The 230686-nt window shown below is 34.7% G+C and carries 179 protein-coding genes, 2 tRNA genes, 2 rRNA genes, 1 other RNA gene, 2 pseudogenes and 1 riboswitch (2 of these 187 running past the window's edge); of the genes and pseudogenes, 102 read left to right on the top strand and 84 right to left on the bottom strand.

Translation table 11 applies throughout. The annotated features are described in order from the left end of the window. Window positions 1–1248: the beginning of a nitrite reductase large subunit NirB gene (gene nirB / locus ACE94K_RS19520; RefSeq protein ID WP_378176420.1), read on the bottom strand. Its footprint begins 1269 nt before the window's first position; only the first 1248 of its 2517 coding nucleotides appear in the window; it begins with the start codon at window positions 1246–1248; the stop codon falls past the left edge of the window. A gap of 171 nt (window positions 1249–1419) precedes the next feature. Beyond that, window positions 1420–2748: an alginate export family protein gene (locus ACE94K_RS19515; RefSeq protein ID WP_378176417.1), complete on the bottom strand. Its 1329-nt coding sequence runs from the start codon at window positions 2746–2748 to the stop codon at window positions 1420–1422. Between the two features lie 255 nt (window positions 2749–3003). On the opposite strand from ACE94K_RS19515, the gene ACE94K_RS19510 reads away from it, so the two are divergent. Continuing rightward, a complete protein-coding gene (locus ACE94K_RS19510; RefSeq protein ID WP_378176414.1) occupies window positions 3004–3687 on the top strand; it encodes a response regulator in 684 nt (227 codons plus the stop codon). Here ACE94K_RS19510 and ACE94K_RS19505 read toward each other — a convergent pair. Next, complete coding sequence (locus ACE94K_RS19505; protein WP_378176411.1) at window positions 3676–4509, bottom strand: type IV pili methyl-accepting chemotaxis transducer N-terminal domain-containing protein; 834 nt, start codon at window positions 4507–4509, stop codon at window positions 3676–3678. The genes ACE94K_RS19510 and ACE94K_RS19505 overlap by 12 nt on opposite strands. A 392-nt stretch (window positions 4510–4901) precedes the next feature. Continuing rightward, complete coding sequence (locus tag ACE94K_RS19500; protein ID WP_378176408.1) at window positions 4902–5732, bottom strand: type IV pili methyl-accepting chemotaxis transducer N-terminal domain-containing protein; 831 nt, start codon at window positions 5730–5732, stop codon at window positions 4902–4904. Between the two features lie 454 nt (window positions 5733–6186). On the opposite strand from ACE94K_RS19500, the gene ACE94K_RS19495 reads away from it, so the two are divergent. The 8 genes from ACE94K_RS19495 (at window position 6187) to ACE94K_RS19460 (ending at window position 17100) form a co-directional block, all read left to right on the top strand. Continuing rightward, window positions 6187–7593 carry a CmpA/NrtA family ABC transporter substrate-binding protein gene (locus ACE94K_RS19495; protein WP_378176405.1) on the top strand — a complete coding sequence of 469 codons (1407 nt, stop codon included), beginning with the start codon at window positions 6187–6189 and terminating at the stop codon, window positions 7591–7593. Between the two features lie 107 nt (window positions 7594–7700). Continuing rightward, a complete protein-coding gene (locus ACE94K_RS19490; RefSeq protein WP_378176402.1) occupies window positions 7701–8798 on the top strand; it encodes an ABC transporter permease in 1098 nt (365 codons plus the stop codon). 14 nt (window positions 8799–8812) lie between these two features. Next, window positions 8813–9676, top strand: a complete 864-nt coding sequence (locus ACE94K_RS19485; protein WP_378176399.1) for an ABC transporter ATP-binding protein — start codon at window positions 8813–8815, stop codon at window positions 9674–9676. A 12-nt stretch (window positions 9677–9688) separates the two neighbouring features. After that, window positions 9689–10510, top strand: coding sequence for an ABC transporter ATP-binding protein (locus tag ACE94K_RS19480; RefSeq protein WP_378176396.1), 822 nt, complete (start codon window positions 9689–9691; stop codon window positions 10508–10510). 389 nt (window positions 10511–10899) lie between these two features. Continuing rightward, window positions 10900–11229 carry a hypothetical protein gene (locus tag ACE94K_RS19475; RefSeq protein WP_378176393.1) on the top strand — a complete coding sequence of 110 codons (330 nt, stop codon included), beginning with the start codon at window positions 10900–10902 and terminating at the stop codon, window positions 11227–11229. Window positions 11230–11323: 94 nt separating this feature from the next. After that, the gene (locus ACE94K_RS19470) at window positions 11324–11650 is read left to right on the top strand and encodes a hypothetical protein (RefSeq protein ID WP_378176390.1); all 327 of its coding nucleotides are present in this window, start codon (window positions 11324–11326) and stop codon (window positions 11648–11650) included. Between the two features lie 490 nt (window positions 11651–12140). After that, the gene (locus ACE94K_RS19465; protein ID WP_378176387.1) at window positions 12141–15662 is read left to right on the top strand and encodes a molybdopterin-dependent oxidoreductase; all 3522 of its coding nucleotides are present in this window, start codon (window positions 12141–12143) and stop codon (window positions 15660–15662) included. A gap of 1 nt (window position 15663) precedes the next feature. Then, a complete protein-coding gene (locus tag ACE94K_RS19460) occupies window positions 15664–17100 on the top strand; it encodes a rubredoxin (protein WP_378176385.1) in 1437 nt (478 codons plus the stop codon). 69 nt (window positions 17101–17169) lie between these two features. On the opposite strand, the gene ACE94K_RS19455 is transcribed toward ACE94K_RS19460, so the two are convergent. Beyond that, entirely contained in the window at window positions 17170–17682 is a 513-nt protein-coding gene (locus ACE94K_RS19455) for a hypothetical protein (protein WP_378176382.1), read from the bottom strand. A gap of 546 nt (window positions 17683–18228) precedes the next feature. On the opposite strand from ACE94K_RS19455, the gene ACE94K_RS19450 reads away from it, so the two are divergent. The 5 genes from ACE94K_RS19450 (at window position 18229) to ACE94K_RS19430 (ending at window position 28888) form a co-directional block, all read left to right on the top strand. Further along, window positions 18229–21849, top strand: coding sequence for a hypothetical protein (locus tag ACE94K_RS19450; protein ID WP_378176379.1), 3621 nt, complete (start codon window positions 18229–18231; stop codon window positions 21847–21849). Between the two features lie 13 nt (window positions 21850–21862). After that, a complete protein-coding gene (locus ACE94K_RS19445) occupies window positions 21863–26497 on the top strand; it encodes a DUF6443 domain-containing protein (protein ID WP_378176376.1) in 4635 nt (1544 codons plus the stop codon). Window positions 26498–26499: 2 nt separating this feature from the next. Beyond that, on the top strand, window positions 26500–27006 hold the full coding sequence (locus tag ACE94K_RS19440; RefSeq protein ID WP_378176373.1) for a hypothetical protein: 507 nt from the start codon (window positions 26500–26502) through the stop codon (window positions 27004–27006). A 153-nt stretch (window positions 27007–27159) separates the two neighbouring features. Continuing rightward, window positions 27160–28296: a tetratricopeptide repeat protein gene (locus tag ACE94K_RS19435; protein ID WP_378176370.1), complete on the top strand. Its 1137-nt coding sequence runs from the start codon at window positions 27160–27162 to the stop codon at window positions 28294–28296. Window positions 28297–28315: 19 nt separating this feature from the next. Continuing rightward, entirely contained in the window at window positions 28316–28888 is a 573-nt protein-coding gene (locus tag ACE94K_RS19430; RefSeq protein WP_378176368.1) for a hypothetical protein, read from the top strand. Window positions 28889–29122: 234 nt separating this feature from the next. Here the strand turns inward: ACE94K_RS19430 and ACE94K_RS19425 are convergent, their stop codons facing one another. Next, a complete protein-coding gene (locus tag ACE94K_RS19425; protein WP_378174882.1) occupies window positions 29123–30103 on the bottom strand; it encodes an IS110 family transposase in 981 nt (326 codons plus the stop codon). Between the two features lie 491 nt (window positions 30104–30594). Between ACE94K_RS19425 and ACE94K_RS19420 the strand changes: the two genes are divergently transcribed. Beyond that, on the top strand, window positions 30595–31071 hold the full coding sequence (locus tag ACE94K_RS19420) for a hypothetical protein (protein ID WP_378176365.1): 477 nt from the start codon (window positions 30595–30597) through the stop codon (window positions 31069–31071). Window positions 31072–31225: 154 nt separating this feature from the next. Beyond that, complete coding sequence (locus tag ACE94K_RS19415) at window positions 31226–32104, top strand: hypothetical protein (protein WP_378176362.1); 879 nt, start codon at window positions 31226–31228, stop codon at window positions 32102–32104. Between the two features lie 95 nt (window positions 32105–32199). Here ACE94K_RS19415 and ACE94K_RS19410 read toward each other — a convergent pair whose 3' ends face one another. The 12 genes and pseudogenes from ACE94K_RS19410 to ACE94K_RS19355 all read right to left on the bottom strand — a co-directional run bounded on the left by ACE94K_RS19410 (window position 32200) and on the right by ACE94K_RS19355 (window position 42951). Further along, on the bottom strand, window positions 32200–33651 hold the full coding sequence (locus ACE94K_RS19410) for a S41 family peptidase (protein WP_378176359.1): 1452 nt from the start codon (window positions 33649–33651) through the stop codon (window positions 32200–32202). Between the two features lie 175 nt (window positions 33652–33826). Then, window positions 33827–35134 (bottom strand): carboxypeptidase-like regulatory domain-containing protein, encoded by a 1308-nt coding sequence (locus ACE94K_RS19405; protein WP_378176356.1) that lies wholly within the window; start codon window positions 35132–35134, stop codon window positions 33827–33829. A gap of 245 nt (window positions 35135–35379) precedes the next feature. Then, window positions 35380–36783: an ATP-binding protein gene (locus tag ACE94K_RS19400; protein ID WP_378176353.1), complete on the bottom strand. Its 1404-nt coding sequence runs from the start codon at window positions 36781–36783 to the stop codon at window positions 35380–35382. Between the two features lie 130 nt (window positions 36784–36913). Further along, window positions 36914–37921, bottom strand: a complete 1008-nt coding sequence (moaA, locus tag ACE94K_RS19395) for a GTP 3',8-cyclase MoaA (RefSeq protein WP_378176350.1) — start codon at window positions 37919–37921, stop codon at window positions 36914–36916. 10 nt (window positions 37922–37931) lie between these two features. Further along, on the bottom strand, window positions 37932–38846 hold the full coding sequence (gene moaCB, locus ACE94K_RS19390; protein WP_378176347.1) for a bifunctional molybdenum cofactor biosynthesis protein MoaC/MoaB: 915 nt from the start codon (window positions 38844–38846) through the stop codon (window positions 37932–37934). 73 nt (window positions 38847–38919) lie between these two features. Beyond that, a pseudogene (locus ACE94K_RS19385) lies at window positions 38920–39282 on the bottom strand (four helix bundle protein). Between the two features lie 84 nt (window positions 39283–39366). Then, a complete protein-coding gene (locus tag ACE94K_RS19380) occupies window positions 39367–39807 on the bottom strand; it encodes a molybdenum cofactor biosynthesis protein MoaE (RefSeq protein WP_378176344.1) in 441 nt (146 codons plus the stop codon). 14 nt (window positions 39808–39821) lie between these two features. After that, complete coding sequence (locus ACE94K_RS19375; RefSeq protein ID WP_378176341.1) at window positions 39822–40061, bottom strand: MoaD/ThiS family protein; 240 nt, start codon at window positions 40059–40061, stop codon at window positions 39822–39824. Next, window positions 40052–40624: a molybdenum cofactor guanylyltransferase gene (locus ACE94K_RS19370; protein ID WP_378176338.1), complete on the bottom strand. Its 573-nt coding sequence runs from the start codon at window positions 40622–40624 to the stop codon at window positions 40052–40054. The genes ACE94K_RS19375 and ACE94K_RS19370 overlap by 10 nt, the downstream gene beginning before the upstream one ends. Then, complete coding sequence (locus tag ACE94K_RS19365) at window positions 40621–40953, bottom strand: winged helix-turn-helix domain-containing protein (protein WP_378176335.1); 333 nt, start codon at window positions 40951–40953, stop codon at window positions 40621–40623. The genes ACE94K_RS19370 and ACE94K_RS19365 overlap by 4 nt, the downstream gene beginning before the upstream one ends. Window positions 40954–41097: 144 nt before the next feature. Next, complete coding sequence (glp, locus tag ACE94K_RS19360; RefSeq protein ID WP_378176332.1) at window positions 41098–42276, bottom strand: gephyrin-like molybdotransferase Glp; 1179 nt, start codon at window positions 42274–42276, stop codon at window positions 41098–41100. Window positions 42277–42417: 141 nt separating this feature from the next. Beyond that, window positions 42418–42951: a hypothetical protein gene (locus ACE94K_RS19355; RefSeq protein WP_378176329.1), complete on the bottom strand. Its 534-nt coding sequence runs from the start codon at window positions 42949–42951 to the stop codon at window positions 42418–42420. Between the two features lie 358 nt (window positions 42952–43309). On the opposite strand from ACE94K_RS19355, the gene ACE94K_RS19350 reads away from it, so the two are divergent. The 4 genes from ACE94K_RS19350 (at window position 43310) to ACE94K_RS19335 (ending at window position 48942) form a co-directional block, all read left to right on the top strand. After that, on the top strand, window positions 43310–45631 hold the full coding sequence (locus ACE94K_RS19350; protein WP_378176326.1) for a patatin-like phospholipase family protein: 2322 nt from the start codon (window positions 43310–43312) through the stop codon (window positions 45629–45631). Between the two features lie 54 nt (window positions 45632–45685). Continuing rightward, window positions 45686–46138 carry an antitoxin Xre-like helix-turn-helix domain-containing protein gene (locus ACE94K_RS19345; protein ID WP_378176323.1) on the top strand — a complete coding sequence of 151 codons (453 nt, stop codon included), beginning with the start codon at window positions 45686–45688 and terminating at the stop codon, window positions 46136–46138. Continuing rightward, on the top strand, window positions 46138–46593 hold the full coding sequence (locus ACE94K_RS19340; RefSeq protein WP_378176320.1) for an RES family NAD+ phosphorylase: 456 nt from the start codon (window positions 46138–46140) through the stop codon (window positions 46591–46593). Before ACE94K_RS19345 ends, ACE94K_RS19340 begins: the two co-directional genes overlap by 1 nt. A 276-nt stretch (window positions 46594–46869) precedes the next feature. Then, window positions 46870–48942 (top strand): M13 family metallopeptidase, encoded by a 2073-nt coding sequence (locus ACE94K_RS19335; RefSeq protein WP_378176318.1) that lies wholly within the window; start codon window positions 46870–46872, stop codon window positions 48940–48942. A 45-nt stretch (window positions 48943–48987) separates the two neighbouring features. Here ACE94K_RS19335 and ACE94K_RS19330 read toward each other — a convergent pair whose 3' ends face one another. After that, entirely contained in the window at window positions 48988–49632 is a 645-nt protein-coding gene (locus tag ACE94K_RS19330) for a hypothetical protein (RefSeq protein WP_378176315.1), read from the bottom strand. A 104-nt stretch (window positions 49633–49736) separates the two neighbouring features. Here ACE94K_RS19330 and ACE94K_RS19325 point away from each other — a divergent pair, with 104 nt between their 5' ends. From ACE94K_RS19325 to ACE94K_RS19315, 3 genes are all read left to right on the top strand, one after another. Continuing rightward, complete coding sequence (locus tag ACE94K_RS19325) at window positions 49737–51071, top strand: aspartate kinase (RefSeq protein ID WP_378176312.1); 1335 nt, start codon at window positions 49737–49739, stop codon at window positions 51069–51071. A gap of 590 nt (window positions 51072–51661) precedes the next feature. Further along, the gene (locus tag ACE94K_RS19320) at window positions 51662–53200 is read left to right on the top strand and encodes a YifB family Mg chelatase-like AAA ATPase (protein ID WP_378176309.1); all 1539 of its coding nucleotides are present in this window, start codon (window positions 51662–51664) and stop codon (window positions 53198–53200) included. Window positions 53201–53349: 149 nt separating this feature from the next. Then, window positions 53350–57120 carry a T9SS type A sorting domain-containing protein gene (locus tag ACE94K_RS19315; RefSeq protein ID WP_378176306.1) on the top strand — a complete coding sequence of 1257 codons (3771 nt, stop codon included), beginning with the start codon at window positions 53350–53352 and terminating at the stop codon, window positions 57118–57120. A gap of 184 nt (window positions 57121–57304) precedes the next feature. On the opposite strand, the gene ACE94K_RS19310 is transcribed toward ACE94K_RS19315, so the two are convergent. Together ACE94K_RS19310 and ACE94K_RS19305 are read right to left on the bottom strand one after the other, a co-directional pair. Next, the gene (locus tag ACE94K_RS19310) at window positions 57305–58510 is read right to left on the bottom strand and encodes a succinylglutamate desuccinylase/aspartoacylase family protein (protein WP_378176303.1); all 1206 of its coding nucleotides are present in this window, start codon (window positions 58508–58510) and stop codon (window positions 57305–57307) included. After that, window positions 58491–60374, bottom strand: a complete 1884-nt coding sequence (locus ACE94K_RS19305; RefSeq protein WP_378176299.1) for a CBS domain-containing protein — start codon at window positions 60372–60374, stop codon at window positions 58491–58493. The genes ACE94K_RS19310 and ACE94K_RS19305 overlap by 20 nt, the downstream gene beginning before the upstream one ends. Before the next feature lie 275 nt (window positions 60375–60649). On the opposite strand from ACE94K_RS19305, the gene ACE94K_RS19300 reads away from it, so the two are divergent. Continuing rightward, window positions 60650–63523 (top strand): M16 family metallopeptidase, encoded by a 2874-nt coding sequence (locus tag ACE94K_RS19300; RefSeq protein ID WP_378176296.1) that lies wholly within the window; start codon window positions 60650–60652, stop codon window positions 63521–63523. 59 nt (window positions 63524–63582) lie between these two features. Here the strand turns inward: ACE94K_RS19300 and ACE94K_RS19295 are convergent, their stop codons facing one another. Continuing rightward, on the bottom strand, window positions 63583–63939 hold the full coding sequence (locus ACE94K_RS19295; RefSeq protein WP_378176294.1) for a hypothetical protein: 357 nt from the start codon (window positions 63937–63939) through the stop codon (window positions 63583–63585). Window positions 63940–63963: 24 nt separating this feature from the next. Then, window positions 63964–64533 (bottom strand): toxin-antitoxin system YwqK family antitoxin, encoded by a 570-nt coding sequence (locus tag ACE94K_RS19290; protein ID WP_378176291.1) that lies wholly within the window; start codon window positions 64531–64533, stop codon window positions 63964–63966. A 454-nt stretch (window positions 64534–64987) separates the two neighbouring features. On the opposite strand from ACE94K_RS19290, the gene ACE94K_RS19285 reads away from it, so the two are divergent. The 32 genes from ACE94K_RS19285 to ilvA all read left to right on the top strand — a co-directional run bounded on the left by ACE94K_RS19285 (window position 64988) and on the right by ilvA (window position 109996). Next, window positions 64988–65578, top strand: coding sequence for a DUF4255 domain-containing protein (locus ACE94K_RS19285; RefSeq protein ID WP_378176288.1), 591 nt, complete (start codon window positions 64988–64990; stop codon window positions 65576–65578). Further along, window positions 65579–66589: a hypothetical protein gene (locus tag ACE94K_RS19280; protein WP_378176285.1), complete on the top strand. Its 1011-nt coding sequence runs from the start codon at window positions 65579–65581 to the stop codon at window positions 66587–66589. A gap of 14 nt (window positions 66590–66603) precedes the next feature. Beyond that, window positions 66604–68748 (top strand): phage tail sheath family protein, encoded by a 2145-nt coding sequence (locus tag ACE94K_RS19275; RefSeq protein ID WP_378176282.1) that lies wholly within the window; start codon window positions 66604–66606, stop codon window positions 68746–68748. Window positions 68749–68927: 179 nt separating this feature from the next. Next, window positions 68928–69374 carry a phage tail protein gene (locus ACE94K_RS19270; RefSeq protein WP_108802508.1) on the top strand — a complete coding sequence of 149 codons (447 nt, stop codon included), beginning with the start codon at window positions 68928–68930 and terminating at the stop codon, window positions 69372–69374. Continuing rightward, complete coding sequence (locus ACE94K_RS19265; RefSeq protein WP_378176279.1) at window positions 69374–69817, top strand: phage tail protein; 444 nt, start codon at window positions 69374–69376, stop codon at window positions 69815–69817. Before ACE94K_RS19270 ends, ACE94K_RS19265 begins: the two co-directional genes overlap by 1 nt. A gap of 2 nt (window positions 69818–69819) precedes the next feature. Next, a complete protein-coding gene (locus ACE94K_RS19260; RefSeq protein WP_378176276.1) occupies window positions 69820–69987 on the top strand; it encodes a DUF5908 family protein in 168 nt (55 codons plus the stop codon). Window positions 69988–69989: 2 nt separating this feature from the next. Continuing rightward, window positions 69990–70715 carry a LysM peptidoglycan-binding domain-containing protein gene (locus tag ACE94K_RS19255; RefSeq protein ID WP_378176273.1) on the top strand — a complete coding sequence of 242 codons (726 nt, stop codon included), beginning with the start codon at window positions 69990–69992 and terminating at the stop codon, window positions 70713–70715. Window positions 70716–70717: 2 nt separating this feature from the next. Next, the gene (gene vgrG, locus ACE94K_RS19250; RefSeq protein ID WP_378176270.1) at window positions 70718–72463 is read left to right on the top strand and encodes a type VI secretion system tip protein VgrG; all 1746 of its coding nucleotides are present in this window, start codon (window positions 70718–70720) and stop codon (window positions 72461–72463) included. Window positions 72464–72612: 149 nt separating this feature from the next. Beyond that, a complete protein-coding gene (locus ACE94K_RS19245; protein ID WP_378176267.1) occupies window positions 72613–72903 on the top strand; it encodes a PAAR domain-containing protein in 291 nt (96 codons plus the stop codon). Between the two features lie 113 nt (window positions 72904–73016). Continuing rightward, on the top strand, window positions 73017–73430 hold the full coding sequence (locus ACE94K_RS19240) for a GPW/gp25 family protein (protein WP_378176264.1): 414 nt from the start codon (window positions 73017–73019) through the stop codon (window positions 73428–73430). 22 nt (window positions 73431–73452) lie between these two features. Further along, window positions 73453–76782 (top strand): phage baseplate protein, encoded by a 3330-nt coding sequence (locus tag ACE94K_RS19235; RefSeq protein ID WP_378176261.1) that lies wholly within the window; start codon window positions 73453–73455, stop codon window positions 76780–76782. A 10-nt stretch (window positions 76783–76792) separates the two neighbouring features. Further along, entirely contained in the window at window positions 76793–79606 is a 2814-nt protein-coding gene (locus tag ACE94K_RS19230) for a hypothetical protein (protein ID WP_378176259.1), read from the top strand. Window positions 79607–79620: 14 nt separating this feature from the next. Beyond that, window positions 79621–84267 (top strand): PKD domain-containing protein, encoded by a 4647-nt coding sequence (locus ACE94K_RS19225; RefSeq protein ID WP_378176256.1) that lies wholly within the window; start codon window positions 79621–79623, stop codon window positions 84265–84267. Beyond that, the gene (locus ACE94K_RS19220; RefSeq protein WP_378176253.1) at window positions 84257–85939 is read left to right on the top strand and encodes a contractile injection system tape measure protein; all 1683 of its coding nucleotides are present in this window, start codon (window positions 84257–84259) and stop codon (window positions 85937–85939) included. Before ACE94K_RS19225 ends, ACE94K_RS19220 begins: the two co-directional genes overlap by 11 nt. A gap of 276 nt (window positions 85940–86215) precedes the next feature. Beyond that, window positions 86216–87685, top strand: coding sequence for a DUF4157 domain-containing protein (locus ACE94K_RS19215; RefSeq protein ID WP_378176250.1), 1470 nt, complete (start codon window positions 86216–86218; stop codon window positions 87683–87685). Window positions 87686–87771: 86 nt separating this feature from the next. Continuing rightward, window positions 87772–88392 (top strand): hypothetical protein, encoded by a 621-nt coding sequence (locus ACE94K_RS19210; RefSeq protein WP_378176248.1) that lies wholly within the window; start codon window positions 87772–87774, stop codon window positions 88390–88392. Between the two features lie 27 nt (window positions 88393–88419). Then, window positions 88420–92391, top strand: a complete 3972-nt coding sequence (locus ACE94K_RS19205) for a DUF4157 domain-containing protein (RefSeq protein WP_378176245.1) — start codon at window positions 88420–88422, stop codon at window positions 92389–92391. Window positions 92392–92399: 8 nt separating this feature from the next. Beyond that, window positions 92400–93314: a hypothetical protein gene (locus ACE94K_RS19200; protein ID WP_378176242.1), complete on the top strand. Its 915-nt coding sequence runs from the start codon at window positions 92400–92402 to the stop codon at window positions 93312–93314. Between the two features lie 118 nt (window positions 93315–93432). Next, entirely contained in the window at window positions 93433–94251 is an 819-nt protein-coding gene (locus ACE94K_RS19195) for a peptidoglycan-binding protein (RefSeq protein WP_378176239.1), read from the top strand. 6 nt (window positions 94252–94257) lie between these two features. Then, window positions 94258–95601: an ATP-binding protein gene (locus tag ACE94K_RS19190; protein ID WP_378176236.1), complete on the top strand. Its 1344-nt coding sequence runs from the start codon at window positions 94258–94260 to the stop codon at window positions 95599–95601. Between the two features lie 171 nt (window positions 95602–95772). After that, window positions 95773–96990 (top strand): Nramp family divalent metal transporter, encoded by a 1218-nt coding sequence (locus tag ACE94K_RS19185; protein ID WP_378176233.1) that lies wholly within the window; start codon window positions 95773–95775, stop codon window positions 96988–96990. Window positions 96991–97017: 27 nt separating this feature from the next. Then, complete coding sequence (gene pxpA / locus ACE94K_RS19180) at window positions 97018–97749, top strand: 5-oxoprolinase subunit PxpA (RefSeq protein WP_378176231.1); 732 nt, start codon at window positions 97018–97020, stop codon at window positions 97747–97749. Beyond that, window positions 97746–98480: a 5-oxoprolinase subunit PxpB gene (gene pxpB / locus ACE94K_RS19175; RefSeq protein WP_378176229.1), complete on the top strand. Its 735-nt coding sequence runs from the start codon at window positions 97746–97748 to the stop codon at window positions 98478–98480. Before pxpA ends, pxpB begins: the two co-directional genes overlap by 4 nt. After that, window positions 98477–99334: a biotin-dependent carboxyltransferase family protein gene (locus ACE94K_RS19170; protein ID WP_378176226.1), complete on the top strand. Its 858-nt coding sequence runs from the start codon at window positions 98477–98479 to the stop codon at window positions 99332–99334. The genes pxpB and ACE94K_RS19170 overlap by 4 nt, the downstream gene beginning before the upstream one ends. A 310-nt stretch (window positions 99335–99644) precedes the next feature. After that, window positions 99645–100049: a hypothetical protein gene (locus ACE94K_RS19165; protein ID WP_378176223.1), complete on the top strand. Its 405-nt coding sequence runs from the start codon at window positions 99645–99647 to the stop codon at window positions 100047–100049. 662 nt (window positions 100050–100711) lie between these two features. After that, on the top strand, window positions 100712–101500 hold the full coding sequence (locus ACE94K_RS19160) for a sensor histidine kinase (RefSeq protein ID WP_378176220.1): 789 nt from the start codon (window positions 100712–100714) through the stop codon (window positions 101498–101500). A 16-nt stretch (window positions 101501–101516) separates the two neighbouring features. Further along, window positions 101517–102173, top strand: coding sequence for a response regulator (locus tag ACE94K_RS19155; RefSeq protein WP_378176217.1), 657 nt, complete (start codon window positions 101517–101519; stop codon window positions 102171–102173). Window positions 102174–102743: 570 nt separating this feature from the next. Further along, on the top strand, window positions 102744–104423 hold the full coding sequence (ilvD, locus tag ACE94K_RS19150) for a dihydroxy-acid dehydratase (protein ID WP_378176214.1): 1680 nt from the start codon (window positions 102744–102746) through the stop codon (window positions 104421–104423). A 105-nt stretch (window positions 104424–104528) separates the two neighbouring features. Then, window positions 104529–106262, top strand: a complete 1734-nt coding sequence (ilvB, locus tag ACE94K_RS19145; RefSeq protein ID WP_378176211.1) for a biosynthetic-type acetolactate synthase large subunit — start codon at window positions 104529–104531, stop codon at window positions 106260–106262. A 2-nt stretch (window positions 106263–106264) separates the two neighbouring features. Further along, window positions 106265–106798 carry an acetolactate synthase small subunit gene (ilvN, locus tag ACE94K_RS19140; RefSeq protein ID WP_378176208.1) on the top strand — a complete coding sequence of 178 codons (534 nt, stop codon included), beginning with the start codon at window positions 106265–106267 and terminating at the stop codon, window positions 106796–106798. Window positions 106799–107027: 229 nt separating this feature from the next. After that, window positions 107028–108503, top strand: coding sequence for a ketol-acid reductoisomerase (ilvC, locus tag ACE94K_RS19135; protein ID WP_378176205.1), 1476 nt, complete (start codon window positions 107028–107030; stop codon window positions 108501–108503). 227 nt (window positions 108504–108730) lie between these two features. Then, window positions 108731–109996, top strand: a complete 1266-nt coding sequence (ilvA, locus tag ACE94K_RS19130; RefSeq protein WP_378176202.1) for a threonine ammonia-lyase — start codon at window positions 108731–108733, stop codon at window positions 109994–109996. A 73-nt stretch (window positions 109997–110069) separates the two neighbouring features. Here the strand turns inward: ilvA and ACE94K_RS19125 are convergent, their stop codons facing one another. The 11 genes from ACE94K_RS19125 to ACE94K_RS19075 form a co-directional block, all read right to left on the bottom strand. After that, window positions 110070–110450 carry a hypothetical protein gene (locus tag ACE94K_RS19125; protein ID WP_378176199.1) on the bottom strand — a complete coding sequence of 127 codons (381 nt, stop codon included), beginning with the start codon at window positions 110448–110450 and terminating at the stop codon, window positions 110070–110072. 85 nt (window positions 110451–110535) lie between these two features. Continuing rightward, the gene (locus ACE94K_RS19120; protein ID WP_378176196.1) at window positions 110536–111078 is read right to left on the bottom strand and encodes an acyl-CoA thioesterase; all 543 of its coding nucleotides are present in this window, start codon (window positions 111076–111078) and stop codon (window positions 110536–110538) included. A gap of 204 nt (window positions 111079–111282) precedes the next feature. Next, entirely contained in the window at window positions 111283–111648 is a 366-nt protein-coding gene (locus tag ACE94K_RS19115; RefSeq protein WP_378176193.1) for a 6-phosphogluconate dehydrogenase, read from the bottom strand. A gap of 22 nt (window positions 111649–111670) precedes the next feature. Beyond that, entirely contained in the window at window positions 111671–112825 is a 1155-nt protein-coding gene (locus tag ACE94K_RS19110) for a serine hydrolase domain-containing protein (protein ID WP_378176190.1), read from the bottom strand. Then, complete coding sequence (locus ACE94K_RS19105; RefSeq protein WP_378176187.1) at window positions 112822–113166, bottom strand: hypothetical protein; 345 nt, start codon at window positions 113164–113166, stop codon at window positions 112822–112824. Before ACE94K_RS19105 ends, ACE94K_RS19110 begins: the two co-directional genes overlap by 4 nt. 9 nt (window positions 113167–113175) lie before the next feature. Next, window positions 113176–114567, bottom strand: a complete 1392-nt coding sequence (rmuC, locus tag ACE94K_RS19100) for a DNA recombination protein RmuC (RefSeq protein ID WP_378176184.1) — start codon at window positions 114565–114567, stop codon at window positions 113176–113178. 162 nt (window positions 114568–114729) lie between these two features. Then, window positions 114730–115194: a DUF5063 domain-containing protein gene (locus tag ACE94K_RS19095; protein WP_378176181.1), complete on the bottom strand. Its 465-nt coding sequence runs from the start codon at window positions 115192–115194 to the stop codon at window positions 114730–114732. Between the two features lie 130 nt (window positions 115195–115324). Continuing rightward, the gene (locus ACE94K_RS19090; protein ID WP_378176178.1) at window positions 115325–116431 is read right to left on the bottom strand and encodes a hypothetical protein; all 1107 of its coding nucleotides are present in this window, start codon (window positions 116429–116431) and stop codon (window positions 115325–115327) included. A gap of 441 nt (window positions 116432–116872) precedes the next feature. Then, window positions 116873–117682: an ABC transporter ATP-binding protein gene (locus ACE94K_RS19085; RefSeq protein ID WP_378176175.1), complete on the bottom strand. Its 810-nt coding sequence runs from the start codon at window positions 117680–117682 to the stop codon at window positions 116873–116875. A 188-nt stretch (window positions 117683–117870) separates the two neighbouring features. Continuing rightward, window positions 117871–118902: a FecCD family ABC transporter permease gene (locus ACE94K_RS19080; RefSeq protein ID WP_378176172.1), complete on the bottom strand. Its 1032-nt coding sequence runs from the start codon at window positions 118900–118902 to the stop codon at window positions 117871–117873. Beyond that, window positions 118903–120051: an ABC transporter substrate-binding protein gene (locus tag ACE94K_RS19075; protein ID WP_378176169.1), complete on the bottom strand. Its 1149-nt coding sequence runs from the start codon at window positions 120049–120051 to the stop codon at window positions 118903–118905. Window positions 120052–120177: 126 nt separating this feature from the next. After that, window positions 120178–120484: riboswitch (cobalamin riboswitch) on the top strand. A gap of 76 nt (window positions 120485–120560) precedes the next feature. Between ACE94K_RS19075 and ACE94K_RS19070 the strand changes: the two genes are divergently transcribed. Next, window positions 120561–122492 (top strand): TonB-dependent receptor plug domain-containing protein, encoded by a 1932-nt coding sequence (locus ACE94K_RS19070; RefSeq protein ID WP_378176166.1) that lies wholly within the window; start codon window positions 120561–120563, stop codon window positions 122490–122492. 81 nt (window positions 122493–122573) lie between these two features. Here the strand turns inward: ACE94K_RS19070 and ACE94K_RS19065 are convergent, their stop codons facing one another. Beyond that, a complete protein-coding gene (locus ACE94K_RS19065; RefSeq protein WP_378176163.1) occupies window positions 122574–123983 on the bottom strand; it encodes a S41 family peptidase in 1410 nt (469 codons plus the stop codon). 229 nt (window positions 123984–124212) lie between these two features. On the opposite strand from ACE94K_RS19065, the gene ACE94K_RS19060 reads away from it, so the two are divergent. The 4 genes from ACE94K_RS19060 (at window position 124213) to ACE94K_RS19045 (ending at window position 126465) form a co-directional block, all read left to right on the top strand. Then, on the top strand, window positions 124213–124722 hold the full coding sequence (locus ACE94K_RS19060; RefSeq protein ID WP_378176160.1) for an RNA polymerase sigma factor: 510 nt from the start codon (window positions 124213–124215) through the stop codon (window positions 124720–124722). Beyond that, window positions 124709–125215, top strand: a complete 507-nt coding sequence (locus tag ACE94K_RS19055; RefSeq protein WP_378176157.1) for a hypothetical protein — start codon at window positions 124709–124711, stop codon at window positions 125213–125215. The genes ACE94K_RS19060 and ACE94K_RS19055 overlap by 14 nt, the downstream gene beginning before the upstream one ends. Before the next feature lie 50 nt (window positions 125216–125265). Further along, window positions 125266–125799 carry a DUF4252 domain-containing protein gene (locus ACE94K_RS19050; protein ID WP_378176154.1) on the top strand — a complete coding sequence of 178 codons (534 nt, stop codon included), beginning with the start codon at window positions 125266–125268 and terminating at the stop codon, window positions 125797–125799. 117 nt (window positions 125800–125916) lie between these two features. Further along, complete coding sequence (locus tag ACE94K_RS19045; protein WP_378176151.1) at window positions 125917–126465, top strand: DUF4252 domain-containing protein; 549 nt, start codon at window positions 125917–125919, stop codon at window positions 126463–126465. An 86-nt stretch (window positions 126466–126551) separates the two neighbouring features. Here the strand turns inward: ACE94K_RS19045 and purB are convergent, their stop codons facing one another. The 4 genes from purB to ACE94K_RS19025 form a co-directional block, all read right to left on the bottom strand. Further along, window positions 126552–127895, bottom strand: coding sequence for an adenylosuccinate lyase (gene purB, locus ACE94K_RS19040; RefSeq protein ID WP_378176147.1), 1344 nt, complete (start codon window positions 127893–127895; stop codon window positions 126552–126554). 139 nt (window positions 127896–128034) lie between these two features. After that, window positions 128035–128172, bottom strand: a complete 138-nt coding sequence (locus tag ACE94K_RS19035) for a hypothetical protein (RefSeq protein WP_378176144.1) — start codon at window positions 128170–128172, stop codon at window positions 128035–128037. 39 nt (window positions 128173–128211) lie between these two features. Then, the gene (locus tag ACE94K_RS19030) at window positions 128212–128589 is read right to left on the bottom strand and encodes a hypothetical protein (RefSeq protein ID WP_378176141.1); all 378 of its coding nucleotides are present in this window, start codon (window positions 128587–128589) and stop codon (window positions 128212–128214) included. Between the two features lie 66 nt (window positions 128590–128655). After that, window positions 128656–129339 (bottom strand): NAD-dependent deacetylase, encoded by a 684-nt coding sequence (locus ACE94K_RS19025; RefSeq protein ID WP_378176138.1) that lies wholly within the window; start codon window positions 129337–129339, stop codon window positions 128656–128658. A 386-nt stretch (window positions 129340–129725) separates the two neighbouring features. On the opposite strand from ACE94K_RS19025, the gene ACE94K_RS19020 reads away from it, so the two are divergent. The 5 genes from ACE94K_RS19020 (at window position 129726) to ACE94K_RS19000 (ending at window position 135920) form a co-directional block, all read left to right on the top strand. Beyond that, the gene (locus ACE94K_RS19020) at window positions 129726–130463 is read left to right on the top strand and encodes a LytR/AlgR family response regulator transcription factor (RefSeq protein ID WP_378176135.1); all 738 of its coding nucleotides are present in this window, start codon (window positions 129726–129728) and stop codon (window positions 130461–130463) included. Window positions 130464–131967: 1504 nt separating this feature from the next. Then, the gene (locus ACE94K_RS19015; protein WP_378176132.1) at window positions 131968–134016 is read left to right on the top strand and encodes an ATP-binding protein; all 2049 of its coding nucleotides are present in this window, start codon (window positions 131968–131970) and stop codon (window positions 134014–134016) included. 107 nt (window positions 134017–134123) lie between these two features. Beyond that, entirely contained in the window at window positions 134124–134795 is a 672-nt protein-coding gene (locus tag ACE94K_RS19010) for a response regulator (RefSeq protein ID WP_378176129.1), read from the top strand. Window positions 134796–134914: 119 nt separating this feature from the next. After that, a complete protein-coding gene (locus tag ACE94K_RS19005; protein WP_378176126.1) occupies window positions 134915–135574 on the top strand; it encodes a TrmH family RNA methyltransferase in 660 nt (219 codons plus the stop codon). Between the two features lie 199 nt (window positions 135575–135773). Next, window positions 135774–135920, top strand: a complete 147-nt coding sequence (locus ACE94K_RS19000; RefSeq protein ID WP_378176123.1) for a hypothetical protein — start codon at window positions 135774–135776, stop codon at window positions 135918–135920. Between the two features lie 83 nt (window positions 135921–136003). Here ACE94K_RS19000 and ACE94K_RS18995 read toward each other — a convergent pair whose 3' ends face one another. Then, a complete protein-coding gene (locus ACE94K_RS18995) occupies window positions 136004–136702 on the bottom strand; it encodes a hypothetical protein (protein WP_378176120.1) in 699 nt (232 codons plus the stop codon). A gap of 121 nt (window positions 136703–136823) precedes the next feature. Between ACE94K_RS18995 and ACE94K_RS18990 the strand changes: the two genes are divergently transcribed. Further along, window positions 136824–137192 (top strand): VOC family protein, encoded by a 369-nt coding sequence (locus tag ACE94K_RS18990; RefSeq protein WP_378176117.1) that lies wholly within the window; start codon window positions 136824–136826, stop codon window positions 137190–137192. Between the two features lie 12 nt (window positions 137193–137204). On the opposite strand, the gene ACE94K_RS18985 is transcribed toward ACE94K_RS18990, so the two are convergent. From ACE94K_RS18985 to ACE94K_RS18975, 3 genes are all read right to left on the bottom strand, one after another. Then, the gene (locus tag ACE94K_RS18985; RefSeq protein WP_378176114.1) at window positions 137205–137969 is read right to left on the bottom strand and encodes a carboxypeptidase-like regulatory domain-containing protein; all 765 of its coding nucleotides are present in this window, start codon (window positions 137967–137969) and stop codon (window positions 137205–137207) included. A gap of 115 nt (window positions 137970–138084) precedes the next feature. Continuing rightward, window positions 138085–139857: a DEAD/DEAH box helicase gene (locus ACE94K_RS18980; protein WP_378176111.1), complete on the bottom strand. Its 1773-nt coding sequence runs from the start codon at window positions 139855–139857 to the stop codon at window positions 138085–138087. A 116-nt stretch (window positions 139858–139973) separates the two neighbouring features. Next, a complete protein-coding gene (locus ACE94K_RS18975; protein WP_378176108.1) occupies window positions 139974–141053 on the bottom strand; it encodes a glutaminyl-peptide cyclotransferase in 1080 nt (359 codons plus the stop codon). 87 nt (window positions 141054–141140) lie between these two features. On the opposite strand from ACE94K_RS18975, the gene ffs reads away from it, so the two are divergent. From ffs to fsa, 4 genes are all read left to right on the top strand, one after another. Beyond that, an RNA gene (gene ffs, locus ACE94K_RS18970) (signal recognition particle sRNA small type) lies at window positions 141141–141239 on the top strand. A 436-nt stretch (window positions 141240–141675) separates the two neighbouring features. Beyond that, window positions 141676–145572, top strand: coding sequence for a T9SS type A sorting domain-containing protein (locus tag ACE94K_RS18965; RefSeq protein ID WP_378176106.1), 3897 nt, complete (start codon window positions 141676–141678; stop codon window positions 145570–145572). A 360-nt stretch (window positions 145573–145932) separates the two neighbouring features. Then, a complete protein-coding gene (locus ACE94K_RS18960; protein WP_378176104.1) occupies window positions 145933–146754 on the top strand; it encodes an SDR family oxidoreductase in 822 nt (273 codons plus the stop codon). 74 nt (window positions 146755–146828) lie between these two features. Continuing rightward, the gene (gene fsa, locus ACE94K_RS18955; protein WP_378176102.1) at window positions 146829–147482 is read left to right on the top strand and encodes a fructose-6-phosphate aldolase; all 654 of its coding nucleotides are present in this window, start codon (window positions 146829–146831) and stop codon (window positions 147480–147482) included. Between the two features lie 35 nt (window positions 147483–147517). Here the strand turns inward: fsa and ACE94K_RS18950 are convergent, their stop codons facing one another. Then, window positions 147518–148948, bottom strand: coding sequence for a TlpA family protein disulfide reductase (locus tag ACE94K_RS18950; protein WP_378176100.1), 1431 nt, complete (start codon window positions 148946–148948; stop codon window positions 147518–147520). Between the two features lie 264 nt (window positions 148949–149212). Between ACE94K_RS18950 and ACE94K_RS18945 the strand changes: the two genes are divergently transcribed. Further along, window positions 149213–150838 carry an ABC-F family ATP-binding cassette domain-containing protein gene (locus tag ACE94K_RS18945; protein WP_378176098.1) on the top strand — a complete coding sequence of 542 codons (1626 nt, stop codon included), beginning with the start codon at window positions 149213–149215 and terminating at the stop codon, window positions 150836–150838. 59 nt (window positions 150839–150897) lie between these two features. On the opposite strand, the gene ACE94K_RS18940 is transcribed toward ACE94K_RS18945, so the two are convergent. Continuing rightward, window positions 150898–151503 (bottom strand): TetR/AcrR family transcriptional regulator, encoded by a 606-nt coding sequence (locus tag ACE94K_RS18940; protein WP_378176096.1) that lies wholly within the window; start codon window positions 151501–151503, stop codon window positions 150898–150900. Window positions 151504–151588: 85 nt separating this feature from the next. Here ACE94K_RS18940 and ACE94K_RS18935 point away from each other — a divergent pair, with 85 nt between their 5' ends. Next, a complete protein-coding gene (locus tag ACE94K_RS18935) occupies window positions 151589–153442 on the top strand; it encodes a fatty acid desaturase (RefSeq protein WP_378176093.1) in 1854 nt (617 codons plus the stop codon). Then, window positions 153439–154998 carry a GMC oxidoreductase gene (locus ACE94K_RS18930; RefSeq protein ID WP_378176090.1) on the top strand — a complete coding sequence of 520 codons (1560 nt, stop codon included), beginning with the start codon at window positions 153439–153441 and terminating at the stop codon, window positions 154996–154998. Before ACE94K_RS18935 ends, ACE94K_RS18930 begins: the two co-directional genes overlap by 4 nt. Here the strand turns inward: ACE94K_RS18930 and ACE94K_RS18925 are convergent. From ACE94K_RS18925 to pheT, 4 genes are all read right to left on the bottom strand, one after another. Next, entirely contained in the window at window positions 154995–155198 is a 204-nt protein-coding gene (locus ACE94K_RS18925) for a hypothetical protein (RefSeq protein WP_378176087.1), read from the bottom strand. The two genes, ACE94K_RS18930 and ACE94K_RS18925, sit on opposite strands and share 4 nt — an antisense overlap. A gap of 6 nt (window positions 155199–155204) precedes the next feature. After that, entirely contained in the window at window positions 155205–155432 is a 228-nt protein-coding gene (locus tag ACE94K_RS18920; RefSeq protein WP_378176084.1) for a putative signal transducing protein, read from the bottom strand. Between the two features lie 9 nt (window positions 155433–155441). Then, window positions 155442–156161 carry a hypothetical protein gene (locus ACE94K_RS18915; protein WP_378176081.1) on the bottom strand — a complete coding sequence of 240 codons (720 nt, stop codon included), beginning with the start codon at window positions 156159–156161 and terminating at the stop codon, window positions 155442–155444. 170 nt (window positions 156162–156331) lie between these two features. After that, window positions 156332–158758, bottom strand: a complete 2427-nt coding sequence (pheT, locus tag ACE94K_RS18910; protein WP_378176078.1) for a phenylalanine--tRNA ligase subunit beta — start codon at window positions 158756–158758, stop codon at window positions 156332–156334. A gap of 125 nt (window positions 158759–158883) precedes the next feature. Here pheT and ACE94K_RS18905 point away from each other — a divergent pair, with 125 nt between their 5' ends. The 7 genes from ACE94K_RS18905 (at window position 158884) to ACE94K_RS18875 (ending at window position 166658) form a co-directional block, all read left to right on the top strand. Then, entirely contained in the window at window positions 158884–159087 is a 204-nt protein-coding gene (locus ACE94K_RS18905; RefSeq protein WP_378176075.1) for a hypothetical protein, read from the top strand. A 56-nt stretch (window positions 159088–159143) separates the two neighbouring features. Next, window positions 159144–159851, top strand: coding sequence for a hypothetical protein (locus ACE94K_RS18900; RefSeq protein WP_378176073.1), 708 nt, complete (start codon window positions 159144–159146; stop codon window positions 159849–159851). A 152-nt stretch (window positions 159852–160003) separates the two neighbouring features. Then, the gene (locus tag ACE94K_RS18895; RefSeq protein ID WP_378176070.1) at window positions 160004–160390 is read left to right on the top strand and encodes a hypothetical protein; all 387 of its coding nucleotides are present in this window, start codon (window positions 160004–160006) and stop codon (window positions 160388–160390) included. A gap of 93 nt (window positions 160391–160483) precedes the next feature. Next, a complete protein-coding gene (locus ACE94K_RS18890; protein ID WP_378176067.1) occupies window positions 160484–161710 on the top strand; it encodes a peroxiredoxin family protein in 1227 nt (408 codons plus the stop codon). A gap of 227 nt (window positions 161711–161937) precedes the next feature. Next, entirely contained in the window at window positions 161938–163038 is a 1101-nt protein-coding gene (locus tag ACE94K_RS18885) for a DUF2911 domain-containing protein (RefSeq protein WP_378176066.1), read from the top strand. 324 nt (window positions 163039–163362) lie between these two features. Next, window positions 163363–165456 (top strand): phosphate acetyltransferase, encoded by a 2094-nt coding sequence (pta, locus tag ACE94K_RS18880; protein ID WP_378176063.1) that lies wholly within the window; start codon window positions 163363–163365, stop codon window positions 165454–165456. A 17-nt stretch (window positions 165457–165473) separates the two neighbouring features. Continuing rightward, window positions 165474–166658: an acetate/propionate family kinase gene (locus ACE94K_RS18875; protein ID WP_378176060.1), complete on the top strand. Its 1185-nt coding sequence runs from the start codon at window positions 165474–165476 to the stop codon at window positions 166656–166658. Between the two features lie 66 nt (window positions 166659–166724). Here ACE94K_RS18875 and ACE94K_RS18870 read toward each other — a convergent pair whose 3' ends face one another. The 3 genes from ACE94K_RS18870 to ACE94K_RS18860 all read right to left on the bottom strand — a co-directional run bounded on the left by ACE94K_RS18870 (window position 166725) and on the right by ACE94K_RS18860 (window position 167576). Continuing rightward, window positions 166725–166913, bottom strand: coding sequence for a hypothetical protein (locus tag ACE94K_RS18870; RefSeq protein ID WP_378176057.1), 189 nt, complete (start codon window positions 166911–166913; stop codon window positions 166725–166727). 176 nt (window positions 166914–167089) lie between these two features. After that, on the bottom strand, window positions 167090–167293 hold the full coding sequence (locus ACE94K_RS18865) for a hypothetical protein (RefSeq protein WP_378176055.1): 204 nt from the start codon (window positions 167291–167293) through the stop codon (window positions 167090–167092). Window positions 167294–167384: 91 nt separating this feature from the next. Beyond that, the gene (locus tag ACE94K_RS18860) at window positions 167385–167576 is read right to left on the bottom strand and encodes a hypothetical protein (protein ID WP_378176052.1); all 192 of its coding nucleotides are present in this window, start codon (window positions 167574–167576) and stop codon (window positions 167385–167387) included. Window positions 167577–167946: 370 nt separating this feature from the next. Here ACE94K_RS18860 and ACE94K_RS18855 point away from each other — a divergent pair, with 370 nt between their 5' ends. Next, a complete protein-coding gene (locus ACE94K_RS18855; RefSeq protein ID WP_378176049.1) occupies window positions 167947–169872 on the top strand; it encodes an endonuclease in 1926 nt (641 codons plus the stop codon). A gap of 127 nt (window positions 169873–169999) precedes the next feature. Here ACE94K_RS18855 and ACE94K_RS18850 read toward each other — a convergent pair whose 3' ends face one another. From ACE94K_RS18850 to ACE94K_RS18840, 3 genes are all read right to left on the bottom strand, one after another. Continuing rightward, window positions 170000–170569: a Crp/Fnr family transcriptional regulator gene (locus tag ACE94K_RS18850; protein WP_378176046.1), complete on the bottom strand. Its 570-nt coding sequence runs from the start codon at window positions 170567–170569 to the stop codon at window positions 170000–170002. 160 nt (window positions 170570–170729) lie between these two features. Continuing rightward, window positions 170730–171848: a DNA polymerase III subunit beta gene (gene dnaN / locus ACE94K_RS18845; RefSeq protein WP_378176043.1), complete on the bottom strand. Its 1119-nt coding sequence runs from the start codon at window positions 171846–171848 to the stop codon at window positions 170730–170732. A 171-nt stretch (window positions 171849–172019) separates the two neighbouring features. Beyond that, the gene (locus ACE94K_RS18840) at window positions 172020–172604 is read right to left on the bottom strand and encodes a DUF1572 family protein (RefSeq protein ID WP_378176040.1); all 585 of its coding nucleotides are present in this window, start codon (window positions 172602–172604) and stop codon (window positions 172020–172022) included. Window positions 172605–172846: 242 nt separating this feature from the next. On the opposite strand from ACE94K_RS18840, the gene ACE94K_RS18835 reads away from it, so the two are divergent. Continuing rightward, entirely contained in the window at window positions 172847–173050 is a 204-nt protein-coding gene (locus ACE94K_RS18835; protein ID WP_378176037.1) for a hypothetical protein, read from the top strand. Between the two features lie 67 nt (window positions 173051–173117). Here ACE94K_RS18835 and gldG read toward each other — a convergent pair whose 3' ends face one another. From gldG to ACE94K_RS18820, 3 genes are all read right to left on the bottom strand, one after another. Further along, on the bottom strand, window positions 173118–175517 hold the full coding sequence (gene gldG / locus ACE94K_RS18830) for a gliding motility-associated ABC transporter substrate-binding protein GldG (RefSeq protein ID WP_378176034.1): 2400 nt from the start codon (window positions 175515–175517) through the stop codon (window positions 173118–173120). A gap of 80 nt (window positions 175518–175597) precedes the next feature. Further along, the gene (locus tag ACE94K_RS18825; RefSeq protein ID WP_378176031.1) at window positions 175598–175891 is read right to left on the bottom strand and encodes a putative quinol monooxygenase; all 294 of its coding nucleotides are present in this window, start codon (window positions 175889–175891) and stop codon (window positions 175598–175600) included. A 171-nt stretch (window positions 175892–176062) separates the two neighbouring features. Next, the gene (locus ACE94K_RS18820) at window positions 176063–176893 is read right to left on the bottom strand and encodes an S-adenosyl-l-methionine hydroxide adenosyltransferase family protein (RefSeq protein WP_378176028.1); all 831 of its coding nucleotides are present in this window, start codon (window positions 176891–176893) and stop codon (window positions 176063–176065) included. Window positions 176894–177173: 280 nt separating this feature from the next. Between ACE94K_RS18820 and ACE94K_RS18815 the strand changes: the two genes are divergently transcribed. Together ACE94K_RS18815 and ACE94K_RS18810 are read left to right on the top strand one after the other, a co-directional pair. Further along, the gene (locus ACE94K_RS18815; RefSeq protein ID WP_378176026.1) at window positions 177174–178130 is read left to right on the top strand and encodes a PhoH family protein; all 957 of its coding nucleotides are present in this window, start codon (window positions 177174–177176) and stop codon (window positions 178128–178130) included. A gap of 105 nt (window positions 178131–178235) precedes the next feature. Beyond that, on the top strand, window positions 178236–179186 hold the full coding sequence (locus ACE94K_RS18810; RefSeq protein WP_378176023.1) for a phosphoribosylaminoimidazolesuccinocarboxamide synthase: 951 nt from the start codon (window positions 178236–178238) through the stop codon (window positions 179184–179186). 1 nt (window position 179187) lies between these two features. Here ACE94K_RS18810 and ACE94K_RS18805 read toward each other — a convergent pair whose 3' ends face one another. From ACE94K_RS18805 to ACE94K_RS18785, 5 genes are all read right to left on the bottom strand, one after another. Continuing rightward, the gene (locus ACE94K_RS18805; RefSeq protein ID WP_378176020.1) at window positions 179188–179589 is read right to left on the bottom strand and encodes a DUF4174 domain-containing protein; all 402 of its coding nucleotides are present in this window, start codon (window positions 179587–179589) and stop codon (window positions 179188–179190) included. A 378-nt stretch (window positions 179590–179967) separates the two neighbouring features. Continuing rightward, window positions 179968–181083: a 3-isopropylmalate dehydrogenase gene (gene leuB, locus ACE94K_RS18800; RefSeq protein ID WP_378176017.1), complete on the bottom strand. Its 1116-nt coding sequence runs from the start codon at window positions 181081–181083 to the stop codon at window positions 179968–179970. Window positions 181084–181176: 93 nt separating this feature from the next. Then, entirely contained in the window at window positions 181177–181764 is a 588-nt protein-coding gene (gene leuD / locus ACE94K_RS18795; protein ID WP_378176014.1) for a 3-isopropylmalate dehydratase small subunit, read from the bottom strand. A gap of 4 nt (window positions 181765–181768) precedes the next feature. Continuing rightward, window positions 181769–183151: a 3-isopropylmalate dehydratase large subunit gene (leuC, locus tag ACE94K_RS18790; RefSeq protein WP_378176011.1), complete on the bottom strand. Its 1383-nt coding sequence runs from the start codon at window positions 183149–183151 to the stop codon at window positions 181769–181771. A 56-nt stretch (window positions 183152–183207) separates the two neighbouring features. After that, on the bottom strand, window positions 183208–184377 hold the full coding sequence (locus ACE94K_RS18785) for a 2-isopropylmalate synthase (RefSeq protein ID WP_378176008.1): 1170 nt from the start codon (window positions 184375–184377) through the stop codon (window positions 183208–183210). 208 nt (window positions 184378–184585) lie between these two features. Here ACE94K_RS18785 and ACE94K_RS18780 point away from each other — a divergent pair, with 208 nt between their 5' ends. After that, on the top strand, window positions 184586–186130 hold the full coding sequence (locus ACE94K_RS18780; protein WP_378176005.1) for a hypothetical protein: 1545 nt from the start codon (window positions 184586–184588) through the stop codon (window positions 186128–186130). Between the two features lie 12 nt (window positions 186131–186142). Beyond that, window positions 186143–187003, top strand: coding sequence for a DMT family transporter (locus ACE94K_RS18775; RefSeq protein ID WP_378176002.1), 861 nt, complete (start codon window positions 186143–186145; stop codon window positions 187001–187003). 11 nt (window positions 187004–187014) lie between these two features. Here the strand turns inward: ACE94K_RS18775 and ACE94K_RS18770 are convergent, their stop codons facing one another. The 3 genes from ACE94K_RS18770 to panB form a co-directional block, all read right to left on the bottom strand. Further along, a complete protein-coding gene (locus ACE94K_RS18770; protein WP_378175999.1) occupies window positions 187015–187713 on the bottom strand; it encodes an RluA family pseudouridine synthase in 699 nt (232 codons plus the stop codon). Window positions 187714–187744: 31 nt separating this feature from the next. After that, window positions 187745–188095, bottom strand: a complete 351-nt coding sequence (locus tag ACE94K_RS18765) for a four helix bundle protein (protein ID WP_378175996.1) — start codon at window positions 188093–188095, stop codon at window positions 187745–187747. Window positions 188096–188169: 74 nt separating this feature from the next. After that, window positions 188170–188988 carry a 3-methyl-2-oxobutanoate hydroxymethyltransferase gene (panB, locus tag ACE94K_RS18760; protein WP_378175993.1) on the bottom strand — a complete coding sequence of 273 codons (819 nt, stop codon included), beginning with the start codon at window positions 188986–188988 and terminating at the stop codon, window positions 188170–188172. A 156-nt stretch (window positions 188989–189144) separates the two neighbouring features. On the opposite strand from panB, the gene ACE94K_RS18755 reads away from it, so the two are divergent. Further along, the gene (locus ACE94K_RS18755; protein ID WP_378175990.1) at window positions 189145–189612 is read left to right on the top strand and encodes a nuclear transport factor 2 family protein; all 468 of its coding nucleotides are present in this window, start codon (window positions 189145–189147) and stop codon (window positions 189610–189612) included. Window positions 189613–189614: 2 nt separating this feature from the next. On the opposite strand, the gene ACE94K_RS18750 is transcribed toward ACE94K_RS18755, so the two are convergent. Then, a complete protein-coding gene (locus ACE94K_RS18750) occupies window positions 189615–190289 on the bottom strand; it encodes a type II CAAX prenyl endopeptidase Rce1 family protein (RefSeq protein WP_378175986.1) in 675 nt (224 codons plus the stop codon). Window positions 190290–190297: 8 nt separating this feature from the next. After that, window positions 190298–191722, bottom strand: a complete 1425-nt coding sequence (locus ACE94K_RS18745) for an L-serine ammonia-lyase (RefSeq protein ID WP_378175983.1) — start codon at window positions 191720–191722, stop codon at window positions 190298–190300. Between the two features lie 234 nt (window positions 191723–191956). Between ACE94K_RS18745 and dnaK the strand changes: the two genes are divergently transcribed. Further along, window positions 191957–193867, top strand: a complete 1911-nt coding sequence (gene dnaK, locus ACE94K_RS18740; protein ID WP_378175980.1) for a molecular chaperone DnaK — start codon at window positions 191957–191959, stop codon at window positions 193865–193867. Window positions 193868–194071: 204 nt separating this feature from the next. Then, window positions 194072–195373 (top strand): CoF synthetase, encoded by a 1302-nt coding sequence (locus ACE94K_RS18735; protein ID WP_378175977.1) that lies wholly within the window; start codon window positions 194072–194074, stop codon window positions 195371–195373. Between the two features lie 159 nt (window positions 195374–195532). On the opposite strand, the gene ACE94K_RS18730 is transcribed toward ACE94K_RS18735, so the two are convergent. The 4 genes from ACE94K_RS18730 to ACE94K_RS18715 form a co-directional block, all read right to left on the bottom strand. Next, window positions 195533–196588 carry a T9SS type A sorting domain-containing protein gene (locus tag ACE94K_RS18730; protein WP_378175974.1) on the bottom strand — a complete coding sequence of 352 codons (1056 nt, stop codon included), beginning with the start codon at window positions 196586–196588 and terminating at the stop codon, window positions 195533–195535. Window positions 196589–196869: 281 nt separating this feature from the next. Then, on the bottom strand, window positions 196870–198573 hold the full coding sequence (gene ggt / locus ACE94K_RS18725) for a gamma-glutamyltransferase (protein ID WP_378175971.1): 1704 nt from the start codon (window positions 198571–198573) through the stop codon (window positions 196870–196872). Window positions 198574–198589: 16 nt separating this feature from the next. Beyond that, on the bottom strand, window positions 198590–198982 hold the full coding sequence (locus ACE94K_RS18720; RefSeq protein WP_378175968.1) for a toxin-antitoxin system YwqK family antitoxin: 393 nt from the start codon (window positions 198980–198982) through the stop codon (window positions 198590–198592). Beyond that, window positions 198979–199563 carry an ACP phosphodiesterase gene (locus ACE94K_RS18715; protein WP_378175965.1) on the bottom strand — a complete coding sequence of 195 codons (585 nt, stop codon included), beginning with the start codon at window positions 199561–199563 and terminating at the stop codon, window positions 198979–198981. Before ACE94K_RS18715 ends, ACE94K_RS18720 begins: the two co-directional genes overlap by 4 nt. Window positions 199564–199683: 120 nt before the next feature. Here ACE94K_RS18715 and glmM point away from each other — a divergent pair, with 120 nt between their 5' ends. Next, window positions 199684–201072: a phosphoglucosamine mutase gene (gene glmM, locus ACE94K_RS18710; protein ID WP_378175962.1), complete on the top strand. Its 1389-nt coding sequence runs from the start codon at window positions 199684–199686 to the stop codon at window positions 201070–201072. A gap of 44 nt (window positions 201073–201116) precedes the next feature. On the opposite strand, the gene ACE94K_RS18705 is transcribed toward glmM, so the two are convergent. Both ACE94K_RS18705 and ACE94K_RS18700 read right to left on the bottom strand, forming a co-directional pair. Next, complete coding sequence (locus tag ACE94K_RS18705) at window positions 201117–202016, bottom strand: lysophospholipid acyltransferase family protein (RefSeq protein WP_378175959.1); 900 nt, start codon at window positions 202014–202016, stop codon at window positions 201117–201119. A gap of 79 nt (window positions 202017–202095) precedes the next feature. Next, a pseudogene (locus tag ACE94K_RS18700) lies at window positions 202096–203004 on the bottom strand (lysophospholipid acyltransferase family protein); the annotation flags it as partial. 133 nt (window positions 203005–203137) lie between these two features. On the opposite strand from ACE94K_RS18700, the gene ACE94K_RS18695 reads away from it, so the two are divergent. Then, a complete protein-coding gene (locus ACE94K_RS18695) occupies window positions 203138–203788 on the top strand; it encodes a rhomboid family intramembrane serine protease (protein ID WP_378184326.1) in 651 nt (216 codons plus the stop codon). 63 nt (window positions 203789–203851) lie between these two features. Here ACE94K_RS18695 and ACE94K_RS18690 read toward each other — a convergent pair whose 3' ends face one another. Continuing rightward, a complete protein-coding gene (locus tag ACE94K_RS18690; protein WP_378175957.1) occupies window positions 203852–204973 on the bottom strand; it encodes a redoxin domain-containing protein in 1122 nt (373 codons plus the stop codon). 368 nt (window positions 204974–205341) lie between these two features. Between ACE94K_RS18690 and ACE94K_RS18685 the strand changes: the two genes are divergently transcribed. Then, window positions 205342–207708 (top strand): GAF domain-containing protein, encoded by a 2367-nt coding sequence (locus tag ACE94K_RS18685; RefSeq protein ID WP_378175954.1) that lies wholly within the window; start codon window positions 205342–205344, stop codon window positions 207706–207708. Window positions 207709–207729: 21 nt separating this feature from the next. On the opposite strand, the gene ACE94K_RS18680 is transcribed toward ACE94K_RS18685, so the two are convergent. Next, window positions 207730–208905: a Pycsar system effector family protein gene (locus tag ACE94K_RS18680; protein ID WP_378175951.1), complete on the bottom strand. Its 1176-nt coding sequence runs from the start codon at window positions 208903–208905 to the stop codon at window positions 207730–207732. Window positions 208906–208957: 52 nt separating this feature from the next. Between ACE94K_RS18680 and ACE94K_RS18675 the strand changes: the two genes are divergently transcribed. Beyond that, entirely contained in the window at window positions 208958–212671 is a 3714-nt protein-coding gene (locus ACE94K_RS18675; protein WP_378175947.1) for a metallophosphoesterase, read from the top strand. A gap of 76 nt (window positions 212672–212747) precedes the next feature. On the opposite strand, the gene ACE94K_RS18670 is transcribed toward ACE94K_RS18675, so the two are convergent. Together ACE94K_RS18670 and ACE94K_RS18665 are read right to left on the bottom strand one after the other, a co-directional pair. Then, window positions 212748–213830, bottom strand: a complete 1083-nt coding sequence (locus ACE94K_RS18670; protein WP_378175944.1) for a glycosyltransferase — start codon at window positions 213828–213830, stop codon at window positions 212748–212750. 14 nt (window positions 213831–213844) lie between these two features. Beyond that, complete coding sequence (locus ACE94K_RS18665) at window positions 213845–214597, bottom strand: hypothetical protein (RefSeq protein WP_378175942.1); 753 nt, start codon at window positions 214595–214597, stop codon at window positions 213845–213847. Here ACE94K_RS18665 and ACE94K_RS18660 point away from each other — a divergent pair. Continuing rightward, window positions 214596–215864 carry a lipopolysaccharide biosynthesis protein gene (locus tag ACE94K_RS18660; protein ID WP_378175940.1) on the top strand — a complete coding sequence of 423 codons (1269 nt, stop codon included), beginning with the start codon at window positions 214596–214598 and terminating at the stop codon, window positions 215862–215864. The two genes, ACE94K_RS18665 and ACE94K_RS18660, sit on opposite strands and share 2 nt — an antisense overlap. Before the next feature lie 197 nt (window positions 215865–216061). On the opposite strand, the gene ACE94K_RS18655 is transcribed toward ACE94K_RS18660, so the two are convergent. Next, the gene (locus tag ACE94K_RS18655; protein ID WP_378175937.1) at window positions 216062–216370 is read right to left on the bottom strand and encodes a hypothetical protein; all 309 of its coding nucleotides are present in this window, start codon (window positions 216368–216370) and stop codon (window positions 216062–216064) included. A 322-nt stretch (window positions 216371–216692) separates the two neighbouring features. Here ACE94K_RS18655 and ACE94K_RS18650 point away from each other — a divergent pair, with 322 nt between their 5' ends. Further along, window positions 216693–217229 (top strand): GNAT family N-acetyltransferase, encoded by a 537-nt coding sequence (locus tag ACE94K_RS18650; protein ID WP_378175934.1) that lies wholly within the window; start codon window positions 216693–216695, stop codon window positions 217227–217229. Window positions 217230–217245: 16 nt separating this feature from the next. Here ACE94K_RS18650 and ACE94K_RS18645 read toward each other — a convergent pair whose 3' ends face one another. Next, window positions 217246–218043, bottom strand: coding sequence for a hypothetical protein (locus ACE94K_RS18645; protein WP_378175931.1), 798 nt, complete (start codon window positions 218041–218043; stop codon window positions 217246–217248). 99 nt (window positions 218044–218142) lie between these two features. Further along, the gene (locus ACE94K_RS18640; RefSeq protein WP_378175928.1) at window positions 218143–218700 is read right to left on the bottom strand and encodes an NUDIX domain-containing protein; all 558 of its coding nucleotides are present in this window, start codon (window positions 218698–218700) and stop codon (window positions 218143–218145) included. A 224-nt stretch (window positions 218701–218924) separates the two neighbouring features. Here ACE94K_RS18640 and acs point away from each other — a divergent pair, with 224 nt between their 5' ends. Further along, the gene (gene acs, locus ACE94K_RS18635) at window positions 218925–220832 is read left to right on the top strand and encodes an acetate--CoA ligase (protein WP_378175925.1); all 1908 of its coding nucleotides are present in this window, start codon (window positions 218925–218927) and stop codon (window positions 220830–220832) included. A 63-nt stretch (window positions 220833–220895) separates the two neighbouring features. Here acs and ACE94K_RS18630 read toward each other — a convergent pair whose 3' ends face one another. The 3 genes from ACE94K_RS18630 to ACE94K_RS18620 all read right to left on the bottom strand — a co-directional run bounded on the left by ACE94K_RS18630 (window position 220896) and on the right by ACE94K_RS18620 (window position 226398). After that, window positions 220896–223085 (bottom strand): DUF3857 domain-containing protein, encoded by a 2190-nt coding sequence (locus ACE94K_RS18630; RefSeq protein WP_378175922.1) that lies wholly within the window; start codon window positions 223083–223085, stop codon window positions 220896–220898. A gap of 59 nt (window positions 223086–223144) precedes the next feature. Continuing rightward, on the bottom strand, window positions 223145–225067 hold the full coding sequence (locus ACE94K_RS18625; protein WP_378175912.1) for a transglutaminase domain-containing protein: 1923 nt from the start codon (window positions 225065–225067) through the stop codon (window positions 223145–223147). Between the two features lie 188 nt (window positions 225068–225255). After that, entirely contained in the window at window positions 225256–226398 is a 1143-nt protein-coding gene (locus tag ACE94K_RS18620; protein WP_378175909.1) for a M42 family metallopeptidase, read from the bottom strand. Between the two features lie 188 nt (window positions 226399–226586). On the opposite strand from ACE94K_RS18620, the gene ACE94K_RS18615 reads away from it, so the two are divergent. The 5 genes from ACE94K_RS18615 to ACE94K_RS18595 form a co-directional block, all read left to right on the top strand. Continuing rightward, window positions 226587–227210 carry a DUF4294 domain-containing protein gene (locus ACE94K_RS18615; protein ID WP_378175906.1) on the top strand — a complete coding sequence of 208 codons (624 nt, stop codon included), beginning with the start codon at window positions 226587–226589 and terminating at the stop codon, window positions 227208–227210. 795 nt (window positions 227211–228005) lie between these two features. Continuing rightward, window positions 228006–229531: ribosomal RNA gene (locus ACE94K_RS18610) — 16S ribosomal RNA — on the top strand. A 192-nt stretch (window positions 229532–229723) separates the two neighbouring features. Further along, window positions 229724–229797, top strand: a tRNA-Ile gene (locus ACE94K_RS18605). A gap of 153 nt (window positions 229798–229950) precedes the next feature. Continuing rightward, window positions 229951–230024 (top strand) — tRNA-Ala (locus ACE94K_RS18600). A 262-nt stretch (window positions 230025–230286) separates the two neighbouring features. Next, window positions 230287–230686, top strand: a 23S ribosomal RNA gene (locus tag ACE94K_RS18595) (it continues 2423 nt past the right edge of the window). The 16S and 23S rRNA genes sit together here with 2 tRNA genes alongside, the layout of an rRNA operon.

Below are 230686 nucleotides of genomic sequence, written 5' to 3'. Positions count from 1 at the left end.
AAGGAGTCCACCTCCATCACCGCCGCGACTGCCAAGAATAAGATCTTCAGGTTCCTCCGGAAGTTCCATTCCATTAATGTATATTTGGAAAAGAGCGTTGTAATCTGAAGAGTCACCTACCAAAATTCCTCCCAATAATCTTTTTCCATCTTTAGAAATATTTATTTTTTTGTAAATCCCCTTACGTTTATTTTCATAAGTAATTTCATCTATTTCTTCTTTTGCCTCATTTAAAGCATCTCCAAAGCTTGCTACCTCGGTACCGATTAATTTTAATTGTGTAGACATATCGATATGTTCAGGCATCGACTTGTTGCCTCCGGTTATCTGATTTACTACAACTTCGGCCATGTCGTATCCTGGGGCAACCAATCCATAGATCATACCATTTAACAATGCACATTCTCCGATTGCATAAATATGTTCATCAGAGGTTTGCATTTGTTGATTAACTATGATACCACCTCTTGTGCCAACTTCTAAGCCTGCTTCGCGGGCAACTTCATCTCGAGGCCGTATTCCGGCAGAGACTACCAGCATATCAACTTTTAATTCGTTATTATCTATATATTGTAATCCTTCTATAGTTTTATCCCCTTGAATAAATTGAGTCTGTTTAGATAGATGGACTCGTAAACCTAAACTTTCAATTTTAGATTGTAGCATGTTACTGGCACCTTGATCAAGTTGTCTTGGCATGAGTCTGGGTGCAAATTCTACAACGTGGGCGTTTAGTCCTAGGTTTTTAACAGCATTGGCGGCTTCTAATCCTAATAATCCTCCTCCAAGTACAGCGGCTTCTGTTTTTCCTTGTGCTTTTAACTTTTTAGCATAAATCTCGGTAGCTTCGAGGTCTTCAATAGTTCTATATACAAAAACCCCATCTTTATCTACTCCTTCAATAGGCGGTACGAAAGCAGAGGATCCTGTTGCAAGAACCAGATAATCATAAGAATAGGTTTCTCCTCGATGATTGGCTACAGTTTTTCGTTCTCGATTAATTTCGGTAATCATCTCAGAAATATGAAGATCAATATTATTATCTTCGTACCAATGGACGGTTGACATACTTAAATCTTCAGCGGTCTTACCATCATAAAATTCGCTAAGATGCACTCGGTCGTAGGCTCTTCTTGGTTCCTCTCCAAAAACTTTAAGCTTATAGTCTGTAAATGTATCTGAAGCTACAAATTTCTCACAGAACTTATAACCAACCATTCCATTACCTATTACTATTACCTTCTTCATTGAATTACGTATTTAAAAAAATAAAATTAAGTATTTATACGTAATTAAATGATAAGAATTACGTAATTATAAGTATTGTAAATTGAGAATTTAAAAATAATTCAAACAAGAGCCTGCAAAATTTTTGATGCAGGCTCTTGTTAAATTGACATAGTTAGCAGACTATTTTGTTTAAGACTTTGGGCTCCATTTCAAGAAGTTAGGTTTGATTACCAGCTGTACCCATCCCCAATTTTGTAATCCACTTGGATTAGGTTGATTTTTTAAGAACTCCATTCCTTCTGCGGCAAACATTTGTGAGTATCCAATTTTAACAGAAGCATAGGGAAGTAATTTTTGGGTAAAAACGATATCCACTTCGGTTCCTAAATATTTATCAGCTTCTGATCCATCTGTGTCATCTATTAGTGTTGCCGCAGCTCCAAAATAATGACCTTTAACAAGAAGGCTGGAGGATTTTCCGAAGTTAAAATTTGCTTTGGCATAGATGTCGGTTAACCCAACAGAGTTTGCGTGGTTCCCTACATAAAAGTAATCCATATATCCATTAAATTTATGGTTGGTACCATAAAGCGGAAAAAATGACTTATTTTTTCCATCAGTGGCGTCTTGGTCTGTACCACTTTGTATCTCAAAACCACCACCGATACCAATAGATCCAATTTTACCATTGGCTTCTAATCCAACTAAATATGCAGAAAGATCGGTTGATGGATTTGCAGCATCAGTTACATCAGGGCCTTCTCCTGCTTGTAAATAAGCATTTAGAGCAAGTCCAACACCTCCTAACTTAAACTTAGAATGCGTACCTATGGTGTGCGTATGATAAAATCCATCTGTAGGTGCGCCGTTTATTACATTCTGAAAAGTGTTATTTAATGCTAAAAAGCTAAGTGTTGCTTTTTCTGAAGCTTTCCAGGTCATATGTGCATATTCCATTGCCTTGTAACTAAAAAAACCGGTAACATTATAAATCGTACCGGATTGATTGCCGGGCAATCCGTCCAAATCATTTTGACTAAATGCAAAACCAAGGTCTAATTTAAACTTCTCATTTTTGTACTGCACCATCGCTAGATCATGAAAACGACCTTGCAATGCCCAATCCAGACCACCCAGAATTCTTTGATCATCATAAGAGATCATTTGTCGACCCAATTTAGTAGACCACCCTTTTCCAAAGGCCAGCGATGCCCAGGCCTCTGCGATTTGTAAGTTATTGTTGGCATCATTATCCAGAATTTGTCTGGTGTCTCCCCATATTCTTACATCCTGAACACTAAAATGTGCTTTGAATTTTTCTGAAGTATATCCAAACTTCAATCTGGCTCTTTGCTGCACAATGGCTGCCGGATCTACTCCTTGAGGCACCAGATTATTAAATCCGTGACGATATTCAAATCGATCCCTGAAATCTAAATCAATGCTTAATTCCTGAGCTTTCCCCCTAAACACAAATGCTACTAATAATAGTATTGTATACTGTAACTTATTTTTCATCTCTTAAATTTTTGTTTGTCGTGTGAAATAGTAATACACGCGATTGCTATGTTTTTTCAATTAATTCTATTAGCTGATATGATTAATTGAATCACAAAACTAAGTATTAATACTTATTTTTGATGTTTTTATTACGTAAAAATGCTTAATTTTAATTCAGGTATTATTAATTTTAGAAGGCTTTTTTTGAATTATTCATATCTTTGAGTGATCAACGGCATAATCACATCTGTCGTTTAATTACGTATTTGAAATATGGTAAGTATAGTATTAGTAGATGATCATTTTTTGGTAAGAGATGGTATTCGTTCCTTGCTCGAGGAGGAAAAACAATATATAGTTATAGGAGAAGCTTCTGATGGAAAAGAAGCGATAGAGATTATTCAGTCGTTAAAACCGGATATAGTAATTTGTGATATCAGAATGCCCGAAATGTCTGGTATAGAAACGGTTGAAAAATTAACAAATCTATCTGTTTCTTCTAAAACCATAATGCTATCCATGCATGATTCTGATGAATATATACTACAATCTATTAACGCAGGGGCGGATGGATACTTACTTAAAGATGCTAGTAAAGAGGAATTTTTAAAGGCTTTATCTACGGTAAGTAAAGGGAATAAGTATTTTAGTGGTGATGTTTCTTCAATTTTAGTAAGAAATTTGCTAGAAAATAGTGGTGCAAAGAAAGAGGAAAAAGCTGAGGTTGTCAAACAAGAAAATGAAAACCTAAAGTCCAATCCGTTTGAACTTACAAAAAGGGAAAATCAAATACTTAAACTAGCGGTTTCAGGTATGACAAATAAGCATATTGCAGCCGAATTAGATATTAGTAAACGAACAACTGAGGTACATCGTTTTAATTTAATGAAGAAAATGGGAGTAAAGAATGTTCTGGAATTAAGTAAAAAAGCCAGAGATTATGGATTAATACCCTAAGTTGTTATAAATCTTTTGATATGCTAAGGTCAATGATTCAAATGCGTTAGTTAGTTTATTTGTAATTTCGTAAACGTCGCTTATTTCTAGTTTTAGTTGATAAAGTTCTATTTCTAAGCTTTTAATATTATGCCAAAAAAATAGAAGTTCTGCAATTTCCGATCTAACCCTATCATTGTTAAATTTAGACATTATTATTTGAATAACAGCAAGATCAAATTCTTCATAAATTGCTCTCAAATGAACTCCATATTCATTATTTTGTTTGTTGAAAGTTAGTCCTGCCACATAGTATAAACATACTCTTTGTGATAACATCCTTTGTCTTCCAGATATGTTGATGATATCTAGTAATGCTGCTTTTTCTTGATTTATATAATCGGATTTTTCAAAATAGGAATACTCTATTTGCTTAACTACATCATTGCATAATTTTAGTAATGTTGAATTTTCTTTTATAATTTTTTCTGCCGTAATAATATTGGGTATTTTTACTAAATGTTGCTGATAATTATTCCAGAATTTATCAACTTCTTGTAATTTTTTTGTTATAGAATAATCTGGTGAATTCTCTAATAACAAGGATAATTGCCGATTAAATAATTGTATGCAAGAATCCATTTCTTTTTTAGTTACAAAATTATCATATCCAATATTACGTATTAAGTAAGCTTTCGATATTTTCTGCGATAGCATACGTTGCTTGCCTGAAATATTAATTGCTTCGCCATACGAAATATTTCCATATTCTTGTGCATCTAATGGATTTCCACAACTCAATATTAAGAATATTAATAAAAAAATCTTGGTTGTATTCGCCATATTCATTGAGCTTTTTAAATAATCTTGAAAAGGAGAATGTTCTTACAAAACTTGAAAGTACTTTTTTTATTAAAAAAAAAGAAATAAAAAAGGTTATATTTTCCCCATTTTTTAATCTTTGAAATGTATGAATCTATATTAACTATGCTTACTTATGAGTTGATTACTTAAGACAATTTGTACACTTTGATTGATAAATTAAGTGGTTTTTGAACTTAGAATTTTTCAAAAAGCTTGGGTGTAAGTAATGTGCCTGCGTAATTTTATATCGGCGATGTTATCAGACAAATTGTTGTTTTAATTATGAAATTGGAAGAGAGAATTAAAAGAACCCGGGAATTGGGTCAGAGAAGTTTTTATTCCTCCCTGACCGTTTATATTTGAAGCAATTTTTAAATTTTTGAGACTCCCTCGTATAGGCCAGTTATTTTATTAAAAGACTTGGTTAATTGATTAGTCGTTGTAAACATTTCTTGTAAGGAAAAATCACCATCAAAAAGTCCTCTTTGATTCATTTGAAATTTTTCCCAGTAAGACATCACGGAACCTAACTCTTCCTCGATTTCAGTCGTGTTATGACTACTTATCAATAACTCGCCAATAGCGCTGTCAAATTCTGAGTAAACCTTAGTAAGGATTTTTTTATAATCCTCGCTATCACCTTTAAACATTGTATTTGCGGTATAGTATAGGCATAAACGCTGAGAGAGCATCCGCTGTTTACCTGACTTATTTATGATATTTACCAGTTCTTCATTCTTGTTTTGAAAAAATTGGTTATTATAATTAAAAGAATTCTCAATACTGATAACCACTTCATTACAAGCTTTCAGTAAGTCGGTATTTGATTTTACGATGCGTAAAGAGTTTTGGATGTCTGGCGGGCTGGTGATTACCGTCTTAAAATCTGTCCATAATTTCGTAACTTTTTTTAAAGATAGCTTTGTAGATGCGCTGGATGCATTTTGTGTTAATATTTGTAATTGTTTTTCGAAAATGAATTTGCTAGAATTCAATTCTTTTTTAATAGACTCGTCACTTATTCCTTTAGCCAATAATAAATAGGCTTTAGACATTTTTTGGGATAGCATTCGTTGTTTTCCTGATACGTTTACTGCTTTTGCATAAGTAATTGTTCCAAAACTATTGGATTGTCCAATCATATCTGTAAAAGGACATAATGTTATGAAAGCGATTAGTAGGGTAGTGATGTTACTTTTCATTATACAGCTGTTTAAGATGGGGGTTAGTTTTATTTTGGGTTGAACAGTAGGCAAACAAAAATTGACTACTCGTGATGGTTAAAAATCCATAACAGTTATAGACTAGGATCAGAGCGAAAATACTTATTTTTTATTCAAAACCAAACTTTAATACTTAGTTTTTAAAAAGAGAGTAAGTATCATCGATTTCTGGTTAAGTGGAAACCGTATAAATTTTATTTTTTAAACATATATTTATGATTATCAGTTATTTATATTTTTATTTAAATGGGGAAAATACATATCACTAATTTCTAAAACTTTCTGTTGTTAATTTGATAATCTGAATATAATTAAATTGAGAAATACGTAATTCACGATATAAATACGTATTTTTTTAGTTTAAAACTTTTTTATTAAGTAATAATACTTAATTTTGAATTGTTCTATTAGCTGAATTTTCAAAAACTGAATTATGAAAACAATGAATCTTAAAATATGGATGCTTTTAACTGCAATGGTATTTTTATCGTGTGGTGGAGAAAAGAAAAAAGAGCTTGCATCAAGCAAAACAGATACAAAAGGAGAGGTCTCAAAACTGCCAATAGAAAAACCTCAATTGACTTTTGGTTTTATAAAACTAACAGATATGGCTCCTTTAGCTATTGCTAAAGAAAAAGGGTTTTTTGAAGATGAAGGTTTATTTGTTTCGGTAGAGGCTCAGTCAAACTGGAAAAATGTTTTAGATCGTGTGATTGATGGACAATTAGACGGTTCTCACATGTTGGCGGGTCAGCCCATAGCTGCAGGTGCCGGTTTTGGTAGGCAAGCAGAGTTGGTGACTCCTTTTTCAATGGATTTAAATGGTAATGGTATTACAGTGTCTAACGATGTTTGGTCTAAAATGAAGCCTAATGTTCCAAAAGGCGAAGATGGAAAACCGATTCATCCAATTTCCGCAGAAGCGCTTAAGCCGGTTATTGAATCATATAAAAATGATGGGAAAGCTTTTAAAATGGGAATGGTATTTCCGGTTTCTACACATAACTATGAGATAAGATACTGGTTGGCCGCGGCAGGAATAAACCCCGGAATGTATTCTAAAGATAATATTCAGGGGCAGATTGATGCAGATGTACTGCTTTCTGTGACACCACCACCGCAAATGCCGGCAACATTAGAGGCAGGTACAATATATGGTTATTGTGTTGGTGAGCCTTGGAATCAGCAAGCTGTTTTTAAAGGGATTGGTGTTCCTGTAACTACTAATTACGATATCTGGAAAAATAATCCGGAAAAGGTGTTTGTAATGACTAAGAAATTTGTGGAGCAATATCCAAATACTGCTACGGCAGTAACCAAGGCGTTAATCAGAGCCGGAAAATGGTTAGATACTCCAGGTAATCGTCCTGAAGCAGTAAAAATCTTATCGATGCCTGAATACGTAGGCGCTGATGAGGTAGTATTGGCAAATTCTATGACAGGAACTTTCGAGTTTGAAAAAGGCGATAAAAGAGAAATGCCAGACTTTAACGTGTTCTACAGGTATGATGCAACCTATCCTTTCTACTCTGACGGTATATGGTTTTTAACGCAAATGAGACGTTGGGGGCAAATTCCTGAAAGTAAACCTGCAGAATGGTATGATAAAACGATCAAGGATATTTATCGTCCTGATATATGGACAAAAGCAGCGAATCTTTTAGTGGAAGAAGGTCATCTTGAAGCTTCAGAATTACCTAAAACCGATGGTTACAAACCTGCAACTTCGGATTTTATTGATGGTAATAAATACGATGCTAAAGATCCAATAGGGTATATAAACAGCTTTGGTATTGGGAATAAAGAAAATGTGGAGGGGGTCTCGAGTATTGAGAAATAAAAACAGAGCTCTTTTTTAAATAAAAAAGAAGGGAAGAAATTCTAGTGCGGAATGTGATATAGCATTAGTATCGTAACGAAAGAGAAATAAGTTTTAAATAAAATAAAATGAAAGATAGATCTATACATATTCTCAATTTTGTAGGATTAGGTTTTTTTGAACCAGCAATCAGACTGGCTACCGGAGAAGAGATTAAGAAAAATTTAATCGCTTTATTTAAAAAAGTGCTATTGCCGATATTGTCTGTGGGGCTTTTCTTGATACTATGGCATTCTGGTGCAACCTATTTATATAATGTAGAGAAGGATGCCAGGATAGAAAAGGCCTTGACTGATCAAGGAGAAACGGCAGCATTAGAAATGCGTGCTTGTATTGAATCTGGGGATGTTAGTTGTCAGCCTAATACATTGCCTTCACCTGCACAGGTATGGACTGCTTACAAATCACTTTTAGCTGATCATGCTGTTATATCAGATAAGAAAGCTGCTTTTGTAGACAAGGTTGCTGCTACTAATGCACAGCGAGAAGAGCAAGGTTTGGCACCTATCACTTATACAGGAAGACCATCTTTTGTCGATCAGATATTTACAAGTTTAAAAACGGTATTTGCAGGGTTTTTATTAGCATTATTCATTGCAGTTCCAATCGGGATTATGTTAGGACTGAGCAAAACGTTAAGGTCATCGGTAAACTGGTTAATTCAGATTTTTAAGCCAGTGTCTCCGGTGGTTTGGTTACTATTGGTTTTTATGATTGTAAAAACATTAACACGAGGTTCTGATTCTGATAGCTCTTTCATAATTTCCTTTATTAGTGTTGGATTGTGTTCGATGTGGGCAACATTGGTAAATACAAGCATGGGGGTTTCTTCTGTTGATAAAGACTATATAAACGTAGCCAAGGTGTTGCAATTAAGTGTGGCTCAAAAGGTGTTTAAAATCATTTTACCATCTTCATTTCCTTTAATTTTTACAGGACTAAGAATTACTTTATCTGTAGCTTGGATGGTGTTAATCGCTATAGAATTGCTGGCGCAAAGTCCTGGACTTGGTTCCTTTGTTTGGGAAGAGTTCCAGAATGGAGCAAATGATTCTAATTCTAAAATTATTGTAGCCATGTTTGTTATCGGAATTATTGGATTCTTGCTAGATCGTATAATGCTTACCATACAAAAGTTTGTCACCTTTACCGAAGAAACTGCTTAAAAAAAACATCGATTATGGCATATATAGAGTTAAGAAATGTATCCAAATCTTTTGGAACCGGAAAAGATCGCACTCAGGTGCTGTCTAATATCAATTTAGAGATTCAAGAAGGAGAGTTTGTGGCAATTGTAGGGTTTACAGGTAGCGGTAAGACGACCTTAATAAATCTTATATCCGGCTTGTTAATGCCTGATGAAGGTCAGGTTTTGTTCAAAGGTGAGCCTGTAACCGGTCCTAGTCACGAAAGAGGAGTGATTTTTCAGAATTATTCATTACTACCTTGGTTAAATGTGAGGAATAATGTCGGTATGGCTGTTAAAGAGGCGTTTAGAAAAATGTCTAAAAAAGATAGAAATAAGCGTGTAGAAGATTATGTGGAGATGGTGAACCTTTCTCCTGCTATTGGTAAACTTCCAAAAGAACTTTCGGGTGGGATGCGTCAACGAGTTTCTGTTACACGAGCCCTCTCGATGAGTCCGGAGGTGATCTTAATGGATGAACCTTTGAGTGCATTAGATGCGTTAACCAGAGGAAATTTGCAACAAGAAATCCTTAAAATTTGGAATAAAGATAAAAAAACTGCTTTGTTGATAACCAATGATGTGGATGAAGGAATCCTGATGGCAGATCGTATCATTCCATTAAAACCTGGTCCAAAAGCCACCCTTGGACCAGAATATAAGATAAACTTGGAACGACCTAGAGATAAAACAGCATTAAACCATGACGAAGAGTTTAAAAAACTCCGTAATAGTATCATGGAGTACCTTATTCAGATCGGTGAGCAAAGAGCTTCAAAAAAAGAGAATAACTATGTGTTGCCTGATATAAAGCCCAGGGTTAAACCTGTGCCTTTTAGGAGAATGAGTTTTAGCTAAAAAGAGAAGTATATGAATGCATTAGAAGAATTAAAAGTAAGGAAATCTGCTAACGGATTATTTGAAGATAAGTATATGCTGGATATTTCTCAGTTGACTAAAATATATCCAACTCCCAAAGGAGATTACGTAGTTTTAGATGATCTTGATTTAAAAGTAAAGCACGAAGAGTTCATATCGATTATAGGGCATTCTGGTTGTGGTAAATCTACGTTGCTTACCATGATAGCAGGTCTTAATCCGATTTCTAGAGGTACAATAGTAGCTGATAATCAAACTATAAAAGGACCGGGGCCTGATCGGGGAGTGATATTTCAATCACCTAGTTTATTGCCTTGGATGACGGCATATGATAACGTAATGTTAGGTGTTAAGCAAGTGTTTGGTCACGGAACCAAAAAAGATAGAGATGATATCGTAAAATATTATTTATCAAAAGTAGGTTTAGAAGACGCGATGTATAAGAAGGCGAAAGAGCTGTCTCAGGGGATGCAGCAGCGTGTAGGAATTGCTAGGGCATTTGCACTTAAACCAAAGGTGCTACTGCTGGATGAACCATTCGGAATGTTAGATTCTCTTACCAGAGGAGAATTGCAAGATGTGCTGATCGAAGTTTGGAATCAAGAAAAAATTACAGCAATTATGATTACGCACGATGTAGATGAGTCTATCTTTCTGGCAGATCGCGTTATTATGATGACCAGTGGCCCAAGAGCTAAAGTAGGCGACATATTGGAGATTGATTTTGAGCGCCCTCGTTTAAGAAAGGATGTTTTGGAACATCCAGATTATTATAAATATAGAGAACATTTAATAGATTTTCTTGAGCATTAGAATTTCTATTTAAAAAAGTAGGATATTGTATTATAAAAAACACCTCGTTTTCCTGTTTATTATGAACAGAAAAACGAGGTGTTTCTACATTTTTATTTCTTTAATGAACCTGGAAAGTCAGGTTTTTTTTGTTTTTGCTTTTTGAATTTCAAATTTTTAAGGGTTTCTGATTACGAAAAAAATAATATAAAGAAATATTTTTTCACTAAAACATAATTATTCTGGCAACACCCTTAAATTTTCAGGGGTAATTTATATTTTTATTTCATTTATACATAGATTTGTATTGTTTTTATGGGGTTATTTGTGCTTAAATCATATTTTTAGTTTGTTTTGCCCTATTAAAAATAGGGGTATAATTTTTAAGTGAATTTTTAAATGTTTGAAATATGAATATTGAAGAATTGATAACCGTGTCAATTACGGAGTTTTTGGATGTAGAGGTTCATAGAGATACCGGAAATCTTGATTTTTCTTCTAAAATTGAAATTGTAAAAAAACGAATTACAGACAAAGTCAAAAATAGTCCTGATGCCTATGGGATGGTAAATGGTTTTGAAGGATATGAATATGAAATGTTTTTTAGTAGTAATCCAAATGATATGATTAAAATTGATGGATGGATTCCTATTGATACCAGTAGGATTCAAAAGGCGGATAAAATTGAGGAATATATCGAAATAGGATTATTGAGAAAGATAGGAAGTTCTTTAAGCTAACGAACATTAGTTACATAATGGTTTTTTAACAATAATGTTTCGTAAGATCTGCTTCCTAAGAATGTAAAATATGAACCCAAAAATAATATGAATCATGAAAGTAAATGAATTAATCACTGAAGCTATAACCGAGTTTTTAGATGTAGAAGTACAGGGAGATACACAAAATCTAAATTTTGCTTCCAAAATAGAAATAGTAAAGAAACGTATCACTCATAAAGTTAAGAATAGTCCTCATTTGTTTGGTGTCAATGATACCTCTGATGCATATGAATATGAGATGTTTTTTAGTAGCAATCCTAATGATATGATCAAAATTGATGGTTGGTTACCTATTGATACAGGAAAAATTGAAAAAGCTGATAAGATACAAGAATATATAGAAATCGGATTATTACGAAAAATTGAAAAAGCGGCTTAACCTGCATTATCACAGTTCATAATTTTTCTTGAAAAAGGAAAAAGTTTTAAGCTCTGTTTAAGGAATATTGGTATATTTAAACTAATATTCTTTAAACAGAGCTTTTTTTTGTTTGCATTATTATGTTATTCATACTATGCTATGGTGTATAGAGATGTAGAAAAAGCCGAATGTAAAAGTAAGGTTAATGCAAGCAATCGAGGATTAAAACATACTGGAATTCCCTAAACAATTTAGTGTTTGAAACCTTAAAGATCTAGTAGCTTTAAGTGTTTCTTGTGTTGCCGGTTATGAGAAGTCATAACCGGTTTTTTTGTGTATAAGTTGATAAAAGTTATATCCTTAAAATCTAATAATCATTTTTTAAACCTGCATATTTTATCGAATTCATAATTTTTTATAATCTATAGAAGAAAAAGGTTTTGAAGTTATGATCAATACGTATTAATACTTAGTTTTGAAAGTAAACTTCAGTATTTCAAATTGATATATGGCTGCATTTAAATCTTATAAAACTACTTGTTCGTATTGTGGTGTTGGTTGTGGAATAATAGCCAAAAAAGATACTAAAGGAGTGATTACGGTAGAAGGAGATCCTGATCATCCGGTGAATAAAGGAATGTTATGTTCTAAAGGAATGAATTTGCACCACGTAGTACAGGATAAAAGCGATAGAATTCTATATCCCGAAATGAGATGGAGTAAAGCACACGAGCGCCAACGAGTGTCATGGGATCAGGCCTTTGACCGTGCCGTAGCTGTTTTTAGTACTATTATTGATAAATATGGACCTGATAGCGTTGGTTTTTACGTTTCCGGACAATGTCTTACCGAAGAGTATTACTTGGTTAATAAGCTTACCAAGGGTTTCATAGGAACAAATAATATAGATACTAATTCTAGATTATGTATGAGTTCTGCTGTAGCAGGGTATAAACAAGCTTTGGGTGAAGATAGTGTCCCTATCTCGTATAAAGATATTGAGTTAGCGGATTGTTTTATGATAGCCGGGGCTAATCCTGCGTGGTGTCATCCTATTTTGTTTAGAAGGATTGAAGCGCACAAAGAGAAAAACCCGGATACAAAGATTATTGTAGTAGATCCAAGAAAAACACAATCTTGTGACATTGCAGATTTGCATTTACAGATCATACCAGGGACCGATGTAATACTTTATAACGCTATAGCTAAACGATTAATTGATCGTAAAAGAATAGATAAGAATTTTATTGCAAATCACACAGATAATTTTGAAGAACTCAAAGAATCTATACAGTCAACATCGATAACAGAGGCAGCAAAATTATGTGGAATCACAGTTGCAGATATTAAAAAAGCTGCTTCTTACATCAGTAATGCCAAAGGGTTTATTACGCTATGGGCAATGGGGCTAAATCAAAGTTCAATAGGAGTGAATAAAAATAATGCACTTCTTAACTTGTCGCTGCTCACCGGCCATATTGGAAAACCGGGATCAGGTCCATTTTCACTAACTGGTCAGCCTAATGCTATGGGAGGTAGAGAAGTAGGAGGAATGGCAAATCTATTGGCAGTTCATAAAGATTTAAGTAATAAAGCGCATAGAGTAGAAGTTGCTAATTTTTGGGGAGGAAAAGAAATTTCTGATAAACCAGGATTGACCGCAACAGAAATGTTCGATGCTCTGGAGACCGGAAAATTAAAAGCAGTTTGGATCATATGTACAAATCCCTTGGTAAGTCTTCCCAACGTTCATAAAGTCGAAAAAGCATTAAAGAATGCTAAATTTGTGGTGGTTCAGGATATATCGCATCGTTCTGAAACTTTGGAGTATGCAGATTTAGTTTTGCCAGCTGCAGGCTGGGCAGAAAAAGAAGGTACGATGACAAATAGTGAGCGTCGTATTACCTATTTAAATAAAGTTATAGATCCACCTGGAGAAGCGTTACCAGATGCAGAAATTCTTTGGAAATTTGCTCAGCAAATGGGATATAAAGGATTTGACTATACTTCTCTTGCAGAAGTTTATAAAGAGTATTGTCAACTAACAAAAGGTACAAATATTGACATTACGGGTTTGAGTTATGAAAGATTAAAAAGTGAAGGTAGTTTTCAGTGGCCTGTGCCAGAAAATGGTCATCCGGGAACAGAGCGGTTATTTGAAAATAAGCGTTTTTACACAGATACAGGAAATGCTAAGTTTATAGTACCAAGATTTACCAAACCAACTTCAGAGTTATTGACAGAGAAACATCCGTTAATTTTAACGACGGGTAGAATTCGGGATCAGTGGCATACGATGACTAAAACCGGTAAAGTAAGTAGACTGCTTACCCATATTCCATATCCTTTTTTGGAGATGAATCAGGTAGATGCCTTCCTTAGGAAGATAAATGACGGTGATATTGTGATTGTAAAAAGTAAAAGAGGAAAGGTACAAGTAAAAGTTAAGGTAGGTGATACCATTGGAAAGGGGGTTGTGTTTTTACCAATGCATTGGGGTAAAGTATTAGGAAATGATTATGGTAGAGCAAATAATTTAACTACAAGCATTATTGATCCTATTTCTAAAGAACCGGATTTCAAGTTTACAGCAGTAGAGGTTTCAAAATTTGTAAAAAAGAAACAGAAAATTTGTATCATAGGGGCGGGGACAGCTGCGTATCGTTTTATTCAAACATATCGAGAGCATAATACAGAAGATGAAATCACAGTATTTTCTAAAGAACCATATCCTTTTTATAATCGGGTCTTATTGCCCGAGTATGTAAGTGAGGAACTTACTTGGGAGCAGCTACAGAAGATGCGGGAAGGTAGTATGGAATCTCTTAAAGTAACTTTATCTACGAGCAATCCGATTACCAAGATTAATAGAGAAGAAAAATATTTAATAGACAGTAAAGGAGAAAAACACGAATACGATGTTGTTTTAATGGCAACGGGTAGTCGTGCCTTTGTTCCAAAAGAAGTTCCGATTCATCTACCAGGCAGGTTTACGATGAGAGATCGAGGTGATGCCGACAAGTTAAAAAAGTACCTTGATGAAACCGGTTTACCCGAAAATGAACAACACGTCACTATCGTAGGAGGAGGTTTGTTAGGACTCGAATTAGCAGCAGCTTTACGTAAAAAAGATATAAAAATTACAATCGTACAACGAGGTAACCGATTAATGGAACGTCAGCTGGATATAGTAGCCAGTCGTCTATTGGCAGAAGATGTACGAGAAAAAGGAATACAAATTCATTTTGATAACGAGGTAGATACCGTTTTTAATCAGGACTCTGGATCTTTATTAGTAAATCTTAAGTCCGGAAAAACATTTCGATGCAATGCAGTCGTCTATTCTATTGGTACCATACCTAATATTGACCTGGCAAAAGCAATTGGTATTAAATGTAGACGAGGTATTGTAGTTAATCAATATTTACAATCAAGTGATCCCCATATTTTTGCGGTGGGAGAGATTGCAGAGTTTGAAGGTAACTTATTTGGTATTACCGCTGCAGCAGAACAACAGGCAGATATCGTTGCGAAATACTTACTAGGGGATTTTAGTGCGATCTATAGAGGATCTGTGTTTATGAATATCCTCAAGTTTGAGGATTTGGATCTTTGTAGTATTGGTAATATTGATATACCAAAAGATGACCCATCCTATGAAGAAGTAATTTTCATGGATGTTGGAAAACGATTTTATAAAAAATGCATTGTCAAAAACGATTGGCTGGTCGGAGCGATTCTGATGGGTGATAAAAGCGAATTTGCAGATTTCAAAAGGCTGATTGAAGAGAAGATAGAATTATCAGAAAAAAGAGATGAATTACTGAGGTCATCACAGCCGGATGAACCGGTGCTTGGTAAACTGATTTGTTCGTGCAGTCAAGTAGGTGACGGCAATCTAGAAGAAGCTATAAAATCGGGCTGCGAAGATTTTTCAGAACTGTGTATTAAAACAGGAGCAGGATTAGGTTGTGGCAGCTGCAAACCCGAAGTAAAAGAAGTGTTGAATAATGTACTACAATTAGCTTAGTATGGAAGGATTTATGCACAGAGTAAACATCAAAGGAGGAATTTTGTCACCTAGCGAATTGCAACGAATTATAATGTATGCCGAGGATCTGGGATTAGAAACATTTCATTTTGGATCCAGACAGGATATTATTTTTCCTTCAAAAGATGTAAACGGAAAATTACTTGAAGAGCATGAATCATTCAATGCGGATTTTTTTGCTCCTGAAATAGAACAGAACATAAGCTGTTCATATGTGTCTATTGATATTTTTAATTCAACCGTTTGGTTAAGGGGTACCACATATTTATACGTTTTAGAACAGTTTAGATATAGCCCCAAATTAAAAATTAATATTACGGATTCACAACAACAAATGGTTTCTTTGTTTTCAGGGGATCTTAATTTCATAGCTTCTACACACGAGGATTATTGGTATTTGTTTCTAAAACTGCCCGGTTGGGAAGAAGTTTTTTATCCCGTCTTGATATTTACCTGGGATATTGCTAAAGTAGCTCAGGAAATCGAAAAAATATATCGCAAAGTGAATAATATTGACGAGCTTTTTCAGTTTCTGAATGAGAGTATTGATACGAATAATCGAATGATTGAAAAACCACTCAACGTGAGTTTCAAACCATTTCCATACTACGAAGGAATGAATAAAATGGGTATCAATCAATACTGGTTAGGTCTGTACTGGAGAAATAATAAATATGATCTTCGGTTCTTAAAAGCGCTCTGTGAGTTTTGCATAGAATTTCGGATTGGTAAAATATGCTTGACACCCTGGAAATCTTTCGTGATTAAAGGAATTCCGAAAGAATGTAAATTAGCATTAGAAAAACTCTTAGGACAATTTGGTATTAATGTAAGACATTCTGCATTGGAACTAAATTGGCATCTCCCGGTGGCAAGTCAGAAGGCATTGGATCTGAAAAAATTTCTGGTTATGAATTTTGACCAAAATGATATCAGTACCTACGGTATGACATTTACCATAAGTATAAGACGTAACCAGAAAAGATATTTTACATCAGTAGTTATAGAGGAAAACAAAACACCAGAAAAGATAAAAGATTTTGTGGTTCGTCCAACGTTTAATGTTTTATATGCTAAAAATTTTGATCCTAATACACGCCAATATCTTGTGTATGCACAAGATGTAGATCAGATGGATTTACCTGCCATTTTATTAGAATTGACCAAAGCATATTTTCAAAACCTAGGAGAAGGAGATAAAGAAAGTTCTGACGGGATCGCGGCTATAAAGGAGAAAACAGAAATTGAGGTGTATCAATGTAGAGATTGTCAAACTATATATGACCCGTCTCTTGGTGAGGCATCATCGAACATACCCGCCGGAACAGAATTTGCTGATCTTCCTGAAAGTTATCAATGCGCACTCTGTGAAGCTTCTAAAGATAATTTTAAGCAAATGACCTTGGAAGTATTTTAAAGTCTGTGTTTTTCATCGTAATCCAGGTATTCTTCATCAATTCTCATTGGTTCATATACTTTGGTATGATTACTTGTGATGAAAATCCCTGTTCAGAACCGCCACGTCTTCTTGCACATACAGATCAACAATCGTTCGAACCTGACCCGAAAATTGTGCGTGTCTATAACGTAATTCTAAACTATCTTTACTAAGATAAGTAATCTGAAAGTATTTATAATCCTTTTCTATTCCCATTAATTCAGGTATCTGATTACTCTGTAGTTTGATAAAGTAATGCCCTTCCTTATTTTGGGTGATCTTCCAATTGGCAAGAAGAGAAGGACCGCACTCTCTTTGTTCTCCGTTGTTATCTTTCATCGTCATATCGGGTAGGTAGGTAATTTTATAGGATAAAAAACAACCTGCCATATTCATTCGCGTGCCATCGTTATGTCTTTTTGCAATTTTCCAGGTCTTCCCAGAGGTTCCTGCAATTAGCTCTGTAGCATTTTCCGGAATTTGGTAAGGTTCTTTTTTCGTAGAACAAGAGACTAACATAACAACAAGAAATAGGAATAAGGTGAATGGACATGTTTTCATAAGTTGATGATTGGTTTTTGTTAATGCATCAAAAATTGTTCCGATTTACAGTGTGATTTTTTCTTCATTTTCAATTTAACTTCCGATAATCCTTTTGACGATTTTGAAACGATAGATATTACTAAAAAACAAAAATATATATCTATAATCAATAAGTAATCAGTTTTTTATTGAGGAGATATCCCAGTAAAAATTACTGTACGTTCACTTTTTCACTTAGTGTGTCTAAAAGTTTTTCCAAAAAAAATCGAAAATCTATGGTAACAAATCTATTTCTCAAGACACGTATATATGATGCGGTAATTTTTCCGCCTTTGAGAATAATAATCGTAATGTTAATAAATTGTTAAATATACATCGGTGATTATTTATACAAAGAGTGAAGTTGTGTAGTTCATCTTTATAAAATGTAGATCAACTTATACTCCTTATAAAAAATGAATAGTATCAAAATAGGGGCAAATTTCTATTTGTTGTAAAGGGTTTTTTCCCGTAGGTTTGCCGCCGCAAAAAAAGTAAGTAACAAATTAACTAGTAAGAAGTGTTATGATGAGAAAAATTGTATTATTGTTTGCGATGGTTGCTGGTATAGTGGCTATTGGTCAAGAAGGCTATTATGGGGGGTATAGTCCATCTGCAACCACCAAACCAACTGCTGCAAAAATAGCAGGAGGTGGTAGTGCCACCGTAAATCTAACTAGCGGAAGTGTACAGCAGTACGTACCCATTTACAATATCGAGCAAAATGGGGTTTCCTGGGGTACCGGATTGCAGTATAGCTATTCAGGGCTTAGGGTTATGGAAGAACCGTCTGCTATTGGATTAGGCTGGGATTTAGTAGCTACCGGAATGGTATCCAGAGAAGTAAGAGGATTACCGGATGATCATCCTAAAGGATATCACGGATCAGAAAATATTCGAAGTACGATTCTTGATCCTTACTATTATTTTGATCCCAATGCAACCAATGCTTCTACCAATGGTAAAAAGGTGATCAAAGAACATCACGCCTATTTGCTGGCACAGGGAATGATGGATGGCGAACCGGATGTATTTCATGTAAGTGCCGGTGGAATTAATTTTTCTTTCAAGTTGGATGAAAACTTACAACCCGTATTGTTATCACACCACAATGTAAAAGTAAGTTTTAGTTGGAACCAAATTACAGTAACGGATTCCGAAGGAGTGCGCTATGTTTTTGGAGCCAAAGAGATCTTTACTCCGGTTCCCGAAGATGATATTGTACAGACATTTGGCCACGGTGGTACAGCATTATTGCCAATAGAGCCGAATTATCCTTATACTCGTAGTTGGTATTTAAGTAGTATACAACCACCCAATACGACTCAACTAATCAGCTTTACGTATCAGAATCATTTGTTCAAAACCAAAGCGTTTTTACCAAAAATCTATTCGTATAAAGGATTACAAGCACAGTTTTTAGAAGGATTGTTAACAAAAGTAGTGTTTACTCCCGGGAATCCTTTACAGCTTCCTCAACAACAGCAGCCAGCAGAATTACAAGAAGGACAGGATCCTAATGTGTATACACATACCCGATTGGATGTGGATGTAACCGTTCCGGTATTAAAGAAAATTACTTTTGCCGATGGTTCTCTGCATTTCAATACGGCAACCGTTTCATCGGGGGCACATCACAAATATAGTTCTGTGGACCTTAAAGATTTTCACGGAAAATTAATCAACTCGTATGACTTTTTTACCGAAGGGAACCGAGATCTGTTAAAAGAAATACAAACCAATAATGAATTCGCTTTTGGCTTTGACTATTATTATGAGGATATCCCATCTGATATTCCGGTTTTTGAATATAATGATAAAGTAGTTAATTCTACCATGGATGTTTGGGGCTATTACAATGGTTCTCAGTTGTCTGCAGATCAGTTAAAAGCAGAAGGTAGTGCCTTGCCGGTTTTAAAACATACAGTTGCCGGGGCATTACAAACCATTCGTTATAAAACAGGAGGACAGACAAAAATTCAATATGAATTAAATAGGATCCCGCAAATCCATGATGCAGTAAAAGGCTATGGTACCTGGAATTTTGATAGTTCATTTACCGTATCAAGTAATAATGCGAATAGTATCGGTACTTCCCGAAAACAAGTGCGCTCTCGAACATTTACGACTCCTACACAAATCGAAATAGAGCATACAGCTTCTATTAAGAAATATGGATCACGAGTGCAGCTTAAAATTTTCAAAGAAGGATATGGTGGAGAATATATTCCGTATACAGATTGTAACAATAATAATGGTATCGCCCAATTGTATATCAATGAAGTAGGAGAGCGAGACGATCTTACTGAAGGATTGGTACAGTATCATAGTTATGGAAAGTGTTTGTTTACGATTCAGCCTGGAACATATACGTTTTATGTAGAAACAGAAGCTAATACCGAAGCTCAGATCATTGTCAACTACGGTAATGATCCCGATTATCGTAAAGAATACTATGAGCATTGGTACGGAGGAATCCGTGTAGCTAGCATTCGTAATTGTCCTGTAGACACCGATCAGTGTACCGAAAAAAGATATCAATATACCAATGATCAATGGGTGTCTAGTGCCAAAGTGTACACTTCATTAAAGCTAGAGCCAAGAAAATACTGGTATCAAAATTCAGGTCAGGATCATATTGGTACGCCTCCGGTTTGGAGTAAAAATAGTAAGTACATTCCATTCTATGTAAAGGGAAGAGGATTGCCAATTTATTATTCGCAGGTAAGTGAATCTGTGGTTTCCACCGATCCTATGAGTAATGCCAAGAACGGAAAAACCGTATATACGTATGAAGATCCGTATTTCTTTAATGAACCTTATGATTTCAACACTAGGGAATATTACGATCGCGCACCTAAAGGTGTAAACGAAGGCGGATTGCGAATCAGCACGGTGAAAACCTATAAAAAAGATACTTCTCAGTTTATACCGAAAGATCAGTTAATCTCAGAGCAGCTATACGAATACGAAGCGGTGACGCCGCCAACAGATTATTTTGGAAACGCAACGTCCAATGCCTATCCATACGGAATTAAGGTAATTGCAAAAACACAGATCAAACGGGATATGCATTATGATAAGCTAATCCCTATCATTATGCAGCAAAATAATATGAACGTGCTGCCTTTGGGACTTCAGAATTTTAAAGAATATTATGAAAACAGAACTCAGGCGGAATTCGAAGAATATGCCAGAAGAATGATTAATTATACTGGTTTTCCTGTAAATTCTTTTGGTTGGAATGATCTATTCAGAATGGCAAAAGGAGTAGGTAGCGTAGAATCTGATCAAACAGAAATTGCCAATGAAACCAACGAAATGTACACGATTATAAGCTATAAAGACACCAATGTACAATACCAGCGAAAAAGAGTAGTGAGCAAAACGTATTCTGATATGGATCCTGATCAGTTTCAGGAAGGGATACAGGAGTTTGAGTATGATAGCAAGCAACAGGTAATAGAGCAACGCAGTACAACCTCCAAAGGTGCTACCAAAAAAGCAAAATACTATTATCCTTATCACAGTACGGTCAATAACAATACGCTGGTTTCTAATAATCGTATTGCTTCTCCCGTAAAGACAGAGACATTTCACAACAACAAAAAGCAAAGCACTGCCTTGGTGAATTTCGATTCCTGGAATCCGGGAGGGTATCTTCCTAAAACCATTCAGTCTGCCAAAGAAAATGCAGCGTTGAAGGACCAGACGGTTTTTCATAAATATGATCCGTATGGAAATCCTTTAGAGACTTCTGCCAAAGAAGGAATTCATACCATCTATGTTTGGGGGTACAATCATACTACACCAATAGCGGTGATTACAAATGCCACCTACACGGGGATGCCCTCAACGGTACAAAACCTGATCAATGCAGCCATCGTCGCTTCTGATAATGATGTGAGTATAGCAAGCGAAAATCAGCTGAGAACCGCTTTGCAAAACCTAAGAAATCATAGTTATTTTTCAAAATCACAGATGGTAACCTATACCTATGATCCATTGATCGGGATGACCAGTACCACCGATGTAAGAAACAGAACAGCTTATTATGAGTATGATGCTTTGCATAGACTCAAACAAGTAAAAGATCAGGATGGGAATATTCTATCAGCCAATGAATACAATTATAAAAACAACTAATACAGTAAGAGAGATGAAAAATTTATTTTTAGCCATTGCTGTATTAGTAGGTACAGCACTAAGCGCACAGACGCAAACAGAAAATTATGTAAAGACTACGGTCTATCAAACCGAGGTAAAAGAAGGACAGCAGTCTCAGGTATTAGAGAGTGATAAGATCGTTTCGGTCAATTATGCAGATGGTTTGGGCAGGACCAAACAATCCGTCGCTGTTAGAGCCGGAGGACAACAACAAGATACCAATATCCTGGACTGGACAAATGACTGGACTGCAGGTGGTGGAAATACACCATTGTTTAATATGAACGGTCAGTCTACAGATAATCAAAGAATCTACGGTACCAACCCGTTTGGAGAACAATCGCTGCTATGGCGTTGTGGTAATGACACCAATAATGACGCCGATGGTGGGTGGAATACCGATTATATCCCCGTAGATAAGAACGTGGCCTATCGCTATACCGTTTGGGTAAAACGAACCGGATCACAGGATGGAAGAACCTATCATGGTACTCAAAATGTAAATACATTGAATGGAAATCCACATAGTAACCCCTATTTTTTCAATGGAGATTTACCGCAATTAGACATCTGGTATTTAATGGTTGGAATCGTTCATCCCCATACCTATACCGGAAATGGAAGTGGTGTTAGTGGTGTTTATGATATCAACGGAAACAAAGTCTTAAATGGTATAGAGTTTAAATGGAGCAATAATACAACTACTGCAAGATTCAGGAATTATTTATATTTTTCTGTAGATCCTGATGTACGTCAATACTTTTGGAATCCAATATTGACCAAAATAGACGGTAATGGATCACCGATCAATCAATGGGTGCAACAATCCAAACCCAAAGACATTGTAGCACATTATGAGTATGACGCATTTGGGAAACAAACCAAATCATATCTGCCGTATGCTTCAGATCAGACGCAGCACGGAGCTATCTATACTGATGCCTTAGCAGAGCTGAAATCATTCTACAATACTACAAAGTATGAGAATACGTTAAATCCGTACAGTGAAACGATTACCGAAGCCTCTCCGGCAAATCGCGTGATCGAACAGGCAGCACCCGGAAATCCCTGGAAATATGATGAAGACTTGGTACATCCCGGAAATCCAGTGTATGCTTCGTATCCAACGGATATTGTATATAGCAAAACCTGGAACGCAAAAGATATTTTTTACATTCCCGGTCAGGGAACACCACCATCAGAAGGGGATCACGATGGGAATCCATTAATAGAAGGAGATAATTATGTAGTGATCACTACCTGGAACGAATCCTTACGCGTATGGATCAAAGCAAGTACCACAAACAAATTACCAACAGGAAGACTACGTAAATTAGATATCGTACCCGTTATTGATCAGTTGGATTGGGGATACGTAAAAGACGCAGCAGGTAATAACACCGATTATAAAATAGGGATAGAGGACAACTATGTTGTAGTGACTGCTGTAAACCAAAATCCACGATGGATCAGTGGCGGAGTTGATATGCGATCAGATTATAATCTGAACCAGTTACAGTATTTTACCGGGCAGTATAATGGGTATACCAGCAACGCTGCAACCAACGCCACAACCAAAGCTGCATACGGACTCAATACTAGCGGAGAAGTACACCGGTTTGATGTGGTGATGCTTAATGGCAATAGCCAAACTCCATCATTAGTTGGCAACGGAACCTATGCTGCCGGACAGTTGACCAAGAATATCACTAAAAACGAAAACTGGAAACCCGCAGACGGTACCAACAAAACTGCAGAAACCTTTACTGATAAAAACGGTAATGTAATATTAAGCAGAGCGTTTAATAATGGAGAAAAGTTGGAAACATATAATGTATATGACGATTTTGGAAACCTAACTTATGTAATCCCACCAAAGGTTACGGTAAGTAACGGAGTGTCTTCAAGTGAGCTCAATGAGCTCTGTTATCAATACAAATACGATGATCAAAACCGATTGATCGAAAAGAAAATACCCGGAAAAGGATGGGAGTATATCGTATACAACAAACTGAACCAGCCGGTCATGACCCAGGATGCGAATCAACGAGCAAAATCAACCAAAGAATGGTCATTTGTCAAGTATGACGTATTTGGAAGAGTCGCTTATACCGGAATGAGCAAAAACAATGCATCCAGAGCAAGCCTACAGAGTGCTGCGGACTCTAACAACTATCAACAGCACGTAACCAAAAGATCCACGGCACTATCGTTGGCAGGTACCGCTGTGTATTATAGTAATGATGCCATTCCTACAGGTTTTAGCGAGGTGCATACTATCAATTATTATGACGACTACACCTTTGATCGCGACGGCATCAATAAACCAGGTACAGTATTTGGTGTAGCAACTACCAATGTTACCAAAGGCTTGGCTACAGGATCAAAAGTAAGAGTGCTGGGAACCAACAACTGGATTACGAGTGTGATCGCTTATGACGCCAAAGGAAGAAGCATTTGGGGTGGTAGCCGTAACCGATATCTCAATACCATCGATTATAGCGAAACCCAACTGGACTTTACAGGAAAACCAATGCAGGTAAAAACGACGCATACCAAAGGTAGTAATGCTGCCTTGGTTACTGTAGATCGATTTACCTATGATCATATGGGGCGTTTGTTGACGCAAAAACAAACCATCAATAATCAGGCAGAAGAGCTACTGACAAAACACGAATATGATGAGCTGGGACAACTGGTGCAGAAAAAAGTTGGAAATGCAGAACAGGCACCACTGCAGACCATTGATTATACCTACAATGTAAGGGGTTGGATGACTAAGATCAATGATCCGAATGCATTAGCAGATGACTTATTTGGGTATAAAGTAAACTATAACACACCCACTCACGGAGCTACCGCGTTGTATAACGGTAATATCTCAGAAATCGAGTGGAAATCTGCAAACGATAACGCGTTGCGTTGGTATACCTACTCTTATGACCATCTGGATCGCATTACCAAAGCAGTGGATAACGCCAATCGCTATAGTTTGAGTAATGTAACCTATGATAAAAATGGAAATATTACCAAGCTAGCACGAAGGGGTGCAGTAAATGCTGCTGCCACGAGTTTTAATGCTATGGACAATCTTACGTATCAGTATGATGCTGGAAATAAATTACTGAAAGTCACCGATATAAATACCAAATATTTTGGTTTTAAGTCAATATATAACGGAAGTAGTAATCATTATCTTTATGATGCTAATGGTAATATGACCTTAGATCGCAATAAAGGGATTTCTAATATTACCTATAATCATTTTGATTTACCTACTAAGGTTACTATTTCTAATAATGAAGGAACAGGAAATATTACCTATATTTACGACGCCACCGGAGCAAAGCAGAAAAAAATGGTCTCCGGAGGAAGTTCTTTAACAACAGAATATGCCGGAAACCACGTGTATGAAAACGGACAACTAAAATTCTTTCATACCTCAGGTGGATATGCAGAACGATCTTCTGGTACCTCGAGCCTGCCTGACGGGCAGACAGGCGGAGCCGAGAGGTACGATTATATTTATCAGTATGCTGACCATTTAGGTAATGTTAGATTATCATACTCAGACAAAGACGGAGATGGTCAAATAGACGTTCTTAGAAATAACACAGATGTAGATGGTGATGGCGATTATGCCAGAGAGGTTTTACAAGAAAACAACTACTATCCCTTTGGTCTGCAACATAAGGGGTATAATAATCGGATTACAGGCCAGGAACATAAGTATAAATACAATGGTACAGAATTAACAGAAGAGTTAGGACTGAACTGGTATGAGATGCCACTGAGATCCTATGATCCGGCAATCGCCAGATGGAACCGTATTGATCCAGTCGTGCATCACTCTTTATCTACTTATAATGCTTTTGATAATAACCCTGTAGTGTATGCTGATCCGAGTGGTGGTAATAGCGAGTTAAGCTCTCGTATGGATAATCAGATTTTTGATGAGGGACGCTATATGGGATTACAGGAAAGAAGATATAATGGTGTTATGGGAGGTTTTGGGTATGGAGATATCAAAGCCCATGATTTTGATTTTAATTATGAATCAAACAATAATGCTTCTACATATGTTGATAGATCAGGTCAGATAATACATTATGAAGATGATGGAGATAATGGTATTTATCTTGTGCTAAATCCTGAAGATGGTTTGAATAAAAGTTGGTGGATAGGTACAGAAAGAAAAGGTCGGACTTATACACCAGGTGATTATTTACAAGAAGAGGATTTACTTCCAAGGTATCAGAATAATCCTCAGGCTTTACCAAGTAAGTTTAGTTATAATGCACTTATCAGGTTAGAAGATAGGAAAACTATTGGAATTATTTGGGGGGCTGAGTGGCTAGGAGGAGGAACTCTTGTTACTAGATTCTCTCTTAAAGAATTAACGAAAGTTTGGGGAATAAAAACTGTATCAAAAATTCCAAAAGGGTTTCAGCTAACTAAGAAATTTGGATTTCAACATGGACAAAAGGTCTATCAATACAAAGGAAGATATTATTCCAAAGATATTGATTCTCATAATGGAGGTGTTTGGAAGGTATTTGAAGAGGTTAATGGGCGATTAAAAAGAATAGGAACCGCAGGTGCAGATTTGAAGATTTTTAAAAGATAGTTATGGTTATAGAACAAGTAACCTCTAAAAATTTTGATAAAAGTTTAGGGGAATTATTGAAAACAAAAAAGGCGGATAATATTGTGAAAGGTCGATTTGATCTTGAGTCAATAGAATTAACTAAGAAATCAAATTTTATTATTGACTTTCTTTCTTCAATTAAATCAATTGAAAGTTTAACATACAAAATACTTTTTTGGGAAAAAGATAGTGCCATAGAGAATTTAATTAAGTTTAATTCTAGTAAAGATGATAGTTTTAAAATAACTCTATCATATAAAAACGATCAACCATCAGGTGTTGCGTTTCTTGAGTCAAAAAAAGTAGACAACCATTTTTTGAAAGTATTATTAGATAATCATTTTAATTATGAAATGGCAGTTGATCCTTCTCTAAACCTTAGAGTTCAAATATGTATTAATCAAAAAAATATTATAACTATCATGGATATATATGATGATAGAGGTTTGGATATTTATTATATCCCTCAGCTCTCCAGCTGCCGCTAGAGTGATCGCTCCCGCTAGTTTTGAAAACTAGTGGCGGTATGAGTGAGCAGTAAGAGCTTGTCTGCCAACAGACAGATAATAAATAAAATAAAAGCAAAGAGCCAGTTACAGAGATGTAGCTGGTTTTTTAAAAGAAAATTACAGAATAATATAATGCGTAGATATACTTTACTATTGATAGTGTTGATTTCTCAACTCGTATCAGGTCAGGATATTCAGGAAGTTTTAAAAAATGATATTTGTGATTGTTTAGATCATCTTTTTAAAAGCGGCAAAGCAAACAAAGAGAATAATACAGTATTAGAGCAATGTTTAAGTAAAAAAATAAATTCATACACTGCAGAGTTTAGACAAATACTCATCCAAGAAAAATTTGCTCAAAAAAATGACAAAACGTTTGCTTCGCTATATAAAATTAACCCAGAAAACCTTAATGCGTTTATCGCAGGTCATCAGGATTATTTTGTAACCCAGTGTCAACCGTATTATTGGTATGTAAGTGCCAAAAGAGCTAAAAAACTAATCAATATTCGATATACTATTGATGAGAAATACCTCAAGTCGATATCTAAAAAAATAAAAAAAGGAAAACATAAAAAAGAGCATCTATATCAGCGAGCGCTGATCTATATGTCTCGTGGAGAATTTGAAAAAGCAAAAGCAGATTTTTATACCTATCAAGAGGACGATCCCAACGATGATAAGATTACCTATCATCTTGGCTGGGCTTGCGAGCTTAATGGTGAGTATGGCATAGCCAAAGCGTGGTATGAACAAATGATTAAGAAAAACAATCATTTTGATGCGATATTGGGCCGTTCTATTATTAATAGGAAAATACGGGATAATGCCCGTTTGGATTCACTTATTGACTATATGGCGTATCAAAGAATAAATCAGTCTGCAAATACTATTAAAAACAGCGAATTTTTAACAGAGAAAAAGTTAACAGAATACCCAAAACCAAAAAGTTGCAAAGATCTTAAAAACAATGAAGAGGTAAAGACCTGTTTTAATAATTATTTCAAAAATTTTGTAAATACAAATTTCAATCTTAATGTCATTGAATACAGTAACCTGCGCCCTGGAGTACATCGAATTTTAACCAGATATAAAGTTTCAAAAACTGGTAGAATAATGGATGTTTTCGTATTACACGATGATCCATACATCATAAATGAAATCACTAGGGTTTTGTATGCTATTCCTACTTTAGAACCGGGTAAAGTAGATGGTGAACCGGTAGAAGTTAGATATTCATTTCCCTTAATATTACAAAGTTCTGAATAAAAAAATAAAATCATAACAAATGAAACATACACTATTACTTTTTCTTTTATTAAGTAGTTCTCTAATGCTATCACAAGAGCAAAAAATCATAGATAATGACAGTATCCTATCCTGGGATGCTGTAAGACGATTAACCTGGGAAGATTTTAAAGGCACCAAAGATCCTAATCAATATGGTCTTAATGATGCCTTGACTACTTATAAATTAGAAATCCTACCGGAGATCGTTCCTGTGGATGAAAATGATAATATTCATGGATATGAGAAGATGGATATCGCCACGTATTTTTTTAAACAAAAATCATGGATGGTAAAACGCGATGTTAATGTGCTGATCTATGAACAACTTCATTTTGATGTTGCAGAGCTATTTGCTCGTATGATGCGTAGAGGATTTGAGGAGCTAAAGCGAAAGAAAATTAGCAAGTTTGGCGATTATCAAAGAGTGTATACAGATTTCTGGAGGTATTGTAAATCCTATCAACAAGAAATGAATGAAGAAACCCAAAATGGTAGAGATCAGGAAGCTGTGCAGCGATGGATTGATAAAATCTATAAAGAACTAAAAGAGGTAGAGCAATATGCCAAATAATTGGTTGTTATACTGAGTTTTCCAGAGTATTCCCGGACTTCGAGAGCCTCAGTCCTCGAATATGATTATGTATAGATTAATAAACTTCCGAAGGGAGAGATTTCGAGAGCCTCAATCTCCCCAAGATCTTGTTTTCGAAAGGAGAGGTGTTACACTGAGCTGTCGCACTGAGCTGTCACACTAAGCTGTCACACTGAGCTGTCACACTGAGCATTCTAAGACAAAAGCAAATTTTTATGCTACCAATTTTACAAAAGGCTCATTTCTTTTGGCTACTGCAAAAATTCTAAGTACTAATTTGTTTGCTACTGCATTTTTCACACTCATATGATGTTTGCCTTCAGCAATCTTTCTTTTGTAATATGCTTTGATCTGTGGATCGTGTTGTATTGCACTAATGGCTCCTTTAGTCAACATTGCTTTTAATGATTTATCTCTTAAAAAATGGGTTTTGGTTTTCCCTCTTATACTGCTTCCTGACTTATAAGGAAAAGGCGCAAGACCACAGTGACAGCTGAACTTTCTAGCGTTTTGAAACTTGATAAAGTTTTCTGTTTCCACGATACACTTCATAGCAATTATCGGACCCACACCAGTTATCCTTGTAATCTTTCTATAGCTATCCTTTAGGCTTTTATCCTGATTGATCAATTTCAGCATCTCAGCTTCAATCTTTTTGATACTTTTCTCAATAGACTTATACTGCTTTTTCTCTTCCCTGATTAGCATTCTTACATCAACCGACTCGTTCAATATCGTATTGGCCTTCAGACTGTTTTGAATCTGTACGGATATCTTTACATAACGCTCTCTAGCTGTCATAAGGGCTTTTAGTTTGCTTAGGTTTTCGGTAGGTAGATTAAAAGGAGTCAACTTGTGTTTGTTGGTGACAGCATATTCAGCAATACGATAGGCATCCTTTGAATCACTTTTGCCTCTTTGAATACCTAATGATTTTTTCAATTCCAAGGGATTGATCAAATAAAAAGTAAACCCTAGCTCGCTTAAACAATGGACTAAGATCGAACCATAATGCCCCGTATGTTCCAGAGTAAAAATGACTTGATGTTTTTCAAATTGACTGAGCCACTTTATAATACTTTTCCGTTCATTGCTTAAAACACCTTTGTCTTTGATCTGCACATCACAAGCCACTAGTATACAAAAATCTAAAGTATCTTTAGAGATATCGATCCCTACAATAAGTTTTTTCATAACTTTAATTTAGCTATTAAAAACCTGAAAAGCCAAAAGGTCTGTGTACTAACGCTATTAATAAGTCTTAAGCTTAACATTCTAAATGGTACCAAAACCTAAGAAGGGAAAGGACTAATGCTCAGGATAGATCTCGAAGTCTAAGAGTCGAAATAGTTCACCTTTTCCTTCTGGTTTTTCAGAAATTTAATACGATTAAACTTCCTATAAATATAGAATACTAAACTAATAGCTTGTCGAAGTGTTGTTGAAGTGTTGTCGAAGTGCTCTCGAACCCAGAGGCTATTGTACAAATTATACATAACGAAGTTTTTGAAGGGTGAGGTGTCACACTGAGCTGTCGCGTTGAGCTTTTTTCCAGAGGTGACAAGATTTGTTGTCGAAGCGTTCTCGAACCCTGAGTATAAAGATGTTTTTTGTAAAACTATAGGAAAACAAAGTATTTGATTTATTATCCCTAAGTTCGCAATACATAAACTTGTTGATCGGATATGAAAGCAGCTACCGTTAGAGAATTAAAACTAGAACTAAACAATTGTTCCCAACAGGAATTAGTAGCACTTTGTTTGCGATTATCTAAGTTCAAAAAAGAAAACAAAGAATTACTTACCTATTTGCTGTATGAAGCATCAGATGAAGACCATTATATAGCAGAGGTAAAATCAGAAATCACCAAAGAATTTGATCTGATTAATACCAACAGCTATTACTACATCAAAAAAAGCGTTCGTAAAATTCTACGTATCAGCAAGAAGTACATTCGATATTCTGGTAAAAAAGAAACCGAGGTAGAAATTGTGCTTCATTTCTGTTCTGAACTAAAGCAGATGCGACCTTCTTATAAAAACAACCGAGTGCTAACAGGTATTTACGATAGACAAATTAATAGCATCCAGAAGATCATTACTACTTTACATGAAGATTTGCAGTATGATTATCGGCAAATTTTAGTATCTATAGATGCCTAATACGGGCGTCCATTTCATAATAAAAGAGCAGGTTTAGAATTTTATTTTCTAAAAACGGGGAAAAATACCTATAGGTTATAGTATTGATTATCAGTTAATTTGTATGTACACAAAAATAAAGTACTAACAATTTTTCTAACTTAAATTAATCATTATGGGTATTAGTATTAGTATCGTTGCCGGACAGGATAAAGGGGCATCAAGCGTAAATGCAAGTGGATCTGTACAACATGTAATTACATCCGAAGAAAGAACCACGTTTAAACTTGGGGACAAACAATTAAAAGATGCTGTAAAAAAGTATTTTGGCAAATCGCCAAATGATGCATACTTGCACAGTCCTACACCTTGGGGAGATTTGTATAAGAAATATAGCTGGCCACAGGTTCAGATGGTTTTGGTAGTGCAAAGTGCAGAGATATTAGGAATCACTTCAGAACCGGTGATTGTAAAAACACAGGACTTCACTAATAACAGTAGTAAAAAAGGAACGTTTAATGTAGCGATCTCAGAATCCCTAAACAATACCACATCTTCTAACTGGAGCACCGGTGGTACACTAACCGTAGGTCAAAAGTTTAGTTATGGAGTAAAGTTTCTTGGAGCAGGAGCAGAAGGAGAAACATCATTGTCTTACAGTCAATCTTGGGGAATTGGCGGACAGGAATCCAAATCAATCACCGTAGGGTCTACATCTGGGGTAAGTGTAGAATTGGATCCCGGAGAATCGGTAGTGGCGGAACTTTCGGCCAGTAGAGGCGTGATGAAAGTCAGAATCAGATATAATGCGTATCTGATAGGAAATACAGCAGTAAATTATAATCCTACGTATAAAAGTCATCATTTTTGGAGTTTAGGAATTGGAGGAGTAATGTCAAAAGGAGGCGTGTCTAATTCCATCAAATCTACAGAAGACATAGAAATAGGATATTATTCTAACTCAAAAATTGAGTTAAAGAATAAGGTAAGCGGTAAGCTAAAAGCCAGTCACGCATTGGCGGATACTACAGCAGGAGAACTTACACTGGCATAGAGGTAATTAATTAAATTCTTGCTTTTTCCTAACTTCGATGAAGTGACATTCTATGTCACTTTGTTGAAGTTTTTTTATGATCGAAATTATACTTTCTATCCTTTGATCAATCGAAAAATATAATCCAGCTGACTGTCTTTTCCTGTTATCAAATCCTTTACAGAAAGTTGTACGGTCCGATCAGGCAGCACTCCAGAGCCTTTAGGAACCTTTTTATCCTTTACATAATGAGTTATTTTTTCCATAGACATCACCATAATAATCTTGGAGTTGGGTAATTCATAATATACAGGAAACTGACCTGTATGAAAATAATAGCCACCACCGGTTTCTTCTCCTACCAAAAGAATATCAGGATCATTTTTTGCTAACAGAGCCAATGCCGAACCTGCAGAAAATGTAGTGCCTCCGGCTAGTACATAAGCCTTGCCACGAAATCTATCTTTGTCAGGAACCATTAAAGTTTCCAGATCATCAAAATCCAGTTTCCATCCATCATACGTTGGATGATTATAAAACTTATCTTTTAAAAACTCTTTTTCTCCGTAGTTTCGGGTTACATATTTTTTCTCAGGAATTTCTAAAGACGCTACATAAGCACTAGTTCTTTGTTTAAATAGTTTGTTGGTCAAGAAAGAAAAAAGATGCACAGAATTGGGTCTGAAACCACCATCATTTTGTCGTATATCAACAATCAAATGGTTCATTTTCTTTTTGTTAATCTCTTTAAATAGTTTTATCATTCGAGATTTAAAGGCTCTGATGTCTACACCAAAAGAGTTGACAACCAAAACCGCAGTTTTAAGATCTTCTCGGTAGTATACAAAAGGTTCTTTGGTGTTTATATGTTTAGAAAAAAACGCTACTTTATCCGATGCTCTATGATAGTTAGAAAAATATGAATTACGGTTGATGTTTCTGTGCTTCACATTTACAAATGACTCTGCTGCTAGTGTTATCGTTTTCTCCTCTCCATCAGGTTCTTTATACACAACAGTATATTCTTTTTGTAAGCCATATTCGTAAATAAAAAAGAGTCCAAATTTCAATTCGATATCCCTATATTTTCTGGTTAGGTTATAACCATCAGTAGGCGCATATTTTTTTAAAGCTTCTAGAATTTGTGCAGAAGGTATTTGATTGATACTTACTATTTTTGATCCTATAGGTATTCCAAAATCATCGGTATCTACATGAAATTCTGATTGAATGATTTTAATAATTAATGGGAAATAATATTGGGTACTCTTAATGGTATTAGGAGCAAAAAGCATTAAGTGACCATCTCTGATTTGATCGGTTACTTGCTGCATTTTTTTAAATAATGAGATATCAGTTATGTCTTCTGAAAGTGTCTCGCTGGTGATGGAGAAAATTGAATCCAGATCAGTTTCATCTATATATTCATAAAGCGCAGGATGGCCTTTTTTAAGTATCTTTTGAAAGATATTGAAATCTTCCTGAGCCTGTTCTGCAGTTAATTTTTTCTGTGCACAAAGTGTGACAGATGTAAAGACCGAAAATACGATACACAAAATGCGATTCATGTGATACATTTTAATTTACAACCTTTAAAGACTTTTTATGTAAAAAGATGTGACAGCCCCCTTTGTTTTCTGAAGGCATAAATGTAATTAATTTGATCTCATTAACGATAGTTTACCATAAAAAAATAGGTGCTTTTTGGAGCACCTATTTTCAAAAAATGTATTGTAGATTTTATCAATTTAATTTTTGTAATTGTTTCTTTATTTTTTTGATAGCTGATTCTATAGATTTTTCGGGTTCAATGACATTGTATTCTCCCCAAAATTCTGGATCAGAAAAACCAGAAGCTTCATCGCTAATAACCACGGTGGACTTTAAACGATCTTTCGGTTTGATGTTGTCGTTATCAGGATTTTTCTTCCAGTCTGTCACTGCCATCTCAATATTTAATTTGTAGGTAGAATTAAATAGTTTCTTTTTCCAATTGACTTTAAAAACCAAATCGATTTTTCCGTATCCATAGTACCATTTACCATTTGTTTCTCTATAATTCATATTATATGTAGCTACGGTTGGGTATACCTTAGCTCTGGTAGGTTTCTTTCTAACAAAAAGTTTACTTGCTTTATCTCTATCCTCAAGATTTAAACTAAAAACCGCTTTGGTAAGCGCCAAGGTCTCAGAATCGATGTACAATTTTCCGTAATAGTAGAGATCCTGAATATTTGGTCGTTGCTTAAAATTGAGGACGTAGATGTAGCGGTCATTAATTTTTGTGGATTTATCGAAACTAAATTGGTATATATTTAAAATATCATCTGTAAACAGAAGATCAGGATTTTTCATTACATCAATAAACAAGGTACTGGATGGACCTCCTTGTAATTTTAAAGTCAGCGTATCCAACTTTTTATAATCTGCACTTTTTCTGGCTTTATATAATTTGATGATATCATTTTTACCTGATATATATGGTTTTTTATATACATCTACAACGGCTTCAGAAAGAGAAACATAAGTTCTACGCTTTTTGATAGTTTCTCGATAAAAAGCAGTCATAATGGTATTGTCGCTTTGATAATTGGCTCCTCGTCGTTCCATGACTGCTTTAATGAGGGCTTCGGGATCTCTGGGATCTATATTTACTTCAGAAAGCTCTGTTATAGATGCAGCTAATTTAATTTTGGTTTTATCTCCTTTCAACGTAGAAAGAGAAACCACTCTATCATTATATCCCAAAAAAGAGACGGTGATATTGGCACTGGCATTATTTTTTGGAACTTTTAATAAAAATTCACCTTCACCATTGGTTATGGTAGAAATATTAGTTCCATTGAGTGCTATCGTTGCTGAAACCAAAGGATCATTAGAGTCTTTGTCTACAACAATTCCTTTATATTCATTATAACTAGCATCATCCTGTAAGCTGGTGTCTTGAAAAAAGGTAAATGCCTGCACCTTCGAGACAGATCCAAATATTAGAAATATACAGAGTAAAAAGGCGCTTCCATTTTTACTTAAAAAAATACTTTTCTTGTCCATATTCTATTCATTCAGTTAATAATTACATTCTAGCTGTTATAAGCAAGAATGTTTGCTATACAAGATACTAAAATTAGTTATGAGTTTTGGAATACAATAGTTAAAAATGAGCTAATTATGCGTTGTATTTTATTGTATCTGAAACGATACTAAAAATGATTCTTGATTTGATAAAGAAAAGATAATTTGCGTAAGTTAGATTTCTAGGATTTAGTTTTGTTGTCTGATGTAAGGTTATTTGTTTATCAATGATATCCGCTATGATCACCAAACCAATTTCGTAGCTTAATGTTTAGGACTTCTGTAGTAAAAGGTTTGGTAATATAGTCATCCAATCCTTTAGCTATAAAACGTTCTGCATCACCAGGAAGAGCGTTAGAGGTAATTGCGATTACCGGTGGCACTTTTTTATATCCTTTGCGTATCAGTTTACAAGTTTCCACACCATCCAGCTCGGGCAGATTGATATCCATTAATATAAGATCGTAGACATCCTCTTCAAACATTTCTATTGCTTTTCTTCCTGTTTTTGCCACATCGGCAGTACATCCTAAATATTTAAGGATTTGTTTGGATACTAAAATATTGGTATCAGAATCCTCGACCAGCAAAACGTTAAGGTCAAATTTTTGATCTTTACTTTTATCAAAAGTTTTGTCTAGAGCAGGAATTTTTTCTTGGAACACTTTGGTTTTAAATGTGAACCAAAAATTACTACCTTTTCCTAATTCACTGGTAACTCCTAGTTTTCCATTCATTAAATCTACCAATTTTTTGCTTATGGTAAGACCTAGTCCACTTCCTTCTCCAACAAGGATTGCATCATTATGTACCTGACTAAATCGATTAAATAATGATTCCTGATCTTCTTTGCTGATACCAATTCCAGAATCAATGACTTCTACTTTAACCGTTAATTCTTCATTTTTTTTGGAAATCAGAGATGATTTTACAGTGATTGTACCTTCATTTGTAAACTTAATTGCGTTTCCGATAAGATTAGAAAGTATTTGCATAAGCCTGTTATCATCAGCATAAATCTGTTCTGGTAAGTTTTCTACATATTCTGAAACCAGGTGAATTCCTTTGGCCTTGCTATTGGCCAGAAATAGGTCAACGTTTTGGTTGATCAGTTTTTTTAAATTAATTCCTTTCGGAGACAATGTAAACTTGCCGGCCTCCATTTTGGATAAATCCAATACTTGGTTTAAAATATCTAAAAGATTTAAAGAGGATTGGTGAATGGTACTTACGTATTCCTTTTGTAAATCATCAAGTTTTGTGTTTTTAAAAAGCAAATCAATCATACCAATAACACCAACCATGGGTGTTCTGATTTCGTGACTCATATTAGCCAAGAAATCCTGCTTGAATTTTGAAGCCTGTAGAATCTGTTTGTTTTTCTCTTTGAGTTTATCCAGATTGCGACCACCAAACATAGCAAAAAGACCAAGAAAGAAGGGAGCAGTATCGATAATATAATGGATCGGATATTGCTTTTGTACCAATACTACAGAATCCCAAGAATACTCAAGGCCTAACTTAGAGATATCGATACTTGTGGCAAGAATTGGAAACATACAACCGAATAATACTCCGTACAGTGTGTATTTGGCAGCTTCAGATTTTAACCAGGATTTTTGATTCATAGATGAGTTTTTGTACCAGGATCACAGGTTTGTTAATCATCCGATAAGGTTCTTTTTTTGGGGCCTTACTGGGATATAAGTCTAAATATAAAGTTTTTTTTGGAAATGTATTCAAAAGCGGTTTTAGAAATTAACCGCCGATGCTAATCATACTTCTATTTTTAGTATGTAATTCAGGATTTTTTAGTTTATCCGGAGTATCCATGCCTCCTCTGGTAGCAAACTTATGCGCCAGTGCAGATTGTATCGCAGGAATTATGGATTTCTGAGCTCTAAGTGGTTTTAATAAAGAAAACTCTTCTCCAGAAAACAAACAATTTTTTAATTTCCCATCTGCGGTAATACGAATACGGTTACAGGTATCACAAAATGGATTGGTGACAGAGCTTATGATTGCAAAACTCCCCATAAAACCTTCTATTTTATAATTTCTGGAAGTATCATTTGGAGCGTCATTCAATCGGTTCAGCTGTAAAGGAAATGTATAGTTAATCTTATCCAGAATTTCTTGCTGGGTTACTAGTTTGTCCATTTTCCATTGATTTCCATCAAATGGCATAAACTCTATAAAACGTACCACCAGATTTCGATTTTTGGTAAGATTAACAAAATCGATAATTTCGTCCTCATTAAAATTTTTGATCAATACAATATTGAGTTTCACTTTAAAACCTTCATTCTGGAAAAGTTGTATAGTATTCCAAACTCGATCAAACTCATTACGACGCGTGATTTTTTCAAATTTATCCTTATAAAGAGAATCGATACTTATCGTAATGGTTTTAACGCCATTTTCTTTTAAAAGTGGGATAAAACGATCAGCCAAAACTCCGTTTGTAGTAATTCCAAGCTCAACAGGCAGGCTGGCAAGTTTTTCTAATATCTGAGGAAAATCCTTACGCACCATAGGTTCTCCACCAGTCAATCTGATTTTAGTAACGCCAAAATTCACAAACTCTTTGGCGATTGTATAAATTTCATCAGCAGTCATTAGATGTTCCTTTGGACTTAAGGGAATACCATTCGCCGGCATACAATACGTACATCTTAGATTGCATCTTTCTGTAAGCGAAATCCTAAGATAGGTATGTTTGCGCCCAAAATTATCGGTTAATATGTGCTGATTTTCTGTACTCACTTCTTTCTAATTAATTTCCATCGTGTTTTGCACCTTTCAGAATTCTGAAGGTATGCAGCACAGCCGGAAAAATTGCTTCCATAGATTCTTTTGCACCATTTGTTGAACCTGGTAATGCCAATACCAAAGATTCTCCAATAATTCCTGCAACGCTTCTGGAAAGCATGGCATATGGCATGCGATCTTGTCCGTATGTACGAATCGCTTCTTCAACTCCGGGAATACGACGTTCGATCAAAGGTAAAATAGCTTCTGGTGTTACATCACGAGGTGATAATCCGGTGCCACCGGTAAAAATAATAAGATCATTACCAGCTTCTTGTAATTGTTTTACTTCCTGTTGTATCTGATCAGTCTCATCAGGGATGATGGTATATGCATTAATAGTTACTCCACATTCTTCTAGTTTAGTAATAATGGCTTTACCGGCTTTGTCTTCTTTTTGTCCAGCAGCTATGGAGTCAGAACATACAATCACTCCTGCGGTAAATGGTGCTCCGTTGTCCTTATAACTTGATTTGCCACCTCGTTTACGAAGTAATTTGATGTTTTGTATTTCTACATTCTTATCCACGGGTTTTAGCATGTCATACATAGTGAGTGCAACAACAGATACTCCGTGCATAGCTTCAACTTCTACACCCGTTTTGTAGATTGTTTTTACGGTCATCTCAATCGTAATTTCCAGAGTATTGATTGTATAATCTATCGCAGTGTATTCGATAGGTAATGGATGACAATCCGGAATCATATCACTGGTTCGTTTTACTGCAAATAAACCTGCCGTTTTTGCCATTTCAAAAACATCTCCCTTCGGGATACTCTTGGATACAATCGCTTCTATAGTTTCAGTACTACCCACTTTGACAACCGCCTGCGCTACAGCAGTGCGAAGTGTATTATTTTTATGAGTGATGTCTACCATGTTGTTGTTTAATGGTTTAATTGTTTAATCGTTCAATTGTTTTTTGTTTAATCGTTTTTTGTTTAAAAGTTTATTAGGATTTCAATTGCGATTTTTTCAATGCATTTAGCATGTTTGCTAATTTTTCTATTTGTTTTCTAACTTCATTAAATGCTTTGTCATCAATAAAACTTAATTCCTTGGAAATAATAAGTTGATTTAACAATTCCATTAAGGATGAATATGAAATTGTTGTAAAATGAGCTTAATCTTTATTAGTTGATCTAGAAGTTCCTTCAGCTAGATTAGATGATATAGATACAGAGGCTCTTCTCAATTGACTTACTAATCCAAATTTTTCTTCACTCGGAAAATCATTTGTTAGCTCATATATTGATTTTACTAGTTCAATAGATTCCTTCCAACTATTAAGTTTTTCGAATGAAAAGATATACATATTATTTTTAGGTATTACCCTGTTTTAATAACAGTTACACAATTACACAATTCAACTTTTTTAACAATTCCACTTCTAAACACATTAAACTTTATTTACTTTCCAAACGTGTGTTTCATCTTCAAAAACTTCTTTTCCGAATACTGGAACTTCTTTTTTTATTTCTTCTACTAAATATTCTAATGCTTCAAAAGCGACCTTTCTATGCGGAGCAGAAACAAATACAAATAGACAAATTTCACCTGCTTTTACTTTACCAAGACTATGATAAATATGCATACAGGTAAGATCATATTTACTAAAAGTTGCTTCCCGTATCTCGTGAAATTTGTTTTCTGCCATTTCTTGATAGGCAGAATAATCAATAGCCTGAACAATTTTACCGTCAATTTCATCGGCTCGCACCTGACCCAAAAAGATATCGTGCGCACCAATGGTGGTTTTAGTCTGATGTTTTTCAATGGAGTTGGCAATAAAAGCAGGACTAATTGGCCCTTCTATAAAAACCGTTTTTCTTTTTTTCATGTGTAAACTTCTTTTTAACCTCCAGAGAAAGGAGGTAATAATGCTATTTCATTAGTTGGATTCAGTATTGTGTCCGGTTTTGAGATTTCTTTATCCACAGCGATTTTGAACGATAGATTTTCTAAAGCTTTGTATTTATCTTTTATGAAATTTTCAAGTTGATCTACATTACTGCCTGGTTGCAACGAAATTATTTCTTCTTTACATCGCGTTGCTTCTGCAATCATACCAAAATATAGAATCTTTAATTCCATTGTGTTGCTTCTTTATATTGTTGACGCGTATTGATATTTTTTACAAAAGGAGCTATACTGTTCTCGATAGGGATACTTTTTACTTTTAATGTTGAAAGCGTTTGTCTGAGACTAAGATGTTTCTTTTCAATACTTTCAAAAAAAGTACTCATTACCGATTTATGATATAAGGTAATTAGAGGAATATCTTTGTAAGTGACAATATCGTAATCAGGGTCGTAAGCATTGATTAAATTGTGAAGTACCATGGGAGTGACAAAAGGAACATCACAGCTAATAATTAAGTTTTGCGTCGTTTCGGTATGGTTTAAACCTGTGTAAATTCCACCAACAGGACCTTGATCCGGAATGATATCCGGAATGCAAGGATAGCCAAATACTTGGTAGTCCTTATTGGCGGTAATGATTAGTATTTTCTTGGTTACCGCTTCAGTGGCTTTTAAAATGTGCTCTATAAATGGTTTGCCATTATGAAGTTTTAATCCTTTATCCTGACCCATTCGACTGCTTTTGCCTCCCGCTAATATAATTCCAGTGATATTCTTATGTTCTGTTGGATTCATAGCTGTAATTCTTTCAATTGTTGATCCAAAAAATCCCAGCAATTTTTATTAATGTTTTCGAAAGCAGTAATCATTTTTATACCGTATTCGGTAATTTCGGTTCCGCCACCACCATTACCCCCGGTATTGGTTATGATAACAGGATTGGAGGCATTTTTGTTTATCGAGTCAACTAGATTCCACGCCTTTTTGTACGACATTCCCAAAGATTTCGCAGCCTTCGAAAGAGAGCCTTCAACCATTATGGCTTTTAGGATTTTAATTCTTCCCTCTCCAAGAAAAACTCCTTCCTTGCCTTCAATCCAAATTCTACTTTTGATATGATACATAAAAAAGCGTTGTTTCCTGAAAGATATAACGATTTAAATAAATAAAAAACTACTTTTTAAATTTTTATGATTTCTTTAAAACTAAACCAGAGAATAGAACAAACTAAAAAATAGGTTGTTTTCTTTTGCGATATTCGAAATGAGTTATCCTGGAAGCAAAATAGTTTCTACCAAACTTCCTTTTTTGATACTACTTATTTCTTCAGGAACATATACCAATGCATTTGCCACTGCATAAGTATATAACATTGCAGAGCTTTGGCCTTCTAGAATTTCCACAGTATCTCCTGTCGCTTTTGCTTTAAGAAATTGCGCACGATCACCCTTTTTATTGAAGTCGGACGAGATCGATTTTTTGATTCTTTCCAGACCGGCTGCAATAGTATCACCCATCATCTTTTGTATCATTGGCAAGACATAAATATAGAAGCAAGTTAAAGAAGAGGCAGGATTACCCGGTAGAGCAAAAATCATTGTTTTATCGTTGATACCAAAAAATAGAGGCTTTCCGGGTTTTTGCTTGATCTTATAAAATAATTCATTTGTATGCAGTTCTGAAAGGGCTTCTTTTACAAAGTCATAATCTCCAACAGAGATACCACCGCTGATTAAAACAAGGTCATTATTAGTAATTGCCTGCTTTATAGTCTCTTTAGTATCTTCATATTCGTCCTGAACTACATATTTGTGAATTCTTTGAATATACGTCTGTCGTAGAATGGTTTCCAGCTGTATCGAATTACTTTCATAAATTTTTCCTTCCGTAAGTTTTTTGCCTGGTGATATGAGTTCATTACCAGTCGTTATGATCGCTACGCTGGGAGGTAAGTAGACTTGTACACGATCAATTCCTAAGCCCGCTAGAAATCCAATACCCGCAGGAGTAAGCTTTGTTCCTTTAGTTAAGGCAATAGTACCTTCTTTTATTTGTTCGCCGATTGGTCTTATGTTTTGATCCGGTAGGATCTTATGATCGACCGTGATTGTGTTTTCGGATCGATCTACTTTCTCCTGAATTACGATAGTGTTTGCATTATCAGGAACTCGGGCTCCTGTAAAAATCCTTACACCTTGTCCGGGTTCTAATGTATAATTATCCGCATCTCCAGCTTTTACTTCACCAATTATTCGATAGGAGTTTTTATCGTGAAGTAATAATGCGTATCCATCCATAGCAGACTGACGAAAAGGAGGCATATGAATTGGAGAGATAATGTCTTGGCTAAGAAACAAACCGAGGGCATCTTTTAATAAAACAATACTTACTCTTGGGTTATATGCTACCCCCGAAATAATGGATAGTGCGCTAGATACGGAAATCATAGATATTATTTTGATTCCAAAAATATTGCTTTGTTTTGTAGAAACCTAAATTTTAGAATGTACTAAAATGTAAAAATTGAGAATAAAAAAAGCACGGCAAAACTGCCGTGCTATCATAAAACCTTACTTTTTATGATTGATTTAACCTTTAAAAACGATTTTTCTTAGTTTATATCCTTCAATTTTAATGAAGTATGTTTTGGGATCTCTGTAATTATGGATGTAATCATCAATTTTACCATGGTCTAATAATCTTCCCGTTAGTGTATAAAGACTATAATTAAGACCTTGGGGCACGTCTTTAATATTTTTAAATGTCTGCAGACCTGTACTTTGCTGACAGGTAGAGTCTGCTAGAAATCTGTCAATAAAGGTAATTCTTCCTTTTTTCTCTCCTTCTAAAGTAACTGTAGCTGTTTCATCAACATCAAGAATTCCATTTCCTGTGATATCTCCTAGAATGACCAAACAAGCGTTTCTAATTTTAATACGGACTCCATTTTCAAGATGTAAACTTTCCGTTATAAAAATCACACCTTCTTCTGTATTTTCGTCTAAACCGTTAATTACGGTGTTTTCTGTCACGGACATTAGTTTGTAAGAAATGTCAATTTTTACATTCGCAAATGTTGCACTTGCTAATAGTAATGCTAGTAGGGGTAGTAGTTTTTTCATAAGGTTCAGTTTTTTGGGTTAAACTGCAATTTAAAAAGTAAGATTTTTCTTACTTATTTGTTGTTTTTATCGTTGTAAAACACATAATCAACGACAAGATACAACTTTTTATGTTAAAACCACATTGTTTTTGATTTAAATATTGAATTTCACGAAATTATTTTTCTTAAAATTCTCATTACACCAGTAAATACAGTCGTTTAGACAAATGTTAAAATTTACAATTTTGTTAACACATTGAATATTAGTTTATTGCTTTTTTACTTCTTTAAAAGGAAAAAGCAATGATCTATTTTTTTCATCATTATTTTAAAATTATTTGAAGGTTTAAGAATATTTAGTTCTAAATTTGATTAAGATGATGATCAAACTATTATTATTTTTTCAGGGTTTCAGTATTTGGTTTAAAAACTTGCTTAGAGAGCTAAGTAATAATATTATTAGCATCTTTTTTATTCTATTTGTTTATTTGACGTTATGGTATTTTCCACAAACGGTAGATTTATTATTGATTCTTAATCAGGCGGATGCCTTTTTGTTTGAGGTTCCATTATATTTTAGTTTGCTTGCAGTTTCAGCTTTTTTAATATGGAATACGCCGAAATATTTTTATTATCATAATTATAAAGATATTTCTCTTTCCAATCTTATAGGTTTTATCCCAAATCAGCATTATAAATTTCAGGATAGAAGTGAATCTGCCAGTTATCCCTATTTGACTAGGATACATATGAGAAAAATACTGCCAAGAATTTTAGCAATTTTATTATTAGCCATATCTGCATTAAGTATACTACACGCTATGGAATCTTTTGGGTTAGAAAACACCTATACAAAGTTTCTTGACCCGACCAATTCGTTAATCCTTATCATATTTATTTTACTATTGCTATCTGAACCAAGATTGTATGAAATATTAAAGAAATTTCTAAATCGAAGTGCTAAAACGACTGTCATATTCTTTGGTATTTCTATTGGTCTTATGATCTTAATCATATCCTTAGGAACTTTAAATACTCAAGCAGAAAAAGATCTTGGCAATTTATTCCTTTCTAATTGTGCCTTGGCATTATTATTCTCTACGCTATCTTTCAACAGTTACAAATACCTAAAAGGTTTTCCGAAAAAAATATTTTATGGAGCCATTTTGAGCTTTGGTTTCTTGCTTTTATTTATATTTTTAATTCTAAATTTTAATCCAGACTTAGCAAGTGGAATTAACCCTCTTTCAATTTTGGTGCTATCTCTATTAAGTCTCTTTATGATCTGTTTTATCTTAATTTTATTAGGTAAAAAAATTAGGCTTCCGTTGCTGTCGATTGTAAGTGTCTTTTGTATTTTTTCGGCTAGATTTTTTTCAGATACCTCCGATCATTATCAATTACATCTACAAGAGACTAAAATTGAAAGACCCTTAATGGATACTTACATATACTCGTGGATAAAGAGTAGAGAGAATCTAATTATAAAGAGCAATCATAAATTTCCTGTGATTATGGTTTCTGCCGAAGGTGGAGGATCAAGAGCCGGGCTTTGGTCATTTTTGGTGCATAGTTATTTATATGAAAAGTCTAATGGGCGTTATTTTGAAGAAAATCTACTTTCCCTAACAGGAGCTTCTGGCGGAAGCGTAGGTAATTCGATGTTTTTTGCCGAGGCTCAACGGGCCAATGCTTCGAATAGCAAAGCTAAATTCAGATTTAATACAGATGCCGATTATCCTACGTTACGCTATAAAGCAAGTGTTATATATAAAGAGAACTACTTGTCTGTTGCATTACTGTCTTTATTAGGAAGAGATTTGTTTAAAGAAGTAACCAGTTTATTTAGTTTTAAAAATAGAGGACAATTGTTAGAAGAACAATGGAGCCAAGCTTACAGGCGATATTTTGCTGATGTTAAAGGAGAAAGTGTCTTGGACAGAGAGTTTTTATCGTTTTACAAGCAAGCGTTTAATGATAGTCCTGCTCAGCATCATCAAAAACGTCCACCCTTACTATTGATAAATACAACACATACCCAAACTGGTAATTACAATATTATAAGCCCTGCAAAATATTCACATCTGCGACCGTTAATTGGGATGAATGATTTTTTAGAAAATATTCAATTAAGTTATCCTGATAATTCTGTTTCATTAGCTACAGCCATGCGTATTAATGCTAGTTTTCCTTTTATCACGCCAGTTGGTGAGGTGAGAAGAATTTCCGGCGAGAAAGAATTAGAATCTGATCAATATGCCGATGCGGGATATTATGATAATATTGGCGGAAGAGTTTCCAGGGGTATCGAAGAAGTTTTTAAAAGAGTATTGAATGACTCTTTTCCGGATTTAATCAACAAAATAGAAATGAAGCACTTGGTTATTGCTAATGAAGAAGAAAGAAAGATTGCAAAAACAAGTACGCAATTATCTGCTCCTCTAACTACGCTTAGAAATATACGTTACGGTCACACGCAAGAAATTATGAAACGGTTGGGAAGTGATTATGTGATCAAACTGAAACCAACCGAAATAGTACCCCAAACTACCAGTGTTTTTACCGATAATACTAAGGCAAATGAGCTAGCCATAAAACCTGTTTTGCCTTTGGGAAGATATCTTTCTACTATAGCCATTAGATCTATGGAAGCCAGATTAGAAGATGTAAGTAAAGAATTAGATTTAATTTTAGAATAAATTAGTCAATTGTCATTTTATTCCGTACTTTTGTCATAATAAATCTTCGATATTATGAGCGCAGTATCACCGTTAGATTACGATGAGTTAGAAAGTAAAGGATTGTTGCGATATTTAAATCTGGATATTCCTTTGCATAATGTATACGATTTTATAGAATTATCTAGAAATGGGATCGATAAAAGAGCATTATTACATCTAGCAAAAACTATAGATTTTGATTTGAGTGAACTGGCTCATGTGTTACATTTATCAGAACGTACGATACAGCGTTATGAACTAAAGAAAAAGTTAAGTACCGAGGCAAGTGCTAAAGCATTGCAGTTAGCAAAACTTTATGCAAAAGGTGAGAATATTTTTGGAGACTTAGAGCGATTTAAACGATGGATGGAGCATCCTAATGTTGCGCTTGCAACCAAAAAGCCTAAAGAACTTCTTGACACTACATTTGGGTTTCAGTTATTGAACGAAGAATTGGTACGTATTGAGCACGGAATTTTTGCATAATGCTGGTTTACAGAATAGCGAAACAAAAGTATATAAAGGATTTAACAGGAATCGGTGCTAAAACTGTTGGAGGGAGATGGAACCCGAGAGGTGTAGCTGTTTTGTATACGAGTACTACTGTAGCCCTTTCTATTCTGGAAGTATTAGCACATTTGCCTGCTGCATATTTTCCGGATAGTATGGCAATCGCCACGATAGAACTTCCCGATGAATTGACAACCTCAATAGATATCAAACAGCTTCCAAAAGATTGGAATAGAATACCACCATCTACAGGAATTCAACATTTTGCAATGAATTGGATATCTGGAAATACCCATTTAGGACTTAAAGTACCTAGTATTATTGTGCCAAGAGAACAAAATCTTCTAATTAATCCATTACATCCCGATTTTAATTTGGTAAAGTTAATTGAAATCGAACCTTTTAGCTTTGATACACGTTTACTTAAATAATTTTATCATCTTCCAAATTTTTATAAAGACCTATTTTTTAGCTATTTATAAATATTAATTTTTTGTTAATTACTTACGGGATAATATAATTAAATAATTGTAAATCAGATTTTTATGTGTTTAGCTAAAGGTCTGATGAGTTAAATTTTTATAAAGGATTTCCTACATTTTTACATTTTGTCTAAATTTCCCAACTTGATATAAGTAATAAATCCTCAATTTTTGCGTCTTATATCAACGAACTAAACTTAATTTATTAATAAAATGAATTTAAAAATGAGAAAAGTATATTTTTTGGTGACATTTATGATAGTCTTGTTCGGCTGTAAGAATGACACCAAAAAAGAGGAAAAAATTTTGGCAGAGAATATTAAAACTGCTGAGAAAATTCCTGGGATTGTTTTGGAAAATATGGATTCAAGCAAAAGTCCAAAAGATGATTTCTATAACTATGTTAATGGTAGTTGGATGAAAAATACAGAAATTCCAGAAGATAGAACCCGGTGGGGTGGTTTCGGAGTTTTGAGTAAAAAGACAGATTATGATGTACTTGATATTTTGGAAAAAGCTAAATCCAGTGGCAAGTATGCAAAGGGAACAGATCAGTACAAAGCGTTACTAATCTTCGAATCGATTATGGATACTGTAGCTAGAAATAAAGAAGGTGTTACCCCATTGCAACCTACTTTAGATAAAATAGCAAGTATAGAGAACTTGAACGAACTACAGACCGTTTTAGCTAAGGAAACTGCCGCTTCAGCACCATTTGCAGGGCTAGTTGTTTTTCCTAATTTAAGCAATAGTAAAGTCAATGCTCCTTACATTTCTACAGGAAGACTAGGATTACCTAACAGAGATTTCTATTTAGATCAAGACGAAAAATCAGTGAAGATTAGAAGTCAATATGTTGATCATATTACCAGAATGCTTCAATATATTGGAGAAACTGAACAACAAGCTCGTAAAAATGCAGAAACCATTCTAGCCATTGAAACGAAGTTAGCAGAACCACGTCTAGATAAAGTTCAAAGTAGAGATACGAGAAACTTTAATAATCCACGATCTATTGAGGAACTTTCAGAAATGACTCCCGCAATCGATTGGAATAAATTAATGAAAGACTTAGGTGTTAAAAAGGAATTAGACTCTGTAATTGTGATGCAGCCCAAATACATGAAAGAATTGCAGAGCGTTCTTGCCAACACAAATATAGAGGATCTTAAAACCGTGATGCGTTGGGCTACGTTAAATCAGTCTGCCGGGTCACTTTCTACCGAAATTGAAAAAGCGAATTGGGATTTTTATAGTAAGACATTAAATGGAGCTATAAAACAACGTCCTATAGAAGAAAGAGCGCTGGCACAAGTAAATGGTTCTGTTGGTGAGGCAATAGGACAGTTATATGTGGACGCTAAATTTCCTCCTGAGGCAAAGGCTAAGGCAGAAAAAATGATTGCTAATGTGATTAAAGCATATCAAAACAGAATTGAAGAATTGGAATGGATGAGCGATAGTACCAAGACAAAAGCCATTCAGAAACTCGATAAGTTTACTGTTAAAATTGGATATCCTGATAAATGGGAAGATTATTCAACGCTCGGTGTAAAAGAAGGAAATTCTTACTTTGAAAATATGATGGCAGTGTCAGAGTGGACATTTAATAAAAATATAGATGAGATAGGAGAGCCAGTGGATAAGACCAAATGGGGAATGTCTCCACAAACGGTAAATGCATATTTTAATCCATTATTCAACGAAATTGTTTTTCCGGCAGCAATATTACAACCTCCTTTTTATAATTATACAGCAGATGAAGCTGTCAATTACGGTGGAATTGGTGCGGTGATAGGACACGAGATATCACACGCTTTTGATGATTCTGGTGCACGTTATGATGCAGATGGTAATTTATCGAACTGGTGGACCGATGATGACTTGAAAAAATTTACAAAAAGAGGAGAAGCTCTGGCAGAACAGTATAGTGCGATCCAAGTTTTAGATAGCGTTTATATAAATGGTAAATTCACACTGGGAGAAAATATTGGTGATCTTGGAGGAGTATTGGCTGCTTACGACGGACTACAGATGCATCTTGCAGAAAACGGAAGACCAGAAGATATTGATGGATTTACACCAGAGCAAAGGTTTTTTATGTCTTGGGCTACCGTGTGGAGAACCAAAATCAGAGAAGATGCTTTGAGAAATCAAATCAAAACAGATCCACATTCTCCAGGAACAACCAGAGCTATACAGCCTTTACTGAATGTTCAGGCATTTTATGATGCTTTTGATATAAAAGAAGGTGATAAAATGTATTTGGCTCCAGAAAAACGAGTTGAGATTTGGTAATCTTTGAGAATAAAAATAATGAAAAGCCCTGGAAACAGGGCTTTTTTAATTATCTTTTATTTCGTTCATAAGTAGAAAAGCATCATTTACGTATTCCTTTTCCAGAAATAAGGTAAAATAATTAGAGGTAGAGATGATCTCAAAAACCGGTATACCTTCGTAAGCCAAAAGTTTAAATATATAAAAGTATAAACCTATAGACTTAGAGCTATCATCAGGAAGCGCGATGGACATAGAAGATAAATTATCTGCTACAGAAATACAAGTTTCATTTCTGAAATGGTCTTCTACAATTTCTTTTAGAGAAGATGAAACCAGGATGTTACTTTCTTGAAAATTACTGGAATAGGTGAAATAGGTTTTGGTCCTATCTTTTACTGTATTTAGCAAGTTAGACTGACTAGTCAGTATTGTACTAGAGTTTAAAAAAGTATACTCTGTGATTCCGGATCTTACAACAATATCACCCAAACTACCAAGATTTTCTGAGTGCTTAATCCTTTTTGGATGATATCTACGCAATGCCATCACTATAGATCCCGGTTTTACAGGTTTTCTCATTTCTTTTTCGACCTGTGGTAGTAAATCGGTAGCCAAAGAGCTAAAATTGATAATATCTCTAGATAGTGCGTCTTCTAAAAATGGCTGATGTCGTAGTATATTATGTACACAATCTGTTATTGTTTTCATTTTGTTAGATATTTAACATATTGTGTAAATATATACTTTTTTCATGAAAATATTTATTTTTTCTTGGTTATTGTATAATTATGCAAGGTAAAAATGAAAACACAATGAAGGTTTTAAAATTTGGTGGAACATCTGTTGGATCGGTAGAGAATTTACATAAGGTAAAAGATATCCTTATAAGCGACAAGGATCAAAAAGTGGTAGTCTGTTCAGCTATGTCTGGAGTTACGGATCAATTGGTTAATCTTGTTGAATATATCAAGTTAAAAGATGCAGAAGCCATCACCAGAAACCTGCATAAATTAGAAAGTAAGCATATAGATGTTATTGATGCACTTATCGAAGATAAAGAAGTAAAAAATGATTTAAAAGATAATGTATCATCGATGATCACAGAGATGCTAGAATTATCTAATCAAGAATACTCAGAGGTTCTTAATGCTGAGGTATTAACTTTCGGAGAAACATTGTTAACGTATATATTCTCTAATTTTTTACTTACCAAAGGGGTTGATAATACCTTAATTAGCGCTAAGGATTTTATGTTCGTTGATCAAGTAGATAATCCAAATATTGCTAAAGTATCCAAAAAACTGGGTGAAGTTTTAGAGAAGAGTAATTCCAGTGATATTTACATGACGCAAGGTTTTGTTTGTAGGGATCACTCACATCAAATCAGTACGTTGAAGCGTGGAGGTAGTGATTATACGGCAACTATTATTGGAGCAGCCCTAAATGTCCAAGAGATTCAAATTTGGACAGATATTGATGGACTTCATAATAATGACCCAAGATATGTAGAAGGAACACATCCAATAGCGCACCTTACCTATAATGAGGCAGCGGAACTAGCTTATTTTGGCGCGAAAATTTTACACCCTCAAACGGTTTCACCTGTTGTTGATAAAGATATTCCAGTGCTTCTTAAAAACACTTTTGATCCCAAAGCCCCAGGAACGATAATTTCTAATAGGACTTTTAAAAAAGGATTAAAGGCAATATCTGCAAAAGATGGAATTACAGCGATCAAGATCAAATCAAATAGAATGTTGATGGCGCACGGATACTTAAGAAGAATTTTTGAGGTTTTTGACAACTATCATACTTCTATAGATATGATTACTACTTCAGAAATCGCAATTTCTCTGACAATAGATGATATCAGTTATATCGATGAGATTGTTAAGGAAATTGAAGGATATGCCGAGGTAACTGTTGAACAGAATCATAGCATTATTTGTATCGTCGGAGAGTCTGTCATTAATGATAAATACTCTCATAAGCTTTTTGAAATTCTTAACTATATACCGGTAAGGATGATCTCGTATGGAGGTAGTAATAATAATATCTCCATTTTGGTAGAAACTAAAGATAAAATACCGACCCTTAGATTTTTAAATGAAAAACTGTTTCTATCTCATCAGGAAGTAGTTCTTTAAGTTGTTTGTTATGTTTTGATGAGAAAAAAGGTGATATTGAGTTTACGTTGACTAAATAAACTCTTTTTCGAGCACAAGAAAACACCACACTTTTATTACATTATTGTTTTTGATAAAACCCAATATAGTATATGTTGGGTTTTTTATTATTAATATAGGGTATAGACATAATAAACTGTTTATAATATATAATCATTAATAAAGAGTCCCCATGTTAAGGAGAATTGTAGAAAAGTACCGGTTGGAAATTGTATTGTTTGTTTTTTATTCGCTGGTAGCCTTTACATTTATAAAAATATTCTTATTCAAATAGATTTTTAGAATTCTGTTTTTTCTTTAAAAGAATTCAACGATATACTTTTATTATCCTACTTCAGTCACTTAAAGACAACGATAAACGTTGAAATTCAATCACTTACTTTTTTTGATTAAAAGTCTTTTTACTCTAATTACAAGAATTCTTTTTTTCATTTAGTTTCCAATATCAAAAAACAAGAGAATTAGAGGTAACATATGTTAAGTTTCTTACACATGTTATTGACCATTGTATCAAAAGAAATAATAGCAATGGTACTCTTATACACAAAAATATGCTAATTAAAGTATTTGGAAGTGCCGTTTTTGGTGTCGAAGCTACCACAATAACGGTTGAGGTTAATATCGATAAAGGAATAGGATATCATTTGGTGGGATTACCTGATAATGCCATTAAGGAAAGTAGTTTTAGAATTGCTGCGGCATTACAAAATAACGGGTATAAACTGCCTGGTAAGAAAATAACGATCAACATGGCTCCCGCAGATCTTAGAAAAGAAGGTTCTGCGTATGATGTAACACTGGCGTTAGGAATCCTTGCAGCAAGTTCTCAAATCAAAGGTGAAAATATTTCGGATTATCTTATTATGGGAGAGCTTTCTCTGGATGGGAGCTTACAACCCATAAAAGGAGCGTTGCCTATTGCTATTAAAGCAAGAGAAGAAGGATTTAAAGGCTTTATATTACCCAAACAAAACGCGAGAGAGGCAGCCATTGTAGATAACCTACAGGTATATGGTATTGAAAATATCAAAGAAGTAATCGATTTTTTTAATGGGGATGGAGTTCTAGAACAAACAATTGTTGACACAAGAGAAGAGTTTTATAAGGAATTAGACAATCCCGAATTTGATTTTGCAGATGTAAAAGGACAGGAGAGTATTAAAAGATGTATGGAAATTGCAGCGGCAGGAGGACATAATATTATTTTAGTGGGACCTCCTGGTAGCGGTAAAACGATGCTTAGTAAACGATTACCTAGTATTTTGCCACCTATGTCATTACAAGAAGCATTAGAAACTACAAAAATCCATAGTGTCGTAGGCAGAATTAAAGACCATGTAGGATTAATGGCTCAGCGTCCATTTCGAAGTCCACATCATACCATTTCTAATGTTGCATTGGTCGGTGGCGGCAGTTATCCGCAACCCGGCGAAATATCATTGTCTCATAATGGGGTGTTATTTCTGGATGAATTACCAGAGTTTAAAAGAGAAGTACTGGAAGTAATGCGTCAGCCATTAGAGGATAGAGAAGTAACAATTTCCAGAGCAAAATTTACAGTTACCTACCCATCAAGTTTTATGTTAGTGGCCAGTATGAATCCAAGTCCAGGAGGATATTTTAACGATCCGGATGCTCCCGTTACCTCTTCTCCGGCAGAGATGCAACGATATCTAAGTAAAATTTCAGGACCTTTACTGGATCGTATTGATATCCATATTGAAGTTACTCCCGTACCTTTTGATAAATTAAGTGAAGAGAGAAGAGGAGAAAGTAGTGTTGAAATCAGAAAACGAGTGATCAAAGCAAGAGATATACAAACACAACGTTTTCAGGATTTAAAAAAGATTCATTATAACGCCCAGATGGGTGTGAAACAATTGCGAGTATTCTGCCAACTGGACAAAACCTCCAAAGACTTATTGAAAACCGCGATGGAACGATTAAATCTTTCGGCTAGAGCTTATGACAGAATTTTAAAAGTTTCCAGAACCATTGCTGATCTCGAGGGGGCAGTATCCATTAAAGGAGATCACATTTCCGAAGCTATACAGTACCGCAGTTTGGATCGCGATGGTTGGTTGGGATAACAATTTTTCTATTGAAAAGAATGATAAAAATTTTTTACGTTAATGATTAGGGTAATTTATTATAAGGCTGTTTTATTAAATAAACATTACATTTAGCACTTTTAAAATGTAGATGTTGTTAGCGTATTTATTAACCTTTTATACACATAATGAAATATTTTTATCTCTTTTTTGCATTACTTTTCTTAGGAACAATACAAGGACAATATAATCAAGATGCACCTTGGATGCGAAACTTAAAACAAAGTAAAAATAACAAGAACTTTAAACCGACTTTTCAGGAAATCCAACAAGCTTTTAATTCATATTGGGAAACTCACGATCCAAATAAAAAGGGAAGCGGATATAAACCATTTAAAAGATGGGAATATATATGGGAAGATGTTGTGGATGGTGAGGGATACCTACCAACATCCAAAGACAAATGGATTGCCTGGGAGCATAAAAAAGAAATAGAAAGTAAGTTAGCATCCACAGATTTAAGTAATTGGCAGGCTATAGGACCTTTTACCCATACAAATACCGGTTCGTGGTCATCCGGTCAGGCAAGAATCAATGCAATTACTATTGATCCTAATGATAGTAATACTTGGTACGTAGGAACCCCAGCCGGAGGACTATGGAAATCAGTGAACTCAGGAAATTCTTGGATTCCTTTAACGGATAACTTACCACAGATTGGAGTTTCGGGCATTGCAGTTGATTATGCGAATTCTAACGTTCTTTATATTGCTACCGGAGATGATGATGGAAATGATACTCAAAGTGCTGGAGTTTTTAAATCTACAGATGGAGGACAAACTTGGAACCCAACAGGAATGAATCCAGAAAATACACCATCCTCTATGAATGAAGTGTATATACATCCAACAAATTCGAATATTTTATGGGTAGCTACTAATTCTGGGATGTATAAATCAACAGACGCCGGAGCAAATTGGGTAGAGACGCTTTCGGGTAATATTAAAGATATCAAACTAAAACCGGGCAATCCAGATATTATATACGCTGTTACTCAAAATGAATTTTATAAATCCGTAAACGGAGGAGATTCATTTACAATGATAACGAGCGGAGTTCCTACAAACAATGGTAGAATGGTGATTGAAGTAACACCGGCAAATAGCTCTTATGTTTATATCTTAAGTGTAAATACCGATGAATCTTTTAAAGGTGTATATCGATCCGAAAACAGCGGAGATTCTTTTTTGCTAAAGAATGGTACTACCGATGTTATCGAAAGTGAACAAGCTTTCTATGATTTAGCACTAGGGGTATCACAAACAAATGCAGACGAAGTATTTGTAGGTTGTTTAAATGTTTGGAAGTCTGCTGATGGAGGCACGTCATTCACAAAATTAAATGAATGGAGTTTTCCGCAAGGAGCTTCTTACACACACGCAGATATACATATGATTAGATCTTTTGGAGGAACAGTTTTTGTATGTTCTGATGGAGGTATTTACTCATCTACGGATGGAGGTTCTAACTTTACGGATCATACTGCAGGTATACAAGCTAGCCAATTTTATAAAGTAGCAGTTTCTCAAAATGATCCCAATAAAATGGTGGGAGGATTGCAGGATAATGGTGGTCATGCATATAATAATGGTAATGGTAACTGGCTTAATTATTATGGTGCAGATGGTATGGATACGGCAATTGATCCTACAAATGACAACAAATATTATGGATTTACCCAAAATGGAGGAGGATTGTATAAATCAACCAATGCAGGTAGCAGCCGCTCAGGAAGTGTAAATAAACCTTCAGGATCAGAGGGAAATTGGGTAACCCCATTAGCAATAACCGCAAACGGAGAGTTATTTGCAGGGTATGATAATTTATATCGTTTAAATGCAGCAGAGACGGGATGGATACAACTTGCTAGTCTTGGAAGTGCCGCTAATCAAATGGAGATAGCTCCTTCGGATAATAGTGTAATGTATATTTCTGTAGGAAGCACTCTTAAAAAAACAACAGATTCCGGAAATACGATTGCAGATATCTACACCTTCGGAAGCAGAGTTCGAGGAATAGCCGTTCATAATGTAGATCCGAATAATGTTTGGGTAACTACTGCAACTGGTGTTCATAAATCTATTGACGGAGGTAATACATTTCAGAATATATCTTCAAATTTACCAGTCACCGATAAGTATTTCTTTATCAATGATATCGTACACCATCCAGGACAACCACAAGATCCCATATATCTTGCTACCAGTATAGGTGTATATAGAAGCGTTACCGATGGATCATGGACTCCATTTCTAAACAATTTGCCTACAACTATAGTAAATGATTTAGAAATTAATGTTGCTGATAATTCTATAACTGCCGCTACTTACGGACGTGGTATTTGGAGATCTTCGCTTCCTAATTGTCTTACCATTACAGCAAAACAAGAGTTCTCTGTAGATAACGGAGCAATTGAAGAAGGTTCTTTGACAGGATTGTGTACTGGACAATCTGTTAAATTTCAGTTGGACGTTCTTACCGGCAATAATCCCACATTTGCCTGGTCAGGACCTAATGGTTTTACCAGCACAAATCCGACTGTTACCATTAATGATTTATCATTAAATCAGGCAGGAGAATATCAGGTTACAATTAATTCGGATAATACCTGTGGATCTATAGATTATTTATTTTCGTTAGATTTAGAAGAGGCTTTGCAGCCAGTTGCATCTCATATTGAAGTATGTACGAACGATACCGCTACACTAAATGCCTCTGGAAGTACCGACTATAAATGGTATACAACCGCCACTGGTGGTGTGGAGATAGCCACGGGTGAAACTTTTACTACTCCTGCAATTACAGCTAATAGTACTTATTATGTATCGGGAGTATCCTCTGTTATAGTGTCTGAACAAACACCATCTCCTGATGTGAGTACCGCAACGGATTACAATTTCTCTCAAGGATTAATTTTTAATACGAATGATGATATTATTATTGAGTCATTTATGATGTCTGCTATGGCACCTGGAGACAGGACTATACAGGTTGCTGATGCGACTGGAAATATTGTTGCGTCGACAACAGTAAATATTCCTTTAGGAGAATCACTGGTAACAGTAAACTTAAACGTTCCTAAAGGAGATAATAATATCATATCGATCTCCAGCGATTTGGTGTCCTTAAGAAGAACACCATCGGGTAATGGAGTTAGCTATCCGTATACATCACCATCTAATGTAGTTTCAATTATTGGTAATACAGTAAATGCTTTAGATTTCTATTATTTCTTTTATGATTGGAACTTTACTTCGAAAGGTGGTAGATGCGAAACTGTAAGAACAGCAGTTAATGTTAATGTAGCGACCGATGCTCCGGATTTATCAGATGGTGATACCGAATTTAGTATTGACGGAGGTGCAGCAACATCTTTTAGTGATGGAGAAGTAGTTGAGGTATTACAAGGTGCAATTATAGAGCTAACGGTTCCGGCTACTTCATTTAACGCCAGTGCTACCTGGACTGCACCAGGCGGTCAGATGTATCTTACCGACAGTATCAGTTTTAATGACATAGAACTTGACGGAAATGAAGATGGAAATTGGGTTTTGGAAATTTCTTTTGGAGCCAATTGTGGAGTTGCTCAACAAACTATCAGTTTTACGCTCGACGTAAGAGAAGCGCTACTCGGTGTTGACGATTTTGATGTTGATGCCATTAAATTACATCCAAATCCAACACAAAATAAATTGTACATTAGTAATAGTATTGATTTTGTTGATCCGGTAATAACAATTGTAGATTTAAGAGGTCGGAGATTAAATAACTCTTTGGATATTCAGAATATAACTTCAAAACAAATCGAGCTGAATACATCATTTTTGACACCGGGAGCTTATTTTATAATTATCGAGAATGAGCAGAAAAGATTAGTTAAAAAGATAGTTAAAAGGTAGAGTAGATACTATCTGAATACTTTATGAAGCTTTCTGTATTTTGTTACTTACAACATATAGAAAGCTTTTCTTTTTTCAATATATAAGAAAGTAACAATATTTTATGTAGCTTGAATTTATATTATCTCTCAAAGACGTAGAAAATATTTTAGTGTTCATAGCAATCTTAGACAAGAGATAGCACTCATCTCCTATACCAAAATGCATTTTTATAGTCTTCTTTTCTGGATGCGGTTTCACGATTTTTCATAATAAGATGCGTTTTATCTATTTCTTTACTTCGATATCCAAGTAAATGAAAAAAATCCTTGGTAAAGAAACGAGCTATCTTTAAGTTCACAAGTAAACTATCTTTTTTATCAGATATCCAACGAATGCCCGGTAATGTAGGTAAGATATGATCAAATCTTATTTTTCGTAAAATGGCAGATAGTCTTAAAAAGAAAAAAGGTGTCTTTTTTATAATAAAAAAGCCATCATCACCTTTGCCTTGATAAAGAGGCATAAAAATTCTTCCGCTGCTTTCTGCTACAATGTTTTTACCATTACTTATGGCTAGGTTTTGTCCTTTATTGATTTTCTGAAAATTGACAAAGCCTTTGTTCATTCTAAAAGTTTCTCCGTTTTCAATTTTATACAGATAAAAGATTTCGTAGGTTTTATGCGAATTGTTTAAAGTGCTTTGCAAAAACGTATAATGCGCATCAAAATTGACATCATTTTTATGAACACTTCCCGCATAGACCATAGTAAGATAAACAAATGAAATATGATTTTTAATAGATACGGGATCTTCGTGTTGCCCGGCTTCAAAACCAAAAGAAACATATCCTTTTTCATTTATAAAGCTTAGTAAAGGACCTTCTAAATATTCTTCAATTCCAAGAATAATACGGATGGGATACTGAGCAGTAAATTTTCGGTTTAACATACTATCGTTAACTGTTAGAAAAGGTGTTGTTTTACTGGATGTGGTATGCAAATCAAAGAAATAAAAAGGACCTTGCTCTTTACTCAGTATTTGTTTGATTGTTTTGTAGATTTCTAATTGTTGAATACTATCTTCATTGTTGTGCTTAGTTTTATGAGTGTGTAAATCTTTAACCGTATCGTATGTCCACAATCGATTTAAATCTTCTTTTTGATAGCGAACACCATTTTCTAGTGCCCATAAATTACCGGCAATACCATATATAGTTCCTGATATCGAAACCTTACGACTCTTTAATTCTTCAAAAACTTTTTTTAACGCAAAAACTCCTGCCGGTTCATTGCCGTGGATACCACCAAAAAAAATAAGTGTAGCACCTGGTTGATTACCCTTGTAATATCCAATGAGGCGTTCGACATTCATATATTGATCTAATGCCTTACTGTATACTTTGACCATTATCGAATTCAATTATGTCTTTAATTGTTATAATACCAACCAAATCTGTATCCTCAACTATCGGAAGACACCCTATTTTATTTTTTTTCATGATGCTGATCGCTTCTTGAATATTGGTTTTTGGGGGAACAGTAATAACTTCTTTTGTCATTATATCACCAACCACTTCTTCCTGATTGTTCAATGCAGATTTTTGATAGTTCTGAACGTGGGTCCAGGTAAGAAGACCACATAATTCTCCAGAGTTATTTTCTACGGGTACGTGATGGATGTCTTTCCAACTCATAATACTGGTTGCCAGACTGGCAATATCGTCTTGGTTAACCGTAAACAAACGCGTGGACATAATATGGCTTACCAAATGTGCCGAAGTGTTACACGTATCAGATGTATTTTCTATCTCTTGCCACTGGTGAACAGGAGTACTCTTTTGTTGGTTGACGTACATCCTTTTCGTCAGTGCTCTTAAAGCATCATCTTGTTTGAGGTTTTTACGAAGTTTACGATACGTTTTAACTTGCCATTCTGATCCGGTCAATCCTTTGGTTCGGGATTCAATGATACTAAGTAATTCTTCTCGCTGCCTTTTGTCAATCATCATTTTTTCTAAACCAGTGTATGCTATTGGTAATAATTCTTTTATAACTAGTTCCTTTACAGAGATTTGTTTTTCCATCCAATGTAAGATGGTATCTTTTCCCATTCTGGCGGCTTTCACAAAGTTTGCTTTGGCATCTTTAAATTCCATTTGTTCCTCCATTTTATCAAATCGGGATGGTCTTCCTGCCATCAAGCCAACCCAAAAAGCAAAGTTGGCCATCTCGTCTTTAATAGTCGGTCCTGAAGGAATGTATCTATTTTCAATTCTTACATGGGCTTTACCGTTGCCTACTCCGTAACAAGGTCGGTTCCATCGATAGATTGTTCCATTATGAAGTGAAAGCGCAGGTAACTTTGGAATATTCCCTAGGTTTAGTTCTGCTAGAGAGTTCTTGTCAATATCTTTAGCGAGTAGTATTTTATGATTAGCAATATCATTTTTGTAAACGTCAACGATGGAACCAGAAGCCCAGTTATTTCCAAAAGAAACCCTTGCTGTTTGATCTTTTAAAGCGTAGGATGAACCGCGAGTATCCAGACTCTGACGAAACAAAGCGATCCGGGTTTCACTCCACAATTCTCTGCCTAATAATAAAGGCGAATTTGTACAAACTCCCAGGATAGGAGCTGAAATTACCTGCGCCCAGTTGTAGCTGGAAATAAAGTCTTTAGGTGGAATTTGAAGATGTAACTGAAAACTAGTGTTACACGCTTCGAAGAGTACAGAATCATGATCCGTAGTCAATTCATCAACTCCCCTAAGATGAAGTCTGAAATCAGCACCTCTTAACTCTCTTAATTTCCTGTTTAACTCCCAGTATCTGGGGCTCGGTGTCATGTAGTCAAAACTTAGTTGATTTTTACTGATGGTTGGTAAAATACCAGCTAACAGCACTTTGGTATTAAATTTTTGAGCCTGGGTTGAAGCTTTTTTTAGCAAAGAGGATAACTGATTTTCAACTTTTTTAAAACAATCTCCTTTCAATTCAATGGGATCCAGATTTATTTCCAGATTATATTTGGCAAGTTCTGTAGTAAAATGAGAATCTTTAATTGATGCCAGAATAGCTTCTGCATTGGTCGCAGGACGCCAGTTATCTGTTAATAAGCAAAATTCTTGTTCAGCGCCGATGCGTATAATATCATCTTCAATTAAGTTTTGTTCAAGCATATACTCCAGAGCTTTGATATCGTCGAGTAGATTTTTAATAAACTCTGCCCGTTTTTCTTTGTGATTTACGGTATCTACAGTGTGTTCACCCATTTTGATATGTTTAAAAACTTATATTTTAAAAAATTCTTTTATGCTTTTCGAAGTTGAATAAACTTAAACAGATAAAAAATGATTTATATCAGTAAACTTCTTTTAAAATGTGATAAGTGGATACAGGATATTGTAATGGAATTCGTAAAATTCTTTAGAATTATCTGTTATTAACAAAGGGTTTGCCAGTCTTTTTAACTTTTTTTTAGTAATCTAACAAGACGATTACTCATTTGCTTGAAGTACTTTTAGGCACTTAATCAAAAAATCATGTCATGAGAACTCAGATATCTAGGACGCTTATTGTAGCAATGTCCTTTTTATTTTTAGCGTTCGTTTCTTGTAAAAAAGAAACAGACGTTCAATCAAAAAACGAAGAAGTCGGTAAGTTATCAATCGATTTTGAAAAGTACGAATTAGAAAATGGCCTTCAGGTAGTGCTGCATCAGGACAAATCAGATCCAATTGTTTCGGTGGCAATTCAGTATGGTGTAGGTTCTAATAGAGAAAAAACAGGAAGAACGGGATTTGCTCATTTATTTGAGCACATGCTTTTTCAGGAATCAGAGAATGTTCCACAGGATCAGTTCTTTAAGAAGATTCAGGATGTAGGAGGAACATTAAACGGCGGTACCTGGCAAGATGGAACCATTTATTACGAAGTAGTTCCTAAAAACGCTATGGAAACAGTTATGTGGCTAGAATCTGACAGAATGGGATTCTTAATCAATACAGTTACAGAAAGTGCCTTCAATAATCAGCAGGAAGTTGTGCAAAATGAAAAACGACAGCGTGTTGACAATAATCCTTATGGGCATACTAGCTGGGTTATTGATAAAAATATTTTTCCTGAAGGACATCCATATAACTGGCAAGTAATAGGTGAATTGGTAGATCTTCAAAATGCTACCGTAGAAGACGTAAAAGAATTTTATGATAAATATTACGGTCCTAACAACGCTACTTTAGTATTGGCTGGTGATTTTGAAACTGCAGAGGCCAAAGCTATGATCGAAAAATACTTTGGAGAAATCAAAAAGAGACAACCGGTAGAAAAATTAAAAGTTCAAAACGTAACATTGTCCGAAACCAAAAGATTAATGCATGAGGATAACTTTGCGACTACTGCACAACTCAATATGGTTTGGCCAACAGTAGAACAATATACAGAAGATGCATATGCATTAGATTTCTTAGGAGAATTGTTAGCAGAAGGAAAAAAAGCTCCTTTATATAAAGTATTGGTAAAGGAAAAGGAACTTACATCCGACACAAATGCTTGGAATCGTTCTATGGAGATTGCAGGGAAGTTTAGAATTAATATTACAGCTAACGAAGGAAAAAGCCTTGCAGATATTGAGGCTGGAGTTTTTGAAGCTTTTAAAAAGTTTGAAGAAGAAGGAATTACTGATAAAGATATCGAACGTATCAAAGCAGGACTAGAGACAGATTTCTACAACGGAATCAGTAGCGTTTTAGGAAAATCATTTCAGCTAGCTCAATATAACGTATTTGCAGGAGATCCCGGATTTATCACTCAGGATATTGAGAATATAAAAGCGGTTACCAAGGAAGACGTAATGAGAGTTTATAATAAATACATCAAAGATAAACCTTATGTAATTACCAGCTTTGTGCCCAAAGGAAAGACAGAATTAGCGGCAACTGATTCTCAAGTGGCTGCTGTGGTAGAAGAGGAAATAAAAGAGAATGTAGAAACTGCTGTAGCAGATACGAAAGAAGAAATCGAGAAAACTCCATCTTTGTTCGATAGATCAGTTGCACCAAAAGAAGGAGAGTCTCCTAAATTAAATGTTCCGTCTTCTTGGAATACCACGCTAGCTAACGGAATGAAAGTATATGGTATAGAACAAAACGAACTTCCATTAACAAATTTTAGTTTGGTAATCTCAGGAGGACATCTGTTAGACTCTTTTGATAAAGTTGGGGTGGCAAACTTGATGACAGACATCATGATGGAAGGGACAGCCACTAAAACCCCTGAACAGCTAGAGGAAGAGATAGAGCTTTTAGGGGCTTCGATCAATATGTATACAACAAGAGAGGCAATAGTTATAAGCGGAAACACATTAGTACGAAACCTTGACAAAACTTTAGCTCTGGTCGAAGAAATTCTTTTAGAGCCAAGATGGGATGAAGAGGAGTTTGCCAGAATTAAAACAAAAACGATTAATGAAATAAAAAGGTCTGCTGCAAATCCTAACGTGGTTGCTAGAAATGTTTATAATAAAGTTTTATATGGCGACAAACATATGTTTGCATATCCTACTGTAGGAACAGTGGAGTCTGTAGAAGCAATAACTATAGATGATTTAAAACAGTTTTATGCAAACAACTTCTCACCTTCTGTGAGTAAATTCCAAATTGTTGGAGATATAAAGCAGGACAAAGCAATAGCTGCTCTTAAAAGCTTAGAGAGTAAATGGGCTAGTAAAGAAGTTACAATCCCAGAGTATGAAATCGTAAACAACAGAGATAAATCCTCGCTGTACTTTGTCGATATACCAAATGCGAAGCAATCAGTTATTAATATTGGTTATCTTTCTATGGCCCGTACAGATGAAGACTATTTTCCAGCTACTGTGATGAATTACAAATTAGGAGGTTCTTTTTCTGGAAATGTAAATCTGATTCTTAGAGAAGAAAAAGGATACACTTATGGCGCTAGAACAAGGTTTGGAGGTACTAAGATTCCAGGTACTTTTACAGCTTCTTCAAGTGTGCGTACCAATACCACTTTTGAGTCTGTTAAAATCTTTAAAGACGAAATCGAAAAGTATAAAAATGGTATTTCTCAAGAAGATCTTGACTTTACAAAAAATGCATTGATTAAATCGAATGCTCGTAGATTTGAAACTCAAGGAGCGTTGTTAGGAATGCTTCAGGAAATGGGAAGATATGATCTGGCTCCTGATTATATTGCCAAAGAAGAAGCTATAATTGAAGGGATGACTTTAGAGCAGCACAAAGAGTTGGCCAATAAGTATCTTGATGAGTCTAAAATGGCTTATTTAGTGATTGGTGATGCAGCTACTCAATTTGAACAGTTTAAAAATGCAGGTTTTGATGAAGTTTTAATGCTGGATAAAGACGCTAAGAAAGTAGAACTTTCGGATGTGAAAATGTAAAATATACTGCATTCCAATATTCAATAGAAGAAGGGAGAAATTAAGTTTTCTTCCTTCTTTTAGTTTATAACGCTGTTATGCTTATGTTTTATTTTTTGAACCAACTTGCAAATGTATTTTTTAAATTCCATATTTCGAATTCCGTAACCATCCAGACCAATTAGTTCTACATTTTTAGGGTTTCCACATTTTAACTGGATATAGAATAAAGAATATCCATCTCTTGTAAACCAAATTTCATTCTCTTTCTGTAAAATTTCATAGCTACTACATTCTTCAGAAAAAGGCGATTCTTTGATCAATGAATAGTTTTCATAATTAATACATTCATAATGCTGTTGGATTTTTGCCCAATAAGATTGATAAGCAACTATTGTAATAATAAGAAATGTGATAAGAAAAATAATTGTTAACATGATAGCGTGAAGTTTATTGGAGGTTTAGTAATTACCTATAGACTGATTCACAGAAAAGAAGTTTAAGTCTACTGGTTTATGATCTAGAATTAATTTACTCTTTTCAATATCATCTTCAAAAGTTATAATTTTTACTATGACTCCTGATGAATTATAGATTTTCCAATTGCCTTGTCTTTTTCCTTTGACAAAAACTCCTTCAATTTTTAATTTTCCATCGGGATGAAAGGCTTTCCAAGTCCCTTGTTCAATACCGTTTTTATAGTTTTCAAGATATACCAGGTTTCCTTTTTTGTCATAAATTTTCCAGATTCCTTCAGCTCTATTATTCTTGAAACCTCCTTCTTTCATTAGTTGTCCGTTTGAATAAAAGTATTTCCAGTTCCCCTCAAGTTGGTTATTCACCATTTCCCTTAGCTCTTTAATTGTACCATTATCATAGTAACGTGTGCCTTGTTTACTATTTCTTGTTTTAATCGTTATAGATGTACTGTCAGAAGAATTTTTTGTGAGTAATGCCAATTCCTGCGCATTTCCTTTACTAAAGAAAATTAGACAAACAACGAAGAATGATTTTGTGAATAGATTTTTCATAACGCAACTTTTTTAGTTTTTGGTCTATACAAAGATTTGGAATAATAAAGATTCTTTTTACACCTCTTATAGTGAAAATGTGATCACTGTTTTCAGGGAATTGAATTTTCTTGCCTTTAATTATAAGTAATTAGTTAGTTTCATTTTTTATCAAGGGTACAATTAAACAGTAATTTTTTAGGGACATTTACCCCTTTCAAGAAAAGTTATTTTCCCATAGAGAATTGGTGTTTTAGCTATGTTAATTTATGCGCTTAAATCATAATTTTATAACATCTTAATTCAATACCTATTCCCCTCTTTTTTCAATTAAGATACTTACCCCAGTTAGTTTTAGAAGGCCCTATTTTTTTAATTTTTAAAATAAAGCATCATCATATGAAAGACTTAAATTTTGTTTTGTGATGGATGGTGTTATAGGACAATGAATTCTAATTTTTTAACTAAAAAGCGCATGATATTCGAAGTATTGCAAATTATTACAGAAGAAATCAATAATTTCTTTAGCATAGAGATAGAAGAAAAACCAGTCTCTTTAGATAATATAGCTTTTATAGAATCCGAAACAACTGATAATAACAATACAAATAATAACGTGGTGCTATCATTATTGCACACAGAAGAGGAAGCTACACTAAAAAACATCTTGAATCATCAAATAGAAGGAACCAAGGTTGTCTATAAGAATAATAAGGTACATCTGAATCTTTATATAATGTTCTCTGCTAATAGAAGTGATTACACAGAATCTTTAAAGAGTTTATCAAAAATTATCGAATTCTTTCAGTCCAAAAGAATTTTTACACAAAGTAATACCAGTTTTGATAGGGAATTGGAGGGAATGGATAGGATCAAAGATTTCAGGTTTACAGTAGAACTATTCAGTCCGTCTTTTGAAGAAATGAATTTCATCTGGGGCACATTAGGCGGCAAACAATATCCATCAGTGATTTATAAAGTAAGTGTGCTGGAAATAGAAAGAGATATTACACAATCAGAAGGAAGCTTAATAACAGAAATAAACGGAAGTTTAAATCACAAATAAATGGCATTTAGAACCTTATATAAAATACTTTTTAGGGTAGAGATACTCCACTCTTATTTTCTGGACGATGGATCTTCTTCTTTTATATCTATGAATGATACGGAAAAGAAAGCACAACTTAAAAAGTATAATTTTTTGGATTATATAAATCCGATTCCCACATATGCAACGCAGGTAGCCTTAAGAAATCATAAGTTAATCTTGAGAAAAGGACAAGATAGTTTCAATATACTTGGCAGTGTAATGGAAGAAAATGACAAACTAAAGGTAGTTAGATTTTTAGAAAATGATCTAAAACTCACTTTCCTTTTATATATAAAAGATTATTTATTTGATAACTATACAGAATTAACGCAAACAGATAATAGGCTTTATTATTTTTCTAATATAAAGCCGTCCACTGAAACAAATCCGTATTCATATATTCCTTTAAGCACATCAAGTGATCTAATTACAGAAGATTTTTTATTGACAGAGGAGGGAAGTCGACAGATATGGTATCATTTGGAACAAGATAATATTAGGGCTGAAATCAAAAAGCGATTAGATCTGATTGCCGAGCTGGAAGATGATGATCTTATTACAGACGAAGGAAAACAAATCATTAATCAATCCATACAAAGAGAGCAGGGAAAAGGATTATTGGGAGTTGTTGATTTACAGATGATTGGTGACAACAATATGGATTTGATTGAAATCGATAGTACGGATCCCGATGATACTAAGAGTTTTTTATTAGATCCGGTCCCAGTTTACAAACTTCACTTTGAAAACAGAAAAACTATCTGGAAATATATTAAGAAATCTAATGAAAACGAATTAGAGACTTCTTCGGCAAAACCCTTGACCAAAAATGGTTTTATAGAAATAGATCCAGATTCGGATTTTCCTGGTCCACTTCCTACAGATATAGATAAATATACTTTTCCGAACCCTACAGCTAATAATATTAAACAAGTTACTGACCAAAACACAAATATAACAACAACATATTCTGAAATTTTTATTTAAAAACAATTAAAATTATGGCAACTACGTACAAAACACCAGGGGTCTATATCGAGGAAATTGTAAAGTTTCCTCCTTCGGTAGCCCAAGTAGAAACGGCGATTCCTGCCTTTATTGGATATACCGAGAAAGCAACCAATAAGATAAAAGGGGATTTAAAAGGTATTCCTACCCGAATAACATCCATGCTGGAATACGAAACATTTTTCGGTTTTGCAAAACCGGAAACAACAATTAGCGTCACTATTAATGATGAAGTGGTAAATGGGGTAAAGGAAAGTTCAATTGTGGTTGATCAACCTACTAGTAAGCAGCCTTTCCTTATGTATTATTCTATGCAAATGTATTTTGCGAATGGAGGTGGCCCTTGCTATATAGTTTCTGTGGGGAGATATGGTGAAGATAAATATCTAGACACAGAAGATTCAGCCGTTACAGCAATAAATAATGAACAAGCTTTAAAAACCGGTTTGGATGAATTAAGAAAAGTTGATGAACCCACATTGATACTTTTTCCGGATATTACAAGGGTGTCATCGATAACTGCAACCGCTTTTTACGGGCTATACAACAATGCATTAACCCAGTGTAAAGATTTACAGGATAGGTTTACGATTATAGATCCTTTATATTATGATGCAACAAGTCCAACGGATACCAATATTAAAGATCTTAGAGATGAAATCAGCTCAGATAAGGATTATATAAAATACGGAGCAGCATACTATCCATTTTTAGAAACCATTTTGGATTACAGGATCGATGAAGATAAAATAACCATTAAACATTTTAACGAAAACGATCCACAGGCTCAAGCAGTTATTACCGAGAATTTGGCAAATATTGATATTACCTCGGCAGTAGAAAGTATTGTAAATGAAACAGGGAGTTTTGGAACCACTTTTGAAGGTAGTTTGGTGTCAGTTTTGGATTTTCTATATGATGCTACAGACGGCTTTAATTTAGGTGCAGCAGATGATGCAGACAAAGATTATACTGCTCCCAGACCATTGACATTACATACTAAGTTAAAAACATTAGTAACCGATTTAGAAAATTTAATTCAGCTTAAAAATGATACTGATCTTGAAGCTAGTGCAGCAATATCGGCATTGTCTGATGAAGTACCTGCACTAAACACCGAAATAGCGGCTATTGAGTCAGCACTAACCAATTTTGACAATCTTTTCGAAAATAATGATACGATCGAACCTGTTTATAAGGCACTAAAGAAATTAAACGATAATCTCAAAAAGTTTATTGATGAGGCTAATCAAACCAAAATCCAAAATCTTATCGATAGTAATACGTCAAATGTTCTCGACGAGATAGAAAAATTGATTACAGTTGCCGATGTATCAGCTCCTGCGGATACAGACACTACGCTATTTGATGATGTGGTTGCCAACTGGGAAACTTTACGTGATACAATTATTGACAATACTCCAGATGACGGTACACCTGAAGACATCACCTTGGACACCAACAATGGAGAACTACACGGAAGAACGTTATCATCAATAGAACAATTAGATAATGCAACCTACAACCGAATTCTTACTGCAATTGGTAATCTTCCTATGGAATTACCTCCAAGCAGTGCAATTGCAGGGGTGTATGCCAGAGTTGATTCTGACCGCGGAGTTTGGAAAGCACCTGCTAACGTAAGCCTTAATTACGTGATTAAACCCACAGTAAAAGTAACCAATGTACAGCAGGATGGATTGAATGTAGATACAGTAGCAGGTAAATCTATTAATGCAATACGAACTTTTACAGGAAAAGGAACCTTGGTATGGGGAGCCAGAACACTGGCAGGAAATGATAAAGAATGGAGGTATGTTCCTGTAAGAAGATTCTTCAATATGGCAGAAGAGTCCATCAAAAAAGCAACAGAACAGTTTGTTTTTGAACCAAATGATATGAATACTTGGGTTCGTGTAAAAGCAATGATCAATAATTTCTTAACACTACAATGGAGAGCAGGGGCGTTAGCTGGACCCACGCCAGATAAAGCATTTTATGTAAATGTGGGACTTGGAGAAACAATGACTGCTAACGATATCCTTGATGGAAATATGATCATCGAGATCGGAATGGCAGTTGTTCGTCCGGCAGAGTTTATCATCCTAAAATTCTCTCATAAAATGCAGGAAGCTTAATCTTATTTTCTAGTACTAGTAATATTCTACTATACAATGCCTTTGCTGCTTCGCTCCCATAATGAGAGAGATATCTCGAAGTATTCGAGACAGAGAGGACATCGGTATGTAGCTTATTTACTATCGCTGATAATAATAAATAAATCAAGAGTTTAAATAAAAAAAAAATAATAGAAATCATGGCAGAATATCCATTACCAAAGTTCCATTTTAAGGTAACCATCGGAGGTGATACCGAGTTAAACTGTACAGAAGTATCCGGTTTAGATTTTGAAACCGAAGTTATAGAATACAGAGGAGGGGCAGACAATGATTATTTTAAGAAGAAACAACCAGGAATGACCAAGTTTGCAAATATTTCCATTAAGCGCGGAACTTTTGCCTCTACCAAAGGTCAGTTCTATGATATGTGGAAGAAGAACGTATTCTTCCAAGAAGGGGAAGAACAGTATAGAAGTGATCTTACTATTAGTTTATTAGATGAAAAACACGAGCCAATAGTTACCTGGGAAGCTTCGGATGCCTGGTTATTAAAAATCCAGTCCACAGACCTAAAAGCAGACGGAAACGAGATCGCGATAGAATCCGCAGAATTTGTAATTAACAGTCTTAAACTAGCTTCATAATGGCGACCTATTATCCACCCGTGGGATTCCACTTCAGTGTAGAATTCACAGGATTATCTTCTAGTGAAAAAGATCACCACTTTCAATCCGTGTCTGGATTAACAGTAGATATCGAAACAGAAGAAATCACTGAGGGCGGAGAAAATAGATTCAAACATAAAATTCCAGTAAGGACCAAATACCCGAACCTGGTGCTTAAAAGGGGATTATTAGTAGATTCTAAGGTCGTAGACTGGTGTAAAAAAGCTGTTGAAAATTTTGATTTCGAACCTATTGATCTCATTGTAAAATTATTGAACGAAAAGCATGAACCGCTCCTGTCGTGGAACATCGTTCACGCTTATCCAGTAAAATGGTCAATTGCTGATTTTAATGCAGAAGAAAGCAAGATAGTTATAGAAACTATAGAATTGGTGTACAACTATTATAATACGATAACATAAACATGGGAACTATAGAGATTAAAGAGCTTCACATCAAGATCAATGTTGATAATGAAAACAAGAAACCCGGAAGTAATGACGCCAAAAAGTCTGGAGCTAATAAAGATATCATTATTTCAGAATGTGTAGAACAAGTTATGGACATAATAGCAAAACAAACTGAACGATAGTCATGAGTACGGGAGAATTGACAAAACTAAAGGTGAAAGCGTATAGTGATCCTCAGTTTAATAATGAGGTAGCGGATGGCGAGTTTGTAACTCTATTGAATCCTGAGAAATATACTTTTAATTATAAGATTGAGCAAAACGAGGATCAAGCAGCGGGTACCAGTGATTTATCACCTAGGTTTAATAAAAAACTTCCTGAAGATCTAGAGTTAGAATTCCTTTTTGATCGTTCTGGCGTATTGGTACATTATGGAAGTGATCCAAATAGCACTGCTGATAATAAGGTATTAAAAGACGAAGGAGAAGGAATTATTGACGATATCGAAAAGTTCAAAAAAGTAATACTTGATTACAACGGGGACGAACACGAACCCAATTATGTAATGATCTCTTGGGGAGCTTTGCTTTTTAAAGGTAAACTAACAGAAATGAGTATAGAGTTTAAACTTTTTAAACCCGATGGTACTCCGATTAGAGCGGTTGCTAAAGCAAATTTCCAAGGATTTGTAGAAGATGATTTGCGGGTAGCAAGAGAGAATAATCAATCTCCTGATTTAACGCATTTACGAATCGTGAAAGAAGGTGATACATTGCCCCTAATGTCTCACCGTATCTATGGAGACTCAAAATATTATCTCGAAGTTGCCAAAGTAAATCAGTTGACATCATTTAGGAAACTTGAAGTAGGAAAAGAAATTTTCTTTCCACCCATCGAAAAAATATCATAGCCATGGCAGAAGGTAGCGTAATACAAACTTCAAAAAGTGCGGACTTAATTACTCATAAAATTCTGATCGGTGGTCAGGAACTGTCAAAGAAGTATCAAGTAAAAACTATAAATGTAGAGAAAGAAGTCAATAGAATTTCAACTGCAAAGGTTATTCTCATTGATGGAGAACCGGCTAAACAAGATTTTGAATTAAGTAATGAAGATCTTTTAGTTCCAGGTGCCGAAATTGAAATTACAGCCGGTTATCACTCGGATGAAGAATCTATTTTTAAAGGAATTGTCATCAAACATAATATTAAGATCAAAGCCAATGGCTCTTATCTGATTTTAGAATGTAAAGATGAAACCGTAAAGCTCACCATCGGTAGAAAAAGTAAGTACTACTACGAAAATAAGGATAGCGGTATTATTGAAGAGATTATAGATACTTATGGAATCGACAAAGAAGTTGAAGCTACTAATCACGAGCATCAAGAGCTTGTACAATACAATATTTCGGATTGGGATTTTATTGTGAGCAGGGCGCAGGCCAACGGTAAACTATGTTTCGTGGATGATGGTAAGTTAACTGTAAAAAAACCTGATTTTAGCTCAGAACCTATTGAAACTGTCACTTTTGGGACAACTATTTTGGATCTAGATGCAGAGATAGATGCTCGTCATCAGATTGGTAAGGTTACTTCTTATAGCTGGAACTATGCAGATCAGCAAATTCTGGAAACAGAAGCAGCTGATCCCGGAGTAAACTTAAACGGGAACCTAGCATCTTCAGATTTATCATCGGTAATAGGCTTAGAAAACTTAGAACTTAGACACGGCGGAACACTCTCTACAGCAGAACTACAGGATTGGAGTGATGCCAAATGGATGTTTCAGCAGTTATCTAAAGTTAGAGGAAGGGTGAAATTTCAAGGAATTCCGGCAGCGAAACCTGGAGTTCTATTAAACCTGCAAGGAGTGGGAGATCGGTTCAATGGCAAGATATATGTAACAGGAGTTCATCATCATATTTCAGAAGGAAACTGGACTGTTGATGCGCAATTTGGTATCAATCCAAAATGGTTTTCAGAGACCTACGACATCAACGCAATGCCAGCATCAGGTTTGATGTCAGGAATATGCGGACTTCAAGTCGGTATTGTTAGCCAGTTGGAAGAAGATCCAGATGGAGAAGATCGAATTTTGGTTCAAATTCCTATTGTGAACAGCGAAGAACAAGGAATATGGTGTCGTGTAGCATCATTAGATGCAGGAGAAAACAGAGGAGCTTTTTTTAGACCGGAAATAGAAGATGAAGTAATCGTTGGGTTTATAAATGACGATCCCAATGATGCAGTAGTGCTTGGAATGCTTCATAGCAGTGCAAAACCTGCTCCCATTACTGCAACAGATGATAACCACGAAAAAGGCTTTGTGACCAGAAGCGAAATGAAAATACTTTTTGACGATGATAAAAAATCAATAGCCATCGAAACGCCGGCAGGAAAAAAGATGGTGCTAGACGAAGACGCCGGATCGATAGTGATCGAAGATGATAACGGTAACGTCATTACCATTGATGATTCCGGGATTGCTATAGAAAGTGCAAGTGATATTAATATGACAGCATCAGGAGATGTAAATATCGAAGGGACAAACGTAAATATTACGGCCAATGCACAATTCAAAGCAGAAGGATCTGCGGGAGTAGAGATGTCATCAAGTGCGACAGCAACACTCAAGGGCTCATTGGTGCAGATAAATTAGTAATCAACTAATGAGTATTAAGTATTGAGTACAAAGATAAAGTAAAGAAGATTTGTAGCTTCTGTCCTAAAGGGAGCAATGTCTTTCTAAGAGAGGCAGAGAGGGAAGCAAAATAAAAGGATGTTTAAAACAACTATAAACTAAATAATATGCCACCAGCAGCAAGAATAACAGATATGCATGTTTGTCCTATGGTAACCGGAGTTGTGCCCCACGTCGGCGGCCCAATACTTCCTGCAGGAGAACCAACCGTTCTTATTGGAGGATTACCAGCTGCCAGGGTGGGAGATATGGCGACTTGTGTAGGTCCACCGGACACTATTATAGTCGGATCCGGAACAGTTATGATTGGTGGTATGCCGGCAGCAAGAATGGGAGATAGTACGGCACACGGAGGAACTATTGTTTTAGGATTACCCACCGTATTAATAGGTGGTTGAATACAATTAAAAGTGTTTGACTATTACACCCAGCCTGTGAAAGTTTAGCTAAAAATCAAGTTTTTATTAGCCTTTTGGGAAGCTTAGATAATAATAAATAACAGAATATAACAATGGATACAAATACATCTTTTTTAGGAACAGGATGGGGCTTTCCTCCTAAGTTTAGCAAAAAAGGAAAAGGAAGGGTAGAAATGTTATCCGATGAAGCAGATATAAAAAGCAGCTTGGAAATCTTATTGTCTACACGTTTAGGAGAACGGATTATGGTGCCTAATTATGGTTGTAATCTGGATGAATTATTGTTCAAACCTTTAAACCTAACCTTGAAAACTTTTGTAAAAGAGCTGATCAAAAATGCAATTCTTTATTACGAGCCTAGAATTGATCTGGACAAGATTGATATCGATCAAACAAATGAACTGGATGGCGAATTATTCATCATTCTTGATTATAGGGTTAGGGCAACCAATTCCAGAAGCAATCTAGTTTTTCCATTCTATAAAGAAGAAGGAACCAATATTTAAGAAAATATAAAAAGAAGCAATAATGAGTAGCGATTGCGAACATAAGGATTTGTTATTAATGCGAAACGGAACATCTCAAAGTCAACGACATATTGAAGCTTTGGATCCGACAAGCGTTAAGTTACACGATCTTACTACCGAGGATTGGATGCGATTTGCGATGCTATTCTCTAATAATCTTAACTATTTCGATACCGAAACCGATACTGTTTCTGGAGATTGGAACGATTTTTTTATTAAAGAAGAAGAGATCAAGGCTTTCGTAGAAAAGCTGAAAAATCTGGAAGAACCAAAAGAAGAAAATAATCTTCAAAAAAATGTCGAACCACACTTAACTCTATTTGCAGCCTTCCTGAAATTGACTTCCCTTTCACAAGAAAGATTAAATACCCTTTCCAAAAAGCATCTGGATTTTTATTATAAACAAGTTCTAAAACTGGATAATAAAGCTCCGGTTGAAGACAAAGTGCATATACTTTTTGAACTAGCGAAGAAAGCGACAGCAGTAAAAATTGATCAGGAAACCGAATTAGATGGCGGAAAAGACAGTAAAGGACAAAAAAGAATCTATAAAACTCAGAATGAAATTGTTGTGAATAAGGCAACAGTAGCTTCTTTACGAAGCGTTTTTAATGAGCAAAAAGTAGAAAAAATTGGGAACACCGAAGTTATAACTCCTGTCGGAATACGAAATGCTTTTATCACCAATTCTTTTGATGGTTTGGGCGAAAGCTTTCCCAATGACCAGATTAGATGGTGGCCATTTGGGTATCCCAAAAATACACCGGGTGCTACCCAAGATATAGGAGCATATCCTGATCTGCCTTTTGCCAAAACCGGATTTGGAATTTCCTCTCCTGTTTTATTGTTAAAAGAAGGAAATCGAACGATTACGTTTACGATAAAAGTAAACAGTTTTGATATAACAAAGTTACAAGTAAGCGATCTCACCGATGTGATTACTGTGCTATTTAGTGGAGAAAAAGAATGGATAGAAGGCAAGATAATTGTCGAAGGTACAAATGCCTCTTCAATAAAGAATAAAGAACTAAAATTAGTAGTTGAAGTTGATGAAGGAGCAGATCCAATTGTTAATTATGATGAGCAAATACTACTAGAACCTTATCATACTGTAGATCCGGTGGCTCGCTTTATTGTGAGTAATAAAGAAATAGATCCGGACGATAATATTCTTAAAAATAAAGGAGCAATATTCCAGGAATTGTTTTCTAAGACTATAGTAAGTGATGTCATCATTAATGTATCGGTGAATTCTATACAGGATATTGTGGTAGAAAGTGATCTAGGAGCCTTGGATGCTTCAAAGCCATTTTATCCTTTTGGTCCACAGCCTGTAAAAGGAGGCAATTTTTTTATTGGAATTCCGGAGGCATTGGATAAAAAATGGACCAAAGTTTCTTTAAATCTTACCTGGAAAGACAAACCTGAAGATTTTGTAGAGAAATATAGGGCATACAAAGATGAGTTTAGAGGTGTTTTAAGCAAGTCTAAATATACAATTACTGTAAATGAAGATGGATTAATTCAAGGAGAAGATAAATTGACTTCCATTGTAACAGGAGATGATTATTTTAAAGCTGATGTACAAGTTCTTGAAAAAGGAGAATGGGATCCAAAAATAACAGACCACGAATTATTTAATGGAGAAACTATTGAAATCACCAAAGATGTTAATCAAGATATCGAGACAAAAGAAACAGTAGATTTTTTAACAATTGAAAAGAAGCTTTCTCAAAATAAGAAAGGATTATTTTTTCGAAAAGAAAAGAAAAAGGGATCAGTAAAACCAACTGCTAAAGAAAGTTTTAGCGCAGCCGCAAAAAAAGGGTTTATAAGACTTGTACTTAAGCAGTCTTTCTTGCACGAAATGTTTCCCAGAATATTCTCAGTCGCACTATCTATAACGGATATTTTAAATCAGAATGATCCACCGTTGATTCCTAATGATCCATATTCACCGCAAATAGAAACAATTAAGATAGGTTATGATGCAGAAGCAAGCTTGCTTAGCAATAATGTAAAGCTCTTTCACGAGCATCCTTTTGGCATTTCGGAAGAAAACAAGGAGTTAAAGAAACATTCTGTGCTGGATCCTAAAGACGTTACGGCAATTAAGTTGCTACCTAGTTATCAAAGGGGTGCTTTATATATAGCATTAGAAAATGCAGCGCCCCTTCAGAATGTATCTCTTTTGGTCCAGACTTTAGAAGGAAGTGAAAATCCTGAAACCTCTAATGATTTTAAGGAAGGAGAAAAACTCAATTGGGCCATACTATGTGACAACGAATGGTTATCTCTTAACAATGATTACATCATTAGCAACGATACAGATAACTTTCTGAAATCAGGAATCGTAAAATTTTCTATCCCAAAACAGGCAACAAGTAACAATACCAAACTTCCACCTGGATATCATTGGTTACGGGTAGAAAATCCTAGAGATTTTGATACTGTGAGCCAATTAATAGATATTAAATCCCAAGCGATATTGGCTAAGTTCGATAATAATAACGAAGACGTAGAGCACTTACAGTATGGTATTCCTGCAGGAACGATTTCCAAATTGGTAGAACGTTTAGCCAATGTAAAAGGAGTTACACAACCCTTCGGATCATTTGATGGGAAACCTAAAGAAACAGATCAAGAGTTTTATCGCAGAATTAGTGAACGGTTACGTCATAAACAGCGTGCGATTACAATTTGGGATTATGAACACTTAGTGTTACAAGAGTTTTCCTATATCTATAAGATAAACTGCCTTAGTCATACCTCTGCTACCTCTTTTTTATCGCCAGGTGATGTCACCTTGGTTGTAATTCCGAATACGATAAACCAGAATGTATATGACCCTTATAAACCAAGAATTAGTAAAACAAAAAGGAATGACATTCAGAATTTTATTAATCAGTTAAACACACTTCATGTGACCGCACAAGCGATTAATCCCATATATGAAGAGGTAAAAGTATTTCTGCATGCAAAATTTTATGAAGGGAAAGATGAGAATTTTTATAAAACACAATTACAAAAGGATATAGCCAAATTACTAGCACCTTGGGCTTTCGAAGCAACTAATTCAATAAACTTTGGGGTCACTTTGCACGAGAGCTCGGTGATTGACTATATCGAAAAACTGGATTATGTAGACTATATCGCTGATTTTGAACTTAAGCAGGAAAATGGTGTTGATGAGAAGGGAAATAAGAAGTTTTTAAGAGTAAAAAAAGTAGTCCCTTCTAATCCAAAAGTAATCCTAACATCTGTAAAATTTACAGAGCATACTGTAGAAACCATAACACCAGATAAAGAATGCCTGGTAGAACCAATATAAAAATGGACAAATGAGTGAGACGATATCCATACCAAAAAATGTAAATACCGGAGATGACTTGGACTTTGAGTATCTAAGACAGGTCGGTATAGAATACATAGAAAAAATAGGAAGTAAGTTATGGACAGATTATAACGTTCATGATCCTGGTGTGACCATTTTGGAGATGTTGTCCTATGCAATTACCGATCTTTCTCAACGTATCGAAATGCCGATACAAAACCTATTAGCATCCAAGGAGCATAATTTGGCGAATATGCACGAGCAATTCTTCTCTGCAATACATATTTTGCCTTCCAAACCGATTTCAGCTTTAGATTACAGAAATCTTTTCATTCATATACAGGGTGTAAAAAATGCCTGGATTAAACCTCATGAAAGATATGTACATATTAATTGCGATGTGCACCCTGCACAGCTTTCGTATAACGTGTTTAATCAAGATCAAATTATACCTGCTCCTTTTAAATTAAAAGGACTTAATGATATCATTCTCGATCTGGAGGATGAGGTAGAAAATCCTGATGCAATCATACAAAAGGTTAGAGCGATTTATCACCAAAATAGAAATTTATGTGAAGACATTGTGAATATATCGTTGGTACAGGAAGATCCAATAGCAATCTGCGCTTATATAGACCTAAAACCGGAAGCCGATGAAGAGTATGTATTGGCATTAATCTATCAAGCAATTGATCTTTACTTTTCTCCGACGGTAAATTTTTATTCTCTTCAGAAAATGTTTGATAAAGGATATACGACCGACCAAATTTTTGAAGGACCTATACCTTTTAAAGAAGGTTGTGTAAACTTTGGAGATGTAAAGGGAGGTTTCATCGATAAAGAGGAACTTATCAAAGCAGATCTTAGAAAACAAGTAAGGCTTTCGGATATCATCCAGTTAATTATGAATATCGAAGGGGTGAATATAATTAAAGATATCTCTATTGTAAACTGTGATCAAACGCTTGGTTTGGGTGGTACGTGGAACATATGTGTTAAAGATTGGCACAAACCCGTTCGCTGTGATAAAAGCGCATTCAATTTCACGAAAGGGTTATTACCCATTGGAGTAAATCAAAGTAAAGTTGAAGCGTACCAGCAACAGTTAAAGGATGAAGAAAAAGCAAAACAACAAAGCGTTGATATAGAAGACGTAGAAATACCATTAGGATCTTATCTGGCACCCGCAAGTTACACTACCATTCAGAATGATTTTCCGGATACTTACGGAATTTCAATGATCGGACTGCCGGGTAATGCAACCGTTTCTCGCAAAGCAAAGGCAAAACAGTTAAAAGCATATTTACTCTTTTTTGATCAGATACTTGCAAATTATCTAAAGCAATTATCCAAGGTTAAAGACCTGCTATCCATTGATGAAGATCTAAAAAAATTGTATCTGGAGGATACCATACTATTTGAAGATGAAGAGTTAAAGGCAAAACAAACTTTTTATACACAAGGTGTAGAAGACATTACAGATTTAGAAAAAATACTTTCAGATCACCCGTCCTATGAGAAGAATCTGATAGAAATTATGAATAATGTAAAAGGGCAAGGTAAAGGAAATGAAGTCTTTTATAAAAGAAGAAATGAGTTTTTAGATCATCTGATTGGGAGATTTGCAGAACGGTTCTCTGATTATGTGTTCATTATGAAAACACTATTTGGTAATAATGAAAGTGCTAATGACGAAATCCTTAGGGCCAAGCTAAGTTTTCTTAAGGATTACAAACAAATCAGTTGCGAAAGAGGACTAGGATTTAATTACTGTAATCCAGAAACCATGTTAACTGATAACGGTATTTGGGATACACTAAATATTTCAGGTTTTCAGAAAAGAGTATCAAGGCTTTTAGGAGTTCGTGATTATAAAAGAAGGGATTTGGTAACAGATTTTTTAGAAGTTTATGAAGAAAAAGATGATGATGATCTCATCGAGTACAGATGGAGAATAAAAAATGAAACACAAGTATTATTGTCTTCTAGCAAACACTATCACGGCTTATCTGATGCTTTTGAAGAGTTGTTCTTGGCATATCATCTAGCAAAAAATCCGGATAACTATGATTTTAAGTTAACAAAAGATAGTACCAAAATCTATTTTAACCTGATCAATCCGGTAGTAACAGATCTTGGGAACGAAGACCGTATCATTGCCAGAAGAATTGCTTTTACCGATACAGAACAAGAATCAATTGAAGCTAGAGATAAACTCATTAAATTGATTAAAGAAATTAGTGCCGATGAAGGTATGTATTTGATAGAACATATCTTGTTACGTCCGGATACGTATAACCTGAACCAATTTGATACTGATCCATCTGAAGAACTATTACCAGATGCAGCTCCTGAGGATTTTATGCCCACCTGCCTCGATGCTGATTGTAAGACCTGTAGTCCGGTGGATCCATACTCATATAGAATAACCATCATACTGCCGGGTTGGACAGAGCGATTTGGTAATAAGGACTTCAGGACTTTTGCCGAGCAGTTGATCCGAGAAGAACTCCCTGCTCACATATTGGCAAAAATTTGCTGGATAGGCTACCCCAAAGGACTGGTTCCAGATGAAGATAATGAGATGCTAAATCTGCAAGAGAAGTATAAAACCTTTTTGGAGCTATTGCATTGCGATCACGTGATAGATAATAAATCGGCTATAGAAGAATATAGAACAGCGGTGAGAGAATTAGTGCACTGCATGAATAACGTACACACTATTTATCATACAGGACGATTACACGATTGCGATAATGATGAAACTGAAGAAACAGGAAACAAAATAATACTAGGAAGAACCAATATTGGCAACCTTTAAAAAGAAGAAACGTCATGGCAACAATAAAATTAGAAGAAATCACAACACAATATCGATCGTTTGTTCCCGATCAGGTGTTGACAGCAGAACAGTTAAATACAATTATTGATTATTTTGAAGATCAAAACAGGTTAACACGAGTATGTTTGAGTGGAGTAGGAATTGTGTGTGGTCTGGATATTAGCTACATCGCAAATACTTCTATTACTGTGTCCAAAGGTTGTGGAGTGACAACAGACGGAGACTTGGTAAAGTATGAAGGAAAAGTGTATACGCATTTCAAACTCTTTGAAGATAGAGAAGCAGCATATACGAAATTTCAGAATATTGGAAATATTCTTGAACTAGTTACAGCAGAACAATCAGAAGAGGTAGAAGCAGCATCTTTAAATACCTTAACGGGTATCGCAAATAAGGTTCTAGTGCTGTATCTTGAAAATTATGCTAAAGAAGAAACGCCATGTACTTCGATAGACTGCGACACGCAAGGAAAGGAACAAGTTGCCAAAATAAGAATGTTATTGCTAGACAAAACCGATGTAGAAACGATCAATGATACAGATGCTGTTTTTTCAAAACATAATAACATCGAAAATTATTTAGCGTTGCCAAAAGTATATGTAAAAAGGGTCATACTTAATCAAAACAACTCAAAAAAATATCTGAATCTCTTAATAGATTATTTTAAGTCTATAAAAACTGCCCCTTCACCTATTTCTGATTTGAAAACAGGGATTAGTAGCTTATTTACAAACTTCAATAGATTATTGCAAGTGGATAAGCCTGCTGTAAAATTAAAAGTAATATCACAAGGAATTGATTCTATCTTTGACTTTTCGATTAAAAGTGTTCCTATTGATATCCAATATAGGTATGATATTTTAAAGGATCTCGAGGAGACCTACGAGGAAATAAAAAGGTTATTATTTGATATAAGAGTAGTATGTTGTCCCTCAGAAACGTCATTTCCCAAACACTTGCTTTTAGGCGAACTGGTACCGGATGAAGCATTCCTAATTTGCAGACATCAATTTTATCCATCAAGAATAATCCCTAATGCAGATGCAAGACTGAAGGAAATCAGAAATTTAATGGATCGTATGTATCACATGGTTCAGGAATATGAATTCAACTTCAAAGAATTGATAAAAATTACGCCTTCCAAGGATTATATATTTGACTTGAGTGATAGATCGATACCATATTATTATCAAACATCAGAAGAGTTGATAAAGGTTTGGGATCATAGCAAAACTTTGAAATATGAACACGAAAGTAATTTAGGATATAATTCTCAGCATTTATCTTCTCTAAGTCCAATACAAAATCCGCTGGATTATTGCCTTAATAAATATAACTTTTATCGTATAGAAGGACATTTGGGTAGAGATTACAGAAATGCGCTTCAAAGCATAAATAAGATCAAAGTAGAAAAAGGTTTAGCCTTTGATGTCAAAGTGTTGAGTATTGGCGAAACCTTGAGTGATATTGATATCACAGAATATAATTGCCATTTTGATGATTTGAATACTATTCTACTAGCTTTTCTAAAGGAACAAAAATGTTTGTTTCAGGATGTTGCAAGATTCTTTTCAGGATTCAGTACCAAAGACCCCGGAAACAACAAATATTATGCTGTAGATGACTTTGGCAGAAATGTAAGAAGTGAGTCTATGGAAAAAGCACAGCCTAAAAAAGATCTTAAGATAAGAAATGCGCTATCTTTTTTAGAAGAGAAAGTGATTTTTGAAGCTAATAGAGATTTTGAGGTGGTTGCCGCTCAACCCATTATGTATCAGCCTATTGAAATAGTAGAAGAAAACCTGTATAAAGATGAAGATGTTATAGGTGCTGTAATTATGGAAGCCATTATCGAAAACCCAGATAGAGAGCCAGATACGCTGATTCGAGTAGTGGAAGATAAAATAAAGGATAATGCAGCCATTAATGAACTAGATGAAGAAACTAAAGAAGTAACCGTCAGATTACCCTATGAATTATTAACGTATGCAAGAGCTACGGCGAGATCTATACCAACATCTATCTCAGAATTAAATGATACCAGACTTAATAGGTTTACGGTAACGGTCAGAGAACTCTGCAATTTGGTAGAACGTTATCAAAAAAGAATTAATACTATTTTTTACAGAAGTCAGCAAGGAAATTACTCCCGTAGAGGTTTTGAGTCTAGAATAGAATTATTATTAAATCAACTAACAGTTAATTGTTGTGCATCAGAGAAAATACAGGTATTACTGGATGATATACAAAAGCGTAAAGAAGAAATTTTAGCTCAAAAAACACTGGCTAAATTTGTAGAAAAACATCCCGCATTAGAACATAAGGCAGGGGTACAACCTGGAGGAACCTTTGTAATGGTTTACAAAGGGAAAGGGGACAGAGAATTGAATGTGCCCGAAGTTTCTCAAGGAACGGTATTAGCTGATTTTGCTTTGCCATACTTATGCTGCTCTGATTGTGCTCCGATTAATTTTATAATTCCGGCACAAAAAGTATCACTTCGACTACCTGTTGCATTTATTTGCTTAGACGATAGTACGCAACCGATACTTTTCGAGGTAATTCCTGAAGATGGTGAAGTAAAAGCAGATGTTCCTGATAGATTTGAAGGAGGTGTTAAACAAAATGATGATGGTAAATATGTGTTTGATGCAAGAGATCTAAGTCCAGAGTTACACGGAGAAGAGATAAAATTTACCGTTAACAATCAATTGACTGAAGCTAAAATAACGGTGTTTAAAAAACCTGTTTTTGATTTTGAAATAGATGCAATAGTCTATGATTATGAGAAAGGAATAGTACAGGTAACATTTGGCGTTACAGGAGATGAGCTGCCCGAAGGTGTGAGTTTCGAATGGGACTTTGGAGATGATACACCAAACAATGTAACTACAGAAGATACAATCGTGCACACGTATCGATTAGCTTCAATCGAAGACAATGTAGTGACAGTATCTTTAATCGCCTCAAATGGTCCTTGTGAACCTTCAATCACAAAAGATATAGAATTCGAAGAACAGGAAATCAATATCAATTTCGAGTCTGGTAATATTTGCTTAGGCAGTGAACCTGAAATCATTGGTTATTCAGTTACTCCGATAGATGCGGATGTAGAAACAGAAGTTTCAGGTATTACAATATTAGAAGGTAACCGTATTGAGATTGATCCAGCAATATTTAACGATTTTGATGAAGCGCTGGTGTTTTCAGTTAATGGCCAAACGATAGAAGATGAAGAGGCAGGTTCCGTGATTGTATGGAAAAAACCACAGTTCGGTGTTCTGTTTGAACCCGATCCTATCGAAATTCCGGAAGGAGTGGATTCGGTCGAAGTTACATTTACCTTAGAAAATTTAAATGATTTTAATGAAGATCCATTTGATTATCGTTGGATTTTTAACGGAATTGACGAAGATGATAGAGGATTGAGTGTAACAAAAACCTTTATAGATTTGGATAGTTCTGACACAAATCCTGTTATTCATGTTGAATTAAGATTGTCTGGGGATGGAGATCCTTGTGGACCAGACAGTGTAGACGAAGAAATTCCAATAACCGTAATTCCACGCCCAGAAATACGCCTTGAAAAAGATGATTTCTGTATCAATGATAATCAGCGATATGTATTCATTATCACGCCCGAAGGAGCAGAACCAACGATTACAGGTAGTGGAGTAACACGAAGAAATGGTAGGTTCGAATTTATACCTTCAAATAGTAATTTAGGTACTATTTCATTTACGGTAGATGGAGAACCATCAGACTATAGGGCATCTGTTCACAGTATTCCTGAAACCGTAATATTCTACACAGGTAATCAAAATGAATTTTTTATTGGAGCCCAAAGAAATCCTGAAGAACATTGGGTCTTTGATTGGATAGATCTTACGGTACTTAACCAGGATGGGAGCGAGGTAGATTCGTCGCTTATTGAGGTGAACAATAATTTCGTCAGTCTTAGGGGCGATAACCTTAATTTTAATGAAGCACAAGTATCCCTGGTTGTACGCAGATTTGTCAGTGATCAAGCAACCTGCGAGAATACTTTTACAGAAAATATTGTGTTAAGAGAAATTCCTTGTGCGACCCTTCAGTTTGGTCTTGTAAATATCGTACATGAAAGTCTTCGAAATATAATAAACGATGACGGTATAAATACAGAAAACGAAACCCTTATAGCTTTTATGAAAGCAATGTTAGAGGAATATAGGTTTTTCTCAGATCCAGAAAACAAAGACTTATACCAATCACCTTTTGATAATACATTTGAACATTTTGATCTTTTCTTTGACAACAATGAGCCAAATTGGACAGACGACACTATCGTAACTGATGAGGATAAACAGTTGTTTCAAGGATTGTTACAATATATTTTCTATTTAATAACCAATGTTACCAACTGTGGAGACGTAGACCTGGAAAGGTATTCTCAAAGAATACGAGAAATACTGGAAAATGTGGGTGTTGACCCCCAAAATGATGTTAATCGATTCGTGAGAGGATCATTTGTAAATGAAACAGGAGATACTGTAAATATAAGTAGAGAGGTTACCGTAGCTGATGTCTCTAGAAATATCACGAATAATCGAATCAATTTTAATGGATTCCTAAACACTATAAATAGAATCGATGGTCAATAAAAAACATATCATAAACAAGATTTTCTTTGAGGTAAATACACCCGACACCAAAACGGCATATTACCTTAAGGATCATCTTGATGTGTTTTTAAAACAAGACGTATTACCTACGATTCAGAATTTTTTTGATGGTCTAAGCGCTACTGCTGATAATCAAATTCAACGTTTTGAAAAGCTTGAGTTACATATAAATAGTAAGGATGTAAAGGATCAGTTACAATTGCAACTAGCTATCATCAAATCGCTTCAAAAGCAGATAGCTCAGGCGAAATCAGAGACAACTTTTGAGGAAAAAGAAAAAGGATTTTCAGCGATTACAAAAGAAAAGAGTGAGGTAGAAACGTTTTTTTACTTTCTAAGAACTGGTCAAAATCCTTGGTGGGATTCTGAGCGAGATATAAAAGATAATTCATTTCTTGAGACTCTGGTTTCCAGTAAAATATTTAAAGATAATCTAAGTGAATCTTTGGCAAATCCATATATCCGCCAGCGTTTGATCTATCAATTCTCTGATGAGGTTTTAATCCGGTTTTTTAACAGGAGTATGTCTAATCCTCATTTTCCAATAATACTAAGAAATAGCAAAGTTAGAGAACAGTATTGGACCGCTGTTGCTGGATATATAATAAATCCCGATATACAGTCTTTGCAACGAGCTATGGTAAAGATATTCAATGAGCTTTCAAAAGATCATAAACTTGAAAAAAATGTATACGGAGTAGTCACAAAAGAAATAATTCAGGTATTTGACGATATTCAAAAGGATACTAGATTTCAATATAGAATAAATCCAGAGCAGTTTTTGAAGACAAAAAAAGTACTGATGAAAACTGTAGAGAAAATAGTTTCAGACCAGTTTAGAACTATTCAAAAAGAGGTCAATAAAGTTGATGTTTTTAAGTCTTTAACGAATGAAGGACTACGTAAAGAATTTAAGGGGCTTTTAGATATAAGTTTTTTAGATCAAACGATCGTGAGATGTATTAAAAGAGCACTTGATGTTGTTGATGATACCCTTCAAGAATTCAAAAAAGAAATTATCCATTTCACCTCAGAACTGATCTCAGAAAAGCTAGAATTGTTAGAGTATCATACAGTAAAAATTTCTGATGAAAGCATAGCATTAAATCAACATCAGGAATTTAATAGGGAGGAAGCGATAGAACAGGATGCAGCCATATATATAAAAAATGCAGGCCTAGTAGTATTGCATCCCTATTTGAATCGTTTTTTTTCTACACTAAAACTACTAAAGGAAAATGGAAAAATCAAACCCGAAAAGGTAGAAACAGCGATACACTTGTTACATTATTTGGCCACTAAAATTGAATGCCAAAGCGAAAATGAGCTTGTTTTTGAGAAATTCCTGTGTGGTTATCCTTTATATAAACCCATTCGTAAAAATGTACGATTATCCGAAAAAATGAAAGAAGAAGCAGAAAATCTGCTTAAAGCCACTATAAATAACTGGACTGCATTAAAAAATACTTCACCCGATGGTTTACGAGAAAATTTTATCAAAAGATCTGGTAAGTTAATATTGGATGATCCAGCCAAATATAGAGTTGTAGTCGAACGAAAAACGCAAGATATCTTACTAGAGAAATTACCGTGGAATATTACCATTTTGAAACTTACGTGGATCGATAGACTTGTTTTTGTAGAATGGTAACAGAGCTTGCCAAGCAACAATCTATGTGACCGCCGGATAAAACATATAAAAAGTAATAAATGAAAGTAACACCTTACATACTTGTATTATTCATCGTTACGATGGTCTTAAAGTATCATTTTGATAAGAGAATTTAGGATTGAAACCATTGAAGTATATAGAGCTAAGCACTCTGTTAATTTCATTTGTATATGTACAACTCCCATTAATGAAGGAGTTATGGATGACATCAATTAGTGACATTACAAAAGCAAAGCAAAAAGCAATTAAGAAGACATGAGATTACAGAGAAAGAAAAAACCGAGAACTCAGGGACAGTCAGAAAAGTCTTTCATCCAACCAAAACTTAAAGTTGGACAGCCAGGAGATAAATATGAGATAGAGGCCGATAATGTAGCAGATAAGGTAGTGAATAGAACGTCATCCGGTGCAGAAGGAGTTATTCAGCAAAAAGAAGGTTCAGAAGAAGAAATACAACAAAAACCACTAGCATCCTCTATTACTCCCTTGATACAAACCAGTATGTTTAGAGATAAAAACGAAGGTGCTGTTCAAAAACAAGAGGAAGAAGAACCCGTTCAGATGATGGAAGAAGACGAAGCTGTTCAAAAACAGGAAGAGGAAGAGGCCGTTCAGGCAATGGAAGAGAAAGAACCAGTGCAAAAGCAAGAGGAAGAAGAAGCGGTTCAGGCTAAATGCGATGCTTGTGAAAATGAAGAATCCGTTCAAAAAATGGGGAAGGAAGAAGAAGTACAGACTAAATCTAACCCGAACGCGAACCCTTCGAACAAGGTTGAACAGTCATCCATAGAATCCAGGTTGCAAAGTAGTAAAGGTAAAGGAAAACCAATCTCTGGGGAGGCTAAACGAGAAATGGAATCTGGTTTTGGAGCAGATTTTAGCAATGTAACTATTCATACGGACAGTAATGCGGTTCAGATGAGTCAAGAACTGGGAGCACAAGCTTTTACTCATGGTAATGATGTATATTTTAATAACGGGAAGTATCATCCGGATTCTAAAGCAGGAAAGCATCTATTAGCACATGAATTAACACATACTATTCAGCAAAGTGGAATGGTACATAAGTCTATAATAGAAAATCAGTCAGAAGATTTGCAAGCAGAGCGATTTAAAGGAAACTTCAGGTTAGAGCAAGCTCACGACCACATAAAGTTTATTCGAAAAGGATCAAAAGGTTTGCACGTAGAAAAATTGCAAAAGGGTTTAATGAATATAGGGTTTGCATTACCCAAATTCGGAGCTGATGGTGATTTTGGAAATGAAACAGAAAGAGCCGTTATAGGGTTTCAAAATGAATATAATTTACAAGTTGACGGAGTGGTGGGAGAGGAAACTATGGGGACTTTGGATGATCTTTACTCCGGTAAAAGTTTAACTTCTAGTTGTTGTGTTGAAGCCTTTCGGTTACCACAATTAAATCTTCCCTTTAAGACTACTAATGGTGAAATGTTATCAAAAAAAACTTTTTGTACAAAGGGAAGCTTTAAGATAACTTCCTTAGCCAATTGGATAAAACCACATATTTCTAAGCATTATAGGTTATCGATAGTTGCAATTCAAGATGGAAACGTCCATAAACCTATAAGACGATATGATATTGGTAAATCAGAAACACAATTTTTTAAAGTCGCAACACAAGATTGTATGTTCTTTAAAGTATTTATAGAAGCATTTGATCCAAGTACCAGCCCTGAACTTAAAGGAAGCATTAGCCTGTTTTGAATCGATTAGGAATAATTATTACAGAATTATTAATACGTATGTAAACAAGTTGAAAGTAAAAAATCAGGATAATAAAAATAGAAATCATGAAAACACTACTAAACGATTTACATTTATATGAACTAATACTTTTATTTCTTGGAGTATTCTTGTTTTTAATCCTAAGTGCGGGATTGGTTTACTACATCATTAAAAAAGAGGAAATAAAAAAGTTATTATTGTTTTTCCCTATTCCGGTTCTAATGATTGGCTATCCAAGCATTAAAGAAATCACTATTTCAAACGATAAAATTGCTTTTTCCAAATACCAGGAAGAGTTTATTCAAAATCCTAATGATACCACAGCCAAACAAAAATTTGCAAAGGTGACAGAGAAACTTGAATCACGAGTTAAAACACCAGAGGATATTGTAAAAATAAGCAAAGCAAAGCTATTGTTAGATAAGCCCGAAGAGGCAATAAAATATGCTTCTAGAGCTATTGATGCACAAACAATGAATAGCTCAGATACCGCAAGACAAGGAATAGTCAATCAGGCTACTCAATTAAAAAACTTAGCACAAATTCAAAATACAGATATCAACAAGGTTAGTAAAGAGGCTTTTAAGCAGGAACTACATAATATTCAAGTTTCTGATGATCTGGAAGCCTTGAAGAAAACAGTTGCAAGAAAGACGCTAGAGAAATATCGAAAAAGAGCTAATTAAAAATTAAAGCCTATAGTTTTTTAAACAATGTTTAGAACAGCAACAGCAAATACAACCAAAGCTACATCAAGCAACTCCTCTCTTTTTCAAAAGGAGAAAGGCGATCACTCATTTATTCAGCCAAAGCTGAATATTGGTAAGCCTGGGGATAAGTATGAAGTAGAAGCTGATAAAGTTGCTGATACCATTGTATCCAAGGGAAATGATCAAAGCAATTCTTTTTTTAGTCCCGCTCCGATAATCCAAAAGCAATCGGAGGAAGAAGTTCAAAAACAAGAAATAACTGAAAATACGGTTCTGAAAAAACCATTAGTTGAACATATTAGTCCACTGGTGCAACCACAGGCTGAAGAAGAAGTTCAAAAAAAATCGGAAGAAGAAGTACAGAAGAAGGAAGCGATTGCCGAAACCGTAATTCAAGAAAAAACAGATAGTACTACTGCATCTTTTGATATACAAAAACAAGAAGAAATTCAGGAAAAAGAAGAGGAAGAGGAAGAGGTGCAAGCTGTTCAAACAAAAATCAATACTGCCGTCAGTTCGAGCCTGCCTGATCGGCAGACAGGCGGAGTAGAGAACGCATCCATAGAATCTCGTTTAAACAGTTCTAAAGGAGGAGGTTCCCCATTGCCGAAGGACGCTAAAACTCAAATGGAATCCGGTTTCGGTACTGATTTTAGTAATGTTAGAGTACATACAGATAGCAATGCCAAACAGATGAGTCAGGATTTAGGCGCGCAGGCTTTTACTCATGGTAATGATATTTATTTTAATGAAGGGAAATTTGATACAGCTTCCAGTTCAGGGAAACATTTGTTGGCACACGAATTAACCCATACAGTCCAACAAGGAGGTGGTATTAAACGAAAAGCAACAGATGTATCACCAGCTCCTGAAATGATTCAGGGATCATTTTTGGATTGGATACCAGATTGGATTCTTGATAATGCACGTCATATCCCTGGATATCTATTGTTTACGGTTATCATACAATATGATCCTTTGTTAGGACAACGTGTTGAACCCACACCGGTTAATTTAATGAGAGGTTTAATGGGATTAGTTCCTTTTGGTGTAGCAATTTTTGATAAACTTCAGGAGTACGGAATCATACAGCGAGTATTCGATTGGGTAAGCGGAAGGTTAAGTGAGTTGAACCTTACAACCAGAGGATTGTTAGATTTGGTCGAAGAAACTTGGGAGAATAATCCCATAGCCTCCTTTATAGGTGCACTAAGAGAAGAGTTTAATAATCTTGTAAGCAGAATAACTACATTTGCCACCTCTTTAGTAGATCAAATCATTACCTGGATAAAAGAAGCTCTAATTGATGTAGCAGAACCTATTTTAGAAGAAAACCGTGCCTGGTCGTTGATTAAAAAGATCATACACTATGATCCACTTAGAGATGAAGAAGTAACCGCTACAACTGTAGAAATTCTGGAAGATTTCTTAATGCTTATTGGTAAGGAAACTGAGTTAGAACAAATGCGAGAGCGTGGTACTTTACAAGAAACAGCAGACTGGCTAGATACTCAGGTTGGTGCATTTATGTCATTATTAGGTGAGTTAAGAGGCTTAATTAATGCAGCCTGGGAAGCGATTCGCCCAGCCAACTTAACAGAGATCGCCACAAACTTAACCGCATTGTCCGGTCGTGTAACAGGATTTTTAGAAAGAGTCTGGGCATTTGCTACAACCGTTGCCATAGAGGTATTGAAAATTATTAAAAAAGCATTACTAAGTTGGCTTTCTTCGGTAGCAAATGAAACTAGAGGATTCTCACTGGTAAAAGTGATTATCGGAAAAGATCCGTTTACCGACGAAGCAGTTCCTAGAACCGTTCCGAATCTCATTAGAGGATTTATGAGCTTAATGGATGGAGGAGAGGAGCAGTATGCTCAAATGGTAGAAACCGGAGCTATTGCAAGAATCACAGGTGAAATTGAAGCTGCCGTAGAGACACTAAACATGACTCCGCAATCTATTGTACAACTGTTTATAGATCTTTGGAATTCCTTCACCATTGACGATCTATTGAATCCAATAGATGCATTTATAAGAATTGTAGACAGATTTGGTGAACCGATCGGTAGATTGATTGCTTTTGTTGCAGAAATTGTACGGATTGTAATTGTTGCTATTTTGGAAATTATGAATTTTCCATTTGATCTTATTCAGAACATTATTACCAGATCCTTGCAGGCAATAGATGATATCAAAAGAGATCCAATCGGTTTCCTGAAAAATATTCTAAGAGCGATCAAAGAAGGTTTTGTGAAGTTCTTTGATAACATCGTAACACATTTGATCAATGGAGTGATGGGTTGGTTGATGAGAGAACTTAGAGATGCTGGTATTCCAGAACTAACTGACTTCTCATTGCAAGGAGTAATTAGTTGGGTGTTGGAGGTGCTGGGGATTTCTATGGAACGAATCTGGGAAAAATTAGCAGAACATCCACGAATAGGTCCGCAAAGAGTAGCTCGAATAAGGGGAGCCATTAATACATTAGAAGGCATTTGGACCTTTATCAAGGATGTACAGGAACGAGGTATCGCTGCTATTTGGGATAAAATTCAAGAGCAACTTAGTAACCTTTGGAATATCGTAATAGATGCAGTGAAAAACTTTGTTATGACACGTATCATTACACAAATAACGACTAGATTATTAAGTATGTTAGATCCTACCGGAATTATGGCGGTGGTCAATGGAGCGATGGCATTCTTTAATGCGGTACAAAGTTTTATTCAGTATTTAAGGGAAATGCTCGAAGTGATTAACTCCTTTGTAAATGGAGTGGCTGATGTAGCCCGAGGAAATGTAGCTACAGCTGCAGATTATCTTGAGCGAACGATGGGGCAGTCCATGCCAGTCGTGATTGGATTTTTGGCCAATCAGGTGGGATTAGGTGGAATAGGATCCAGAATAGCAGAAATCATTGGTTCGGTAAGAGCACTAATCGATGAAGCACTAACTTGGTTAGTGAACAGAGCAGTGGATACCGGTATGGCTTTATTGGATCGGGTGATGGGAAGAAGTGCTCCTTTGTCAGAAGAAGAGGGAACTCCTATGGGAGGTGATGAAGGAAATTTTGAGGTTTCCAGTCCAGTTCGTATGCAAACGGCATCACATTCATTAAAAGGACTCGTTGTTAACGGCCGATTAGAGTTTGTGTTGCATTCTGATCCTGTTATTCTTGAACCTACTTTAATTAGGATATTAAATGAGATGCCTAGTAATAATCCGAATAGAGACATTCTTGAAAATGCTTTAGCTGAGGTAAGGGAAATCGAAACAGACTATAGTGCAAATGAAAATGAAATCTTAAGAGGAGTCACCGCAAATACGGTAGAAACCCGAAGAGCGGCAAAAGAAGCCTATATACTTAGACGACAAGCGCAAATAACGAATCAATTGGAAATAGCAGCTAGAACTTTTAATATAACAGAATTGAATGCCTTTTTTAGAACACCTCCTTCTCAACGTTACATTCCTTCAAGTAGTCCGGGCACATTTATTAGAACTAACTTATATGATAATCTACATTCCTGGACTACCTTTAGAAATAATTATATGAATACTCATCTTCCAAATATTAAAACAAGAATTAGAAACGCCCAAACAAATGGGAATTTAACAGAATGGCAACTTCTAAAAACAGAAGGAAAAATTGAGGATGATGCAAATATTAGTAACTATAATCCAGATAGTATTAGTTATGCCTTAGATCATAGAACATCCGTAGCACAATTATGGAATTCTGGTGGTTTTAACACAGATGATAGAACAAGAGAGCTACATTTTCTAAACCCTAATAATCTACAGATTATGACACAAAGACAAAATTCTTCAAAGGGGTCTGGAGGAATTCAATATAAAAAGTTTGTGGGACTTAATTTTGTAAGTAGTCTGGCAGATGGAGGAGTTAATAATGCTATACGAATTAATGGACAACCCTTCTTAGATTCTGAGAATGGCAATCCTATAACCTGATAAAACAAATGGAAAAAAGCATAAAGTCATTTTATAAAATTGAATTTCCAGTATTCTCATTTGATACTTATAAAGACAATTTAATTGCTCTGATTTACCAGTCTGCAGGGGAAAACAAACTTAGTATTAGAGCTATGGATAGTAAAGAAGAATTGTTTTTTTATGACTTGAACTCCTCTTCTCTTCATGTTAAAATTAGATTTTTGAAGGATCCAAACGAAGTAGTTTTTTTTAACCATGATGAACTTGGTTTTATCAATATAAAAAACAAAAAAGTGTATTCAATTCGAAAAGAAGTTCACGATGTGGTTATTAAAGAAGACAAAATGATTGCGATTTCAAATATTGGGGAGATTTATTTTATTGAACGTAATAATGAACCGCTGAGCTTAGGGCAAATTGAAAATTATATTCCTATAGTGCATATTGATGGGACTCAAACAATTGATTTCTCTTATGAAACGGGTCAAGTGGTTATTGCTTGTATGAATAAGTTTTATTGTGTCAATTATAAAAACTTGACCTCTCCAATAAGATTTCTTGGAACTCTTGATATATCTCAAATAAGACAATTGGTATACAATGATTTGAATAATTCGTTAATCTGCATCATCACGGAAAAAAATAAATTGAATTCTCTTAAAATAATAGATGATGACTATATACTTAAATCAGATACTTTTTTAACGGTTGAAAACTGTGCAAGCGTTAAAATTATCAAGGGAACTTATAATTTTATTATGGGATCAAGTATTGGTTATTTAACTATTGTTAATGAAAAGTCATTATCATTATTGTTTTCACAAAGAGTACATATGGGAGTCATTAGAGATATTTTAATTAAGGGAAACATGATATTCACTTCTGGAGATGATGGGAATATTGTTAAAACATATATTCCTAGTAAAATCAAACCTAATTGAAGTGTTAAAAGTAGTCCTTAATGTCAAACTGTAGGAAAACACCCCTTTCAATTTTAGTTTTTTACCCCGTTGAAAACCAGTGATATATGAGTAAATTTAAGTTCTAAAGCGCAGTAGGATGAATAAAACAGCATATCAGAAAGAATTGGTGATTAAAGCTACTCAAAAAAGAAGAGGAGTCAATAATAACAAAAAGGATGTGATGAAAATTCAATCCTGGTTAACGCTGTTTTCTATGAAGAATCCTAGTAGCGGAACAGCAACAGGCATCGACGGAGATTTTGGGCCGGCTACAGAAAGAGCCGTGAAAAACTTTCAGAGCTTTAATGGTCTTACAAAAACAGGGATCGTAGATCAGGAGCTTTTCGATAAACTCTCTTTTGGTCTCAAGCAAGCTTTTGAAAAACCATTAACTAGTACAAATCTCAGGGATTTGATGGTAGAGGTAGCAGAAAATCATTTAGAACAGCATCCTTTTGAACTAGATATACAAGGACAATCCAATAGTGGTCCTTGGGTGCGAAGCTATATGGATGGAAATGATGGATCTCTATGGTTTTGGTGTATGGGGTTCGCACAAACAATATTGGATCAGGCAGCGAGTGTTATTGGTAAAAACTTTAAAACGCTTATGCCATTAACGTATAGTTGTGACACCGTTGGTAATACGGGTTTGGAAAAAGGATTGTTATCCAGATATCAGACGATACGAAGAGATCCCGGAATTATAAAACCAGGTGATATTTTTTTGATTCAGAAATCACGATTGGATTGGACCCATACCGGAATCATTATCTCTGGTGACGATGATATTATAGAAACAATCGAAGGCAATACCAATCATCAAGGTTCCCGAAATGGAATAGCAGTAATGAAAAGAACTAGAAGTTTCAGAAGATCAAAAATAGATGTGTTTTCAATTGATCCTTTAGTTTAAAAAGAAATGGAAAAAACATTAATCCAAAATACAGACCATTTCAATAGTAAACTTTCTTTTTTAAGAGAAGTGATTGAGTATCGGTTAAAAGATAATTATACCAGTGAAATACCTGTCTTTCCAAAATTTGACCATATTGTAGCTGACGATTCATTGTTTTCAACATTTATAAGAAACAAACAAATGTCCTTAGAAGAAGTAATTACTTTGCTATTGGCTTTGGTTCCGCATATATCCCCTAATTTTTTCACTACGATTATATCCGATTTTTTGCCCAATGGGGGTGAATTGCCGGAGTTCGGAGGGGTCAAAGGTAAAAACCATAGAGGTATAATTCCTACCGGTGAAACTGTACAATTTGTAATAGGTGGCAATGATATACAACAAAGAACGCAACTTACAGAATTGTTTGAAGAGGATCATCTTTTTAGAAGAGAAGGAATACTATATTTAGATAGTGTACCGGCAGGAGAACCCAGAATGAGTGGGCGTTTGATAATGGATGAAGAATATATTGAACTATTTACTACGGGTAAGGTATTGAAGCCTACAATGAGCAAGGATTTTCCAGCAGAACGAATCGATACACAATTAGACTGGGATGACCTTGTACTCAATAGCAAAACATTACTACAGATAAAAGAGATCGAAACCTGGTTAAATTATAATGATATCGTTTTACAGGATTGGAATATGAAATCCAGGATCAAACCTGGATACCGTATTCTTTTTTCTGGCCCTCCAGGAACCGGAAAAACTCTAACAGCAACCTTATTAGGTAAATATACAGGAACAGATGTATATCGTATTGATTTATCAATGATCGTGTCTAAATACATAGGCGAAACTGAAAAAAACTTATCTAAATTGTTTGATAAAGCAAAAAACAAATCCTGGATACTGTTTTTTGACGAAGCAGACGCCATTTTTGGGAAACGTACTAATGTTAGAGATGCCCATGATAAGTATGCGAATCAGGAAGTGTCCTATTTGTTACAACGTATTGAGGCACATCCCGGATTGATTATTTTAGCATCAAATTTTAAAAACAATATAGACACAGCATTCACTCGTAGGTTTCAATCCATTATAGAATTTGAAAACCCGTCTTATAGAGAACGATTAGTACTTTGGCAGAAGAATTTACCTGATAAAATTCCTTTAGATACTCAAGTCTCCTTAGAAGAAATATCAAAAAAATATGCAATTACGGGTGCCAATATCATCAATGTAGTACAATTTACTTGTCTCAAAACCATTGCATCCAAACATAAAACAATTCAACTTGATACGCTGTTAGAAGGTATCAAAAAAGAATACCTAAAAGAAGGTAAAATGGTTACCATATAAAAGTTTATAAACTATTTAACCATCTTATCAACAATTCCATGTATTTCCATTCAGAAATGAATATTTTAGAATGGATCAAGCCCAAGCTAAGATATTCTTTTTATAAAAAAGTGTCGTTTTGAGGTCTTTTTTGATCCATCGTTTTTATACTAATATTCTTTTACCTTTTGGATGAAAAATATTGTTAAGATTGGACCGGGTACCTTGGTTACAGCAGCATTTATTGGCCCCGGTACAGTTACCGTTTGCACATTGGCTGGAGTACAATTTGGGTATTCATTGCTGTGGGCTTTGGCACTATCGATAGTTGCTTGTATTGTTTTACAGGAAATGGCTGCTCGGTTAGGGGTAGTAACCCAGAAAGGACTTAGTGAAGTTTTAAAATCTCAGTTTGATAATAAGATAGTCCGATGGACATTGATAACGCTGGTATTGTCAGCAATTTTCATAGGAAATGCAGCATATGAAGCGGGTAATATAAGTGGAGGAGTATTAGGTTTGTCTACTATTTTAGGATCACCAATACTGAAAATAGGAGCCCTGTCTATTAATTACTTAAGTCTTATTATTGGAATAATAGCCTTTGTTTTGCTATATATTGGAAATTATAAAGTCTTAGAACGGAGTTTGATAGTGCTTGTTTTGCTGATGAGTGGGGCATTTATCATAACTGCAATAGTGACCAAACCAGATGTTTCTTTATTACTTAAAGGCTTTGTGCCAGATTTTTCAGGAGAAAAAATACTCACGATTGTTGGTCTAATCGGAACTACGGTGGTGCCATACAATCTGTTTCTTCACGCATCTATCGTAAGTGAAAAATGGAAATCAAAAGAAGAATTACCTGAGGCTAAAAAAGATACTATCATAGCAATCGTATTAGGGGGATTGGTGTCAATGGCAATTATTATTGCAGGAGCAGCTATACAACAAACTGAGGTGAATAACGCAGCTGATCTGGCTAGGGGATTAGAACCCGTTTTTGGTGCCATGGCAAAATATGTCTTATCGATGGGATTATTTGCTGCCGGAATTACCTCTGCAATCACAGCGCCGTTGGCAGCGGCTTATGTAGTAAAAGGATGTTTGGGCTGGAAAGATGGTTTGAAAAGTAAAGCATTCAGATCGGTATGGATGTTTATACTTTTTTTAGGGGTGTTGTTTTCTTCTTTAGGAATAAAATCAATAGTGATTATTCGATTTGCGCAAGTAGCAAATGGGCTTCTTTTACCGATCATCGCTATTTTTCTTTTATGGGTCATGAATCGAAAAAATATTTTGGGGAATTTTACTAACTCGATACGGCAAAATATTATTGGAATTTTGATTGTATTGATCACCTGTTTTTTGGGGATAAGAGGAGTTTGGAAAGTACTGCAAAACTTGTAAGAAAAATCTTTTTTAAATGTAAGAATAGTGAAACGAATAATTTTGAATTCTGATGTGGGAGAAGGTGCAGGTTTTGATGAACAAATTATGCCATATATTTCTTGGTGCAATATCGCATGTGGAATTCATGCAGGTAGTGATCAGGAGATTCAAAAAACAATAGATTTAGCCTTGGAGCATAAAGTGAAAATCGGTGCACATCCTTCATACCCCGATCGTGAAAATTTTGGAAGACGGGTCATAGATATTTCATATGATGATCTTGTTTCTATTTTGACAGACCAAATTCAAAAAGTAAAACTTTTGACTGAAGAGACAGGCGGTTACTTACATCATGTAAAACCTCATGGAGCTTTGTATAATGAAGCAGTGAAGAATGAAGTTGTGGCAAATGCAATAATTAATTCCGTACTAAATGTCGATAAAAAATTATATATAATAACACCAGAAGCTTCGATAATTTCTTATATTGCTAAAGGAAATATTAGAGTAAAATATGAAGTTTTTGCAGATCGAAATTATAATGAGGATTTGACTTTAGTTTCCCGTGCTGAGAAAAATGCGGTGATAAAAAATCCTGAAAATGTTTTTGAGCACGTAAGGAAAATGGTTTCTGATGGGAAAGTAAAAACGATAACGGGAGAGGAGTTTCCAATTTTTTTTGATACTATTTGCGTGCATGGTGATAATTCGAAATCGGTGGAAATTTTAGAGTATATATTTAAGGAGTTTTCTAAACGAAATTATAAGTTGAAATGAGAAATTTAGAGACTCAATTTACATATAAGCAATATAGCGAGCATGCAATTTTGATACAAGGTCCGTCAAAAATTGACGAAATTCTGTTGGAATCGCTACTTTTTTATAAAAAATCTATTGAAAAATTTTATGATAAACTAATTGTTGAAGTAATCCTTTCATATAACTCGCTATTAATTTCTTATGAAACAACTATAGAGAATGTCTATGATGAAATTTTAACACTAAAATCATTGCTTTCTGAAGATTTTGAAAAACAAATACTAAAAAAACGCTTGTGGAAAATACCTGTTTGTTATACATCTTCCCTTGCTCCAGAACTTCCGTCGTTTGCAGCAAGTAAATTAATGGATATCGATGAGGTGATCGCACTACACTCTGCTCCGTTATATACAGTTTATTTTATTGGTTTTTTACCAGGATTTTTATATTTGGGTGGCCTTGATCAAAGATTAACTACACCAAGAAAAGCTACACCAAGTATGAAATTAGAAAAAGGATCTGTGGCAATTGGTGGAAACCAAACCGGGATTTATCCTAGCGACAGTCCTGGAGGTTGGCATGTAATTGGGAAGACTCCTGTTGATTTTTTTGACGTGAGTGCTTCTGAGTGTTGTTTCGCTGCTCCTGGAGATAAAATTCAATTTATATCGATTAAGGAAAAAGAATATAACGATATAAGGTCATTGGTAAACTCAGGATTTTTTACACTTGAAAACGATGTTTTATGAGAGGGGCTGTAGAAATAATTTCTCCAGGATTATATACAAGTATTCAAGATCAAGGTCGGTTTGGTTTTTCAAAGTATGGAATTCCAAGAAGTGGAGCCATGGATCATGATTCGTATTTTTTGGCTAATTCAATTTTAGGTAATAATCATGATTGTGCGGTGATAGAATGGACTATGATTCCTCCTGTTTTAAAATTTCATGAGGATACAGTTATAACAATTACTGGAGCGGTTTGTATACCTTTTTTGAATGATGACACTTATAAAATGTATTCACAATTACGAGTTAAAAAGGGTGATGTTTTAAAGCTGAAAAATGTCCAAAAAGGAGTGTATGGTTTTGTAGGAATAAAGTCAGGATTTCAATCAGATTTAATTTTAAATAGTAGATCTCAATATAAAATGATCACACACTCTGATAAACTTCAAAAGAGTGATCTGATTCCTTATCATGTCAGTAGTGATTTTTCGACATCAAATAGTGTTATAAATCCATCTTTTTTGTGGATGACATCTAATCAGATATATGCTTTTCCGGGACCGGAATTTGACCTTTTGTCTAGTAATCAAAAGAAGTTTTTATTTAGTAAAGAGTTTACGGTTTCAACTACCAGAAATCGAATGGCAATTCCTTTGGATGAACCTTTGGAAAATAAGTTAGATTCCATGTTAACTTCACCTGTCTTACCCGGAACGGTTCAATTAACACCATCTGGTCAATTGATTGTTTTAATGAGAGATTGTCAAACTACTGGAGGATATCCAAGAGTGTTACAATTATCAGAAAAGGCTATCAATTGTATTGCTCAAAAGAAAGCCGGAGAGAAAATTAAATTTGTTCTAAATTCGTTGTAATTATAGGGTGCCGATTATTAGTCTATGTCAATTGGTTTTATATCATTTATTTTTACTGATTAGTTCTTGGTATCTTAGTGTTGCAAGAATTTTACTTATAAAAAGGGTGTTTCCACCCGATCGCTATAGGGGGAAAAGCCCCTTTGTTCTGTTTTTTATATTTTTTATATTAAGCGTTAAATAATTGATATTTAGTATTTTAAATATACGGGTTTGCCGTAAAATAAATATATCAAAGGATCGAAGTATTTGTGTAAAACCCTGTTTTTTGGATATATTAGCAGCAATAACCCAATAAACAATTGATATTATGGCAGAAAAAGTACAAAGACCCCAAAAGTGTATTACAGAAAACGAAGCAAGAGAGCTACATGATAATTGGTGTGCAAAAAGGGGAAACCAACTTAACAAAAAACTTGGTTTTGAGGATGCTCACGAATTTCACTGGTCCGTTGCGGAATTAGAGGAGTATTTGGCGTATGTAAAACAAGAATCGGCAGAACAAGGAATTAAAGATCCAGGTATCAGAATATATTTGGGAGCTTATCCTAAGTCAAAATGTAAGATAAAGAAAGGATTGTCTACTTTGTTTTTTGCTCCAACAGGATCAAGACCTGGGGCAGCTGGTAAAGACGGTGATGGGGATGAGGAGAATAATTACGATATTGATGCTTTTAATGGCGGTTCAAGCGGATGGCCTCCAAATAAGTTTTAATTAATGGTTCCATTTTTGCATTTATTTTTTGAATTGATTGCAGCTGCATTCGGAACACATTATATGTATAAACACCGAGTAGATAAATCTACTCGGTATTTTGTTTATTTTTTGTGGCTTACATTTATTGTAGAATTGATAGGGATGTACCCGGGGCTAATGTATTATGGTATTTGGTTAGAGCACCTAAGAGATACAAAATGGTTTGAAAATCACTGGTTGTATAACATCTTTTTTATAGTAAACTTTTCTTTTTACTCGTTTTATTTGATTCATAATTTTTATGGTGGAAAGCATAAGAAGACTTTAGATATTCTGGTAATAGCCTATATAGTTACAGCATTTTTCAATCTCATATTATCCGATGTGTATTTTGTTAAAATTTCATCATTTACTTATGTTTTCGGAACTATATTGGTATTTATAAGTGGCTTTTTCTACTTTTTTGAGATTCTGCAAAGTGATAAAATTCTTAGTTTTTATAAAATGATTCCTTTTTATGTGGCCTTAGGATCTATAATTTTTCATATCGTTGTGGCTCCACTTTTTATTTATGATAGATATTATGATCTTGATAGCCCGAATTTTATTAATTTACGCAATATAATATTGAAAACTGCCATCTTTTTTCTTTATACTTGCTATACAATAGGATTTATAGTATGCTCGAAAAAGAGGAAATCTTACTTATAGTTTATTTTACCGCAATCATTTTATTTTTTGCAATTTTTGGCATTTTATTCTTTGTTGCCTTTCAAAGACGTAAAAACAAATTACTTCTCGAGAAGTTTAAGGCCGAACAGCGTTTCGAAGAGGAATTACAAAACTCTAAATTAGAAATTCAGGAGCAAACGCTGAAAAATGTAAGTTGGGAACTTCACGATAATATTGGTCAATTACTTTCCACTGCAGTGATGCAGATTAATATTCTAAGTACTAATCTCGAACCAAAAATCAAAGAATCAGTACAAGATATACGAAGCTTGGTTGGCGATAGTTTACAAGAAATCAGAAACCTTTCTAAAACCCTAAATCACGAGGTAATTCAGAATATTGGGTTGGTAAAGTCCATACAGGTTGAGTTAGATCGATTTAAAAAACTAAATTTTTTAACTCCAGAGTTCATCGTTACAGGAGAAGAGGTAGTGATCAATCCCAAAGACGAGATTATCTTATACCGTATTATTCAGGAATTTTTTTCTAATACTATAAAACATGCAGAAGCATCACATCTATTGGTGAAGTTAGAATATTCTGCAGATGATTTAGTTGTGACTGTAAAAGATGACGGTGTTGGATATGACATGGATTCTGTACAAGCCAATTCGGGTTTGCTAAATATAAAGAGCAGGGCTGCTTTGGTGAATGCTCGGTTGGATTGCACCTCCGAACCAAGTAAAGGAGTTTTGCTTATCTTGCAATATCCATTTAAGGAAGAAGATAAGATATAACGAAATTTAGATCAAAATGAAGAAAAAAACCGTGGTTATAGTAGATGATCATCTTCTGTTTGCGCAATCTCTAGAAAGCCTTATTACAAACCTGGAAGGGTATGAAGTACTGGCTATTCTCAAAAATGGAAAAGAGCTTACACAATATTATCTGCATAAAAGGAAAAAACCGGATTTAATACTTTTAGACGTAAAAATGCCGGTAATGGATGGTATTCAGACCATGCAATGGTTAAAAGAGAACCAACCCGAACAGAAGGCGTTGGCTTTGACGATGGAAGATGATGAAGAAACAATTATAAAAATGCTTAGAGCCGGAGCAAGAGGGTATTTGTTAAAAGATATTCATCCTGAGAATTTTGAATTTGCTATGAAAATGGTCATTGAGCAAGGTTTTTATTACTCTAGTAAAATAGAAACAGCATTGAAGTATTCTGATAAGGCTGATGTTGTTGCCAATGAGGATCTTTCAGAAAAATTAACGGATAGGGAGTGGACTTTTCTTAAGTATACGTGTTCAGAACTTACCTATAAGGATATAGCGGGTGAAATGAATTTAAGTCCAAAGACTATAGAAAACTATCGTGAATCGGTATTTAGAAAATTGCAAGTAAAAACCAGAGTTGGACTTGTTATTTATTGTATGAAAAACAATTTGTTTAAACTAGATTAACGTTCCGATTTTATATTTTCTTTGCTTTTCACAAATATATTTCGTTATCTTTACCAGAGAAAATGAGCAGAAGAAATAAACATATTATAAATGTCATTAGAATTCAGGTGATTATTTCATCTTGAGTAAAGGGCATTTTTGTGTAAAATATAAAAAGTGATCCCTTTACATTCGTAAAGGGATTTTTTAGTTTATAAAATGAATATACGTCAAACTATTATTATCAATATTGTTAGCGTCGTGGTGATTATTTCATCGGGATGATAGGGATATTTGGTATAATATGATTAAAAATCCCTTCCGTGTTCAGAAGGGATTTTTTTTGTTATCAGTTTTGATGAAATAAAATTTAACAAATAGTGATTGTAAATAAAACTAAGTTAAGTAGCTGTAAATCAATACATAAAAAGTATTTAGGTACAGTTGGATATTGTAAGGCTATTGAATAAAATGTAATGGTTTAGTCTTTACAAAATAATTTTATACTGTGGTTTATTTGATTAGATGTAAATTTTTCAATAAAACAGTTAAAATTTTAAATAATTAATAAAAAATTCACATTCAAACGGAATGAGCATTAATAAATATAGTAAACAAGTAACTCAAGACGATACACAACCGGCAGCGCAAGCAATGCTGCATGCCATCGGTTTAACAGATGAAGATTTTAAAAAGCCTTTGGTTGGGATTGCAAGTACAGGTTATGAAGGAAATCCTTGTAATATGCATCTTAATGATCTGGCTAAGTTAGTTAAGAAAGGTACCCAAGAGGAGGATGTTGTGGGATTAATATTTAATACCATCGGTGTAAGTGATGGTATTTCTATGGGAACTCCGGGTATGCGTTTTTCTTTGCCATCCAGAGATGTTATTGCTGATTCTATGGAAACTGTTGTTCAGGCAATGTCTTACGACGGAATGGTAACCGTTGTAGGGTGTGATAAAAATATGCCGGGTGCATTAATGGCAATGATACGATTAAACCGTCCATCGATTTTAGTGTATGGCGGAACTATTGCTTCCGGAATGCATGCAGGAAAGAAGTTGGACGTAGTTTCTGCTTTTGAGGCTTGGGGCGAGAAAGTAGCAGGAACTATTACCCAAAACGAATATAAAAATGTTATAGAAAAAGCGTGTCCGGGAGCGGGTGCTTGCGGTGGAATGTATACTGCCAATACCATGGCTTCCGCAATCGAAGCATTAGGGATGTCATTACCTTATAATTCCTCTAATCCTGCAATCAGTAATCACAAAGAGGAAGAAAGCATAGCCGCAGGTCGTGCAATGCGAATCCTTTTAGAAAAAGATATTAAACCCTTAGATATAGTTACTAAAAAATCATTAGAGAATGCCATTCGCTTAGTAACGGTTTTGGGTGGATCCACAAATGCAGTGTTGCATTTTTTGGCAATTGCCAGAGCAGCAGATGTAGAATTTACTTTAGCAGATTTCCAAAGAATAAGCGATGAGACTCCATTCTTGGCAGATCTAAAACCAAGTGGTAAGTATTTAATGGAAGATGTACACGAAGTTGGTGGAATCCCGGCGGTGTTGAAGTATTTATTGAAGAAAGGTTTATTACACGGAGATTGTTTGACCGTTACCGGAAAAACGCTTGCAGAAAATCTCCTAGATGTTCCGGATCTTACTGAAGGACAAGATGTAATCAAACCAATAGAAAATCCTATCAAACCTACAGGACATCTAAGAATCATGTTTGGTAATCTAGCCGAAGACGGATGTGTTGCTAAAATAACCGGTAAAGAAGGATTACGTTTCCAAGGAAAAGCAAAAGTGTTCAATAGTGAATACGAGGCAAATGATGGAATTCGTGATGGTAAAGTAGAAAAAGGAAATGTGGTCGTCATACGGTACGAAGGCCCGAAAGGCGGTCCCGGAATGCCGGAAATGCTAAAACCAACAGCGGCAATTATGGGAGCGGGTCTTGGTAAAGACGTAGCCTTAATAACAGATGGAAGATTCTCTGGAGGTACTCACGGATTTGTGGTAGGGCATATCACCCCGGAAGCACAAGAAGGAGGGTTAATAGCACTAGTCCAAGATGGAGATGTTATTACCATCGATGCCGAAACCAATTCGATCACTGTTGCGATTGAAGAGGAAGAAATTAAAAGAAGAAAAGCTTCTTGGAGTCAACCTCCTTTGAAATTTAAAAAAGGAGTTTTATATAAATATGCAAATACAGTTTCATCAGCCTCACAGGGATGTGTTACCGATGAGTTTAAATAAGAACTTCAATGTATAAGATGTTTGAAATCAGAAAACTGTAATTGTTATGAAGATAGAAACCAAAAAACATTTTCAGTACATACTGAGATATAAAAAAATAGCGTAATGGAAACACAAACGCAAGCAATAGAAAAAGAAACAAAAGAAACTACCGGAATAATGACTGGAGCAGAAGCGGTAATACATTGTTTACTGGCCGAAGGTGTAGATTTAATTTATGGATACCCTGGAGGAGCGATTATGCCAGTATACGATGAGTTATATAAGTTTCAGGATCAATTACACCACGTACTTACCAGACACGAACAAGGAGCTACGCATGCAGCACAAGGATATGCAAGAACTAGCGGAAAAGTCGGTGTAGCTATTGCAACTTCAGGACCAGGTGCAACAAATTTTGTAACAGGAATAGCCGATGCCCAAATCGATTCTACACCTATGGTTTGTATAACAGGCCAGGTAGGTTCTCATTTATTAGGATCTGATGCATTTCAGGAAACCGATATTATAGGAATTTCTACTCCCATTACTAAATGGAATCATCAGGTAACCAAAGCTGAAGATATCCCTTCTGTGTTAGCCAAAGCCTTTTATATCGCTCGTTCTGGTCGTCCCGGACCGGTATTAATAGATATAACAAAAGATGCTCAGTTTGGTGAACTGGATTTTAAGTATGAAAAATGTAAAGGGGTAAGAAGCTATAAACCGGTTCCTGAAACAGATCCTGAGACATTAGAACAAGCGGCCAAATTAATCAATGATGCCAAAAAACCCATGATTGTTTTCGGTCAGGGTGTAATTCTTGGTGAAGCCGAAGAAGAATTAAAAAGTTTTATCGAAAAATCAGGGATCCCAGCAGCCTGGACAATTTTGGGATTATCGGCCTTGCCAACTGCCCATACACTGAATGTGGGTATGGTAGGAATGCATGGTAATTATGGGCCCAACAAGCTCACTAATGAATGCGACCTCTTGCTGGCCATCGGAATGCGTTTTGATGATCGGGTTACTGGTAATTTAGAAACCTACGCCAAACAGGCCAAAATCATTCATTTTGAAATTGATCCGGCAGAGGTGAATAAAAATGTAAAGGTAGATGTTGCAGTTATGGGTAATGTAAAAAATACGCTGGCGGATATCCTTCCTTTAGTGAACACCAACCAACATGATGCCTGGTTACAGAAATTCAAGGATTTTGACTCTATAGAGTATGACAAGGTAATCAAAGAAGAATTATATCCCTCGAAAGAAGGCCTTTCTATGGGAGAAGTCCTTCGAGGAATCAATGAAGAGACCAAAGGTGATGCAGTTATCGTTTCTGATGTTGGGCAGCACCAAATGATTGCTTGTAGATATGCAGAGTTTGTTCAATCTAAAAGCAATGTTACATCTGGAGGTTTAGGAACTATGGGCTTTGCTTTGCCTGCCGCTATCGGTGCTAAAATGGGAGCTCCTGATAGAGAAGTTGTTGCGATTATAGGAGATGGAGGATATCAAATGACGATACAAGAATTGGGGACTATTTTCCAAACCAGAGTACCGGTGAAAATTGTAGTACTTAATAATGATTTTCTGGGGATGGTACGTCAGTGGCAACAATTATTTTTTGATAAGCGATACGCTTCAACAGAAATGGTGAATCCTGATTTTGTAACTATTGCAAAAGGATATCATATCGAAGCCAAAAGAGTAACAAAAAGAGATGAATTACAAACAGCTATAAAGGAGATGATCGCCTCAAAAGAACCATACTTTTTAGAAGTATGTGTAGAAAAAGAAAATAATGTGTTTCCGATGATTCCAACAGGAGCTTCAGTTTCAGACATAAGACTTGAGTAATTATGGAAAAAGAAAATTTTACAATCTCGGTGTATACCGAAAATAATATAGGATTACTAAACAGAATTTCTGCAATCTTTCTGAAGCGTCATATCAATTTGGATAGTATGACGGCTTCACAATCCGAAATCAAAGATGTTTTTCGATTTACTATAGCAGTAAAAGTTACAGAAGAACAGGTGAAGAAGATTGTGGGTCAGATCGAAAAGCAAATCGAAGTGATTAAAGCATTTTATCATAAAGAAGAAGATATTATTTATCAGGAAACCGCTTTGTTTAAAATCTCTTCAAAATTGTTATTTGAAGAACGACAGATTCAGAATGTAATAAAAAATAGTAACGCCAATATCGTCACGGTAACACCAGAGTTTTTTGTGCTGGAAAAAACGGGAAGAAGAAGAGAAGTTGATGCGTTATACAAAAAGCTGGAGCCGTATGGATTAATGCAATTTACAAGGTCTGGAAGAATTGCCGTGACCAAAGATAAGATGCACATTTCATCCATATTAGAAAAATTTGCAGAAGAAACCGTGTAAGGTCTGCCTGACGGTAGGCAGGGATAGAAGTGGCATTCTTTTAAAGAGGTACTCTGAGGCTCTCGAAGGGGACTATTAGAAAAGATACAACGAATAGCCCGACTCTGAGATGTCACACTGAGCTTGTCGAAGTGCAGGCGAAGGGATACACCCAAGGATATAAAACAACTAAAAATCAAAATTAAATAGATTTCCGTAGAAACGGAAGTAACCACAAATTAAGAAGGAAATGGCAAATTATTTTAATACGCTATCATTAAGAGATCAATTAACACAATTAGGAAAATGCCGATTTATGGACTCCTCTGAGTTTACAGATGGAGTAGAAGCACTAAAAGGAAAAAAAATAGTGATCGTTGGTTGTGGAGCTCAGGGCTTGAACCAAGGATTAAATATGAGAGATTCTGGTCTGGATATTTCATATACATTACGTGAGGCAGCGATCAAAGAAAAAAGGCAATCGTATAAGAATGCTACAGAGAACGGATTTGCTGTAGGCACCTATGAAGAGTTAGTACCTGATGCCGATTTAGTCATTAATCTTACACCGGATAAACAACATACCCAAGTAGTCAATACGGTGATGCCTTTGATGAAAAAAGGGGCCACATTGTCTTACTCCCACGGATTTAATATTGTGGAAGAAGGAATGCAGATCAGAAAAGATCTTACTGTAATCATGGTAGCGCCAAAATGCCCTGGATCAGAGGTAAGAGAGGAATATAAAAGAGGATTTGGAGTTCCAACATTGATTGCTGTACATCCAGAGAATGATCCGCAAGGTCACGGACTAGAACAAGCTAAAGCCTATGCAGTAGGAACAGGTGGAGATAGAGCAGGTGTATTGGAATCTTCTTTTGTAGCTGAAGTAAAATCGGATCTCATGGGAGAACAAACAATCCTTTGTGGACTTTTGCAGACAGGTTCTATACTTTGCTTTGATAAAATGGTAGAAAAAGGAATTGAGCCCGGATATGCTTCTAAACTAATCCAGTATGGTTGGGAAACGATTACCGAAGGTTTGAAATACGGAGGTATTACTAATATGATGGATAGATTATCGAATCCTTCTAAAATAAAAGCATTCGAACTTTCTGAAGAACTAAAGGATATTATGCGTCCTTTATTCCATAAACACATGGATGATATCATTGATGGTCATTTTTCTAAAACGATGATGGAAGATTGGGCTAATGATGATAAAAATCTATTATCGTGGCGAGCTGCTACCGGTGAAACTGCATTTGAGAAAACGCCAGCAGGAGATGTGGAAATTTCTGAGCAGGAATTTTATGACAATGGAGTACTCATGGTTGCGATGGTAAGAGCAGGAGTAGAACTTGCTTTTGAAGCGATGACTTCGTCCGGAATTATTGAAGAGTCTGCATACTATGAGTCTTTACACGAAACGCCACTTATAGCTAATACAATAGCACGTAAGAAGTTATTTGAAATGAATAGAGTAATTTCTGATACTGCAGAGTACGGGTGTTATTTGTTTGATCACGCCTGTAAACCTTTGTTAGGTGATTTTATGAAAAAGATCGAAACTGATGTCATTGGGAAAGCGTATGATGAAGGTAAAAGTAATGGAGTGGATAATGCAAAGTTAATTGAAGTAAATGCAGCTTTGCGAAATCACCCAATTGAAATTGTAGGAGCAAGATTAAGAGCTTCTATGACGGCTATGAAGCCAATAGTATAATCATAAAATAAAAGTATCAATTCGAATAGTTTTTCTTTTGTCACTTCAAGTCTTCGATTTCGCTTAGGTGAAGCTTAGTCGAGAGGTTATTACGAAAAATTATTAAAAGCGATACTACAGTAATTTATTTGTCTAGCTGGGTCTGTCGAAGTTTTTTGAGATGTGTATTGTGTAATCTTTGATGGACTCAGACTGGCAGATAAACTGAATCATAGAAAAGAAGAAAGATGAATGCTGAAGTAACCACTTATTTTCCAGAATTAGAAGATATTCAAAAAGCTGCCTCCGTTATAAAGGAGGTATCTATGGTTACTCCTTTGATGCATAGTATTCGTTATTCTCGTAAATATGAAGCCAATATTCTTCTTAAAAGAGAAGATCTGCAACGAGTTAGATCCTACAAAATCCGCGGTGCTTTTAATAAAATCAGTTCGTTGACTGATGCACAACTTGCAAAGGGTGTTGTCTGTGCTAGTGCAGGAAATCACGCCCAAGGCGTAGCTTTTGCTTGCCATCATTTAGGAATACAAGGAACGATTTATATGCCATCTGTTACTCCAAAACAGAAAGTAGAACAAACCAAAATGTTCGGCGGGGAACACGTGAGCATTGTGTTAGAAGGTGATACTTTTGATGACGCGTCCAAAGCTGCCAAAGAATTATGTCGTAAGGAAGAAAAAACCTTTGTGCATCCTTTTGATGATCCCAAAACGATTGAAGGACAAGGAACGATTGGATTAGAGATTTTTGAGCAAACTAATGATCCTATAGACTATATTTTTGTAGCTATCGGAGGAGGAGGCTTAGCTTCTGGTCTTTGTGGAGCTATGAAAGCATTATCGCCCAAAACCAAAATTATAGGTATAGAGCCTCAAGGTGCCCCTTCCATGCTAACTTCAATTCAGCAGAATAGGAATACGGAGATTTTTGATATTGATAAATTCATCGATGGTGCGGCAGTGCAAAAAGTAGGAGACTTGAACTTTGATATTTGTAAAACGCATTTGTCTGATATGATTACTGTACCCGAAGGATGGGTATGTCAGACGATTTTAGATTTATATAACAGGGATGCCATTGTGGTAGAACCTGCAGGAGCCTTGACCCTTGCCGCTTTAGAGTTTTATAAAGATAAGATTAAAGGAAAAAATGTAGTTTGTATTGTTAGTGGAAGTAACAATGATATCACCAGAACTGCAGAAATTAAGGAAAGAGCATTATTATATGCAGATCTAAAGCATTATTTTATTGTTCGTTTTCCTCAAAGAGCTGGGGCTCTGAAACAGTTTGTTGGCGAAATTTTAGGACCTAATGATGATATCACTCATTTTGAATATTCTAAAAAATCAAGTAGAGAAAATGGTCCTGCAGTAGTAGGGATTGAGCTTAAGGATAAAAATGATTTACAACCTCTTATTTCCCGGATGAAGAAGCATAATTTTTTCGGGGATTACCTAAATGATAAACCGGATCTGTTTCAGTTTTTGGTGTAAACTCTTAATAAGAAAAACTCTGAGCGAAGTCGAAGAATAATTCCAGATGAACCAGAATTAATAATAATAGTAATCATTGCTCTAGCAATCCATCGGCGATCCAGTCTTCTACGATGTCAATCGTAGCTTGCGGGAGTCTTCCTGATTCGGGCATCACGTTAAAAGCATTATTCGTAGCAATTCTATTAAATAAACCTCGATTATTAACAGCATCCACAACTTGGTCATAGGTTAGTAGCATCATAATAGCACCTTGATCCAAAGGGTCTCCGTGACATTCGATACAGTTGACATCGATAATAGCTTTCACGTGACCATTATAGGTAGAAGTTTGTTCAGGAATTGGATCAGGATCGACAATTACTTCGGGTTCTACAGGAGTGTCATCACTACTGCCGCAGGCAATAAAATTGATCACGCAAAAAATAAGTAGGATTTGAATTGGGGTTTTCATAGTTTTTTGTTTTTTCTTCAATATAGCAATTAATGAGTGTTTTGTATAAAACAAGCTTTAATATAACGAAAAGATGATTGATAAATTATAAATCTACTTTTACATTAAATTTCTTTAACAATTCCAAATGATCTTCTAGTTTAAATTCTGATGCTTTAAATCGATCCTTTCGTGCTTTGGCATCGTCTTTTCTAATAATACTTCTCACAAAGCGACGCACAGCTGTCTCGTTTTCTAAAATTAAGCCAGGAACAGGAACGCTTTTTCCTTCGTTGTCTTTTGCGACCATGGTAAAATAACTGGAATTACAATGCTTAACCTTGCCGGTCATAATATTCTCTGATTCTACCCGCACACCAACCACCATAGAGGTTGTTCCTACATTATTGATTGATGCTTTCATAGTGACAAGTTCACCAACTTCAATCGGTTTCAGAAAATCAACTTTGTCCACACTAGCAGTAACACAATAGGCTTCAGAATGTTTAGACCCACAAGCAAACGCAATTTGATCCATTAGCGATAAAATATATCCCCCGTGAATTTTTCCACTAAAATTAGAATGAGAGGGAAGCATTAATTCTGAAATTACTACTCTTGATTCTCTGGCTGTTTTATATTTTTTCATGAACTGAATTTTATTATTTTAACTCTCCTTTACACTAGCGTTGATATCTCGGTGTACGTTAAACATCCCTCTAAATCTCCCTTCAAAGGGAGACTTTGATAACTCCCTTCCTTCGAAGGAAGGGCTGGGGAAGGATGTTTTTTAGACTTAAATATTTTAATAATTTAACAATCAAATTATCAATTCTGTTGGAAACTACAGCCATTATTTTCTAAAATGCGGAGATTCCTCTTCTTCCACATCCACGATAAAGTATTTTGTGTCTCCTAACCAAGAAATTGTAGCAAAACGTTCTTTATATTTTAGTTTTACATATCTACCCTGAAATTCTTCTAATTTTATGATCACTTCTTTATTTTTATCCTCTACAGAAAAACTAAAGATTTGAGCTCCGGAAATTCCCTGGCTGATTTCTCCTTCCCAGGTTTTAAAGATTAAACCCTTTTTACTAAACTTGATTAGTTCTCCACTGCGCACTCCTTCACTATAAGAAGCAAAATAAACAGTTGCATACCAAATCGCAAAAAGTAAGGTGATTGCTAAGATGATTATGGCTAAAACTTTTTTCATAAATTATTTTTAGTTGAAAATTTTAGAAAGCTTTGTATACTTTGGTTACGAATTCATCAATTAGGTTTGGTTCTAACCATCTCGTAACAATTACCAACTTTTGTTTTTGGTCGATCACTATAAAATTACCGCCAAATCCCGCTGCATAGAACAGATGCTCAGGTAGACCTTCCCAATGACGATTTCCTTTTTGATTAAGCCACCACATAAACCCATAATTTGCATTGGCTTTAGATGGTTTGGTAGCTTCTGCAATCCAGTTTTCTGAAATCAATTGCTGATTTTTCCATTTCCCATTATTCATAAATAATAAACCAAAACGGGCATGATCAATGGTGTTTATGAAAAGTCCACCACCAGAGTGTCCACCTCCGCTTACAGATTGCATTTGGATACCATCGATATTGACCCAAGAATTGTCATAGCCATACCATCGCCAGGTGGTTGAGGCACTGATTGGATCCATAATTTTTTCTTTTAATATGTGTGGTAATGGTTTTCTCCAAATATTTAGAAGAGAATACGACAAAACGTTTACTCGAACATCATTATACTCAAAAACGGTTCCTGGCTCGTTTAGTTTCCTGAATTTCCAATCATCAATACTTCCCTCTTTTGGTGGGCGATCTGCCCAATCATATCCACCCCATAATTGCCCGGACCAATCAGACGACTGCGTCAATAAATTTCTCCAGCTTATTTTTTTGTTGTGATTACCATCATAGGTGTGATCCCAGATATATTTATAAGCAAAATCATCTACAGAACTAATTAAGTTTTGATCAATAGCCAATCCTGCCATGGTAGATAAATAACTTTTGGTAACACTAAAGGTCATATCTACCCGATCGATATCTCCCCATTTTGCTATGATATATCCATCTTTAAGTATGACACCTGCAGGACCACCTCTTTTTTTGGTAGGCCCTAAAATTTGATGATATGGCTCTCTTTCGAAGCCTTTAAGAATTGCTTGTCGCAGATCTTTGGATCCCGAATATTCGTTAGCTTTTGCGTATTGAATGGCATCGCTAAGTTTTGTAGTGTTTATATTGAATTCTGAAGGATTTTTTTCTTCCCAGTTTCCACGTTCAGGGAAGTAGGTTTGTTGGGCAAAACCTATACTAACAAAAAGTCCTAATACATAAAATAAAATGAAGGTGTGAATGCTTTTCATTTAGCCAATGTGTTTGTCTTTATAACTTTTTTCATCAAAAGAAATACTCCTACAGCAAAAGCCGAAGCTCCCAGAAAAGAAAGGATATTAACTGCACCAGATATATAGGAATACATTTCACCCTGCCATTTTTCATAAAAAGCGAGCTGAATAAATAGCACTCTACCCACGATTATTGAAAGAAAAATAATAACATTGCCTACTAAAATTAGAATACCATCTGTTTGAGATCCCATTTTTACTAAATAATATATACTAATTACAATAAAGAATATCGTCGGAATTGCATATGCTAATGCCAATAATAATTGAACGATTATTTGCGGTGTGTTTGGTTCCATAGTCTTTTATTAAGTTTCTTCATCATCAGAAGCACGTTTTATAATCGCTTCGGGAAGTGATTTTTTAGCTTTGGCTCCCATTTTTTTTAATTTTTCGACGCTGGTAATGAGATTTCCTCGTCCATCTACCAATTTATTCATTGCCGCAGAGTAATCTTTTTTGGCATCATCAATCTTTTTACCAACTCCAGTAAGGTCTTTTACCAACCCTTCGAACTTATCATATAACGCTCCTGCTTGTCTTGCAATCTCAATAGCATTTCGCTGTTGCTTTTCATTGTTCCACATCGTATCGATGGTACGCAAGGTTGCTAATAATGTAGATGGTGTTACAATCACTATGTTTTTTTCGAAAGCCTGATTGTATAATTTATTATCTTCATTAATGGCAATGGCAAATGCCGGTTCTATAGGCACAAAAAGCAATACAAAATCCGGAGATTCGATATCGTATAAATCCTGATAATTTTTTTCAGAAAGTTGATCGATATGACGTTTTAGAGAGGTGATATGCTCTTTTAGGTAGGTTGACCTAAGATTTTCATCATCTTCATTAACGTAGCGTTCGTATGCGGTTAATGTTACTTTAGAATCAATCACCATTTTTTTACTGTCCGGTAAATGGATCACAACATCGGGTAAAACTCTTTGACCATCGGCAGTGGTAAAACTTTGTTGCACAAAATACTCTCGGTCTTTTTCTAATCCCGATTTTTCTAAAACGCGTTCTAATACTAATTCACCCCAATTACCTTGCATTTTACTATCACCTTTTAAAGCTTTGGTAAGGTTGGTAGTTTCCTTGCTCATCTGTTCGTTGAGATCTTTAAGACCTAAAATCTGTTGACGTAACGCTGCGTGATAATCAATACTTTCTTTGTGGGTTTGCTCTACCTTTTTCTCGAAGGTATTGATCTTTTCCTGTAATGGATTAAGGATGTTTTTTATGTTCTCTTTGTTTTGTTCTGTAAACTTATTTGATTTTTCATCCAAAATTTTATTGGCAAGATTTTCAAATTCTTTGGTGAATTTTTCCTGAAGTTTTTCTACTTCGTCTTTTTGTTCCTGGTTTTTGAGTTGTAGATTTTCAAACTCAGCAGTTCTTCGCGTAAGTTCGGTATTCAGGAAATCTTTTTCTCTACGGATTTCTTCTCGTTCTTTAGCAATATCAGAAAGTTGTTTTTCTAAAGATTGCTTATACGCTTCTTGTTGTTGTTTGGTGAACTCCAGTTGTTGATCTGCAGCTTTTTTAGCTTCATCAAATTTCAACTGAAGTTGATTGGCACGTTCCTGAAGCGCACTTTGATCACTTTTGTTTTTTAACGAAGCCACGTATTTACCAATAAAGAAACCAATAATTATTGCAACAAATGCAACAATAAGCAAAATGTATTCTGACATGTAATTTTTGTTTACTCGATCATCGAGATTTTAATTTTTAGAGGCTTACCTAGAGATCAAAAAAATTCCTTTGATTTCTAGATACCTGTACTAAATATTATTGTTTCAAAGATAAAGATTTAGTCAGTATAAGTAGAGGAGATATATTACTAAATAATCAAATTATAATCGCTCTTCTAAATCTTTTAAGGTCTTTAGAAGGTTTACGATATGTCGTTCAGAATGATTACGCATAATAAATTCAAAATACCAAATAGCATCAACCTCGCTGGTATTTTGGAACCGCCATTGGACTTCCATCAAGTCTTTAATGATATCAGATAGATCATCATTAGCATCGCCCAGTCCGTTATCTGGTTTTTCTAAGTCAAAAGGATCTGAAACATTCTGATAAAATCCTAAGTCAGGAAAATTTGATCGTATGGTATTCGAGATTTTTTCAAAATTGAATTCTGGGGCTTCGGGATATTCTTCTTCATCATCTGGCACGTTTCCTTCTAAGGCCAGATATTCCTGATATAAGGAAACTAATGATTTTTTTAAAAAGAGTTCTTTGTTTTCCGTGCCAATTTTAGGTACTGTGCCCCATTGTATTAGTTGGTCTGCGATATGCCGGAGATTGCTCAAGAGTAGGTTGTTTTACACAAATCTAGTTAAGAATTTTCAAAATGAGGTATAAATCTTAGTCCTATTTTTCAAGGATTCTTATGTTGCACTGTTTACTTGGATCTTTTCTATACCTCTAAAGAGTCTTGAGTTACTGTTTAACTCTATAGGTGATTCTTCTATTAGTAATTACTTTACACGATCTTGTCGTCAGTGTAACTTCTGTTCTTGTGATACTAATATCGCAACCTGTCGAAACAGTATTACGAGCTTCAGCGTAATAGCTGCCAGCGACTGTTGTTGTATAGCTCGTATTGCCGGGTAGTAATAATGTTCCTCCAATAGCGGCATCGTACCAATCTACTGTTTCTCCGGGACCTACAGTTACGGTTAAGGTTCCCGTGGCTCCTGTGCAAATAGTTTGGTTACCATCACTAATTGGTGCATTTGGTGCGGTGTTAACGGTAACCTCTGTAGAATCAGTATTAGAGATAGTTCCATCAGAAATTGTTACCGTATAGGTGTATGTGCCAGCTCCCAGTCCTGTAATCGTAGGGTCTTGCAATGATGAGCTGAATGAGTATCCTCCTGGACCTGTAGCAGACCAGCTAAACGTAGCGCTTCCGCTTCCGGCTCCAGACGGATTGGCAAAAAGATTTAAAGTCTCTCCAACACAAATAGGAGAGTTAGATGAAGGAGATACATTTAGGGTACCTCCACCATTGTTGAGATCTTCAAATGAGTAATCTGCTCCGGCACCACCATTACAGGTAGAATAGATAACGGATCCAATTTGTATTCGTTTTGCGGCGCTACAAGGTCGTCTAGTATCTAAGCTACCGCCTGATTCGACAACAATAGACGCACCAGCTGGAAACGATAGTGTTACATTACTAATCCAAGAAGCAAAACCTCCGTTTGCAATTGTAAGTAAAGAAGTGTTGAAACTTGATGTATTCGCTACTACTAATGTATCTGTTCCTCCAGTACCATCACCAACAGTAAGTGAATTGAAATTATTGGTAATATTAGAAGAAATAGTAACCGAAAATCCTCCAATGATTGAAACATCGTTAGTTCCTGCTACTTGACCAGGGTATGTAGCTGCCGGAACCCAACTAACCCCATTGAAGACTTCCCAAATACCAACTGTTGTCCAGTTTCCCGAAGCAATAGATCTGTAATCATTTACTGATTGAGCGTAGCAAGTACAGGCGATTAAGACAAATAGAAAAAAAGTAAGTATTTTTTTTACCATAGATGATGTTTAATGCCTCTTATACTATAACAATTAAATCGCTAAAATTCCTTTTTTATAGATACTAAAAGGACTGTTTTTTATCTGTTTTCTAGTATATACGAAAAATTAGATGTTTTGGTTTTGTAGTAAACTAAAAAACAACAGGACTGTTTTTTGTCATATTTGTTTTCCTGTTTATAAGAGAAAATTCCCTTGGTCAATTTAGTTAGAAGTTTTTGGTTGCTAAAATGGTTTTCCGATATATTTTTTATGGTAAAACCTTTTTTTTAAAATTGATTTATAAGCGTAATGCCAATATGTTAGATTTTATTAGTTAAATAGTACGGAAGGGTGTCAATCAAAATATGAATGCTTTTTTGTGTTGTAATGATAAAAAGAAGTGGGTAGCAAATCTAAGGTTAAAGTTTATAAAGCTTTTGATGATGCTTTTCTAAATAATCAATGCCTTACCTTATAACTTCCAGTTTTTGGATCAAACAAGATTAAATCTTCGGGAAAGAGTGATGAAAAAGCGCGGCATTGAATTAATTCTTTGGGACGACCAAATTCAAAACCTTCAGTATTCATGACAATCATTTTATCACACAATTGAATCGCAAAATCAATCTCATGAGTCGAAAACAATATTGTTTTTTGAGTTTCGAAAGCTAAACGTTTTAATAGCTTTAGAATATATGCTTTATGATATACATCTAGATGTGTCGTAGGTTCATCTAACATAATAAAAGGAGTATCCTGGGCAATTGCACGAGCGATAAGTACTTTTTGTAACTGGCCGTCACTTAATTCGAAACATCTCCTGTCTACCAATTCTGAAATATGGGTAACTTCTATAGCTTTTCGTACTTTTTCAATATCTTCTTCCAATAGTTTACCGACCCAATTGGTGTACGGTTGTCTTCCTAGAGCTACCAGCTCTTGTACTGTTAAGTTCTTCGAGGCAATTTGTTCGGTAAGTACAATGCTTAACTGAGAAGCTAATTCAGAAGTTTTATAGGTTTTAATTTCTTTATCGGATAAAAAGATATCTCCGCGAAGAGCCGGTTGTACTTTTGATAGGGTACGAAGTAATGTAGATTTACCAATACCATTAGCGCCGACTAATCCAACAAGTTCGCCTTCGTATAATTTTAGATTGATATCAGCCGCTACCACCTCCAATTTATTTTTATGGCGGTAACCGATCGATAGATCTTCTGTTCTAAGGACGATATTTTGATTTTCAGTTTCTAATGACTCTATTTCCATAATAACTTAGTATTGAGTAATGAGTACAAAGTATTAAGTTTCAAATATTGGAAACTCCTATTTTTTATTTCCTTATAGTTGCTTTCTGCTTTCCTGTTCACTTTCATCATAAGACTTCAACATCACACTTAATATTTCATACCTATTTCATATTAATTAATACTTAATACTAACTACTCAGTACTGAATTAAAACAACATTTTTCGTTTCCTGACCAATAACCAGATTACAACCGGAGCCCCAATCAATGAGGTAATGGCATTGATAGGCAATGTATACTCTGTGCCGGGTAATTGCGAAATGGTATCACATACTAACATAATAATACTCCCAAATAATATAACCGCCGGAATCAATATTTTATGATCCGAAGTATGAAATAATTGTCTAGTCAGGTGCGGAACGGCTAAACCAATAAATGCAATGGGACCTGCAAAAGCTGTAATACTTCCTGCTAATAATCCGGTGGCAATAATAATTAAAAAACGATTTTTTTTAATGTTTAAGCCCAAACTTCGTGCATAATTTTCTCCAAGTAATAAGGTGTTTAACGGTTTGATGGCAAATACAGCCAGTATCATTCCTACTAAAGCAATGACAGAAAAAATGAATACATCCATCCAGGATAAATTTCCTAAACTTCCAAATCCCCAAAAAATGTAACGCTGTAGCTGTTCTGCCGGAGCAAAGTAGGAAAGTACACTTACTATTGCTGCAGTAATGCTACCAAACATAAGTCCAATAATTAAAATAGCCATGGTATCCCTTACTTTGATAGATACTAATGTGACCATAAAAAGTACCAAAACACTCCCGATGCTGGCAGCAATCACAAGTCCCCAATTGGATACTAATAACAATGCTGCAGAACCACCGATAAAAGCACTTCCTAAAATTAGCAAAGCAACACCAAGACTAGCACCAGAACTTATTCCTAATACAAAAGGTCCGGCTAAAGGATTTCTGAATAATGTTTGCATTAGTAACCCGGACACCCCCAATCCGCTACCCACAATAACGGCAGTAATAGCTTTTGGCAGTCTATACTCTATAATAATGAGTCTCCAGGATTCTTTTTCGACATTGGCCCCTATGAGACTTTTTAAAGTGTCTAACCACGGTATTAGGACAGAGCCGAGACTTATATTGGTGACAAAGCATAGTAATAATACTATGATAATGACAATGAATACACTTTTATATGATTTGTTTGGGGTCAACTAGTTCAGTTTTTCGAAAAAATAAGGTTCGTAATCTCTTAATAGTTCAGGGTGGGCAATTTGGATGATATCTTTCAGAATCAAATCCGGACGCATAGGACCTAATTCGTAGTATACTAATCCACCTTTTGCACCAGTTTTTAATGTTGAAGAATATACGGTTTTATTTTTAAATGCGTCAAAAAGGGTGTATCGATTGTTTTTTTTTTCTAGTTCTTCTAATGATTTAGAAGCCCCGGAACCTATCCATAAATCAGCATTCTGCGCTTTTTCCAATACACTTTCAAAATTAAGTGCAACGCTTCCGGTTTGTTGGGTATTTGCCCACAGATAATCTGTATTCGCGTCTTTTAAAATTCTAGCCACAAAACTTTGCCCTCCGGGAACGTGCCAAATATCCTTAAACATGCCACCTGCTAATACCGTGGGTCTTTGAGATGCGCTCTTTGCTAATGAAGCAGCTTTTGTATAATCTTCTTTTATTTTTTCAAAAATTATAGAAGCTTCTTTCTCTTTATTGAAGAATGCAGCTACAAATTTTATCCATTCTGCTCGTCCCAAAGGATGTTGCTCCATCCAGGAACCATTCATTACAACAGGGATACCAGTTTTTTCGATTAAATCATAAGTTCTGGTGTCTCCTGTAGCCGAAAACCCAAAAATTAATTCTGGAGAAAGTTCTAAGACCAATTCGGTGTTCATAGAGCGCTCGCTCCCCAAATCTTTAACCAACCCATTATCTACTAAAGATCTGGTTTTTTCTGAAGAAATATAGTCTGTATTCGGAAAACCTACTAGCTTTTTCTCAAGTTGTAAATACTCTAATATAGGGATTTCGGTTGTAGAAGTAAGTACTGTTTTGTCTATAGGTATTTGTATAAACCGAGTATTCGCATTTGTTGTCAGGTTTGGTCTTTTAGAACCTTTGGGATATAAAATATAAGTAAAAACGTTTTTTGCATTAGGCCAAGGAGCATTTACATTTATTTTCTTATAGCCTTTATGATTTTGAATTGAAAATCCAGTGGCAAACTCAATTTTTTGATCTACTAGTATAGGTGTTTTAATAGTTTCTGTTACTTGTTTATCTTTTTTACAAGAAATAAATCCTAAAGAAAACAGTAGGCAGAGGATAATAATGCTACGCATATTATTTTTTTTGTAAAAGTAATAAATCAATTGTTTAGACATTCTTTTCTTACTTAGATATTCATAACTAATAACTACCTGAATTATTATTTCCTAAAACATAACTTAAATTCTATAAAATATAATACATTCGCGCAGAATTTTGGTTCCAAAACACTTTCATAGTGTTTAGGATTAAAAGGGAATCAGGTGATTTTAGAAATGTGAAATTCGAAAAACAAAATTAGAAATAACAACTTCTACCTTTTCTTTTTCTACTTTCTTTTCTCGTTTTTTAAGAAATTCCTGAGCTGTTCCCGCAACTGTAAGCTTTGTTCGTCTATGACGGATGCTTGTTGTTAATTCTTTAAAACCACTGTCCCGATAGGATCGGGATGGGAAGGTAAACAACAAGACGCAAGCCAGGAGACCTGCCTAGGTTCGTGATAGTAAACTTTCGGGATAGAAGTTTAGGTATGGGTAAACTGCATACTTTTTTCCGGTAATTGTAAAATTAAGTCATTTAGGAAATGAACAAAAAAGTGTTTTTTGGGGCTGCACTATTGATGTTAGGAGCTCAGGTTGTTTCAGCGCAAGATTCGGCCAAAGATGAAAAAGTAAACCAATTAGAAGAAGTAGTACTTTCTGATTCTAAATTCAAATTAAAAAGAGAACTTAGTGGTAAGGTAATTACCAAAATTACTTCAGAAGAATTAGAACGTAGTCAGGGACAATCTGTGGCCACTGTTTTAAACAGAGTTGCCGGAGTATTTATCAATGGTAGTAACAATGCAGCCGGAGAACCATTAGGTGTCTATGTACGTGGAGGTCGTAATCGACAGGTGGTGATTAGAATTGATGGGGTAACGGTAAGCGATCCATCATCATCTGCTGGGGATTTTGACCTTAGATTATTGTCTGTAGATCAAATAGAATCGATAGAGATTCTAAAAGGTGCTTCGAGTACTTTATATGGATCAGGTGCTGCTGCTGCTGTTATTAATATCACTACCAAGTCTGAAAGTAAGAAAGCCATAGCGGCTCAATTTTCCTCAAGTATTGGTACGAACCAGTCACAAGAAGATCAGGACTACGACGTAAACGAGTTTGTAAATTCAGCATCGATTAATGGAACAATTGGTAAGGTAAGTTATTTAGGAAGCTTTAGTAATCAATTTACAGATGGTTTATCGGCTGCAGAGGCAGAAGGTGCAGAGAGTGATGCATATAATAAATTTAACGTGTCGGCTAAATTAGGGTATCAATGGAATAAGAATTTCAGGTTTCATTTTTTCGGAAACTTGGATAAGTATAAAACGGATTTTGATGGAGGAGCCGGGTTTGATGCTGATAATCAATTTAAAAGTCGTCAATTAAGGGGAGGAAGTTTCTGGGAAGCTAAATACCCTAACGGGAGCTTTACATTTGTAGATAGTTATGCCTTGTTAGAAAGAGAATTTATATCTGATTTTCCATCTAGATACGAAAGTAAAGTATACACTTTTGATGCTTATAACAAGTACAATATCAAAGATACTTTTTATACAGTTATAGGTGCCAACGGATCATATAGTGATTTTAATTTATTTAATATTCCCTTTGGTAGCGATGATTTAGAACAAACTATTAATGATAATGAAGCTGATTTTGATATCATTGATCCATATGTCAATTTAGTATATGTATCTGATTTTGGTTTAAACCTAAATGCAGGAGCAAGGCTAAACATTCATAGCGCATATGGCAATCATTTGGTGTACAATATCAATCCATCGTTTACTTATACTTTTGGAGATAATTACCTTAAAGCGTTGGCCAGTTATAGTACGGCATACATCACTCCGTCATTATTTCAATTATATGATACGGCATTTTTTAGCGGAAATCCGGATCTGGAACCAGAAGAGAGTAGAACGATTGAAGGTGGGGTAGAGTTATCTCATGCAAAAAAAGCTATTTTGAGTATAGTATATTTCAATAGAAAATCAGAGAATTTTATCACATTTGACCCAAACACGTTTGTGAATTTTAATTCGCCTACGGATATTGAAGTGGACGGTGTAGAGGCGGAGTTAGATACAAAAATGATTGATGATAAATTGACACTTCGAGCTAATTACACCTATACAAATATATCTAGATTAGAAAATAACATAAGGATTCCGGAGCATACCATTCAGGCAACCATTGGTTACCAACTATTCGATAAAACCTTTACGTCTCTCAGTTATCAATATAATGGAGAGCGAGCAGATACCAGTTTTGATCCAATGACATTTGCACCAACACCGGTTCCTTTGGATAGCTACGGGATTTTGGATTTTTATATCAGTCATGAACTTTTGGAAAATATGACAGTTTTTGCTGCGATGAATAATATCACTAATGATGATTATCAGGAAATATTTGGATTTAATACCAGAGGTAGAAATGCCAGAATAGGATTTAATTTAAAGTTCTAAACCAGAAGTAAAATAGTAACAAAAATGTCCCAAAATCAATCGATTTTGGGACATTTTTTATTTTATAAATTAAATCTTTAGTTACTTCTCTTCAAGATTCTTATACATTCTTTCATAATCAGGGTTGAACATATTGTCACCTCCAATTTCATCAAATGCTAACACGTTTTTTTGTAACGGAGATCGATTTCCTAAGATATCATTGATGGCGGCATTCAGCAGTGGTTCATTAGGATCTCCAAGCTCGCCAAGGTTACTATAATCTTCTCTTAAGCTTATTTCAGGAGTAAATCCATTAAAATAATCTGTGAATCCAACAGAATTAATGGTTTTAAGTACTAGAGGTTGTAATGCGTATGTATGACCTCTATTCAGGTTCGTTCCGGATCTAAAGAAGTTATCAGAATCATAAACTGTTATCGAAGCTTGAAATTTACCTCTCGTTACGTCTCCTACCTGTGTGACATTGATGTATGGATCCAATCCATTAATGATTAGCTCGCTTGCAGAGGCAGATCTGTTTGTGGTAATAATATAAACCTTGCTTAGATTAAGACTATTTATAGCTGCTCCACTTCTGATCTGGTTATCGAAACGGTTGGTATCTCCAAACTGTGGCTGACGATCAGAATTCCATTCTTCGGTTGAAAAGATTTCCCCATTAAATTGTCCGGTAATCATGCTGGCAAGATCTTTTGTAGTCTCTGTATCGCCACCACCATTGTATCGTAAATCTAATATGATATCAGTAACCCCATCCGTTTTAAATTGACCAAATGCATTATTGAGATCATTTTCAAAATTTGATCTAAAAGCGTTGTACATGATATATCCAACCGGATTTCCGCCTACATCCAGTGTTTTGGTTAGAAAAACAGGATTTTCTGTGTATTGTACTTTTGTTAATTCTACCGAAATTCCTGTAGGGGTAATGTCGTTACCATCAAAAGTGGCTAACCCTATAGTGTAAGAATCGGGAGATAGTAATTGACCTGTATTTGTTTCTGTAAGCTGTGTTCCGTTTACGGTATTAAAGATATCTCCTCTTTTAATTCCTTTGGTTTCTGCATCAGTTCCCGGTAGTACGTATCTTACATATCCAAACACTTGAGTAGGATCATTGGGATAACGTACCAATCCAAATCGCATTCCGTTGCTCAGAGAAATTCCATCAAATGATTGTTCAAGAGCAATATAATCATCAACGATCCAACTAAATTCATCCTGACTGGCAACAAAATGATTAAAAAGTGATTCGGGGGAGTCAAAAGAATTTAGGAAATCCGTGTATTCCTGATCTGATGAAAAACGATCATTCGCTAAATCCGGGCTATCTTCTTTATAGAGATACCATACATTCATTCCTCTTCTAATAAAATCCTTGATCTCAAGCTCAGAAGATGGTCTTATCACATCATCATTATCATCAAAACAACTGGTAAACATACTTCCAAAGAAAAGAAGCAGGGTAATATACTTTAAGAATTTCATCTGTTTATAATTATTAATTTTCAATGGTCAGATGTAATTCACCAATAATCATGTTGGTTGATTTCAACATCATTGTTATGGTTCATTTCATAGACTTTTTTTGTTTTATATAACCCTAAAAATAGGTACTTTATTATAATTTAAAAAAAATTGTGTAACAAATTATAGCTATAGTCGTCTCCCTTATATAAAGCTAACAAGTTAGTTTTGTAACAACCAACCAACGAATATGAAAGAAAGAGCATTTATTACGCTTACTAATGGTTTTAAAGACAAGCTGTATAGGTTGGCTAAAAGATTGTTGGTGAGTAATGAGGAAGCAGAAGATGCTACACAAGAGATACTATTAAAGCTATGGAAGAATAAAACCAAAATGGCTGAGTATAAAAATGTAGAAGCATTTGCGATGACAATGACAAAAAACTATTGTTACGATAAATTAAAAGCAAAGGAAGCAGGAAATTTGAAAATCGTACACAGTAATTATAAAGATGAAAGACCATCATTACAGCGAGAAGTGGAAGCAAAAGATAGTCTGGAGTGGGTTGGTAAGATTATGGATGGATTACCAGAACAACAACGAATGATTATTCAGCTTAGAGATATAGAACAATATGATAATGCAGAGATAGCCGAGATGTTGGAAATGAATGAAACAGCAGTGCGAGTGGCTTTATCAAGAGGAAGAAAAACAATACGACAAGAATTATTAAAAAAACACAATTATGGAGTTGTCTAACATAGAAAAACTACTGGAAAAGTATTTTGAAGGAGAAACGACCCTTTCTGAAGAAAAAGAATTAAAGGTTTATTTTACCGGAGAAAGTGTGCCGTCACATTTGGAAAGATACAAAGATTTGTTTCAGTTTTTTTCTAATGAGAGTCAGGTAACCGCTACTTCAGAGGTTCAACTAAGTACTAATAAAGTGCCCTGGTACACCTGGGTAGGTGTAGCAGCATCAATAGCTTTGATTGTGGGGCTGTTTATGACAAATTTGTTGCCGGGAGCAGATCCTGATAAAGGACCGCTTTTAGTAATGGAAGGTAATACAGGTACTATCGAAGATCCTGAAATAGCCTTACAAAAAACCAAAGAAGCTCTCGATTTGGTGGCTAAATTAATGAACGAGGGCAAAAAGGACCTGGTGTACCTTAACGAGTTTGAAACTGCCAAAAAGGATTTGGTATATCTAAATGAGTTCCAAGACGCCAAAAACAAATTAATAAAATAAATACGAATATTATTTCCCTAGATATGGGAACCTTTAAAATTGAAATAATTATGAAAAAGTTTGCAATCATACTATTAGTAGCATTAGTACCTTATTTATCAGTTGCGCAGAGTAATTTTGATAAGTACGAAGATATGAATGATGTATCGTCGGTGGTAGTAACAAGTAAAATGTTTAAGCTGTTGAGCAAAATGGATCTAGAAAGTAATGATCCAGAAGTTAAAGAATATATGAATCTTGTAGAGAACATCAAAAATATTAAAGTATTCGCTACAGAAAACGTTGAAATAGGTCAAAAAATGAAGGCCGATGTTCAAAAATATCTTAGCAGTACTTCTTTAGATGAATTGATGCGCGTGAAGAGTGATGGTAAAAATGTAAAGTTTTACTCTAAACCCGGTAAAAATGACAACTTTGTTACAGAACTGTTTATGTTTATGGAAGGGATGGAAAATGATGGTGGACCAAATACCGTAGTGTTAACCATTACTGGGGATATCGATTTAAGACAAGTGTCTAAAATTGCTGATCACCTAAACGTTCCGGGAGGACAAGAACTTAAAAAAGTAAAAAAGAAAAATTAAGCTTATATGTTTAGTTTAAGTTACACCCAAGCTTCTTCAGACCTCGTCTGAAGAAGCTTACTATACTGATCATCAATCAACCTAGCCTGCAATAGGCGAATCAAAAAACCAATTCAAATGAAAAATATTATAAAAATTACTGCTATAGCTTGCCTGATGTTTCTGATGAGCTGTAATAATGGAGTCTCATTACAACGATATTTCGTGGATCATCAGGGAGATGCAGATTTTATAGCGGTAGATCTGGCAACAAGCCTGTTAGATGCCAAAACCAGAGAAGTAGAGCTTTCTGCAGATGAGAGAGCAGCGTTAGAAAGTATTAAAAAAGTCAATTTTTTGGCGCTACCTTTAAAAGAAAAAACAAAAGCACGATACGAAGAAGAGAAAACAGCGATCAATACTATCCTGGATGCAGAAAAGTATGAAACCTTAATGCGATTTGGGTCTAATGGAACAAAAGCTGTATTAAAGTTTCAGGGAGATGAAGATAACATTGACGAAATGATCGTATTTGCTTCCAATAATGAAAGAGGTTTAGCATTGGTACGGGTTTTAGGAGATGATATGAAACCTGAAAATATCGCAAAACTCATGAATGCCATAGATAAAGGAAACTTAGATATTGGAGCTATTAAAGATATTTTGGGAGAGGTCAAAATCGATTAAGAACGAATTATCATATCTTAAAAATAAAAGCTTCGATTTAAATGAGTCGAAGCTTTTTTCTTACGATAAATTCCATTAACCATCAGCTATATCCCCGTATAGTTTGAAGGAGTAATTACCTTTAATTCAGATTTTATGCTATCGGATACTTCTAAGGTTTCAATAAAATTTGCAATAGAGTTCTGATTGATCTTAGCATTTGTTCTGGTTAATCCTTTTAGTGCTTCATAAGGATTAGGATATCCTTCTCTTCTTAAGATCGTCTGAATTGCCTCTGCCACGACTGCCCAGTTATTCTCCAGATCCTGAGCAAACTTTTCTTCGTTTAATAATAATTTATTCAGTCCCTTTAATGTCGCCTGAAAAGCAATAATGGTATGTCCGAAAGGTACACCTACATTTCTCAATACCGTGCTGTCGGTCAAGTCACGCTGTAATCGACTCACCGGTAATTTTGCCGATAGATGTTCGAACAAAGCATTTGCAATACCAATATTACCTTCGCTATTTTCAAAATCTATTGGATTTACTTTATGTGGCATCGCAGAGGATCCAACTTCTCCTTTTTTGATTTTCTGTTTAAAATAATCCATAGAAACATAGGTCCATACATCACGATCCAAATCTAAAATAATAGTATTGATACGTTTTAGTCCATCAAACAAGGCAGCCATATGGTCATAATGTTCAATCTGAGTGGTTGGGAAGGAGTGATGCAGTCCTAATTTCTCTTGCACAAAACGGGTTCCAAAGGCTTTCCAGTCGATAGAAGGGTAGGCCACCTTATGTGCATTAAAATTTCCGGTGGCTCCTCCAAATTTGGCAGCACTAGGGATGTCATTTAATAAATCAAACTGAGCTTCTAATCGAGTTACATATACCTGAAACTCTTTTCCTAATCGAGTAGGGGATGCAGGCTGTCCGTGTGTGCGTGCCAGCATAGAAACATCAGACCATTCTCCTACTAAGGATTTAAGTTTCTCCAGTAACTCTAAATAATGCGGAATGTATACATCACCAACAGCTTCTTTGATGCTTAAGGGAATCGCTGTGTTATTAATATCCTGAGAGGTTAATCCAAAGTGAATAAATTCTTTATATGCTTGTAATCCGAGTATATCAAACTTCTCTTTGATAAAATACTCTACAGCCTTTACATCGTGGTTGGTTACTTTTTCGATGTCCTTAATAGCCTGCGCGTCTTTTGTAGAGAATTGTGTGTAAATTTCTCTTAACTTTTCAAAAATAGCAGTATCAACATTCTTTAGCTGCGGTAGCGGAATTTCGCATAGGGCAATAAAGTATTCTATTTCTACCAGAACACGATATTTAATCAAAGCTTCTTCACTAAAATAGGTACTTAATGATTGTGTTTTAGAAGCGTAGCGACCATCAATGGGTGATATTGCCTGCAAAGGAGATAATGACATAATGTTGTTTTTTTGAAAGCTGCAAAGATAATTTATTTAATACCGAATATCGAACCATAGCGAATGATTTTTTGTTGAAAGTTGTGTATTTTGAAGAAAGAGGAAAGAGGAAAAAGTTTTAATTACTACCTACAACCTACTATTTAAGTTTCTTCAAAATCATCCTGGACCTTGCTTGATATGCAGCGCTTCCAGAATGATAATTATTTTCCAGTGTTATTTTTAGTTCGGGATGCACCCAGTCAAATTCGGTACCCAACAGATATAAGCTGGTCATAGAATATGCCTTTGGAGCAACCTTTTGGTCAGAGATCAGTCAATCAAAACAAGCTTCAGTTATTTTTTCTCGATGGCTCAGAGTAATATATTTTTTGACTTCGGGACTTTTGTCTTTATAGTATGCCAGCATTAAATACTCACATATTTTTGCCACTGGTCTTACAGCCGGATCTTGATAAACTTTAGGGAGTAGTGCTATAAAGGTATCTAAATACGGTAACATTGCTTCCAGATTCTTTTTACATAAAAACTCTAGTCCCCAAGAAGCTTTGCAGGATATTTCGTCATCTGTTAAGTGACAGATTTCTAAAAGTTGTGGTAATAAATCAGGGTTTTGTAAAATCAGATTAGCGAAATAATTTCGCTTTTCTCTGGAATGATTCGTACTTCTAATTTCATCCTCAAGATTCATCATTCTATCTCAGGTTTTGTTATTTCAGTATTCAGTATTCAGTATTCGGGATCAACTACCAACTATCAACTAAAACCCACCAACCAACTCCTTCACTACTTTAGGAACACCTACAGTAGCTCTTTCTGCCAGAATATTTAAATTTTCTTTTGGCGCTATTGCCGGTTTCGGATCTATAAAATATATAGGAGTGGTCTGTGGAGCAAATTGTAAAAGACTTGCAGCAGGATATACCTGCATAGAGGTGCCAATAATCATAAGAATGTCTGCCTGTTCAGTTATTTGTATTGCTCGATCCAGCATAGGAACTTCTTCACCAAACCATACGATATGAGGGCGTAATTGAGAGTTGTATTCACAGAAATCTCCGATGTTTAGATCGGTTTTCCAATCTAATATTAAGTCTTCATCAAACTGACTTCTTACTTTAAGCAATTCTCCATGTAGATGCAGGACATTACTACTGCCGGCTCGTTCGTGTAGATCGTCTACATTTTGAGTTACAATGGTAACTTGATGAGTTTCTTCCAAAGTGACCAGTGCTTTATGAGCAAGATTAGGAGAAACTGAGCGTAATTGACTTCGTCTTTTATTATAAAAATCCAACACTAATGCCGGATTATTATGCCATCCAATAGGAGAAGCAACTTCCATAATATCGTGACCTTCCCACAGTCCATCGGCATCCCTAAAGGTGTTAATACCACTTTCTGCACTGATGCCAGCGCCTGTAAGTACTACTACTTTTTTCATGTATCGAAATTTATTTAGCTAAAACTATTCAAAATATTTCAATTTACCCTTAACTAAGTATATCAAACATCTGTAAATGGTGCCTAAGTAAATTTAAAACACATACAATTACATAAAATTTACAGTTGTTTTTGCTAAAACATACTAAGGGTTATCTTTTTTCGTTTAGAGAATCTTAACCCCATAAACCGATAATATGTTAGTTTACCCCGATCAAAGAAATGCTCCTATCCCTTACAAGCAGTACGACTCCGTACTAATTTTGTGGTTTTACCGTAACATAGGTATTCTTAAAAATCCTAACTTGTATTCAGTAAATGTGTACAATTTTTTTAAGAATACTAATAGTATTTAATAACCAACGCTAACCTTTAATTGTTTACCTCATGAAATACCCTTATATCATTATTGATAATGATCAGAATTCTGCACGCACAATTCAGATCGCATTAGAAGATCACAACAATTATATCTGTACAGGAATTGCTAAAAATGAGCAAGAAGCCCTGGACTTGATTTTGGAGAGAAAGCCAAGATTGGTTTTTTTAGAGCCAGAAGTTCCCGGAGTGCAAGCTTCCAAAACGCAGTATAATTTAATGTCAGAACTTACCAAATACATGACCAACCTACCGGAGTTTGTTGTTATTACCAAAACTTCGGATTATGCTATAGAAGGTATCCGTAATAAGGTTTTGGATTACATTCTTAAACCATTGACTAAAAGTGATTTAATTAAAACTTTACACAGGTTTGAGAAAGACTTTGATGAAGTGATGGATAATACCTTGTGTTTTAAATCATACGGAGATTACCGTTTTGTAAATATTGATGAAGTATTGTATCTAAAAGCCGATAATAATACTACAGATTTTATTATGAGCAATGGGAGTAAGGTAGAAGCATTTAAAACATTAAAGCATTTTCAAAACTTATTGCCGGATCATTTTGTAAGGATTCATAATAGCTATATTATTAATACTAAGTATGTGTCGAGAATACATTTTGGAAAAGCAAAATGTGCTATTAAGAACACTACAGATATGATTCCATTCTCTAAATCTTATAAAACAAATGTAGAAGAGATTAAGGATACATTGGCAAAGAATAGTTTCTTGTATGTGTAGTGAAACCCTATTTTGAAAAACGAAATGTATTCAAAATAGCTGGTTGAACTACATCCCAGCGTAGGCTGGGATCCAAATGCAATTATACTTTTGCTTTGCCAAATCGCGTAGCGATAAAATAAACTAAGTAGTCGAACTACATCTCTGCGTATCAAACTGAGATAACACTCTGAACCGATCGAAGTATTGTAGAAGCAAGACAATATTTAATTAGTTGAATATTAATAAAAGTATGCTATTTATAAGTATCTAGTAAATGTGTATGAAAGCACCCTGTTATTAATATTGATTTCACACAAAATCATTATATTATAGAATGTAAGTCAGAAAGAGGTTGTCTAAAAAGCCTATAAAACCTGAAATTGTCAGTCTGAGCCTGTCGAAGACATTTTGAAAATCAAAAAGTTAAAACTTCGACAGGCTCAGTTTGACATTGTAAAGTAACTTTTTAGACAGCCTCTTTTCGTGCTAATAATTTTTCAACATCTCCCTCAATCCCTCTTCAAAGAGGGAGGTTTTTCACTGAAACGTTTTAATTCTGTTTATAATCATATGATCCTACGAGTGTAAGTTCCTTCCCCTCAGGGAAGGCTAGGATGGGTGTCTTAGAATTTAGTGTTTTCAGTTTTATTTCGATTGCAACCTTAATAGCAATTTTCCCTTTACTTCTAATTAATTATTTCCTTATGCACTACATTTTTGCAGTGGGGATTTTTTCTAAGGTTTTTGAAACTAAATACTTACATATGATAGAGGGAAATTTCTGATTCATTTTTGGGGAATATCTATAATCCATTGTGTTTCAGTGATAAGGGAAACAAATGGTCAAAAATGATTTAGATGTTCATTTTATGGCATTTTCACTTTTTTTTAAGTTTTTTTTGCAGTTTCTTTACCAGAATCACACTAGTAAGCTATTTCTTACAAAATAGCTGATTTTTAAAATCAGGTCATCCACCCGTATATCCTACCCATCTACTTCTTAAAAGCATCCATCTACTAAACACACCTTAATTTATTGGGCGCGTGAGGGTAATCTCCCTACATTTGTAGTGTACAATTAAGGTTATCAACCTATTACACATTTACTAAAAGGATATACAGAGAGAAATCTAAGTATGCAGCTGGCCAGCGAAATCCTTAACATTTAAAACTGAATAAACGTAAGTAAATTCAAAGCAGACAAAAAAAGTCTTAAAAAAAGGAAAATAAAATTTAATAAACTAATTACCAAAATAAGATATAATTTAAAGATAAACCGTTATGAAAGCTATAAAAACTATATTCGCAGTATTATTCGTAAGTTCAATGTTCATCGCTTGTGAAGCAGACAACATCAATGATGAAGTGGGAGTTGAGGAAGTTGAATTTGAAACTGTAGCAGATGGTGAAGATACAGAGGAAGAAGTGGGAACTAATTAAAATAAAACGTCAAATAAAAAAAACAGGAACTTCAAGGAGGTTCCTGTTTTTTTATTTAAATTAGTTAAATAAAAAAGAGTTGATGAAGTTGTTACCTAAATTTTCTATTATTTTATTAATTTTTATTCTTTTATTTAGTTGTAACGATCAAGATATTGATTTTGAAAATGATGAGGTTAAATCAAATATGATCGAAACAAATCTCTCTAATTTTTCTCAAAAATCATTAAGTATTGAGGAAAAAGAAAACTATTTAATGAAGGCGTATGGGATGGTGCGTACTTTACCAAATACCTCCAAAAAACTAGAAGGCTTTCAGAAAATATCAGAAGGATATTATTCTTTAAAAAATTACGAAAAATTTAAAAATGTAAATGAAAAGGCTCTAGAACTGTCTAAATTGCTTAATGACTCTGTAGCGATGGCTAAATCATACGGTTTCTTGGGTATGTATTATAGAAATAAGGAATTAGATAGTGCTTACAAGAATTTTTATAAGGCAGAAAAAATTTATATTTCTTTAGATAATACCAAAAGAGTTGATCCACTTTCCTATGCCTTTGATCACGGCAGAACATTAATTGATTTGGCTAAATTATCGAGGAGAGTAAAAGATTATGGAGAAAGTGAGGATCTTACAATACGTGCCATTGAGAAGTTTGAATTATCTGGAAACACAAAATATTTGCCAATATGTTACACGAATCTTGGAATCTTAGCTAAGTATGTAGAGAGATATGATGATGCTGTAACTTATCATTCCAAAGCTATAGAATATGCCAAGGATTCATCAAAAGATACACTATATGCTGTGTTAGGAAATAATAATATTGGAACAGTTTATAAATCTCAGAGGAAATATGATAAAGCAATGGCTTACTATAATAAAGCTTTATCACATAAACGTTTTTTGTCAAGTAACCCGAAATGGTATGCTGCTTTACTGGATAATTTAGCATATGTAAATTTTTTATCTAAAGAGAGCAATGTAAAGCCAGAAGATTTTCTGAAACCTCTTAGAATACGCGACAGCATAAATGACCTTCAAGGGATAAGCACAAACAAATTGCACTTAGCTGAGTATTATCACTCAATTGGTAATGATAGTATCGCTAAAACTTTTGCGTCACAAGCTCAAAAACATCTGTATGAGCTGAATAATAACGAAGAGTTATTAACGTCTTATCTGCTTCTTGCCAAGGTTTCGAGTAGTGAAGAAGCACTGGGATTTGCACAGGCTCATATTAGATTAAGTGATAGTTTACAACGAGAGGAAAGATTATTTAAAAATGAATTTGCCCGGATTCGTTTTGAAACAGAAGAAAAAGTTGAAAAAATAGCAGAAATCAGCCGCGAAAACCAACTCCTTATCTTTGCTATATTTGGATTATCGGTATTATCATTGTTAGGGTATGTAATTTTTAAACAGCAACAAAGCAATAAAGAATTATTGTTTGAGCAAAAACAGCAACAATCCAATCAAGAGATTTATCGACTACTGCTTAGTCAGCAGCTCAAACTAGAGGAAGGGCGTAAACTAGAGCAACATCGTATGTCAGAAGAATTACACGATGGGGTGCTGGGTAGACTGTTTGGGGTGCGATTAAGCCTGGATGGAATTAATCAACGCGCCAATGATGGTTTTACCGATGCGAGAAATAAATATATCGATGAGTTAAAATCTATAGAGAAAGAAATACGGTTAATATCTCATGATCTAGGTACAGAAACCTTATCGCCCGATATTGCTTATGTAGATGTGGTAGAGAGTTTGGTAAGTGATCTGTGTACCGTACATAAAATGGAGTTTGAGTTTTCTAACGATGAGAACATTGATTGGGAAACCGTAGATGATCAGAAAAAAGTAAATCTGTTTCGTATTATACAAGAGTCGTTACAAAACATTTTTAAACACGCAAAGGCAAAAAGCGTAAAAATAAGCTTCAATTATGTGGATGATAAAATAAATCTTACTATTTTAGATGATGGAATAGGATTCAAAAGCAGTAAGGTCAAAAGAGGAATTGGTTTAAAAAATATTACGTCCAGAGTTACCCAAATGAATGGAGTCGTAGATTTTATAAGTAATCAGGATTCAGGTACAAAAGTATCTGTCGGCATACCAATTTAATTAATAAAAAGTTATCAGATCCGGTTTCAGTATACTAAAAAGGTGATAAATATAGTTACTACTGTATAGAACCGATATGGTAACCATTGACACACAAAATTTTAAAGATGAAGAAAAAGCTAAAAGTTCTTATGATTGATGATCATCCTATGATTATCGAAGGTTACAAGAACACCTTATTAGGAGAAAACCAAAAAGAATATCAGATCAAGATCGATATTGCATCTAATTGTGATGATGCGTATGAGTTGATTCTTAAATCTTCTAAAACTACTCCTTATGATATGCTTTTTGTAGATATCAAATTACCACCTTCTTCTGATGGAACTATTACATCCGGAGAAGACCTGGCAAAGCATGCAAAGGAACTACTGCCTAAGGCTAAGATCATTATTCTTACGATGCATAGAGAAGATCATAGAATACATAACATACTAAAGAATATCAATCCGTCTGGATTCCTAATTAAAAGTGATCTTACTTCTAGTGAATTGTTATTAGCATTTAATAATATCGTAAGTGGTACACCGTACTATAGTGCTACGGTAAATAATCATTTCAGAAAAATGATGACCAACAATTTCTCTTTAGATGAAAAAAATCTAAAGATTCTATATCACTTATCCAGAGGTGTAAAAACGAAAAACCTGCCTAACTATGTAAGTTTATCACTAAGTGCCATAGAAAAGCGCAAGAATCAAATCAAAGAGATGTTTTCTATTGCAAAGGCTGATGACCAGAAATTATTAGAAGAAGCTCGTAAAAGAGGTTTTGTATAAGAACAAAAATTGTTTTTATAATAAAATTAGAGAGGGGATGACAAAATTGTTGTCCTTTTTTTTGTTCAAATTATTGTATTATTCGAATATTAAAAGATGCTTTCATATTTTCGCGATCTATGATTGATCAAAAACTATTAGAATATTTAGAATCCTTTCTCACACCAAGAAGATTGGGTTTGTATAAAAAGGTAATTGAGCAACGTACTAATTATTTTACAGTAGCAGTAGAAGATGTCTATCAGTTACATAATACCAGTGCGGTTATAAGAAGTTGTGATGTATTTGGTATTCAGAATGTACACGTGATCGAAGAAATAAATGCCAAACGGATTGATCGTGAAATTGCTATGGGAGCGCAAAAATGGATAGACGTTAATAGGTATACCACAACCAAAGAATGCATTACTTCGCTAAAAAATGGAGGATATCAAATTGTAGCAACAACACCGCACGACAACTCGGTAGAATTAAAAGATTTTAATATTGATAAACCTTCTGCGTTTTTCTTCGGGCAAGAGCAAGAAGGTCTGAGTGATATGGTCCTAGACGCCGCCGATGTAAAGCTGCATATTCCGATGGTTGGATTTACAGAAAGTCTAAATATCTCAGTTTCTGCGGCTATTATTCTACAGCACGTTACATCCTTATTAAGAAATTCGAACATCAATTGGCAATTATCAAATGAGGCAAAACTCCAGAAAAGATTGGATTGGGCAAAAAAAGTGATCAAAAGTCACGAAAAAATTATAGCAAGATATAAAGAAGAGAATTCCTGACCAATACTAAATCAGTTATTACGAATTATGAATAAATCGTAACTAATTATAGAGCGATATCACTTGTTTGAGTTGTAATTTGCTTACAAATAATGGTTTACACGTAAAAGGTTAATGTGCTTAAATCAAAGGTTTTAGAAATTAATTCCATATATTTGGATAAGACTAAACGTTTTAATTCCCTAAAAACACCCTTGTCATGAGCAAAAAACAGTCACCTACAAACAAAATGAAAACGTTTTTAAAGAATGTAAAAACAGGCTTTAAATCAAGTAAAACAGTCATTAACTATCCAACAGAAGTGGTTCACGATATCTTTCAGAAAAGAACTAGTACTTCTCAATAATCAAATTTAAATAAAGAAAAAAGGTACTGTTTAAAAGTGATATTTCTACTTTTTAAACAATACCTTGTTTTAAACATTTGAGATTACCTTTCAGTTAAAAATACATTTTGTGTAAAATAATTGTTGTAATCATAATTTTCTTTTACCTGTATAATTCTTGAAAAATTTTGATACCTGGAGTCGGTAACTCTAAGTTCCCAGCTTCCTTTAGGAAGTTGTAATGCATATAAACCATTTTCTGACATTGTAGAAAAGTGTCTAATACCATTTTTAAATACTTCGATAGATATTGGATTTTGAATTTTTAAAAATGTACTATTATCAAGAACTTGTCCTTTCACATTATAAAAACTCTTTAATATCGGTTCTTTTTTAGATGATTTAGAACCATTCCAGTTGTACCAAGGAGTATTGCCCCAAGTCCATTTTCCCGTAAATGAATTGTTGAAATTAGGATTATCCATTTCAAAACGAATGATTCCTTTTCTGTTCATTCGATAATTTTCAAAGGTACCCTCAAAATATTCCTTACCATTAACAAAATGTCTGTACCCATATATAACACCAATATCGGCATAATCTCCATAAATGAGTTGGCCTTTTTCTACGAATCTCAATTCTCCATAAGTAGAGTTCCAGGTTCCGGTCCAGTTGATATTAGAATTGAGACTACTTTTTTGTATGGCAGCAGTATCTTCAATGAATAACCCATCATCTTCGTTTGAGCAATTATAAAATACTAAAGAAATAAAAAATAAGGCGAATAGTTTTAATGTTTTCATGGTTTCGTTTTAATTTTAATTACCTCCTTTAGTGTTTTATGGTTTTTTAAGGTTAACATGAAAAATTAATTTTCTCCAAATGTTTATTATATTGTAAGTGAAATAGTTTTTAAACAAATAGATGATGGTTACTTGGTTTGAAATTCCTGTTACAAATATGGATCGAGCAAAAGCTTTTTACGAAAACGTGTTTCAGATCGAAATAAGTCTTTATAAAATGGAAGGACTACAAATGGGATGGTTTCCTAATAAAAATGAAATAGGGGTCGCGACAGGTACATTAATTAATGTAGGGGAACATTACAAACCTAGTCAGGATGGTGTGTTGATTTATTTCTCTTGTGATGATGTCGCCAATGAGATCAGTAGGGTAGAATCAGCCGGAGGTCAAGTATTGTCCAATAAAAAGCAAATAGCTCCAGAACACGGATATATGGCGTATTTAATGGATTCTGAAGGAAACAGAATTGCATTACACTCACAGAAATAATAGTTATGCTATTTACTTTCGGTCTAAAACTTTATATTCTTCATAGCAGTCACTAATGGCATCAAGAATTTGTAAGTCATTGGCAAACTTTATAAAATCTACCGAATAATTACAGTTTCTTAATATTTCATCAATATCCAGACGTTCTACCTGCAGTAGCGCCATTAAGGTTGCTCTATCAAATTTTGATTCCAGAAGATTCCTTATCTCATCATCCTTTTTCATTTTTCTAAGCTTTCGTAGCTCATTAGAACGCTTGCTAAAAATATTATAGAGAAAATCTGCAGGATTAAAAATAGCACCCAGTACTTTGTTCACTGCACCGGGTTGATTACTACCTCCTTCATATCCCGAATTTAATCCTGAGATACTATATCTGTAATTATTGTATACGGGAATTTTTTTGGCGTCAATTTCTAGATACCCTGTAAGCTGTATATCTGCAACCACTACTTCTTCTAAAGCAATACCAAGTTCGGTCATTTTGATTTTAACATCACCAAACTTTTTCCAGTCATTAGTTACTCTAACTCTAAGTGATTTATATCCTATGTAAGTAAAATATAACGTATCGTTTACTTTTGCTTGAATTTCGAAATTACCTTCTTTATTAGTAATAGTACCAACTACCTGGCTAAGATTAACAATATGTACGTTTTGCAAAATTGCATCGGTAGAGGCATTAAGAACTGTACCGGATACGGTTTCTGAATCTGTATCCTGAGCGTTGATACTAATACCTATGATAAGTAATATGAGTAATAAAATGTTCTTCAAAAGTATATTTTTAGTAAAAATTTCTAGTTAATGCTGATCTCAAATCAGCTGTCTATACGAACATAACATAAAAATCGGACCAAAAATCATATAATTTAGTTAATTCATAAAAAAATTATCTACGATCACTTCTTTTTCTTCGGTCTCTTCTTCCGCTACCACCTCGATCACCGCCACTGTCATTCTCACGTCGGCCTTTACCCTTAGGCTTAAATCCTTCGCTTCTGCGTTTTCCTTTAAAACCACCTCCATTATTATCTCTTCTTCGTTTACCGCCACCACCTCTACTTCGGCCAGAATCTTTCGAGATTTCTACATTGACTTTTCTTCCTTCTAGTTTGAAATCCTCAAAAACCGCAAGGATATTATCCTGATGTTCAGAGTCTGTATTAAAGAAAGAGAAACTTTCTTTGACATCTACACGGCTTACTCCATCCCTGTCTAATCCTAAAGCTTCTTTAAGGAAATCTTTAAGAGTCATCCAATCAAATCCATCTTTTTCGCCGACATTAATAAAATAACGTGTACTACCATCTCTTCCTCTAGCACCGTCACCACTTTCTCTGGAAGCATTTAGGTCTTTAGCTTTCTTGTAATAATTATGAAACCGTGAAAATTCTACCGAAAAGAATTTTTTGATAAGTTCTTCTTTAGAGAAATCTTCTAGCACTTCGTTTATAGATGGTAAGTAGCTGTCGATCTCGTGATTAATTTCTGATTTAGCTATATCATTGGCTAAGTGAAATAACTGCACCTGGCAAATTTCTTCTCCACTAGGAATTTCTTTCTCTTCGAACTTTTGCTTAATAATACGCTCTACGGTTTTGATCTTTCTGACCTCACTTTTAGAAACAATAACCATGGATACACCACTTTTTCCGGCACGTCCTGTTCTACCACTCCTGTGTGTATAAGTCTCTATCTCATCAGGCAATTGATAATTAATTACGTGGGTAATATCATCTACATCAATACCACGTGCAGCTACATCTGTAGCAACCAGCATCTGTATTTGACGGTTTCTAAAACTTTTCATAACCAGATCTCGCTGATTCTGACTAAGATCACCGTGTAAAGCGGCAGCATTATATCCATCCTCGATAAGGCTTTCTGCAACTTTTTGGGTATCTCGTTTAGTACGGCAAAATATCACTGAAAAGATATCAGGATTCGCATCTGCCAATCGTTTTAGGGCAGCATAACGATCTCTGGAGTTTACCACGTAATATTCATGAGAAACATTCTTAGAACCTGTGTTTTTATGTCCTACTGTAATTTCTACAGGATTATGCATAAAACGTTTAGCAATCGTAGAAACTTCTTTTGGCATTGTAGCTGAAAATAACCACGTGCTTTTGTCGTCTGGCGTGTGAGATAGGATCGAAGTGATGTCCTCGTAGAATCCCATATTAAGCATTTCATCTGCTTCATCAAGAACGCAATAACCAATATTTGATATGTCTACCATTTTGCGGTTAATCATATCTTGCATACGTCCTGGCGTAGCAACAATAATTTGCGCACCACGTTTAATCTCTTTAGCCTGGTCGTGTATACTGGCTCCTCCATAGATAGCAACGGTTCGTAATCCTTTGCTAAATTTTGAATAATTTTTCAATTCGTTCGTGATTTGTAAACATAGTTCACGCGTAGGAGATAGTATTAATCCTTGTGTAACTCTACTTTCGCTGTCTACTTTTTCAATTAACGGAAAACCAAATGCAGCTGTTTTTCCGGTTCCGGTTTGAGCTAACGCAACAATATCCGTCTCCTCATTAAGCAAAATAGGGATCGCCTTTTCCTGTACTTCACTAGGGGTTTCAAACCCCATTTCATTCACCGCCTTAATAATAGCTTCACCTAGGCCTAATGCTTCAAATTTGTTCATATATTAAAAATAAGCCGCAAAGGTACGGTTTATTATCTGTACTATAATAATAACGAACCACTTATTGTAGTGTTACAAAATAATTGAAGGGTATGTATAATCAAATGATATAAAAACTACTTAATGATCTCAATTTCAAAAAGTTTATCCCAGTTTTTTCCAGTCACAAATAATTGTTTGGTATCCTTTTTATAGGCGATACCATTAAGCACATCCAGATCATCGTGTTGTGTTACTTTATCTCTTAATCCTCTCAAGTCCACAACAGCTTCAATAGCCCCATTTTTTGGATTTATCACGGCTATGCTACTTTTTAAATTAGATTTATCGGTTGAACCGTTTTTAGGCCAGGTATTTGCATAAATTTTGCCTTCCACCCATTCTAATTCATTAAAATTAGATTTTATACTCTTGTTGGTGACAACCTCGATATATGATTTCTCTGCCATTGTTTCTGGATCTAATATCCAGATTTTTTCAGTTCCATCACTTTTATAAACTTTTTTACCATCATTACATAATCCCCAGCCTTCTTTACTTTTATTGTAGGCAAAACTTCCTGTTTTTTCCAAAGTATTCAGGTCATAAATAAAACCTTCCTTGGATAGCCAGGTTAATTGTAAGATTTTATCATCAATTATGGTTATGCCTTCTGCAAAGTATTTTTTATCTATATCTTTTTTGATGAGTACTTCGCCGGTTTTGTGGTTAAGTTTTCTAAGAGAAGATAAACCATTTTTACCGGTACTTTCATATAAGGTATCTGCGTGAAATTCTAGTCCTTGTGTAAATGCATTTTGATCGTGTGGATATTCTGCGATGATTTTATATGTATACAGTTTTGGTTGTACATTATTAAAAAATGTCAGTTTTTTATACACATCTTCCTCTTTGCCTTCAAAATATACGATAGCTTTTAGTAGATGCTTACCTAATCGTTCTGTGTCTATTTTTTCTTCTAAAATATTATTACCATCCGTCTTTAGTTTTAGATCTCCTAAAAAAAATGAAACAGAATCAATTTCGATTTTTTTGTTATTTACGATGCTTGCTTTTACCGTTTCTCCTAACTGAAATTTGGTTTTATTTTCCTCGGTTTTTATCGAAAAATACTTTTTTTTCGCATCGGCATTACTTCCGCAAGAAAAGATCAAGGAGCATAAAGCAATGATGACGAATAGGTTACGTTTGTTCATGATATTGGTAAAATTTAGAGCAAGATATTTATTTTAATTGGGTTTAAAAAATCATTGTTTTATCTACTAAAGATTGTATCTTTGCAGCGGCAAGTCCTACACAACCAGCTCCTGTTGAATCCTCCAGGGCGGGAACGCAGCAAAGGTAAATGGTCGTAGCGGTGTGATGTAGGTAGCTTGCCTTTTTTTGTACCCAATAGTGACTTCATTTTGGTTTGTTCTAGGTTCGGCATAAAAAACAAAAACTGCAATGATGTAACTAAGATCAGTAAATCTAAAGATAATGATTTCTACATTTTGGATTTATATAAATGGTTCTCTTAACGTTTTATTTTGATAGTAACGATCACTCATGGAGTACAAGTGCTCTGATTCATAAGGTAGTTTAGAATGTTCGATCATTGATGTCAGCTATTTTGTTATTTTATTAATCCTTGAATACTTTTTCTACACATCATTTTACCAAGGCATTAGATTTTCTTAAATCTCCAGAGAATTTTATAATTGTTTGGAATAATTATCTTACAAGTAAGTTGTTTTAGTTAAAAAAATTAACAAACATAATTGTTTTAATCGATAAAATACATATATTTGCCGACGAACAACCTAAAACAGTTATTAAATGCTTAAAATCACTTTTTTTCTTACATTTCTGTTTTTTACACTATTTCCAACTTTTTCTCAACATAACTTAGACGGTTTAATACCGGAAAATACAGCAACACATATCGCCGTAAATAACGGGTCTTGGTTTTCGGGCACAACATGGAACACAGGTACAGTTCCGGCAGACGCCGCTATTGTGCATATTCCGGAAAATATATCAGTAACTTATCAGGGCCAGTCCGCTAGCCATATTTTTGCAATTAGGGTTGATGGTAGTTTTACATGTACCCAGACAAATAGTAATAATAGTACTTCATTGACATTTGATACTTTTATAGGAACTCATACATCAATTATTCAATTTTTGGCAAATGAATCAGGTCATGGTAAAATTGAGGTGAATATTGCGCCTTTTGATATTCAGGCACATAAAAATGGAACGACTGGATATTCACAAAGCTGGAATGCAGATGCTTTTTCTCAATTTTCTGATGGAGATTTGGTGGATCAAGTGGTTCGAAAACATACAGGTAGTAAACGATATAATACATATGAAGAAGCTTTAGCTGGCGATACGGCCATCATAGAAGAAAGTAGAATAAGCTATGATGATGGCCCTGGAGTAACCGGAAGATATAGCTGGGATCCTAAACAATTATCATTGGGATTAGTAGCAATGGGGAAATTAGAGATTATTGGTCAAGAGAAAACGAACATGGTAAAATTAGCATCAGATGCTATGTCAGGACAAAAACAGCTAACTTTATCCAGTATTCCTATAGGTTGGAAAGCAGATGACACGATTATAATTACACGCGGCGGTAATAAGAACCCAACAAATAATGGTGAGGATGAAAGAACAATTGACGTAATCAGTGGAGCAAGTATTACAACAACTCGCAATTTAAACAAGAATCATCAAGGAAGACCTCAGGATAACTTACATTGCTATGTGGGTAACCTGACTAGAAATATCACCTTCAGATCAACATCGCCTAATGCAGTTCATAATAGAGGGCATCTTATGGCGATGCATAATGATACCAATGTTCAAATCCGCAATACAGCTTTTTTAGATATGGGCAGGACGGATAAGTCGCGATTATTAGATGATCGTATCTGGGACCGTTGGATAGAACCAAAAGTCTTCAAATCAAAAAATTCCGCTCTCGGTCAAGAATGCGCTCAAATGATCGACGCACCGGCGAAAGATATAACAAATCATCGGGGTAGGTATTCGATTCATTTACATAAAACAGGAGCCAAATATGGAGCTAATATGGTACAGGTTACGGGAAACGTAGTGTGGGGAAATCCGGGATGGGGAATTACACATCACGATTCACATGCTAATGTATCGCAAAACGTGGTATATGACGTAATCGGTTCTGGGATTGTTTCAGAATCAGGAAGCGAAACTGGTTTTTGGGATGAAAATCTAGTAGTAAAAACAAGTAAAGGACATAGTGAAGATGTTTATATTTCTGCACTTTTTCATGATGATTACTTATTTTCTGGACAAGGCTTGGGAATGAAAGGTCGTGCAGTGGTTTGTCGCGGAAATGTAATTGCCAATGCAAACCAAGGTGTAGGGGTCATGAATATGAATCCTGTAATTAATAGCGTAGATAGGGTAGACCCTTTGCAACTGGCCACAGTGCGCCCAGGTTTTGAAGTAGACCAGTTTCCACTAAGTGTCAACGGATATAGTAAAGAAGGCGATGGGATTATGCCGGTAGAAGTCGCTCTTATCATGGAAAACACAACTATCATCTGGACAAATCTGGGGCTAAAATCCATTGAAAGGGATATGGGTGTTAATCACGAATCCCGATCGGTTTTTGATGGTTTTTATGTTTGGGGAGCTAATCAAGCACTTTCTATTACCTACCAGGCGGATTATACATTTCATGATGTATTCTTATCCGGGAAAAACGATAATTCTGCGGGAATCTACCTTTGGAAACATTCTCATAATCATGTTTTTGATGGTATTAAATTGGTGGATTTAGAATATGGGGTCACCGCGTCAAAATTAGTAGAGAGTGGCAATGGAGAATTAAAAACCAGAAATAATGGTTTTACCCCTTGGTATTTTATTGATCTGGAAACGGAAAACGTTTCGAATTTTTATGAAATCGTAAAAGAAGATCCTGCTACTACAACAGTATATAATGAACATTCTGATAATCCTATACACGCAAGTTCTTCGGATTTTGTGACGCGCCCGGTAACTTTTACCTTGGCAGAAGATGCTGATCTGGAAGTAGATTATGCAATTAATGATTTTAAAGTTGAGGTAGATGGAATGATAACTGATCAATTGGGAAGTTATAATTTTGGTATACGACAAGCATTAGCCCAGGGCACGTTAAGGGAAGGATATCCTGAGCGCATCTATGAATTTGCTTCTGTATCCAAATTTAACGAATATGTAACTCAAAATGGGGTGTATCAGCACCCGTTTGACGATTATTTGTATTTCATTATACAAGAGCAAATACCCGATAGGCTCAGTTCGACGTATACAGCTTTTCCGATTCGTATAAAAATTAATAATGCTCCTAATACTGGAGTCTTTGCTTCTCCTTTACAAGAACCTTTATCTAATTTTGTGCCACAAAATCAATTAATTTCTTTATCTGCGAATGTATCACAGAGCAGTACCGCAACAGGTGTAACGTATGATTCTTATCCCATTGATTGTGATGCTCATAAGGCTATCGATCAGAATACCAATGGTAGGGTTAATGCCCAGATATTTCAACGTGGGTTAGTTCCCCTGGGAAGTTTTTCTCAAACAGAATTGGAAAATGAGCCTTGGTATGACTTGGATCTTGGAGAATTAAAAACGATCGATTTTATTGATATTTGGAATACAGTAGAATTAAATGGCGCTGCAATAGAAACACCATCTACCCATTTTAAGGATTTTTACGTGTTAATTTCTGAAAGTCCTTTTGGCAATATGTCGCTGTCCGAAGCAAGAAATCACGCAGATTATGAGTATTATACTAATGCCGAACCAGCTAGGAAGTTTTCACTAAACAACTTAAATGTAAGCGGTCGCTTTGTTAGAATACAAGCGGTTGGAAATAATATAATAAAACTTGCCGAAATAGAGGTTATAGGAAGAACTGATAAGTGTTTGTTGGATGTGGTACCTCCGGAAGCTTACGCAAAGGATGTTGAAATTATTTTAAATGAACAAGGTGAGGCTTCAATACAAGTCACAGATATTGACAATGGTTCTTTCGATGATTGTATAATCGAAAGCGTTTCTTTGGATAAGACAACTTTTAGCTGTGATGATGAAGGACAGAATGTAGTGACTTTAACAATAACGGATAAAAGCGGGAATGTAGATACAACAACGGCTAATGTAATCGTAAAAAGTCTACCCCCTGTCATTGCATGTCCAACAGAAACCATTACCGAAATAGCTGAGAGTAATAACACTTTTACAATACCAGATTATTCATTCATGATATCTGATGATTGTACACCAACAGCAGAGTTAAGCGTAGTTCAGGAACCTTCAGTTGGAACCGTCGTATCAGGATCTTCTTTAACTAATATCACTTTGTCTGCTAAAGATTCTTCGGATAATCAAGTATCTTGTTCTTTTGATCTGCGAGTGGATCAGGTATTATCTGTAAGCGATATTAATCAGTTGGAAAATGGGATACTTGTTTTTCCTAATCCTACAAAAGATAATGTAAATGTTAAAAGTGATGTGTTTGAAATTGAGTTAGTTGAAGTTTATGATGTCAGAGGAAGATTATTGAAAAAGTATCCTATTACTTCAAAAGGTACTCACGAAATTTCTTTAGAAGCTTTAACAGATAGTATGTATTTTCTTAAAATATTTACAAAGAGCCATAGTTTTTTTAAACGTGTTGAAAAAAGATAGCATACCGATAATTGTATGCATTTTGTTAGAACAGTCTTTCAAATTTATTTCTGATCTAAAAATCTATTCGGTATAGTATTTTTTGAACAATACGAGCTTGGTAATAACAATTTTTTATTCTAAAAGTTGATTCTTGGTCATTTTTCATCTCGATATTCTAAGGAACAAATTGATAGGAATATTAAGGCGTTGTGTGATAGATATGCTATTAATATTCGGGTATTTAGAGTATTACCTGGTGAAATAAGTCGCGATATTTTAAGTGGTCAACCTATGAATAAATAGACATTCCAGCATTAAAAATTCATAATTCGTAGCTCATAATTCGTTATTCATAATTCCAAATGTATATTTGCGGATATGAACACAAATCAAAAAGCTAAAGTTGTTTTAATTACCGGAGGGTCTTCTGGGATTGGTAAATCTATAGGGATCTTTCTGACCAATAAAGGGTGTATCGTATACGGGACTAGTAGAAATCCTTCTAGGTTTAATGATTTTGATGCTTTTACCTTACTTCAATTAGATGTTGCCGATAAAAAGAGTATCGCATCTGCAGTGAATATCATTGAACAAAAGCACGGGCGATTGGATGTTCTTATAAATAATGCAGGAGCCGGAATTACAGGCCCATTAGAAGAGATTCCCGAAGAAGAAATTCTGAAAAATTTTACGACTAATTATTTTGGCCCTGTTAATGTCACCAAAGCTGTGTTACCAATCATGAGAAAACAAGGTAGTGGTTTGGTGATTAATATCACCTCAATCGCAGGATATATGGGATTACCATACAGAGGTATTTATAGTGCATCTAAGGCCGCATTAGAAATAACTACCGAAGCCTGGAGAATGGAGTTGAAGACCTTTAATATCCATATGACTAATATGGCTCCTGGGGATTTTGCTACCAATATTGCAGCCGGACGATATCACGCCCCGGTTATCGAAGGATCACCTTATGAAAAATCTTATGGTGAGTCATTGAAATTAATGGATGAACATGTGGATGAAGGTATGAATCCGGATGAAATGGCTAAAGCCGTATATAAAGTTATAGAAACCCATAATCCAAAAGTACATTACAGGGTAGGAGCATTTATGCAAAAATTTTCTATTGTATTAAAGCGAATTTTACCGGATAAAGTATATGAGAAATTACTAATGAATCATTATAAGTTGTAATTTTGACCTCGTATTTGAAGAAAAAATTATAAATAAGAATCATAACAAATAATCATAAATCTAAACACAACAATATGAAGTTTTTTATTGATACCGCTAACCTTGATCAGATTAAAGAAGCGCAAGATTTGGGAGTACTGGATGGGGTAACTACAAATCCATCTTTGATGGCTAAAGAAGGTATCACAGGAAAAGAAAATATTATAGAACATTATAAAAAAATATGTGATATAGTAACAGGAGATGTAAGTGCCGAAGTAATTTCTACGGATTTCGAAGGTATTATCAAAGAAGGAGAGGAACTTGCTCAACTTCACGATCAAATCATCGTAAAGGTACCAATGATCAAAGAGGGCGTAAAAGCAATAAAATATTTCAGCGATAAAGGAATTAAAACCAATTGTACGCTCGTTTTTTCTGTAGGTCAGGCGTTATTGGCTGCAAAAGCAGGAGCAACTTATGTTTCTCCTTTTATTGGTAGACTTGATGATATTTCTACAGATGGTCTTAACTTAATCGCAGAGATTAGAATGGTGTACGATAACTATGGCTTTGATACACAAATTTTAGCCGCTTCTGTAAGACATACGATGCACGTAATTGATTGTGCAAAAATCGGAGCCGATGTTATGACAGGACCGCTTTCATCGATTGAAGGACTATTAAAACATCCTTTAACAGATATTGGCTTGGCAAAATTCTTGGCTGATTATAAAAAAGGAAACTAAACGTTCTAAAACGTAGAAATCAAAAAACTGTTCTTTTAATCGAGAACAGTTTTTTGTTTTTTTAAATTCACAATCTTGCTATAATTCATTAACTGCTTTTCAAAGAAAGGTGAAAATAAATCTGCATTCGGATTTATTATTTTTCCATCTTGATCAACAAGAATTACTTTGTTGGTGTAATGAATTACTAGTTCATCTGAAGAACATTTTGGAAACTTAAATTCATATTCACGATCAAGATTATAATTGTGTCTTTTAATTGTCTTTAGCCAGTTATCCGTTTGTTCGTCATCCGTATTAATACCTATAAAATCAATTTCAGGATATATCTTACTTAGATAATTTGTCTTTTTATGGGCTTTTACATAATGATCTTTTCTTTCTATAGACCAAAAATAAAGTGCAGTAACAGGTTTCTCAAAAAGAGAAGATAGTTTGGTCATTTCCCCATTTGATGAGATAAGATCCTGATCCGGAATAATGTTATCCGGTTTTAGTCGAGCTGTAGCTTTTGCTAGTTCTACGAGCTCTGTTTGAAATTTTTCATTACTGCTTATAGATAAGTAATGATTCAGTACCTTTTGAGAGGTATAATCGTTTTTGTTATCTAATATAAAATTTGTTGTTATACCTCGTAAAAGATTATTCTTTATATAGGAATGGTTGATCATGCTATCTACAAGATCAAGTTTGTACAATGTGTATTCAACCTTACTCTTAGAGAAAGATTTTTGGTTCATATATTTAGTGTAAGATGAGTTGGTAAAATAATGATTGAGAAATCGATTATAAGAATATAATCTCATTAAATCATCATCATTAAAATTCACCTGCTTTTTGTAATCAAAAAAACCATCAGGAAACGCTAAGGACGGATCCTTTTGCTGCATTTTTGAATATTGATATCGATATAAAAACATCTCATATCTTGAATAGAAATCGTATTCAAAACTGGATTTACAGATTTTTTTAGAAAGATTACTAAACTCGTATTTTTTAGTAAGATCATCAAATCTTTGTAGTCTCAGATCATACAAAGAATCTTGTTCTTTCTTGAATTGTCTTGGTGTTTGCCTTACCCTTTGTTTTTCTAATTGTTCTCGCTCTAATTCATTTTGCAAAAACATATCAATTAAGAAATTGTTTTTTCTAGAACCTTTTCCGGTAAACACCAGAGATTCATCAAATTCTAATGTATTTAATCTCAATAAAATACTATCACCTTTTTCTAGAAGTATTAATTGATATTCAGGATTATGTCTAAAAGAATATAACCCTTCTTTTAACCCTTCTAGTTTGTGCGAAAATCGGTTATTCTTGTCTAAATAAATCGTGTCTTTTTGATCACTGTCTTTAAAAAGAACAATATAGTCGGCATTCGGATTTACAATTTCCCCTCCAAAATAAATGTAGTCCTTTGTAACTTCTTTTTCAAAATCACAACTAAACAAACAAAAACTGATCATACAAATACAGAGGAGATGCTTTATCCTGAACATATACATTTTGGGTACAATTATTTTACTGACTAACATTCAAAAATAAATGGAATGATTTCCAAGACTTGTTAAGAATTCGTTAATTGTGTTATTATTAGCCAATGTTGGGAGAAAAAGAAATTTTTATGTTGGTCATCAGCTTTCATTATTGAAAATCAAGGTAAAATACTACTATTTCTTTCAGGTTTTGAATCCATTTTTCTACTTTTGCCGAAAATACAATTCATAACTATGTTATCAGTTTCTAATCTTTCGGTTCAATTTGGTAAGCGTGTCTTATTTGATGAAGTAAATACTACCTTTTCTCAAGGTAATTGCTATGGTATTATTGGTGCAAATGGAGCCGGGAAGTCTACATTTTTAAAGATCCTTTCAGGAGTAATGGATCCTACCTCGGGCCACGTACATTTAGAACCGGGAAAGAGGATGTCTGTTTTAGAACAAAATCATTATGCTTATGATGAATACACAGTTCTGGAAACCGTAATTATGGGTAATAAAGAGTTGTATAAGATAAAGACGGAAATTGATGCTTTATATGCAGACTATACTGACGAAAATGCCGAGAAAATAGGTGAGTTACAAGTACAGTTTGAAGAAATGAACGGGTGGAATGCAGACAGCGATGCAGCTACGATGCTTTCAAATCTTGGAATCAAGGAAGATCTTCATTATACCAGCATGGCAGATTTGGATACCAAACAACGCGTACGTGTCTTACTTGCACAATGTTTGTTTGGGAATCCTGATGTTTTAATTATGGATGAGCCCACCAATGACCTGGATTATGAAACGATTTCTTGGTTAGAGAATTTTTTAGCTAACTATGATAATACAGTGATTGTAGTTTCTCACGACCGTCACTTTTTGGATTCGGTTTGTACTCACATCTCTGATATAGATTTCGGTAAGATCAATCATTACAGCGGTAATTATACATTCTGGTATGAATCTTCTCAACTTGCTGCACGTCAGAGAGCACAGCAGAACAAAAAAGCAGAAGAGAAAAAGAAAGAGTTGCAAGAATTTATTGCTCGATTTAGTGCAAACGTGGCAAAGTCAAAACAAGCTACTTCTCGTAAAAAAATGATTGAAAAATTGAACATAGAAGATATTAAACCTTCTAGCCGCCGCTATCCGGCCATCATTTTTGAACGAGATCGTGAGGCAGGAGACCAGATTTTGAATGTAGAAGGTTTAGCCGCAAGCACGGAAGGAGAAACGCTATTTAAAGGAGTAGATATCAATTTGGCTAAAGGCGATAAAGTAGTCGTTTTTTCTAAAGATTCTAGAGCAACCACAGCCTTTTATCAAATTCTAAACGGCAAGAAAGATGCAGATGCCGGAACATTTTCCTGGGGTGTAACCACCACACAATCCTATTTGCCGGCTGATAATAGTGAATATTTCCAGAATGATTTAACGCTGGTAGATTGGTTACGTCAATGGGCAACCACAGAAGAGGAGCGAGAAGAAGTATATATCAGAGGTTTCCTTGGTAAAATGATTTTTAGTGGAGAAGAGGCATTAAAAAAGTCAAATGTACTATCAGGAGGTGAAAAAGTACGTTGTATGTTGTCCAAGATGATGATGACCAGAGCAAACGTATTAATGCTGGATGAACCCACAAATCATTTGGATCTGGAATCTATTACAGCATTCAATAATTCTTTGAAAAACTTTAAAGGAACGATTCTGTTTACAACACACGATCACGAATTTGCACAAACAGTTGCCAATCGAGTAATTGAGCTAACACCAAACGGTGTGATTGATCGATATACAACTTTTGATGAGTATATGAGCGATAAAAAGATCAAAGAGTTACGTGAGAAAATGTATGCCGTAAACGTATAAATTTTATACACGAGAGTAAAATAATGAAAAAATCCTGCAGTTAGCAGGATTTTTTATACTTATTCGTTTACGATTAGTCCTTCAAACTTTATAAAGATATACTCCCTGATCGCCACTTCTAATGTTTGTTGATGGTCATTAAAAAAAGTGTGATCTGTAATCAGTTGCATGATAAAATACTCATCCATTTTAATAAGTAAATCTGGTGATACAGAGGTAAATATCTTATTTTCGATTCCAAAAATATAAAACTGTTTAAGGTCTTTTAATAGGTCTTTTAAAAAAACCTCAACGATATTCCAGGCATCCGGAAAATGAATTTGTAATTGTTTTAGATAAAAAGGCGAAATATCTTTTACTCCTTCTGCTAATATCTTAGCTAAGCTTTCATATTGATAATTCAATGCAGATAGTTCTCCTGAGATTTCATTTTTATAAGCTTTGAGTTGATCGATTCTTACCTGAGTGATATACTCAAAAATTTCTTCTTTGGTTACAAAGTATTGATAAATAGTAGACTTACTCTTATTCATTAATAGTGCCAAGTCGTTTATAGTAAGGTCACCAAGTGCAGTTTGCGTAAGTTTCGGAAGAAGTGCTTGCGTCCATTGTTCTACTTTTTTGGTTTTTTGCTTTCTTTCTCGATGAATTGATTTTCTTCCCATATTTGGTATTTTCTAATAAGCGAACTATATTTGATTGAATAGTTCGAAAAATAAAATATCTTTTTCAAACATAACCATTTGACCTGTGAAAAATCAAGCAGTTTGGCAAAAATATTCTGGAAAAGTAGCTTGGCCAACTATACTTTTGTTTTCCGTTTTATCTATTGGATATATTTTACTTTGGAAATTTTATTTATTAGGGCTCTGGCCAATATGGACCTCCATTATAGGAGCTGTATTAGCATATGGAATGTTTACGATTGCACACGAAGCTAGTCATGGTAATATTTCTGGAGGAGTTCAGTCGTTTGTGAAATTAGAAAAAGTCTTGGGTTGGATATCTAGTTTCTTTTTATTATTTCCTTTTTCTGCATTTGTAGTTATACATCTTAGGCATCATGCGCACACAAATGACCCAGCAAATGATCCGGATCATTATGTTAATGGTAGTAACCCTTTGTCAATATTCTTTCGTTGCCTTACATTGATCGGCTATTATTTTGAATTGGCTTTAGGCAAGCACAGTAAAAAGAACGAAGCAATGAACAAAATTAGAGGACAATCTATTTTGTTTTTATTTTTTCTTATCTCAATATTAAGCGCTGTGATTTTTTTAGGATATGCAAACACATTATTTTTTGTGTTTATTTTATCAGCGCTTATTGCCGCACCAGTATTAGCTTTTTCTTTTGATTGGTTACCGCATTATCCGCATAATAATTTAAGTAGGTATCGTAATACACGTATTATTACGATTCCAGGCTTAGAGTTTTTATCACTATACCAAAGTTACCATCTGATACATCATTTACACCCTAGAGTGCCTTTTTATAAATATAAAAGTTGCTTTTTGGATATGGAATCCGAATTACTAGAAAAACAATCTGTGATTGAGGGTTATAGAGATCAGGATTTAAAATTGTTAGACAAAAAAAATACATATTCAGATATTCAATTAGGAAAAAAATGGAATTATGTTTTAGAGGTAGAAGAAATACAAAGAGAAACATCAAACACGGTCAAACTTGTTTTCAAAAATTTAGATCAGATTCCTTTTCTTTATGAAGCTGGTCAATATGTAGTCATTTCAGACTTAGTTAATGGAGATTTAATAAGTAGATGTTATTCTATTTGTGAGGATCCTGTTACAGGAAAGCTTGCGGTAGCTATAAAAAGAATAGCAGGGGGAAAGTTGTCTGATCATTTAGTAAATACTATTAAGAAGAAGGATAAGTTAAGAGTTTCTGGTCCATTTGGTAAGTTCTTGTTGCCAAAAAGTATTGATAAACCCTTTGTGTTTATTGCTGGTGGAAGCGGTATTACGCCTATTATGTCTATGATCAAATCTGTTTTAAGAACTTCAGAAGAAAAAGTGACATTACTTTATGGATCTAGGAGTGAAGAAGAAGTAATCTTTGATCAAGAACTTAAAGAACTTTCTATACATTATCCAAACCGTTTAGATATATTATTAAGTTTCGAAATATTAAATGTAGACGTACAATACGACTATTTATCAAAGTTATCGGTAGATTCCTATTTTTATATATGTGGTCCATCGGCAATGATGGAGGCTTCTAAGAAAGTATTGAGTAGGCTTGGTGTTTTGGGTGATTTAATTAAAGTGGAAGAGTTTTCTGAGAGTTTTAATAAACTTTCTGGTGTAAAACATAAGATTGATATAGCAATGAGTGGTAATCAATTCTCATTCAATACCGATAGTGCTGAGACAATATTACAAGGATCGATAGAAACTAAAAATACACTACCACACGCTTGTAAAATGGGTGATTGTAGTACTTGTAAAGCTTTATTGATTAAGGGAGAAGTAAACTGGAACTCTAAGAAAGATATAGTTCTTTTAAATAATGAAATAAATCAGGGATATATACTTACTTGTATGTGTACTCCAAAAACCGATATAATATTAAAAATATGAATATTGAAAAAGAATATGATTATGTGATTATCGGAAGCGGTTTTGGTGGTTCGGTTAGTGCTTTACGTCTTTCTGAAAAAGGATATAAAGTTTTGGTTATCGAAAAAGGAAAATGGTATAAGCCTAAAGATTTTCCAAAAACGAATTGGAATCTTCGGAAATGGTTGTGGGTTCCTTTTTTAAGATGGTTCGGCATCATGAAAATGTCTTTTTTTAAACACGTAGTAGTGATTTCAGGAACCGGAGTAGGAGGAGGCTCCTTGGTGTATGCAAATACACTTCCTGTTCCTAAGAAAAAATTCTTTACTTCGGGAAGCTGGAAGAACTTGGCAGATTGGCAAACAGAGTTAGCACCATTCTACAAAACTGCATTGCGTATGCTGGGCGCTCAGAAAAATCCTCAACTTTTTGATGGTGATAAGGCGCTTCGAGAGTTAGCAGATAACTTGAATATAAAAGACGATTTTTCTGCTACTGACGTCGCAGTATTTTTTGGCGCTCCCAATAAAACGGTTAAAGATCCTTATTTTGATGGAAAAGGTCCGGATCGAACAGGCTGTAACTTTTGTGGTGGTTGTATGACTGGATGTAGAGTAGGAGCAAAAAATACACTGGATAAAAACTATTTATACTTGGCGCAGCAATTAGGAGCGCATATTTTGGCAGAAAATGAAGTTTTCGATGTAGTGCCTGATAAAGATGGATATCATGTGAAATATGTATCGTCAACAGGCTTTTTCAGTTCTAAAAGAACCGTAAAAACTAAGGGTGTTATTTTTTCTGGAGGGGTTTTGGGTACCGTTAAATTACTATTGAAGTTGAAGCAGAAATCTTTACCTAAATTGTCGGATTGCTTGGGAGCAGATATAAGAACCAATAATGAAAGTCTCATTAGTGTGACTAATCTTAATGGTAAGAAGGATATGTCTAAAGGCGTAGCTATTGGATCAATTTTGAACACAGATGAAAACAGTCATTTAGAAATTGTACGATATGCAAAAGGTTCCGGTTTTTGGAGATTGTCTCATTTACCATTAACCCATGGAAAAAACACCATCATCAGGGTCACAAAAATGGTTACTAGTTTTTTTAAGTCACCATTGGCATATCTTAAATTATATACAACCAAAAACTGGGGTAAGAGCACGGCTATTTTATTGTTTATGCAAACATTAGATAGCACCCTGAAATTTAAACTAAACTCATTAGGTAAAATGAACACCACAGTAACCGAGGGTAAAAGACCAAGTGCATTTATACCACAATCGCTTGATCTGGCAAAGAAATATGCAGCAATTACAGGTGGAAAAGAGACTGTTTTTGGATTAGAACCGCTTGCAGGGATTCCATCTACCGCTCATATTTTAGGCGGAGCAGTCATGGCAGAAAGTACAGCTAAAGGTGTTATAGATATGAATAATAAAGTCTTTGGTTATGATCATATGTATATATGCGATGGATCAATGATATCCGCCAATCCCGGCGTTAATCCATCCTTGTCAATCACAGCAATAACCGAAAGAGCGATGAGTAAAATACCGTTTAAGTCAGATTAGTTATTTTTAGAATTTTGAAAATGTCTAAAAATAAGAAAACCACCATAGGCTATAAATAAAACAGTAAGTATAACTCTGTAATCCCATTCAGATTGAGTCATCGTTCGCTGGTATAATCTGAAACTCCCGAATAGCACCAAAGCTATTCCAATCATAAAGTCCCAATTTTTTCTGGGTGTTTTATTTTGTTCCTCTTCCATTTGTACTTACGATAAGCTTTTTTCTATAATTGGGATTGCCTCTTCTACGTCCGTTTTCTTTACAAAAAGTTGAATGTGATCCGGTACACCACCACCAAAACCAGCAGCCATACCTGATTTCATATCATCTCGGGTGATAGAATTAATACCACTATCCTGCAGTAGGTTTTGCAAGAATTGAATATTAATTAAACTACCGGTATAGATTCTTTCGTATTCACTTTCGGGAAACATATATAATTATTAAGCATTAAAATATTTACTATCCCAGATTGCAGTATTGAAATTCTTGCCCAAAGCAAAGCCGTAAAATAAAACAACTGCAGCTACTGATTTAAACATAAAGAAAAATATCATTATAAATTCAGAGGTGCTACTTTCTTTACTAAATAATCCTTGTGGGACCATAAAGGTAACTAAAAGACTTACTAAAAAAGTAAGAATCAGTAAATTTTCAAAACTTTTAAAGAACCACATCATTAACTTACGGAATGGATGCAAATCATCACCCCATTTATGGATCAAATAATAGTAGTTATTTCCCATCGGAGCGAAAAGTAATGGATCGTCTGCATTTTCCAATTTGAATAGCTTAGACGGAGCAACTATTTTGAAACCACTTAGTTCTATATCGTGAGTTTTTTCAAGATCTTTTATTTTTGATAGTGCTTCCTTTGGAAGTTTACCCTTAAAGTATTTTGAATCTAAAAAACGTAGTCGATAATCAATACAAATTTTTTTTATCTGATCAATATGATAAATCTTTGAGCTTTCTAAATGATCAAAAATAAAATCATTTTTTATTATCGGTATACCGTTCTCCAGTGTATCAATAATACGATCCTCTTTTTCGCTTTCTTTCTTGAAAATAGCTTGTACTTGCATTTCCCAGCTTGCAACATCAAATTGTTTGTTACGCAGTTGAGTTAGCTTTTTTTCTACGTTAGTCTTTGGAAACATCATTTTTCTTTCTTTAGCATCACTAAATTAAGTAATTACGATTTGTATTGCAAGATTTCCCGGTTTTTAACAAATGTTGAATCTAACGTTGATATTTAAAAGAATATAAGTATTAAAAAATGCCTGTGAAAAATTCAAAGGCATTTAATCTTGGTCAAAGGTAGATACTGTATTTATCGTAATTCTGCTCCCAGCTTATTTTCAAAGTTCTGCTGAAGCTTATTCATGATTTTATCAATTTGTTTATCTGTAAGCGTTTTATGCTCATCTTGTAGCGTAAAGCTTACAGCGTAAGATTTCTTTCCTTCCGGCAGATTCTTACCTTCATATACATCAAATAAATTCACGTTTTTAAGAAGTTGTTTTTCTGTTTGGTTAGCAATGGTGTGAATCTCTTCAAACGTAACTGAATTATCTAATAATAAGGCGAAGTCTCTTCTTACTGCAGGGAACTTAGGGATGTCTGTAAATTTAATTTTACTTCGTTTAGCAAATTCTAAAATTGTATCCCAGCTAAAATCAGCGTACAATACCTCCTGAGAGATTGAAAAATGTTTTAAAACATTTTTTCTGATCATACCAAATTCTACTAATTTTGATTTACCGAGACTATAAACAACACCTTCAGAAAAGAGATCATTTTTAATCGGAGATGTTTTAGATGTTTTAATTCCTAAACGACTTAATATAGCTTCGACAACTCCTTTCATATAAAAGAAATCACTTTTTTCCTGAGGCACTTTCCAATTTTCATTGGTTTTATTTCCGGTGATTGTTAGACCTAAATGTTTGTTTTCAATTCTACCGCTTTCATAATGATGATAGGTCTTCCCAAATTCAAATAATTTTAGATCCGATCGTTTTCGATTAATGTTGTAAGAAACTGCTTCCAAACCTGAAAACAGTATTGATTGCCTTAATACCGCCAAATCATTGCTTAACGGGTTTAGCATTTCTACATTGTTTTCTGTTTTTAATTGTTCTGATAATGAAATATACTCAGGTGATGTAAGAGAGTTTGCCAACATTTCGTGAAAACCCTGACCAACCAATTGATTAGAGATTGTGTTTTGAACATTGTGGTCAGCATACCTGTCAATATTTGCGATAGAAGCATTTAATTTTTGGGTAAACTTTATGTTGTTATATCCATAAACACGCAAAATTTCTTCAATCACATCAGCTTCTCGCTGAACATCGTTTCGATATGCGGGAATCGTAAGTCCCAGTCCACTTTCTGTTATGTTATTTACTTTAATCTCAAGAGAACTTAGGATGTCTTTTATAGTTTCTTGAGGTAGTTCTTCTCCAATTAACTTTGCTGTATTTTCAAATGATAAAAACACCTGAAAATCTTCAGTTTTTTTAGGATACAGATCAGTGATGTCACTAGTGATATCTCCGCCCGCTAATTCTTGGATGAGTAAAGCGGCTCTCTTTAATGCATATTCGGTAATATTAGGATCGATACCTCTTTCGAACCTAAAAGATGCATCGGTATTCAATCCATGACGCTTGGCAGTTTTTCGAACACTTACCGGATTAAAATAAGCACTTTCTAAGAAAATCGAGGTGGTATTTTCTGTAACTCCAGAATTAATTCCACCAAAAACTCCGGCAATACAAAGTGGTTTTTTGGCGTCACATATCATTAAATCTTCTTGATGTAGTTCTCGTTCTACTTCATCAAGTGTCGTAAACTTGGTACCCGCTTCTAGGGTTTTTACTTCAATCTTGTTTCCTTCGATAAAGTCAGCATCAAATGCGTGCAAAGGTTGTCCTAATTCGTGTAAGACATAATTTGTGATGTCGACCACATTGTTTTTAGGAGTGATTCCTATTGCTTTAAGTCTATGTTGTAACCAGGTGGGAGATTCGGCAACTTTTAATCCAGAAATTGTTACACCACAATATCTTGGTGCTAGCTCCGGATTTTTTACTTCTACGTCAAATTTATGTAATCTGTTATCAACCTTAAAATTACTTACAGATGGTGTGATAAGCTCTAAATTAAGGTCTTTTTGCTGCAACCCGGCTTTTAGATCTCTAGCTGTTCCCCAATGACTCATAGCATCTGCACGATTAGGAGTTAATCCAATTTCGAATACGTGGTCATTTTCAATATCAAAAATATCTGCTGCAGGAGTTCCTACCGAAATATCTTTATCAAGCACCATAATTCCATCATGGCTTTTACCAAGACCTAATTCGTCTTCGGCACAGATCATACCGTGACTTTCTTCTCCACGGATTTTACCTTTTTTGATTTTCCATTCCTTACCATCCTCATCATAAAGTTTTGTGCCAATGGTAGCAACCGGAACTTTTTGACCTTCGGCCACATTAGGAGCTCCACAAACAATTTGTACAGGGTCTCCGTTTCCTAAATCTACTTTGGTAATTTTAAGTTTATCAGCATTAGGATGTTGGGTACAGCTGATAACCTGACCAACAATTACACCTTCTAGACCTCCTTTTACACTTTGGTAAGTTTCGATTCCTTCTACTTCAAGCCCTAAATCTGTGAGCAATTCTCCGGCTTTTTCTGCGTCCCAATCCAGCTTTATAAATTGCTTTAGCCAGTTATATGAAATTTTCATTAATGATGATTCTGAAATTAGGCGGTAAAGATACTATTTTGGGTAAAGTTGACAAACAAGAAATCTTTCTTATCTAAAATAAAAAGTGTAGTTTTAGGTAAATAATAACTTAACCAAATTCTATTATGAAAACAATGATCAAATTTTTTGTCTGCATATGCCTTATCGCAATTACTTCCTGCACGGATAAAAAGAAAGAAGAAGAAGAAACTAAAGCTGCCGTAGAAAAGATAGAATCGGTAGAAACCGAACTGGATAAAATTTCTGAAGAGGTAGATGAGAAAGCAGAAGAGTTAGAAGAGGCTCTAGAGGATTTGGATAGTATTTAATTGTTAAACTAGCTCCCATATACCATAATTATCAATAATACGAAAAATTTAATAAGATGAAATTAGCAAGAATATTAGCAGTTTGTATGATCATTTTTCTTTTTGGAAATCATATGACCGTGGCTCAAGGAAAATCTAAAGAAGCAAAGGAAAAAGTGACGGAGAAAAAAGCTAAAGGACAGGATAAGCTTAAAAAAACAAAAGAAAAAGCAAATGATCAATTAGATGAAGAAAAGCAAAAAGGGAAAGACAAAATAAAAGAAGCTAAAGATAAAACTGATAAAGCGCTTAATAATGCTGAAAAAGAAGGAGAAAAGCTGAATGATAAAGCCGAAAAACAAATCGATAAAGAAGCTAAAAAGGCAGAAAAAGAAGCCAGGAAAGCAGAGCAAAAAGCTGAAAAAGTAGTAAAAGGAAACGCTTACGGTAAAAATAAAGAGGGTCTTACCGGAAGGGCGTTTGGAGAAGCAAGAGCTGCAGATGCAAAAGATAAAGCTGAAAAAAGTGAAAAACAGCTAAGCAAAAATGAAGAAAAGTTGCAGAGAGGAAGAAATAAGATTGCTGCTGCCCGAGAGCGGTTGGAAAAAGCCAAAATAAAAGAAGGGGAGGAAGCTTTAACACCAGAAGAGATTGCCGAAAAAGAAGCTAAGATAACTAGAGCAGAAGAAAAGCTTAAAGCACTTGAAGAATCTATCAAAAATGGAAAAAAGAAATTAAAAGAAGAGAAAGGTAAATTAGAAAAAGTTTATCCTGAAGAACAATAATTTTTTTGAAGATTTTTTATAAATAAGTAGGCTTTTATATAGTTGAAAGGCTACTTATCTTGTTATAATAGATATGGTAATGTGTTGATAATTATTATTAAACCAGAATATTATGTATTTTTGAACCGATAAAGATTTTAAAAATGCCCTTAATGAAACTTGTTAAATCCATCATACTATCATTTTTTTTCCTGGTATTAGGAAACCAGATGAGTGTTGCCCAACAAACAGATACGAACAAACCAGAGCAATATTTGCCTAATGCTGTAAATGTAAAGTCAAGCGCCAGGATGGATGGAAAAACAAAAAGGAAATCTACTCCTGTGGTTAATACTTCCGAAACTTCAAAATTATATTCAATAAAAGAAAAAGAGTCTAGAGCCTTGACTGCTAAAAAGTCCAAAGAGCTTGGAAAAGGAAACATCACCCCTCAAGAGGCAAAAAGACAAAGAGAAGCGAGGGTTGCTGCCATTATTGAAGCAAATAAGACAAAAAAGAAAACAACATCAAAAGGAAATAATAAAACAAAAACCAATTAATTTTTTATTATTGTAAAACATATTGATAACTTATAAAACTGTCTAGCTAGATCTAATTGTCTATCTAGACAGTTTTTATATTCACACAAACCTATGACTAAATATATAATACCATTGGTATGCATACTTTTTTTATACTCTTGTAAAGAAGACAAAAAAGAAAACAACATATTCTTGAAAAGTGGGCCTTGGAAAGCTTCGTTAACCGTGCAGGATGATAAAGAATTACCCTTTCTTTTTGAAGTATTTGATGACCAAACTATAAAGATGTTCAATGCCGAAGAGGTCATAGATGTAGATGAGGTAAGAATTCAAGGAGATTCAATTTTTATCAATTTTCCTGTTTTTGAAGGGTATGTGGCAGCAAAGTTTCAGGATTCCCTTACCATTTCAGGAAGTTTTATAAAAGAAAGCCTGGATAGAGTGGTTCCTTTTAAAGGGACTTTTGGTGTAAAAGATAGATTTGACATTACCTCAAAACCATTAGCTAATGTAGAGGGAAATTGGGAAGCAGTTTTTAGTAAAGAAGTTCCGGAGGATCGCTATATAGCCAAAGGAATTTTTAAACAAAACGGAAACGTAGTTACCGGAACTTTTAGAACTACAACAGGAGATTATCGTTTTCTAGAAGGAGTACTAAATAATAATCAACTAGAATTATCAGCTTTTGATGGGGCGCACGCTTTTTTGTTTACGGCAGAAGTAACCGATAGCACGATGAACGGACATTTCTATTCCGGCAATCATTGGAAAGAGCCTTTTACAGCAATCCGAAATGACGAATTTAAGCTTCCTTCTGAAGATTCCCTTACTTTTATAAAAGAAGGATATGATAAACTTGCCTTTAGTTTTCCAGATGAAAAAGGGAAGATGGTTTCTCTGGATGATGATCTTTTTAAAGGAAAAGTAACTATGGTTCAAGTAATGGGAACCTGGTGCCCCAATTGCATGGATGAAACCAAGTATTACGTTGATTATTACAAGAAAAATAAAGAAAAGGATGTAGCATTTGTTGCATTGGCCTTTGAGTATGCAAAGACTCCCGAAAAAGCATTTAAGTCGATTGAAAGATTACGTTCTAAACTTAACGTTGAATATCCGATTCTTTTGGCGCAATATGGAACCTCCAATAAAGAAAAGGCTCAGGAAAAGCTACCAATGCTTAACCACATATTGTCATACCCTACCACAATATTCATAGACAAAAAAGGAAAAGTGCGTAAGATTCATACCGGGTTCAACGGACCGGCAACAGGCGAGAAATATGTAACGTTTAAAAATGAGTTTGAAAACTTTGTTAATCAGCTGTTAAAAGAATAGTGGATTTAACAGTTATTAGGGCTTCCTTTTTTACTTTAACACTACGGTAACATTGGGATTAATAATATCATCTTATTATTGTTGGAAACGTATGATTTTTCTTTCATACGTAATCCTGTAAATAACTTAAACGATTCAGTTATGAAATCAACTAAAATAGTTAGGGGTCTATTTTCTAATCATTTTATGTGTTTTATCTGAATCAGTAAAATTAAAAAAACAAAAAGATGAAACAATCTAACCTAATGGTAGCAGTCATTGCTATTGCAATTATGCTATGTGCCAACCAATCCAACGCTCAACTTAAAACACCGGAGGCAAGTCAGCGAGCACAAGTAACACAAAGAATAGGAATTACGGATATTACTATTGATTACGGAAGGCCGAGTGTAAAAGATAGAGAAATATGGGGTAAGCTAGTTCCTTTTGGATATAATGACCTGGGATTCGGAACATCAAAGGCAGCACCCTGGCGAGCTGGAGCTAATCAGAACACAACCATAGAATTTTCTCATGATGTTAAAGTAGAAGGAAAAGACATCAAAGCAGGTATCTATGGGCTGCATATTGCATTAAAAGAAGATGATAATGCCACGATAATATTCTCTAAGAATTCGAGCTCCTGGGGAAGTTATTTCTATGATGAAAAAGAAGATGTATTGCGAGTAGATGTTCAGACCAAAGCAACTCCTTATACTGAAACGCTTCTGTTTTTGTTTCCTTCTTTTGACGATACAAGTACAACTGCTATATTGCGATGGGAAAAGAAAGAAATTCCATTCAAAATAGAAGTAGATGTGACAAATATTGTAATGAATGGTATTAAGAATGATCTAAGAAGTAGTGCAGGATTTACACAATCAAATTGGGATACTGCGGCCAATTATGCTTTTAATGCCGGTGATTTGGATCAGGCATTAGAATGGATAAATACATCGATTAGTGGTAATTTCTTTAGTAAAGAGACCTTTGGTAACCTATCTCTAAAATCACAAATCCTTGCAAAACAAGGAAAGATTCAAGAAGCAATGAGTTTGATAGATAAAGCAGCAGTACTTGGCAATGCTACTCAGGTATTTCAGTTAGGAACTAGTTTGATTAGTCAGGGGCAAAAAGATAAAGCACTAGAGGTTTTAAAGAATAACGTAAAGAATAATAATGGTGCCTGGCCGTCGAATTACGGATTGGCTAAAGCCTATTCAGCGACTGGGGACTACAAAAGTGCTGTCAAATCCATGAATGTTGCTATGAATAATGCTCCCGAAAGATTTAAAGGTAGATTATCAAGCGAATTAGAAAGACTTAAAAAAGGCCAGGATATAAATTAACTGAACTCTATTTTAAAGAGTCCATGAAAGTGGTGTGTTTAAAATAGTGATTTGAACATATCTCGTTTCAAAGCAGGATTTGAAATTTGATAAAAATGTTTGTTGTACAAAAGCTACAGGTCGGGACACTTAAAATTAGAACTTCAGTTCATTAAAAATGATATTAGTTTACAAAAGGATCAGCGTTTTGCAGATCCTTTTTTTATTGACTTTAAAATAAATAAGTTAATTTTTTAAATCCTTGATAGAATACATTTTCTTGTTATATTACCGTGTAGTATTTTAGCAGGATTACTATATCTTTGCACGACCAAATTTATATACATGAGTAAAGCCGTTTATATTGCTACTATTGAACCTAATAGTGGTAAATCAATTGTTGTTTTAGGGTTAATGAGAATGTTACTTGGGAAAGTAGCGAGAGTAGGGTATTTCAGACCTATAATTGATGATCCCAAAGAAGGAGAGACTGATAATCATATCAATACAGTAATATCACATTTCGAACTAGATATCAATGTTAAGAATGCTTATGCGTTTACCAGAAGTGAAGTATTACAGAAATATAATCAAGGTCGCGCAGGAGCCATCATCGATGGAATTATAGAAAAATATAAAAACCTGGAAGAAAAGTTCGATTTCATTTTGGTAGAAGGAACAGATTTTTCTGATGAAGGAAGTATCATCGAATTTGATATCAACGTAATAATCGCAAAGAATTTAGGAATTCCATCGATTATTGTTGCAAGTGGTGTAGATAAAACAAAAGAAGAAATCGCAGGTAATCTAAAACTAGCGTATGATACTTTTACCAGCAAAGATGCAGAAGTAGTAGCCGTAGTAGCCAACAAAGTTGCGGATGGTGATGAAAAAGAATTGAAATCAGTACTGGAAAGGGAGTTTAATGAAGATGTAGAGCAGATCATTATTCCTAAGATTTGTTCTTTAATTAATCCTACTATAAAAGAAATTGTAAAGGAACTAGACGGTAAAGTACTTTTCGGAAAAGAGTTTCTCCACAATCAGGCAGGTAGCTTTGGTGTTGGAGCAATGCAGCTACGTAATTACCTTACTCATCTTAAAGATAATAGTTTGGTAATAACTCCAGGCGATCGAGCAGATATTATTTTAGGTGTATTACAAGCTAATATATCGGATAATTACCCAAAGATTTCAGGTATTATTCTTACGGGAGGAATCATTCCTGAAGAACCTATTCTTAAATTAATAGAAGGTGTGTCTTTATCCGTACCCATTGTATCGGTAGCACAAGGAACATTTTCGATAACTAATAAAATAGGAGCGATACGATCTAAAATTTATGCTGATAATGTGCAAAAGATCAATACGTCGATCAGTACATTTGAGCAATATGTAGACGCGGATCGACTTGTAGACCCTTTAATTACTTTTGAGTCTGATAGTTTAACCCCTAGTATGTTTCAGTATAATTTATTAAAAAGGGCCTTAAAGCATAAAAAGCATATCGTGTTACCCGAAGGATCTGATGAAAGAATTCTTAGAGCTACCTTTAGATTACAAGCTTCCAATGTCGTCGACATCACCTTAATTGGAGACGAAAAGAAAATTAAAAGCAAAGCTACAAAGCTTGATATTCCGATTGATTTTAGTAAAATACATATTGTTTCGCCCATACATTCTCCGCATTTTGACGATTATGTAAAAACCTTTTACGAACTCAGAAAGCATAAAAATGTAAATATGGATATGGCCAAGGATATGATGGCCGACGTATCATATTTTGGTACCATGATGATTTATAAAGGTCATGCAGACGGAATGGTATCTGGAGCAGTTCATACAACGCAGCATACCATAAGACCGGCATTACAGTTTATCAAAACAAAACCAGGTGTTAAAGTAGTGTCTTCCGTGTTTTTTATGTGTTTGGATGACAGGGTTTCCGTATTCGGTGATTGTGCAATCAATCCTAATCCTAATGCAGAAGAACTAGCAGAAATTGCCATCTCATCTGCAGAATCAGCAGCAGCTTTTGGTATCGAACCTAAAGTGGCAATGCTCTCTTATTCTTCTGGTACATCCGGAAAAGGAGAAGATGTAGAAACCGTAAGAGAAGCCACTAGAATAGTAAAAGAAAAACATCCCGAGCTTAAAATTGAAGGCCCCATACAATATGATGCAGCAGTGGACATGAGGGTAGGGAAGAGCAAGCTACCTGATTCTGAGGTAGCCGGTCAGGCAAGTGTATTGATATTTCCTGATCTTAATACCGGGAATAACACATACAAAGCAGTACAAAGAGAAACTGGAGCTTTGGCAATTGGTCCTATGTTACAAGGCTTAAACAAACCTGTTAATGACCTAAGTAGAGGTTGTACAGTTGATGATGTGTATAATACTGTTATTATTACCGCAATTCAAGCACAAGGGTTATAAAAAGAAGAGAATAAACTATGCGAGTACTAGTATTAAATTCAGGAAGTTCATCTATCAAATTTCAATTATTCGATATGCCATCTGCCCAGGTACTTTGTTCTGGTTTGGTAGAACGTATTGGGTTAGAAAATGCCAAAATTAACTACAAAACAGATACTCAGAATATCGAAAAAGAGATGGATATTCCTGATCATAAAATTGGTTTAAAAATAATTGCTTCTTTTTTATTAGACACTGGCATTGGAGTGATCAGTTCCGCTTCTGAAATTCAGGTTGTCGGTCATCGCGTAGTTCACGGTGGGAGTACTTTTGCTAAAACCGTAGAGATCAATGATGAGGTAAAGGAGAAAATAGAAAAGCTGTCAGCTTTGGCACCATTACACAATCCTGCTAACTTACAAGGAATCTTAGTTTCTGAAGAGATTTTTTCAAATGCAAAACAGGTAGCGGTTTTTGATACGGCGTTTCATCAGACAATACCAATAGAAGCTTATAAATATGCAATTCCAAATTCTTTTCTAGACGAACATGGTATAAGGGTATACGGATTTCACGGAACAAGCCATAAATATGTTTCAGAAAAAGCGATAGCACATTTAGGGAAACGAAACTCCAAAATTATTACTATTCATTTAGGTAATGGATGCAGTATGACTGCAGTTAAAAACGGCAATAGTGTGGATCATACATTAGGTTTTGCACCAATGAATGGATTGATTATGGGCACCAGATCAGGAGATATCGATCCGGCAGTTATCTTTTATATGGTAAAATCCTTAGGATATTCTTTAGATGAGGTAAACTCATTGCTTCAAAAAGAAAGTGGCATGCTGGGGTTAACAGGTTTTAGTGATTTACGAGATATAGAATCTAATGCAGAAAAAGGAAATGTTGATTGTCAGCAAGCATTAGAAATGAATGCGTATCGAATTAAGAAGTTTATAGGAGCCTATGTTGCTGCTATGAATGGTGTAGATGTGATCGTATTTACTGCAGGAATTGGAGAGAACTCCGATCTCATGAGAAACTTAGTATGTACCGGTTTGGATTACTTTGGGATTCAATTGGACGAGCAGAAAAATAAGATGAGATCAAAAGAGATTAGGGATATAAGTAAAGATACCTCAAAAGTAAAAATTCTAGTAATTCCTACAAATGAAGAGCTAGAAATTGCAAAGCAGTCTTTGGAATTACTTAACTAAAAAAGACTACTTAAAATAGTTGTTAAGTAGTCTTTAATCCTCGAAATGGTGTGGTTTATTTGCTATTTATGCCCAAATACAAGATCCATTAGGCTGACAATAGCCATAATCGCAAAATTCCATTCCATTAAACATTTGGCAACACTGTCTAGGTGGTCCACAATAAACAAAAGGACGGTTCCAGGAACCTGTAATCTGCTTTTGCTCTTTTTTTGTTAACTCCTGAATTCCTTTTAGTTCTAAGATTTTTTTCATTGTGTAAGTATTTAAAGTTACTATTTACTAGCAAGATAATTTTAAGATAAACCTTTATGCAAATGTACTTTCGTGATATTTATAAATTTCAAGAAATTATTCTACTTTTTGATCTATAAAAAAAGAGACTACATTAACACTAGTCTCTTTGATGATTTTTAAATTATAATCTTTACTTAGTATAGTATACATTGATTCCATCCCGAACATCTTCCTGGCTCACAAAAACTTCCTCCTGGGTAGCTGATACGGCATTTATTACCAGTTCCTGTTCTTGGATTTGGGTTACAACAAGAAATACTTGTCATGGCTCCTTTGATTGATCTTTGTTGTCCTTTGGTAAGTTCCTGAACTCCTTTTAATTCTAAGATTTTTTTCATTGTGTAAAATATTTGAGTTAATTATTATTCTTTTTTCGAAGAGAAAAGACAAGCTAGTTAAGTATACCTTTTCCGGTTTTAAGTATTTATTTTAGTAAAGAATACATCTCCCAAATCTGTAAGGGTCGCAGTATCCTGGTTCGCAGAAACTTCCACCAGGAAAACTGATCTGACAACCTCTTCCAGATGTACAACAAGAGACATTGCCCCAAGCTCCTTTAATCGATCTTTGTTCTCCTTTACTTAATTTTTGAATTCCTTTTAAATCTAAGATTTTCTTCATTGTGTAAGATATTTTAAGTTAACCCCTTAAAAATAACTGAAAATTCCCTAAATAGAATACGTTAAACACACTAAATTATTGAGGTTTTGCAATATAATCAGGTTAAATGGAAAGATGTTTCAGAAAACTTTATGATGCTTTCGTGACTAATTGAAGTCTATTTCTTAGGTCATTATGTAAGAAATAACTTATTAACAGGATGGAATTTTATTAAAAATATGATAATCAGTTATTTACATTTTTCTTTAGACTTAAAAGCTACATTATCAACACCTTGGGTAACAATTTGGTAACACGTAGCTGTAGTAATTTTAACGAAATAGTTTTAGCTTCGGAAGCATTAAAATTTACTAAACTAACTCAACACACAATGAAAAACGTATTACTATTACTAATAATGGGGTGTACCCTTATTGGTTTTGGTCAGGTACCATCATATTATAATGATGTCAACCTTTCTTTATCGGGACAGGCTTTAAAGAATGAATTAGCTGCTAAGGTAACCAACACACAAACCACTACATTATCCTATACTCCAGGAGTCTGGGACGCATTGAAACAAACAGACCTAGATCCTGCGAACTCCTCTAAAGTGATCTTAATTTATGGCTATAGCGATACTGATGGCAATTCTACTACAGACAGAACAAGAGGAGTAAATAACAATGGTGGTGGATCTACAGATTGGAATAGAGAACATGTATATCCAAAATCGTTGGGTAATCCTAACTTAGGTACTTCTGGTCCAGGAGCAGATGCGCATCATCTTAGACCTGCAGATGTGCAGAGAAATTCTAGTAGAGGAAGCCGAAAGTTTGCCGATGGATCAGGTAACTCCGGAACTACTACTCAAGGTCATTGGTATCCTGGTGATGAGTTTAAAGGTGATGTAGCCCGAATGATGATGTATATGTATATTAGATATGGTAATCGTTGTTTGCCTTCTAATGTTGGAATAGGAACAGCAGTATCAGGAGATGCTAATATGATTCAATTGTTTTTAGAATGGAATGCAGAGGACCCGGTTTCACAGTTAGAACTACAACGAAACCCAATCCTCGAAAATTTACAAGGAAACAGAAATCCTTTTATTGATAATCCTGCATTTGCTACTCAAATATGGGGTGGTCCACAGGCAGAAGATCGCTTTGGAACCTCTGGCGGCGGAGGAAATACACTCTGCAATACTACGATTACTTCTTTTCCATATAATGAAAGCTTTGAGAATACTTTTGGAGCCTGGAAACAAGCAACAACAGGAGATGATTTTAACTGGGCTACTCGTTCTGGAAGTACTCCTTCTTCTGGTACTGGACCGGGTTCAGCTAATTCAGGATCTTATTATATCTACATGGAATCCTCAACGCCTAACTATTCAAGTAAAAGAGCGATCTTGTATGCTCCTTGTTACGATATTACCGGGGCTAGTCAGGCCACATTTTCATTCAAATATCATATGTACGGTTCTACGGCAATGGGAAGTTTAGCTTTAGAAGCAAGTCTGGATGGAACGAGCTGGACATCGATCTGGAGTAAGTCTGGAAATCAAGGGAACTCTTGGCAAACTGCATCAGTTAATTTAGCTGCATACCTTGGCGAAAAAGTACAGTTACGCTTTAACGGAATAACAGGAACTACTTGGCAAGGTGATATAGCAGTTGATGCAGTTAGCTTGTCTACCTCTGGAAACACGGGCGGAGGATCAACCACCAGTGATGTGAACCTTAGAGTCACTTTTGATAATTATCCTGAAGAAACAAGCTGGGAAATACGAAGCGATAGTAATAAAGTAGTATATTCCGGGGGTAGTTATGGATCTCAGGCTGATGGGTCGACTATCAATTTATCTAGGACATTGGATTCCGGATGTTATACATTAGTGGTAAAAGATACGTATGGGGATGGTATTTGCTGTAGTTATGGTAATGGTTCGTATGCACTAACAGATACTAATGGAGGAGTTCTTGTTTCCGGTGGCTCTTTTGGATCACAGGACAGTAATAGTTTTTGCGTCGGAACAGCCTCTAGGAATCTTGCTGAAGAGATGGTGAAGACAAGTGTATCTATAGATTTAGACTTTACTTTTTATCCGAACCCTGTAAAAGAAGTATTGATTTTAAAATCGAAAAACGCAATAAATGCGAACTATACGATTATAAATCACCTGGGTCAAGTTATAAAAACAGGAAAAGTAACAAAACAGCCTATTCTGGTTAGTGAACTTGCTTCAGGAATGTATTTTATTTCTTTACGTAATGGAAATCAAACTATTAGTAAGAAATTTACCAAAGAATAATCAAAAATAATTATAGTTTAATAAAGTATTCTCCGTTTTATCTAATTGACTTGTTATTGTCAAAAAAATACAATGGAGAATACCTTTATTTACAAAAAGGAAAGCTAAATTAAAAATAGGTCATATTTTAATTTTTGACTATTTCTTTTCGAACTCTGCTTAAGCTTTCCGAAGTGATTCCCAAATACGATGCGATATGATAATTTTTAACTGATTGTTCGATGTTTGGGTAGGTATTAACAAAATCCAGATATTGTTCTTTGGCCGTTTTAGATAAGTCACCAATAATCCGTTTCTGGAAAGAACCAATATAGGATTCAGTCTTTATTCTAAAGTAACGTTCGACGCCCGGAACCTTGTCAAAAATTTCATTCATATCATCTCTGGAAAGCCTCAACAATGTAGCATCCTGAATACATTCTATCTGAAGGATCGCTTTTTCCTTTTTAAAAAATGCAGTATAATCGCTAATCCACCAATCTTTGATCGCAAACTGTATAGTATGCTCCTTTATAGATCTGTCTGTAAAAAAAGACCGTAAACATCCTTCTATAACATAATATTGATATAGGGTTCTATCATCTGGACGTAACAAGGTTTCTCCTTTAGTAACATCTATTTGTTTAAGTTTATCAGAAACAAGTTTGCTATGCTCTTTGCTCATTTCTAATCCATCAAAAATTTCTTGGAAGGTCATGAATGTTTTGATATGTTGCCGTCTTAGAAATAAAGAAATACTTCTCTTGGCGATTAATTTTCTGTTTGATAAAAATATAAAAATGAATCTCTTAAAAATTAAAAATCCAATTGCATAAACGCAATTGGATTTTTAATATCTATAAATTAGGTGCTTTCTTCTAATTATTAAGCATAACCGGCATCACCAACATAGTTACACTTTCTCCTTCATCTAATCCATCGGTAGGAGTGAGAATTCCTGCTCGATTAGGTAAAGACATTTCCAGTTGTACATCATCTGCATTGAGATTGTTCAGCATTTCGCTAAGGAAACGTGAGTTGAATCCAATTTGCATATCGTCTCCCTGATAATCACAAGTAAGACGTTCTTCTGCTTTATTAGAGTAATCAATATCCTCTGCTGATATATTTAATTCTGCACCAGCTATTTTTAATCGTATTTGATGTGTTGTTTTATTAGAGAAAATAGAAACTCTACGAACTGAATTCAAGAACTGAGTTCGTGCAATTGTCAGTTTATTTGGATTCTCCTTAGGAATAACGGCCTCATAGTTAGGATATTTACCATCTATAAGTCGACAAATAAGTTGTGTTTCGTCAAAAGTAAATTTAGCATTCGATTCATTGTATTCTATCAAAACGTCAGTATCACTTCCTGCCAAAATACTTTTTAGAAGATTCAATGGTTTTTTTGGCATAATAAACTCAGCTGATTGAGATGCCTGAACGTCTTCACGCGAGTATTTAACCAATTTATGAGCATCGGTAGCGACAAAGGTTAAGCTTTCTGTAGAAAACTGAAAGAAAACACCACTCATCACAGGCCTGAGATCATCATTACCTGTTGCAAAAATCGTTTTGCTAATGGCAGTAGCTAATATATCTCCCAATAAAGTTGTTGAGCTAGGATCTTCAAGTTCTACGGCCTTCGGAAATTCTTCTCCATCAGCATAGGCCAAAGCGTATTTACCGTGATTAGAACTTATCTCAATGGTGTTATTATCTCCGGCAACAAACGTAAGAGGCTGTTCCGGAAATGTTTTTAAAGTTTCTAATAACAGTTTTGCTGGTACTGCAATCATTCCTTCATCAGACGATTCTACTTCTAGTTTAGCAGACATTGTGGTCTCAAGGTCTGAAGCAGAAACCGTTAATGAGTTATTATCTAATTCGAATAAAAAGTTATCTAAAATAGGTAATGTATTGCTGTTATTAATAACACCACCTAATACCTGTAGTTGTTTTAATAAATATGAACTGGATACTATAAATTTCACCCGTTTAATTTTTTTGAGATTAGTACTGTTTAACAGTAGCTATCAATTGATAGCTTAGGCAAATATAATTGTAATCTACAAGGATTTCGATACGCCAAAAACGTTAGTTATTAACAAACAGCCAGGAGTTATCGACTATCATAATTGATAATGATTTTTTGTTCTGATAAATCAAGGTGTAGTTTGATCCTTATCTTTGATTAATTTATCGGTGTAATGCGCCCTGTGTTTTGGTTGTGCAAAACGTTTTTCATTATAAGATTTTGATTTTCCTTTGGCGATGGATAATGTTTGCCAATCCTGATCACATATCATTTTTCCTAAAAATACAATTTGGCCGATATGATAAGAATAATGTGCTAACTGTCGATTGATTGCTTCAGTGACTGTATGTTCAATATTTCGAATGTAAATAGGTTGATCAAAATTTGTTGCGTTAATGCTGTCTAAAGCCTTAAAAAGACATTGCCATCCTTCATTCCATTTATCCAGTAATTCCTCCTTGGTTTGGATATCATTTTCGAATTCGAGGTCACGGATGCGCCATTCTTTTTCTCCATCAGATGTTAAAAAATCTGTCCAACGGGATTTCATATTTCCCCAAAGATGTTTTACAATGGTTGCGATACTATTACTTTCCTGGTTGTATTGCCAAAATAAAGCATCGTTATCAACCTGATTTATTGTTTTTTCGCCTAAGGATTTATAATAACGGAATTGCTTTTTGATTCCTTCTAAAAATAATGTTGAATTCATTTTTCTAAAATTATACTATCAAGGTAAGAAATATTTGTCAAGTAGCTATTTATAGATGTGAAATCGAAATCCTATCTGTAAAAGATTGAAATAAACGTTTTGAATAGGATAGTTAAATAACAATTTTATAACATTTAAATACTTTGTTAAGTTGTAATTTTAAGGGAATTTTTCATCTTAATGTATCGTTTGTACATTATATAAATTCAACTTAAATTCTTAAAACCGTTATTATGAAAAAAATGATGAATTCAATTCCTGGAGCTCAAAAATTATCAAAGTCTTCTCAAAAAGAAATCAAAGGAGGTATGCCAGGTTTATCCGATTGTGTTAGAGGTTGTTATCAATTCTATTTAGTTGATATTCAAGGAGTCAATTGCGCCGTTCCTAGTCCAAGCGGAATGATATGCCGTGGGCTTGTAAGAAATAATCAGTGTTGTATCTAATGATGAAATGAATTTTGATAAAAAGGCTCTTGACAAAGAGTCTTTTTGTGTTTTATCTCTAATTAAATTACTTACAATATTTCTTTTTTCTGATAATTGAAAATAAAAATCCAAAGGCCCCGAGGATTAACAACGGAACAACAATATTGATCACTTGCCAGAATGTTCGATTTTCTTTTACTTTTTCGATATCTAGAAAAGCAATGTTGATTTCTTTTCCTCGTGCTTCCATTAATCCAGAGTCGTCCAGTAAATAATTAACGGTATTCAATAAGAATTCCTTATTTCCATATTGTAGATTTAGGTACGGATCATATCCAAGAGTAATTGGTCTTCCTTTTCGAATGCCATTTTTGATGATATCTCCATCAGCAATAACTACCATTTTGGTTGCTTTGCTTATGTCCTGCGGAGTATCAAGTTTCAAAGGTTTTACCCTATCTTTATAGGCGGATTTAAATTTCCCTTCCAGTAAAACTGCAAGCGCATGATTTCCTTCAGTGTATGCGGTCATATCAGGTTTTTGACCTATAATGTTGTCAAGGTTAATCTCTGTAGGGATTCCTTCTAATTTAGACCTTTCAGAGCTGCTAAGTAGCACTGTTTTTGATATGTCATTTTTTAAAGTATCAATCTGATTGGAGAATTCGAATTTTACGGATTCAATGTTCTTGACAATCGGGTGGTTGCTTTTGCTTTTTGTTAAAGAAGCATAAAACCAGGGATGAGGTGTAAATTGTGTGTCGTTTCCTTGTCCCGAAGCAAGCATCAGCGGAGCAGAATACAGGTCGTTTATCAAAACAGGATTGATCCGAACTCCATAAGAAAACAATGCATCTCCTAATCTCAAGTCTTGCATAAATGCAATGGCTGATCCTTTTGATTTAGCAGTGAACAGACTGTCGATTTCCATAGCAACAGATTCTAACATCCATAGCGACTTGCCACCGTTCATAATAAATTGATCTAAGACATATTTCTCTTCCTCAGAAAAAGGCTGGGTCGGTTTTGCGTTGATGATAAGATCAAATTTTTGAAGATCCTTCAATGTTTTTTCAGAGTTTGAAGCCACGGAGTCCAGCGTAAAAGCCCCAACGAAATAATATTCTTGTAATGTCTTTACAAAATCCGCAATTTTGATATCCGGCAATTGTCCGTTTCCTTTTAATACTGCAATTTTGTGTTTTTTGGGATGGATAAGTTTCTTTAAGGCATCTGCAAAAACATATTCTAGTTGCTGGATCGAATTATTAACTCTTTCTTCGGTGGTCGCGCCAATCGTATTCTTTACCAATGCAACTTTTACACTTCGGTTTTGATAATTCATGATTGCCCATGGAACTACCGTTTCTATTTCGGTTTTACCACTTTCCCGAACACTCACTTCCATAGGTGTAAGTCCTAGTCTTTGTAATTCTTCGAGGGTTTCTTTCCTAAATTCTTCTTCTTCAATCGGATTCGTAAAAATATATTGTATGTTTGGGTTAATCGCGTTGAACTCTTCTAATATTTGCTTAGTCTCTCCTTGTAATTTTCTGAACTCAGAAGGAAAATTACCTTCTAATAGTACATCAATAGAGATAGGAACTTCTGCTTCTTTCAGTAAGTTTTTGGTAGCTTCAGAAAGAGTGAAACGACTATCTGCAGTCAAATCAAACCTGCTGTATAAACTACTGCCTAAAACATTAACTAGAATAACACCAATAGCAGCAATAGCAGCAAGTTTGTAAATTGTTTTCTGTAAATTTTTACGTAAAATAAGAGTAGTCAAAAAAATGAAAAACAGAATGATACTTATGAAATAAACGATATCTCTTGTGTCAATAATTCCCTGACTGATCCGTTCATAATGTAACTGAATTCCAATTTGTTCTAAAGTATAATCGGTATTGCCAAGTAATTGGTAATTTGCGAGCCCACTAAATCCAAAATAAAATAAAAAGCAAAGAAATAATCCTGTCAAAAATGCTACTATCTGATTATTGGTTATTGTGGAGGCAAACGTACCGATTGAAGTATAGGTTGCGCTAAGCAATAAAAGAGCTACGTAAGAACCAATTGTACTACCGGTATCAAGATTTCCTATTGGATTACCCAGTTGATATACTGTGATTACATAGAGTAAACTGGGAACTAAAGCTATAAAAATTAGAAATAAACTTCCTAAGTATTTTCCTGCAACTAATTGCCATAGTCTTATCGGTTTGGTTAATAAAAGTTCTAAAGTTCCTTGTTTTTTCTCTTCAGAGATACTACGCATGGTGACAGCCGGAATCAGAAATAGTAAGATCCAGGGCGCGATTAGAAAAAAAGGAGAAAGATCAGCAAAGCCACTATCTAAAATATTAAACTGACCTTTAAAAACCCATAAAAAGAGTCCATTAAGAATTAAAAATATACCTATGACCAGATATCCAACAGAGGAGGCAAAAAATATATTGATTTCTTTTCTTATAACTGCGAGCATATGTTAATAGTATCTTTTGTTTTGAGTTATCAATTCGTGAAAATAGTAATTTCGTTTATACTTTTTAATAGGTTTTAAAATTACAATTCTTCAATTTTTTCTACACTCCAGGCTTCTGGTTTTTGATTAAACTTGTCTTTGGTATTTGTCCAAATATCTTTGAATAACGCAGAGTTACGATAGTTATTGAGATGTTCTTCTGATTCCCAATAACTATATGTAAAAAATTGATTCGTTTGATGTATATCTCTAATTAGTTTTAAGTGAGAACAGCCATCAAAATTTCTGATCTTTTTTTTATTTTCTTCAAAATTTTTCAGAAAGGAGTCAATTTGCTCTGGTACAAATCCCAATTTTACAATACGTATGATCATTTTTAATAATAAAGTTTCAAAATTTATAAGTTCTCAACCTTACAAAAAATTCTGTAAAGTTCTTTAGTTTGTTTGACTTTGAGTATTTGAGTTTCTTTCTAAAAATCTAGCTATCCAAAGCACTAATAGTTCCGTAATTCAATTTCATAACTCACGTGCGCAATCACTAATTCACTCAAAAGTAACACTTACTGTATCCCTAAAATGTAATCCAAAGAGGCTAGAGGCTCCACCCACCGTTCTGGGATTGCTTTTATATATAGCCAATTCCAGATATCCTGAAGAATTAAAAATCGCTAACTTTTTACCATCTTCTTCGCGTTTGCTTTTTTCGATATCAAAGTTGATGGCATCACTATAACGCTCATAAATGGTATTAAAAACAGCACTCCTCGCCGTAATTTTAAAATCACGTCCTTTACCTACATCTTCAAAAAGTTTTCGGGTTATATTGGTGATCAGGTTTCCGTAATTGTCAATATAGATAATGCTACCTACAATCTGTTTATCACCGACATTAACAATTGGAGTAATACCCTTGATGAGTTTAATATCGGTTATCGATTTGCCCACAACTTCCAGCGTACCTCCTCGAGCAATATGACAAGCTACAGTTACAAAAACATCTAATACAGGAAAATTGGTTCCGATTGCATCGTGAATATTAATTTCCACAATTTTCTCTGGTCTAAACTCTGAAGCGATCAATGAGATCAATCCGTTATTAGCGCAAATGAAGTAGTGATCATCTAGTTTTACGGCTATGTGCTTATTTTCAGGGTTCAATTCACTGTCGATACCTATGATATGTATGCTTCCTTTTGGAAAGCTCTTATAGGCATTCTGAATAATGTAGGCAGCTTCTGTAATATGAAAAGGTGAGATTTCGTGAGAAATATCAACAATCGTGGCATCCGGCAGTTCTGTATATATAGCCCCTTTAACAGCAGACACAAAGTGATCTTTGATTCCGAAATCAGTAGTTAAAGTTATTATTGGCATCTATAAGAATTGTTAATATCTTTTAATTATAAGCGCTTAAAAATATGTAAATTTGCTATGAAGTTATTCAAAGTTTTTTGAATGAAAGAATTTGTAATAAAAATGTACGAGTTTACGATTTTTGACCACTGATATCCTTTATGATCTTAAAAAAGTTTCAACTTATAACACGTTTTTTATTTTTGATTCCCCGGCAAAAACTTCAAACAATCCCAATAACTATTGGGAGAACAAACTTAGTCAATCCAAAAAACAAATCATACTAAAATTTCTATAGCTTTTGAACGAACTTATTATTGAACTGACAGAAATTAATCCACGGGAGTTTTTCGGACTTCAGAATGGTAATATTCAATTATTAAAAAAATATTTTCCAAAGTTGAAGATTGTTGCCAGAGGTAGCAAAATGAAGGTGTATGGAGATGAGGAAATGCTCGAAGAATTTGATGCACGTCTTAATATGCTCTTGGAACATTTTGGCAAATACAATAAACTAGATGAAAATGTCATAGAAAGAATCCTGACCAGCGAAAGCAAAGAGGATTACGAGACTTCGGCTGCTAGTGGAGAAACATTAGTGCACGGAGTAGGAGGCAGGTTGATCAAAGCACAAACTGCTAATCAGCGTAAGCTGGTCGAATTAATGTATAAGAATGATATGGTTTTTGCGATCGGGCCTGCAGGTACAGGTAAAACGTATACAGGAGTGGCGCTAGCCGTAAAAGCATTAAAAGAAAAACAAGTAAGAAGAATTATCCTAACACGTCCTGCTGTAGAAGCAGGGGAGAATCTTGGGTTTTTACCAGGTGATCTAAAAGAAAAATTAGATCCCTACATGCAACCACTATACGATGCCTTAAGAGATATGATTCCTGCAGAAAAGTTAGAGAGTTTTATTGAAAAAGGAATCATTCAAATTGCGCCTATGGCTTTTATGCGTGGTCGTACATTAGATAATGCTTTTGTAATTCTTGATGAAGCTCAGAATACAACCCACGCTCAAATGAAGATGTTTCTGACACGAATGGGTAAAAATGCAAAGTTTATGATAACCGGGGATCCGGGACAGATTGATTTACCAAGAAGAGTGATTTCTGGTCTAAAAGAAGCCTTATTGGTATTGAAGGGCGTTCCCGGAATTGGTATTATTCACTTGGATGATAAAGATGTAATCCGTCATAAACTGGTAAAAAAAGTGATTGCTGCTTATAAAGAAATAGAAAATAGGAACGATTAGTTTTAATTAAGAATTACGAATTAAGAATAATAGAATTAAGTTCAAATAGGATATACTTTTCTCTTTGCGACTTAGATTCTTAGATACTTTGCAACTTTAAAAAAAATGAGTACCATAGTTGACACCAATTATAATTTTCCCGGTCAGAAATCTGTCTATAAAGGAAAAGTAAGAGAAGTATATAATATTAGTAACGAATTACTTGTCATGATCGCTACAGATCGCTTATCCGCATTTGATGTAGTAATGCCAAAAGGGATTCCGTTTAAAGGACAGATCTTAAATCAAATTGCTACTCAGATGATGAAAGCGACAGAAGATTTGGTACCCAATTGGCTCATTGCTACTCCTGATCCTAATGTAGCTGTGGGGCATCTTTGTGAGCCGTTTAAGGTAGAGATGGTGATCAGAGGATATCTCTCTGGACACGCTGCCAGAGAGTATAAAGCAGGTAAAAGAATGTTGTGTGGAGTACCAATGCCTGATGGAATGAATGAAAATGATAAATTTCCAGAGCCGATTATCACTCCATCTACCAAAGCGGATAATGGAGAACACGATGAGGATATCTCTAGAGAAGAAATTTTGGCAAAAGGCATTGTTTCTCAAGAAGATTACCTGATATTAGAAGATTATACCAGAAAGTTGTTTCAGAGAGGAACTGAGATAGCTGCAGAACGAGGATTGATTTTGGTGGATACCAAATATGAATTTGGGAAGACCAAAGACGGAAAAATTGTACTGATTGATGAGATCCATACACCGGATTCTTCTCGTTATTTTTATGCGGAAGGCTATGAAGAAAGACAACAAAGAGGCGAAGCGCAAAAGCAATTATCCAAAGAATTTGTAAGACAATGGTTAATTAGCAACGGTTTCCAGGGGAAAGAAGGGCAACAAATCCCTAATATGACGGCAGAATATATTAATTCTGTATCAGATCGTTACATAGAGTTATTTGAAAACATTACAGGTACATCTTTCGAGAAGGCTGATGTTTCTGATATTCACAGTAGGATAGAGGAGAACGTGCTAGGATATTTGAAAGCAGTGTAAGCTATTTGTTTTTAGTTTTCAATTCTTGTTTGCGCATCGGCATTTGATCAATTTTATCATATACTTTATTGGATGAAACAAAATCAAAAGATTCCATTTTAATACCTCCATCCAATCCTATGAGGATAATTTTGAAATTTTTTTTGGAAGAATTGTATTTTTTATAGAGGTTATTACTTTTGGTAATTTCATTTTTTCCTAACCCTTCACGATACGAGGTGGGTGTTATCTGATATATGATGAGTTTTCTTTCTTTTAACTGCTCTTTGTTCTTTTCAAATTCCTGTAGTTGTTGAATAAGTTTAGCATTTTGATCAGAATCTGCTATAACTAATAATAATCGATCTTTCCATTGATGTTTATCTATATTCTGAGAGAAAGATAGTATCGGTAAAATTAGCATTGATATAAAGATTCTAGAGGTTTTCATTTATATAAGGTACAAAAAAATGAGTGTTTAAGAAATCAAATTTTATATGCTCAAGATTCGAGGGTAATTCAACACCAGATAAATGTTACAGCTCAATATTCGAGTGCACTTCGACTACGCCTGTCTGCCGACAAGGCAGGCTCAATGTGACACCTCACCCTTGGGAAGTAAACGAATTTCACCCTTACTAAATAAACGAGTTTCATTCTTCGTAAATAAACGAGGACTGAGATTCTCGAAGCCCGGTATGGATCAATAATAGTATTCTAAGTTTAAAAAATCAAAAATTCAGAAAACAAAAAAAGCAATCAGACTCTACCGACTGATTGCTTTTCAATAATATAACTAATCTTAAATAATCGTGGATTGCCCCACGTGTATATTTTCAAAATTCATGTTTGAATCTTCTGGATTAAGGATATAATCATAAATAAAATCTCCTACCTTTTCTGTAGTCAAGGGATTTATATGATTGAGGTCCGGAGTAGTAAGATTCAATTCCAAAGCTTTTTCTACACCATTTTTGATGGCTTGAGCTTCCTTCATCAAATCAAAATGTTCCAATAGCATAGCAGCAGAAAGAATAGCTGCGATTGGATTAGCAATACCTTTTCCAGTAGCTTGTGGATAGGAACCATGAATCGGTTCAAACATACAGCAAGTATCTCCAACAGAGGCGGATGCCAATAAACCAATTGAACCACCAATAACGCTAGCTTCATCAGAAATAATATCTCCAAACATATTTTCTGTCAGGATTATATCAAACTGACTAGGGTTTAAAATCATTTGCATTGCTGCATTATCCACGAACAAATAATCGACAATCACATCTTGATACTCTTTAGCTATTGCTCCTACAACTTTTCTCCATAAACGTGAAGATTCTAAAACATTTGCTTTATCTACTAACGTGAGCTTTTTACGACGTTTCTGAGCCGCTTTAAAGGCTAAATGAGAAATACGCTCGATTTCTTCTTTAGAATATTCACATAAATCAGAAGCTACCGTTCCTTCTTCGTTTAAATGTTTCTTACCAAAATAGATTCCTCCGGTAAGTTCTCTGTAAATAGAAATATCCGTTCCTTCAATAATTTCTCTTTTTAAAGGAGACTTATCCAATAAAGTATTATAGGCCTTTACAGGTCGTATATTGGCATATAGACCTAATTCTTTTCGTAAGCGTAACAAACCTTGTTCTGGTCTTACTGCTGCGCTAGGATTATTATCATATTTTGGATCACCAATCGCTCCAAAAAGAACCGCATCTGTATTTGCACAAAGTTGTAAAGTCTCATCGGGTAATGGATTACCTGTTTTATCAATAGCAATGGCTCCTACTAATGCTTCTTTGAAAGTAAATGTGTGATCAAATCGATGCATGATAGCATCTAATGCTTTTACAGCTTGTGAGGTTACTTCAGGCCCTATTCCGTCTCCTGATAATACAGCGATTTCTAGTTTCATAGATAAATATCTATTAGAGATTATTATTTTTTATTGTCACACTTAGTTACTTTAGCTACCGCCTCTGAAGGAAGCTCTGCCTGATGCTTTTATTTAAGCTCTCGCCTTTTCGAAGGCTTCAATATCGGATTTGTTACTAATCAGGAAATCAATGTCATCATATCCATTCATCAAGCACATTTTTTTATAGGCATTAATGTCAAAATCAGTCTGAGATCCTGTTGATAGTATTGTAATTTTTTGTGTTTCTAGATCTATTTCAATCTGGGTATTAGGATCTTGATCTATTTCAGAAAATAGCTCTTGAAGATACTCTGGAGATACTTGAACAGGTAATAGTCCATTATTTAATGAATTTCCTTTAAAAATATCCGCAAAAAAACTAGAGACAACTACCTTAAATCCATAATCGTGTATGGCCCAGGCAGCGTGTTCTCTACTAGAACCACAGCCAAAATTATTGCCGGCAACTAATATACTTCCGGAGTAATCCAAATTATTTAAAGCAAAATCTTCATTGATACTTCCATCTTTATGAAAACGCCAATCTCTAAACAGATTGTCTCCAAAACCTTCGCGAGTGGTAGCTTTTAGAAAACGAGCAGGTATAATTTGATCTGTATCTACATTTTCTATGGCTAACGGTACTGCGGTGGATGTTAACTTGATAAACTTATCCATGGTTTTAATTCAAATGTTTAGTGATATCAACAATTTTGCCTTCTATTGCAGTTGCTGCAGCTACTAACGGGCTTGCTAGAATAGTTCTGGCACCTTGCCCTTGTCGTCCTTCAAAATTTCTATTAGATGTAGACACACAATATTCTCCGGCAGGAATTTTATCATCATTCATAGCTAAACATGCCGAACAGCCGGGTTGCCTTAATTGGAAGCCTGCTTCTTCAAAAATTGTATTCAGTCCTTCATCCACGATCTGCGATGCTACCTGTTGTGAACCAGGAACAAACCAAGCGGTTACATTATCAGCTTTTTTCTTTCCTTTGATGTAACTTGCGGCAACTCTAAAATCTTCAATTCTACTATTGGTACAGCTACCTATAAAAACGTAGTTGATTTTTTGATTTATAAGCGATTGTCCTTTTTTGAAATTCATGTAGGCTAATGACTTCTCGAAAGAAGCATTATTATCTTCGGGTATAGTTGAAGTCACCTTGATTCCCATTCCAGGATTAGTTCCGTAAGTAATCATCGGCTCTATATCTGAAGCATCAAAATGATATTCCTTATCAAAAACAGCACCTTCATCGGTGGCTAAGGTTTTCCAATACTCAACTTTTTTTTCAAACGCCAAACCTTTTGGTGAAAACTCTCTTCCTTTTACATATTCAAAAGTAGTTTCATCCGGAGCGATCATACCGCCGCGAGCCCCCATTTCGATACTCATATTACAAACAGTCATCCTTCCTTCCATAGACATTTCTTTAAAGACATTACCGGCATACTCACAGAAATATCCAGTGCCAGAATTGGTTCCTAGTTTTGAGATCACGTATAGAATTACATCCTTTGGTAAAACCCCCGGTTTTAATGTACCAGTTACATTAACGCGTAAGCTTTTAGGTTTTTGAAGCAATAAACACTGACTGGCAAAAACCTGAGCCACCTGGCTGGTTCCTATACCAAATGCTATTGAACCAAAAGCACCATGAGTAGAGGTGTGGCTATCTCCGCATACCATAGTCATGCCGGGTTGGGTAATCCCTAATTCCGGAGCCATTACATGTACAATACCATTGTATTTATGACCTAAACCATACAAAGTAATGTCGTTTTTTTTACAGTTTTCTGTAAGCTGAGCCAATTGATTTCTGGACAAAGGGTCTTTTACAGGTAAATGTTGATCAATCGTTGGAGTATTATGATCTGCGGTTGCAACGACTTGATTTGGTCTAAAAATAGGAACTCCACGTTGTTCAAGTTCATTAAATGCTTGTGGACTTGTTACCTCATGGATTAGATGTTGATCTATGTAAAGTATTTGTGGACCGTTTTCTATTTCTTTTACTACGTGAGCATCCCAAACTTTATCAAATAATGTCTTTTTCATGTGTTTCTAATTTTCTCGGTATCCTAATTCTTAAAAAGAGGATATAAAATTAGTTATTAGGCAACTGCTGCCTCCACCTGAACTGTTTTCATAATCTGGTGGATATCTTCATCTACTACTTCCTTTTTTCTATCGGCATAGGTCAAAAACTCTTTGTAGACTTCATCTAATTGAAGTTTTGTAAGCTCATAACCAATTTTTTTGGCTCTATATGCAAGAGCAGCTCTACCACTTCTTGCTGTAAGTACAATAGCTGATTCAGTTACACCAACTTCTGCGGGATCTATAATTTCATAGGTTTCTCGGTTTTTGATAACTCCATCCTGATGTATTCCAGAACTATGTGCAAAGGCGTTCGCACCAACAATGGCTTTGTTAGGTTGTACCATCATACCCATACTTTCAGAAACCATAAGACTCGTGTCGTATAATAATTTTGAGTTGATGTCCGTATTGAGATTTAAATACGGATGTTGTTTCATTATCATTACTACTTCTTCTAAAGCAGTGTTTCCTGCTCGTTCTCCTATTCCATTTATAGTACATTCTATTTGTCTGGCACCATTGATGGCTCCTACTATCGAATTAGCTGTAGCTAGCCCTAAATCGTTGTGACAATGGCAAGATATAATGACATTGTCAATACCTTTTACATTTTCTTTTAGGTATTTTATTTTTGCTCCATATTCTTCGGGCAAACAATATCCGGTTGTATCTGGTATATTAAGAACAGTAGCTCCGGCTTTAATCATCGCTTCGCAGACTCGTGCTAAAAACTCATTATCTGTGCGACCTGCATCTTCAGCATAAAATTCTACATCTTCTACAAAAGATTTTGCATATTTAACGGCGGCAATACCTCGTTCGATCACTTTTTCTTGCGTAGAATTAAACTTGTATTTTATATGAGATTCTGATGTCCCTATTCCGGTATGAATTCTTGGTCTTACAGCATGCTTCAGAGCTTCTGCAGCCACTTTTATATCATTTTCTACAGCTCTGGTTAATCCACAAACGGTTGCGTTTTTAACAATTTTTGCAATTTCATTTACTGAAGTAAAGTCTCCGGGGCTTGAGACCGGGAAACCAGCTTCGATAATATCAACTCCCAAAAGGTCTAGTCGCTCGGCAATCACTAACTTCTGTTTCGTATTTAGCTTACAACCAGGGACCTGTTCTCCGTCTCTTAACGTGGTGTCAAAAATTTGGACTTTATTATCGCTCATAGGAATTATGTGAATTATTAATTTTGATACTCTCCTTAAATAATATCTTTTTAAAATATTATTCTAAAGATGTTTTAGTATTCTCTTACGAATTTATATTTTGGTTATTCAAAAAGAAGGGATTTAGTTATACATTTTACAATGTTGAAATGTTTTATTGTTGAGCTAAAACCTTATTAATCAATTAATTGAAATATATTTTCTTACAATGACTAATGATCAAAAAGATCCTTTGTTTGTTTTGGTGAAGTCACTCTCTAAATCCGAAAAGCGACAATTTAAAGTGTACGTGGGAAGATTAGGGGTAAATACTGATTCAAAATTTTTAGCGCTTTTTAACCATTTGGATAAAAGTGAAACACTGGATGAAGAGCTAATTGTTTCCAAAGGAATTGTAAAAAAACAACAACTTTCTAATCTCAAAGCTCATCTATATAAACAAATATTGATAAGCTTGCGATTAAGTCCATTACATCAAAATGTAAGATCACAAATTCGGGAGCAGTTGGATTTTGCAACAATATTATACCACAAAGGCTTGTACAAGCAAAGTCTTAAGATTTTAGATAAAGCAAAGACTGTAGCAAAAGAAAATGAGGAGAATAACATTGCCTATGAAATTGTAGAATTAGAAAAGGTAATCGAAACTCAATATATTACCAGGAGTATTAATAGCCGTGCAGATGAATTGACGATAGAAGCCAAAATGCTAAGTATGAAAAATGTGCTAACCAGCAGGTTATCAAATCTTTCCTTGCAATTATATGGTCTTATGATAAAAAGTGGATACGTTAGAAATGATAAAGAGCATACCATAATCACCAATTATTTTGAAAGTAAATTACCAAAATATGACTGGAATATTCTTGGTTTTAGAGAAAAATTATGGTTATACAAAGCACACTTGTGGTACAGTTTTATGGTTCAGGACTTTTTATCGTGCTATAAGTATTCAAAAAAGTGGGTAGATCTTTTTTATGAGAACCCAAAGATGATTATTCTAAATCCTGTCTTTTTTCTAAGAGGAAATCACTATTTGTTAGAGTCTCTATATCTTATTCAGGATAAAACTCAGTTGAAATTAACACTAAGTAAATTTGAAAAAACAATCAAATCGGATGATTTTCCGATCGACGATAACATAGAAGTGCTTTCATTTCAGTTTATATACAATAACAAGTTAAATGTTCATTTTCTAGAAGGAACTTTTGATGAAGGCGCTTATTTGGTAAATGAAATTTTAGCAGGAATTAAAGAATATAAAGATCGTTTGGATGATCATCACATAATGGTACTTTACTATAAGATTGGTTGTTTATATTTTGGAATGGCCGATCATAAAAAATGTATAGAATATCTTGGTAAAATAATCAACAATAGATCATTGAAAATGAGAGAGGATTTAATGTGTTTTGCCAGAGTGTTGAGTTTGGTAGCGCATTATGAAGCCGGAATGGATTATCATTTAGAAACGCAGCTTAAAGAAACTTACCGTTTTTTAATCAAAATGGATGATTTACATGAGGTGCAAAAAGAAATGATCAAATTTCTTAAAAACCTTGGTGACATTTTTCCGCATCAGATTAAAGATGAGTTTAGAAAGCTACATAAAACTCTAAAAAAGTACGAGAACCATCCATATGAAAAAAGGGCATTCCTATATCTTGATATTTTGTCTTGGCTTGAGAGCAATATAGAAGGTAGACCAGTAGCAGATATCATCAAAGAGAAATCAAAAAAACTGGTTCGATAATTATTTTATTTTATGTCCAAAAATCCCCAGCACTTACGTAATATTCTAGAACTTAATCTTGCAATGCTATTCATTAGCACTTCTGGAGCATTGGGAAGATATATTGATATGCCGGTACCTGTAACCATTGGCTTTAGAGCTATTTTGGCAGGAAGCGTATTGTTTTTATTTTGTAAATGGAAACGAATATCCTTTGGAATCGCTTCTACAGATCGCTCTACAATAATTCTTGGAGGTGTCTTGATGGGATTGCACTGGGTTACCTATTTCTATGCGCTAAAGATGTCAAACGTTGCGATAGGAATGTTATCATTATTTACATATCCGGTAATCACCTCTTTTTTAGAACCAATTTTATTGAAAACAAAATTTCAGAAAATGCACTTAATTTTAGGTGCTTTAGTGTTATTGGGTATCTATTTTTTAGTGCCCGACTTTAGCTTAGGAAATTCTTATGCCAATGCTGTTGGTTTAGGAGTAATTTCTGCTTTTTGTTATGCACTTAGAAATCTGATTATGAAAACGAAGGTGAGTAATTATCACGGTTCTATGTTGATGTGGTATCAACTTGTTATCATTAGTATAATGCTATTGCCAACATTTTTTTTTATAGATAGTTCCGGTATTATAACACAATGGCCCTGGATACTGGTTTTAGCAATTGTAACTACTGCAGTTGGTCATACTTTATTTTTATTTAGTCTGAAACGATTTTCTACTACTACCGCTAGTATTATAAGTAGTATTCAGCCCGTTTACGGAATTATCATAGGGATGATTTTTTTAGGAGAAATACCTCTGTTGACCACAATAATTGGAGGAGTATTGATCTTGACATCTGTAGTTATTGAAAGTATTAGATCTTACCGATAGAAAGTAAAAGGTTATTTTAAAACTTCTTCCCAAATTGGATCTGGTGGAGGTTGTGCAATAATGGTTAAGGGTTCTTTTTTAACAGGATGCGTGAATGTCAATTTTCTCGCGTGTAAGTGAATACTTCCATCTTTATTACTTCTATCGGCACCATATTTTAGATCGCCTTTAATTACAGATCCAATAGATGATAATTGACAGCGTATCTGATGATGTCTGCCAGTATGAAGATCAACTTCCAAAACACTGTAGCTGTTGAGTCTTTTTATCACGGTATAGTCCAAAATTGCTTTTTTACTATCTACAACTTCGTTTGCATGAGCATAGGATTTATTTTGTTTTGGATTGCGCTTCAACCAATGAACCAGCGTGTCATTTTCTTTTGGTGGTGGGTTTTTGACAACGGCCCAATATGTCTTTTTTGCTTCTTTGTTTGCGAATATTTTATTCAGTCGGGGTAAAGCTTTACTGGTTCTTGCAAAAACAACAATGCCGCTAGTTGGGCGATCTAAACGGTGTACGACACCTAGATACACGGCACCCGGTTTATTATACTTTTCAGCAATATATTCTTTGACTACTTCGCTAAGTGGTTTATCACCGGTTTTATCTCCTTGCACGATGTCTCCCGCTCTTTTATTGATAATAATCAGATGATTATCTTCATAGAGAACGAGAAGATTGGATTTCGTAGAGATTACTTTAGGCATGTTCGATTATTAGATTGTTAGATTTTTAGAATTATTTTAAAGTTGATTTGAATTTTGAAGTCATCTTAATAATGGATTCTAAGTCTTTTAAAAGTGTATCTAGTTCAGTTTGATTAATAAATTTTAAATCTAAAGAAATTAAAAGTTGTGTTTCAATTTCATAAGCAGAACCTAAAGTGATTTGAAGAAATCTTGAAAAATCTTTGTTCGAATTTCTGGAAGACCCCTCAGCGATATTCGAAGGAATTGATACTGCAGCTCTTCTTAATTGGTTGGTTAACCCAAACTTTTCAGTTTCGGGAAATCTGGATGTGATATCGTAAACCTTCGTACAGAAAACACGACTCTTTTTCCATATTTCTAAATCTTTAAATCTATGCATATTTTTTAATAAACAATCTAGTTGATCAAGAATCTAACTTTCCTATGATCTAATAATCGAACTATTCCAAAAATCTAATACTGCTCATTTTCATTTGGAAAGTCTAATGACTTTACATCAGCTACATATTGTTCGAAAGCATTAGTCATTTCTGTATATAAATCCAAATAACGTCTCAGAAATCGTGGGTTAAACTCATGCGTCATACCCAGCATATCGTGTGTTACTAAAACTTGTCCGTCAACTCCATTTCCTGCTCCTATGCCAATAATAGGAATAGTAAGACTTTCTGCTACTTCTTTAGCGAGTTTAGCAGGAACTTTTTCTAATACGATAGCAAAACATCCTGCTCTCTCCAACATCAAAGCATCTTCTTTTAATTGTCTGGCTTCTTCTTCTTCTTTTGCTCGTACCGTATACGTGCCAAATTTGTAGATAGACTGAGGTGTTAACCCGAGATGTCCCATTACAGGAATTCCGGCGTTTAGAATTCTTTTTATAGATTCTTTTACCTCTTTTCCTCCTTCAAGCTTAACGGCGTGTCCTCCTGACTCTTTCATGATTCTTATGGCAGAACGTAACGCTTCCTTGGGGTCACTTTGGTAACTTCCAAAAGGTAAATCTACAACAATAAGTGCTCTATCAATGGCTCGAATAACAGACGATGCATGGTATATCATTTGGTCCAAAGTAATTGGTAAAGTGGTTTCATGACCGGCCATTACATTAGATGCGGAATCGCCTACTAAAATGACATCAACTCCTGCACCATCCACTATTTTAGCCATGGTGTAATCATATGCAGTAAGCATAGAAATTTTCTCTTTATTGGCCTTCATCTCTACCAGAGACTTTACTGTAACACGTTTGTAATCCTTTTTTGCTGTAGACATTTTGATAAGTTAATTTAGTGCGGTAAATGTAATCAATTAGAAAGTTCGTAACAAAAGTATGTGATTTTTGATTTAATTTTATGAAAAAGAAATAATACCTCTATATTTGAAAAAACCATCCGAATAACTATTCTATTTTATTAAAGCTAAAATGTTATGTCTAGAATCCTGATTGTCTTTTCTTTTCTTTTTATTAGTGCTTTTGGTTTTTCACAAGAAGGGATGGACACCAACCAGAAAAAAGTAAAACAGACAATTTTGGACTTTTTTGAAGGATTTCATAGTGGTGATACTGCACAAATCAGAAAGACAATAGATTCTAATATGGTTATGCAAACAATTGCAAAGACAAAGGAAGGTGAAGTCAAAACTGCCAAAACTAATATTAAAAAATTTATGGAAGTAATTCATAACAGACCGAAAGACCAGATATGGTTAGAAAAGTTATTGGATTTTAAGATAGATGCAAACGATGATATTGCTCAAGTATGGACACCCTATGAGTTTTATGTCAATGAGCAATTTAGTCATTGTGGTGTTAATGTATTTCAGTTATTCAATAATGGAAATACGTGGAAAATTATTGCTATTGCAGATACTCGGAAAAGAGAAGGGTGTAAATAATTTTATAGCCTGCTACTGATGATTACAAAAACAACTCCGTTATTTATGGCGTGAAGTAAAATCGGCCAGAGAATATGATCATTTTCTATTTTTATCTTTCCGAACACGTGTCCTGCAATAATTCTCGGTGCAATAAGAAGGAATAAAATACTATCTATTCTAAAAGATTCAACATAATTGAACACGTGAAGAAAACCAAAGGCTACTGATGTAATCTGGAGTGTCGTAACTTGGTGTTTTTTTAAATATCTTGTAGTCTTTTCAAGAAAGTGTTTAGGTAAAACTATACGGTAGATTAAAAATAGCAGTGATATAGTTAGTATGACTAAAAAATAACGATAATACCATTCTAGTTTAATCGTAATAAATAACCCTAAAAAGAAAAGTGTCCAAGAGCTTAGAAACAATAAAAGATCTTTTGTTTTCGCTTTTAATAATGTTCTAAACATCAACTCTTCTACAAGAGGAGCAAATATAACCATCGCTAAAAAAGCTTTAAGTCTGTTTTCTTTTAAAATTTCAAAAATGCTATCCTGAGAGTACTTTTGCAGATCGAGATATGGAAATATGCTTTGTAAAAGGGTTACACAAATGAAAAAAAGTATATATAATCCAAATAGTCTGAAATAGGAGCTAAGTAGGTTTTTTATTTTAGGTAATAATTTACTTCCAGACATTATAATACCTAACAATCGCTTAAACTTACTTTAACTGCTAAACCACCCTCGCTGGTTTCTTTATATTTGGTATTCATATCCTTTGCAGTATCCCACATCGTTTCTATAACTTTATCTAAAGGAACTTTTGCGTGAGCGACATCAGCATCTAAAGCCATTTCACAAGCATTAATAGCTTTTATAGCACCCATAGCATTTCTTTCGATACAAGGGATTTGTACAAGTCCTCCTATGGGATCACACGTAAGTCCTAAATGATGTTCCATTGCTATCTCACTGGCCATCACTACTTGTTCCGGAGTTCCACCCATAAGTTCTGTTAACGCTCCGGCAGCCATAGCAGAAGAAACTCCAATTTCTGCCTGACAACCCCCCATAGCAGCTGATATTGTGGCTCCTTTTTTAAATAAACTTCCAATTTCTCCTGCAACCAACATAAACTGCTTTACGTCGTCAAAATTAGCATCATGATTTTCAATAACCATATAGTACATCATTACTGCTGGTATTACTCCTGCACTTCCGTTTGTAGGTGCAGTTACTACTCTTCCTAAAGATGCATTTACCTCATTAACGGCAAGTGCAAAACAAGATACCCATTTAAGTATCTGTCGAAATTTTACCTCAGTATCTCTTATGGCTTCTATCCACTCTGTTGGATTGGTATATTCTTTATTTCCAATTAATTTTTTGTGAGTGTCATATGCTCTTCGTCTTACGTTCAAACCTCCCGGAAGCGTACCCTCGGTATGACATCCCTGATACATAGATCCTAACATAACATCCCAGATTTCTGCTATTCTTTGATCAATTTCTGCATCACTTTGAAGAGATCGCTCGTTTTCCAGAACAATTTCTGATATTTTTTTATTCTTTTGATGACAGTAGCCTAAAAGATCTGTAGCTTTTTGAACGGGAAGGGGAAACTCTCTAAATGCTTCCATTTTTTTCTTTTCCCTTTTTCTTTCTTTTTTTACGACAAAACCACCACCGATAGAATAAAAAGTAGAGGCTATTTTTTGTTCGTTCTGTAATACTGCGTTGAATGTGATGGCATTTGGATGAAATTTCTTAAATTCTTTATTAAATATGATATCGGTTTTAGGATCAAACTTAACTTTTAGCTCCTGATTAAGTGGCAGTTCCTTCTTTAGTTCAATATTTTTAATGATCTCTGGAATGGAATCCACATCTATGGTTTGAGGATCATAACCACATAATCCTAAGATAGAGGCGATATCTGTAGCGTGTCCTTTACCGGTTAATGATAAAGACCCGAAAAGATCGACGTTAATAGATGCAATGAAGTCGAATTGATTATTTTCTTTCAATTCTGCAATCCACCTCCTCCCAGCTCTCCACGGGCCGAAAGTATGAGAACTAGATGGCCCTACACCAATCTTTAACATATCAAAAATACTGATACATTCCATAATTCGTAATTACATATAAAATTTAGTATGTAAATATAGCGTATTGACAAAAAAGAATACTTTTTTTAATTAAATACTTAGACTGAAAGTGTATTTTATATAAATCAGGCAAGTGCAGCTTTCGAATGGATATCAGGAAATAGTGACATCCTGTCATACAAATGGTCGTGGCATAATCATTGACTTATACGGAGTAAATTATTAGGAACAACACTAAAACATTAATATAATATTATGAGTAAGATAATAGGAATAGACTTAGGGACAACAAACTCTTGTGTTTCTGTGATGGAAGGTAATGAGCCTGTTGTTATCCCTAATGCTGAAGGAAAGAGAACCACTCCGTCGGTAATCGCATTTGTTGAAGGAGGGGAAATCAAAGTTGGTGATCCTGCAAAACGTCAGGCAGTTACAAACCCAACAAAAACGATCTCTTCTATAAAAAGATTTATGGGTAATAAATTCTCTGAATCTTCAAAAGAAGCAGAAAGAGCTGCTTACAAAGTAGTAAAAGGAGATAATGATACACCTCGAGTTGACATCGATGGTCGCTTATATACACCACAAGAATTATCTGCAATGACACTTCAGAAAATGAAGAAAACTGCAGAAGATTATTTGGGACAAGATGTGAGTAGAGCAGTAATTACAGTACCTGCGTACTTTAATGATGCACAACGCCAGGCAACTAAAGAAGCTGGAGAGATCGCTGGACTGAAAGTAGAAAGAATTATTAACGAGCCTACAGCAGCAGCGTTGGCTTATGGTCTTGATAAAAAAGGCACCGATCAGAAGATAGTTGTATTTGATTTTGGAGGAGGTACGCATGACGTATCTATTCTAGAATTAGGAGATGGAGTATTTGAAGTATTATCTACAGATGGTGACACTCACTTAGGAGGTGATGATGTAGATCAAAAAATTATTGATTGGTTAGCAGAAGAGTTCAAAGCTGAGGAAGATATGGATCTTCGCAAAGACCCTATGGCTTTACAGCGTTTGAAAGAAGCTGCAGAAAAAGCAAAAATAGAATTATCATCTTCTGCTCAAACAGAGATCAATTTACCATACGTTACTGCTACTGCAAGTGGACCAAAACACTTGGTAAGATCTTTAACAAGAGCAAAATTTGATCAATTAATAGATGATCTTGTAAAACGTACTATCGAGCCTTGCCGTACTGCTTTAAAAGCAGCAGGACTTTCTACAAGTGATATTGATGAAATCATATTGGTAGGAGGTTCTACTCGTATTCCTGCAGTTCAGGAAGCTGTAGAAAAGTTCTTTGGTAAAGCACCAAGTAAAGGTGTAAATCCTGATGAGGTAGTAGCCATTGGAGCTGCAATTCAGGGAGGAGTACTTACCGGAGACGTAAAAGATGTATTGTTGTTAGATGTTACACCTCTTTCTTTAGGTATAGAAACGATGGGTAATGTAATGACAAAACTTATCGAAGCAAACACTACAATTCCGACTAAAAAATCGCAGGTGTTTTCTACAGCAGCAGATAATCAGCCTTCTGTAGAGATCCATGTATTACAAGGAGAAAGACCTATGGCAGCTGATAATAAGACCATTGGCCGTTTTCACTTAGACGGGATTCCGCCAGCACAAAGAGGAGTTCCTCAGATTGAAGTGACTTTCGATATTGATGCTAATGGTATTATCAAAGTTTCTGCTACGGATAAAGCGACTAATAAATCACAGGATATTCGTATTGAGGCTTCTTCTGGTTTAACTGAAGAAGAAATCGAAAGAATGAAACAAGAAGCTGAAGCTAATGCAGAAGCAGATAAAGCAGCAAAAGAAACAGCTGATAAATTGAACGAAGCAGATGGAATGATATTCCAGACAGAAAAGCAACTTAAAGAGTTCGGAGATAAATTATCTGATGATAAGAAGAAACCAATCGAAGACGCGCTTGAAGAATTGAAAAAAGCATATGAATCTAAAGATTTAGCAGTGATTCAACCAGCTCTCGATAAAATCAACGAAGCTTGGAAAGTAGCTAGCGAGGATATGTATAAGGCTCAGGCAGAAGCACAACAAGGAGGTGCAGCAGGACCTGAAGCTGGTACGCAGCCGGAAGGAGGAAATTCTGAAGCTAGTGATGTTGAGGATGTAGACTTTGAAGAGGTGAAGTAAGAATTGTTATTCTATATAAAAAAATGCACAGTGAAAGCTGTGCATTTTTTTTGTTATTGTAGGTAAGCTTAGCGAAAAATAGTTTATTTTTACCCAGTAAATTACCCCTAGATATCGTATCGTATTCACACATTGTTATTTTTAATTCAGATATCCGCTATTTGATCAGACAATTTTTGATCGATGTAGTAATTGAATATATTGATGGATTTGTTACAAGTTTTTCGCAGAAAAATCTTTTGGTTTTTTGATATCCTCAAAGGAAATGATATCAGAAAGCATTATCAGGATATTAAAGAGATTATTGAAAGTCCAAATTCTTCTTTGGTATGTGAAAGAAAGAATGAATATCTTCAAGCGATTCTAAAGCATGCAGTCAGCACGACATGGTTTTACCAAAAATATGCTGGTTACAATTCTATTTTGGATTTTCCGGTAATCAATAAGAATATAATTCGGGATAACTTTGACGAATTTATCTCGTCGACTTATAAATCCAAGGACTGTGTGTTAGTTTCTACAAGTGGATCAACGGGTGCTCCTTTTTCTATTTTGCACAATAAGAGTAAACGGTGCAGAAATACAGCTGATAATCTTTATTTTTCAAAAAGATCAGGATATGATATTGGACAAAAACTTATATATGTCAAAATCTGGTCGGATAGTTATAAACATAATTGGAGATCAAAGTTTTGGTGGCAGAATATAGTTCCTAAAAGTGTATTCGAACTTTCGGATACAGAAATAGAAGAGTTTATCAAAGATCTAAGGGACGATACTTCAAAAAAAAGCTTATTAGGATATACTTCTGCTTTTACCACTATTTGTCAGTATCTGGATAGAACCAAAGCTACGCCAATAGTCTCCAATATTGAGTCTATCATTACCATGTCTGAAGGAATTAATGCATACGTTAGGAGTAGTATGGAGAAATATTTTGGGATTTTGCCTGTCTCGAGGTATTCTAATAATGAAAACGGAATTTTGGCGCAGGAGGACCGAAGTGATATCTCAAAATTTGTCATTAATTCTGCCAGTTATTATATTGAGATTTTTGATCTGAATAACGATATACCAGTTTCTGCAGGTAAAAGAGGAAGAATCATAGTTACAGATTTACATAATTATGCAATGCCACTAATTCGATACGATACCGGTGATGTAGGAATAATAGGGATTAATAAAGACAATGTACCTTACTTATCATCAATTGAAGGAAGGAAGTTAGATTTGATATATAATACTAAGGGCGAAGTTATTCCTTCTCACGTTTCCTACAAACTTTGTAGATATGGAGACTATAAACAGTTTCAATTGGTACAATATGGTGAAAAGGATTATTTGATTAAACTTAATACTGACAAAAAAGTAGATGAACAAAAAATGTTAGAAGAATATAAAGGATATTTTGGAGAAGATGCTCATATAAAAATCGAGTATGTTGATGAGATTCCTTTGTTATCTTCAGGAAAAAGAAGAGAGGTTTTCAATTCTTATCATACATAAAAAGGTATCGGAAAGGATAGCTAAGGTTTATACCAGTATTAGCGCATTATTACAAATTTTTAGGAACAAAAAAAGCCAATAAAATGAAAATTATTGGCTTTTTTCGAGTTAAATGAATGAGTTGGTTTGTGTGTGTAAATTTAAGATGATATAGGAATGTTATCTTATAAATTTTAAAGACGTAATATCTGTTTTTACAATATAAAGCCCTCTAGGTAGTTGAGACAGGTTTATCTGATTTGCATTATCTACGTTAGGCATATCTAAAACCCTTTTCCCGTTTGTATTATAAATTTGAAGAGCTTCTGTTCTAAACGAGTCACTTAGAACTAATGAAGCTGTGTCATAATCAAAATACATTTCCTTTTTGTCAAAATCAAATTCATTAGTACTTAGCACACCAGAAACAATGATCTCCGGATAGTTTCCGTTAACACTCCATGTAGCGTCATCAGTTCCACCATCAGGATTTGAAGCAGAAGATAGCTTTCCGAATATGTAATAGCTGGTTCCTGAAAGTGATGAGCTTTGAGGGAAATTCGAGGGGATATCTAAAGTCACAGATGTCACTACATCCGTTCCTGCAGTTACGGTTGGAGTTACGATTACAGCAGTTCCCGTGTTTGTAGATCCTCCAAATATAGTTGGTGAATCCGCTTCAAAAATCTGAAATTGTGTTGCAACATCCATAGAAGCTGTATATGTGTAATCTAAAGTGACTGACTCTCCTGCTGCTACAGTAATAGGATTAGCAGAATTATACGCTATGGTATAAGGTGATCCTGTTACAATAATTAACGGATATTCTCCAGAGCTGTCCCAAGTTACATCCGACGTAGCATCACTATTAGCTTCGGACGAAAGTTTACCAAATATTCGATATTGTGTACCGGATAAAGATGCGCTTGTTGGGAAGTTAGCTGGAATTGTTAAGGTAATTGTTCCGGCTTGGTTCGTTGCCATAGAAAGCGTTGGGAATTCTGCAACGCTTGAACCTACAGCGGTAGATCCTCCAAAAATATCAGCTGCATCTGTCTCAAATATTTGAAACTGTGCACCGACTTGCATAGACGCCGTGTAGGTGTAATTTAAGGTTATAGACTGACCAGCTGCAACTGTCACAGGGTTTGCAGAATCATACGTAATGCTATATTGAGCCGTTACACCGCATAAGGTTCCTAAACTTAATAGAATAAAGAATAATGTTTTTTTCATAATTACCTATTTTAAACATTGCTTTTGGATTGTGTTTACGTTTTTAACAATGTTAGTTGATGACTACTAAGTTATTTTTAAGAAGAAAGCTCTACTGTAAAATATGTTGCAATTAATGATAATTTTGTTGCGTCATCCCAAAATACGGCTATGATGAATTAATTTTTATTGAGGAAAAATTGTTTTTAGACGTGTTTACTTATTAAAATCATAACTTTTATTTTAATAATTTAGAAAAATACAACTAACTAATTTTTTTACAATTTGATCAATAGTTAGATTTAAAATCCGACTGCTGTATCATCTCCACGTTTATCAGCACCTCCTTCTAAACGACCATCCGGTAGAACAAGAATACCATCTACCTTACCAATGACTCTGGATTCTTCTTCGTTTGTTTTATAACCTTTTGCCTTTAAACTGTCTAGAACTTTTTTATCAAAGGAATTAGGTTCGAAAACAACTACATCCGGTAACCACTGATGATGAAAACGGGGAGCATTGACGGCATCTTGCATCGTCATTCCATATTCTTTGACATTTAAGATGGTTTGTAACACAGAAGTGATAATTGTAGACCCGCCTGGAGTTCCTACAGACATCCAAAGTTTATCATCTTTTTCAACAAGTGTGGGCGTCATAGAACTAAGCATTCTTTTTTCTGGGGCAATAGCATTAGCTTCAGCACCTAATAATCCAAACATGTTTGGAGTGCCTGGTTTAGCACTGAAATCATCCATTTCGTTGTTTAAAAAAAAACCAAGTTCAGGAACATAGAGTTTAGATCCATAAGCTCCGTTCAAGGTTGTAGTGACTGAAATAGCATTGCCAAATTGATCTATAATTGAATAGTGTGTAGTTTCACTACTTTCATATCCCGGAATACTGCCATAACTTAAATCAGAAGAAAGTGTTGCTTTTTCAAAATCAAAATCACGCATCCTACCTGATAAATATGCATCACTAATCAGCGTATCTACGGGGATTTTAACAAAATCAGGATCACCTAAATAAAAACTTCGGTCTGCATATGCTCGCCTTTCTGCTTCTGTTATTATCTGAATCGATTTTAACGTATTATGCCCATAAGTACTAAGATCATAAGGTTCGATCATTTTCATAATTTGAGCTAGACAAACCCCACCGCTGGATGGAGGAGACATAGAAATGATGTTCAGGTCTCTATATGTGAACTGAATCGGATCACGCCATTTGGCCTCATATTTATTGAGATCATCCATGGTCATAATACCACCATGCGACTGCACGTATGCAACCATTTTTTGACCGGTTTTTCCATTATAAAATTCATCTCTGCCATTTTCAATAATTCTCTGAATAGTGGCAGCTAGCATAGGATTTTTTATGGTATCAAACGCTTTATGCTCTTGTGCATAAAGAATAGTGTCTTTATTAGTTTCTATAAATAAATCTCTAAAACGACTAAGTCGCTTTTCTTGTTTTTTGGTAACGACGTATCCTTTTTCAGCAAGTTGAGCAACTGGGGTTAATAACTCTTTTATGGAAAGAGTACCAAATTTTTTATGCACCGCAAAAATACCTGCAATCGTACCGGGAACTCCTACAGCCATTGCTCCTAATTGACTTTTTTCTGGAACAGGCTCTCCGTTTTCATCAAGATACATATCCTTTGTGGCAGCAAGAGGAGCTTTTTCTCTATAATCAATAGCGCCGACTTCGCCATCTGCCTTTCGGTATACCATAAAGCCACCACCACCTAAATTTCCTGCATATGGATAAGATACAGCCAAAGCCATTTCGGTAGCTACCATAGCATCAAAGACATTTCCGCCTTTTTGAAGAATTTCTTTACCGATTTTAGAAGCTTCTTCTCTTGCTGAGACGACCATGGCATTTTTTTCAATGACCCCAAAAACGGGTTTTGTTTTGACAACAATCTTTGTTTCAGGGTTTGTTTTGCAGGAGATAACCAGTATAAAAAGTAATAGGTACATCAATCGCATAGTGTTCAGGGTTTTATTAGTAATTAATTTCGTTAATTAAATTTTCTTTCTTGTCATAAAATTTCCAGTATCCAGTGGGTTCGCATTGGTCTATATGTCCTTCAGATTTCACAACTCCGTTTTTATGATACTCTTTCCAATATCCTTGTTTTTTTCCTTGTTCATAATGTCCTTCTGCTTTTATATTTCCATTCCGATAATAATATTTCCAGAAACCTTGTTGGATTCCTTTATTGTAATGACCAATACTTTCTAGGTTAATAGAGTTTGCATAATAGTTTTTAGTAAACCCATTTTTATTTGACAAAGAAATTTGATCGGTACAGATGTTCTTAGTGGCAAATTGGGTTTTTGATTCCTGACAAGAAATGAAAAATAACAATGAAGAAAGTAAGAATAATACTCTCATAACTTTCGGATTTCATTTTTTGTAAACAATTCAAGTTCTTCAAAAAAAGAACGAAATTCTTTTTCAAAATCATCATAATATTTTTCAAGTTCAATAACCGCAAAATTCATTTTTGATCTATTCTTGGTTCGATGATTCATTTGATATAATATTCTACCGATTCCCGGAATAGTGGCATAACTTAATAACCAGTTATCTCGTAGCATGTAGGGTAAAAAATTTTGAACTCGTTTTGGTAATACTTCATAATGCTCTTGAAGTAAATCATAAAAATCAGAGACGTATATTTCGAGTGGTATTTCAGAATAATCCTTCCAATAGGCCGCCAAATAATGATCATATAATATGTCGATAATGACACTGCTATAATGCCCATATTTAGGAAATAATCTCAAAACACTTTCTCTAACGGTTGGATGGTTATCTGTGTAGGTGTCAATTTTACGATGCAATGTGATTCCTTGCTGTATCCTATCTGGAAATTCTAAAAACTTTTTGCCTTTTACAGAGTCGGCTATAAAATTACCTATTTTTAGTTCTTGATCATCTCCGGAAAGGTAAATATGGGCTAAAAAATTCATTAGGTGAATTTACAATTTTTTAGAAAGTTGTTGTTGTTTTTATGTAAACTTTAATTTGGGTGTTGCAGCAGTCATATGTAGCACGTACATTTGTCAAAACAAAAACCAATCTATCCATTTATGACACTAATCAAATCAATTTCAGGTATTCGAGGAACCATTGGCGGAAAAGTAGGAGATAATTTAACTCCTGTCGATGCAGTAAAATTTGCATCTGCATACGGTAGCTGGTTAAAAGTTGAAACAGGTAAAAAGCACCCAACAGTAGTTGTGGGGCGAGATGCCCGGATCTCTGGAGCAATGATTCAGCAATTGGTGATGAATGGTTTGGTAGGATTAGGGATACACGTAGTAGATTTAGGATTGTCTACCACTCCCACAGTAGAAGTCGCTGTTCCTATGGAAAAAGCGGATGGAGGTATTATACTGACAGCTAGCCATAATCCGAAGCAATGGAATGCGCTAAAGTTACTGGATAATAAAGGCGAATTTTTAAACGCGGAAAACGGTAAAAAGATTTTAGATATAGCAGAGAATGACGATTATAATTTTGCAGAGGTTGACGATTTAGGTTCAATTACTACAAATGACACCTATATCGATAAACATATTGAAGAAGTGTTAAAGTTACCACTGGTAAATTCAGAAATTGTAAAGAAGGCTGGTTTTAAAGTGGTTGTAGACGCAGTCAACTCTACTGGAGGAATTGCAGTTCCGGCTTTACTTAAAAAGATGGGAGTTGAGGTAGTAGAATTGTATTGTGAACCAACTGGTCATTTTCCACATAATCCAGAACCGCTAAAAGAGCATTTAACAGATTTATCAGAATTAGTGGTAAAAGAGAAAGCAGATTTTGGATTGACGGTGGATCCAGATGTTGATCGTTTGGCCTTTATGAGTGAGGATGGAGAAATGTTTGGAGAAGAATATACACTTGTTGCTTGTGCAGATTATGTTTTGGGTAAAACTCCAGGAAATACGGTTTCTAATTTATCTTCTAGTAGAGCACTTAGGGATGTAACCGAAAAGCACAGGGGTACTTATGAGGCAAGTGCAGTAGGAGAGGTAAATGTGGTTGCTAAGATGAAAGCAAATAACGCGGTGATAGGGGGAGAAGGAAATGGTGGAATCATATATCCAGAGCTACATTATGGAAGAGATTCTTTGGTAGGGATAGCGCTTTTTCTAACACATCTTGCAGAAAAAAAATGTAGTGTGAGTGAGTTGCGAAATAGTTATCCATCCTATTACATGAGTAAGAATAAAGTACAGTTAACACCAGAATTGAATGTAGATGCAATTTTAGAAGGATTTCATAAAAAACATGCTTCAGAAGAAGTAAGTACGGTAGATGGTGTAAAGGTTGATTTTAATGATAGTTGGGTTCATCTTAGAAAAAGTAATACAGAACCGATTATTCGAATTTATACAGAAGCATTGAGTCAAGAGAAAGCAGATCAATTGGCTAATGATACTATTGAAACACTAAAAGAAATCGCTGGAATCTAATAATAGAGAAATGCTCTTGTTCATTTCATCTCATCCTAGAGATTTTAATCAATAGTTGCATCCTTTGGGATTTCTGCATCACGATGTTTCCATCGTTTATGAGTCCATAAATAATACTCTGGCGCTTTACGAATTTGTTCTTCTACCATTCGTAAATATTTTTTTACAATGTAGAAATCTTCACAATTTTTGGCATTTTCAGTAATAGGAATAAACTTTGCCTGATAATAGCCACGTTTTATTTTTTCTACTTGCAAATAGGCAACAGACATATCCAGTCTTTTCGCCAGTACTGCACCGCCTACGTGGGTTGGAACTTTAATGCCCATAAAATTTGTCCAGTAAGTAGCTTTATCTAGGCTTGGCGATTGGTCAGATAAAAATGCATACGAACACAATTTACCATTGACTTTATCTCTGGTTATCTCTTTCATCGCATTATAACTGGAGATAAGTCGGGCATCATATCGCTGTCTAATTCTGTGTACCAATTGGTCGAAGTATTTATTTTTAATTTGTTTATAAACACCCACCGTAGGAAAATCAATTAATAATTGTGTAACAGTCGCCCATTCGTAACTAGCATAATGAGCCATTAAGACTACTATACTTTTGTTTTTCGATTCCAAATCTTTTAGTGTTTCAATATCTATGATTTTGAATCGTTCTAAGAGATCTTTATCACTAATAGAAATAGATTTTACCATCTCTAAAAACATATCACACATATGCTTATAGAAGGCTTTACGAATTCTATTGATTTCTTTTTGAGGTTTTTCTGGAAAAACAAGAATCAGATTTTCTGTTACTGATTTTCTTCTGTATCGTATGATATGGTAAATAAAAATATATATACAGGTGGAGAATGTATAAAATAAGCGCCAAGGGAGTTTTGATATAATCCACAAAATAGGATATACCAAGCGATATATCAATAGTTGCATTGTGTTGATTTAGGCGTACAAAGATAAAATTATTTAGAGGGTAAAGTCTTAGAATAATCTTAAAAATGTAATCGAAATATTAACTAACTACAGCATTCTTAATAGGTTCGGCATTACGATGTTTCCACCGTTTATGGGTCCACAAATAGTTTTCGGGTTTATCTGTAATTTGCGCTTCCAAAAGTCTCGTAAACTTTTTAGTAATAACATACTCGGGCTCATCTTTTGGATTTTCAGAAATAGGAATAAGAGCAGCTTTATAATATCCTCTTTTTATTTTTTCTACGTGTAGATAGAAGATACTAAGATCCAACCGTCTTGATAATACTTCTCCTCCAACAAAAGCAGGGACTTTTATACCCATAAAATCTGTCCAAAAAGTAGCGTGAGAGAGTTTTGGCGATTGATCAGAGATTAAGCCATACAGACTAAGCTCAGGATTTTCCTCTCGTTGATCCAAGGTCATTTGTTTGAAAACTTTCGAACTTGGTATTAATCGAGAATCGAATCTACCACGGATACGATGCACTAATTTGTCAAAATATTTGTTTTTAATTGGCTTATAAATACCTACACATCTAAATTTGCTGATAAGGTCAATAGAGTTTGTCCATTCATAGCTGTTGTAATGTCCCATCATAACGATGATACTTTTATTCTTTTCCTCTAATTTCTGCAACATATCGAGGTTTGTTATCTGAAATCTTTTTATGATCTCTTTCTCGCTAATAGATAGTGATTTTATCATTTCCAAAAACATATCACACATATGTTTGTACGAGGCTTTACAAATTCTTTTTATTTCCTTATTATCTTTTTCAGGAAATGCTAATTTTAAATTTTCGGTAACCGTTTTTCTTCGATATCCAATGATATAATAGACTAAGATGTAAGTGCAAGAGGATAAAAAATAGAATAGCCTCCAAGGAAGTCTTGATATGATCCATAGCAATGGATATACGAGGCAATAAATAACTAATTGCATTGATTTTTTTTTGAAATGCTAAAGGTAATCTATTTTAACCTACTATTAACAAAATATAAAATCATCTCATTTCAAAAGGAAATCTCAATTCGTTAGGTGAAAATATATACTATATTTGAACGAGAAAAAAATGAATATGCTAAATCTTGATATTACTGTTATCGTCATCGTCTTGGCGAATGTGATTGTTTCATTAAAAGGATTAAATGATTTTTCTTTCTTTGAAAGGTATAAATTTAATGTTGGTGGAATTAGAAGAGGAGAACAATTAAGAATGTTAGCTTCCGGTTTTTTGCACGTGGATATAATGCATCTATTCTTCAATATGTTTACTTTGTATTTTTTTGCACCGGTTGTCTTAAACTCTTTGGGCAACATCAAGTTTTTGGTGGTCTATTTTGGTAGTTTATTTATTGGGAATTTGTTTTCGTTGTTTTTTCATAAGAACGAATATCATTATAGCGCTGTGGGAGCTAGCGGAGCGGTATCTGGAATTATATTTTCTGCAATATTATTTCAGCCAAATATGAAATTATATTTGATGCTAATTCCCATTCCTATTCCAGCTTATGTTTTTGGTATCGGATATTTGCTATATTCCATCTACGGTATGAAAAGTAGAACAGGTAATATAGGTCATGATGCGCATTTCGGGGGAGCAGCCGGGGGTTATATAGTGACATTAATTCTAGCTCCTTATTTATTTCAGCAGAACTTGTTAATGATAGGATTGTTAGCGATTCCAATAATCATTTTATTTGTTATGCAGCGTTTGGGCAAGCTTTAGATAAAAAAACGACCCTATTATCAGGTCGTTTTCTATAGTGTCTAAAAGAGTAGAAAAAGAAATTTACATCGATTCCTCTCCCAACAATTCTGAAATTTTGCTTTCTAGCGCAGGGCCTCTTAAATTTTTAGCGATTACATTTCCTTGCTCATCTATTATAAAGGTGGCCGGTATTGATCGCACTCCATATGCTTTGGCAATAGGATCTTGCCAAAATTTTAGATTGGATACGTGATTCCAGTCCAAATTATCATTGTCAATTGCTTTGATCCAGTGATCCTTATTTCTATCTAAAGATACACCAATGATATTAAGTCCTTTATCGTGATATTTATTATAAACTCTAACAACATTTGGATTTTCTGCTCTACAAGGTTTACACCAAGATGCCCAAAAATCAATAATGGTTATTTTACCCATAGACTCTTTAAGAGAAACCATTTGACCTTCTGGGTTGGGTGCAGAAAAATCTTCAGCTTCACTACCGATATCTATCTTACCGATGGATGCAGCGATTAATCTATCCAAATTTTTACCCAATCTGGATGTTTTAAGAGTATCCTCAACCGTCGCATATATTTTCTTTACTTCTTTTGCAGGAGTTGCTTTAAGATTCAACAAATCTGTAAGCGCCATTACAGCTACCAAAGAATTTGGGTTATTCGCTGCAATTTCTTTTCGATAGTTATTTTCATCTGTTCGGGCTTGTTGTAATTGAACTGATAACTTCGACAATTTCTCAGTCTCTTTAAGTTTGGAAGCAATCTGATATTGATTACTCAAATCTTGTCTTTTTTTACCAAAGGCATTCATTTTCTTAAGGTAGGTAAAAAATAGCTCGTTTTCTTCTCCTCCTTTAATAATCGATGAGCGTAAACTATCTTTATAAATAGTCATTTTTATCGGATTGTTTTCCGCCAAAAACAAAACATTTTGTGGAACTCCTTTAAAAGTTAAGTAGTTAAAGTCATTATCTTCTACAGGAGGTAAGTCTATTTTAAAATTACCATTTTTTATAGTGGTAGAATCAATAATAGTGGGTCGATTAGACCTGTTTATTGCATTTACATATACCGTTACTCCGTCTTCAAATCCTTTCGTTTCTGCAGAAATCGAATATCCTGTTTCTTTCTTTTCACAAGCCACAGACAGTACTATGAGTGCAAGCAATACTATTTTTTTCATCCTTAATTTTTTTTAGAAGCGTAAAAATATACAATATGCTAATTATACCACAAAAATTAACTTTAAAATATAAGTAATTGTTAATTTTTGCTATTTGTTGATTATTCCCTTGTTTAAAGCATAATCCTTTGTAACAAATTCTATAGAAAGAGAGTCTAATGGAGTGGCACAATAGATTAATGGAAGCGTTTGTCATTATTTTCAACAACTAGCCTTTTTCTTATTCTTTATTTCAGTCAATATATTCATCATATGGACGCAAAATATACGGGAAAAATATAGTACTTGAGAGTCTAATTAATTGTTAATACTGTGATGAGCGCCAAAGTTTTGTGCTATTTTTGTATAACCACCGTAAATAAACCGTTATGAAGGTATTGGAGCACGATTTCCCGTTGGATATTAAAATAAGTTTCTCTTTGTTTTTTGATAAGTACCGAGAATTTCTAGATAGTGATAATCCATTACTTCGTGATCGAGCTAACAGTATTTTAGAAATTGCATCGAAATATCCGGAACTCGAAGATGGTATTACTTCTGAAGAGAGACTACAGGAATTACTTCCGCAAATAGAATTAGTGTTAGAGGATTCTTTTGCACAGGTTTTACAAGAGAACGAAATTAAAATCGCTACCATTCCTTTTAATAATACCGTTGTCAAATCTACTCAACGATATAAAAATATCATAAAAGCTGCAGGGCCGGGTTTTGAACCACAAATCAAAAACCTGGATGAAGACCATTATTTTATTATGGGTTGTAGCATCATTTTAAGTCAATATTATGGCTATAAAATTGATTTTAGAAGACCATTTTTTTATGATATTCCTGATGCATCAGGAATTATGAGGCATTATAGGATTCTGTATAATGGGGATTTTATTGAAGTTATAAAAAAAGAGGGAGCAAGGGATATTACCGAAGAAGACGTCGCTGTATTGCTTGATAATTTTGACAATGTAGAAATATGGAAGGAAAAGTTTCCACCAAATACGTGGGTTTTTAAAGGAATAGTTATTGCAAACCTATTTGATGTCACCACAGATGTTTCGTTATCAGAGTTTAAAACAAGTTTATTAAAATATGATAAAACAAAAGGTGATTTTATCGATAGTTTTCAAAATATATTTAGAGGGATTTTTAACCTACCTGAGATTAAGGTAGGTTTTGCTAATTACAATGAAGAAGAAGGAGTTTTAGAACGAGTTCCTTTTAAAACGATTGATAGTTATATTTTATATGATAAATTTTCAGACAGTTGTGAAACAGCTTTGTGCAAGGGAACGTATCATTCTTTATTTGAGAAGTCAGAAGCATTTGCGATTTCAAACGTGCAAAAAATAATCGAGACTTATCCAGATGAGTTGATGTATAGTAACCTTGCCAAGCAGAATATAAATAGTGCCATTATTGCTCCGATAGAAGATAACGGTAAATTATTGGGTGTTCTTGAAATTGTATCTCCAAACATCCAGGAGCTAAATAGTATCAATGCGCATAAATTGTTGGATATTATGCCTTACTTAATAGACTCGGTTCTGCGATCTAAGGCAAAAGCAGAAGATGAATTAGAATTAGTCATTCAACAGGAATGTACATCGATTCACCCTAGTGTTTATTGGAAGTTTAGGCAGGAAGCTAAGCGCTTTATCCTGGCAAAAGTTGAGGAAAACCCTACCTCATTTCAAGAAGTTATTTTTGAAGATGTGTACCCATTATTTGGGCAGATCGATATCAAAGGATCCTCTGAGGCTCGAAATAGGTCGGTACAGAAGGATTTAGTATTACAATTAAACGGTATTAACAGAGTAATCGAGAAGGTTTTTGAGATAAACCCAATACCGATTTATGAACAAATCAAATTTAGAATACAAACCTATATAGATTCTATTAAGGATCAATTACAGGTGGATAGCGAGCAAAAGATCTTAAATTTTATTAAGGATGAAATCAAACCATTGTTTAAGCATCTTAAAGGTACCAATATTGAATTAAAAAACCTGATTAATCAATATAATAATTCACTGGATCCAAATACAAAAATGATTTACAGACACCGCAAGGCTTATGATGAGTCTGTTATGTTGATCAACAAAAAAATGGCTTCTTTATTGGACGAAAAACAAGAGGAGGCCCAAAAAATGTATCCTCATTATTTCGAAAGATTTAAAACCGATGGTGTAGAGCATAGTATGTATATTGGAGAATCTATTACCAAACAGCATAGCTTTAACAAGATTTACCTTTACAACTTAAGGTTGTGGCAGTTACAGGTGATGTGTGAAATGGAAAATGAATACTATCAATTTAAGCAGGATCTACCGGTAGCCTTAGATGTTGCTTCTATGGTATTGGTCTTTAATGCTTCATTGTCTGTAAGATTTAGGATGGATGAAAAACGCTTTGACGTAGACGGCACGTATAACGCAAGGTACGAAGTGGTTAAAAAGCGAGTGGATAAAGCGTATATAAAAGGCACCAATCAGCGAATTACCGAAAAAGGAAAATTGGTTATTATTTACTCTCAGAGATCAGACGAGAAGGAATATATAAAGTACATTAACTTCTTACAGTCCAAAAACTATCTTGAAGATGAAATTGAAATAGTTGAATTAGAGGATCTCCAAGGTGTTACCGGACTCAAAGCCTTAAGAGTAAATATTCTTTATAGCAAAAATAAAGAAGCTAAAGAGTATTATACCTATGCAGACCTGATGAAGGAAATAAACAAATAATTTAATATTGTTGTTGCTACTCTACTGTAGCGTATTAAACGCAATAACAAAAGAGATAGCCGAGATGATAAAACCGATCATAAAAACAGTATAAGTTATTCTAAGGATTTTATATTTTCTATTGAGAACTTTTCCTAGAAAATATAAATCTTTGATCATGGTATCATAAATGTATTCCTTGTCATCCATAAGTTCGTGCATCGCCCATTTATATTCATCTAGAGGCATTTTATGAAAATTCCCGAAAAATAATAAGTTAACTTTCTTTTCTTCAATTTCCTTTCTAGTAAATTCTCCGCTGGTCACATTAGGGCGTGTTGCCAAAACGGATAAAAGCATGGAGATTATACTAAATACAATAAAAATAACTGTAGGATAAATAAGATATTGATTAGATGGATTGTCTAGCTTGGGGATTAAGTTTGATAGTGCTAAGGAAATAATAATGGCATTAACTGACAAAAGTATGTTGGCTTTTGTATCTGCAATGTCACTTAGTTTCAAATGGTTTCTTAAAGTAACTCTAAATAATGTTTGAATACCTTTTTCCGGGCTTTCCTCTTTTACTAATTTTTTAAGCTTTGCTTTTTTCTTCGTTTTCTTTGAAACGGTTTGCTCTTTTTGTATTTCCAAAAGATGTGCTTCTTTTTTAGGTTGCCAGTTTTCTAAGGCATAATCCGTATAAAATTGATGTTTATTTTGTAAAAAATCAATATTAATTTTTAGCCAGTCATTATTACTATAATTTTCATTACAATTTAATTCAAACTCTTGTCTTAGATATTCACTTGTTTCTTTAAAATAATCTTTAGCCAAGTGTGATGCATCTGCGTCTCTGATAATTTTTTCTAATAAATTGGCAGGCTCGTACTCCATACGGGTGGCCAAAATAAGTGCAGAAACTTTATTTATTAATTCCTCGGGAGCTTTTTGTTCTCTAAGAAATGTTTCAGAAATAAGAACACTATGTTTTTCGTGGTCATTTAGATTTTGTGAGTATCCCGTATCATGGAGCAGAGCAGTCAGTAACAAAGCCAGTTTATCTTCTTCAGAAATGTTCGTGTTGTCAATAATTTCTTTTGTACTTTTAAATACTCTTTTGGTATGGGTATAATTATGATAAATACAGGATTTAGGTAGCTTTTTATTAAAAAGATCAGAAACAAAATTATCAGTTTTCTCCACTAAGTTTTCCATATTGTAATTTTTCAATAACCAAAATAATTAAAAAAAGTGAATGTATCCTTTTATGAATAGAAATATCCAGACCTTCGTGGTAATATCCATATTGTTATTTAGCTCTTGTGCAACATACACTCCTCAATATTTAGACGAGAATTTTTCAGATTCATTACCGAGCAAAGAGATAGAAAAAAGTTTCTTTTTGATTGGTGATGCCGGAGGGGCTGATATAAATGAAAACACTCTTGGATTAGAAGCTTTAAAACAGGTTTTACAAAAAGAAAATACCAAGGATGATTATCTAATCTACTTGGGAGATAATATCTATCCAAAAGGAATGCCTTTAAAAGAATCGGCCAAAAGAGATTTATCCGAACATAGAATAGATGCTCAAATCGGTGCTGCAGATTCATTTGACGGTGAGGTTATTTTTATTCCGGGTAATCACGATTGGTATAATGATGGTGTAAAGGGGTTAAAAAGACAGGAAAAATATGTAACAAAGAAACTGGATAATAAGAATTCATTTTTACCGTCTAAAGGATGTCCGTTAGAGAGTATCGAAGTGAGTGATCAAATTCAGTTGCTAATTTTAGATACACAATGGTATCTTGCAGATTGGAATAAGAACCCTACGATCAATGATAATTGCCAAATTAAAACCAGAGATAAATTCTTAAATGAAATACAAGGGGAATTAAAAAAACATAACGGTAAGACTGTTTTGGTGGTAATGCATCACCCAATGTTTACAAATGGTCCACACGGCGGAAAATACAGTTTTAAAAAACACATTTTTCCAACGAGACATCATATACCCCTACCAATAATTGGATCTTTGGTTACTCAAGTTCGTTCTCAGGGGGGTGTATCGCCTCAGGATCGATATAATGAAAGTTATAATAAGCTGATGAGACGACTATCTACTATTGCCAGAGATAGTGAGAGAGTCATTTTTGCGTCGGGACATGAACATTCTTTACAGTATATAGATAATGATGGTTTAAAACAAATCGTTTCTGGATCTGGTTCTAAAAAATCTGCTGCTTCTTTGGGAAAAGATGGAAAGTTTTCTTATCCAAATCAGGGTTTTGCGATTTTGGATATATACAAAGATGGTTCATCTAATGTACGTTTTTATGGAAACGAAAAAGGAAAAACTGCATTAGTTTATCAAACAAAAGTTCACGAAAAACCTGAGTCTTATGCAATCAGTAGCCTGAAGAATTCTTTTGACAACGAAGTTTCAGTTTCCATTTATAAAAAAGAAGAAACTGAAAAGACTAATTTCTATAAGTCATTATGGGGTGACCACTACAGAAAAACATATAGCACGGATATAAAAATTCCAGTGGCTACTTTGGATACTTTGATGGGTGGATTTACTATAGACCGAAGAGGAGGAGGACAAGTAACAAGATCACTACGTTTAGTTGATAGTGCCGGGAAACGCTTTAGCTTAAGAGCTATGCGAAAGAGTGTTACTCAGTTTCTACAAAAAGGAGCCTTTAAAGACACGTATTTAGAGGATGGTTTTGATGATACTTTTACTGAAGAGCTTCTTTCTGATTTTTATACATCCAGTTACCCATATGCATTTTTGGTGGTAGGAGGTTTAGCTGATGCCATTGATGTGTATCACGCTAATTCTAAAATATACTATATACCTAAACATCCTGCTTTGGGAAAATATAATAAGGACTTTGGAGATGAAATGTATTTCCTGGAAGAGCGTCCTGGAAAAGAGCATAGGGCAGAAGCCTCTTTTGGAAAACCAGATGATATTGAAGGCACCGATGACATGCTGAAAAACCTGAGAAAGGACGAAAAATATACACTGGATGAGCCCCATTATATAAGAACTCGGTTGTTTGATATGATTTTAGGAGATTGGGATAGACATTCTGATCAGTGGAGATGGTCTCGTTTCGACACCGATGAGGGTAAAATCTATAGACCTATACCAAAAGACCGAGATCAAGTATTTTCTAATTATGACGGAGGCTTAATAGATGTTATTAAGTTTATAGTTCCTATTACGAGAAAGTTTCAGGTATATGATGAAGAGTTAAAGAATATTAGATGGATAAATGAGGCCGGAATCCGTTTGGATAGAAATTTTGCACAAAGTTCTGATAAGAAAATCTGGTTAGAACAAGCCAGATACATAAAAAACAATCTTAGCGATGAGTCTATCGATAAGGCTTTTAAAAATTTACCAATAGAATTACAAGACGAAACTGTAAAAAAAATTAAAAAGGATTTAAGAAAAAGAAGAGATAATGTAGAAGATATTGCAGCAAGATATTATAAATATCTCTCTAAACAAGTTATCATTACAGGAACGGATAAAGATGATTTTTTTGAAATTACGAGAGCAGATGATCAAACGACTATCAAGATTTCTCGAATAAAAAAAGGGACTTTGCAAGAACCTTTTTATGAAAGAACGATTTCTTCAAAAGAAACAAAAGAAATCTGGATTTATGGTTTGGATGACGACGATCAGTTTGTGGTAAATGGAAAAGGAAAGAATCCAATTTGCCTAAGAATTGTTGGTGGGCAAAATAATGATGTTTATACCATTAAAAATGGCAGACAAATACGAGTATATGATCACAAGACAAAGCCCAATACGGTAAAAGAAAAGGGAGGCGCCAAGTTTATCTTTAGTAATAATTATAATCACAACACATATGATTATAACAAGTATATAGATAAAACAAATACAATTACACCATTGATTGGATTTAATCCCGATGATGGAGTCAATATTAATATAACGGATGTATATACCGTAAGAGGTTTTAATAATAATCCTTACCAAAGCAGGCACGTGTTTAAAGGCGCATATTATTTTGCGACAGAAGGTTATGATATTTCTTATAAAGGAGAGTTCGTCAATGCTGTTGGAGATTGGAACCTATTGGTTGGTGCAAAATATACCAGCGAAAACTTTGCTCAGAACTTTTTTGGTTATGGGAATAATACCGTTAATTCTGATGATATCCTTGGATTAGATTACAACAGGGTTAAAACCGGAATATGGGGATTGAATATTGGAGCAGCTAAAAAAGGAAGGTTTGGAAATGATTTCTCCATTACAGCCTCTTATGAAGGGGTTGAGGTTCAGGACTCACAAGGAAGATTCATAACGTCAGGGCTTCCTGGTCTTGAGTTTATTACGGCTGATCGAGCGTTTTTTGAAAGAAAATTTTTCGTTGGTATAGACTTAAATTATGAATATAAAAGTTTAGACATTCCGGCTAATCCTACCCGAGGAATGTTATTTACCTTACAAGGCGGTTCTAAAATGAATTTGGATGATGCAGAAAGAACAATTGGATACGTAAAGCCAAGACTTGGATTTTATAATGCAATCACCAAAAACAGAAAACTTGTGTTAAAGACAGATGTACAAGCTGAGTTTTTGATTGGAGATGCTTTTGAGTTTTATCAGGCTACTACTTTAGGAGGAATCAATAGCTTAAGAGGATATAGAGAAGAACGTTTTACAGGAGATCAGGCATTAGCTTTTAGCACAGACTTAAGATATAGTTTCAATAAGTTTAAAACAGGTTTATTACCATTACAACTGGGCATATTTGGAGGTTATGATGTCGGAAGGGTTTGGTTTGATGAGGAAGACTCTAATAATTGGCACGACTCTATAGGAGGAGGGTTTTGGATCAATGCCGTTGACGCAATTGCAGGTCAATTCAACCTGTTTAGCAGTGATGATGGGCTGAGATTTACTTTTGGGTTAGGATTAAGCTTTTAATGTAATAAGGTGTTTATAAAAAAGGTGTTTGTATAAAGTTTTGGAAGCGAACAGCCACAGTATATTTTTAGAAATTCTATGGGAATAGTCTTTTTTTAATAACATGTAAGAAGATAAATAGAGAATTAAAATTGTAAAATAAATATTGAGAGTTAGATATATAGAATGTTTTAATTTTTATGATCAAGAAGTTTTTTAATGAAAATTTATACTTTCCTCGATCACCTTTTTCGTATTTGGTAATGCAATCTTTATATAACGATTGGATTTGATTAATAATTTTCTCCATGTCAATTTCTGACCTGATGGTTTTTGAAACTTTGAAAATATCATCCAAGTCATATTTTTTTATTTCTTCAATGATATATTCTTTAGTGATCAATCGATCCATTAACTTCATTCCGAAATTATATTTCCGATAATGTTTTAATTTGTCACTGGTAACAAAACCTGCTAACCCTGTGTAGTCACAAATAATAACTCCAGCACCTGAAGCCAAGGATTCCATAGCTGCTTTGGCTTTTGCGAAAATTATATCATAATTCATCAGATATGCTTCGGGATCTCGTTTCTGATTTCCGGTCCCTTTTCCAATTACATCTAGCTGCAGTCCTCTTTGTTCACAAGCTTCTTGAATACTTTTTAAATGATTATCGTTGTTTGCGTAATTAGAAAAAACTAAGGCCTTTTTTGGCTCTTGGTTAAGCTTTTTTCTCAAGGTAAATCTTTCTAAATTCACCCAGTTATATATAACTTCACTATCCGATGGATCGAAACCACAGTCGGCAGAGTATCTTTCTTTACAATTATAGTCTACAGAAAGGTACCGGATAATATTTTTGTGTAAAGGAGGGAAGTCAAGAGGCGTTAATCGGTCGTGAATCCAAAAAATAACCGGTGTGTTCTTAAAATAAAACAACACATCAAAAACTGTAGTATTATGGTGAGTATGGATGATATCGGGCATAAAAGTAATTTCCCGTAAGGAATCGGTAACCATAATTCCTTTTCTTTGGATATCTAATCCTATCTCACCTACATATCTAGTGTAGATCTGAACATTTTCTCCTCTTTTTACCAATGCAATGGCCAATTCTTTAACGTATACAGTTGTACCTGTATAACTATCCATTTCATTATTAGTAATCAATATGTTCATTAAAAAGAATTAAGTCAACCTAATTGGAATATTTTTTTTGCCAAAGGTTCCATATGTTCTTTAAATGATATTAGCTCAGAGTATGTTCCTTCTTTTATACGTTTTCTACCAAACTCTTCGTAAAATGGAAATTCTGTATTCCAGTTTTTAATTTTTAAAGGATCATTTACTTTTCTAAAATATTCTATGTTGAAAAATTCAACTCCATAATGCTCCACAAATTTGTCGACTTCTAGTTTTATCTCAGGATAATTTAATGATGCTGCCATCTTGTTTTGAAGTTCTGTTTCGTCTAACTCGAGGGTGATATCTTCAGGCTTTTTAGAAGCTGATCGGTTCATACGAACATCTTCTTGAAAAAAATCATAATTTTTTAAGAGTACTTTGTCCTTTAAGTCAAATACAGTAGCATTTATTAAATATCTACATACATCGTGAGAAGGATTAAATCCTTCTAAAGCATCCCCTACAATCATTTCTATATTATGCGAAACAATAAACTCCTTAAGAGCAGATTTTACACTATGGAAGGAGTCTACAGAGTGAGATAATATTAAATCATATATTTGTCGATCAGTAAAGGGTTCAAAAGGATAATAAACATTAAGACCTAAAGATTCAATTAAATCAATAGATTGTTGTATCCTTGGCGAGTCATTGCTGCCAGAGCCCATAGTAAGAAATACGACGTCGGGTTTGTAGACACTTAAAAATTTATGTGCTAGTAATTCATGGCCGGGATGACCTATAAATAATAATGTTTTCATGTTATCTGATATGATTCAAAACTACTTTAAAAGATTCAAAAAATCTAGGGGTAGTAATAAAATTTTTAAAAATGCGATTATTTACTCTATCGGCAATTATTCGAGTAAATTTATCGCAATTATAGTCTTTCCAATAGTGGTAACCTATCTTGGATTAGAAGATACGGGCAAATTAGATTTGATTGTGTCAACAGTTACCATATTAGCTACTATTTTTTCATTGCAAATAGGAGAAGCTGTTTACAGGTGGTTTAGCACCAATGACTTAGCGGAACAGCAAATTAGTTTCTCTAATGGTATCGTAGTGTTGGTAATAATGGTAATGTTGTGTACCGTTTTATATGTTTTAGGATATTTTTTTTATACGTTCCCTAAAGATTTATGGACGCTTTCGTATTTCATATTAGTTAGTCATATCGTTCTCAATGCATTTTTTCAGATTATAAGGGGACTAGGAAAAGTCACAGTATTTACGGTAGTAGGTATTATTAAAAGTATCTTATATACTGCAGCATCTTTACTCGTTGCTATTTTTACACAAGATAAATTATACAACGTGTTATTAGCTTTGTTATTATCTAATATTATTGGTATCATTTTGACGATATACCATTTTGATTTTATCAAATTTTATAGACACGCAGAAGTTACAATTCTAAATCTAAAAAAACTGATAAAATATTCAGTCCCTTTGATTATTAATGCACTTAGTTGGATTTCGTTTTTTGCAGTTAATAAGTATATTATCCTGTACAATCTTGAATTAGATGATAACGGTATTTTTGCAGTGGCAGAAAAGATAGCTATAGGTATATTTTTTATTGGAATGTTTTACTACTATTCATTACAGGATCATTGTTTATCAAGTAACAATTTCAGACAAGAAGGTGCTTTTTTCAAGAAAATAGTGCTGAGGACTATTTTGATGGTAATTTCGTCAATTCTCCTTCTTCAATTAACACTTTGGATTGTAATGCCAATTCTATTTCCTAACTTGGTAATCTCTTTAAACTATCTACCTTTTTTAGCCTTCGCCAACCTGTTCATTGTCTTGAGCAGTTATTTAGGAATTCCGTATAACTATAAAAAGAAAACCATATCGATGGCTATCACGTCATTGGCAGGTCTGACACTAACTTTAGTTTTGTCAATGATACTAGTTTCATCATTTGGTCTTTACGGAGTATGTACAGCTATACTGATTGGAGCCGTTTTAGTATTTTTAATTAGATTAAAATATAATATAACCTTTTTTAAAACTGAATAAACAGGAGCAGTTTTATGGTTATCACGAAAGACTAAACAGGAAGAGTCTTAATTTAGGTTGTATGGTAAGCAGACGACTTAGTGGTAATAGTTAGGTTAAAACAAAAAATAAAAAAAGCTCCCAATATAAGATGCGAAATAAAGGGAGCTTCTCATTAAGAACAAACAATTTCGTTCTTAACTTAAGATGATTAATAACTAAAAAAAGTCTATCGTAGTTCTCGGAACTGAAGTTTGGGTTGTTTCAGTCATTTGCAAAGTTGTTTTTCTCTTTATATCAGTCTTTTTTGATTTAGTATTAGTATTAGTATTTGTCGATTCGCTAAGATCCAAAGGCTCTGTATAGCTAATAAGTTTTTCTTCGAAAGTTTTAGTACTATGTCGAATGGATTTTTGATTGTTATTTTTCGTTGTTTCCAATTTAGAATTAGTAATATGCTCTTGAGCAAAAAATAGACTAGTGGATAAAAAGGAAATCAACAGAAGGCAAGCTGGGGCGGCTTTCATAGAAAATTTACGTTATAAGTTAGTATATTGGAACTTATTTTTATTTCTTTAATCATAAATTCACGCCAAAGTTAGAATAAATCAAACTATAAAATGCTTTAAATCAGTGGTAAACAAATTGTTTTATACGGTTAATTGTTTATAAGTAGGTTTTATATTACTGTTTAAAGTATTGAATTAGCGGATTGCAGTATTTTTGTCGACAAAAGGTTAAAGTTTTGGTTTAACTACAGAAGTGTTAATAACTTTTTGAAATATTTAAAAGAGGTTAAAAAGTATATTAGGAATATACAAGTAAAACCTATTATTAAAAACGATTATATTGAAAACATTAGCGTTGTCCACAAAACGATTGCAGCTAGATACAGTTGTGTTGTCTGATTTACCGAAAATTCATGAATTGCTATCAATTCCTAAAGTAGATCAGTATAATACATTAGGGATTCCAACCAATAAAGAGGTAACTGCAGTGTACTTTGATGAATGGGTCGATAGTTTTAGGATGAGAAAAGAGTTTGTTTTTTCTATTAAATTATTGAATACAAGTGAATTTTTGGGTTTAATTTCACTTAAAATAGGTACTCCTAAATATCGTATTGGTTCAGTGTGGTATAAACTACACCCGGATTTTTGGGGCAAAGGTTATGCAACTGAAGCTACTAAAAGAATACTACAATTGGGTTTTAAAGATTTAGAACTTCATAGGATTGAAGCAGGTTGTGCTGTAGACAATATGGGATCGATAAGAGTACTGGAAAAAGTAGGAATGATTAGGGAAGGACGTAAACGCAAAGTATTACCTCTTAAAACGGGGTGGTCTGATAATTATGAGTATGCAATCCTACACGAAGATTGGTAAAAGGTTTAAATTAGATTTAGTCTAGATGATATTCATATAAATTGCCAGCTGATTTGCCACTTCCTTCATCAGTTATGAGAAGTATGCTGTCATTTTTGAAACAGATACTTTCCTTCTGGGAGTAATGATTGAGTTTGATTTTTTCAATATTGCCTTCAAAAAAGTCATCATCTTTAAAATCGGATAGGACAAACAACTTATTATAAGTCAGTAACACAATTTTAGAACCATCTTTATTAACCGCTGCGCCGGTGACAAAACAATCCTTTTCGTCACCACAGGTCTCAAAAGTAGCGATGAGTTTTGCTACATGATTTCCTGGTTGAGCCGGCATTTTATATAATTTTGTGATTCCTTCAAATTTACTGTTTCGATTTTTACTAAATAGATAAAGGTAATTATTACGAAATATCATCGCTTCAATGTCAAAATTTCGGTTCTTTTTCTTTGGAGGAAATTTTTTCTGATCTTCCAATGTGAAACGTATTTCTTTAGCAACGGGTGTATTAGATGAAATCTGGGAAATTTTATAAACAACCAAATCTTTTCTGTCATTATCATTATTACCAAAATCTCCAATGTATAAAGTATGTTTGTGATCGTATGCAAGGTCTTCCCAATCCTTGTTTTTTGTGTTCGGAATACGAATTTCTTTTTTAATTTCTCCTTTCAAGTCTAATAAAAATATAGAATTACTATTGCCTGAATCATTAATTGCGTATATAATTTCTTCCCCAGGAAATAAAGTAATACCTGATATTTCACGATTTAATTTAGAAAGATCATTAACTAAGATAAGATCTGTGTCCTTCATATCTTGACAACTTCCAAAGAACATACTTAGAAAAAGGATATAGAAAAAAAATATTTTTAGAATATTCATGTAAGATACCTTAAATAAAATTTATTAAATCTATTTTTTTAATTTGGTTTGGATCGCTTCAATAATGAAGTTAAAATACACTGTTCCGTGTGGTACAAATGCTTTTGATAATTCAATATCATCAAGTTGTTGCCGTAGCTCTTTAATTGATATCAGTTTTACATCATAAACTTCTTCCTTTTGTAAGGATAATTCTTTTAACGGAACTTTTAATTCAGAAAGGAAGATATGATGAAATTCATTATCAAACAGATCTGCCCTAGGTTTTTTTTCTGCTAAATATACTTTTAAAAATTTTAAATTTTCTGCAGAAACAGATAATCCAATCTCTTCTTGAATTTCTCTTAGAGCAGAATTTTTCACACGTTCTCCGGCACCAATATGACCCGCTACAGAGACGTCCCAAAGATCAGGGTAGGTACCTTTATCTCTCGAACGCTTTTGTAATAGGACTTTTCCGGCTTTAGTGTAAAACCAAATATGAACACTTGCGTGATACAAACCTTTTTGATGCGCTTCAGACTTCATTTTAACCTCTCCAGTAGGGTTTCCGTCTTTGTTTAAGATATCGATAAGTTCATCCGGCATGTGCTGATGGTAATGAATATTCTTTAAATGTACTATTAAAATTTAGAAATTTATAATACTTCATAATTATTCATTAGATAGCATTTTATTCTATTCTTAAAGTAATATATTTATACAAGTGTCAGGAATATGAAGATATTTTATATTATTATCTAATAAGGTTAAATGATATCAGAACGAAACCATAGTCTATTATTGAAAAAACATAAATCACTTATATTGTAATGAGTAACTATCACATAAAACATCTCGAAGAATATTTTCAGGTTTATAGAAAATCTGTTCGTAATCCAGAGCTTTTTTGGGGTGAAATAGCAGAAGAACATTTTTTATGGAGAAGAAAATGGAATAATGTATTAGAGTGGGATTTTTCTAAACCAGAAGTCAAATGGTTTGAAGGAGCAAAATTAAACATTACAGAAAATTGTATCGATCGACATTTATATGTCAGGGGTGACAAAACAGCTATTTTGTTTGAACCTAACAACCCCGATGAATCCGCAGAGCATATTACTTATAACCAACTTCATAAAAGGGTCTGTAAGTTTGCTAATGTACTTAAAAGTAAAGGGATTAAAAAAGGAGACCGGGTGTGTATTTATCTTCCTATGATTCCGGAATTAGCAGTTGCTGTGCTTGCGTGTGCAAGAATAGGAGCCATACATTCTGTAGTCTTTGCAGGATTTTCTGCTACAGCATTATCCACAAGAATTAATGATTGCGAAGCGAAAATGGTCATTACTTCTGACGGTTCTTATCGAGGGTCTAAAACCATTGACTTAAAAGGTATTGTAGATGAAGCCTTAGAACAATGTCCTGGTATTGAATCGGTTTTAGTAGCAAAACGGATTAACTCTGATATAACCATGAAAGCTAGCAGAGACGAATGGCTACAACCATTGTTAGACAATGCCGACGACAACTGTGTTCCAGAGATCATGGATGCAGAAGATCCATTGTTTATTCTCTATACTTCCGGATCTACAGGAAAACCAAAAGGGATGATGCATACGACAGCTGGGTATATGGTATATACAGCTTACAGCTTTAAGAATGTTTTTCAATACAGAGAAGATGATATTTATTGGTGTACAGCAGATATTGGTTGGATTACCGGGCATTCTTATATTGTATATGGGCCGTTAGCTAACGGAGCAACTACGGTAATGTTCGAAGGAGTTCCATCATACCCAGACTTTGGTCGATTTTGGGATATTGTACAAAAACACAAGATTACTCAATTTTATACTGCACCAACGGCTATAAGGTCTTTGGCAAAAGAGAATCTGGATTATGTGACTAAGTATGATTTATCAAGTTTAAAAGTTTTAGGAACCGTAGGAGAGCCAATTAACGAAGAAGCCTGGCATTGGTATAATGATCATGTAGGTGAGAAAAAATGCCCTATAGTAGATACCTGGTGGCAAACTGAGACTGGTGGGATCCTAATTTCTCCTATACCTTTTGCAACACCCACAAAACCAACGTACGCAACGCTTCCCATGCCGGGAGTTCAACCTGCGTTAATGGATGAAAATGGAAAGGAAATAGAAGGTAATCAGGTTGAAGGAAGATTATGTATTAAATTCCCGTGGCCTTCAATGGCTCGAACTATTTGGGGCGATCATCAACGATATAGGGACACTTATTTTTCAGCTTTTGAGAATAAATATTTTACGGGCGATGGTGCTCTAAGAGATGAAGTTGGATATTATCGAATCACCGGTAGGGTAGATGATGTGATCATTGTTTCCGGACATAATTTGGGAACAGCACCAATAGAAGATGCTATCAATGAACATCCGGCAGTGGCAGAATCAGCTATTGTTGGTTTCCCTCACGATATCAAAGGAAATGCACTCTATGGATTTGTAATTCTGAAGGAAGTGGGAGAATCAAGAGATCGTGATAATCTGAGCAAGGAGGTGAATCAACAAATTACAGAACGGATAGGTCCCATCGCAAAACTGGATAAAATACAATTTGTCCCTGGCCTTCCTAAAACAAGAAGTGGTAAGATTATGAGACGGATTTTAAGAAAAATTGCTTCTAAAGACACTTCTAATTTAGGTGATACTAGTACTTTACTAAATCCAGAAGTTGTTCAGAAAATAATGGATGATGCTTTGTAGATAATAAAAAACATGAAAGCCTCGTGATAACGAGGCTTTTAATAAAGAATACAAGCTGACTATTTACATTTTTTTAATCAATATTTTCTGTTGAGAAAACTGATACGCTGCTTCTAAAAATTCTAACATTTTAGACCAATTTGCGTTAGGTTCGTAATTATGTGTATAATATTTATGAGTATGTATGGTAAGTTTAGTACCATCTAATGTATAATTCGAGGTGAAACCTCCAGTCTCATTCTTCACTTCTATTTGTAACTTTTCTAATCCTGCTACTTCATATCCCTCAGGAATAATTAACGAAATAGTATTATTAAAAGATCTAGGATAGGGCATATAAATGTCTTCTTCTCTTCCTTTATCTTTTTCTTCTACCGCAATTTGTCCTCCAATAAATTTACCTACTTCAAAGAGATAATTAGGTCCCGCTCTTTTAAGTAAATCGTTTGCTGCCAGAAACTCTTCTTTGTAACTAAGCACATCCTCTATGTTATATCTACCGGTTTTAAGTACCTCAAATGAAAAATCTTCAATTTCAAAATCTAATTCTTCTTCAAGGCTTTTTTCATATGATTCTTTTTGTAAAGCAGTTATTTTTTCTTTAAATGCAGGAAATTCCTTTTCATATTTTTTCTTATTTCTCTTTTTCTTCAATCTGTCATACAATCTTTTTGTGTTGTATCTTTGGTGATCCTCTTCAGTAAAATTTAAAGAATTTAGGCGATCGTCAATTTCGTTTACCTTATTATGCCCTTTAAGTTTAGATGTTCTGGAAACTTTTATTTTTTCAAAACCATCAACGAAAGAAATGTTATATTCTTGACTAGAATTGTTTCTTTTGTAATCGGATACTGGAATAGTTACTTTTTTAATAGTCTCTAGTCGATGTCCTTTTCCAGTCTGTAAACTATAAGCTTCATTTCCTTCTACATAGTATGGGATGTAATTGAAATTTGTATGATTACCAAACTGACTTACAAAAAGAGGATTTTCTGGATCTATATTAATTTTCAAAAAAAGCGTAATGTCATCTGGAAATAAAAGGTTCTCTATTTTTCCCTGGCTCCTTGGGATCGAGGCTATCATCTCAAATGGAATTTTTTCTTCTCTAAGAAAAGAAGCATAGTAATTAATAAACTTTAATTCCTCGGTTATGTATTTTGGAAAAACATAAAACTGAAAGGGATTATCAACGGTCAAATCATTTTTGTAAGCTACTGCGGCTTCAATAAATTGATTGAGATAATATTGTCGCATATAATAATATGCTTCTTCAATTCTTTCTTCCTTAGATAATTCTTTATCTTTTAAGTATTTATCAGAACCTTTATATCCATGATCAAAAACAGTAATACCTTTATAATATTCTAAAACCTCTTCTTTGGTAACATTGTCTTTTATTTTTGATTTTTCATCACCAACAAAGGCCTCGGTTTTTTTTTCTTTTTCTAGAGCGACCTGAAATTTAATATAAGGGGCATCTAATAAAGTATATTCCCACATAATAGGATCTAATTTCTCAATATCTTTCATACTAAAAGAGTACTGTGTATTTCTCCCTTTTTCGGGACTTATATCCTTAGGTTTTGGGGCACCGTTTTCAGTTTTAATACTGATAAAAAAGTCCTTTTTAGAATGAATATCCAATTCATAGTTCATGATAGGATACTCTCCACTAATAACGTCAATCACTGATGGAGCTTCTAGTACTCCAATTATCGGCTCCCTGTCTTTAAAATAGATACAAAAATCGATAATATCACCAATCTCGAGATCTGGTATGGCTAATTTACTTTTTTTAACAAACTTTCTGATAAAACCACCCGCAACAGGTACGGTGCCGTCTGATTCAGAAGATTCTACTTTTTCTTTATCTACATCAATAATATTAACTGATCCATCCGGTTTAATAATCTTCACTACTAATTCCTTATTTTGACCCAGTTTATCAAATTCAGAAAATGCATTTACAGCCGCTTGATCATTTAGTTTGATGATTTTTCTGGTGATTACGAACGTATTTAAGGCTTTATTGCCTTTAAAATAATAATAATCATAATCACTTAAAATAATGACTGCAGATTCATTTTTCCATTTGTCAGGAATAGCGGGTAATGTCGCATATGCATCATCTTCGTTCCAAATATATTCATCTAGATTGCTTATTTTAGGAAGCTGACCATATACAGCTATGGTTTGTGCAAAAACGATAATGTATATAATTCTTGCGATAAGATTATTAGTTTTTTTCATTATATAGGTACTTTGTGTTCAAACGGAGAATGGATTTTAGACTTTTATTTCCTTATTCTTTATTCTTTTGTTAATATTATTTGTTGCTGGTATTGTTGTTTTAGTTTTTTATGAAATTCTTTCCAAGCATTTAATTCAGGCTTACTGATCATTGCATTTTTAAAATTGATATGTTTCTCGTAAATAATCTTAGTGTTATCTGCTTTGTAGTTAAATGATATTTCAAAATCTTTATTATTCACAGTGAGATTTTTTGGTAATTCTTTTACTATATAACCGTCAGGAATTTCAATCGTAGTAGAAGTATTTTCTAAGGTTTTGTATGGTAGTACAAAAGCCGTCTTTCTTTCGTTAAAATCTAATTGTTGATAGTTTTTATAGTAGTCCACATCTATATAAAGCTCATTCTCAAAACTACTGATAGCATTATCCTGAATCAAATCATATGATAAATGTAAGTCCTGATCTCGATTGGTGATGTCCGTAACACTTATATTATTTAACACTAAATTTTTATCTCCTCTTCCGATATAGTATTCTAAAACTTCAGTTTTTCTGTCTTTTTTTAGGTTATTGATGTTATATAAAAAGTCAGTTTTGCTTTCTCCTTCATAGGTTCTTTTGATAGTTCCTTTGAGTTTTTCATCTTCTATTTTTAAGTTAGAAACCAAAGTTTCGATATTATCTTTAGACACATTTGAAGGAATCGTATCTAAAATATAATCCTTATCATTTTCTATTAACACCTGTTTTTTCTGAATTCTTTCAGCATACGTACCAAAAGGGTTATATTTTTCAGTAGCATCTAAAAAGTATTTTTGACCATCAATTATAACTGTGCAAATCATATGATTATCGACGGCAATAGTAGGTAAAGAATAATCGTAGGCGATCCTTCTTGTGCCTATCCACGACAATCGAGCATCAAAACCTGCTATTTTTAGCATTTGCTTTGTTAGATTAGCCATACCTTTACAGTCACCATATTTTTTCTTATACACTGTATTAGCTTCTTCTGGTTTAAATCCTGCAATTCCGTCTTCAAAAGCAATGTATCGAATATTATCTTGGACCCAATAATATATAGCTTTGATCTTCTCTATGTCGGTATTACAATTCTCAATAATAGATAGTGTTTTTTCCTTCAAAGGTTCGATGTCATCATTTAGTTGCATTACTAAGGAATGGTACCAATTATACAGATCCTTGGTATTATTTAATAATACTTTTTTAACATCGTTCTTTGTATGAGATTTAGCAAGAAACAGCAAGTGGGGTCTATAATGAGTAGGACCCATACTATTATTTTCTTTTGTCAGTGCCTCCAGGTTCTCAATGGTATATATATATTGAGTATAGTTTTTACCTTTGATCTGTTTTTTTTCTCTCTTAATATCAACACCATCCATATTCATTTCTTTGATTTCGATGTCTAACCAATTCGGAATATTTATTGTTATGGTTTTTTTTATAATAGGGAAGTAACTATCAAAGTATGTGTTTACAAAGTACTTAACATCTTTATACTTTTTATGATATCCAAAAGTATATTTGTATCCCAATAGCGGGAAGCTTAAACCAGCCCATTTAACTCTGGCGTCAGAATGAAATAAATCTTCTTGATTGTAAAATTCGTCATTAAATCGTACTCCGGCAGATTGACCATTTCTATGATTGACAAAAATGTTTTGTATAGATGACTGGTCATCATATCCTACAAACAAAGGAATTTCAGTTCTAGATTTTAAATTAATAAATTCTTGCTCGATTTTATTTTTAACAATAACCTTATCTGTTTTTTTGTTGTAGTCAAAATCTATAATCTCAGAATGATTCAATAACGCTACATCTTCATCTGGGAAAGAATCTGCTATTTTGTTAGCCAAAGAGATATCTTCTTCTGTAGGTTCAAACTTTTTTTGAGAGGTTACGATGGATAATGAAAATAATGTAAAGAATAGAAAATAGTATTTTAATGTCATGGGAATTTTCAGAATAAATTGAAGCGGCAAATATATTAATAATTACCGATAAAAAGCAATATAACACGATAAAAGGATGTTTTGCTCCTCGAAGAGCTATTTTTTGTCTAAGGATAGTTTTAATATAAACGTAAAAAAAACTGCACTCTTTTAAAGAAATGCAGTTTAGTCCTTTTGTAAAGCTTTGTCTACTTTTTACTTTTTGATTTGGTTTTTGGTTTCGATTTTGATACTGGTTTTGGAGTTTCAAAATAGCTAAAAGTTTCACCTGATTTGATGGCAAGTAAACTTTCATAAATTAAATTTATCACATTTTCTACATCATCTCTATGCACCATTTCTACTGTAGTATGCATGTAACGTAAAGGTAATGAGATCAGAGCAGAAGCTACACCACCATTACTATAGGCAAAAGCATCTGTGTCGGTTCCTGTCATTCTGCTGGAAGCCATTCTCTGAAATGGTATCTTTTTCTTTTCCGCTGTATCTATCAATACTTCTCTAAGTCTATTTTGTACCGCAGGAGCATAGGAAATTACAGGACCATCACCAATTTTTGTCTCTCCCTGTGTTTTCTTATCGATCATGGGTGTGGTAGTATCGTGGCATACATCGGTAACGATTGCGACATCCGGTTGAATCGTATGAGTAATCATTTCGGCACCTCTTAGACCGATCTCTTCTTGCACAGAGTTTGTAATATATAACCCGAAATCAAGCTTCTTTTTGTTTTCCTTTAATAATCGAGCTACTTCAGCAATCATAAAGCCACCCATTCTATTGTCAAGAGCGCGACAAACGAACTTATTCTCGTTTAGGATAAAAAATTCATCCGGATAAGTAATTACACATCCCACGTGAACCCCCAATTTTAAAACTTCTTCTTTTGTATTACAACCTACATCTACACAAATATTATCTAATTTAGGAGCTTCTTCCTTAGATTTGTTTCTCGTATGAATAGCCGGCCAACCAAATACACCTTTTACAATTCCTTTTTTGGTGTGTATATTTACGCGCCTCGAAGTAGCGATTTGGTGATCACTTCCTCCATTTCGTATCACATAAATAAGACCGTTATCTGTAATGTAGTTAACATACCAGGAAATTTCATCAGCATGTCCCTCAATAACTACTTTATAAGTCGCTTTTGGATTAATTACACCCACGGCTGTGCCATAAGTGTCTGTTATAAATTCATCAACATAGGGTTTTAGATAATCCATCCATATTTTTTGTCCTTCCCATTCATAACCGGTAGGAGCTGCATTGTTCAAATATTTCTCAAGAAAAGTTAGAGACTTCTTATTTAATATACTTTTTTTAGCCATTTATGTATTTTTGTTTTGTACGAAGTTAATAATATTCACAAAGATTTTACAGTTTACAACGTGTTTATTACTAATTTTGGAACGATTTTAGAAGATGATTGCCTACTATGCATAAACATTTGCTATACATATTATTGGTATTATTTCCGTGTACTATTTTTTGCCAGAGTGAAGTTGACTCTACAAAAATGGATACATCGGGATATGTGCAGTATTACATCATAGAAGGTGACACCATTCCCCATGATGCTATTGATCTTGATGAAGTAGTGATATTAGGTAAGCTTAAGTTTAGTGATAAATTGGCAAGAAGAAAGTACCTTATATTACGGCGTAAAACCAGAAAAGTCTATCCTTATGCAAAATTAGCCTCAGATCGATTAACAGAATTGAATGAGAGATTAAAAAATATTAAGACCAAAAGAGCTCGTAAAAAGTATATCAAAATACTTCAGAAATACATGGAAGAAGAATTTACAGAAGAGCTTAAAAAAATGACTCGTACGGAAGGCCAGATTTTGGTAAAGTTGGTACACAGACAAACTGGGCAAACCATGTTTGATTTAGTAAAAGAGTACAGAAGCGGCTGGAAAGCTTTTTGGTACAATAGTACAGCTAAACTTTTTAGTATTTCTTTAAAAGAAGAATACGATCCAATTAATGTCGAAGAAGATTATTGGATAGAGGATATACTGCAAAGAAGTTTTCAATCAAATATCTTAGAAGAACAAAAAACTGCACTGGACTTTAGTTTTTATGATTTAAGAAATAAATGGACAGATACCATTAAGACTACAGCAACGAAGAATTAAATTTAGGGTATTCCCCGTCATAAATTCCCGGTCGGGCTATCCGCTATATCTTTTGTACACCACCATAGGCTCGAAAAAAACAAAAGGATGTTGCTACTATCCCTAATACAAAAGTAGTTCTAATAATGATTTTGGATAAATTTTTAGACTTAGTGATCATTTTTATTAGAAAAAATTGCCCTTTATTTTGATTAATTTTATTATCTTCGCTTTCCAACTTTTTAAAAACCAGGTGGTTTAAAGAAATCTTCAAAAATACTTTATACTTTTTGTTGTTGATTAGAAAAAGGGTTGTATATTTGCACCCGCAAAACGGGGTATTGTTTTGTTAAGTTCATTGAGGTTTTCGTTATTGTTTTACGGTGGTGCTATTTTTTTTGTTTTGGTATTACGGTGATTTTCTAGGGCTTTTTAATTTATTTCAAAATATTTTCAAAAAAGTTTTGGTGGATTAAAAAGGGGTTGTATATTTGCACCCGCTTTGAGAAACAAGCGATAGTTCATAGCGGAAATGAGTGATACTGGAGTATGGTGATTTAGGTCATTATTAGGGTTCGATTCCTTAGTTACTAGCAAGAGATCCGGGAGTGGTTGTGACAGATTGCTTCTCTCTTATTTAAGAGGCGTCCTGATGTATTTAGGCAGGGATTTAAAGTTCATTGATATATTGATTGACAGCGCGTATTGCGATTATATTTATATAATTGTTTTACAATAAGAATTAAGACTAGAATCATTTTTGAGATACGATTTATAATTTCTGTTGTGTTGTTTTTAGATAATATTTAAGAATACACGATGAAGAGTTTGATCCTGGCTCAGGATGAACGCTAGCGGCAGGCTTAACACATGCAAGTCGAGGGGTAACAGGTTAGTGCTTGCACTGATGCTGACGACCGGCGCACGGGTGCGTAACGCGTATAGAACCTACCTTGTAGTAAGGGATAGCCCAGAGAAATTTGGATTAATACCTTATAGTATGATAAGATGGCATCATTTAATCATTAAAGATTTATCGCTACAAGATGGCTATGCGTTCTATTAGCTAGTTGGTATGGTAACGGCATACCAAGGCTACGATAGATAGGGGTCCTGAGAGGGAGATCCCCCACACTGGTACTGAGACACGGACCAGACTCCTACGGGAGGCAGCAGTGAGGAATATTGGACAATGGAGGCAACTCTGATCCAGCCATGCCGCGTGTAGGAAGACTGCCCTATGGGTTGTAAACTACTTTTATAGAGGAAGAAACCGCCTGACGTGTCAGGCTCTGACGGTACTCTACGAATAAGGATCGGCTAACTCCGTGCCAGCAGCCGCGGTAATACGGAGGATCCAAGCGTTATCCGGAATCATTGGGTTTAAAGGGTCCGTAGGCGGGCTTGTAAGTCAGTGGTGAAAGTTTTCGGCTCAACCGGAAAATTGCCATTGATACTGCAGGTCTTGAATCATTATGAAGTGGTTAGAATAAGTAGTGTAGCGGTGAAATGCATAGATATTACTTAGAATACCGATTGCGAAGGCAGATCACTAATAATGTATTGACGCTAAGGGACGAAAGCGTGGGTAGCGAACAGGATTAGATACCCTGGTAGTCCACGCCGTAAACGATGGTTACTAGCTGTTCGGATTTCGGTCTGAGTGGCTAAGCGAAAGTGATAAGTAACCCACCTGGGGAGTACGTTCGCAAGAATGAAACTCAAAGGAATTGACGGGGGCCCGCACAAGCGGTGGAGCATGTGGTTTAATTCGATGATACGCGAGGAACCTTACCAGGGCTTAAATGTAGTATGACAGGTTTAGAGATAGACTTTTCTTCGGACATATTACAAGGTGCTGCATGGTTGTCGTCAGCTCGTGCCGTGAGGTGTCAGGTTAAGTCCTATAACGAGCGCAACCCCTGTTGTTAGTTGCCAGCGAGTAATGTCGGGAACTCTAGCAAGACTGCCGGTGCAAACCGCGAGGAAGGTGGGGATGACGTCAAATCATCACGGCCCTTACGTCCTGGGCCACACACGTGCTACAATGGTAGGTACAGAGAGCAGCCACTACGCGAGTAGGAGCGAATCTATAAAACCTATCACAGTTCGGATCGGAGTCTGCAACTCGACTCCGTGAAGCTGGAATCGCTAGTAATCGGATATCAGCCATGATCCGGTGAATACGTTCCCGGGCCTTGTACACACCGCCCGTCAAGCCATGGAAGCTGGGGGTACCTGAAGTCCGTCACCGCAAGGAGCGGCCTAGGGTAAAACTGGTAACTGGGGCTAAGTCGTAACAAGGTAGCCGTACCGGAAGGTGCGGCTGGAACACCTCCTTTCTAGAGACCTGTCTGCAGAGCGATCTGCGTAGGTAGAAAGACGATACACAGGAATTGTATTTTGGGAGTGTTTTTAGTCTTATGCTGTTAATTAATTAAACAATAGTTGTTAGTTTTTGGTTGTTAGTTGTTAGTATTTTTTTAAATATTTATAACGATCAACAAAAAACCACCAACCATCAACTATGAAGAAGTCTCATAGCTCAGCTGGTTAGAGCGCTACACTGATAATGTAGAGGTCGGCAGTTCGAGTCTGCCTGAGACTACGAAGCAGCAAAGCTGCAAGATTTAGATTCGAAGTTTTACATTTTGAATTTAAGAAAGTTCATTGATTATAGTATTGAAAGGAAATTCTAGAAGATAGAGTTTAAGTCACATTATTCGTAATTCTAAATTCGTAATTCTGAATTTCAAATAATGGGGGATTAGCTCAGCTGGCTAGAGCGCCTGCCTTGCACGCAGGAGGTCATCGGTTCGACTCCGATATTCTCCACAATTCTTTAGGTATAAGGATTGATAGTTCATAAAACACAGGATTCATTCAATTGAAAAAGTATTTATGTTCATCATTTTTATGCTGTTTATAAGAAAAACGTTCATTGACATATTGATTTAAAGAATACGAGCGTTAGATGTTCTCACAGGAGACATTTAACGACAAAAATAAAAAAGTGATAATACGATAGTTACTGTTGTATTATCAAAAAACTAAAAGAGCAAGTTACTACCAGCGATGGTAGTTAAAAAAGCAAGACGCATAAGCTAATTAAGGGCGTATGGGGAATGCCTAGGCTCTCAGAGGCGATGAAGGACGTGATAAGCTGCGAAAAGCTGTGGGGAGTGGCACATACACTATGATCCGCAGATATCCGAATGGGGCAACCCGGCATATTGAAGATATGTCACCTAGCAATAGGAGCGAACCCGGAGAACTGAAACATCTAAGTACCCGGAGGAGAAGAAAACAAAAGTGATTCCGTTAGTAGTGGCGAGCGAACGCGGATTAGCCCAAACCAGTATTGTTACGGCAATATTGGGGTTGTAGGACCACGCTATAAGATATATATTGAATTAGAACAGTTTGGAAAGACTGACCAAAGAGGGTGATAGTCCCGTATAGGTAAGATATATTGATTTAGTGGTATCCTGAGTAGT

The sequence above is a fragment of the Aquimarina besae genome (genome assembly GCF_042434905.1).
Lineage (GTDB): Bacteria > Bacteroidota > Bacteroidia > Flavobacteriales > Flavobacteriaceae > Aquimarina.
Note: the sequence above shows the minus strand (reverse complement) of the source record. Positions and strands in the feature narration are given on the sequence as shown.

What these genes read in the sequence shown, in the direction of transcription:
- ACE94K_RS18695 (WP_378184326.1), top strand. Translation starts at nt 203,138, where the DNA reads ATGCTAAATCTTGATATTACTGTTATCGTCATCGTCTTGGCGAATGTG.
- ilvD (WP_378176214.1), top strand. Translation starts at nt 102,744, where the DNA reads ATGAGCATTAATAAATATAGTAAACAAGTAACTCAAGACGATACACAA.
- pta (WP_378176063.1), top strand. Translation starts at nt 163,363, where the DNA reads ATGAGTAAAGCCGTTTATATTGCTACTATTGAACCTAATAGTGGTAAA.
- ACE94K_RS19035 (WP_378176144.1), bottom strand. Translation starts at nt 128,172, where the DNA reads ATGACCAGCTTATATCTGTTGGGTACCGAATTTGACTGGGTGCATCCC.
- ACE94K_RS18750 (WP_378175986.1), bottom strand. Translation starts at nt 190,289, where the DNA reads ATGTCTGGAAGTAAATTATTACCTAAAATAAAAAACCTACTTAGCTCC.
- purB (WP_378176147.1), bottom strand. Translation starts at nt 127,895, where the DNA reads ATGTCATTATCTCCTTTGCAGGCAATATCACCCATTGATGGTCGCTAC.
- ACE94K_RS19355 (WP_378176329.1), bottom strand. Translation starts at nt 42,951, where the DNA reads ATGAAAAAACTACTACCCCTACTAGCATTACTATTAGCAAGTGCAACA.
- ACE94K_RS18850 (WP_378176046.1), bottom strand. Translation starts at nt 170,569, where the DNA reads ATGACCTTCCAAGAAATTTTTGATGGATTAGAAATGAGCAAAGAGCAT.
- leuC (WP_378176011.1), bottom strand. Translation starts at nt 183,151, where the DNA reads ATGAAAAAGACATTATTTGATAAAGTTTGGGATGCTCACGTAGTAAAA.
- ACE94K_RS19300 (WP_378176296.1), top strand. Translation starts at nt 60,650, where the DNA reads ATGAGAACTCAGATATCTAGGACGCTTATTGTAGCAATGTCCTTTTTA.
- ACE94K_RS19305 (WP_378176299.1), bottom strand. Translation starts at nt 60,374, where the DNA reads ATGGGTGAACACACTGTAGATACCGTAAATCACAAAGAAAAACGGGCA.
- ACE94K_RS18940 (WP_378176096.1), bottom strand. Translation starts at nt 151,503, where the DNA reads ATGGGAAGAAAATCAATTCATCGAGAAAGAAAGCAAAAAACCAAAAAA.
- ACE94K_RS19470 (WP_378176390.1), top strand. Translation starts at nt 11,324, where the DNA reads ATGAAAGTAAATGAATTAATCACTGAAGCTATAACCGAGTTTTTAGAT.
- ACE94K_RS19460 (WP_378176385.1), top strand. Translation starts at nt 15,664, where the DNA reads ATGGAAGGATTTATGCACAGAGTAAACATCAAAGGAGGAATTTTGTCA.
- ACE94K_RS18825 (WP_378176031.1), bottom strand. Translation starts at nt 175,891, where the DNA reads ATGATCATACGTATTGTAAAATTGGGATTTGTACCAGAGCAAATTGAC.
- ACE94K_RS19220 (WP_378176253.1), top strand. Translation starts at nt 84,257, where the DNA reads ATGGTCAATAAAAAACATATCATAAACAAGATTTTCTTTGAGGTAAAT.
- ACE94K_RS18705 (WP_378175959.1), bottom strand. Translation starts at nt 202,016, where the DNA reads ATGCAACTATTGATATATCGCTTGGTATATCCTATTTTGTGGATTATA.
- ACE94K_RS19215 (WP_378176250.1), top strand. Translation starts at nt 86,216, where the DNA reads ATGAGATTACAGAGAAAGAAAAAACCGAGAACTCAGGGACAGTCAGAA.
- ACE94K_RS19505 (WP_378176411.1), bottom strand. Translation starts at nt 4,509, where the DNA reads ATGGCGAATACAACCAAGATTTTTTTATTAATATTCTTAATATTGAGT.
- ACE94K_RS19370 (WP_378176338.1), bottom strand. Translation starts at nt 40,624, where the DNA reads ATGAATCCAACAGAACATAAGAATATCACTGGAATTATATTAGCGGGA.
- ilvB (WP_378176211.1), top strand. Translation starts at nt 104,529, where the DNA reads ATGGAAACACAAACGCAAGCAATAGAAAAAGAAACAAAAGAAACTACC.
- ilvN (WP_378176208.1), top strand. Translation starts at nt 106,265, where the DNA reads ATGGAAAAAGAAAATTTTACAATCTCGGTGTATACCGAAAATAATATA.
- ACE94K_RS19465 (WP_378176387.1), top strand. Translation starts at nt 12,141, where the DNA reads ATGGCTGCATTTAAATCTTATAAAACTACTTGTTCGTATTGTGGTGTT.
- ACE94K_RS18655 (WP_378175937.1), bottom strand. Translation starts at nt 216,370, where the DNA reads ATGAAAGCCGCCCCAGCTTGCCTTCTGTTGATTTCCTTTTTATCCACT.
- ACE94K_RS19265 (WP_378176279.1), top strand. Translation starts at nt 69,374, where the DNA reads ATGGCGACCTATTATCCACCCGTGGGATTCCACTTCAGTGTAGAATTC.
- ACE94K_RS19065 (WP_378176163.1), bottom strand. Translation starts at nt 123,983, where the DNA reads ATGAAATTCTTAAAGTATATTACCCTGCTTCTTTTCTTTGGAAGTATG.
- ACE94K_RS19235 (WP_378176261.1), top strand. Translation starts at nt 73,453, where the DNA reads ATGAGTAGCGATTGCGAACATAAGGATTTGTTATTAATGCGAAACGGA.
- ACE94K_RS19405 (WP_378176356.1), bottom strand. Translation starts at nt 35,134, where the DNA reads ATGGACAAGAAAAGTATTTTTTTAAGTAAAAATGGAAGCGCCTTTTTA.
- ACE94K_RS18865 (WP_378176055.1), bottom strand. Translation starts at nt 167,293, where the DNA reads ATGAAAAAAATCTTAGAATTAAAAGGAGTTCAGGAACTTACCAAAGGA.
- ACE94K_RS18890 (WP_378176067.1), top strand. Translation starts at nt 160,484, where the DNA reads ATGACTAAATATATAATACCATTGGTATGCATACTTTTTTTATACTCT.
- ACE94K_RS18915 (WP_378176081.1), bottom strand. Translation starts at nt 156,161, where the DNA reads ATGATGTTTCCAAAGACTAACGTAGAAAAAAAGCTAACTCAACTGCGT.
- ACE94K_RS18900 (WP_378176073.1), top strand. Translation starts at nt 159,144, where the DNA reads ATGAAATTAGCAAGAATATTAGCAGTTTGTATGATCATTTTTCTTTTT.
- ACE94K_RS19050 (WP_378176154.1), top strand. Translation starts at nt 125,266, where the DNA reads ATGAAAAAGTTTGCAATCATACTATTAGTAGCATTAGTACCTTATTTA.
- ACE94K_RS18730 (WP_378175974.1), bottom strand. Translation starts at nt 196,588, where the DNA reads ATGAAAAAAACATTATTCTTTATTCTATTAAGTTTAGGAACCTTATGC.
- ACE94K_RS19320 (WP_378176309.1), top strand. Translation starts at nt 51,662, where the DNA reads ATGCTAATTAAAGTATTTGGAAGTGCCGTTTTTGGTGTCGAAGCTACC.
- ACE94K_RS19125 (WP_378176199.1), bottom strand. Translation starts at nt 110,450, where the DNA reads ATGAAAACCCCAATTCAAATCCTACTTATTTTTTGCGTGATCAATTTT.
- ACE94K_RS19340 (WP_378176320.1), top strand. Translation starts at nt 46,138, where the DNA reads ATGCTGGTTTACAGAATAGCGAAACAAAAGTATATAAAGGATTTAACA.
- ACE94K_RS18765 (WP_378175996.1), bottom strand. Translation starts at nt 188,095, where the DNA reads ATGCATAGATTTAAAGATTTAGAAATATGGAAAAAGAGTCGTGTTTTC.
- ACE94K_RS18670 (WP_378175944.1), bottom strand. Translation starts at nt 213,830, where the DNA reads ATGAACATATTGATTACTAATAATGAAATGGATAGTTATACAGGTACA.
- ACE94K_RS18950 (WP_378176100.1), bottom strand. Translation starts at nt 148,948, where the DNA reads ATGATCAGTTTTTGTTTGTTTAGTTGTGATTTTGAAAAAGAAGTTACA.
- ACE94K_RS18905 (WP_378176075.1), top strand. Translation starts at nt 158,884, where the DNA reads ATGAAAACAATGATCAAATTTTTTGTCTGCATATGCCTTATCGCAATT.
- ACE94K_RS19230 (WP_378176259.1), top strand. Translation starts at nt 76,793, where the DNA reads ATGAGTGAGACGATATCCATACCAAAAAATGTAAATACCGGAGATGAC.
- ACE94K_RS19200 (WP_378176242.1), top strand. Translation starts at nt 92,400, where the DNA reads ATGGAAAAAAGCATAAAGTCATTTTATAAAATTGAATTTCCAGTATTC.
- ACE94K_RS18780 (WP_378176005.1), top strand. Translation starts at nt 184,586, where the DNA reads ATGACTAATGATCAAAAAGATCCTTTGTTTGTTTTGGTGAAGTCACTC.
- ACE94K_RS19245 (WP_378176267.1), top strand. Translation starts at nt 72,613, where the DNA reads ATGCCACCAGCAGCAAGAATAACAGATATGCATGTTTGTCCTATGGTA.
- ACE94K_RS19510 (WP_378176414.1), top strand. Translation starts at nt 3,004, where the DNA reads ATGGTAAGTATAGTATTAGTAGATGATCATTTTTTGGTAAGAGATGGT.
- ggt (WP_378175971.1), bottom strand. Translation starts at nt 198,573, where the DNA reads ATGCGATTGATGTACCTATTACTTTTTATACTGGTTATCTCCTGCAAA.
- ACE94K_RS18640 (WP_378175928.1), bottom strand. Translation starts at nt 218,700, where the DNA reads ATGCCGGATGAACTTATCGATATCTTAAACAAAGACGGAAACCCTACT.
- ACE94K_RS18620 (WP_378175909.1), bottom strand. Translation starts at nt 226,398, where the DNA reads ATGGCTAAAAAAAGTATATTAAATAAGAAGTCTCTAACTTTTCTTGAG.
- ACE94K_RS18855 (WP_378176049.1), top strand. Translation starts at nt 167,947, where the DNA reads ATGAAAAACGTATTACTATTACTAATAATGGGGTGTACCCTTATTGGT.
- ACE94K_RS18805 (WP_378176020.1), bottom strand. Translation starts at nt 179,589, where the DNA reads ATGCTAATTTTACCGATACTATCTTTCTCTCAGAATATAGATAAACAT.
- ACE94K_RS19270 (WP_108802508.1), top strand. Translation starts at nt 68,928, where the DNA reads ATGGCAGAATATCCATTACCAAAGTTCCATTTTAAGGTAACCATCGGA.
- ACE94K_RS19430 (WP_378176368.1), top strand. Translation starts at nt 28,316, where the DNA reads ATGAAACATACACTATTACTTTTTCTTTTATTAAGTAGTTCTCTAATG.
- ACE94K_RS19295 (WP_378176294.1), bottom strand. Translation starts at nt 63,939, where the DNA reads ATGTTAACAATTATTTTTCTTATCACATTTCTTATTATTACAATAGTT.
- ACE94K_RS19010 (WP_378176129.1), top strand. Translation starts at nt 134,124, where the DNA reads ATGAAGAAAAAGCTAAAAGTTCTTATGATTGATGATCATCCTATGATT.
- rmuC (WP_378176184.1), bottom strand. Translation starts at nt 114,567, where the DNA reads ATGTCAGAATACATTTTGCTTATTGTTGCATTTGTTGCAATAATTATT.
- ACE94K_RS19345 (WP_378176323.1), top strand. Translation starts at nt 45,686, where the DNA reads ATGAGCGCAGTATCACCGTTAGATTACGATGAGTTAGAAAGTAAAGGA.
- ACE94K_RS19380 (WP_378176344.1), bottom strand. Translation starts at nt 39,807, where the DNA reads ATGAAAAAAAGAAAAACGGTTTTTATAGAAGGGCCAATTAGTCCTGCT.
- vgrG (WP_378176270.1), top strand. Translation starts at nt 70,718, where the DNA reads ATGGCAGAAGGTAGCGTAATACAAACTTCAAAAAGTGCGGACTTAATT.
- ACE94K_RS19440 (WP_378176373.1), top strand. Translation starts at nt 26,500, where the DNA reads ATGGTTATAGAACAAGTAACCTCTAAAAATTTTGATAAAAGTTTAGGG.
- ACE94K_RS19315 (WP_378176306.1), top strand. Translation starts at nt 53,350, where the DNA reads ATGAAATATTTTTATCTCTTTTTTGCATTACTTTTCTTAGGAACAATA.
- ACE94K_RS18930 (WP_378176090.1), top strand. Translation starts at nt 153,439, where the DNA reads ATGAATATTGAAAAAGAATATGATTATGTGATTATCGGAAGCGGTTTT.
- ACE94K_RS19170 (WP_378176226.1), top strand. Translation starts at nt 98,477, where the DNA reads ATGAGAGGGGCTGTAGAAATAATTTCTCCAGGATTATATACAAGTATT.
- ACE94K_RS19165 (WP_378176223.1), top strand. Translation starts at nt 99,645, where the DNA reads ATGGCAGAAAAAGTACAAAGACCCCAAAAGTGTATTACAGAAAACGAA.
- gldG (WP_378176034.1), bottom strand. Translation starts at nt 175,517, where the DNA reads ATGCTCGCAGTTATAAGAAAAGAAATCAATATATTTTTTGCCTCCTCT.
- fsa (WP_378176102.1), top strand. Translation starts at nt 146,829, where the DNA reads ATGAAGTTTTTTATTGATACCGCTAACCTTGATCAGATTAAAGAAGCG.
- ACE94K_RS18895 (WP_378176070.1), top strand. Translation starts at nt 160,004, where the DNA reads ATGAAACTTGTTAAATCCATCATACTATCATTTTTTTTCCTGGTATTA.
- ACE94K_RS19105 (WP_378176187.1), bottom strand. Translation starts at nt 113,166, where the DNA reads ATGGAACCAAACACACCGCAAATAATCGTTCAATTATTATTGGCATTA.
- ACE94K_RS19500 (WP_378176408.1), bottom strand. Translation starts at nt 5,732, where the DNA reads ATGAAAAGTAACATCACTACCCTACTAATCGCTTTCATAACATTATGT.
- ACE94K_RS19120 (WP_378176196.1), bottom strand. Translation starts at nt 111,078, where the DNA reads ATGAAAAAATATAAAACAGCCAGAGAATCAAGAGTAGTAATTTCAGAA.
- ACE94K_RS18770 (WP_378175999.1), bottom strand. Translation starts at nt 187,713, where the DNA reads ATGCCTAAAGTAATCTCTACGAAATCCAATCTTCTCGTTCTCTATGAA.
- leuD (WP_378176014.1), bottom strand. Translation starts at nt 181,764, where the DNA reads ATGGATAAGTTTATCAAGTTAACATCCACCGCAGTACCGTTAGCCATA.
- ACE94K_RS18685 (WP_378175954.1), top strand. Translation starts at nt 205,342, where the DNA reads ATGAAGGTATTGGAGCACGATTTCCCGTTGGATATTAAAATAAGTTTC.
- ACE94K_RS19225 (WP_378176256.1), top strand. Translation starts at nt 79,621, where the DNA reads ATGGCAACAATAAAATTAGAAGAAATCACAACACAATATCGATCGTTT.
- glp (WP_378176332.1), bottom strand. Translation starts at nt 42,276, where the DNA reads ATGATTTCCGTATCTAGCGCACTATCCATTATTTCGGGGGTAGCATAT.
- ACE94K_RS18720 (WP_378175968.1), bottom strand. Translation starts at nt 198,982, where the DNA reads ATGAGAGTATTATTCTTACTTTCTTCATTGTTATTTTTCATTTCTTGT.
- ACE94K_RS19240 (WP_378176264.1), top strand. Translation starts at nt 73,017, where the DNA reads ATGGATACAAATACATCTTTTTTAGGAACAGGATGGGGCTTTCCTCCT.
- ACE94K_RS19290 (WP_378176291.1), bottom strand. Translation starts at nt 64,533, where the DNA reads ATGAAAAATCTATTCACAAAATCATTCTTCGTTGTTTGTCTAATTTTC.
- ACE94K_RS19485 (WP_378176399.1), top strand. Translation starts at nt 8,813, where the DNA reads ATGGCATATATAGAGTTAAGAAATGTATCCAAATCTTTTGGAACCGGA.
- ACE94K_RS18945 (WP_378176098.1), top strand. Translation starts at nt 149,213, where the DNA reads ATGTTATCAGTTTCTAATCTTTCGGTTCAATTTGGTAAGCGTGTCTTA.
- ACE94K_RS18975 (WP_378176108.1), bottom strand. Translation starts at nt 141,053, where the DNA reads ATGAACAAACGTAACCTATTCGTCATCATTGCTTTATGCTCCTTGATC.
- ACE94K_RS18835 (WP_378176037.1), top strand. Translation starts at nt 172,847, where the DNA reads ATGATGAATTCAATTCCTGGAGCTCAAAAATTATCAAAGTCTTCTCAA.
- ACE94K_RS18995 (WP_378176120.1), bottom strand. Translation starts at nt 136,702, where the DNA reads ATGAAAACATTAAAACTATTCGCCTTATTTTTTATTTCTTTAGTATTT.
- ACE94K_RS18965 (WP_378176106.1), top strand. Translation starts at nt 141,676, where the DNA reads ATGCTTAAAATCACTTTTTTTCTTACATTTCTGTTTTTTACACTATTT.
- ACE94K_RS19445 (WP_378176376.1), top strand. Translation starts at nt 21,863, where the DNA reads ATGAAAAATTTATTTTTAGCCATTGCTGTATTAGTAGGTACAGCACTA.
- ACE94K_RS18735 (WP_378175977.1), top strand. Translation starts at nt 194,072, where the DNA reads ATGGATTTGTTACAAGTTTTTCGCAGAAAAATCTTTTGGTTTTTTGAT.
- ACE94K_RS19335 (WP_378176318.1), top strand. Translation starts at nt 46,870, where the DNA reads ATGAGAAAAGTATATTTTTTGGTGACATTTATGATAGTCTTGTTCGGC.
- ACE94K_RS19070 (WP_378176166.1), top strand. Translation starts at nt 120,561, where the DNA reads ATGAACAAAAAAGTGTTTTTTGGGGCTGCACTATTGATGTTAGGAGCT.
- ACE94K_RS19475 (WP_378176393.1), top strand. Translation starts at nt 10,900, where the DNA reads ATGAATATTGAAGAATTGATAACCGTGTCAATTACGGAGTTTTTGGAT.
- ACE94K_RS18645 (WP_378175931.1), bottom strand. Translation starts at nt 218,043, where the DNA reads ATGAAGGACACAGATCTTATCTTAGTTAATGATCTTTCTAAATTAAAT.
- ACE94K_RS19350 (WP_378176326.1), top strand. Translation starts at nt 43,310, where the DNA reads ATGATGATCAAACTATTATTATTTTTTCAGGGTTTCAGTATTTGGTTT.
- ACE94K_RS18690 (WP_378175957.1), bottom strand. Translation starts at nt 204,973, where the DNA reads ATGAAAAAAATAGTATTGCTTGCACTCATAGTACTGTCTGTGGCTTGT.
- ACE94K_RS19185 (WP_378176233.1), top strand. Translation starts at nt 95,773, where the DNA reads ATGAAAAATATTGTTAAGATTGGACCGGGTACCTTGGTTACAGCAGCA.
- ACE94K_RS19490 (WP_378176402.1), top strand. Translation starts at nt 7,701, where the DNA reads ATGAAAGATAGATCTATACATATTCTCAATTTTGTAGGATTAGGTTTT.
- ACE94K_RS18885 (WP_378176066.1), top strand. Translation starts at nt 161,938, where the DNA reads ATGAAACAATCTAACCTAATGGTAGCAGTCATTGCTATTGCAATTATG.
- ACE94K_RS18625 (WP_378175912.1), bottom strand. Translation starts at nt 225,067, where the DNA reads ATGACATTAAAATACTATTTTCTATTCTTTACATTATTTTCATTATCC.
- ACE94K_RS18660 (WP_378175940.1), top strand. Translation starts at nt 214,596, where the DNA reads ATGTTATCTGATATGATTCAAAACTACTTTAAAAGATTCAAAAAATCT.
- ACE94K_RS18675 (WP_378175947.1), top strand. Translation starts at nt 208,958, where the DNA reads ATGAATAGAAATATCCAGACCTTCGTGGTAATATCCATATTGTTATTT.
- ACE94K_RS18990 (WP_378176117.1), top strand. Translation starts at nt 136,824, where the DNA reads ATGATGGTTACTTGGTTTGAAATTCCTGTTACAAATATGGATCGAGCA.
- ACE94K_RS19425 (WP_378174882.1), bottom strand. Translation starts at nt 30,103, where the DNA reads ATGAAAAAACTTATTGTAGGGATCGATATCTCTAAAGATACTTTAGAT.
- ACE94K_RS19495 (WP_378176405.1), top strand. Translation starts at nt 6,187, where the DNA reads ATGAAAACAATGAATCTTAAAATATGGATGCTTTTAACTGCAATGGTA.
- panB (WP_378175993.1), bottom strand. Translation starts at nt 188,988, where the DNA reads ATGTCTACAGCAAAAAAGGATTACAAACGTGTTACAGTAAAGTCTCTG.
- ACE94K_RS19420 (WP_378176365.1), top strand. Translation starts at nt 30,595, where the DNA reads ATGAAAGCAGCTACCGTTAGAGAATTAAAACTAGAACTAAACAATTGT.
- ACE94K_RS18820 (WP_378176028.1), bottom strand. Translation starts at nt 176,893, where the DNA reads ATGCCAATAATAACTTTAACTACTGATTTCGGAATCAAAGATCACTTT.
- ACE94K_RS19210 (WP_378176248.1), top strand. Translation starts at nt 87,772, where the DNA reads ATGAAAACACTACTAAACGATTTACATTTATATGAACTAATACTTTTA.
- ACE94K_RS19480 (WP_378176396.1), top strand. Translation starts at nt 9,689, where the DNA reads ATGAATGCATTAGAAGAATTAAAAGTAAGGAAATCTGCTAACGGATTA.
- ACE94K_RS19110 (WP_378176190.1), bottom strand. Translation starts at nt 112,825, where the DNA reads ATGAAAAGCATTCACACCTTCATTTTATTTTATGTATTAGGACTTTTT.
- acs (WP_378175925.1), top strand. Translation starts at nt 218,925, where the DNA reads ATGAGTAACTATCACATAAAACATCTCGAAGAATATTTTCAGGTTTAT.
- ACE94K_RS19195 (WP_378176239.1), top strand. Translation starts at nt 93,433, where the DNA reads ATGAATAAAACAGCATATCAGAAAGAATTGGTGATTAAAGCTACTCAA.
- ACE94K_RS18745 (WP_378175983.1), bottom strand. Translation starts at nt 191,722, where the DNA reads ATGGAATGTATCAGTATTTTTGATATGTTAAAGATTGGTGTAGGGCCA.
- ACE94K_RS18920 (WP_378176084.1), bottom strand. Translation starts at nt 155,432, where the DNA reads ATGTTTCCCGAAAGTGAATACGAAAGAATCTATACCGGTAGTTTAATT.
- ACE94K_RS19255 (WP_378176273.1), top strand. Translation starts at nt 69,990, where the DNA reads ATGAGTACGGGAGAATTGACAAAACTAAAGGTGAAAGCGTATAGTGAT.
- ACE94K_RS19025 (WP_378176138.1), bottom strand. Translation starts at nt 129,339, where the DNA reads ATGAAAAAAGTAGTAGTACTTACAGGCGCTGGCATCAGTGCAGAAAGT.
- ACE94K_RS18810 (WP_378176023.1), top strand. Translation starts at nt 178,236, where the DNA reads ATGAGTACCATAGTTGACACCAATTATAATTTTCCCGGTCAGAAATCT.
- ACE94K_RS18875 (WP_378176060.1), top strand. Translation starts at nt 165,474, where the DNA reads ATGCGAGTACTAGTATTAAATTCAGGAAGTTCATCTATCAAATTTCAA.
- ACE94K_RS18680 (WP_378175951.1), bottom strand. Translation starts at nt 208,905, where the DNA reads ATGGAAAACTTAGTGGAGAAAACTGATAATTTTGTTTCTGATCTTTTT.
- ACE94K_RS19415 (WP_378176362.1), top strand. Translation starts at nt 31,226, where the DNA reads ATGGGTATTAGTATTAGTATCGTTGCCGGACAGGATAAAGGGGCATCA.
- ACE94K_RS19375 (WP_378176341.1), bottom strand. Translation starts at nt 40,061, where the DNA reads ATGGAATTAAAGATTCTATATTTTGGTATGATTGCAGAAGCAACGCGA.
- ACE94K_RS18755 (WP_378175990.1), top strand. Translation starts at nt 189,145, where the DNA reads ATGTCTAGAATCCTGATTGTCTTTTCTTTTCTTTTTATTAGTGCTTTT.
- ACE94K_RS18870 (WP_378176057.1), bottom strand. Translation starts at nt 166,913, where the DNA reads ATGAAAAAAATCTTAGAACTAAAAGGAATTCAGGAGTTAACAAAAAAA.
- ACE94K_RS19030 (WP_378176141.1), bottom strand. Translation starts at nt 128,589, where the DNA reads ATGATGAATCTTGAGGATGAAATTAGAAGTACGAATCATTCCAGAGAA.
- ACE94K_RS19060 (WP_378176160.1), top strand. Translation starts at nt 124,213, where the DNA reads ATGAAAGAAAGAGCATTTATTACGCTTACTAATGGTTTTAAAGACAAG.
- ACE94K_RS18925 (WP_378176087.1), bottom strand. Translation starts at nt 155,198, where the DNA reads ATGGAAGAGGAACAAAATAAAACACCCAGAAAAAATTGGGACTTTATG.
- ACE94K_RS19000 (WP_378176123.1), top strand. Translation starts at nt 135,774, where the DNA reads ATGAGCAAAAAACAGTCACCTACAAACAAAATGAAAACGTTTTTAAAG.
- ACE94K_RS19280 (WP_378176285.1), top strand. Translation starts at nt 65,579, where the DNA reads ATGGCATTTAGAACCTTATATAAAATACTTTTTAGGGTAGAGATACTC.
- ACE94K_RS19275 (WP_378176282.1), top strand. Translation starts at nt 66,604, where the DNA reads ATGGCAACTACGTACAAAACACCAGGGGTCTATATCGAGGAAATTGTA.
- ACE94K_RS18665 (WP_378175942.1), bottom strand. Translation starts at nt 214,597, where the DNA reads ATGAAAACATTATTATTTATAGGTCATCCCGGCCATGAATTACTAGCA.
- ACE94K_RS19045 (WP_378176151.1), top strand. Translation starts at nt 125,917, where the DNA reads ATGAAAAATATTATAAAAATTACTGCTATAGCTTGCCTGATGTTTCTG.
- ACE94K_RS19115 (WP_378176193.1), bottom strand. Translation starts at nt 111,648, where the DNA reads ATGAAAAAAGTTTTAGCCATAATCATCTTAGCAATCACCTTACTTTTT.
- ACE94K_RS18860 (WP_378176052.1), bottom strand. Translation starts at nt 167,576, where the DNA reads ATGAAGAAAATCTTAGATTTAAAAGGAATTCAAAAATTAAGTAAAGGA.
- ACE94K_RS18980 (WP_378176111.1), bottom strand. Translation starts at nt 139,857, where the DNA reads ATGAACAAATTTGAAGCATTAGGCCTAGGTGAAGCTATTATTAAGGCG.
- dnaK (WP_378175980.1), top strand. Translation starts at nt 191,957, where the DNA reads ATGAGTAAGATAATAGGAATAGACTTAGGGACAACAAACTCTTGTGTT.
- ACE94K_RS19400 (WP_378176353.1), bottom strand. Translation starts at nt 36,783, where the DNA reads ATGAATCAAAAATCCTGGTTAAAATCTGAAGCTGCCAAATACACACTG.
- ACE94K_RS19455 (WP_378176382.1), bottom strand. Translation starts at nt 17,682, where the DNA reads ATGAAAACATGTCCATTCACCTTATTCCTATTTCTTGTTGTTATGTTA.
- ACE94K_RS19155 (WP_378176217.1), top strand. Translation starts at nt 101,517, where the DNA reads ATGAAGAAAAAAACCGTGGTTATAGTAGATGATCATCTTCTGTTTGCG.
- ACE94K_RS19090 (WP_378176178.1), bottom strand. Translation starts at nt 116,431, where the DNA reads ATGGTAAAAAAAATACTTACTTTTTTTCTATTTGTCTTAATCGCCTGT.
- ACE94K_RS19410 (WP_378176359.1), bottom strand. Translation starts at nt 33,651, where the DNA reads ATGAATCGCATTTTGTGTATCGTATTTTCGGTCTTTACATCTGTCACA.
- leuB (WP_378176017.1), bottom strand. Translation starts at nt 181,083, where the DNA reads ATGAAACTAGAAATCGCTGTATTATCAGGAGACGGAATAGGGCCTGAA.
- ACE94K_RS19310 (WP_378176303.1), bottom strand. Translation starts at nt 58,510, where the DNA reads ATGGTCAAAGTATACAGTAAGGCATTAGATCAATATATGAATGTCGAA.
- ACE94K_RS18775 (WP_378176002.1), top strand. Translation starts at nt 186,143, where the DNA reads ATGTCCAAAAATCCCCAGCACTTACGTAATATTCTAGAACTTAATCTT.
- ilvA (WP_378176202.1), top strand. Translation starts at nt 108,731, where the DNA reads ATGAATGCTGAAGTAACCACTTATTTTCCAGAATTAGAAGATATTCAA.
- ACE94K_RS19020 (WP_378176135.1), top strand. Translation starts at nt 129,726, where the DNA reads ATGAAATACCCTTATATCATTATTGATAATGATCAGAATTCTGCACGC.
- moaCB (WP_378176347.1), bottom strand. Translation starts at nt 38,846, where the DNA reads ATGGTAGACATCACTCATAAAAATAATACACTTCGCACTGCTGTAGCG.
- ACE94K_RS18840 (WP_378176040.1), bottom strand. Translation starts at nt 172,604, where the DNA reads ATGAATTCAACATTATTTTTAGAAGGAATCAAAAAGCAATTCCGTTAT.
- pxpB (WP_378176229.1), top strand. Translation starts at nt 97,746, where the DNA reads ATGAGAAATTTAGAGACTCAATTTACATATAAGCAATATAGCGAGCAT.
- ACE94K_RS19015 (WP_378176132.1), top strand. Translation starts at nt 131,968, where the DNA reads ATGAAGTTGTTACCTAAATTTTCTATTATTTTATTAATTTTTATTCTT.
- ilvC (WP_378176205.1), top strand. Translation starts at nt 107,028, where the DNA reads ATGGCAAATTATTTTAATACGCTATCATTAAGAGATCAATTAACACAA.
- ACE94K_RS19330 (WP_378176315.1), bottom strand. Translation starts at nt 49,632, where the DNA reads ATGAAAACAATAACAGATTGTGTACATAATATACTACGACATCAGCCA.
- ACE94K_RS19055 (WP_378176157.1), top strand. Translation starts at nt 124,709, where the DNA reads ATGGAGTTGTCTAACATAGAAAAACTACTGGAAAAGTATTTTGAAGGA.
- glmM (WP_378175962.1), top strand. Translation starts at nt 199,684, where the DNA reads ATGACACTAATCAAATCAATTTCAGGTATTCGAGGAACCATTGGCGGA.
- ACE94K_RS19160 (WP_378176220.1), top strand. Translation starts at nt 100,712, where the DNA reads ATGCTCGAAAAAGAGGAAATCTTACTTATAGTTTATTTTACCGCAATC.
- ACE94K_RS19005 (WP_378176126.1), top strand. Translation starts at nt 134,915, where the DNA reads ATGATTGATCAAAAACTATTAGAATATTTAGAATCCTTTCTCACACCA.
- ACE94K_RS18715 (WP_378175965.1), bottom strand. Translation starts at nt 199,563, where the DNA reads ATGAATTTTTTAGCCCATATTTACCTTTCCGGAGATGATCAAGAACTA.
- ACE94K_RS19205 (WP_378176245.1), top strand. Translation starts at nt 88,420, where the DNA reads ATGTTTAGAACAGCAACAGCAAATACAACCAAAGCTACATCAAGCAAC.
- ACE94K_RS19365 (WP_378176335.1), bottom strand. Translation starts at nt 40,953, where the DNA reads ATGTATCATATCAAAAGTAGAATTTGGATTGAAGGCAAGGAAGGAGTT.
- ACE94K_RS19325 (WP_378176312.1), top strand. Translation starts at nt 49,737, where the DNA reads ATGAAGGTTTTAAAATTTGGTGGAACATCTGTTGGATCGGTAGAGAAT.
- ACE94K_RS19075 (WP_378176169.1), bottom strand. Translation starts at nt 120,051, where the DNA reads ATGCGTAGCATTATTATCCTCTGCCTACTGTTTTCTTTAGGATTTATT.
- ACE94K_RS18630 (WP_378175922.1), bottom strand. Translation starts at nt 223,085, where the DNA reads ATGAAAAAAACTAATAATCTTATCGCAAGAATTATATACATTATCGTT.
- ACE94K_RS19435 (WP_378176370.1), top strand. Translation starts at nt 27,160, where the DNA reads ATGCGTAGATATACTTTACTATTGATAGTGTTGATTTCTCAACTCGTA.
- ACE94K_RS19515 (WP_378176417.1), bottom strand. Translation starts at nt 2,748, where the DNA reads ATGAAAAATAAGTTACAGTATACAATACTATTATTAGTAGCATTTGTG.
- ACE94K_RS19085 (WP_378176175.1), bottom strand. Translation starts at nt 117,682, where the DNA reads ATGGAAATAGAGTCATTAGAAACTGAAAATCAAAATATCGTCCTTAGA.
- ACE94K_RS18785 (WP_378176008.1), bottom strand. Translation starts at nt 184,377, where the DNA reads ATGAGCGATAATAAAGTCCAAATTTTTGACACCACGTTAAGAGACGGA.
- ACE94K_RS19450 (WP_378176379.1), top strand. Translation starts at nt 18,229, where the DNA reads ATGATGAGAAAAATTGTATTATTGTTTGCGATGGTTGCTGGTATAGTG.
- ACE94K_RS18960 (WP_378176104.1), top strand. Translation starts at nt 145,933, where the DNA reads ATGAACACAAATCAAAAAGCTAAAGTTGTTTTAATTACCGGAGGGTCT.
- pheT (WP_378176078.1), bottom strand. Translation starts at nt 158,758, where the DNA reads ATGAAAATTTCATATAACTGGCTAAAGCAATTTATAAAGCTGGATTGG.
- ACE94K_RS18615 (WP_378175906.1), top strand. Translation starts at nt 226,587, where the DNA reads ATGGATACATCGGGATATGTGCAGTATTACATCATAGAAGGTGACACC.
- ACE94K_RS19190 (WP_378176236.1), top strand. Translation starts at nt 94,258, where the DNA reads ATGGAAAAAACATTAATCCAAAATACAGACCATTTCAATAGTAAACTT.
- ACE94K_RS19285 (WP_378176288.1), top strand. Translation starts at nt 64,988, where the DNA reads ATGATATTCGAAGTATTGCAAATTATTACAGAAGAAATCAATAATTTC.
- ACE94K_RS19260 (WP_378176276.1), top strand. Translation starts at nt 69,820, where the DNA reads ATGGGAACTATAGAGATTAAAGAGCTTCACATCAAGATCAATGTTGAT.